Annotated in this window: 199 protein-coding genes, 3 tRNA genes, 2 pseudogenes and 1 riboswitch (1 of these 205 running past the window's edge); of the genes and pseudogenes, 124 read left to right on the forward strand and 80 right to left on the reverse strand. The window is 73.0% G+C overall.

Features of this window, described 5'->3' with window-relative positions:
* Positions 1-137: 137 nt before the first annotated feature.
* Both ACZ462_RS01880 and ACZ462_RS01885 read right to left on the reverse strand, forming a co-directional pair.
* Entirely contained in the window at positions 138-674 is a 537-nt protein-coding gene (locus ACZ462_RS01880) for an NUDIX hydrolase (RefSeq protein WP_467809376.1), read from the reverse strand.
* Complete coding sequence (locus ACZ462_RS01885) at positions 671-2,149, reverse strand: zinc-dependent metalloprotease (protein WP_467809378.1); 1,479 nt, start codon at positions 2,147-2,149, stop codon at positions 671-673. Before ACZ462_RS01885 ends, ACZ462_RS01880 begins: the two co-directional genes overlap by 4 nt.
* A 194-nt stretch (positions 2,150-2,343) precedes the next feature.
* Between ACZ462_RS01885 and ACZ462_RS01890 the strand changes: the two genes are divergently transcribed.
* The 4 genes from ACZ462_RS01890 (at position 2,344) to ACZ462_RS01905 (ending at position 5,661) form a co-directional block, all read left to right on the forward strand.
* Positions 2,344-3,507 carry an SDR family oxidoreductase gene (locus ACZ462_RS01890; protein ID WP_467809379.1) on the forward strand — a complete coding sequence of 388 codons (1,164 nt, stop codon included), beginning with the start codon at positions 2,344-2,346 and terminating at the stop codon, positions 3,505-3,507.
* 141 nt (positions 3,508-3,648) lie between these two features.
* A complete protein-coding gene (locus tag ACZ462_RS01895; RefSeq protein ID WP_467809380.1) occupies positions 3,649-4,110 on the forward strand; it encodes a molybdenum cofactor biosynthesis protein MoaE in 462 nt (153 codons plus the stop codon).
* Between the two features lie 170 nt (positions 4,111-4,280).
* Positions 4,281-4,478 (forward strand): hypothetical protein, encoded by a 198-nt coding sequence (locus ACZ462_RS01900; protein WP_467809381.1) that lies wholly within the window; start codon positions 4,281-4,283, stop codon positions 4,476-4,478.
* Between the two features lie 97 nt (positions 4,479-4,575).
* Positions 4,576-5,661, forward strand: a complete 1,086-nt coding sequence (locus tag ACZ462_RS01905; protein ID WP_467809382.1) for a YlbL family protein — start codon at positions 4,576-4,578, stop codon at positions 5,659-5,661.
* A gap of 20 nt (positions 5,662-5,681) precedes the next feature.
* On the opposite strand, the gene ACZ462_RS01910 is transcribed toward ACZ462_RS01905, so the two are convergent.
* The gene (locus ACZ462_RS01910; RefSeq protein WP_467809383.1) at positions 5,682-6,251 is read right to left on the reverse strand and encodes a PPA1309 family protein; all 570 of its coding nucleotides are present in this window, start codon (positions 6,249-6,251) and stop codon (positions 5,682-5,684) included.
* Positions 6,252-6,391: 140 nt separating this feature from the next.
* Here ACZ462_RS01910 and ACZ462_RS01915 point away from each other — a divergent pair, with 140 nt between their 5' ends.
* The 4 genes from ACZ462_RS01915 (at position 6,392) to ACZ462_RS01930 (ending at position 11,627) form a co-directional block, all read left to right on the forward strand.
* Entirely contained in the window at positions 6,392-9,271 is a 2,880-nt protein-coding gene (locus ACZ462_RS01915; protein ID WP_467809404.1) for a UPF0182 family membrane protein, read from the forward strand.
* A gap of 47 nt (positions 9,272-9,318) precedes the next feature.
* Positions 9,319-9,392: transfer RNA gene (locus ACZ462_RS01920), tRNA-Met, on the forward strand.
* 212 nt (positions 9,393-9,604) lie between these two features.
* A complete protein-coding gene (locus ACZ462_RS01925; RefSeq protein WP_467809384.1) occupies positions 9,605-11,452 on the forward strand; it encodes an SEL1-like repeat protein in 1,848 nt (615 codons plus the stop codon).
* Positions 11,453-11,553: 101 nt separating this feature from the next.
* Positions 11,554-11,627: transfer RNA gene (locus ACZ462_RS01930), tRNA-Met, on the forward strand.
* Positions 11,628-11,791: 164 nt separating this feature from the next.
* Here the strand turns inward: ACZ462_RS01930 and ACZ462_RS01935 are convergent.
* Entirely contained in the window at positions 11,792-12,208 is a 417-nt protein-coding gene (locus ACZ462_RS01935; RefSeq protein WP_467809385.1) for a Fur family transcriptional regulator, read from the reverse strand.
* Between the two features lie 131 nt (positions 12,209-12,339).
* Between ACZ462_RS01935 and ACZ462_RS01940 the strand changes: the two genes are divergently transcribed.
* Positions 12,340-13,809: a catalase gene (locus tag ACZ462_RS01940; RefSeq protein WP_467809386.1), complete on the forward strand. Its 1,470-nt coding sequence runs from the start codon at positions 12,340-12,342 to the stop codon at positions 13,807-13,809.
* Between the two features lie 85 nt (positions 13,810-13,894).
* On the opposite strand, the gene ACZ462_RS01945 is transcribed toward ACZ462_RS01940, so the two are convergent.
* Both ACZ462_RS01945 and hisN read right to left on the reverse strand, forming a co-directional pair.
* Positions 13,895-14,293: a CBS domain-containing protein gene (locus ACZ462_RS01945; protein WP_467809405.1), complete on the reverse strand. Its 399-nt coding sequence runs from the start codon at positions 14,291-14,293 to the stop codon at positions 13,895-13,897.
* Positions 14,294-14,445: 152 nt separating this feature from the next.
* Positions 14,446-15,252: a histidinol-phosphatase gene (gene hisN / locus ACZ462_RS01950; protein WP_467809387.1), complete on the reverse strand. Its 807-nt coding sequence runs from the start codon at positions 15,250-15,252 to the stop codon at positions 14,446-14,448.
* Between the two features lie 126 nt (positions 15,253-15,378).
* Between hisN and ACZ462_RS01955 the strand changes: the two genes are divergently transcribed.
* On the forward strand, positions 15,379-15,954 hold the full coding sequence (locus ACZ462_RS01955; RefSeq protein ID WP_467809388.1) for a TetR/AcrR family transcriptional regulator: 576 nt from the start codon (positions 15,379-15,381) through the stop codon (positions 15,952-15,954).
* Here the strand turns inward: ACZ462_RS01955 and ACZ462_RS01960 are convergent.
* The 4 genes from ACZ462_RS01960 to ACZ462_RS01975 all read right to left on the reverse strand — a co-directional run bounded on the left by ACZ462_RS01960 (position 15,920) and on the right by ACZ462_RS01975 (position 19,498).
* Complete coding sequence (locus tag ACZ462_RS01960) at positions 15,920-16,243, reverse strand: DMT family transporter (protein ID WP_125541244.1); 324 nt, start codon at positions 16,241-16,243, stop codon at positions 15,920-15,922. The genes ACZ462_RS01955 and ACZ462_RS01960 overlap by 35 nt on opposite strands.
* A gap of 112 nt (positions 16,244-16,355) precedes the next feature.
* Positions 16,356-17,366, reverse strand: a complete 1,011-nt coding sequence (gene rsgA, locus ACZ462_RS01965; protein ID WP_467809390.1) for a ribosome small subunit-dependent GTPase A — start codon at positions 17,364-17,366, stop codon at positions 16,356-16,358.
* 9 nt (positions 17,367-17,375) lie between these two features.
* Entirely contained in the window at positions 17,376-18,719 is a 1,344-nt protein-coding gene (gene aroA, locus ACZ462_RS01970) for a 3-phosphoshikimate 1-carboxyvinyltransferase (protein ID WP_467809391.1), read from the reverse strand.
* 65 nt (positions 18,720-18,784) lie between these two features.
* On the reverse strand, positions 18,785-19,498 hold the full coding sequence (locus tag ACZ462_RS01975; RefSeq protein WP_467809392.1) for a M50 family metallopeptidase: 714 nt from the start codon (positions 19,496-19,498) through the stop codon (positions 18,785-18,787).
* 53 nt (positions 19,499-19,551) lie between these two features.
* On the opposite strand from ACZ462_RS01975, the gene ACZ462_RS01980 reads away from it, so the two are divergent.
* The 6 genes from ACZ462_RS01980 (at position 19,552) to def (ending at position 24,225) form a co-directional block, all read left to right on the forward strand.
* A complete protein-coding gene (locus tag ACZ462_RS01980) occupies positions 19,552-20,370 on the forward strand; it encodes an SOS response-associated peptidase (RefSeq protein ID WP_467809393.1) in 819 nt (272 codons plus the stop codon).
* A 17-nt stretch (positions 20,371-20,387) separates the two neighbouring features.
* A complete protein-coding gene (locus ACZ462_RS01985) occupies positions 20,388-21,065 on the forward strand; it encodes an alpha/beta hydrolase family protein (RefSeq protein WP_467809394.1) in 678 nt (225 codons plus the stop codon).
* 266 nt (positions 21,066-21,331) lie between these two features.
* A complete protein-coding gene (locus tag ACZ462_RS01990) occupies positions 21,332-21,976 on the forward strand; it encodes a sigma-70 family RNA polymerase sigma factor (RefSeq protein ID WP_174250349.1) in 645 nt (214 codons plus the stop codon).
* A complete protein-coding gene (gene rsrA, locus ACZ462_RS01995) occupies positions 21,973-22,275 on the forward strand; it encodes a mycothiol system anti-sigma-R factor (RefSeq protein ID WP_125541251.1) in 303 nt (100 codons plus the stop codon). Before ACZ462_RS01990 ends, rsrA begins: the two co-directional genes overlap by 4 nt.
* A 257-nt stretch (positions 22,276-22,532) precedes the next feature.
* Positions 22,533-23,522 (forward strand): tetratricopeptide repeat protein, encoded by a 990-nt coding sequence (locus ACZ462_RS02000; protein ID WP_467809395.1) that lies wholly within the window; start codon positions 22,533-22,535, stop codon positions 23,520-23,522.
* Between the two features lie 67 nt (positions 23,523-23,589).
* Complete coding sequence (gene def, locus ACZ462_RS02005) at positions 23,590-24,225, forward strand: peptide deformylase (RefSeq protein WP_365507144.1); 636 nt, start codon at positions 23,590-23,592, stop codon at positions 24,223-24,225.
* 43 nt (positions 24,226-24,268) lie between these two features.
* On the opposite strand, the gene ACZ462_RS02010 is transcribed toward def, so the two are convergent.
* The 3 genes from ACZ462_RS02010 to ACZ462_RS02020 all read right to left on the reverse strand — a co-directional run bounded on the left by ACZ462_RS02010 (position 24,269) and on the right by ACZ462_RS02020 (position 28,809).
* A complete protein-coding gene (locus ACZ462_RS02010; RefSeq protein WP_467809396.1) occupies positions 24,269-25,237 on the reverse strand; it encodes a helix-turn-helix domain-containing protein in 969 nt (322 codons plus the stop codon).
* A 103-nt stretch (positions 25,238-25,340) separates the two neighbouring features.
* On the reverse strand, positions 25,341-26,348 hold the full coding sequence (locus ACZ462_RS02015; RefSeq protein ID WP_467809398.1) for a ribonucleotide-diphosphate reductase subunit beta: 1,008 nt from the start codon (positions 26,346-26,348) through the stop codon (positions 25,341-25,343).
* A 58-nt stretch (positions 26,349-26,406) separates the two neighbouring features.
* Positions 26,407-28,809 carry a ribonucleoside-diphosphate reductase subunit alpha gene (locus ACZ462_RS02020; protein WP_467809399.1) on the reverse strand — a complete coding sequence of 801 codons (2,403 nt, stop codon included), beginning with the start codon at positions 28,807-28,809 and terminating at the stop codon, positions 26,407-26,409.
* A 148-nt stretch (positions 28,810-28,957) separates the two neighbouring features.
* A riboswitch (cobalamin riboswitch) is annotated at positions 28,958-29,080 on the reverse strand.
* Between the two features lie 208 nt (positions 29,081-29,288).
* Here ACZ462_RS02020 and ACZ462_RS02025 point away from each other — a divergent pair.
* Positions 29,289-29,873 carry a Uma2 family endonuclease gene (locus ACZ462_RS02025; RefSeq protein ID WP_467809400.1) on the forward strand — a complete coding sequence of 195 codons (585 nt, stop codon included), beginning with the start codon at positions 29,289-29,291 and terminating at the stop codon, positions 29,871-29,873.
* A gap of 67 nt (positions 29,874-29,940) precedes the next feature.
* On the opposite strand, the gene ACZ462_RS02030 is transcribed toward ACZ462_RS02025, so the two are convergent.
* From ACZ462_RS02030 to ACZ462_RS02040, 3 genes are all read right to left on the reverse strand, one after another.
* Positions 29,941-30,141, reverse strand: coding sequence for a YbdD/YjiX family protein (locus ACZ462_RS02030; RefSeq protein ID WP_467809401.1), 201 nt, complete (start codon positions 30,139-30,141; stop codon positions 29,941-29,943).
* Complete coding sequence (locus tag ACZ462_RS02035) at positions 30,138-32,291, reverse strand: carbon starvation CstA family protein (protein WP_467809402.1); 2,154 nt, start codon at positions 32,289-32,291, stop codon at positions 30,138-30,140. The genes ACZ462_RS02030 and ACZ462_RS02035 overlap by 4 nt, the downstream gene beginning before the upstream one ends.
* 191 nt (positions 32,292-32,482) lie before the next feature.
* On the reverse strand, positions 32,483-33,247 hold the full coding sequence (locus tag ACZ462_RS02040; protein WP_125541265.1) for a GntR family transcriptional regulator: 765 nt from the start codon (positions 33,245-33,247) through the stop codon (positions 32,483-32,485).
* Positions 33,248-33,540: 293 nt separating this feature from the next.
* On the opposite strand from ACZ462_RS02040, the gene ACZ462_RS02045 reads away from it, so the two are divergent.
* The 4 genes from ACZ462_RS02045 (at position 33,541) to ACZ462_RS02060 (ending at position 38,471) form a co-directional block, all read left to right on the forward strand.
* Positions 33,541-34,824, forward strand: a complete 1,284-nt coding sequence (locus tag ACZ462_RS02045; protein ID WP_467809403.1) for an extracellular solute-binding protein — start codon at positions 33,541-33,543, stop codon at positions 34,822-34,824.
* A gap of 212 nt (positions 34,825-35,036) precedes the next feature.
* Positions 35,037-36,065: a carbohydrate ABC transporter permease gene (locus ACZ462_RS02050; RefSeq protein ID WP_467807795.1), complete on the forward strand. Its 1,029-nt coding sequence runs from the start codon at positions 35,037-35,039 to the stop codon at positions 36,063-36,065.
* Between the two features lie 68 nt (positions 36,066-36,133).
* Positions 36,134-36,952, forward strand: a complete 819-nt coding sequence (locus tag ACZ462_RS02055) for a carbohydrate ABC transporter permease (protein ID WP_467807802.1) — start codon at positions 36,134-36,136, stop codon at positions 36,950-36,952.
* A gap of 4 nt (positions 36,953-36,956) precedes the next feature.
* Entirely contained in the window at positions 36,957-38,471 is a 1,515-nt protein-coding gene (locus ACZ462_RS02060) for a glycoside hydrolase family 3 protein (protein ID WP_467807793.1), read from the forward strand.
* A 148-nt stretch (positions 38,472-38,619) separates the two neighbouring features.
* Here ACZ462_RS02060 and nagB read toward each other — a convergent pair whose 3' ends face one another.
* The gene (gene nagB / locus ACZ462_RS02065) at positions 38,620-39,405 is read right to left on the reverse strand and encodes a glucosamine-6-phosphate deaminase (RefSeq protein WP_467807792.1); all 786 of its coding nucleotides are present in this window, start codon (positions 39,403-39,405) and stop codon (positions 38,620-38,622) included.
* Positions 39,406-40,041: 636 nt separating this feature from the next.
* Between nagB and ACZ462_RS02070 the strand changes: the two genes are divergently transcribed.
* The gene (locus ACZ462_RS02070; RefSeq protein ID WP_467807800.1) at positions 40,042-41,511 is read left to right on the forward strand and encodes a sensor histidine kinase; all 1,470 of its coding nucleotides are present in this window, start codon (positions 40,042-40,044) and stop codon (positions 41,509-41,511) included.
* A 202-nt stretch (positions 41,512-41,713) separates the two neighbouring features.
* On the opposite strand, the gene ACZ462_RS02075 is transcribed toward ACZ462_RS02070, so the two are convergent.
* Together ACZ462_RS02075 and ACZ462_RS02080 are read right to left on the reverse strand one after the other, a co-directional pair.
* On the reverse strand, positions 41,714-41,971 hold the full coding sequence (locus tag ACZ462_RS02075; RefSeq protein ID WP_003953983.1) for a WhiB family transcriptional regulator: 258 nt from the start codon (positions 41,969-41,971) through the stop codon (positions 41,714-41,716).
* Positions 41,972-42,292: 321 nt separating this feature from the next.
* Positions 42,293-43,258, reverse strand: coding sequence for a diacylglycerol/lipid kinase family protein (locus tag ACZ462_RS02080; RefSeq protein WP_467807790.1), 966 nt, complete (start codon positions 43,256-43,258; stop codon positions 42,293-42,295).
* An 84-nt stretch (positions 43,259-43,342) separates the two neighbouring features.
* Between ACZ462_RS02080 and ACZ462_RS02085 the strand changes: the two genes are divergently transcribed.
* On the forward strand, positions 43,343-43,774 hold the full coding sequence (locus ACZ462_RS02085) for a hypothetical protein (protein ID WP_467807788.1): 432 nt from the start codon (positions 43,343-43,345) through the stop codon (positions 43,772-43,774).
* Between the two features lie 44 nt (positions 43,775-43,818).
* Here the strand turns inward: ACZ462_RS02085 and ACZ462_RS02090 are convergent, their stop codons facing one another.
* The 3 genes from ACZ462_RS02090 to ACZ462_RS02100 form a co-directional block, all read right to left on the reverse strand.
* A complete protein-coding gene (locus ACZ462_RS02090) occupies positions 43,819-44,910 on the reverse strand; it encodes an RNA polymerase sigma factor SigF (RefSeq protein ID WP_467807786.1) in 1,092 nt (363 codons plus the stop codon).
* Positions 44,907-45,320, reverse strand: a complete 414-nt coding sequence (locus ACZ462_RS02095; RefSeq protein ID WP_114054104.1) for an ATP-binding protein — start codon at positions 45,318-45,320, stop codon at positions 44,907-44,909. Before ACZ462_RS02095 ends, ACZ462_RS02090 begins: the two co-directional genes overlap by 4 nt.
* A 205-nt stretch (positions 45,321-45,525) precedes the next feature.
* Complete coding sequence (locus ACZ462_RS02100; RefSeq protein WP_467807784.1) at positions 45,526-45,786, reverse strand: UBP-type zinc finger domain-containing protein; 261 nt, start codon at positions 45,784-45,786, stop codon at positions 45,526-45,528.
* A 78-nt stretch (positions 45,787-45,864) separates the two neighbouring features.
* On the opposite strand from ACZ462_RS02100, the gene ACZ462_RS02105 reads away from it, so the two are divergent.
* Positions 45,865-47,445 carry a Na+/H+ antiporter gene (locus tag ACZ462_RS02105; RefSeq protein WP_467807799.1) on the forward strand — a complete coding sequence of 527 codons (1,581 nt, stop codon included), beginning with the start codon at positions 45,865-45,867 and terminating at the stop codon, positions 47,443-47,445.
* A gap of 31 nt (positions 47,446-47,476) precedes the next feature.
* Here ACZ462_RS02105 and ACZ462_RS02110 read toward each other — a convergent pair whose 3' ends face one another.
* Positions 47,477-48,385 (reverse strand): 1-aminocyclopropane-1-carboxylate deaminase/D-cysteine desulfhydrase, encoded by a 909-nt coding sequence (locus ACZ462_RS02110; protein WP_467807783.1) that lies wholly within the window; start codon positions 48,383-48,385, stop codon positions 47,477-47,479.
* 132 nt (positions 48,386-48,517) lie between these two features.
* Positions 48,518-48,745, reverse strand: a complete 228-nt coding sequence (locus ACZ462_RS02115) for a DUF7848 domain-containing protein (RefSeq protein WP_467807781.1) — start codon at positions 48,743-48,745, stop codon at positions 48,518-48,520.
* 309 nt (positions 48,746-49,054) lie between these two features.
* Between ACZ462_RS02115 and ACZ462_RS02120 the strand changes: the two genes are divergently transcribed.
* Both ACZ462_RS02120 and ACZ462_RS02125 read left to right on the forward strand, forming a co-directional pair.
* Positions 49,055-49,795 carry a DUF5919 domain-containing protein gene (locus ACZ462_RS02120; protein WP_467807780.1) on the forward strand — a complete coding sequence of 247 codons (741 nt, stop codon included), beginning with the start codon at positions 49,055-49,057 and terminating at the stop codon, positions 49,793-49,795.
* Positions 49,796-49,799: 4 nt separating this feature from the next.
* Positions 49,800-50,270 (forward strand): NUDIX domain-containing protein, encoded by a 471-nt coding sequence (locus ACZ462_RS02125; RefSeq protein WP_467807779.1) that lies wholly within the window; start codon positions 49,800-49,802, stop codon positions 50,268-50,270.
* Positions 50,271-50,389: 119 nt separating this feature from the next.
* Here ACZ462_RS02125 and ACZ462_RS02130 read toward each other — a convergent pair whose 3' ends face one another.
* The 3 genes from ACZ462_RS02130 to ACZ462_RS02140 form a co-directional block, all read right to left on the reverse strand.
* Positions 50,390-50,980, reverse strand: a complete 591-nt coding sequence (locus tag ACZ462_RS02130; protein ID WP_467807778.1) for an N-acetylmuramoyl-L-alanine amidase — start codon at positions 50,978-50,980, stop codon at positions 50,390-50,392.
* Positions 50,981-51,148: 168 nt separating this feature from the next.
* On the reverse strand, positions 51,149-52,345 hold the full coding sequence (locus ACZ462_RS02135; RefSeq protein WP_467807777.1) for a globin domain-containing protein: 1,197 nt from the start codon (positions 52,343-52,345) through the stop codon (positions 51,149-51,151).
* 108 nt (positions 52,346-52,453) lie between these two features.
* On the reverse strand, positions 52,454-52,918 hold the full coding sequence (locus ACZ462_RS02140) for an RrF2 family transcriptional regulator (protein WP_467807776.1): 465 nt from the start codon (positions 52,916-52,918) through the stop codon (positions 52,454-52,456).
* Positions 52,919-53,104: 186 nt separating this feature from the next.
* On the opposite strand from ACZ462_RS02140, the gene ACZ462_RS02145 reads away from it, so the two are divergent.
* The 4 genes from ACZ462_RS02145 (at position 53,105) to ACZ462_RS02160 (ending at position 56,681) form a co-directional block, all read left to right on the forward strand.
* Positions 53,105-54,511, forward strand: a complete 1,407-nt coding sequence (locus ACZ462_RS02145; RefSeq protein ID WP_467807775.1) for a family 2B encapsulin nanocompartment shell protein — start codon at positions 53,105-53,107, stop codon at positions 54,509-54,511.
* 36 nt (positions 54,512-54,547) lie between these two features.
* Positions 54,548-55,603: a family 2 encapsulin nanocompartment cargo protein polyprenyl transferase gene (locus tag ACZ462_RS02150; RefSeq protein WP_467807774.1), complete on the forward strand. Its 1,056-nt coding sequence runs from the start codon at positions 54,548-54,550 to the stop codon at positions 55,601-55,603.
* A 118-nt stretch (positions 55,604-55,721) separates the two neighbouring features.
* Positions 55,722-56,342 carry a GNAT family N-acetyltransferase gene (locus tag ACZ462_RS02155; protein ID WP_467807772.1) on the forward strand — a complete coding sequence of 207 codons (621 nt, stop codon included), beginning with the start codon at positions 55,722-55,724 and terminating at the stop codon, positions 56,340-56,342.
* 108 nt (positions 56,343-56,450) lie between these two features.
* Positions 56,451-56,681: a hypothetical protein gene (locus ACZ462_RS02160; RefSeq protein ID WP_467807771.1), complete on the forward strand. Its 231-nt coding sequence runs from the start codon at positions 56,451-56,453 to the stop codon at positions 56,679-56,681.
* Between the two features lie 117 nt (positions 56,682-56,798).
* Here ACZ462_RS02160 and snpA read toward each other — a convergent pair whose 3' ends face one another.
* Complete coding sequence (gene snpA / locus ACZ462_RS02165) at positions 56,799-57,464, reverse strand: snapalysin (RefSeq protein WP_467807770.1); 666 nt, start codon at positions 57,462-57,464, stop codon at positions 56,799-56,801.
* Between the two features lie 208 nt (positions 57,465-57,672).
* Here snpA and ACZ462_RS02170 point away from each other — a divergent pair, with 208 nt between their 5' ends.
* The 3 genes from ACZ462_RS02170 (at position 57,673) to ACZ462_RS02180 (ending at position 60,618) form a co-directional block, all read left to right on the forward strand.
* Positions 57,673-58,608, forward strand: a complete 936-nt coding sequence (locus tag ACZ462_RS02170) for a LysR family transcriptional regulator (protein WP_467807769.1) — start codon at positions 57,673-57,675, stop codon at positions 58,606-58,608.
* A gap of 191 nt (positions 58,609-58,799) precedes the next feature.
* The gene (locus tag ACZ462_RS02175; protein WP_467807768.1) at positions 58,800-59,708 is read left to right on the forward strand and encodes a DUF4097 family beta strand repeat-containing protein; all 909 of its coding nucleotides are present in this window, start codon (positions 58,800-58,802) and stop codon (positions 59,706-59,708) included.
* Between the two features lies 1 nt (position 59,709).
* Complete coding sequence (locus ACZ462_RS02180; RefSeq protein ID WP_467807767.1) at positions 59,710-60,618, forward strand: PadR family transcriptional regulator; 909 nt, start codon at positions 59,710-59,712, stop codon at positions 60,616-60,618.
* Positions 60,619-60,700: 82 nt separating this feature from the next.
* Here ACZ462_RS02180 and ACZ462_RS02185 read toward each other — a convergent pair whose 3' ends face one another.
* Complete coding sequence (locus ACZ462_RS02185; RefSeq protein ID WP_467807766.1) at positions 60,701-61,663, reverse strand: zinc-binding dehydrogenase; 963 nt, start codon at positions 61,661-61,663, stop codon at positions 60,701-60,703.
* 513 nt (positions 61,664-62,176) lie between these two features.
* The gene (locus ACZ462_RS02190) at positions 62,177-63,379 is read right to left on the reverse strand and encodes an NAD(P)-dependent malic enzyme (RefSeq protein WP_402376639.1); all 1,203 of its coding nucleotides are present in this window, start codon (positions 63,377-63,379) and stop codon (positions 62,177-62,179) included.
* 529 nt (positions 63,380-63,908) lie between these two features.
* Between ACZ462_RS02190 and ACZ462_RS02195 the strand changes: the two genes are divergently transcribed.
* The 3 genes from ACZ462_RS02195 to ACZ462_RS02205 are packed head-to-tail and all read left to right on the forward strand — an operon-like array spanning position 63,909 to position 66,639.
* Complete coding sequence (locus ACZ462_RS02195; protein ID WP_467807765.1) at positions 63,909-64,871, forward strand: ABC transporter substrate-binding protein; 963 nt, start codon at positions 63,909-63,911, stop codon at positions 64,869-64,871.
* 59 nt (positions 64,872-64,930) lie between these two features.
* On the forward strand, positions 64,931-65,872 hold the full coding sequence (locus ACZ462_RS02200) for an amino acid ABC transporter permease (RefSeq protein ID WP_467807764.1): 942 nt from the start codon (positions 64,931-64,933) through the stop codon (positions 65,870-65,872).
* The gene (locus tag ACZ462_RS02205) at positions 65,872-66,639 is read left to right on the forward strand and encodes an amino acid ABC transporter ATP-binding protein (protein WP_284575683.1); all 768 of its coding nucleotides are present in this window, start codon (positions 65,872-65,874) and stop codon (positions 66,637-66,639) included. The genes ACZ462_RS02200 and ACZ462_RS02205 overlap by 1 nt, the downstream gene beginning before the upstream one ends.
* A gap of 101 nt (positions 66,640-66,740) precedes the next feature.
* Here ACZ462_RS02205 and ACZ462_RS02210 read toward each other — a convergent pair whose 3' ends face one another.
* Positions 66,741-67,502: a class I SAM-dependent methyltransferase gene (locus ACZ462_RS02210; RefSeq protein WP_467807763.1), complete on the reverse strand. Its 762-nt coding sequence runs from the start codon at positions 67,500-67,502 to the stop codon at positions 66,741-66,743.
* An 87-nt stretch (positions 67,503-67,589) separates the two neighbouring features.
* On the opposite strand from ACZ462_RS02210, the gene ACZ462_RS02215 reads away from it, so the two are divergent.
* Complete coding sequence (locus ACZ462_RS02215; protein WP_114054131.1) at positions 67,590-68,219, forward strand: CGNR zinc finger domain-containing protein; 630 nt, start codon at positions 67,590-67,592, stop codon at positions 68,217-68,219.
* On the opposite strand, the gene sodX is transcribed toward ACZ462_RS02215, so the two are convergent.
* Positions 68,123-68,536 carry a nickel-type superoxide dismutase maturation protease gene (gene sodX / locus ACZ462_RS02220; RefSeq protein ID WP_467807762.1) on the reverse strand — a complete coding sequence of 138 codons (414 nt, stop codon included), beginning with the start codon at positions 68,534-68,536 and terminating at the stop codon, positions 68,123-68,125. The two genes, ACZ462_RS02215 and sodX, sit on opposite strands and share 97 nt — an antisense overlap.
* Before the next feature lie 182 nt (positions 68,537-68,718).
* Between sodX and sodN the strand changes: the two genes are divergently transcribed.
* Positions 68,719-69,114, forward strand: coding sequence for a superoxide dismutase, Ni (gene sodN, locus ACZ462_RS02225; protein WP_125543802.1), 396 nt, complete (start codon positions 68,719-68,721; stop codon positions 69,112-69,114).
* Between the two features lie 73 nt (positions 69,115-69,187).
* Here sodN and ACZ462_RS02230 read toward each other — a convergent pair whose 3' ends face one another.
* Positions 69,188-69,715: a DUF6879 family protein gene (locus ACZ462_RS02230; protein ID WP_467807761.1), complete on the reverse strand. Its 528-nt coding sequence runs from the start codon at positions 69,713-69,715 to the stop codon at positions 69,188-69,190.
* 43 nt (positions 69,716-69,758) lie between these two features.
* Entirely contained in the window at positions 69,759-70,979 is a 1,221-nt protein-coding gene (locus ACZ462_RS02235) for a helix-turn-helix domain-containing protein (RefSeq protein ID WP_467807760.1), read from the reverse strand.
* A 159-nt stretch (positions 70,980-71,138) separates the two neighbouring features.
* Here ACZ462_RS02235 and ACZ462_RS02240 point away from each other — a divergent pair, with 159 nt between their 5' ends.
* A complete protein-coding gene (locus ACZ462_RS02240; RefSeq protein WP_467807759.1) occupies positions 71,139-71,354 on the forward strand; it encodes a hypothetical protein in 216 nt (71 codons plus the stop codon).
* Positions 71,355-71,678: 324 nt separating this feature from the next.
* Here the strand turns inward: ACZ462_RS02240 and ACZ462_RS02245 are convergent, their stop codons facing one another.
* A complete protein-coding gene (locus tag ACZ462_RS02245) occupies positions 71,679-71,864 on the reverse strand; it encodes a DUF6104 family protein (RefSeq protein WP_010061466.1) in 186 nt (61 codons plus the stop codon).
* Positions 71,865-71,996: 132 nt separating this feature from the next.
* Here ACZ462_RS02245 and ACZ462_RS02250 point away from each other — a divergent pair, with 132 nt between their 5' ends.
* The 7 genes from ACZ462_RS02250 (at position 71,997) to fxsT (ending at position 84,632) form a co-directional block, all read left to right on the forward strand.
* Positions 71,997-74,084: a VMAP-C domain-containing protein gene (locus tag ACZ462_RS02250; protein WP_467807798.1), complete on the forward strand. Its 2,088-nt coding sequence runs from the start codon at positions 71,997-71,999 to the stop codon at positions 74,082-74,084.
* 19 nt (positions 74,085-74,103) lie between these two features.
* Positions 74,104-75,114, forward strand: a complete 1,011-nt coding sequence (locus ACZ462_RS02255; RefSeq protein ID WP_467807758.1) for an AAA family ATPase — start codon at positions 74,104-74,106, stop codon at positions 75,112-75,114.
* 4 nt (positions 75,115-75,118) lie between these two features.
* A complete protein-coding gene (locus tag ACZ462_RS02260; RefSeq protein WP_467807757.1) occupies positions 75,119-78,313 on the forward strand; it encodes an SAV_2336 N-terminal domain-related protein in 3,195 nt (1,064 codons plus the stop codon).
* A 140-nt stretch (positions 78,314-78,453) separates the two neighbouring features.
* The gene (fxsA, locus tag ACZ462_RS02265) at positions 78,454-78,834 is read left to right on the forward strand and encodes an FxSxx-COOH cyclophane-containing RiPP peptide (protein WP_467807756.1); all 381 of its coding nucleotides are present in this window, start codon (positions 78,454-78,456) and stop codon (positions 78,832-78,834) included.
* A gap of 146 nt (positions 78,835-78,980) precedes the next feature.
* A complete protein-coding gene (locus ACZ462_RS02270) occupies positions 78,981-80,306 on the forward strand; it encodes an FxsB family cyclophane-forming radical SAM/SPASM peptide maturase (protein WP_467807755.1) in 1,326 nt (441 codons plus the stop codon).
* A complete protein-coding gene (locus ACZ462_RS02275) occupies positions 80,303-81,565 on the forward strand; it encodes an HEXXH motif domain-containing protein (protein WP_467807754.1) in 1,263 nt (420 codons plus the stop codon). The genes ACZ462_RS02270 and ACZ462_RS02275 overlap by 4 nt, the downstream gene beginning before the upstream one ends.
* Before the next feature lie 64 nt (positions 81,566-81,629).
* Entirely contained in the window at positions 81,630-84,632 is a 3,003-nt protein-coding gene (fxsT, locus tag ACZ462_RS02280) for an FxSxx-COOH system tetratricopeptide repeat protein (RefSeq protein ID WP_467807753.1), read from the forward strand.
* Positions 84,633-85,045: 413 nt separating this feature from the next.
* Here the strand turns inward: fxsT and ACZ462_RS02285 are convergent, their stop codons facing one another.
* From ACZ462_RS02285 to ACZ462_RS02300, 4 genes are all read right to left on the reverse strand, one after another.
* The gene (locus ACZ462_RS02285; protein ID WP_467807752.1) at positions 85,046-88,897 is read right to left on the reverse strand and encodes a multifunctional oxoglutarate decarboxylase/oxoglutarate dehydrogenase thiamine pyrophosphate-binding subunit/dihydrolipoyllysine-residue succinyltransferase subunit; all 3,852 of its coding nucleotides are present in this window, start codon (positions 88,895-88,897) and stop codon (positions 85,046-85,048) included.
* 258 nt (positions 88,898-89,155) lie between these two features.
* A complete protein-coding gene (locus ACZ462_RS02290) occupies positions 89,156-90,208 on the reverse strand; it encodes a HAMP domain-containing sensor histidine kinase (RefSeq protein ID WP_467807797.1) in 1,053 nt (350 codons plus the stop codon).
* A gap of 104 nt (positions 90,209-90,312) precedes the next feature.
* A complete protein-coding gene (locus tag ACZ462_RS02295; protein WP_365508157.1) occupies positions 90,313-91,056 on the reverse strand; it encodes a response regulator transcription factor in 744 nt (247 codons plus the stop codon).
* A 298-nt stretch (positions 91,057-91,354) separates the two neighbouring features.
* Positions 91,355-91,885 (reverse strand): hypothetical protein, encoded by a 531-nt coding sequence (locus ACZ462_RS02300; RefSeq protein WP_467807751.1) that lies wholly within the window; start codon positions 91,883-91,885, stop codon positions 91,355-91,357.
* A 42-nt stretch (positions 91,886-91,927) separates the two neighbouring features.
* On the opposite strand from ACZ462_RS02300, the gene ACZ462_RS02305 reads away from it, so the two are divergent.
* Positions 91,928-93,337, forward strand: a complete 1,410-nt coding sequence (locus ACZ462_RS02305) for a glycosyltransferase family 39 protein (protein ID WP_467807750.1) — start codon at positions 91,928-91,930, stop codon at positions 93,335-93,337.
* Positions 93,338-93,372: 35 nt separating this feature from the next.
* On the opposite strand, the gene ACZ462_RS02310 is transcribed toward ACZ462_RS02305, so the two are convergent.
* Complete coding sequence (locus ACZ462_RS02310) at positions 93,373-93,879, reverse strand: YfbM family protein (RefSeq protein ID WP_467807749.1); 507 nt, start codon at positions 93,877-93,879, stop codon at positions 93,373-93,375.
* A 164-nt stretch (positions 93,880-94,043) separates the two neighbouring features.
* Between ACZ462_RS02310 and lon the strand changes: the two genes are divergently transcribed.
* Complete coding sequence (lon, locus tag ACZ462_RS02315) at positions 94,044-96,449, forward strand: endopeptidase La (protein ID WP_467807747.1); 2,406 nt, start codon at positions 94,044-94,046, stop codon at positions 96,447-96,449.
* Positions 96,450-96,573: 124 nt separating this feature from the next.
* A complete protein-coding gene (locus ACZ462_RS02320) occupies positions 96,574-97,017 on the forward strand; it encodes a MarR family winged helix-turn-helix transcriptional regulator (RefSeq protein WP_467807746.1) in 444 nt (147 codons plus the stop codon).
* A 78-nt stretch (positions 97,018-97,095) separates the two neighbouring features.
* Here ACZ462_RS02320 and ACZ462_RS02325 read toward each other — a convergent pair whose 3' ends face one another.
* On the reverse strand, positions 97,096-97,872 hold the full coding sequence (locus ACZ462_RS02325) for a protein phosphatase 2C domain-containing protein (protein ID WP_467807745.1): 777 nt from the start codon (positions 97,870-97,872) through the stop codon (positions 97,096-97,098).
* Between the two features lie 399 nt (positions 97,873-98,271).
* Between ACZ462_RS02325 and ACZ462_RS02330 the strand changes: the two genes are divergently transcribed.
* From ACZ462_RS02330 to ACZ462_RS02350, 5 genes are all read left to right on the forward strand, one after another.
* Positions 98,272-102,003 carry a sensor histidine kinase gene (locus ACZ462_RS02330; protein ID WP_467807744.1) on the forward strand — a complete coding sequence of 1,244 codons (3,732 nt, stop codon included), beginning with the start codon at positions 98,272-98,274 and terminating at the stop codon, positions 102,001-102,003.
* Entirely contained in the window at positions 102,000-102,515 is a 516-nt protein-coding gene (locus tag ACZ462_RS02335; protein ID WP_467807743.1) for a roadblock/LC7 domain-containing protein, read from the forward strand. Before ACZ462_RS02330 ends, ACZ462_RS02335 begins: the two co-directional genes overlap by 4 nt.
* Positions 102,512-102,934, forward strand: a complete 423-nt coding sequence (locus ACZ462_RS02340) for a DUF742 domain-containing protein (RefSeq protein WP_467807742.1) — start codon at positions 102,512-102,514, stop codon at positions 102,932-102,934. The genes ACZ462_RS02335 and ACZ462_RS02340 overlap by 4 nt, the downstream gene beginning before the upstream one ends.
* Positions 102,915-103,532, forward strand: a complete 618-nt coding sequence (locus ACZ462_RS02345) for a GTP-binding protein (RefSeq protein WP_467807741.1) — start codon at positions 102,915-102,917, stop codon at positions 103,530-103,532. Before ACZ462_RS02340 ends, ACZ462_RS02345 begins: the two co-directional genes overlap by 20 nt.
* Positions 103,533-103,615: 83 nt before the next feature.
* On the forward strand, positions 103,616-105,025 hold the full coding sequence (locus ACZ462_RS02350) for a styrene monooxygenase/indole monooxygenase family protein (protein ID WP_467807740.1): 1,410 nt from the start codon (positions 103,616-103,618) through the stop codon (positions 105,023-105,025).
* Positions 105,026-105,192: 167 nt separating this feature from the next.
* Here the strand turns inward: ACZ462_RS02350 and ACZ462_RS02355 are convergent.
* A pseudogene (locus ACZ462_RS02355) lies at positions 105,193-106,719 on the reverse strand (C40 family peptidase); the annotation flags it as partial.
* Between ACZ462_RS02355 and ACZ462_RS02360 the strand changes: the two are divergent.
* The gene (locus tag ACZ462_RS02360) at positions 106,600-107,235 is read left to right on the forward strand and encodes an RNA polymerase sigma factor (protein WP_467882724.1); all 636 of its coding nucleotides are present in this window, start codon (positions 106,600-106,602) and stop codon (positions 107,233-107,235) included. The pseudogene ACZ462_RS02355 and the gene ACZ462_RS02360 overlap by 120 nt on opposite strands.
* Entirely contained in the window at positions 107,232-107,621 is a 390-nt protein-coding gene (locus ACZ462_RS02365; protein ID WP_467802548.1) for a hypothetical protein, read from the forward strand. The genes ACZ462_RS02360 and ACZ462_RS02365 overlap by 4 nt, the downstream gene beginning before the upstream one ends.
* Positions 107,622-107,659: 38 nt before the next feature.
* On the opposite strand, the gene ACZ462_RS02370 is transcribed toward ACZ462_RS02365, so the two are convergent.
* The gene (locus ACZ462_RS02370; protein WP_467802549.1) at positions 107,660-108,058 is read right to left on the reverse strand and encodes a hypothetical protein; all 399 of its coding nucleotides are present in this window, start codon (positions 108,056-108,058) and stop codon (positions 107,660-107,662) included.
* Positions 108,058-108,447, reverse strand: coding sequence for a DUF6325 family protein (locus tag ACZ462_RS02375; RefSeq protein ID WP_331801052.1), 390 nt, complete (start codon positions 108,445-108,447; stop codon positions 108,058-108,060). The genes ACZ462_RS02370 and ACZ462_RS02375 overlap by 1 nt, the downstream gene beginning before the upstream one ends.
* Positions 108,448-108,542: 95 nt before the next feature.
* Between ACZ462_RS02375 and ACZ462_RS02380 the strand changes: the two genes are divergently transcribed.
* The 5 genes from ACZ462_RS02380 to ACZ462_RS02400 all read left to right on the forward strand — a co-directional run bounded on the left by ACZ462_RS02380 (position 108,543) and on the right by ACZ462_RS02400 (position 113,606).
* Complete coding sequence (locus ACZ462_RS02380; protein WP_467802550.1) at positions 108,543-109,919, forward strand: FtsW/RodA/SpoVE family cell cycle protein; 1,377 nt, start codon at positions 108,543-108,545, stop codon at positions 109,917-109,919.
* The gene (locus ACZ462_RS02385; protein ID WP_467802551.1) at positions 109,916-111,382 is read left to right on the forward strand and encodes a penicillin-binding transpeptidase domain-containing protein; all 1,467 of its coding nucleotides are present in this window, start codon (positions 109,916-109,918) and stop codon (positions 111,380-111,382) included. Before ACZ462_RS02380 ends, ACZ462_RS02385 begins: the two co-directional genes overlap by 4 nt.
* Positions 111,383-111,599: 217 nt before the next feature.
* Positions 111,600-112,547, forward strand: a complete 948-nt coding sequence (locus ACZ462_RS02390) for an AurF N-oxygenase family protein (protein WP_467802553.1) — start codon at positions 111,600-111,602, stop codon at positions 112,545-112,547.
* 41 nt (positions 112,548-112,588) lie between these two features.
* Positions 112,589-113,302 carry a TetR/AcrR family transcriptional regulator gene (locus ACZ462_RS02395; protein ID WP_467802555.1) on the forward strand — a complete coding sequence of 238 codons (714 nt, stop codon included), beginning with the start codon at positions 112,589-112,591 and terminating at the stop codon, positions 113,300-113,302.
* Between the two features lie 34 nt (positions 113,303-113,336).
* Positions 113,337-113,606, forward strand: coding sequence for a hypothetical protein (locus ACZ462_RS02400; protein WP_467802556.1), 270 nt, complete (start codon positions 113,337-113,339; stop codon positions 113,604-113,606).
* 62 nt (positions 113,607-113,668) lie between these two features.
* Here the strand turns inward: ACZ462_RS02400 and ACZ462_RS02405 are convergent, their stop codons facing one another.
* Positions 113,669-114,280, reverse strand: a complete 612-nt coding sequence (locus tag ACZ462_RS02405) for a hypothetical protein (RefSeq protein ID WP_467802557.1) — start codon at positions 114,278-114,280, stop codon at positions 113,669-113,671.
* 190 nt (positions 114,281-114,470) lie between these two features.
* Between ACZ462_RS02405 and ACZ462_RS02410 the strand changes: the two genes are divergently transcribed.
* Complete coding sequence (locus tag ACZ462_RS02410; RefSeq protein WP_467802558.1) at positions 114,471-115,286, forward strand: nuclease-related domain-containing protein; 816 nt, start codon at positions 114,471-114,473, stop codon at positions 115,284-115,286.
* A gap of 33 nt (positions 115,287-115,319) precedes the next feature.
* On the opposite strand, the gene ku is transcribed toward ACZ462_RS02410, so the two are convergent.
* Positions 115,320-116,369, reverse strand: coding sequence for a non-homologous end joining protein Ku (ku, locus tag ACZ462_RS02415; protein ID WP_467802560.1), 1,050 nt, complete (start codon positions 116,367-116,369; stop codon positions 115,320-115,322).
* 31 nt (positions 116,370-116,400) lie between these two features.
* Between ku and ligD the strand changes: the two genes are divergently transcribed.
* Both ligD and ACZ462_RS02425 read left to right on the forward strand, forming a co-directional pair.
* Positions 116,401-117,297: a non-homologous end-joining DNA ligase gene (ligD, locus tag ACZ462_RS02420; RefSeq protein ID WP_467802562.1), complete on the forward strand. Its 897-nt coding sequence runs from the start codon at positions 116,401-116,403 to the stop codon at positions 117,295-117,297.
* Positions 117,297-118,184 (forward strand): ATP-dependent DNA ligase, encoded by an 888-nt coding sequence (locus tag ACZ462_RS02425; protein WP_467802873.1) that lies wholly within the window; start codon positions 117,297-117,299, stop codon positions 118,182-118,184. Before ligD ends, ACZ462_RS02425 begins: the two co-directional genes overlap by 1 nt.
* Before the next feature lie 42 nt (positions 118,185-118,226).
* On the opposite strand, the gene ACZ462_RS02430 is transcribed toward ACZ462_RS02425, so the two are convergent.
* Positions 118,227-118,631: a DUF6479 family protein gene (locus ACZ462_RS02430; RefSeq protein WP_467802564.1), complete on the reverse strand. Its 405-nt coding sequence runs from the start codon at positions 118,629-118,631 to the stop codon at positions 118,227-118,229.
* A 130-nt stretch (positions 118,632-118,761) separates the two neighbouring features.
* On the opposite strand from ACZ462_RS02430, the gene ACZ462_RS02435 reads away from it, so the two are divergent.
* Complete coding sequence (locus tag ACZ462_RS02435) at positions 118,762-119,085, forward strand: plasmid stabilization protein (RefSeq protein ID WP_467802565.1); 324 nt, start codon at positions 118,762-118,764, stop codon at positions 119,083-119,085.
* Between the two features lie 3 nt (positions 119,086-119,088).
* Here the strand turns inward: ACZ462_RS02435 and ACZ462_RS02440 are convergent, their stop codons facing one another.
* On the reverse strand, positions 119,089-120,069 hold the full coding sequence (locus ACZ462_RS02440) for an XdhC family protein (protein ID WP_467802567.1): 981 nt from the start codon (positions 120,067-120,069) through the stop codon (positions 119,089-119,091).
* 219 nt (positions 120,070-120,288) lie between these two features.
* On the opposite strand from ACZ462_RS02440, the pseudogene ACZ462_RS02445 reads away from it, so the two are divergent.
* The 5 genes and pseudogenes from ACZ462_RS02445 (at position 120,289) to ACZ462_RS02465 (ending at position 124,217) form a co-directional block, all read left to right on the forward strand.
* Positions 120,289-121,589: pseudogene (locus ACZ462_RS02445) on the forward strand (phosphoribosyltransferase family protein).
* 116 nt (positions 121,590-121,705) lie between these two features.
* Entirely contained in the window at positions 121,706-122,116 is a 411-nt protein-coding gene (locus ACZ462_RS02450; RefSeq protein WP_467802569.1) for a hypothetical protein, read from the forward strand.
* Positions 122,113-122,631: a hypothetical protein gene (locus ACZ462_RS02455; RefSeq protein ID WP_467802570.1), complete on the forward strand. Its 519-nt coding sequence runs from the start codon at positions 122,113-122,115 to the stop codon at positions 122,629-122,631. The genes ACZ462_RS02450 and ACZ462_RS02455 overlap by 4 nt, the downstream gene beginning before the upstream one ends.
* A gap of 87 nt (positions 122,632-122,718) precedes the next feature.
* Entirely contained in the window at positions 122,719-123,603 is an 885-nt protein-coding gene (locus tag ACZ462_RS02460) for a hypothetical protein (protein ID WP_467802572.1), read from the forward strand.
* Positions 123,600-124,217, forward strand: a complete 618-nt coding sequence (locus ACZ462_RS02465) for a hypothetical protein (RefSeq protein ID WP_467802574.1) — start codon at positions 123,600-123,602, stop codon at positions 124,215-124,217. Before ACZ462_RS02460 ends, ACZ462_RS02465 begins: the two co-directional genes overlap by 4 nt.
* Positions 124,218-124,246: 29 nt before the next feature.
* On the opposite strand, the gene ACZ462_RS02470 is transcribed toward ACZ462_RS02465, so the two are convergent.
* Positions 124,247-125,947, reverse strand: a complete 1,701-nt coding sequence (locus ACZ462_RS02470; RefSeq protein WP_467802575.1) for a DUF6119 family protein — start codon at positions 125,945-125,947, stop codon at positions 124,247-124,249.
* Positions 125,948-126,091: 144 nt separating this feature from the next.
* Here ACZ462_RS02470 and ACZ462_RS02475 point away from each other — a divergent pair, with 144 nt between their 5' ends.
* From ACZ462_RS02475 to ACZ462_RS02490, 4 genes are all read left to right on the forward strand, one after another.
* Complete coding sequence (locus ACZ462_RS02475; protein WP_467802576.1) at positions 126,092-128,272, forward strand: N-6 DNA methylase; 2,181 nt, start codon at positions 126,092-126,094, stop codon at positions 128,270-128,272.
* A gap of 90 nt (positions 128,273-128,362) precedes the next feature.
* Positions 128,363-130,357 (forward strand): type I restriction-modification system subunit M, encoded by a 1,995-nt coding sequence (locus ACZ462_RS02480; RefSeq protein ID WP_467802578.1) that lies wholly within the window; start codon positions 128,363-128,365, stop codon positions 130,355-130,357.
* Positions 130,354-131,634 (forward strand): restriction endonuclease subunit S, encoded by a 1,281-nt coding sequence (locus ACZ462_RS02485; RefSeq protein WP_467802579.1) that lies wholly within the window; start codon positions 130,354-130,356, stop codon positions 131,632-131,634. Before ACZ462_RS02480 ends, ACZ462_RS02485 begins: the two co-directional genes overlap by 4 nt.
* Positions 131,631-134,822, forward strand: a complete 3,192-nt coding sequence (locus ACZ462_RS02490; protein ID WP_467802580.1) for a type I restriction endonuclease subunit R — start codon at positions 131,631-131,633, stop codon at positions 134,820-134,822. The genes ACZ462_RS02485 and ACZ462_RS02490 overlap by 4 nt, the downstream gene beginning before the upstream one ends.
* Before the next feature lie 60 nt (positions 134,823-134,882).
* Here the strand turns inward: ACZ462_RS02490 and ACZ462_RS02495 are convergent, their stop codons facing one another.
* Positions 134,883-135,098, reverse strand: a complete 216-nt coding sequence (locus ACZ462_RS02495) for a DUF397 domain-containing protein (protein ID WP_467802581.1) — start codon at positions 135,096-135,098, stop codon at positions 134,883-134,885.
* A complete protein-coding gene (locus ACZ462_RS02500; protein ID WP_467802875.1) occupies positions 135,095-135,970 on the reverse strand; it encodes a helix-turn-helix domain-containing protein in 876 nt (291 codons plus the stop codon). The genes ACZ462_RS02495 and ACZ462_RS02500 overlap by 4 nt, the downstream gene beginning before the upstream one ends.
* Positions 135,971-136,080: 110 nt before the next feature.
* Between ACZ462_RS02500 and ACZ462_RS02505 the strand changes: the two genes are divergently transcribed.
* The 4 genes from ACZ462_RS02505 to ACZ462_RS02520 all read left to right on the forward strand — a co-directional run bounded on the left by ACZ462_RS02505 (position 136,081) and on the right by ACZ462_RS02520 (position 142,721).
* Positions 136,081-136,572, forward strand: coding sequence for an ATP-binding protein (locus ACZ462_RS02505; RefSeq protein WP_467802583.1), 492 nt, complete (start codon positions 136,081-136,083; stop codon positions 136,570-136,572).
* 126 nt (positions 136,573-136,698) lie between these two features.
* The gene (locus ACZ462_RS02510; RefSeq protein ID WP_467802584.1) at positions 136,699-138,276 is read left to right on the forward strand and encodes a serine/threonine-protein kinase; all 1,578 of its coding nucleotides are present in this window, start codon (positions 136,699-136,701) and stop codon (positions 138,274-138,276) included.
* Positions 138,277-138,352: 76 nt separating this feature from the next.
* Positions 138,353-140,515, forward strand: coding sequence for an AIPR family protein (locus ACZ462_RS02515; RefSeq protein WP_467802585.1), 2,163 nt, complete (start codon positions 138,353-138,355; stop codon positions 140,513-140,515).
* A gap of 73 nt (positions 140,516-140,588) precedes the next feature.
* Positions 140,589-142,721 carry a UvrD-helicase domain-containing protein gene (locus ACZ462_RS02520; protein ID WP_467802586.1) on the forward strand — a complete coding sequence of 711 codons (2,133 nt, stop codon included), beginning with the start codon at positions 140,589-140,591 and terminating at the stop codon, positions 142,719-142,721.
* Between the two features lie 111 nt (positions 142,722-142,832).
* Here the strand turns inward: ACZ462_RS02520 and ACZ462_RS02525 are convergent, their stop codons facing one another.
* Positions 142,833-145,559 (reverse strand): PKD domain-containing protein, encoded by a 2,727-nt coding sequence (locus tag ACZ462_RS02525; protein ID WP_467802587.1) that lies wholly within the window; start codon positions 145,557-145,559, stop codon positions 142,833-142,835.
* A gap of 261 nt (positions 145,560-145,820) precedes the next feature.
* Positions 145,821-145,892: transfer RNA gene (locus tag ACZ462_RS02530), tRNA-Arg, on the reverse strand.
* 153 nt (positions 145,893-146,045) lie between these two features.
* Here ACZ462_RS02530 and ACZ462_RS02535 point away from each other — a divergent pair.
* The 25 genes from ACZ462_RS02535 to ACZ462_RS02655 all read left to right on the forward strand — a co-directional run bounded on the left by ACZ462_RS02535 (position 146,046) and on the right by ACZ462_RS02655 (position 171,831).
* Positions 146,046-146,465 carry a response regulator gene (locus ACZ462_RS02535; RefSeq protein WP_467802589.1) on the forward strand — a complete coding sequence of 140 codons (420 nt, stop codon included), beginning with the start codon at positions 146,046-146,048 and terminating at the stop codon, positions 146,463-146,465.
* 81 nt (positions 146,466-146,546) lie between these two features.
* On the forward strand, positions 146,547-147,509 hold the full coding sequence (gene nrtL / locus ACZ462_RS02540; RefSeq protein ID WP_467802590.1) for an ArgS-related anticodon-binding protein NrtL: 963 nt from the start codon (positions 146,547-146,549) through the stop codon (positions 147,507-147,509).
* A gap of 19 nt (positions 147,510-147,528) precedes the next feature.
* A complete protein-coding gene (gene lysA / locus ACZ462_RS02545; protein ID WP_467802591.1) occupies positions 147,529-148,920 on the forward strand; it encodes a diaminopimelate decarboxylase in 1,392 nt (463 codons plus the stop codon).
* Between the two features lie 125 nt (positions 148,921-149,045).
* Positions 149,046-150,338, forward strand: coding sequence for a homoserine dehydrogenase (locus ACZ462_RS02550; protein ID WP_467802592.1), 1,293 nt, complete (start codon positions 149,046-149,048; stop codon positions 150,336-150,338).
* Between the two features lie 6 nt (positions 150,339-150,344).
* Positions 150,345-151,415, forward strand: coding sequence for a threonine synthase (gene thrC, locus ACZ462_RS02555; RefSeq protein ID WP_467802594.1), 1,071 nt, complete (start codon positions 150,345-150,347; stop codon positions 151,413-151,415).
* A 381-nt stretch (positions 151,416-151,796) separates the two neighbouring features.
* The gene (thrB, locus tag ACZ462_RS02560) at positions 151,797-152,723 is read left to right on the forward strand and encodes a homoserine kinase (RefSeq protein WP_189809180.1); all 927 of its coding nucleotides are present in this window, start codon (positions 151,797-151,799) and stop codon (positions 152,721-152,723) included.
* Between the two features lie 423 nt (positions 152,724-153,146).
* Entirely contained in the window at positions 153,147-155,213 is a 2,067-nt protein-coding gene (gene rho / locus ACZ462_RS02565) for a transcription termination factor Rho (protein WP_467802595.1), read from the forward strand.
* Between the two features lie 232 nt (positions 155,214-155,445).
* Entirely contained in the window at positions 155,446-156,546 is a 1,101-nt protein-coding gene (locus tag ACZ462_RS02570) for an LCP family protein (protein ID WP_467802596.1), read from the forward strand.
* Positions 156,547-156,715: 169 nt separating this feature from the next.
* Positions 156,716-156,934 (forward strand): 50S ribosomal protein L31, encoded by a 219-nt coding sequence (rpmE, locus tag ACZ462_RS02575; RefSeq protein WP_030153765.1) that lies wholly within the window; start codon positions 156,716-156,718, stop codon positions 156,932-156,934.
* Between the two features lie 110 nt (positions 156,935-157,044).
* Positions 157,045-158,130 (forward strand): peptide chain release factor 1, encoded by a 1,086-nt coding sequence (gene prfA, locus ACZ462_RS02580; protein ID WP_467802597.1) that lies wholly within the window; start codon positions 157,045-157,047, stop codon positions 158,128-158,130.
* Positions 158,131-158,176: 46 nt separating this feature from the next.
* The gene (gene prmC, locus ACZ462_RS02585; protein ID WP_467802598.1) at positions 158,177-159,022 is read left to right on the forward strand and encodes a peptide chain release factor N(5)-glutamine methyltransferase; all 846 of its coding nucleotides are present in this window, start codon (positions 158,177-158,179) and stop codon (positions 159,020-159,022) included.
* Between the two features lie 46 nt (positions 159,023-159,068).
* Positions 159,069-159,716, forward strand: a complete 648-nt coding sequence (locus ACZ462_RS02590; protein WP_467802600.1) for an L-threonylcarbamoyladenylate synthase — start codon at positions 159,069-159,071, stop codon at positions 159,714-159,716.
* Complete coding sequence (locus ACZ462_RS02595; RefSeq protein WP_390335492.1) at positions 159,713-160,399, forward strand: arsenate reductase/protein-tyrosine-phosphatase family protein; 687 nt, start codon at positions 159,713-159,715, stop codon at positions 160,397-160,399. Before ACZ462_RS02590 ends, ACZ462_RS02595 begins: the two co-directional genes overlap by 4 nt.
* Positions 160,400-160,477: 78 nt before the next feature.
* Positions 160,478-161,707: a serine hydroxymethyltransferase gene (locus ACZ462_RS02600; RefSeq protein ID WP_467802602.1), complete on the forward strand. Its 1,230-nt coding sequence runs from the start codon at positions 160,478-160,480 to the stop codon at positions 161,705-161,707.
* A gap of 105 nt (positions 161,708-161,812) precedes the next feature.
* Positions 161,813-163,147, forward strand: a complete 1,335-nt coding sequence (locus ACZ462_RS02605) for an MraY family glycosyltransferase (protein WP_467802877.1) — start codon at positions 161,813-161,815, stop codon at positions 163,145-163,147.
* Positions 163,148-163,423: 276 nt separating this feature from the next.
* Entirely contained in the window at positions 163,424-163,861 is a 438-nt protein-coding gene (locus tag ACZ462_RS02610) for a hypothetical protein (protein WP_189809173.1), read from the forward strand.
* 210 nt (positions 163,862-164,071) lie between these two features.
* Positions 164,072-164,908, forward strand: a complete 837-nt coding sequence (gene atpB / locus ACZ462_RS02615) for a F0F1 ATP synthase subunit A (protein ID WP_467802878.1) — start codon at positions 164,072-164,074, stop codon at positions 164,906-164,908.
* Between the two features lie 75 nt (positions 164,909-164,983).
* Entirely contained in the window at positions 164,984-165,235 is a 252-nt protein-coding gene (locus ACZ462_RS02620; RefSeq protein WP_018535366.1) for an ATP synthase subunit c family protein, read from the forward strand.
* 38 nt (positions 165,236-165,273) lie between these two features.
* Positions 165,274-165,819 (forward strand): F0F1 ATP synthase subunit B, encoded by a 546-nt coding sequence (locus tag ACZ462_RS02625; protein WP_467802603.1) that lies wholly within the window; start codon positions 165,274-165,276, stop codon positions 165,817-165,819.
* The gene (locus ACZ462_RS02630; RefSeq protein WP_467802605.1) at positions 165,816-166,631 is read left to right on the forward strand and encodes a F0F1 ATP synthase subunit delta; all 816 of its coding nucleotides are present in this window, start codon (positions 165,816-165,818) and stop codon (positions 166,629-166,631) included. The genes ACZ462_RS02625 and ACZ462_RS02630 overlap by 4 nt, the downstream gene beginning before the upstream one ends.
* 128 nt (positions 166,632-166,759) lie before the next feature.
* Positions 166,760-168,346: a F0F1 ATP synthase subunit alpha gene (gene atpA / locus ACZ462_RS02635; RefSeq protein ID WP_467802606.1), complete on the forward strand. Its 1,587-nt coding sequence runs from the start codon at positions 166,760-166,762 to the stop codon at positions 168,344-168,346.
* A gap of 20 nt (positions 168,347-168,366) precedes the next feature.
* A complete protein-coding gene (locus ACZ462_RS02640) occupies positions 168,367-169,284 on the forward strand; it encodes a F0F1 ATP synthase subunit gamma (protein ID WP_467802608.1) in 918 nt (305 codons plus the stop codon).
* Between the two features lie 12 nt (positions 169,285-169,296).
* Positions 169,297-170,733 (forward strand): F0F1 ATP synthase subunit beta, encoded by a 1,437-nt coding sequence (atpD, locus tag ACZ462_RS02645; protein WP_428985481.1) that lies wholly within the window; start codon positions 169,297-169,299, stop codon positions 170,731-170,733.
* 149 nt (positions 170,734-170,882) lie between these two features.
* Complete coding sequence (locus ACZ462_RS02650) at positions 170,883-171,257, forward strand: F0F1 ATP synthase subunit epsilon (protein ID WP_467802609.1); 375 nt, start codon at positions 170,883-170,885, stop codon at positions 171,255-171,257.
* Positions 171,258-171,384: 127 nt separating this feature from the next.
* Positions 171,385-171,831: a DUF2550 domain-containing protein gene (locus ACZ462_RS02655; protein ID WP_467802610.1), complete on the forward strand. Its 447-nt coding sequence runs from the start codon at positions 171,385-171,387 to the stop codon at positions 171,829-171,831.
* 260 nt (positions 171,832-172,091) lie between these two features.
* Here the strand turns inward: ACZ462_RS02655 and ACZ462_RS02660 are convergent, their stop codons facing one another.
* The 3 genes from ACZ462_RS02660 to ACZ462_RS02670 all read right to left on the reverse strand — a co-directional run bounded on the left by ACZ462_RS02660 (position 172,092) and on the right by ACZ462_RS02670 (position 175,983).
* Positions 172,092-173,939 (reverse strand): glycosyl hydrolase family 18 protein, encoded by a 1,848-nt coding sequence (locus ACZ462_RS02660; RefSeq protein ID WP_467802611.1) that lies wholly within the window; start codon positions 173,937-173,939, stop codon positions 172,092-172,094.
* Between the two features lie 173 nt (positions 173,940-174,112).
* Positions 174,113-174,766 carry a response regulator gene (locus tag ACZ462_RS02665; protein WP_467802612.1) on the reverse strand — a complete coding sequence of 218 codons (654 nt, stop codon included), beginning with the start codon at positions 174,764-174,766 and terminating at the stop codon, positions 174,113-174,115.
* Positions 174,763-175,983, reverse strand: a complete 1,221-nt coding sequence (locus ACZ462_RS02670) for a sensor histidine kinase (RefSeq protein ID WP_467802614.1) — start codon at positions 175,981-175,983, stop codon at positions 174,763-174,765. Before ACZ462_RS02670 ends, ACZ462_RS02665 begins: the two co-directional genes overlap by 4 nt.
* Before the next feature lie 199 nt (positions 175,984-176,182).
* On the opposite strand from ACZ462_RS02670, the gene ACZ462_RS02675 reads away from it, so the two are divergent.
* Entirely contained in the window at positions 176,183-176,779 is a 597-nt protein-coding gene (locus ACZ462_RS02675; RefSeq protein WP_467802879.1) for a hypothetical protein, read from the forward strand.
* Positions 176,780-176,824: 45 nt separating this feature from the next.
* Here ACZ462_RS02675 and ACZ462_RS02680 read toward each other — a convergent pair whose 3' ends face one another.
* Entirely contained in the window at positions 176,825-177,400 is a 576-nt protein-coding gene (locus ACZ462_RS02680) for a cob(I)yrinic acid a,c-diamide adenosyltransferase (RefSeq protein ID WP_467802615.1), read from the reverse strand.
* Positions 177,401-177,570: 170 nt separating this feature from the next.
* Between ACZ462_RS02680 and ACZ462_RS02685 the strand changes: the two genes are divergently transcribed.
* From ACZ462_RS02685 to ACZ462_RS02695, 3 genes are all read left to right on the forward strand, one after another.
* Positions 177,571-178,419: a 3-hydroxyacyl-CoA dehydrogenase family protein gene (locus ACZ462_RS02685; RefSeq protein ID WP_467802616.1), complete on the forward strand. Its 849-nt coding sequence runs from the start codon at positions 177,571-177,573 to the stop codon at positions 178,417-178,419.
* 186 nt (positions 178,420-178,605) lie between these two features.
* Positions 178,606-178,929 carry an STAS domain-containing protein gene (locus ACZ462_RS02690; RefSeq protein ID WP_467802617.1) on the forward strand — a complete coding sequence of 108 codons (324 nt, stop codon included), beginning with the start codon at positions 178,606-178,608 and terminating at the stop codon, positions 178,927-178,929.
* Between the two features lie 197 nt (positions 178,930-179,126).
* The gene (locus ACZ462_RS02695) at positions 179,127-181,778 is read left to right on the forward strand and encodes an ATP-binding protein (protein ID WP_467802618.1); all 2,652 of its coding nucleotides are present in this window, start codon (positions 179,127-179,129) and stop codon (positions 181,776-181,778) included.
* Positions 181,779-181,904: 126 nt separating this feature from the next.
* Here ACZ462_RS02695 and nucS read toward each other — a convergent pair whose 3' ends face one another.
* Entirely contained in the window at positions 181,905-182,576 is a 672-nt protein-coding gene (gene nucS / locus ACZ462_RS02700) for an endonuclease NucS (RefSeq protein ID WP_467802619.1), read from the reverse strand.
* A 228-nt stretch (positions 182,577-182,804) separates the two neighbouring features.
* Here nucS and ACZ462_RS02705 point away from each other — a divergent pair, with 228 nt between their 5' ends.
* Positions 182,805-183,197 (forward strand): SCO5389 family protein, encoded by a 393-nt coding sequence (locus tag ACZ462_RS02705; protein ID WP_125541822.1) that lies wholly within the window; start codon positions 182,805-182,807, stop codon positions 183,195-183,197.
* Between the two features lie 36 nt (positions 183,198-183,233).
* Here the strand turns inward: ACZ462_RS02705 and ACZ462_RS02710 are convergent, their stop codons facing one another.
* The gene (locus tag ACZ462_RS02710; protein WP_467802620.1) at positions 183,234-184,253 is read right to left on the reverse strand and encodes an LLM class flavin-dependent oxidoreductase; all 1,020 of its coding nucleotides are present in this window, start codon (positions 184,251-184,253) and stop codon (positions 183,234-183,236) included.
* A gap of 229 nt (positions 184,254-184,482) precedes the next feature.
* Here ACZ462_RS02710 and ACZ462_RS02715 point away from each other — a divergent pair, with 229 nt between their 5' ends.
* Positions 184,483-184,830 (forward strand): ATP/GTP-binding protein, encoded by a 348-nt coding sequence (locus ACZ462_RS02715; RefSeq protein ID WP_467802621.1) that lies wholly within the window; start codon positions 184,483-184,485, stop codon positions 184,828-184,830.
* 29 nt (positions 184,831-184,859) lie between these two features.
* On the opposite strand, the gene ACZ462_RS02720 is transcribed toward ACZ462_RS02715, so the two are convergent.
* The 7 genes from ACZ462_RS02720 to mce all read right to left on the reverse strand — a co-directional run bounded on the left by ACZ462_RS02720 (position 184,860) and on the right by mce (position 195,269).
* Positions 184,860-185,693, reverse strand: coding sequence for an ABC-2 transporter permease (locus tag ACZ462_RS02720; RefSeq protein WP_467802623.1), 834 nt, complete (start codon positions 185,691-185,693; stop codon positions 184,860-184,862).
* Positions 185,690-186,805, reverse strand: a complete 1,116-nt coding sequence (locus tag ACZ462_RS02725; RefSeq protein ID WP_467802624.1) for an ABC transporter ATP-binding protein — start codon at positions 186,803-186,805, stop codon at positions 185,690-185,692. The genes ACZ462_RS02720 and ACZ462_RS02725 overlap by 4 nt, the downstream gene beginning before the upstream one ends.
* A gap of 279 nt (positions 186,806-187,084) precedes the next feature.
* A complete protein-coding gene (locus ACZ462_RS02730; RefSeq protein ID WP_467802626.1) occupies positions 187,085-187,861 on the reverse strand; it encodes an ABC transporter permease in 777 nt (258 codons plus the stop codon).
* A 2-nt stretch (positions 187,862-187,863) separates the two neighbouring features.
* A complete protein-coding gene (locus tag ACZ462_RS02735; protein WP_467802627.1) occupies positions 187,864-188,847 on the reverse strand; it encodes an ABC transporter ATP-binding protein in 984 nt (327 codons plus the stop codon).
* Between the two features lie 149 nt (positions 188,848-188,996).
* Positions 188,997-189,935 carry a coiled-coil domain-containing protein gene (locus tag ACZ462_RS02740; protein ID WP_114054217.1) on the reverse strand — a complete coding sequence of 313 codons (939 nt, stop codon included), beginning with the start codon at positions 189,933-189,935 and terminating at the stop codon, positions 188,997-188,999.
* Between the two features lie 193 nt (positions 189,936-190,128).
* Positions 190,129-194,658 (reverse strand): polarized growth protein Scy, encoded by a 4,530-nt coding sequence (scy, locus tag ACZ462_RS02745; protein WP_467802628.1) that lies wholly within the window; start codon positions 194,656-194,658, stop codon positions 190,129-190,131.
* Positions 194,659-194,840: 182 nt separating this feature from the next.
* Positions 194,841-195,269: a methylmalonyl-CoA epimerase gene (gene mce, locus ACZ462_RS02750; protein ID WP_114054218.1), complete on the reverse strand. Its 429-nt coding sequence runs from the start codon at positions 195,267-195,269 to the stop codon at positions 194,841-194,843.
* A gap of 137 nt (positions 195,270-195,406) precedes the next feature.
* Here mce and ACZ462_RS02755 point away from each other — a divergent pair, with 137 nt between their 5' ends.
* The 3 genes from ACZ462_RS02755 (at position 195,407) to ACZ462_RS02765 (ending at position 197,831) form a co-directional block, all read left to right on the forward strand.
* Positions 195,407-196,609 (forward strand): acetyl-CoA C-acetyltransferase, encoded by a 1,203-nt coding sequence (locus ACZ462_RS02755; protein WP_467802630.1) that lies wholly within the window; start codon positions 195,407-195,409, stop codon positions 196,607-196,609.
* 88 nt (positions 196,610-196,697) lie between these two features.
* Positions 196,698-197,657: a methylmalonyl Co-A mutase-associated GTPase MeaB gene (gene meaB / locus ACZ462_RS02760; RefSeq protein WP_467802632.1), complete on the forward strand. Its 960-nt coding sequence runs from the start codon at positions 196,698-196,700 to the stop codon at positions 197,655-197,657.
* 99 nt (positions 197,658-197,756) lie between these two features.
* Positions 197,757-197,831: a 50S ribosomal protein bL37 gene (locus ACZ462_RS02765; protein ID WP_099895366.1), complete on the forward strand. Its 75-nt coding sequence runs from the start codon at positions 197,757-197,759 to the stop codon at positions 197,829-197,831.
* A gap of 145 nt (positions 197,832-197,976) precedes the next feature.
* On the opposite strand, the gene ACZ462_RS02770 is transcribed toward ACZ462_RS02765, so the two are convergent.
* From ACZ462_RS02770 to ACZ462_RS02785, 4 genes are all read right to left on the reverse strand, one after another.
* Positions 197,977-198,453, reverse strand: a complete 477-nt coding sequence (locus ACZ462_RS02770) for a MarR family winged helix-turn-helix transcriptional regulator (RefSeq protein ID WP_467802880.1) — start codon at positions 198,451-198,453, stop codon at positions 197,977-197,979.
* Positions 198,454-198,517: 64 nt separating this feature from the next.
* Positions 198,518-199,339 (reverse strand): AIM24 family protein, encoded by an 822-nt coding sequence (locus ACZ462_RS02775; RefSeq protein WP_467802633.1) that lies wholly within the window; start codon positions 199,337-199,339, stop codon positions 198,518-198,520.
* Positions 199,336-199,986: an AIM24 family protein gene (locus tag ACZ462_RS02780; RefSeq protein ID WP_467802634.1), complete on the reverse strand. Its 651-nt coding sequence runs from the start codon at positions 199,984-199,986 to the stop codon at positions 199,336-199,338. The genes ACZ462_RS02775 and ACZ462_RS02780 overlap by 4 nt, the downstream gene beginning before the upstream one ends.
* Positions 199,986-200,624: an AIM24 family protein gene (locus ACZ462_RS02785; protein WP_467802636.1), complete on the reverse strand. Its 639-nt coding sequence runs from the start codon at positions 200,622-200,624 to the stop codon at positions 199,986-199,988. Before ACZ462_RS02785 ends, ACZ462_RS02780 begins: the two co-directional genes overlap by 1 nt.
* Before the next feature lie 166 nt (positions 200,625-200,790).
* Here ACZ462_RS02785 and ACZ462_RS02790 point away from each other — a divergent pair, with 166 nt between their 5' ends.
* The 3 genes from ACZ462_RS02790 (at position 200,791) to glxA (ending at position 205,398) form a co-directional block, all read left to right on the forward strand.
* Positions 200,791-201,138 (forward strand): DUF3817 domain-containing protein, encoded by a 348-nt coding sequence (locus ACZ462_RS02790; RefSeq protein ID WP_467802637.1) that lies wholly within the window; start codon positions 200,791-200,793, stop codon positions 201,136-201,138.
* Positions 201,139-201,636: 498 nt separating this feature from the next.
* Positions 201,637-203,412: a glycosyltransferase family 2 protein gene (locus ACZ462_RS02795; RefSeq protein WP_467802638.1), complete on the forward strand. Its 1,776-nt coding sequence runs from the start codon at positions 201,637-201,639 to the stop codon at positions 203,410-203,412.
* A gap of 3 nt (positions 203,413-203,415) precedes the next feature.
* Positions 203,416-205,398, forward strand: coding sequence for a radical copper oxidase GlxA (gene glxA / locus ACZ462_RS02800; RefSeq protein WP_467802640.1), 1,983 nt, complete (start codon positions 203,416-203,418; stop codon positions 205,396-205,398).
* Positions 205,399-205,431: 33 nt separating this feature from the next.
* On the opposite strand, the gene ACZ462_RS02805 is transcribed toward glxA, so the two are convergent.
* The gene (locus ACZ462_RS02805; protein WP_467802641.1) at positions 205,432-206,481 is read right to left on the reverse strand and encodes a glycoside hydrolase family 6 protein; all 1,050 of its coding nucleotides are present in this window, start codon (positions 206,479-206,481) and stop codon (positions 205,432-205,434) included.
* A 198-nt stretch (positions 206,482-206,679) separates the two neighbouring features.
* Here ACZ462_RS02805 and ACZ462_RS02810 point away from each other — a divergent pair, with 198 nt between their 5' ends.
* From ACZ462_RS02810 to ACZ462_RS02820, 3 genes are all read left to right on the forward strand, one after another.
* A complete protein-coding gene (locus ACZ462_RS02810) occupies positions 206,680-207,189 on the forward strand; it encodes a MarR family winged helix-turn-helix transcriptional regulator (RefSeq protein ID WP_467802643.1) in 510 nt (169 codons plus the stop codon).
* A gap of 57 nt (positions 207,190-207,246) precedes the next feature.
* A complete protein-coding gene (locus ACZ462_RS02815) occupies positions 207,247-207,579 on the forward strand; it encodes a DUF3817 domain-containing protein (RefSeq protein ID WP_467802645.1) in 333 nt (110 codons plus the stop codon).
* Positions 207,580-207,675: 96 nt separating this feature from the next.
* Entirely contained in the window at positions 207,676-209,376 is a 1,701-nt protein-coding gene (locus ACZ462_RS02820) for an acyl-CoA mutase large subunit family protein (protein WP_467802646.1), read from the forward strand.
* Positions 209,377-209,476: 100 nt separating this feature from the next.
* Here the strand turns inward: ACZ462_RS02820 and ACZ462_RS02825 are convergent, their stop codons facing one another.
* A complete protein-coding gene (locus tag ACZ462_RS02825) occupies positions 209,477-210,103 on the reverse strand; it encodes a TetR/AcrR family transcriptional regulator (RefSeq protein WP_467802647.1) in 627 nt (208 codons plus the stop codon).
* A 307-nt stretch (positions 210,104-210,410) separates the two neighbouring features.
* Between ACZ462_RS02825 and ACZ462_RS02830 the strand changes: the two genes are divergently transcribed.
* The 4 genes from ACZ462_RS02830 to ACZ462_RS02845 all read left to right on the forward strand — a co-directional run bounded on the left by ACZ462_RS02830 (position 210,411) and on the right by ACZ462_RS02845 (position 214,576).
* Entirely contained in the window at positions 210,411-211,409 is a 999-nt protein-coding gene (locus ACZ462_RS02830) for a tetratricopeptide repeat protein (RefSeq protein ID WP_467802649.1), read from the forward strand.
* A 592-nt stretch (positions 211,410-212,001) separates the two neighbouring features.
* Entirely contained in the window at positions 212,002-212,649 is a 648-nt protein-coding gene (locus tag ACZ462_RS02835; protein WP_467802650.1) for a DUF6230 family protein, read from the forward strand.
* A gap of 93 nt (positions 212,650-212,742) precedes the next feature.
* A complete protein-coding gene (locus ACZ462_RS02840) occupies positions 212,743-213,309 on the forward strand; it encodes a DUF6114 domain-containing protein (RefSeq protein ID WP_467802651.1) in 567 nt (188 codons plus the stop codon).
* On the forward strand, positions 213,299-214,576 hold the full coding sequence (locus ACZ462_RS02845; RefSeq protein ID WP_467802652.1) for a hypothetical protein: 1,278 nt from the start codon (positions 213,299-213,301) through the stop codon (positions 214,574-214,576). The genes ACZ462_RS02840 and ACZ462_RS02845 overlap by 11 nt, the downstream gene beginning before the upstream one ends.
* Before the next feature lie 54 nt (positions 214,577-214,630).
* Here ACZ462_RS02845 and ACZ462_RS02850 read toward each other — a convergent pair whose 3' ends face one another.
* Complete coding sequence (locus ACZ462_RS02850) at positions 214,631-214,975, reverse strand: hypothetical protein (protein ID WP_467802653.1); 345 nt, start codon at positions 214,973-214,975, stop codon at positions 214,631-214,633.
* A 190-nt stretch (positions 214,976-215,165) separates the two neighbouring features.
* On the opposite strand from ACZ462_RS02850, the gene ACZ462_RS02855 reads away from it, so the two are divergent.
* The gene (locus ACZ462_RS02855; RefSeq protein WP_467802655.1) at positions 215,166-215,738 is read left to right on the forward strand and encodes a hypothetical protein; all 573 of its coding nucleotides are present in this window, start codon (positions 215,166-215,168) and stop codon (positions 215,736-215,738) included.
* Between the two features lie 74 nt (positions 215,739-215,812).
* Here the strand turns inward: ACZ462_RS02855 and pyk are convergent, their stop codons facing one another.
* The 3 genes from pyk to pta form a co-directional block, all read right to left on the reverse strand.
* Positions 215,813-217,243 (reverse strand): pyruvate kinase, encoded by a 1,431-nt coding sequence (gene pyk / locus ACZ462_RS02860; protein ID WP_467802656.1) that lies wholly within the window; start codon positions 217,241-217,243, stop codon positions 215,813-215,815.
* Positions 217,244-217,307: 64 nt separating this feature from the next.
* The gene (locus tag ACZ462_RS02865; protein WP_467802658.1) at positions 217,308-218,525 is read right to left on the reverse strand and encodes an acetate kinase; all 1,218 of its coding nucleotides are present in this window, start codon (positions 218,523-218,525) and stop codon (positions 217,308-217,310) included.
* A gap of 60 nt (positions 218,526-218,585) precedes the next feature.
* Positions 218,586-220,670, reverse strand: coding sequence for a phosphate acetyltransferase (pta, locus tag ACZ462_RS02870; RefSeq protein ID WP_467802660.1), 2,085 nt, complete (start codon positions 220,668-220,670; stop codon positions 218,586-218,588).
* 322 nt (positions 220,671-220,992) lie between these two features.
* Here pta and ACZ462_RS02875 point away from each other — a divergent pair, with 322 nt between their 5' ends.
* Positions 220,993-222,018, forward strand: coding sequence for an ATP-dependent 6-phosphofructokinase (locus ACZ462_RS02875; RefSeq protein WP_467802661.1), 1,026 nt, complete (start codon positions 220,993-220,995; stop codon positions 222,016-222,018).
* 57 nt (positions 222,019-222,075) lie between these two features.
* Here ACZ462_RS02875 and ACZ462_RS02880 read toward each other — a convergent pair whose 3' ends face one another.
* The 4 genes from ACZ462_RS02880 to treS form a co-directional block, all read right to left on the reverse strand.
* Positions 222,076-222,759: a helix-turn-helix domain-containing protein gene (locus ACZ462_RS02880; protein WP_467802663.1), complete on the reverse strand. Its 684-nt coding sequence runs from the start codon at positions 222,757-222,759 to the stop codon at positions 222,076-222,078.
* Positions 222,760-223,103: 344 nt separating this feature from the next.
* Positions 223,104-225,428: a 1,4-alpha-glucan branching enzyme gene (gene glgB, locus ACZ462_RS02885; protein ID WP_467802664.1), complete on the reverse strand. Its 2,325-nt coding sequence runs from the start codon at positions 225,426-225,428 to the stop codon at positions 223,104-223,106.
* Positions 225,425-226,927 carry a maltokinase N-terminal cap-like domain-containing protein gene (locus ACZ462_RS02890; RefSeq protein ID WP_467802665.1) on the reverse strand — a complete coding sequence of 501 codons (1,503 nt, stop codon included), beginning with the start codon at positions 226,925-226,927 and terminating at the stop codon, positions 225,425-225,427. Before ACZ462_RS02890 ends, glgB begins: the two co-directional genes overlap by 4 nt.
* Before the next feature lie 171 nt (positions 226,928-227,098).
* On the reverse strand, positions 227,099-227,560 hold the 3' portion of the coding sequence (treS, locus tag ACZ462_RS02895) for a maltose alpha-D-glucosyltransferase (protein WP_467802666.1). The gene runs 1,233 nt beyond the window's last position; only the last 462 of its 1,695 coding nucleotides appear in the window; the start codon falls outside the window, past its right edge; the stop codon is at positions 227,099-227,101.

Raw genomic sequence — 227,560 nt, forward strand, 5'->3', positions numbered from 1 at the left:
GGGTCCAAACGGGGTCAACAGAAAAAACCCAAAACCCCCCCCGAACCCCCCCCCCCCCCCCCCCCCCCCCCCCCCCCCCGGGGGCCCCCCCCCCCCCCCCCCCCCCCCCCCCCCCGGCGCCGTTCACAGCCGGCCGGTCAGAGCCGCGCCAGCGCCGCCTCCACCAGCCGCACGACCGAGGCGTCGGCCACGGCGCCCACCTCCGCGTACGGGAACCAGCGCAGGTCGAGCGACTCGTCGCTGATGGCCTCCTCGACACCGGCCGGCGCGAGCGCCGCGTACTGCACGTCCAGGTGCCAGTTGCACGGCGCCGGGATCGGATGCCGGTCGAGCCGCACCGGCCCGCCCGGCAGCAGCGCCAGACCGGAGCCGATGCCGGACTCCTCGACGGCCTCGCGCAGCGCGGCCGCCTCCAGCGTCGCGTCACCCGGCTCGCAGTGGCCGCCCATCTGCAGCCACATGCCGAGCTTGCGGTGCAGGGTCAGCAGCACCCGGCCGCGCGACGGGTCGACCACCAGCGCGCTGCCGGTGACGTGCCCCGCCTGGCACGGCTTGTACACGCCGTCCGGGTGCGCGGCGAGGTGCTCCAGGTAGACGTCGCGCAGGGCGCGCTGGTCCGCATCGCCGCCCTCGTACCCCTTGAGGGTCAGGACCGCGTCCTCGTGGAGGCTCACTTCGCTCCTTCGCCCTCGCCGCCGCCCCGGGCGCCGTCCTCGCCGTCCCGGCCGCCGCTCTGGCCGCCGTCCTTGCCCTCCTTGCGGTCCCCGCCCTCCTGGCCGCGCCGCTCGGCGGCCTCGCCGAGCATCTTGTCGATCTCCGAGAAGTCCAGGTGCTCGCGGTGCACGAAGCCGTCCGGGTCGTCGAGGTCGGTGGCGGTGGGCAGCATGTCCGGGTGCTCCCACAGGCCGTCCCGGCCGTCGACGCCGCGGGCGTCGGTCAGCGAGGCCCAGAGCCGGGAGGCGTCCCGCAGCCGGCGCGGCCGCAGCTCCAGCCCGATCAGCGTCGCAAAGGTCTGCTCCGCGGGGCCGCCCGAGGCGCGGCGGCGGCGCATGGTCTCGCGCATGGCGTCCGCCGAGGAGAGGCGGGGCTTGGCCGCCGCGTGGACCACGGCGTCCACCCAGCCCTCGACCAGCGCGAGCGCCGTCTCCAGGCGGGCCAGCGCCGCCTTCTGCTCGGGAGTGTCCTGGGGCTGGAACATGCCTCCCTGGAGCGCCTCCTGGAGCTGCTCCGGGTTGGTCGGGTCGATCTGCCCGACGACGTCCTCCAGCTTGGAGGTGTCGACCTTGATCCCGCGGGCGTAGCCCTCGACCGCGCCGAACAGGTGCGAGCGCAGCCACGGCACGTGCGCGAAGAGCCGGGCGTGCGCCGCCTCGCGCAGCGCGAGGTACAGCCGCACCTCCTCCGACGGGACGCCGAGGTCCCTGCCGAAGCCCTCGATGTTCAGCGGCAGCAGCGCCGCCTTCCCCGCCGGGCCCAGCGGCAGGCCGATGTCGGTCGAGCCGACGACCTCGCCCGCGAGGACGCCCACGGCCTGGCCGATCTGCTGCCCGAACATGGCCCCGCCCATGGAGCGCATCATGCCGAGCAGCGGGCCCGCCATGGCCTGCATCTCCTCCGGCAGGACGCCGCCCATGGCCGCGCCGACCCGCTCGGCGACCGGGTCGACGAGCTCCTTCCACACCGGCAGGGTCGCCTCGACCCACTCGGCGCGGCTCCACGCCACGGCCGTCGTGGCGCCCGAGGGCAGCGAGGTCACGTCGTCCAGCCAGTGGTCGGCGAGGCGCACGGCCTCCTCCACGGCGGACCGCTCCGCGATGCCGACGCTGCTGTCCTTCACCCCGTCCTGCGTGCCCTGGGCGACGGTCCGGCGGGCGACGTCCTTCGCCATGTCCCAGTTCACGGGACCGCCCTCGTAGCTGAGCATCTGGCCCAGCTGCTGGAAGGCGGCGCCGAGGTCGGCCGGGTTCATCGCGCCGAACATGGCCGCGAACGGGTTGTCCCCGGCGCCCGGGCCGCCGGGACCGCCGGGCAGGCCGAAGCCGCCGAACCCGAACGGATTCGGGCCGCCCTGCCCGCCCTTCTTCTTGCCCTCGTCGCCGTCCTCCGGCTCCTCCGGCGGAAGGCCGAATCCGAATGGGGTGTCGCTCACGGGTTTCCTCGGCTCGTAGGGCCGCCGGCGGGGGCCGGCGGGCAAGTGGTCCGACAACACCAACCAGCGTAGACACCACTCCCGGTTCCGGGCTCGGTGCTCCGCCGACTCCTGGGCTGCGGCAGGATGGACATCACCTGGTGGGTACGCGTCACGGGCGCGTCCCTACTGAAGACAACCGCTGGAGACGCCTGGTGAGTTCCCCAGATCCGCAGGTTCACGAGCCCGACGACGCCGAGAACCGCCCCGAGCACGGTGACAGCGCCCACGGCGTTCGCCAGCCGCGAAACCACGCGGGCCCCCGCCGGAACAGCCCGGTGATCGCCGTGACCGGCGCCGCCTCGGGCGTCGGCGCCGCCCTGGTCCGCCGCCTCGCCGCCTCCGACGAGGTCAGGCAGGTCGTCGCCATCGACGAGCGGCGCGGCGACTGCGACGCCGCCCAGTGGCACGTCCTGGACGTCCGCGACCCCGCCATCGCCGAGAAGCTGCGCGGCAGCGACGTCGTCGTCCACCTCGCCCTCGACCTGGACCTCGAGACCGACCCCGCGGCCCGCACCGCGTACAACGTCCGGGGGACCCAGACCGTCCTGACCGCGGCGGCCGCAGCCGGCGTCCACCGGGTCGTGCTCTGCACCTCCGCCATGGTCTACGGGGCACTGCCCGACAACGACCTCCCCCTCTCCGAGGACTCCGAGCTGCGGGCCACGGCCGAGGCCACCGGTGTCGGCGACCTGCTGGAGATCGAGCGGCTGGGCCGCCGTGCCCCGCGCGCCCACCCGGGCCTCAACGTGACCGTGGTCCGCCCCGCCGTCCTCGTCGGCGGCACCGACACCGCCCTGACCCGCTACTTCGAGTCCCCGCGCCTGCTCGTGGTGGCCGGCTCCCGCCCGACCTGGCAGTTCTGCCACGTCGAGGACCTCGTCAGCGCCCTGGAGTACGCGGCGCTTGAGAAGGTCGAGGGCGAGCTGGCGGTCGGCTGCGAGGGCTGGCTGGAGCAGGACGAGGTCGAGGAGCTGAGCGGCATCCGCCGCATGGAGCTGCCCTCGGCCGTGGCGCTCGGCGCGGCGGCCCGGCTGCACCGGATCGGCCTGACGCCGTCCCCGGCGGGCGACCTCGCGTACACCATGCACCCCTGGGTGGTCAGCGTCAGCCGCCTGCACGCCGCGGGCTGGCGGCCGCGGTGGACCAACGAGGAGGTGCTGGCCGAGCTGCTCCAGGAGGCCGCGGGCCGGCACACGGTCGCCGGCCGGCGGCTCGGCCGCAAGGACGCCACCGCCGCCGGCGCCGCGGGCGCGACGGTCGCGCTGCTCGGCGCGGCCGCGGTCGTCCGCCGGGCGCGGCGCCGCCGCGGGATCTGACGGACGCCCGGCCGCACCCCGCCCGGCCCGCGCCCGCGGGCCGGCCGCGGCCGGCCCTGTAGGAGGCTCCATACGCCGGACCCGCACAGCCGGTCGAAACGGCTATACCGCGCGGCGGGAGCGGTGGTGCACGATGACCTCATGGCACCGCACTTCGACCACCCCGGCGAGCAGGCCGCCCAGGACCCGATCCGGCTGCTCGCGATCCGCGACACCCCCCTCTCCGTCGACGAGGTCTTCCGGGCCGTCGGCGACGACGAGACCGGCGGCACGGCCCTGTTCGCCGGCACGGTGCGCAACCACGACGGGGGCGCGGACGTCGACTCCCTCGGCTACTCCTGCCACCCCTCGGCGGAGGCGGAGATGCGCCGCATCGCCGAGCGCGTCGCGGCCAAGTACCCGGTGCGCGCGCTGGCGGCCGTCCACCGCGTCGGCGACCTGTCCGTCGGCGACCTCGCCGTCGTCGTCGCCGTGTCGTGCCCGCACCGCGGGGAGGCCTTCGAGGCCTGCCGGATGCTGATCGACGACCTCAAGCACGAGGTCCCGATCTGGAAGCACCAGCGCTTCTCCGACGGCACGGAGGAGTGGGTCGGGGCCTGCTGAGCCGGCCGGTCCCGCCGGCGGCACCCCGCCCGCGGCGCCCCCCGAACGGGCGAGTACTCTCCCTCCCGTTCGGCCGCGCAACACGCCCTCGATTTGCGTAACCCCCCCTTGGGCAGGAGCGTTGAAGCCACCAACGACACGCACATTCCCAGGGGCAGGGAGGCACGTCCATGGCGTCACTGGCGTGGTTGCTGATTCCGCTGTTCGCCGCGATCGGCGCGGCGATATGGGGCAGCTGGGCGGCTCGCGACCGCACCCAAGGCGACATATCCGAACTCGCCGGCTACGCCCGGTTCCGCGAGGCGATGGACCGGGCCGACGGCGTCCGGGCCGGGGCGGCGGCGCACTCCGCGACCGACTCCGCCTGAGGCCCCCGCCGGGACAGCCCGCCGCACTCCGCGCACCCGGTCCGGGGCGAACGGCCCGGGCGGCCGCCGCACAGGACCGTCCCGTACTGTCGATTCCATGCCACGCCGCACAGCGACGATGCTCGCCGCCACCCTCATGCTGTTCGCGCTGCTCTGCGCCGGGGTGTTCATCAAGGTGCCGTACTCGGAGATGAGCCCGGGTCCGACCGTGAACACGCTCGGCGACTCGCACGGCGCGCCCGTCATCAGCATCGGCGACCGCACGACGTACCCGGCGACAGGCCACCTCAACATGACGACCGTCCGGGTCACCGGCGCGGACTACGACATGAACCTGCTGGAAGCGGTCCACGGCTGGCTGTCCGGCGACAACATCGTCGTCCCGCACGAGAACCTCTACCCGAACGGGAAGACCGAGGAGCAGTCCACCCAGGAGAACGCCGAGGAGTTCAGCCAGTCGCAGGAGAGCGCGAAGGTCGCCGCGCTGAAGCAGCTCGGCATCTCCGTCCCCACCCGCGTCGTGGTCTCCTCCGTCGTCAAGGGCAGCCCCTCCGAGAGCCGGCTGCACGCCGGGGACGAGGTCAAGGCCGTCGACGGCACCCCCGTCACCGCCCCCGGGGACGTCGCCAAGCTCGTCACCAAGCACAAGGCAGGCGAGCCCGTCGCGTTCACGATCGTGCCGGCGGCCGAGGCCGAGGAGGCCCGGAAGGCGGGCCGCGCGCCCGCGACCCGCGAGGTCGCGATCACGACGGCGAAGGCGCAGGGCGACGGGCACGCCATCGTCGGCATCCGGGCCGGCACCGCGCACACCTTCCCGTTCCCGATCGACATCAAGCTCGCCGACATCGGCGGCCCGAGCGCGGGCCTCATGTTCGCCCTCGGCATCGTCGACAAGCTGACGCCCGGCGACCTCACCGGAGGCCGGTTCGTCGCCGGGACCGGCACCATCGACGACGCCGGCAAGGTGGGCCCCATCGGCGGGATCCAGATGAAGACGATCGGCGCCCGCAAGGCAGGCGCCCGCTACTTCCTGACGCCCGCGGAGAACTGCGCCTCGGCCGCCGCCAACGTCCCCGACGGCCTGACGCTCGTCAAGGTCTCCACCATCGGCGACGCCGTGCAGTCCCTGGAGAGGATCGCCAAGGGGGACACGGCCGGCGTGCCGCGGTGCGGCGACTCCTGACCGGCGCCCCGATACAGGCCCTAGGAGAAGGTCGCCGCGAGCGCTTCGGCCAGCCCCGGCACCAGGCTCGCCCCCGTGAGCACCTCCGTGGAGGAGTCCTTCTCGCGCAGCCGGACCGCCGACTCGCGCGAGCCGTCGCGCAGCACCGCCACGGTCAGGCGGACCTCCTGCCGCTCCGGGTGGTCGGCGACCCACTTCGCGAGCTGCTTGTCGCTCAGCCCCTGCGGTACGGACGCCTCCGCGGACGGGGGCAGCATCAGCCGCTCCACGGTCAGGGCGCAGCCGACGACCGCGTCGGGCCAGGCGATCGTGCCCAGGAACTTGTCCAGGGGCGTACCGGCGGGCAGCTTGTCCTGCTCGACGGGGGTGAGGGAGGTCCGGCCGGCGTCGTCGGCGTCGACGCCGAGCTGGTGGGCGAGGCGCGGCTCCTGCCGGCGCAGCCGGGCGGTGTCGACCAGGGCGAACAACCGGGCGGGCTGGTCCCAGCCCAGTCCCGCCGCGTATTCGTCGATCTCGAGGCAGGCGCGGGTGAGCGGGCTGGCCGCCATCGGCGTGCCGGAGGAGGGGGAAACGTTGGACATGGACAACATCCTGCCTCCTTTCCGGCGCATACCGGGAACTGACGGAAGCCTCCGTAAGTTGCAGGAGTGGGCTTTACCATCAAGGGCCCAGGTAAAGAAACGTCCAGTAACAAGACTCAGCTTTCGAGGTGCCCACCTTGGCTTTCCAGATGCCGGACCGCGGCTCAGGCCCTTCGGGGCCACGGATGAGAGTCGGCCGCCCGTCCAGGCGCGCCCGCACTCTTCTGATGACCTTGGGCGTGCTGGCCGTCCTCGGCATGGCGTTCATCATGTTCGCGGGCTTCTGGACGGACTGGCTCTGGTTCCGCTCCGTGAAGTACTCCAGTGTGTTCACCACCACCCTGTGGACCAGGATCGGCCTGTTCGCCGTCTTCGGCCTGCTGATGGCGGGGGCGGTCGGCTTCAACATCTGGCTGGCCCACCGGCTGCGGCCGCCGCTGAGCGCGATGTCGATGGAGCAGCAGAGCCTCGACCGCTACCGGATGAGCGTCGCGCCGTACAAGAAGTGGCTGCTCCTGGGCGTCTCCGCGCTCGTCGGCATGATCGCCGGCGCGTCCGCGGCGGGCCAGTGGAAGACCTGGCTGATGTACGTGAACGGGGTGCCCTTCGGCAAGAAGGACCCCCAGTTCGGGCTGGACGTCTCCTTCTACACCTTCGACCTGCCCTGGTACCGCTTCCTCCTCGGCTTCGGCTTCGCCGCCGCCGTGCTCTCGGTGATCGCAGCCGTCGTCGTGCACTACCTGTACGGCGGCCTGCGCGTGACCAGCCCGGGCGCCCGCGCCACGGCGGCCGCGACGGGGCACCTGTCGGTGCTGCTGGGCCTCTTCGTCACGCTGAAGGCGGTCGCGTACTGGCTCGACCGCTACGGCCTGGCCGTGAAGTCCAGTGACTTCAAGGCGGCCGACAACTGGACCGGCCTGCGCTACGTCGACGCCAACGCCTACCTGCCGGCGAAGACGATCCTCGTCGCGATCGCCGCGATCTGCGCGGTGCTGTTCTTCGCGACGCTGTGGCGCCGCACCTGGCAGCTGCCCGTGATCGGCTTCGGCCTGATGGTGCTCTCCGCGATCCTGATCGGCGGGCTGTACCCGGCCATCGTGCAGAAGTTCCAGGTCCAGCCGAACGAGCAGGCCAAGGAGTCCCCGTACGTCGAGAAGAACATCAAGGCCACCAGGGACGCCTACGGGATCGCCGCGGCCGACGTCACGGACTACCCGGACGGCGGCAAGACCGAGGACAAGGCCAAGCTGCGCCAGGAGGCCGCCACCACGGCCAGCATCCGCCTGCTCGACCCGAACATCGTCTCCCCGGCCTTCCAGCAGCTCCAGCAGGTGAAGGGCTACTACGCCTTCCCGTCGACGCTGGCCGTCGACCGGTACAACGGCCAGGACACGGTCATCGGCCTGCGCGAGCTGAACATCGGCGGCATCCCGAAGAACAACTGGATCAACGACCACTTCAAGTACACGCACGGGTACGGCGTGGTCGCGGCCAAGGGGACCACCGTCGGCGACCAGGGCGCCCCGGACTTCACCCAGTCCGACCTGCCGTCCCGAGGCCAGTTCGGCACGGACTTCGAGCAGCGGATCTACTACGGCGAGCGGACGACGCAGTACTCGATCGTCGGCGGGCCGCAGAAGGAGCTCGACTACTCCGACGACAAGGGTGAGAAGGAGACGAGCTACGAGGGCAACTCGGGCGTCAACCTGGACAACCCGGTCAACCGCGCCGCGTACGCCCTCGCCTTCAGCGAGCCGCAGATCCTGTACTCCGGCGCCATCGGCGACGGCTCGCGGATCCTCTACAACCGCACCCCGAAGGAGCGCGTCGAGGCCGTCGCCCCGTGGCTGACGATCGACGGCGCCCCCTACCCGGCGGTCATCGACGGCCGGGTCAAGTGGATCGTCGACGCCTACACGACGACCAACGGCTACCCGTACGCCTCGCGTACCACGCTGGGCCAGAGCACCGCGGACTCGCTGACCAACAGCCAGCGCGCGGTGGTGGCGCAGGAGAACCGGGTCAACTACATCCGCAACTCGGTCAAGGCCACGGTCGACGCCTACGACGGCACCGTCAGCCTCTACCAGTGGGACACGCAGGACCCGGTCCTGAAGACCTGGATGAAGGCCTTCCCCGGCACGGTCAAGCCGAAGGCCGAGATCTCCAAGCCGCTCATGGACCACCTGCGCTACCCGCAGGACCTGTTCAAGGTGCAGCGCGAGCTGCTGACCCGCTACCACGTCACCGACCCGCAGACCTTCCTCAGCGGCAGCGAGGCCTGGGCCGTCCCGGACGACCCGACGACCAAGGCCGGCACGGCGGTCCCGCCGTACTACCTGTCGATGAAGACGCCGGGCCAGGCGGAGAAGGACCAGGTCTTCTCGCTCACGACGACGTTCACGCCGAACGAGCGGGACAACCTGAGCGCCTTCATGTCGATCAACGCCGACCCGGGCTCCAAGGACTACGGCAAGATCCGCATCCTGAAGATGCCGACGAGCAAGCCGGTCGACGGCCCGAAGCAGGTGCAGAGCAAGTTCCAGTCGGAGCCGAAGATCGCGGAGTCGATCCGGCTGCTGCGCGGCGGCGACTCCGAGGTGGAGTACGGCAACCTCCTCGCCGTTCCGATCGAGGGCAAGATGCTGTACGTGGAGCCCGTGTACGTGCGCAGCTCCGGCCTGAAGTACCCGCTGCTGCGCAAGGTGCTGGTGACGTACGGCACGCAGACGGCCTTCGAGGACAACCTGGACAAGGCGCTGAACGTGGTCTTCGGGGCGGAGGCGCCGACGGTGCCGGTGCCGCCGAACGAGCCGGGCGACGGTACGGTGCAGCAGCCTCCGGCGCCGCAGGACCCGACGGTCAAGGCCGCCCTCGCCGACGCCCAGAAGGCGATCGAGGAAGCGGACAAGGCGATGAAGGCCGGCGACTGGGCGGCCTACGGCAAGGCCCAGTCCGACCTCCAGGCGGCGCTGAAGCGGGCGATCGACGCGGAGGCGAAGACAGCGGCCCCCAAGCCGGCCGGCTGAACCCGGTAATGGCTCGACCCCGTGTCGTGATACGCTGGTGTCACCGACGCGGGGTGGAGCAGCTCGGTAGCTCGCTGGGCTCATAACCCAGAGGTCGCAGGTTCAAATCCTGTCCCCGCTACTGAAAACGAAGGCCCGGATCCCATGGGATCCGGGCCTTCGTCATGTCCGGAATGGACGCGTGGGGGCATGAGGTAGCTGGGACGGGTGAGTTGACGTGAGAGCGTGTTTGACTTGTCTCTCTGTGGGCATGTCGACAAAACGCTGTAGTGACCTCACAGGCTGCGACATACCAGGTGTACGCGGGTAGCAGGTGATGCGACGATGGGATATATGGGGGACAGGTCAACTCTGCTGGAGACAGGGCGGTTTGTGAGGTCGGCCGAAACCGGATCGGGTGCAGCAGTCAAAGAGGAGGCTCGGGTCGTCAACGCGCAGACCGCCCCGACCGATGCGGGTTTCGCGGAGGAGGTCTTCGCCGAGGCCGACGGGGCGAGCGACGCCGAACTGGAGGCACGCCACCGCGTGGCGGCCGACCGTGGCGACCCCGGAGCGATGAGCGTCCTCGGAGCCCTGCTGCTGCGCCGCGGTGACCTGGACGGGGCCGAGCCGTACCTGCGCGGCGCCACAGCGGAGGGGGACCGCGCCGCCGCCAACAACCTGGGCGTCCTGCTGCTCCAGCGCGGCTACCCCGAGGAGGCCGCCGGCTGGTGGCGCGTCGCCGCCGTCGCCGGCTCCGCCCCCGCCGCACACGCCCTGGGCCGCCACTTCCGCGAGCGCGGCGACGAGCCCGCCGCCGAGTACTGGCTCCGTCAGGCGGCGGAATCCGGCCACGCCCTCGGCGCGTACGGGCTCGCCGACCTGCTGGAGCACCGCGGCGACAAGGGCGTCGAGCGCTGGCTGCGGCAGGCCGCCGAGCAGGGCCACCGCGAGGCCGCCTACCGCCTGGCCCGCCACCTGCGCAAGGGGGACCCGGCAGAGGCCGAGCAGTGGTACCGGCAGGCCGCCGCCCGCGGGCACCGGCGCGCCGCCCTGCACCTGGGCGCCCTGCTGGAGGCCCGCGGCGAGCTCAAGGAGGCCGGGCGCTGGTACCTGACCTCCGCCAAGCAGGGCGAGGCCCGCGCCGCCTGCGCCCTGGGCTTCCTGCTGCGCGACGCGGGCGATGAGGAGGGCGCCATCGCGTGGTGGAAGCGCGCCGCCCAGGACGGCGACGGCAACGCCGCCAACGCGCTCGGCGCCCTGCACGCCGCCCGCGGGGAGACCGAGACCGCGGAGAAGTGGTACCGCACCGCCATGGACGCGGGCGACCAGAACGGGGCGTACAACCTTGCTTTGCTGTGCGCGGCACAGGACCGCACCGCGCAGGCCGAGCAGTGGTACCGCCGCGCCGCCTACGCAGGGCACCGCGAGGCGGCCAACGCACTCGCGATCATGCTGCTCCAGGTCGGCGACGCCGCGGGAGCTGAGCCGTGGTTCTCCAAGGCCGCCGAGGCGGGAAGCGTGGACGCCGCCTTCAACCTGGGGATCCTCTACGCCGGCCGCGACGACGACCGGACCGCGCTGAAGTGGTACGAGCGGGCGGCCGCGGCCGGCCACACCGACGCCGCGCTCCAGGTCGGCATCGCCCTCGTCCGCGACGGGGAGGAGCGCGCCGCCGAACGGCACCTGCGGTGCGCGGCCGGCGGCGGCAGCGCCGAAGCCGCGTTCCGGCTGGCCGCGCTGCTGGAGTCGCTGGCCCCGCCGCCGGAGCCGCCGGCCCTCGGGGAGCCCGCGGGCGCCGCGCGCACCGAGAGCGAGGAGTGGTACGAGCGGGCCGCCGAGCTCGGCCACCGGCGCGCCCAGGTCCGGGTCGGCATGCTGGCGGCGGCCCGCGGCGACACGGCGGTCGCGGCCCGCTGGTACCGGGAGGCGGCGGAGGCCGGCTCCCGCAACGGCGCGTTCAACCTCGGGCTGCTGCTGGCCCGGGAGGGCGACGAGCCGGAGGCCGCCCTGTGGTGGACCCGCGCCGCCGTCGCCGGACACGGCCGGGCCGCGCTGCGCCTGGCCCTGCTGGCCGCCCGCCACGGCGACCTCGCGGAGGGGCAGAAGTGGTGCCTGCGCGCCATGGAGCTCGGGCCGGCCGAGGTCGCCGAGCGGGCCGCCCGGCTGCGCGACGCGCTCGCCGAGGAGCTCTCCGCCTGACCGCGGCGCCGCCCCGCGGTGCGCCCGCGGCCGGACGGCCGGTGCGGTACCCAACGGATTTGCATCTGCGGGGATCCCTCACGTACGGTGGGGTCTACCGACGCGGGGTGGAGCAGCTCGGTAGCTCGCTGGGCTCATAACCCAGAGGTCGCAGGTTCAAATCCTGTCCCCGCTACTCAGACGAAGGCCCGGATCCCCAGGATCCGGGCCTTCGGCGTTCCTGCAAGCGGTCGTGCAGGCGTTTCCACAGGCGGTCGGGCATGCCGCAGGGCCGGGAGCGCTGCCCGCCTCCCGGCCCTCTTGTGCTTGCAGGCCCCGAAACGACGGCCGGCGCCGCGGCTACGCGCCCGCGCACTCCGGGCAGAGGCCGCGGTAGGTCACCTCGACCGCCGAGACCGTGAAGCCGAAGCGCTCCGCGTCCGGCAGGTCGGCCAGGGGGTTGCCGGAGGGGTGCACGTCCCGGATCGCCCCGCACTGCGCGCACACCAGGTGCTGGTGGGGCCGGTGGGCGTTGGGGTCGTACCGCTTGGCCCGGCGGTCCGTGGACACCTCCAGGACCTCGCCGAGGGTGACGAGCTCGCCGAGGGTGTTGTAGACGGTCGCGCGGGAGATCTCGGGCAGCTTGTCCACGGCGCGGGCGTGCACCTCGTCGGCCGTGAGGTGCACGTGGTCGCCGTCGAGCACCTCCGCCACCACGCGCCGCTGTGCGGTCATGCGCCATCCGCGTGCGCGAAGTCGTTCCAGCAGGTCACTCATGCACACCAGCCTAACAGTGAGGGGACCGGGTGTAAGTCCCGATCCCGTGCGGAGTTGGATCCTTGCTTGACTTGGACAAAGTCCATCGTAGGATCGTGTCGACGAACGCACCAGGGACAGGACATGGCGCGATGACGCAGGAGGCGCACGTGACGCAGGGACCGCTCACCACGGAGGCCGGGGCTCCGGTCGCGGACAACCAGAACAGCGAGACGGCAGGCCTCGGCGGGCCGGTTCTCGTCCAGGACCAGCTCCTGCTGGAGAAGCTCGCCCACTTCAACCGCGAGCGCATACCGGAGCGCGTGGTCCACGCCCGCGGCGCCGGCGCGTACGGCACCTTCACCGTCACCCGCGACGTCACGCAGTGGACCCGGGCGAAGTTCCTCTCCGAGGTCGGCAAGCAGACCGAGACGTTCCTGCGCTTCTCCACCGTCGCCGGCAACCTCGGCGCCGCCGACGCCGTCCGCGACCCGCGCGGCTGGGCGCTGAAGTTCTACACCGAGGAGGGCAACTACGACCTCGTCGGCAACAACACCCCGGTGTTCTTCATCAAGGACGCCATCAAGTTCCCGGACTTCATCCACACCCAGAAGCGCGACCCGTACACCGGCTCCACCGAGGCCGACAACGTCTGGGACTTCTGGAGCCTCTCGCCCGAGTCCACCCACCAGGTCACCTGGCTGTTCGGCGACCGAGGCATCCCCGCCTCCTACCGCCACATGAACGGCTACGGCTCGCACACCTACCAGTGGAACAACGAGGCCGGCGAGGTCTTCTGGGTCAAGTACCACTTCAAGACCGACCAGGGCATCAGGAACCTCACCCAGGCCGAGGCCGACAGGCTCGCCGGCGAGGACCCGGACAGCCACCAGCGCGACCTGCGCCAGGCCATCGAGCGCGGCGACTTCCCGACCTGGACCGTGCAGGTGCAGATCATGCCGGCGGCCGACGCGGCGACCTACCGCTTCAACCCGTTCGACCTCACCAAGGTGTGGCCGCACGAGGACTACCCGCCGATCGAGATCGGCAGGCTGGAGCTCAACCGCAACCCGGAGAACATCTTCGCCGAGGTCGAGCAGGCGATCTTCTCCCCGGCCCACTTCGTGCCCGGCATCGGCCCGTCCCCCGACAAGATGCTCCAGGGCCGCCTCTTCGCCTACGGCGACGCCCACCGCTACCGCGTCGGCATCAACGCCGACCACCTGCCGGTGAACCGCCCGCACGCGACCGCGGCGCGCACCAACTCCCGCGACGGCTTCCTCTACGACGGCCGCCACGGCGGCGCGAAGAACTACGAGCCGAACAGCTTCGGCGGCCCGCACCAGATCGACCGCCCGCTGTGGCAGCCGGTCGCGGTCGCCGGCGCCACCGGCAACCACGCCGCCCCGGTGCACGCCGAGGACAACGACTTCGTCCAGGCCGGCAACCTCTACCGCCTGATGTCCGAGGACGAGAAGGGCCGCCTCGTGGAGAACCTCGCCGGCTTCATCGCCAAGGTCTCCCGCGACGACATCGCCGAGCGGGCGATCGCCAACTTCCGCCAGGCGGACGGCGACTTCGGCAAGCGGCTGGACGCCGCGGTCCAGGCCCTGCGCGGCTGACACGCCGCTGCCGTGGCGTGCGACGGGCCGGCAGCCCCCTCGGGGGCCGCCGGCCCGTCGCCGTACGGGCGCTCCCCGCCGGGCCTCAGGCCGGGACGGCGGCGCCGCGCCGCGCCGGCACCCAGCAGCGGATCACGTCGCGGACGGACACGATGCCCACCGGGCCGCCGTCCTCCAGCACGATCAGGTGCCGGAAGCCGCCGTGGACCATCGCCTCGGCAGCTTCCAGGACGGTCGCCTCCGGGGTGCAGAACACGACGTTGTTCGTGGTGTGGGCGCCCACGGACTCCCGGTCGGGGTCGTGCCCCGCGCCTATGGAGTTGAGGACGTCCCGTTCGGTCAGGATGCCGATGCCGCTGTGCTCGGGGTCGAGGACGACGGCCGCGCCGACCCGGCGGCCGGACATCAGGCAGGCCGCCTGCCGCAGGGTGTGGGCGGGGCCGAGGGTGAGGATCACGGTGCTCATGGCGTCACGGACGAGCATGAAGAGGGCCACCTCCTGGATGAAGTCCTCCGCCCGCACTTCGAGAAGGCGTTCACAAGCGCACAAGGGGAGGAGTTTTCAGACTCCCACGCGCGCGGGGGGCCAACAAGAGGGCGTGCGCCCGGTTCCCGGGGCGCGGGCCGCGCGCGCCGTCAGGCGCGGGGGCGCAGGTAGCCCAGCATCTCGTCGTGCAGCAGCCCGTTGGACGCCGCCGCGTTGCCGCCGTGTACGCCGTCCACCCCGTCCAGGCTGGTGAACCGGCCGCCCGCCTCCTGCACCACGACCGCGATCGCCGCCATGTCCCACAGGCTCAGCTCCGGCTCCGCGCACAGGTCCAGCGACCCCTCCGCGACCATCATGTACGGCCAGAAGTCGCCGTAGCCGCGGGTGCGCCAGCACTGCCGGGTCAGCTCCAGGAACCCTTCCAGCCGGCCCTGCTCCTCCCAGCCGCCCAGCGAGGAGTACGCGAACGACGCGTCCCCCAGGCCCCCGACCCGCGAGACGCCGATCCGCTGCGGCTCGCCGCCCAGCGCCCCGCCGGCGTACGCGCCCGAGCCCTGCGCGGCCCACCAGCGCCGGCCCAGGGCGGGCGCCGAGACGACGCCGACCACGGGGCGGAACTCCCCGTCGGCGCCCTCCTCCATCAGCGAGACGAGCGTCGCCCACACCGGGACGCCGCGCACGTAGTTCTTCGTGCCGTCGATCGGGTCGACCACCCAGCGGCGCGGGCCGCTGCCCTTCAGCCCGTACTCCTCGCCCAGGATGGCGTCCTCGGGCCGCGCGGCCCCGATGCCCGCCCGGACCGCTTCCTCCGCCGCCCGGTCCGCCTCGGTCACCGGGGTCATGTCCGGCTTCGTCTCGACCTTCAGGTCCAGGGCCCGGAAGCGCTGCATGGTCACGGCGTCCGCGGCGTCGGCGAGTTCGAGGGCGAGGCGCAGGTCATCGTCATAAGAGGGCATGAACGGCACCTTATCGGCACGGCCGGGACCCGGCGAGCGGTGTCCGCGGTGCGGGCGCCGGGGCGCCCTTGACAGGATCTGTCGGCCCGTCAACTCTGGCCAGGAGTCGAGCGGGGAGGTGCACGGATGCCGGCAGCCAGGGAGTCCTTGCTGGAGGCGGCGGGAGCGGCGCTCTCGGCGCGCCCGTGGCCCTCCGTGCGGATGGTCGACGTGGCGGCCGCCGCCGGGGTGTCGCGGCAGACCCTCTACAACGAGTTCGGCGGCAAGGCGGGCCTCGGGCGGGCCCTGGTGCGCCGCGAGGCCGACTGGTACCTCGACGGCGTCGACCGGGTCCTGCGCGCCCCGGCCGCCGGCGGCGGCGACCGCCTCGCCTCCCTCGCCGAGTGGACCGTGCGGGCCGCCGCGGCCCGGCCGCTCGTACGCGCCCTGCTGACCGGGCACTGGGACGGCAACCTCCCGGCCCCGCCCGGGCGGGGGGCGCGGCCCGGGGTGCCCGCGCCCGGGCCGGGGGAGCTGGCCGGCGCGGTGCGCGACCTGGCCGCCGAGGTGCTCGCCGCGCACGACGCCGCGCACCGGTGCGAACTCGCCGTGCGCCTCGCGCTGTCGTACGTGGTGGCGCCCGCGCGCGAGGGCGGGCCCGGGGAGCTGCTCGGGCTGCTGCGGCTGCTTAGTGGGCCGAGCCGGACAGCTGGAGGCCGATGACGCCGAGGATGACCAGCGAAATCGAGACGATCTTGAGCGTGGAGACGAGGTCGCCGAGGAAGACCATGCCGTAGACGGCGGTGCCCGCCGCCCCGATCCCCGTCCACACCGCGTACGCCGGGCCCACGTCCAGCTTCTTCAGGGCCATCGTCAGAAGCCCGAAGCTGCCGAGCGCGAAGGCGGCGAAGGCGATCGTCGGCCACAGCCGGGTGAACCCGTGCGACAGCTTCAGGCAGACCGCGAAACCGGTCTCCAGCAGTCCGGCGACGACGACCAGCAGCCACGCCATGGCGAATGCCTCCCCGCCTCAAGGTGACATCGCGTCACTCGGTGCGCTTATGCATTCACCGGACGGCCGCCGCGGCAAACCCCGGCGGATCCCGGCGAACCCCGCCGGACGATCAGTCCCCTTCGCGGCGCTCGCGGGTCCGCAGCAGCCGGCGCAGCGAATCCAGCCGCGCCGGATCGGCGTGCCCCTCCTCCACCCACGCGTCCAGCGCGCAGTCCTGCTCGTCGTGGCTGCACGCCCGCGGGCAGTCCTCGGTGCCGGGCACCAGGTCGGGGAAGGCGAGGATCACCCGCGAGGGGTCCACGTGGTGCAGGCCGAACGAGCGCACGCCCGGGGTGTCGATGACCCAGCCGTCGCCCGACGGCAGCGGCAGCGCCAGCGCCGAGGTGGTGGTGTGCCGGCCCCGGCCCGTCACCGCGTTGACGTGGCCCGTGGCGCGCTGGCGGCCCTCGCCGACCAGCGAGTTCACCAGCGTGGTCTTGCCGACGCCCGAGTGCCCCACGAAGGCGGTGATCCGGCCCGCCAGCCGCTCGCGCACCCGGTCGGCGGCCGCGCCGGCGGCCAGCTCCTCCCGGTTGGTCACCACGTAGGACAAGCCGAACGAGGCGTACACGTCGAGGATCTTGTCCGGGGACGTCAGGTCGGACTTGGTCAGCACCAGCAGCGGCTCCAGCCCGGCGTCGTACGCAGCCACCAGGCAGCGGTCGATCATCCGCGGCCGCGGTTCGGGGTCCGCCAGTGCCGTGACGATCGCCAGCTGGTCGGCGTTGGCGACGACCACCCGCTCGTACGGGTCGTCGTCGTCCGCGGTGCGCCGCAGGACGGACCTGCGCTCCTCGATCCGCACGATCCGCGCGAGGGTGTCCTTCCGGCCCGACAGATCGCCGACCAGCCACACCCGGTCGCCGACCACGGCCGCCTTGCGGCCGAGTTCGCGGGCCTTCATCGCGAGGACCGTGCGGTCCTCCACCAGGCAGGTCAGCCGGCCCCGGTCGACGGTGAGGACGAAGCCCTCGGCCGCGTCCTCGTGCTTGGGCCGCTTGCTGGTCCGGGGCCGGTTGCCCTTCGGGTTGGGCCTCGCCCGGATGTCGTCCTCGTCGGTGTGCTTGCCGTACCTGCGCATGACCGGGCCCTACGCTCCCGCTCCCGCTCCCGCGAGCATGTCCGTCCACATCCTGGGGAAGTCGGGCAGGGTCTTCGCGGTCGTCGCGACGTTCTCGATCTGCACGCCCTCGACGGCCAGGCCGATCACCGCGCCCGCGGTGGCCATCCGGTGGTCGTCGTAGGTGCGGAACACCCCGCCGTGCAGCGGCCGCGGGCGGATGTGCAGGCCGTCGGCGGTCTCGGTGACGTCGCCGCCGAGCCCGTTGATCTCCGCGGTCAGGGCCGCCAGCCGGTCCGTCTCGTGCAGCCGCAGGTGCGCCACCCCGCGCAGCGTGGACGGCGAGTCCGCCAGCGCCGCGACGGCCGCGATGCCGGGGGTCAGCTCGCCGACCTCGCCGAGGTCCACGTCGATGCCGTGGATCTTGCCGCTTCCGGTGAAGACCAGGCCCGCGTCGGTGACCTCGCAGGAACCGCCCATCTCGGTGAAGATGCGGCGCAGCTCGTCACCGGGCTGGGTGGTGCGGCGCGGCCAGTCCGGGATGGTGACCGTGCCGCCGGTGATCAGGGCCGCGGCCAGGAACGGCTGGGCGTTCGACAGGTCCGGCTCCACCACGAGGTCGCGGCCGAGCAGGGCGCCCGGGGAGACCCGCCACACGTTCTTCTCGCCGCCCGCCTCCGGGGTGTCCACCTGGGCGCCCGCCGCGCGCAGCATCTCCACAGTCATCCGGATGTGCGGCATCGACGGCAGGGTGGCGCCGGTGTGCCGCACCTCCACGCCCTGGTTGAAGCGGGGCGCGGACAGCAGCAGCGCGGAGACGAACTGCGAGGAGTTGCTCGCGTCCAGCTCGATCGGGCCGCCCTCCAGGGCGCCGCCGCCGTGGACGGTCAGGGGCAGCGCGCCGCGGCCGCCGTCGTCGATACGGGCGCCCAGGCCGCGCAGGGCGTCGATGACCTGGCCGAGGGGGCGCTCGTAGGAGCGCGGGTCGCCGTCGAAGCGGATGTCGCCGGAGGCGAGCGTCGCGACGGGAGGCAGGAACCGCATCACGGTGCCCGCGTTGCCGACGTCCACGGAGGCCGGGCCGTGCAGGGCGGCGGGGATGATCCGCCAGGCCTCGCCGCCGGCGGCGTCGCCCGAGCTGGAGGAGGCGGTCTCCTCGATGCCGACGCCCATGGCGCGCAGTGCGTCCGCCATGAGCTGCGAGTCGCGCGAGCGCAGCGGACGGCGCACCCAGCCGGGCTCGGCCGCGAGCGCGGCGAGCACCAGCGCGCGGTTGGTGACCGACTTCGACCCGGGCACGGTGACGGTGGCGTGGACGGTCCCGTCTGCGTGCGGGGCAGGCCAGAGGGCGGGAAGCGAGGGGGTGTCGGTCATGGCCACCACTTTAGTGGCTCCCCGACGGGCCCGATCGTGTTCGAGCCTCGGCCCGGGGCGGGGTCTCAGAGGTTGAGAAGCCAGCGCCCGCCGCCGATGAGCGAGCACAGCGCCACGGCGTGGAAGAGGAACAGCCACAGCCCCGCGGGGGTGTGCGTCAGGCGCCCCAGCTGGTCGGCGTCCGAATCCGGCGCCCCGCCGTGCCGGCGCTTGGCGCCCAGCTCGAAGACCGGCCGGACTCCGCCCAGCAGCAGGAACCACACGGCCGCGTAGGCGAACGCCGCCTGCACCTGCGCCGGGGCCAGCCAGGAGACCAGGACGAACGTTCCGCCGGTGAGCACCATCGTCAGCGCCCCGTACGCGTTGCGGATCATCAGCAGCATCGCCAGCAGCAGGGCCGTCGCCGCCCACAGCAGCACCGTGATGCGGTGAGCGGACAGCAGCGCCGCCCCGCCGAGCCCGAGCAGCGACGGTGCGGTGTAGCCGGCGGCCGCGGTCAGGATCATGCCGGGGCCTGTCGGCTTGCCGCGGCTCACGGTGACGCCGCTGGTGTCCGAGTGCAGCCGTATGCCGTCCAGGCGGCGGCCGGTCAGCAGGGCCAGCAGCCCGTGGCCGCCCTCGTGCGCGATGGTGACGGCGTTGCGGGAGACCCGCCACACGGGCCCGGGCGCCACCAGCGCCAGCGCGGCCAGGCCCGTCGTGACCACCAGCCACGTGGCCGGCGCCTCCTGCAATCCGGTGAGCCGGTCCCACAGGCCGGCGGTCGTGCTGCTGTCCATGGGGTGGCGTGCTCCTTGCGGTGGTGGTCGGGTGACATGGCAGTGTGGCAGCCATGTGCGGACGGTATGCAGCGAGTCGCAGCCCCGAGGAGCTGGCCGAGCTCTTCGGCGTCGAGCGCTGGGAGCCCGAGGAGGCCCTGGCACCCGACTGGAACGTGGCACCCACGAAGCAGGTCCGCATCGTCCTCGACCGCCCCCTGAAGGACGCCGCGAGCCCGCGTCCGGTTCGCCAGCTGCGCGTCGTGAAGTGGGGGCTCGTGCCCTCCTGGGCCAAGAACGCCGAGGGCGCCGCCCGGATGATCAACGCCCGGGCGGAGACCCTCGCCGAGAAGCCGTCCTTCCGCCGCCCCTTCGCCCAGCGCCGCTGCATCGTCCCGGCCGACGGGTACTACGAGTGGGCCACCGGGCACGACGAGCGCCGCCTGGAGGTCGAGGGCCTCGGGAAGCGCTCCCGCAAGCAGCCCTACTTCGTCCTCCCGGCCGACGGCTCCGTCCTCGCCATGGCCGGCATATACGAGTTCTGGCGCGACCCGGCCGCACCTGCCGGCCACCCCGCCGCCTGGTGGGCCACCTGCTCGGTGGTCACCACCGAGGCCGAGACCGCCCCGCTGGCCGCGGCCCCCGCCGGCGGGCCGCGCTCGCTCTCCGAGATCCACCCGCGGATGCCGCTCGCCCTCACCCCCGACCGGTGGGACGCCTGGCTGGACCCGGCGAACACCGACGCGGACGGCGCCCTCCGGGAGCTGCTCGCGCCCCCGCCCGGCGGGCTGATGCGCGCCTACCCGGTCTCCACCGCCGTCAGCAGCGTCCGCAACAACGGCCCCGAGCTGCTGACCGAACTCGACGCGCCTGAGGAGGCGACCCTGTTCTGAAACGGCAGGATGGGGCCATGACCACCCGTACGCGCACCCGGAGCGTCGAGACCCCCGCGGGCGAGGCCCGCATCACCTGGCACCCCGCCGCCGGCGCGGCCCGGCTCGTCCTGGCCCTCGGCCACGGCGCGGGCGGCGGCATCGAGGCCCGCGACCTCCGGGCGCTGGCCGCCGCCCTGCCCGGCCGCGGCGTCACGGTCGTCCTGGTCGAGCAGCCCTGGCGGGTCGCGGGCCGGAAGGTCGCGGCCGCTCCCAAGGTGCTCGACGAGGGCTGGCGGGGCCTGTGGCCGGCGCTGGCCGAGCCCGGCCTGCCGGTCGTCGCGGGCGGTCGCAGCGCCGGCGCCCGGGTGGCCTGCCGCACCGCGGCCTCCCTCGGCGCGGCCGGGGTGCTGGCGCTGGCGTTCCCGCTGCACCCGCCGGGCCGCCCCGAGCGGTCCCGGGCCGCGGAGCTGACCGGGGCGGGGCTGCCCGCCCTGGTCGTCCAGGGCGGCCGGGACCCGTTCGGGCGCCCCGGGGAGTTCCCGCCGCCGGGAGAGCCGGCGTACGAGCTCCTGGAGGTGGCCGGGGGCGACCATGGCTTCGCGGTGCCGAAGAAGGGCACCCCCACCCAGGAGGAGGCCCTGGAGGCGATCACCGACGGGGTCGCCGGCTGGCTGGACCGGCTGGTCCCGGACCCCGCCGCCACAGCGACCTGACGGATTCGGGAGAGCCCGCCCGGGAGGGGAATGCGGGGCCCGGCCCCGGCGTTGTCCGGATGTCGGAACGCAAGGGGACCGCGTCGGAGGAGAGCAAGCGCATGACCCAGGTCATTAGCCAGAGCCGTCCGCAGGCCGAAGGGCTCGAATGGACGGTCCTGCCCGGGCCCAGGCGCGGCCCGCTCCGGGCGGCGGAGGGCCGGGATGGTCGACTATTCTCCGATTCGAGCGGGTCCGCACTCGGAGCCGCAACGCAGTCGGAGGAGGTGGGTCCTGTCGCTGGGACCGACGGAGGCCAGGCGGAGGAAACGGCCGCCGAGCGCAACGCGCGCTTCGAGCGGGACGCCCTCGGCTACCTCGACCAGATGTACTCGGCCGCGCTGCGCATGACGCGCAATCCGGCCGACGCCGAGGACCTGGTCCAGGAGACGTACGCGAAGGCGTACGCGTCCTTCCACCAGTTCCGTGAGGGCACCAACCTGAAGGCGTGGCTCTACCGCATTCTGACCAACACCTTCATCAACTCCTACCGCAAGAAGCAGCGCGAGCCGCAGCGCAGCGCGGCGGAGGAGATCGAGGACTGGCAGCTGGCGCGCGCCGAGTCGCACATGTCCACGGGCCTGAGGTCGGCCGAGTCGCAGGCACTCGACCACCTGCCCGATTCGGACGTGAAGGAGGCGCTCCAGGCCATTCCGGAGGAGTTCCGCATCGCGGTCTACCTTGCCGACGTGGAGGGCTTTGCGTACAAGGAGATCGCGGACATCATGGGTACACCCATCGGTACGGTCATGTCCCGGCTGCACCGTGGCCGCCGTCAACTCCGCGGAATGCTGGAGGACTACGCCCGCGAGCGCGGGCTGGTCCCCGCCGGCGCGGGAGAGTCGAACGACCTGAAAGGCTCGGGCTCATGAGCTGCGGAGAGCCGCACGAGACGGAGTGCTCCGAGGTCCTGGACCACCTGTACGAGTTCCTGGACCACGAGATGCCCGACAGCGACTGCACGAAGTTCGAGACGCATTTCGGCGAGTGCAATCCCTGTCTTGAGAAGTACGGCCTGGAAAAGGCCGTGAAGAAGCTGGTGAAGCGGTGCTGCGGCTCGGACGACGTGCCGAGCGACCTGCGCGCCAAGGTGATGGGGCGGATCGAGCTGATCCGCTCCGGGCAGGCGGTGCCCGAGCACGACGTGACCGCCGATCCGGCCGCCGGCTGACCGCGGGGGCGGCCCCGCCGCCTCGTTCACCCGAAGGTGCCAATCCGTGGGCACGCGTACGGAGCGGTACGGGAAACCGGCCCCCGCATCAGGGGGCCGAGCCGTTTTTCCGGGCCGGACGTGACGGAGTCACCCCCCTCGCGCCGGGGTAACCCATGGGTAATGAGCGGCCGTCCGAGTGGGCATGGTTGGATGCGAGTAGGAGCGTCCGTGAGGGTGTCCGCAAGGCTGCACCGTTGGACCGGCAGGCGGGAATCGTGAGGATCTTCGGGAAGGTACGGCACAGGCCCTCCGCCTCGTGGCGGCAGGCCACCGACCGAGCGTTCACACTGATCGGCGACGGTCGGTACGAGGACGCGGGTGCGCTGCTGACCAGAGCCGCCGACCTGGAGCCCTGGCTGTCGGAGTCGTGGTTCAACCTGGCGCTGCTGCACAAGTTCCGGCACGACTGGGAGCAGGCGCGCGCCGCGGGCCTGCGGGCGGTCGCCCTGCTGGACCGGGAGGCCGGAGCCCCGGACTGGTGGAACGTCGGCATCGCGGCGACCGCGCTCCAGGACTGGCCGCTGGCCCGGCGTGCCTGGCAGGCGTACGGGCTGAAGGTGCCCGGCGACCCGCACGGCAAGGGTGGCGAACCGGTCGGCATGGAGCTCGGCAGCGCGGCCGTGCGGCTGTCCCCCGAGGGCGAGGCCGAGGTCGTGTGGGGCCGCAGGCTGGATCCGGCCCGCATCGAGGTCCTGTCCATCCCGCTGCCCTCCTCGGGGCGGCGCTGGGGCGAGGTCGTGCTGCACGACGGCGTGCCCAACGGGGAGCGCATCACCGCGGCGGGCCCCTCCTACCCCGTCTTCGACGAGATCGAGCTGTGGGCGCCCTCGCCGGTGCCGACCTGGGTCGTGCTGCTGGAGGCCGCCGCCGAGTCGGACCGCGACGCCCTCGAACAGCTCGCGTCCGACGCGGGGTTCGCCGCCGAGGACTGGTCCTCCTCCGTACGGCTGCTGTGCCGGACCTGCTCCGAGAGCGCGATGCCGAGCGGCGAGGGCGACGGGGAGCACCTCGACCCGCACGACCACAGCGAGCCGGGCCACCCCGGGCCGCTCGGGCACCGCACGGCCGGATCGGGCTCCCTGTGGGTGCCGGAGCGGGAATGCGGCATCGCGGCGCCCGCCGGCCTGGTGCAGGGGCTCCTCGACGGCTGGGTCTCGGACAGCCCCGATACCCGCGCCTGGCGGGATCTCGAAGAAGTCTGCTGACCGGGCACCGTAGGCTGTACCGGCACAATCGGTGAACGGGTCGACCCACGGAAGGCTTACGGCGGACATGGCGCAGCAGGAGAACGAGGTCATCGCGGTGGACGACGACGGTTACGTCGTGGACACCGAGGACTGTGAGGCGCGCGAGCTCGCCCACCGCGAGCGCGGCACCGCCCGTCCCATCACGGTGGTCGGCAACCCGGTGCTGCACCGCGAGTGCAAGGACGTCACCGAGTTCGGCGACGAACTGGCCAAGCTGATCGACGACATGTTCGCCAGCCAGAAGGCCGCCGAGGGCGTCGGGCTCGCAGCGAACCAGATCGGCGTGGACGCCAAGGTCTTCGTCTACGACTGCCCGGACGACGAGGGCGTCCGCCACACCGGCGTCGTCGTCAACCCGAAGCTCGTGGAGCTGCCGGCCGGCTCCCGCGTCCTCGACGACTCCAACGAGGGCTGCCTGTCCGTACCGACCGCGTACGCCTCGCTGGCCCGCCCGGACTACGCCGAGGTCACCGGGCAGGACGCCCAGGGCAACCCGATCAAGGTGCGGGGCACCGGCTACTTCGCGCGCTGCCTCCAGCACGAGACGGACCACCTGTACGGCTACCTGTACATCGACCGCCTCTCCAAGCGCGACCGCAAGGACGCCCTGCGGCAGATGGCCGAGGGCACTCCGCGCTACGAGACCGTCCCGAACGACTGACGCCCGCAGGCGCGCGCGGCGGCGAGGCGGCCCGCCCCCGGCCTCAGGCCGCCGCGCCCGGCCCGCGGAAGGTGCGGCGGAAGGCGTTCGGCGTCGTGCCGAGGGTCCGCAGGAAGTGGTGGCGCAGCACGGCCGCGCTGCCGAAGCCGCAGCGGCCCGCGATGGCGTCCACCGTGTCGTCGGTGGCCTCCAGCAGCTCCTGCGCCAGCAGCACGCGCTGCCGCAGCACCCACCGGTAGGGGGTCGTGCCCGTCTCCTGGAGGAAGCGGCGCGCGAACGTCCGCGGGGACATCCGGGCCCGCTCGGCGAGCTGCTCGACGGTGATCTCCTCGGCCAGGTGGCCGCCCATCCACGCGATCACCCCGCCGAGGGCGTCGCCCGGCATGCGGGGCAGCGGGCGCCGGATGTACTGGGCCTGGCCGCCGTCCCGGTGCGGCGGCACCACCATCCGCCGGGCCACCACTCCGGCCGCCTCCGCGCCGTGCTCCTGCCGCAGCAGGTGCAGGCAGGCGTCGATCCCGGAGGCCGTGCCCGCGGCGGTGACCACCGGGCCCTCGTCCACGTACAGCACGTCCGGGTCGACGGCGGCCAGCGGGTGGCGCCGCGCCAGGGCCTCGGCATGCATCCAGTGCGTGGTGCAGCGCCGGCCGTCGAGCAGTCCGGCCGCGCCCAGCACGAAGGCACCGCTGCACACGCTGAGGACGCGTGCTCCGCGGTCCACGGCCCGGCGCAGGGCCGCCAGCAGCGGCTCGGGGTACGTGCGCGTGGCGGCGCCGCGGTCGGCGGGGACGCAGATCAGGTCCGCCTCCTCCAGGCGCTCCACCCCGTGCGGGGCGACCACGTCGAAGTGCCCGTCGCCGGCGGGGGTGCGGCGCCCGTCCACCGCGCAGACGGCGAAGTCGAATGCCGGCAGCCCCTCCGCGCTGCGGTCGATGCCGAACACCTCGCAGAAGATGCCCAGCTCGAAGGGGGCCACCCCCGGCAACAGCGCCACCGCCACGTTCTTCAGCATGACCACAGTGTGCCCGCCGAACGCCGATCGGCCGGCCGCTGCACGAGGCAGCCGCCGGCCGGTCCGGTGGTGGTGCGGGAGCGGCCGCGGGGGCCGCAGCCGGCTAGAAGTCCTCGTCCAGGTCGACGGTGCCCTCGACCGCGACCTGGTACGCCGACGGGCGGCGCTCGAAGAAGTTCGTCAGCTCCTGCACGCCCTGGAGCTCCATGAACGAGAACGGGTTCTGCGAGCCGTACACCGGCGGGAAGCCGAGGCGCACCAGGCGCTGGTCGGCGACGCACTCCAGGTACTCGCGCATCGACTCGGTGTTCATGCCGGGCAGGCCGTCGCCGCACAGGTCGCGGCCGAACTGGAGCTCTGCCTCGACGGCCTCCTTCAGCATGTCCGTGACCTGCTGCTGGAGGGCGTCGTCGAACAGCTCCGGTTCCTCCTTGCGGACCGTGTCCACGACCTCGAACGCGAAGTTCATGTGCATGGTCTCGTCGCGGAAGACCCAGTTCGTGCCGGTCGCCAGGCCGTGCAGCAGGCCGCGCGAGCGGAACCAGTACACGTACGCGAAGGCGCCGTAGAAGAACAGGCCCTCGATGCACGCGGCGAAGCAGATCAGGTTCAGCAGGAAGCGGCGGCGGTCGGCCTGCGTCTCCAGCCGGTCGATCTTCTCGACCGAGTCCATCCACTTGAAGCAGAACTGGGCCTTCTCGCGGATGGAGGGGATGTTCTCCACCGCGGCGAAGGCGGCCGCGCGGTCGTCCGGATCGGGCAGGTAGGTGTCGAGCAGCGTCAGGTAGAACTGGACGTGCACGGCCTCCTCGAACAGCTGGCGCGACAGGTACAGGCGCGCCTCCGGGGAGTTGATGTGCTTGTACAGCGTCAGGACCAGGTTGTTCGCCACGATCGAGTCGCCCGTCGCGAAGAACGCGACCAGCCGGCCGATCATGTGCTGCTCGGCGGGCGTCAGCTTCGCCAGGTCGGCCACGTCCGAGTGGAGGTCGACCTCCTCCACCGTCCACGTGTTCTTGATCGCGTCCCGGTAGCGCTCGTAGAAGTCCGGGTAGCGCATCGGGCGGAGCGTCAGCTCGAAGCCGGGGTCGAGCAGGTTCTTGTCGGTCATAGCAGTCGGCGCGCGCGGCGCCGTCCTCCAGGAGTGGTGGTCGGGTGGCGGGAGGGGGCTACTGGCAGGCTTCGCAGGACTCGGGGTTCTCCAGCGAGCACGCCAGCGCCTCGGCGTCCACGGCCTGCGGCAGCGGGGTCGCGGCGGCCGGGACGGCGGTGCCCGAAGCGGCCCGGGCGATCTTCGTCGCCGGACGCGACCGCAGGTAGTAGGTCGTCTTCAGACCCTGCTTCCAGGCGTACGCGTACATCGACGACAGCTTGCCGATGGTCGGCGTCTCCATGAACAGGTTCAGCGACTGCGACTGGTCCAGGTACGGGGTGCGGGCCGCCGCCATGTCGATCAGGCCGCGCTGCGGGATCTCCCACGCCGTCCGGTACAGCTCGCGGACGTCGGCCGGGATCCAGCCGAAGCCCTGCACCGAGCCCGACGAGTCGCGCAGCGCCTCGCGGGTCTGCGCGTCCCACACCCCGAGCTTCTTCAGGTCCTCGACCAGGTAGGCGTTGACCTGGAGGAACTCGCCCGACAGCGTCTCGCGCTTGAACAGGTTGGACACCTGCGGCTCGATGCACTCGTACACGCCCGCGATCGACGCGATCGTCGCCGTCGGCGCAATGGCCAGCAGCAGCGAGTTGCGCATGCCGGTCTCGGCGATCCGGGCGCGCAGCGCCTCCCAGCGCTCCGGCCAGGACCGCTCCGTGTCGTAGTGGTCGGGGTGCAGCACGCCCTGCGCCGTACGGGTCTCCGCCCACGCCGGGACGGGGCCGTGCTTCTCGGCGAGGTCGGCGGAGGCCTCGTACGCCGCGAGCATGATGCGCTCGGCGATCTTCGTGGACAGGGCCTTGGCCTCGGCGGAGTCGAAGGGCAGGCGCAGCTTGAAGAAGACGTCCTGCAGGCCCATCGCGCCCAGGCCCACGGGCCGCCACTTGGCGTTGGAGCGGCCGGCCTGCTCGGTCGGGTAGAAGTTGATGTCCACGACGCGGTCGAGGAAGGTCACGGCCGTGCGGACGGTCTCGTCCAGGCGCTCCCAGTCCATCTCGCCCGTCTCGGTGAGCACGAACGCGCCGAGGTTGACCGAGCCGAGGTTGCAGACGGCGGTCTCGCCGTCGTTGGTCACCTCGATGATCTCGGTGCACAGGTTGGAGGAGTGGACGACGGTGCCGGGCAGCGCGGTCTGGTTCGCGGTCCGGTTGGAGGCGTCCTTGAAGGTCATCCAGCCCTGGCCGGTCTGCGCGAGGGTGCGCATCATGCGGCCGTACAGCTCGCGGGCGGGCATGGTCTTCTTGGCGAGCCCGGCCTGCTCGGCCTTGGTGTAGGCGGCGTCGAACTCCTCGCCGTACAGGTCGACCAGCTCGGGGACGTCGGACGGGGAGAACAGCGACCACTCGCCGTCGGCGTTCACGCGGCGCATGAACTCGTCGGGGATCCAGTGCGCGAGGTTCAGGTTGTGCGTGCGGCGGGCGTCCTCGCCGGTGTTGTCGCGCAGCTCCAGGAACTCCTCGATGTCCGCGTGCCAGGTCTCCAGGTAGACGGCGGCGGCGCCCTTGCGGCGGCCGCCCTGGTTCACGGCGGCGACGGAGGCGTCGAGGGTCTTCAGGAACGGGACGATGCCGTTGGAGTGGCCGTTGGTGCCGCGGATCAGGGAGCCGCGGGCGCGGATGCGCGAGTACGACAGGCCGATGCCGCCGGCGTGCTTCGACAGGCGCGCCACCTGGTGGTAGCGGTCGTAGATCGAGTCGAGCTCGTCCAGCGGGGAGTCCAGCAGGTAGCAGGAGGACATCTGCGGGTGCCGGGTGCCGGAGTTGAAGAGCGTGGGGGAGGACGGCAGGTAGTCCAGGCGGCTCATCAGCCGGTACAGGGAGGCGACTTCCTCGACGGCGGCGGCGCTGTCGTCAGCGGCGAGGCCGCAGGCGACGCGCAGCATGAAGTGCTGCGGGGTCTCGATGACCCGGCGGGTGATCGGGTGGCGCAGCAGGTAGCGGCTGTGCAGGGTGCGCAGGCCGAAGAAGCCGAAGCGGTCGTCGGCGCCCTCGGCGAGGGTGTGCTCGACGAGCGCGTCGAGGCGGGCCGCGTGCAGGCGGACGAACTCGGCGGTGCGGTCGGCGATCAGGCCCTCGCGGTGGCCGACCTCGACGGAGGCGGAGAAGGACGTCGAGCCCTGGCTCGCGGCCTCCTCGGCGACGGCGACCGTCAGCAGCCGGGCGGCGAGCCGGGAGTACGCCGGGTCCTCCGAGATCAGGCCGGCGGCGGCCTCGGTGGCCAGCCCGCGCAGCTCGGCCTCGTCGGCGGCGGCGCTGCGGCCGCGGAGCGCGGCGGCGGCGACACGGCCCGGGTCGGTGTCGGCAAGGTCGGCGGTCAGCTCGGTGAGGGTGCGCAGCAGCGCGGCCCCGGGGCCCCCGGCCTCAGCTCCGTGGTCGGACGGGTCGGACTCGGCGCGCGGTGCGGAAGGCGCGATGGTCACGGGGGGAGCTCTCCCTCGCTCGGCTCCGGGACACCGGCGGTGCGGGCGCGAGCGGGCGCGCGCGGGCAGGGCCCGGCAAGGGGCGGCACCGCGCGTCGTCCGCAGGCCCTACCGCGAGGCCCGGACGTGGTCGGCACCCGGTTCGGTCGAGCCGGGCGCACTGTCGGCAGGTCGTCGGACTTCGGTGACACCGATGGGTGTACTTCATACCGTTGCGGGACAGTTCCGGATTCCCACCGGATTCCCCTGCGGCGACAGCGAGGATGAGCATACATGTGGTGGGCGCTCTCTGCGGGACCCCCTAGATGTTGTGTCCGCCTTCGCTGAGCGTGGCCTCACAGCTCCAGTCGGTAGGTGAGATCCACCGGGCGCCCCGCAACGCCGACTGTCGAAGTCCGGGCCGCCGGGTGTGCCGGACGCGGGCGGGTGGCCGGCGCTATCGTCAGGAGAACAGCACCATCGAGGAAGGCGAGCGAGGCGTGACCGTGATGACCGACCGGCCCCACATGCTGTCCGACGAATTCGAGGCCCTCGCGCGCATAGGCGCCCGGGAGATCGAGGGGCTGCGGCTGGAATTCATCGACGGTGTCATCAGGAGCAAGGCCATGCCGGACGGGGACCACGGGCGCATCATCCAGTGGCTCACGCGGATCTGTATCCAGCACCAGTCCGAACTCTGGCTGCACCAAGGCGTTGGGATCAAGGCGCAGGAGTACCGGACGGGGCGGGCGATCCCGGACGCCGTACTCGCACACGAGGACGCTTTTGTAGGGCAGGGTGACTGGGCCGACCCCGAACCGATCCTGATGGCCGTCGAGGTGACGTCCTGGGATTCGGACACGCATCGTCGTGACCATGTCGAGAAGCCCCGGGCCTATGCGGAGACGGGCATCCCTGTCTACCTGCTCATCGACAGGGCCAAGTGCGAGGTGTCCGTCTACAGCCAGCCGAACGGCCGCCGGTACGAGAGCGTTCACGTCGTACCGTACGGATCGGACATCGCTCTGCCCGAGCCCGTCGGCATCACCTTGCAGACCGAGCCGCTCAAGAACTGGGTGCGCTGAGGCCGTCTGAGGCGCAGGGGCCCCGCCGGATGGCGGGGCCCCTGTCCATGCGCCGGTGCGGCAGCCCTCAGCAGCAGCGGAAGCCGCCCCGGGGGTCCCCCTCGCGCGCGTCGGTGCGGGCGCGTTCGAAGGCGCGGCGGGTCATGACCTCGGCGTCCGGATCGTGGGAGCGGGCGTGCGCGACGTACCGGTCGTACGCCGCCTCGCCGGAGAACTCCCGTACGTAGAACCGCGCCTTCGCCAGGGCGCCGCGGACGCCGCCGCTCATGCCACCGGCTCCTTCACGCGGCCGCCGCCGGACTCCAGGCCGGCCGCGGCGAGTTCGGCCCGCTCCTCGCGCGTCGCGATGAGCCCGGCCGGGGCGACGATCTTCGACTCGGTCCACGGGACCTCCGAGAGCGTGGCCGACGCGGGGTCGCGGACGGCCTTGACGCAGGTCCGGAGCGCATCCAGGAGCACGATGAGGATCAGGAGGGCGAACAGCGCCGACAGCACCCCGTCCACCGTGGCGTTGGTGACGATGGTGTGCATCTCGTCCATGTTCTTGGCGGGCTTCAGCACCTGCCCGGCCTCGATGCCCTCCCGGTACTTCTCGCGCTGGGCGAAGAACCCGACCTTCACGTCGTCCGAGAAGATCTTCTGGTAGCTCGCGGTGAGGGTGACGGCCACGTCCCAGGCGAGCGGCACGCCGGTCACCCAGGCCCACTTGAGGCGGCCGGACTTCACCAGCAGCGTCGTGCAGACGGCCAGGGCCACCGCGGCGAGCAGCTGGTTCGCGATGCCGAACAGCGGGAAGAGCTGGTTGATGCCGCCCAGCGGGTCCTTCACGCCGACCCACAGGAAGTACCCCCAGGCGCCGACGACGAGCCCGCTCGCCAGCCACACGCCCGGCTTCCAGCTGACGTCCTTGAAGGACTTGTGCACGTTGCCGAGGGTGTCCTGGAGCATGAACCGGCCGACGCGGGTGCCCGCGTCGAGCGTGGTCAGGATGAACAGGGCCTCGAACATGATGGCGAAGTGGTACCAGAACGCCTTCATGGCGGTGCCGCCGACGACGGCCGAGAAGATCTCCGACATTCCGAGTGCGAACGTCGGCGCGCCGCCGGTGCGGGACAGCAGGCTGCTCTCCTCGACGTCCTTCGCGGCCTGGGCGAGGTACTCGGGCGAGACGGCGAAGCCGAAGTCCGCAACGGCCTGCGAGGCGCTCTGGACGGTGGTGCCGACGACGCCGGCGGGGGAGTTGACGGCGAAGAACAGACCGGGCTCGATGATCGTCGCGCAGATCATCGCCATGACGGCCACGAAGGACTCGGTGAGCATGGAGCCGTAGCCGATGACCCGGACCTGGGTCTCCTTCTGGATCATCTTCGGGGTGGTGCCGGAGGAGACCAGGGCGTGGAAGCCGGAGAGGGCGCCGCAGGCGATCGTGATGAAGACGAACGGGAACATCGACCCGGCGAAGACGGGGCCGTCGCCGCGGGAGGCGAACTCCGTGACGGACGGCATCCGCAGGGTCGGCATGGCGATGACGACGCCCAGGGCGAGCATCGCGATCGTGCCGATCTTCATGAAGGTGGAGAGGTAGTCGCGGGGCGCGAGCAGCATCCACACCGGCAGCACGGAGGCGACGAAGCCGTACGCGACCATCCAGATGATCAGCGTCTCCTTCTCCAGCGTGAAGGTCGACGCCAGCGAGGACTCGGCGACCCAGCCGCCCGCGACGATCGCGAGCAGCAGCAGGACGACGCCGATGACGGAGACCTCCGTGACCCGCCCGGGCCGCAGCACGCGCAGGTAGAAGCCCATGAAGAGGGCGATCGGGATGGTCATGCCGATGGAGAAGACGCCCCAGGGGGAGTGCGCGAGGGCGTTGACGATGACCAGCGCGAGCACCGCCAGCAGGATGATCATGATGGCGAACACGGCGACCAGGGCGGCGGCGCCGCCGACGGGGCCGATCTCGTCCCGGGCCATCTGCCCGAGCGAGCGCCCGTCGCGCCGGGTGGAGAAGAACAGGGTGACCATGTCCTGGACTGCGCCCGCGAAGATGACGCCGGCGACGATCCAGATGGTGCCGGGCAGGTACCCCATCTGCGCGGCGAGGACGGGGCCGACCAGGGGGCCGGCGCCGGCGACGGCCGCGAAGTGGTGGCCGAAGAGCACCCGGCGGTCGGTGGGGTGGAAGTCGACACCGTTGTCGAGGCGTTCGGCGGGGGTGGCCCGCGTCTTGTCGACCCTCAGGACGCGGTGGGCGATGAACCGCGCGTAGAAGCGGTAGCCGATCGCGTACGAGCCGAGCGCCGCGGCGAGCAGCCAGGCCGCGGAGACCTCCTCGCCGCGGGAGAGGGCGAGCACGGCCCAGCCGGCGGCCCCGACGAGGGCCACGAGCACCCACACGGCGATCGACTTCGGGGTCATGCGGCCCGATGCGGAGGGCGAGCCCGGGCTCGTGCCCGGACCCGCCTCGTGGTGTCGTGTCCCTTTTGCTTCCGGTTCCGTCATGATCCTCGTCCCCTCGTTGATCATCTGCGCGAGCGCAGGGAATCTACGGGGGCCGCCCGGTGTCCGTAAGCCCCCGTCCGCATAGCGGTACGAGAGTGAACTACGGATCAGACGGCGGGGCGCTGGAGTCGGGCGACGAACTTGTAACGATCTCCGCGGTAGACCGAGCGCACCCACTCCACGGGCTCGCCGTCGGCGTCCAGGGAGTGCCGGGAGAGCATCAGCATGGGCAGGCCGACGTCGGTGCCGAGCAGTCCGGCCTCGCGGGGGGTGGCCAGCGAGGTCTCGATGGTCTCCTCGGCCTCGGCGAGCCGGACGCCGTACACCTCGGCGAGGGCGGTGTAGAGGGAGCTGTACTTGGCCAGCGACCGGCGCAGGGCGGGGAAGCGCTTGGCGGACAGGTGGGTCGTCTCGATGGCCATGGGCTCGCCGCTGGCCAGGCGCAGCCGCTCGATGCGCAGCACGCGCCCGCCCGTGGTGATCTTCAGCAGGCCGGCGAGGGTGTCGTCGGCGGTGACGTAGCCGATGTCGAGGAGCTGGGAGGTGGGCTCCAGGCCCTGGGCGCGCATGTCCTCCGTGTAGGAGGACAGTTGCAGGGGCTGGGAGACCTTGGGCTTGGCGACGAACGTGCCCTTGCCCTGGATGCGCTCCAGCCGGCCCTCGACGACGAGTTCCTGGAGGGCCTGGCGCACGGTGGTCCGGGAGGTGTCGAACTCGGCGGCGAGCGTGCGCTCCGGGGGGACGGGCGTGCCGGGGGGCAGCGTCTCCGTCATGTCGAGCAAGTGCCGCTTGAGTCGGTAGTACTTGGGCACGCGCGCGGTGCGAGTGGCCGCCCCGCCCTCCGGCTCGGTGGTCGCCCCTTCGGTGGCCATCGCCGCCCGCCTTCCCGACTCCTGTTTCACTGCCGTCACCGGCTCCTCCGATATGTGCGGTCACATCGTGACACGGGTGGGAGGGCAGGCCTTCTCCCTCCCCCAGGTGTCGGTCCGATAACGGGACCGGGCCCCCGATCATTAGACCCTTGACACCCCTAAAGGTCTAGGCCAAGCTCCGGTTACTGGTCTACACCAATATGGATCAGATCCCGGCCCAACGGGCAGTGATGAGGTGCGTGTCACCGCGGGGGGCAAGGGAAGTTGCGGGCAGCATCCCTGAGGAGGGTGGCGTGAAGCGCAAGCTCATCGCGGCGGTCGGTGTCGCGGGCATGATGGCCGGTGTCGCCGCGTGTGGCAACGGTGGCGACGACAACGGGAAGACCGACGCGGGCGGCGCCAAGGAGATCACCGTCTGGGTGATGGACGGTTCCGCGCCCAAGGCCTGGATCGACGAGGTCAACAAGGAGTTCTCGGCCAAGCACCCCGGTGTCACGGTCAAGGTCGAGGTCCAGGCGTGGAAGGGCATCCAGGAGAAGGTGACCACCGCCCTCTCCGAGAACACCCCGCCGGATGTGCTGGAGCTCGGCAACACCCAGACCGCGGGCTACGCCGTCACCGGCGGCCTCGCGGACCTGACCAAGGACAAGGGCGGCCTCGGCGCCGACGCCTGGCCGAAGAGCATGCTGGAGTCCGCCGAGTACGAGGGCAAGCTGTACTCCGCCCCGTGGTACGCCGCCAACCGCGTCGTGGTCTACGACAAGAAGGCCTTCGAGAAGGCCGGCGTCACCCCGCCGAAGACCCGCGACGAGTGGATCGCCGGCCTGGACAAGCTGAAGGCCGCGGACCCGGCCGGCCAGCCGATCTACCTCCCCGGCCAGAGCTGGTACGTCCTCGCCGGCCTCATCTGGGACGAGGGCGGCGAGCTCGCGGTCAAGGACGGGGGCAAGTGGAAGGGCGGGCTCGGCACCCCGCAGGCCGCCTCCGCGATGGAGTTCTACAAGAAGCTGCAGTCCTACTCCACCGCCCCGAAGGACAAGGACGAGGCCACCCCGCAGCAGTCCACCGACGTCGTCCCCAAGGGCGGGGTCGCGTCCTGGATCGGCCTCGGCTGGGAGGCCGGCGGCGCGGAGAAGGCGCTGAAGGACGCGGGCAAGGAGGCCGACTTCGGCTACTTCCCGATCCCCGGCAAGACCGCCGACAAGCCCGGCACCGTCTTCCTCGGCGGCTCGAACCTCGCCGTCGCCGAGCGCTCCAAGAACAAGGAGCTCGCCAAGGAGTGGCTGGCGCTGGCCACCGGCAAGGACCAGATGACCAAGTACGCCGCCGAGGTAAAGGGCTCGCTGCTGCCGAACCAGGCCGCCGCCAACTTCACCCCGGCCCCCGGCTCCTTCGCCGAGGCCATGGGCAAGGCCGGCGTCAACGGCCGCATCACCCCGGTCACCCCGGGCTGGGCCAACGTCGAGACCGAGCCGAACCCGCTCAAGGAGTTCATGACGAAGGTCCTGAAGGGCGAGGACCCGGCCAAGGCGGGCGCGGAGGCCGACAAGGAGATCGCGAACCGCATCAACAAGTGACGCCCCGCAGCACCTGCTGCGGCGCCGCACCCCGCCCGGGCCGCACGGCCCGCGCAGCACAGCAGTGAACGCACCCGGGGGTGCGGCGGGCGCCCCGGCGGCGCCCGCCGCGCCCCCGGGGCGCAGGGAGGGACGCAGGCGCGCCGCCCGCCCGCCGCCGACCGGGCGGGCCGCCCGCCGGTCGCCACCGTCAACCGCGAGGAAACCAAGACATGACCGTGCACTCCCAGGGAGCGGCGACCGCTCCACAGGACGCACCCCAGGAGTCCGGAGGGCCGAAGGCGCCGCAGCCGCCGCAGCGGCCCGCCGGCGCCCCGGAGGCGGCCCCGGCTCCCCGCGGGCGCAGAGGGGCGCTCCCGTCGGGATGGCTGCCGTACCTCCTGGTCGCGCCGGCCGTGCTCAGCATGGCCGCCCTGCTCCTGTACCCGCTCGCCAAGAACGTGGTCCTGTCGTTCCAGAAGGTCGACAAGATCGAGTTCATCCAGCGCAAGGCGCCGTTCCACGGCGTCGAGAACTACACCCAGCTGCTCGGCGACGCGCAGTTCTGGACCGTCGTCGTCCGCTCCTTCGCCTTCACCGCCGCCAACGTCGCGCTGATCATGGTGGTCGGCAGCCTCGTCGGGCTGCTGCTGAGCCGCCTCGGCACGTGGATGCGGCTCGTGCTGTCGATGGCCCTCGTCATGGCCTGGGCCATGCCGATCGTCGCCTCCGTGACCGTCTTCCAGTGGCTGTTCGACGAGCAGTTCGGCGTCATGAACTGGCTGATGCGCACGCTCGGCTTCACCGGCTACGAGCAGCACAACTGGTTCGAGACCGGCCTGTCCACCCTGGTGATCGTCACCGTCCTGGTCGTCTGGGGCTCGGTCCCCTTCGTCGCGCTCAACATGTACGCGGGCCTGACCACGGTCGGCGGCGAGCTGTACGAGGCCGCCCGCATGGACGGCGCGAACGGCTGGCAGACCTTCTGGCAGGTCGTCTTCCCCAACCTCAGGCCCTTCTTCCTCGTCACCACCTTCCTCGAGGTCATCTGGGTCTTCAAGGCCTTCACCCAGGTGTACGCAATGAACCGCGGCGGCCCGGACCGCGCCTCCGAGACCCTGCCCGTCTTCGCGTTCGTCGAGGGCCAGAGCCAGGGCCACTACGCGCTCGCCGCGGCCATCTCCGTCCTGACGATCGTGATGCTCGTGGTCGTCATGTCCTTCTACTTCCGCCTGATCCTGAAGCAGGAGGAGGAGCAGTGAGCACCACCACCGCGCCGAAGCCCGCCCCCGCCGCCCCGCAGCGCCCGCGCCTGCGCACCCGGCGACCGCTGCGCCCGGCGGCCGTCGCGAAGAACCTGGGAGCCCTGGCCCTCGCGGCGCTCTTCCTCTTCCCCGTCTACTGGATGTTCTCCTCGGCCTTCAAGCCGTCGGGCGAGATCCTCGCCAAGGACCCGGTCTTCTTCTTCACCCCGACGCTGGAGAACTTCACCAAGGCCACCGGCGTCGAGTTCTTCTGGACGTACGTCGGGAACAGCCTGCTCGTCACCGTCGGCGCCGTGCTGCTGGCCCTGCTCGTCGCGCTCGCCGCGAGCTTCGCCATCGCCCGCATGCGCTTCGCCGGCCGCAAGGGGCTCGTCCTCGGCGTGATGATGGCGCAGATGGCCCCCTGGGAGGTCATGGTCATCGCCATGTACATGATTGCCCGGGACGCCGAGATGCTGAACAGCCTCGGGCTGCTCACCGCGATCTACTTCGTGATGGTCCTGCCCTTCACCATCTGGACCCTGCGCGGCTTCATCGCCGCCGTCCCGGTGACCCTGGAGGAGGCCGCGCAGATCGACGGCTGCACCCGCGGGCAGGCCTTCCGCAAGGTGATCTTCCCCCTGCTCGCCCCCGGCCTGATGTCCACCTCGCTCTTCGGCTTCATCACCGCCTGGAACGAGTTCGCCATGGTCCTGATCCTCAACAAGGACAAGGCGGCGCAGACCCTGCCGCTGTGGCTGACCCAGTTCCAGACCGCCTTCGGCAACGACTGGGGCGCCACCATGGCCGCGTCCTCGCTCTTCGCGGTCCCCGTCCTGGTCATCTTCGTCTTCCTCCAGCGCAAGGCCGTCGGCGGCATGACCGCCGGCGCCGTGAAGGGATAACGCCATGACCGTCCTTGCGCACGGCACCGCGGCCCCCGGCGGGCAGGACGGCGCCCTGGCCCGCGACGCGCTCGCGGTCCTCCAGCCCGGCTTCGAGGGCACCACCGCCCCCGCCTGGCTGCTGCGCCGCATCTCCGAGGGCCTGGCCTCCGTCGGCCTCTTCGGCCGCAACATCGCCTCCCCCGAGCAGCTCGCGGCGCTCACCGCGCAGCTGCGCGCCGAGCGGGAGGACGTCCTCGTCGCCATCGACGAGGAGGGCGGCGACGTCACCCGGCTGGAGGTCCGCGGCGGCTCCTCCTTCCCCGGCAACCTGGCCCTCGGCGCCGTCGACGACACCGGCCTGACCCGCGAGGTCGCCCGCGAGCTGGGCCGCCGCCTCGCCGAGTGCGGCGTGAACCTCAACTGGGCCCCCTCCGCGGACGTCAACTCCGACCCCGACAACCCGGTCATCGGCGTCCGCTCCTTCGGCGCCGACACCGCCCTCGCGGCCCGGCACACCGCCGCCTACGTGGAGGGCCTGCAGGCCTCCGGCGTGGCCGCCTGCACCAAGCACTTCCCGGGCCACGGCGACACCAACGTCGACTCGCACCACGCGCTGCCGCGCATCGACGTCGACCTCGACACCCTCGCCGCCCGCGAGCTCGTCCCCTTCCGGGCCGCCATCGAGGCCGGCACCAAGGCCGTGATGAGCGCCCACATCCTCGTCCCGGCCCTGGACCCGACCCGGCCGGCCACGCTCAGCCCGCAGGTGCTGACCGGCCTGCTGCGCAAGGAACTCGGCTACGAGGGCCTGATCGTCACCGACGGCATGGAGATGAACGCCATCGCCGGGACGTACGGCATCGAGCGCGGCTCCGTCCTCGCCATCGCCGCCGGCGCGGACGCGATCTGCGTCGGCGGCGGGCTCGCCGACGAGGCCACCGTGCTCCGGCTGCGCGACGCGCTCGTCGCGGCGGTGCGCGAGGGAACGCTCCCCGAGGAACGGCTCGCCGACGCCGCCGCCCGGGTCCGGGCCCTGGCCGGGTGGACGGCCGCCGCCCGGGCCGCGGGCGGCACGGTGCCGGGCGCGCCGCAGGGGGGCGCGCCCGGCGTCGGCCTGGTGGCGGCCCGCCGCGCGGTCGCCGTCTCCGGCAGCCCCGCCCCCGTCATGGCCCCGTTCGTGGCCACGCTCGCCCCCGTCGCGAACATCGCGGTGGGCGACGAGACGCCGTGGGGCCTGGCCGGCGAGCTGGCCGCGCTGCTCCCGGGCACCGCCTCGGGCGTCTTCCCGCGGGGCGCCTCCGCGCAGGACGTCCTGGCCGCGGCCGGCGGCCGCACGGTCGTCGCCGTGGTCCGCGACGCGCACCGCCACCCGTGGATGGCCGAGGTGCTGGACGGGCTCGTCGCGTCCCGGCCCGACACGGTCGTCGTCGAGATGGGACTGCCCCGGGCCGAGCCCCGCGGGGCGCTGTACATCGCCACGCACGGCGCAGCGCGCGTGTGCGGGCGGGCCGCCGCGGAGGTCATCGCGGGCGGCTGAGTGCCCGTCCCCGGTCCGTCGGCGCGTGGGGTGCCGGCGGCCCGGGCGGCGGCACAGAGACACCGAAGGCCGGGCCCTGTGGAGGGGGCCCGGCCTTCGGCCTGCGGCGGGTTGCGGCGCACCCGCCGCGAGGGGGCGCCGCAGACGGTTACAGGCCCTGCCAGGAGGGCTTGTTCGCGTACGTGTGGCGGAAGTAGTCCGCCAGCTTCAGCTTCGAGGCGGCGGCCTCGTCCACGACGACGGTCGCGTGCCGGTGCAGCTGCAGCGCGGAGGCCGGGACGAGCGCGGACAGCGGGCCCTCGACGGTCTGCGCGACGGCCTCGGCCTTGCCCTCGCCGGTGGCGAGCAGCACGAGGTGGCGGGCGTCGAGGATGGTGCCGATGCCCTGCGTGATCACATGGTGCGGGACCTGCTCCAGGTCGCCGCCGAAGAAGCGCGCGTTGTCGACGCGGGTCTGCCGGGTGAGCGTCTTGATGCGGGTGCGCGAGGAGAGCGAGGAGCACGGCTCGTTGAAGCCGATGTGCCCGTCGGTGCCGATGCCCAGCAGCTGGAGGTCCACGCCGCCGGCCTCCGCGAGGGCGCGGTCGTAGGCCTCGCAGGCGGCGGGGAGGTCCTCCGCGGAGCCGTCGGGGCCCATGAAGGAGGCCTCGGGCAGGCCGAGGGGCTCGACGACCTCGCGGAGCACGGTGGCGCGGTAGGACTCGGGGTGCCCGGCGGGCAGGCCGACGTACTCGTCGAGCTGGCAGACGCGGGCGCGGGAGACGTCCGCCTCGCCGGCCTTCACCCTGCGGGCGAGGGCCTCGTACACGGGCAGCGGGGTGGAGCCGGTCGCCACGCCCAGCAGGGCGTCGGGCTTGCGGCGGAGCAGGGCGGCCATGGCCTCCGCGATGAGCTCGCCGCCTGCCTTGGCGTCCGGGACGATGACAACTTCCACGCGTGGCCTGCCGATCTGGAGTGATGGGTGGTATAGACCAATCTAGCAGAGCCGGGACGACACAGGCCGGGAAATCCGGCCTTCTCACATGGTCGTCCCGATCCGCGGACACGGCCTGCGGGCAGGCGGCGGGGAGGCGCCGGGCGCCGGGGCGGGGGAGGCGCGCCGGGCGCCGCGGCGGGGTGCGGCCGGCCGTGCGGCGGCTCGGAGCGGCCGCGGAACGGGAAGCGCGACGGGGGCCGGCCGGGCCGACAGGCCGTACGGGGAGAAAGGGAAGAGAGCCCTGGGATTCCTCTGGGCCACGGTGCCGGGGCGGGACCCTCAACCCGCCCGGCACCGTAGCCCGGAGTACTTACGGCCGACGGGTGTGCGGTTCCCGAAGGCCGGTTGGGAGGCTGCCTGCGCGGTCAGGGCAGAGCGCGCGGCCCACCTCGATCCGCCCTCCTGTGCGGGGAGGGCGGAAGCTTACGTCAATTGTGGACTAGACCATTCTGTTCTGTCCATCCAATGTCGGGGTTCGGAAACCCGTCACTTCCTCCAACAGTACGCGGAGTCCGCCCCTCCTGGATACTCCCCGGTAGTCGCCGTGGGGAAAGTCATGGCCCGAGGCCGGGGTACGCTCGCCACGTGCCCTCCATGAACGACCTCGTACGCCACCACACCGCGCTCGGCGAGACCGACCTGGAGTGGCTGCACCTCCTGGTGTCGGAGTGGCAGCTGCTCTCGGACCTCTCCTTCGCCGACCTGGTGCTGTGGGTGCCCACCCTGGACGGCACCCGGTACGTTTCGGTCGCGCAGATGCGCCCGAACACCGGCCCGACCTCCTACCAGGACGACATGGTCGGCCACCTGGTCCCGCGCGGCCGCCGGCCCCTGCTCGACGCCGCCCTGGACGAGGGCCGCATCGTGCGCGAGGGCGACCCGGAGTGGCGCGAGGAGGTCCCGGTCCGCGTCGAGTCGATCCCGGTGCGCCGCGAGGGCCGCGTACTCGGAGTGATCGCGCGCAACACCAACCTGCTCACCGTCCGTACACCGAGCCGGCTGGAGCTGACCTACCTCCAGTCCGCCTCCGACCTGGCGCAGATGATCGCCGCGGGCTCCTTCCCGTTCCCCGGCCAGCAGGTCGACATGGACGCCTCGCCGCGCGTCGGGGACGGCCTGATGCGGCTCGACGCCGACGGGGTCGTCACGTACGCCTCGCCCAACGCCCTGTCCGCCTACCACCGGCTGGGCCTCGCCTCCGACCTGGTCGGCCAGCACCTCGGGACGACCACCGCCGAACTCGCCCCTTCCCGGGGCCCGGTGGACGAGGCGCTCGCCAAGCTCGCCAGCGGCTGGGCCCCCCGCGAGACCGAGGTCGAGGGGAACGGCGGCGTCATCCAGCTCCGCGCGATCCCGCTCAAGCCCAAGGGCACCCGCATCGGCTCCCTCGTCCTCTGCCGCGACGTCACCGAACTGCGCCGTCGCGAACGCGAACTGATCACCAAGGACGCGACCATCCGGGAGATCCACCACCGGGTGAAGAACAACCTCCAGACCGTGGCCGCCCTCCTGCGGCTCCAGGCCCGGCGGATGGATTCGGAGAGCGGCCGCGAAGCCCTCAACGAGGCGGTGCGGCGTGTCGGTTCGATCGCGATCGTGCACGAGACGCTCTCGCAGAACCTCGACGAGCGCGTGGAGTTCGACGAGATCGCCGACCGGGTGATCGCGATGGTGGCGGAGATCTCGCCGGGCAAGGTGGACTGCCGGCGCGTGGGGCGGTTCGGGATCCTGGACGCGGAGGTCGCCACCCCGCTGTCGATGGTGCTGACCGAGATCCTGCAGAACGCGCTGGAGCACGCCTTCACCCAGGGCGAGGGCGGCACCGTGGAGGTGACCGCGGCGCGCAGCGGGACCGGCCGGGCGGACGGGCGGCTGCTGATCACGGTGCTGGACGACGGCTCCGGGCTGCCGGAGGGCTTCGACCCGAAGAGCGCCGGCAACCTCGGCCTGCAGATCGTCCGGACCCTGGTGGAGGGCGAGCTCGGCGGCACCTTCGACATGGTCCGGGCCGAGCCGCGCGGCACCAAGGTCGTCCTCGACGTGCCCGTCAGCCCCCAGAAGTGACGCGGAGCCCTCACCCGGAGTGACGGCGCCGCGGCGGCGGCCTGCGGGCGCCGGTCACCGAGCGTGGCCCCCGGACAGCACTGAGCCCCGGCCGGGACCGTCCAGCGGTGGCTGGGGTTGGTCCCGTTCCGGGGCTCGAGAGCACGGTGCTGAGCGCTGTCGGTGGTGCTGCGCGCTGCAGCTCGAGGCTCGAAAGTCGATGTCAGGCGCTGGCGTTGCGCGCCCGGTTGCGAGCGGCGCGGCGCTTCATGGCGCGGCGCTCGTCCTCGCTGAGGCCGCCCCAGACGCCGGAGTCCTGGCCGGACTCGAGCGCCCACTGCAGGCACTGCTCCATGACGGGGCAGCGGCGGCAGACGGCCTTGGCTTCCTCGATCTGCAGCAGCGCAGGACCGGTGTTGCCGATGGGGAAGAAGAGTTCCGGGTCTTCCTCGCGGCAAACGGCGTTGTGACGCCAGTCCATGGCTGCTCCATCTCCTTGTATTGCGGGCACGTTGCTTGTGAATGTGAACGCTTTCACGAATCCCCCCGGAGGGAAGGGCGACCACCCGGCTTGCTCAAAGGTGGGCCGGAGACTCGTGGAAGGGGTTCTGGCGGTCTGCTGGGGTGCCGGTCTTGCGGGCCGTCCCGATCGCCATGAAGAGATTCGCAAACCTCGGACGGGGATACAACCCCTTCCGGAAAGTTTTTTTTGATTCATCGGTGTCTACTAGGTCACAGCCCTACATCTTGAGGGTGGACCGGCGCGTAAACGTTCGAGTGAAAGGACTTTGGGGCCTTCCACTCACACAATCACACGCAGTGCACGGCGAACGCCTGTGAACTGAACGCTGGTGCGCAAACCGAGGTGGTCTCCGTCCATCTGGAACGGAAGGGGAACCTTCGAATGCAAGGTGAAGGCCGTCAGATCGTGCAGGGACACGGCGTGCTTGCCCCGCGGGCCGCGCTCAGGAGTCGAGGTCAGGAGCTGTGTGGCGTACCGCGCGACAGCCGAAGTTGACAAACGGCTGAGGGCCAATACGTCAAGTGCGGTGTCGAACGACGCCTCCGGGGAGGCGTACAGGGGCCGGTTCCCCAGGTACGTCCAGGGGGAGGTGTTGCAGACTATCGACAGCACCAGGCCGTGCACGGGATCCGCGCCCGGACGCTCCAGCGTCACCGTCCCGCGCCGGCGGTTCGGCTCCTCCCAGAACTGGCGCATGAGCTGCCGCACGTACAGGGCGTGCGTCGAGCGCTTGCCGCGCTCGCGCTGCTGTTCGACCCGCCCCACCACGCCCGCGTCGAAGCCGAAGCCCGCGCAGAAGGTGAACCAGCGCGCCGGGACCGACTCGTCCTCCGTGCCCGGGACGCCGCCCGCGAGGCCCAGCCCGACCGTCCGCTCGCGGCGCTCGCGCAGCGCGTCCAGCAGGGCGCCCGTCGCCTCGACCGCGTCGTTCGGCAGCCCGAGCGCACGGGCGAACACGTTCGTGGAACCGCCGGGGACCACCGCCAGCCGGGGCCGTGCGTCCGGGTCGGGGCCGTCGTGGAGGATCCCGTTGACCACCTCGTTGACGGTGCCGTCGCCGCCGAGGGCCACCACCAGGTCGACGCCGTTCTCCGCCGCCCGCCGCCCCAGGTCCCGGGCGTGCCCCCGGTACTCCGTCGTCACCGCCTCCAGCTTCATCTCGCTGGCCAGGGCATGGATCAGGACGTCGCGCGTGCGCGCACTGGTGGTCGTCGCTGCTGGGTTGGCCACGAGGAGTGCACGCATGCACGCCAGCCTACCGACCCGTCCACAGGCGGCCCATACTGCCCGTCCCCTCCCGGGGGCCGGGCGCACGGCTACCCTGCTGGGGTGAGTACCAAGCCCACCCCCGCCACGGACCGGCCCGCCGCCCCCCTGCCCGGCCGGCTCACCGCCGCCGCCGCGCTCACCGCGCTCGAAGGACTGGCGCTCGCCGGGCTCGGCGTCTACCTGCTGTTCGTCGGCGTCGCCGGCGACGTCGACTCCGCGCAGCAGGCGGAGACCGGCGGGCTCACCATGATCGCCCTGGCGGCGCTGCCGCTGGCCGCCGCCCGCGGGCTGCGCCTGGCCCGCCGCTGGAGTCGCGGGCCCGCGCTGATCACCCAGCTGATGGCGCTGCCCGTCGCCTGGACCCTCTACACCACGGGCGGCGCGATGACCGCCGCCGCGGCGGCGCTGGCCGCGGCCGCCGTCGCGGTCGTCGTCCTGCTGGTGAACCCGACCGCCACCAAGGCACTCGGCATCGGCGAAGCGCCGCAGTAGCGCCGCGGGCGCCCGGGGCGGGCCGGTCCCGCCGGCCCGCCCGCCTACTCCTCGACGAGCAGCTTCTCCCGCAGCTGCGCCAGCGTGCGGGCCAGCAGCCGGGAGACGTGCATCTGGGAGATGCCGACCTCCTGCGCGATCTGCGACTGGGTCATGTTGCCGAAGAACCGCAGCAGCAGGATCCGCTTCTCCCGCGGCGGCAGCCCCTCCAGCAGGGGCTTGAGCGACTCGCGGTACTCGACGCCCTCCAGCGCCTCGTCCTCCGCGCCCAGGGTGTCCGCCACCGCCGGCGACTCGTCGTCGGTGTCGGGGACGTCCAGCGACAGGGTGCTGTACGCATTGGCCGATTCCAGCCCCTCCAGAACCTCCTCCTCGGAGATCCCGAGCCGCTCGGCCAGCTCGTGGACGGTGGGCGAGCGGCCGTGCTGCTGGGACAGCTCGGCCGTGGCGGTCGTCAGCGACAGCCGCAGCTCCTGGAGGCGCCGCGGCACCCGGACCGCCCAGCCCTTGTCCCGGAAGTGCCGCTTGATCTCCCCGACCACGGTCGGCGTCGCGTACGTGGAGAACTCCACCCCGCGGTCCGGGTCGAACCGGTCCACCGACTTGATCAGGCCGATCGTCGCGACCTGGGTGAGGTCGTCCAGCGGCTCCCCGCGGTTGCGGAACCGCCGGGCCAGGTGCTCGACCAGCGGCAGGTGCATCCGTACGAGCCGGTTGCGCAGCTCGGCCTTCTCCGGCGAGCCGTCGGGCAGCGCCCGCAGCTCGACGAACAGCGCGCGGGCGCCGCTGCGGTCGCGCGGATCGGGCAGGGGCGGCGGGCTCACCGGGGTCACCGGCAGATCCGCGACCGAGCCCGCCGCGGTCTCGGCCTCGTCGGCGTGCGCGCCGGGGCCGCCCGCGGGCTCCGGGCCGAGGTCCGGTTCCCCGGCCGCAGGTGGCCGCGCCGCCTGTGGTTCTTGGTGCTGGTTCTCGCTCATGGGGCCCGCCCGTCGCTCCGCCGAGTCCAAAAAGCCGTGGTCCGCATCCGCGTCAGCAGGGTGCGGCCGGGCGTGCTGCTGTTCCGGGATGCCGCCGTCGACCTCGTGCCGCACCCGGGGCCGATCCCCGCCCCGCACCGGGATCTCCCCGCCGTTCACGCCGGCCCTGGACCCGCGCCGCGCTGTTTGTAGAGGCTGATGCTCACCGTGTTGTCCTCCTCGACCGCGGACTCGACCTTGCCGGCGAGCGCCGACAGGACGGTCCACGCGAACGTGTCGCGCTCGGGCGCCCGGCCGTCCGTCGTCGGCGCCGCCACGGTCACCTCCAGCGAGTCGTCGACCAGCCGGAACACGCAACTGAGGACGGAGCCGGGCACGGCCTGCTGGAGCAGGATCGCGCAGGCCTCGTCCACCGCGATGCGGAGGTCCTCGATCTCGTCGAGGGTGAAGTCCAAACGTGCCGCGAGGCCGGCCGTGGCCGTTCGGAGCACCGACAGGTAGGCACCCGCCGCGGGCAGCCGGACTTCCACGAAGTCCTGGGTCCCGGGCTCGCCTGCGATCTGGGACACCCTCACCTCCAAGGTGGTACGAGCTCTGTTCGCCGGTGACGCTACCGCGATCCGGTCGATCGTGTCGCGGCCCCCCTCATCACACCCGTACGCGACACCCGCGCCTACGTGCGGTGACTGATGGTATGCCCACGGGTACGCACAGTGGCTAGGGGTCTGCGGGCCCAAATCGGGGGAGCCGGCGGAGGGTTGACCTACCCCCTGCTCAGACGATCGAACCGTCCACGAAACACCACCGCCACGTCTCGCCCGGTTCGAAGCTCCGCATCACCGGATGGCCGGTGGCCCGGTGGTGCGCCGCGGCGTGCCGGTGCGGCGAGGAGTCGCAGCACGCCACGTACCCGCACTCCAGGCACATCCGCAGCTGCACCGGGTGGCTGCCGAGGACCGCGCACTCGGGGCACGTCAGGGCGGCCGGGGCGGGCTCGGGGCGCGGCAGTCCGGGAACGTGGGTGCACTCGCTCATGATGGCCAGCGTACTGACGAGCGGGCGCCGCGCGGGGAGCCGGCGGCCGCGGCCGCGACGAGCGAGGTGGAGCTGCCGATGGAGGTACTGCCGCTGGTGGGACTGGTGGCGGGCAGCACGGCGGTGGCCGGCGCCGCCCGCCTCACGCCGGTGCCCGCCCCGCTGCTGCTGGTCGCCGCCGGGCTGGCGGCCTCGTACGTGCCCGGGGTGCCCCCGTACGAGCTGGACCCGCACGTCGTGCTGCCGCTGCTGCTGCCCCCGCTGCTGCACACGGCCGCCGTGGACAGCTCGTACCTGGACCTGCGGGCGAACGTGCGGCCCGTCGCCCTGCTGTCCGTCGGCTACGTGCTCTTCGCGACCCTGGCCGTCGGGTACGCCGCGTACCTGCTGGTGCCGGGGCTGCCGCTGCCCGTGGCGCTGGTGCTGGGGGCGGTCGTCGCTCCGCCCGACGCGGTCGCGGCGACCGCGATCGCCCGCCGGCTCGGCCTGCCGCACCGCATCACGACCATCCTCCAGGGGGAGTCCCTGGTCAACGACGCCACCGCCATCACCGCGTACCGGGTGGCCCTCGCGGCCGCCGTAGGCGTGAGCGCCGGCTGGGCCGGCGGGATCGCGGAGTTCCTGCTCGCGTCGGTCGGCGGGGTCGGCGTCGGCCTGCTGCTGATGGTGCCCATCCACCACCTTCGGACGCGGCTGCGGGACCCGCTGCTGAAGAACACCCTGGCGCTGCTGATCCCGTTCGCGGCGTACGCGGCCGCCGAGCGGGTCCACGCCTCGGGCGTCCTCGCCGTCGTCGTCGTGGCCCTGTACCTCGGGCACCGGAACTGGCAGGTGGACTTCGCGACGCGGCTCCAGGAGGAGGCGGTGTGGAAGGTCGTCGCCTTCGTCCTGGAGTCCGTGGTCTTCGCGCTGATCGGCCTCCAGCTGCCGGTGGTCCTGGCAGGGCTCGGCGCGTACGAGGGCACGGCCGCCGCCTGGTACGCGCTGGCGGTGTTCGCGGCCGTGGTCGTCTCCCGGTTCGTCTGGGTGTTCCCGGCGACGTTCCTGCCGCTGCGGCTGTCCGCGCGGATCCGGGCGCGGGAGCCGGACACCACCTGGAAGGGGGCGTTCGTGGTCGCCTGGGCCGGCATGCGCGGGGTGGTGTCGCTGGCGATCGCCTTCTCCGTGCCGATGGACGTGCCGCACCGCAGCCTCATCCTGTTCCTCACCTTCACGACCGTCATCGGGACCCTGGTCGTGCAGGGACTCACGCTGCCGCCGCTGATCCGGCTGCTGCGGCTGCCGGTCCCCGACGCGAAGGCGCAGACCCTGGCGGAGGCGCAGGCCCAGAGCGAGGCCTCGAGGGCGGCGGAAGAGCGGCTCGCCGAACTGCTGGCCGAACCGCGGAACGCGCTGCCGCCGCCGCTCGCGGAGCGGCTGCGCACGGTGCTGGAGCGGCGCCGCAACGCGGTGTGGGAACGGCTCGGCGAGGTGAACCCGCTGACCGGGGAGTCCGCCGACGACATCTACCGGCGGCTCGCGCGGGAGATGATCGCCGCCGAGCGGGAGGTGTTCGTCGCCCTGCGGGACGCACGGCGCATCGACGACGAGATGCTGCGCGGGCTGCTGCGCCGCCTGGACCTGGAGGAGGCGGCCGCCTACCGGGAGCAGACGGGCTGACGGCGGGCCCGCCCGGGGTCCGCGCTCGCGCTCAGGGGCGGCCGGTGACGACGGCCGTGACGGCGCTGCCCCGCGGGAACTCGCCGCGCGCCGCCAGCTCGGCCAGCGCCCACAGCAGCTTGGCGACGTAGATCCGCTCGACGGGGACCCCGTGCCGCTCCTCGAAACCGGCGGCGAACGCCTCCAGGGCGGCGGGGACGCGCGCGTAGCCGCCGTGGTCGAAGCCCTCGGCGAGGCTCCAGTCCCCGGCGGGGCCGCCGAAGGCCTGCCGCTGGAGGGACCGCACCTCCGCGCCGAGGAACCCGCCGGCCAGCACCGGCACCCCGAGGGCCCGCTGCCCCGGGGCCAGCCCGGCAGCCAGCCCGGCCAGGGTCCCGCCCGTCCCGCAGGCGACGGCGACGGCGTCGGACGCGCCCCGCAGCTCCCGGCCCAGCCCGGCGCAGCCTTCGAGGGCCAGGGCGTTGCTGCCGCCCTCGGGCACGGCGTACGCGCAGGCCGCGCCGGCGCCGTCCAGCAGCCGGGCGAGCACCGCGGGCTCGGCCTTGCGCCGGTAGTCGGACCGGGACACGAAGTGCAGCCGCATCCCGTCGGCCGCGCAGCGGGCGAGGGAGTCGTTGAGCGGCCGCCCGGCGAGCTCCTCGCCGCGGACGATGCCGACGGTGCCGAGCCCGAGCAGCCGCCCGGCGGCGGCGGTGGCCCGCAGGTGGTTGGAGTAGGCGCCGCCGAACGTCACCAGCTCCCGGTGCCCGCCCGCCACCGCGGCCCGCAGATTGGGCGCGAGCTTGCGCCACTTGTTCCCGGGCAGCTCGGGGTGCACGAGGTCGTCCCGCTTGAGCAGCAGCCGCACCCCGCACCGCTCGAACCGCTCGTCGCGGATCTCCTGCAACGGGGACGGCGGGCGCGGCTGCAAGAGCACGTCAAGGTTCGCGGGGCGGTTCACCCGTCCATTGTGGGGCGCGCCCGTCCTCGCCGTCGCACGTCAGAGCCCCGCCCACACGGTTCGGGTCGTGTGAGCGGGGCCGAAGCCGGCGCGCTGGACTGCCTTGCTCGCCGTCGCCCAGCGGGCCGGGGTCTACACGTCGCGGCTGACCCGGGCATGATCGGTGAACACGCGCCGGAACAGGTCGTGCCCGGTCCGCCCGGCGTGCCGGAGCGCCCAGTCCTGCGGTCCTTCCTGTTCGTCGTGCGCGCCCGACTCGGCTCCGCAGCCTTCGGCGACGCAGAACGCCTCGTAGGTCACCCCGCCCTCTGGGGCGTGCCGGATGGTGTGGGGGACGTAGCGCAGCACGGCGCGGGTCATCGGCTCACCTTCGTGTGGGGGTGCTGACGGATCTCGACGTTGCAGTCCACGACCCCTGACAGGTCCCGAAGCCGGTAGCACTCCGCGCGCTGAACGACCAGGGCCGCACACACGTCGCACGTCGGGTCCGTCGGATCGGGATCGGGCACCGGAAACGGATCACGCTGTTCGACCTGCTGCCACAGTCCCCGCACCATTCCGGATCCCTTCGTATCTCGCTGGTACCGGGATCGTCGCCGTGGTGATCAGGACGGGGGAACCTCGTACGTTTCCCACTTCGGGACGTCCCACGGCCTGTAGAACGTCCCCATGCAGAACGAGCGGTTAAGGGCCCTGATGGCATCGGGCGGCTGGACTCATGCGTCGCTGGCGAGCGCCACGGGCGTCGATCCGAAGAGCGTGGAACGCTGGGTCAACCTGGGACGCACCCCACGGCGGGCAACGGCGCTGTTGGCTGCCGAGACGCTGGGCGAGGACGTCCACGCATTGTGGCCGGCGCTGAGACAGGCCCGTGCCGCGCGGGCCGTCAGTCCCGAACTGGTGGCGCTGTACGACCAGCGAGCGGACCTTCCCGTTTCCGTGTTCGTGGACCTGCTGACGGCAGCTCGCGAGCGGATCGACGTGCTGGTCTATGCGGCGGTGTTCCTGCACGAGGCGTATCCCCGCCTGAATGAACTCCTTCGGGAACGTGCGGCGGACGGCTGTACGGTCCGGATCGCCATCGGTGACGCGGACAGCGAGAACGTCAGGCAGCGTGGACAGGAAGAGAGATTCGGGCACGGCATCGAATCCCGCTGCCGTCTCGCCCTCATGCACTACCGACCCTTGGCCGACGTTCCCGGCATCGAGCTTCGAACGCACGACACGACCCTGTACAACAGCCTGTACCGGGCGGACGACGAAGCCTTGATCAATGCCCATGTCTGGGGTGTGAACGCGTACGGTGCGCCCGTGTGGCACCTTCGCCGCCACGAAGCCGGGGGCATGTTCGACACCTACGCCGAGAGCTTCGATGCGGTGTGGGAGACGGCCCGCCCCGTGGAGGAGTGACCCGATGGCCCGGACCGAGTACTACGACGATCCCCACGCGCCCGCGCCGAACAGCATGGTCGTGGCGGCCTCCGCCGTCGTCACGGACGACCAGGGGCGCATCCTGCTGCAACGGCGCCGCGACAACGACCTGTGGGCCCTCCCCGGCGGCGGGATGGACCTCACGGACTCCCTCCCCGGCACGGCCGTCCGAGAGGTCAAGGAGGAGACCGGCCTCGACGTGGAGATCACGGGACTGGTCGGCACCTACACGGACCCGAAGCACATCATCGAGTACAGCGACGGCGAGGTCCGCCGTCAGTTCAACGTCTGCTTCACGGCCCGCATCACCGGGGGCGCGCTGGCGATCTCGGACGAGAGCACGGAACTGCGTTTCGCGGGGCCGGCCGAGTTGGGGGCCCTGCCCATGCATCACACCCAACGGCTCCGTATCCGGCACTTCTTGGAACATCGGCAGACGCCCTACCTCGGCTGAGCGCAGCCCTGAGAGGCTGGGTGCTGTGGACCAGCCGACAGCATTGTGGGCGCCCCTGCCCGTGCCGTCGGGGTGGGCGGCCCGTGGGCCTCGTCGGGGGCCGCCCTGGCGGTGGTGGGTCAGTTCAGCTGGGCGGCGACGCGGGTGCGGAAGGACTGCATCGTGAAGCCGCGGGGGTCGATCTTGCCCGGCTGCCATTCCAGGTGGCCGATCACCGAGCGCTCCGTCCAGCCGTGGACGCGGCAGACCGCGGCCGCCGCGCGGGCCATCGCGTCGAGTTGGACGGTCGGCCAGGGGTCTCGGCCGTCGCCGAGGTTCTCGCATTCGAAGCCGTAGAAGTGGCGGTTGCCGTCGGTGCCGCGCTCGTTGTCCGGCGGCAGCCGGCTCTCGGCGATCACCGCCGTCAGGACGTCCTTGTCGCCCGAGCCGGCGTGGTTGGCGCGGCCGTAGCCGACCAGGTGGACGCGGCCGTCCTTGGTGATCACGCCGTGGCAGAGCGGCCCGGGCAGCGCCTCGTGGCCGTCGCGGCACAGCTGCACGGTGTACGCCGTGCCGCGCGTGACGGTGTGGTGGATCATCACCCCGTGCACGGGGCCCCACGGCCCCTTGTGGTTGCGGTTGTGGGTGCGCCAGGCGCCGACCTCCACGACGGTCAGGCCCTCGTGGCGCAGTGCGTCGATGAACCGGTCCGCGGACATGGGTGCGGCCATGGACCGCCTCCTTTGCGGTGCAATGCGGTCACCTTGCGTGGCGACCCGTTGCATACGGTGTAAAGGAGGGGGTCCTTGCATGGCTAGGGCTTTCGTACGGCGTGCGAGCCGATCCGGACAGCGCGGCCGCGTCCCGGCCGGCCCGCACGCCCCACGCGGCGCGTCCCGTTACGCGGAGGCCAGCCACATGTCGGGGCCGAAGACCTCGTAGTGGATGTCCGCGGCGGGCACGCCCTTGCCCAGGAGCTGCTCCCGTACGGCCCGCATGAAGGGCAGCGGCCCGCACAGGTAGGCGGTCGTGCCGGGGGCGACCTCGACGTCGGCCAGGTCCATGAGGCCCTCGGTGTCGCCGGGTTCGGCGCCGGCCTCGTACCAGAACCGGGCCGTGGCGTCGGTCAGCTTCAGGGCGAGGGCGCGGTGGTCGGAGCGCAGCGCGTGGTCGGCGGGGGAGCGGTCGGCGTGCAGGACGGTGACGGGGGCGGTGCGGCCGCTCTCGGCGAGGTGCTCCAGCATCGACAGCATCGGCGTGCAGCCGATCCCTGCGGACGCGAGCAGCACCGGCGCGTCGGAGTCCTCCAGGACGAGGTCGCCGTACGGGGGCGACAGGCGCAGGACGTCGCCGACGGTGACGCGGTCGTGGAGGTGGTTCGAGACCTCGCCGTCGGGGCCGGCGACGGCCGCGCCGCGGATCCGCTTGACGGTGATCGCGCGGGTCGGCGAGCCGGGGGCGCCGGTCAGGCTGTACTGGCGTATCTGCCGGGCGCCGTCGGGGAGTTCGACCTGCACGGAGACGTACTGGCCGGGCTTGGCGGCGGGGACCGGGGAGCCGTCGGCGGGGGCGAGGTGGAAGGTGGTGCAGTCCGCGGTCTCCTCCACCCGGGCGGTGACCTGCCAGGGGCGCCAGACGTCGCCGGCGACGACCTGCTGCTCGGCGTAGAGCCGCTCCTCGATGGCGGCGAGGGCGTTCGCCATCAGCCAGTACACCTCGTCCCAGGCCTCGGCGACCTCGGGGGTGACGGCGTCGCCGAGGATCTCGGCGATCGCCTCGAAGAGGTACTTGTGGACGACCGGGTACTGCTCGCGGGTCACGCCGAGCGAGGCGTGCTTGTGGGCGATGCGGCTCAGCATCGCGTCCGGGCGGGTGCCCGGGTGGGCGAGGAGGTGGCTCGCGAAGGCGGCTATGGAGCCGGCGAGGGCCTGCTTCTGCACCCCGGCGGCCTGGTTGCCGCGGTTGAACAGGTCGCGCAGCAGCTCGGGGTGGGCGGCGAAGAGCTTCGTGTAGAAGAGCTCCGCGATGTCGCCGACCGCCGCTCCGACGGCGGGCAGGGTGGCACGGACGGTCTCGGCCGACTTCTCGGACAGCATCGGTTCTCCTCGCGTTGGTGCGGTGGTGCGCGTCGTGCGGAATGGGTATCTGAGATGCAAGTTTTATGGTGTGGGCCGCCGTTGCGAACCGGCCGTCCGGCCCGCGGGTCAGGGACCTTCGGCCCGCCCGGCGGGCGGCCCGCCGCCGCCCGAGATGCCGAGCAGCAGCGGACCGGTCGGCGCCGCGACCATCTCCTCCACCGTCAGCGGGTCCAGGGCGGCGAAGAACGCCTCCTGCGCCCGGCGCAGGGCGCCCCGCAGGACGCACGCGCCGCGCAGCGGACAGGGGGTCTCGCCGTCGCAGTCCACGACGTCGCCGGCGCCCTCCAGTTCGCGGACCACGCCGCCCACCGAGGCCGCCCGCCCGGCCGCGGTCAGCGCCAGGCCGCCGCCTCGCCCCCGGCGCGCCTCGACCAGCCCGAGGTGGCGCAGCCGGGCGACGACCTTGGCGGTGTGCGTGTACGGGACCTCCATCACCGCCGCGACGTCGCGCGTGGTGGGCAGGTCCCCCTCGGCGACGGCCAGGCGCATCAGGACGCGCAGGGCCAGGTCCGTGAATCGGGTCAGGCGCATGCCTGCACCCTAGGAAACTGGCATCCAGCATGCAAATTTCACATCGGCCCGCGGAGCGGAGGGGTGGACCCGAGAGGGTGCCCACCGCTCCGACGGAGTAGTCCCACCCTTTTGTGTAATGGTCCCACCACCGTGTGTGCTGAAAGGCTTCTGCCGCAGATCCGTGGAGTGATCGAGAGGAAGCACATGTCGGTGCAGGCAGGTTCCGGAACCGAGGCCGCGACTCCCCAGCGGAGTCTTGCCCCATCGGCCGCGCGGAACTTGGCAACCACGACCAAGTCCGTCCCGCAGATGCAGGAGATCACCTCCCGGTGGCTCCTGAGGATGCTCCCCTGGGTGTCCGTGCAGGGCGGCACCTACCGCGTCAACCGCCGCCTGAGCTATTCGGTCGGCGACGGGCGCGTGGAGTTCGTCAAGACCGGGTCCCGGGTCGAGGTCATCCCCGCCGAGCTCGGCGAGCTCCCGCTGCTGCGCACGTACGAGGACCAGGACGTCCTGGCCGAACTCGCCCAGCGCTGCCGGCAGGTCGACTTCGAGGCCGGCCAGGAGCTGACCTCCTTCGGCAGCGCCGCGGACCGGGTCTTCCTGCTCGCCCACGGCCGCGTCGAGCAGATCGGCCCCGGCCCGTACGGCGAGGACGCGGTCCTGCGGACCGTCGCCGACGGCGCCTACTTCGGGGACGACTGCCTCGCCGACGACGACGCGATCTGGGAGTACACCGCCCGCGCCGTCACCGCCGGCACCGCGCTCGTCCTGTCCGCCCAGGACTTCCGGATGCTCGCCGACCGCGCCGGCTCGCTCCGCGCGCACGTGGACGCCGTACGTTCCGCGCCCGGCCGGCCCGCCAACGCCTACGGCGAGGCCGCCATCGACCTCTCCGCCGGCCACCGAGGCGAGCCCACCCTGCCCGGCACGTTCGTCGACTACGAGGCCAGCCCCCGCGAGTACGAGCTCTCCCTCGCGCAGACGGTCCTGCGGGTCCACACCCGCGTCGCCGACCTGTACAACCATCCGATGAACCAGACCGAGCAGCAGCTGCGGCTGACGGTCGAGGCGCTGCGCGAGCGCCAGGAGCACGAGATGGTCAACAACCCGGAGTTCGGGCTGCTCCACAACGCCGAGTACGACCAGCGCATCCAGCCGTACGGCGGCGCCCCGACTCCCGACGACATGGACCGGCTGCTCAGCATGCGGCGAGGATCCCGGCTGTTCCTCGCCCACCCGGAGGCCATCGCCGCCTTCGGCCGCGAGTGCAACAAGCGCGGCCTCTACCCGGACACCGTCGACGTCGAGGGGACCCGCGTGATGGCCTGGCGCGGCGTGCCGATCTTCCCCTGCGACAAGATCCCGATCAGCGAGGCCCGCACCACGTCCATCCTGTGCATGCGCACGGGCGAGGAGGAGTCCGGCGTCATCGGCCTGCACCAGCCGGGCATCCCGGACGAGATCGAGCCGAGCATGTCCGTGCGGTTCATGGGGATCAGCGAGCAGGCGATCATCTCGTACCTGGTGACGGCCTACTTCTCCGCGGCGGTGCTCGTGCCGGACGCGCTCGGCGTCCTGGAGAACGTCGAGATCGCCCGCCGCGCCTGATCGGCGTGGCGGCGAGCACCGGGGAGGGGGGCACCCATGGGCGCCACTGAGGCGGTCGCGGCCGGCGAGGGACAGGAGGCCGCGGCCCTGCTGGAGCGGACGAGGGGAGCGGTCGATCCGCTGCTGCGCCGGGCGGTCGGAAGCCTGCCCGGCCCGATGCGGCGCGTGGCGATGTACCACTTCGGCTGGGAGGCCGCGGACGGCACCCCGGCGGCGGGCGGGGCGGGCAAGGCCATCCGGCCGGCCCTGGTGCTCGCCGCGGCGCGCGCGCTCGCCGGGCCGGACGGCGGGGCCGCGGCCGACGCGGCGGTCCGCGCGGCGGTCGCCGTCGAACTCGCCCACAACTTCACCCTGCTGCACGACGACGTCATCGACCGGGACGCCACGCGCCGCGGCCGGGCGACGGCCTGGACCGTGTTCGGCACCCCGGACGCGATCATCACGGGCGACGCGATGATGGCGCTCGCCCTGCGGCTGCTCGCGGAGGACCCGCACCCCGCGTCGGCGGCGGCCTCCGCCCGCCTCGCGGCCTGCATCGTCGAGCTGTGCGCCGGCCAGCAGGCGGACTGCGCCTTCGAGCGGCGGCCGCAGGTCCCGCTGGAGGAGTGCCTGGTCATGGCGACGGCCAAGACCGGCGCCCTGCTCGGCTGCTCCTGCGCGCTCGGCGCCCTGTACGCGGGCGCGGGGGAGGAGGAGGTCGACGCGATGGACGCCTTCGGGCGCGAGGCCGGACTGGCCTTCCAGCTGATCGACGACCTGATCGGCATCTGGGGCGACCCCGGGCACACCGGCAAGCCCGCCGGGGCCGACCTGCTCGCCCGCAAGAAGTCGCTCCCCGTCGTGGCCGCCCTCGGCTCGGGCACCGCGGCGGGCGAGGAGCTCGCCGCCCTGTACGCGGGCCCGATGGAGGGGGAGGACGTACGGCGGGCGGCGGACGCGGTGGAGCGGGCCGGCGGACGGGACTGGGCGCAGGCCCATGCCGCCGACCGGATGGGCCGGGCCGTGCAGCAGCTGTCCCGGGCCGTTCCCGACCTGGGGGCGGCGGGAGGGCTGCTGGCGCTGGCGGAGTTCGTGACGCGCCGTACCCGCTGAGCGCGTCCGCGCAAGCCCTGTTCCGGCACAGCATGGTGCCGGAACAGGGCTTTCCGCCGTTGGGGCCCAACTCTAGGATCGCTGGCGGTTGTTGAGACGCGGCTGAAGGGTGTGCCCAGTGGTTCTGGAGATACGGCAGGCGGACGGGTCGGACCGCGACGCGGTGGCGCGGCTGCTCGACGAGGCCTTCCGCGACGACCCGGTGAGCAGCTGGGTCTTCCCCGATCCCGCGCACCGGGCCGCCGTGCACGGGAAGTTCCTCGGCGTCTTCGTGGACGTCGCGCTCGCCGAGGGGCGGATCGACTGCGCGGCCGACGGGTCCGCCGCCGCGCTGTGGCTGCGCGTCCCGGCCGGCGGCCCCGAGGAGGGCGGCGCGGAGGACGACGTACCGGCCCTCATGCGGGCCGTCGCCGACCCGGACAACGAGCGGTGCGAGCTGGTCGGGCGGCTGACCGGGGCCGTCCACCCGACCGCCGAGGAGCACGAGTACCTGCTGATGATCGCGGTCGCCCCGGACCGGCAGGGCGAGGGGCTGGGGACCGCGCTGATGCGGCCGGTGCTGGAGCGGTGCGACCGGGAGGGCGTGCCCGCCTACCTGGAGGCGAGCAGCGAGCGCAGCCGGCGGCTGTACGAGCGGCTCGGGTGGGAGTTCACGGGCGAGGCGGTGCGGCTGCCGGACGGGCCGCTGATGTGGCCGATGTGGCGCAAGCCCCGCCCGGTCGCCGAGCCGGCGGCCTGACCCCGGCGGGCGGGGCCGGGGGCGCTGCCCGCCGGGCCGGAGCGCCGCCCGGTGCGCGCGCAAGCCCGGGAACCGGCCGACCGGACGGAACCGGCCTACCGTGGAGGTATGGCCGTCGAACACCGACACTCCCACCGGCACCCCCCGCCCGCGCCCCCGGTGGTCGCGCCGCAGTCCGAGCACGAGCAGCACCACTGCCCTGCCTGCGGGCGCCCCGTCGAGACGCTCCTGCGGCGCCGCAAGGCCATGGGGGTCTTCGTCCCCGAATGGATTCCGGGTCCCTGCCGCAACCGGGACTGCGCGCGGTACGCCTCCGAGGAGGGCGGCAGGCTGCCCTGACCCGGCCGTACCCCGCGGCCACCGGTGCGGTGCGCGCAGCCCGGAGCGAGCGGGGCCCCGCCCCCGGAGGATTCCGGAGGCGGGGCCGTGTTCACCGCGCCCTGTCCGGGCGGACGCTCAGCCCTTGGCGTCCAGGCCGGAGGCCGCGAAGCCGTTGGCCCACAGCTGGTTCACCCGGGCCCGCTCGGTGCTGTTCGGGGTGGCGTTGGTGCAGGAGGTGCCCGGCCCGCCGCCCGACATCAGCTCGGAGCAGGGGCCCGAGTAGTGGTCGGGCAGGCCCAGCACGTGGCCCGTCTCGTGCGAGGTCACCCGCGTGGAGTTGTACTGCTGGTTCTGCCGGTAGTCGAGGAAGATGTAGCCGCGGCCGTGCCCGTCCGTGCTCGCGTACGAGCCGCGCGGGTCGTTGCCCTCGCGGTAGGAGAAGCTGCCGCCGGTGGAGACCTCCTGGAGGCGGACGTTCGTCACCGAGCTGTTCCAGATCTGCGTGGAGCGGGCGATCTGGGTGCGGAAGCTCGGCGCGTTGCGGGTGTTGTACGTGACCGTGACCACGGCGGCGCCGGGGTTCGCGGCCCGCTGCTCGGCGACCGAGCGCTGCACGGCCTCGAAGAAGGCCTTGGTGGCGGCCTGGTTCTCCTGGGAGCGCTCGTAGGCGGCGTACGTCGCGGCGCTGCCGGCGGGGACGGGGGCTGCGCCGGCGTTGGGGACGACGCCGAGCGCGGTGGCGAGACCGAGGCCGGCGGCGGCTGCCAGCAGGGTCTTGCGGGATATGCGGGAGTGGCGCATGTGGGGTGCTCCTACTCGAAATCCGGTGGGGGGGTGGGTCGTTCGGTACCGGAGTCTGCGGGAGCGTGCGGGGCCCGCGGATGATGTCAGCCCCCGATAACACCGTCCTATCGGAAGGTTTCGGAGGGTCGACTTCCGTGAGAATGGCGGGATTCGATGGGGTATCAGTGGCTGGTGAAGTGCGCCGTGGCCGACCTACCCTCGGTCCATGGAGCTCGAGGTGAGGCACCTGCGCGCGCTCTGCGCCATCGCCGACGCCGGCAGCCTGCACAAGGCCGCCCGGCAGCTCGGCGTGAGCCAGCCCTCCCTGACGACCCAGCTGCGCCGCATCGAACGCGCCCTGGACGGCGAGCTGTTCCTGCGCGAGCGCACCGGCTGCCGGCCCACCCCCTTCGGGCGCAGCGTCCTCGGCCGCGCCCGGCCCCTGCTCGACGGGATGGCCGCCCTCGTCGCCGAGGCCCGCGCGATGGCGAGCGGCCCGCGGATCCGCCTCGGCTCCACCGCCAGCCGCGCCCTGCCCGGCTGGCTGCGCCGGCTGCACCGCCGGTGGCCCGACACCGAGACTTCCCTCTTCGTCGACGTCTCGCCCAACGCCCTCCTGCGGATGGTCGCTTCCGGCCAGCTGGACGTCGCGTTCGTGCACGAGGTGGAGGGCAGCCCGCTGCGGGTGCCCCCGGGGCTGGAGTTACGGGTCCTCGTGGAGCGGGAGCCGCAGTTCGTCTCGATGTCCCCGGACCATCCCGCGGCCCGCCGGAGCGTGGTCGACCTGCGGGACCTGGCCGCCGACCGGTGGACCGTCGACCCCTCCGTCGACGGCGAGTGGGACGGCCTGCGGCGGGTGTTCGCCGCCGCCGGCCTCGACCCGCCCGTCCTGCACGCCGACTACCACACCGCCTCCTCGCTGATCGTCTCCGGCGAGGCGGTCGCCCCCTGCCAGCCGACCTCCAACCCCCGCGGCGACATGGCCGTCCGCCCGCTGGCCGGCGACCCGCTCGCCGTGCGCCTGCTGCTGGCGACGCGGCCCGGCGAACACCCCGAGGCCTTCGAGGACCTCCGCGCCGCCTACCGGGAGGCGGCCCGCACCTCGCCCGTGTACCGGGCCTGGCTGCGCCGCCACGCGAGCCCCCTGCTCGCCGCCTCATAGCCGCGGCCGCGCCCCCGCTCTCCACTGGTCCGCCGCCCGGCCCCCTGCCCGGCCGCCTCGCGGCCGTCGCCGCGCCCTCTCCTGCCCGCTCCCGAGCGGCCGCCCTTGACTTCGACAACCCGCGATATATCGTGTTGGAAGAAGACGCGATATGTTGCGTGCCGTCGTACGTGCCGAGGAGGGCCAGCACCATGGCAGAGCAGAAGACGTGGTCGGTGGGGGAGCCGCAGAAGATCGCCTTCGACGCCCCGGTGGCCGAGCTCCGGGTCCGCATCGCCGGCGGGACCGTCAACGTCGTCGCCGACGAGGGCCCGGCCCGCCTGGAGGTGGCCGCGATCGACGGCCCGCCCCTGTACGTCGTGCAGGAGGGCGGCACCCTCACCGTCTCCTACGAGGACCTCCCCTGGAACGGCGCGCAGGGCCTGCGCGAGTGGTTCGAGAGCAAGCCGTGGAAGGCCTGGTCAGGCTCGGCCGAGGGCCGCAAGGCCTGGGAGCGCACCGCCACCGCCACCCTCACCGTTCCGGCCGGCACCCGGGTCCGCGTCGCCGCGATCGGCGCCGGCGCCGTGGTCTCCGGCATCGCCGGGGACGTGGACGCCAACACCGTCTCCGGCGACCTCACGCTGGTCCGGCTGTCCGGCACCGTCAAGGCGCACACCGTCTCCGGGAGCGTGGAGGCCCAGTCCGTCACCGGCGAGCTCGGCTTCCGCACCGTCTCCGGAGGCCTCACCGTGGTCGACGGCGCCGCCGGGCGCGTACGGGCCGACTCCGTCAGCGGGGACATGCTGATCGACCTCGACCCCGCTGGCAGCCCCCGCCTCGACGTCGCACTGAACTCCGTCTCCGGGCAGGTCGCGGTCCGCCTGCCGCACCCCGCGGACGCCCGCGTCGAGGCCAACACCGCCACCGGCGGCATCTCCAACGGCTTCGAGGAGCTCCACGTCTCCGGCCAGATGGGCGCCAAGCGCATCACCGGCAGGCTGGGGGCGGGCAGCGGGAGCCTGCGCGCCACCACGGTCTCCGGCGCCATCGCCCTGCTGCGCCGCCCGGCCGGGGAAGCCCCGGCCGCCCCGCTCGCGCTCGACAAGAAGGTGCTCTGACATGCCGCCCGTCTTCGCCCACGGCCGACTCCGCCTGTACCTGCTCAAGCTGCTGGACGAGGCGCCGCGCCACGGCTACGAGGTGATCCGCCTGCTGGAGGAGCGCTTCCAGGGCCTGTACGCCCCCTCGGCGGGCACGGTCTACCCGCGACTGGCCAAGCTGGAGGCCGAGGGCCTCGTCACGCACGCCACCGAGGGCGGGCGGAAGGTGTACTCCATCACCGACGCCGGGCGCGCCGAACTGGCCGGGCGCGGCGGCGAGCTCGCCGACCTGGAGCTGGAGATCCGCGAGTCGGTCTCCGAGCTGGCCGCCGAGATCCGCGACGACGTGCGCGGTGCGGCCGGCGCGCTGCGGAGGGAGATGCTGGCCGAGGCCTCGGCGACGCAGACCCGCGTCGAGGACGAGTCCTGGAAGGCCGCCAAGGAGGAGATGCGCCGGGCCCGCCACGAGTGGAAGGAGCAGGCCCGGCGCGCCAAGGACGAGAGCCGCCGCGCCCGCGAGGAGGCGCAGCAGGCCCGCCGCCAGGCCAAGGAGGCGCAGGAGCGGGCCCGCGAGGAGGTCGCCCGGCTGGCGGCCCAGCTGCAGGAGCAGTTCGCGAAGTCCGGGGGGATGCTGGGCAGCCTGGCCGGCAGCTGGCTGGGCGGTGCGGGCGGTGCCGCCCGTACGGCCGGTGCCGCCGGTACGGCCGGTGGGGGCGCCCCGGCTCCGGAGGCCGCCGACTGGGCGGCGGACCTCCCGCGCACCGGCGACCCGGTGCGCGACCTGGACCGGCTGCTGGACCGCTTCCGCGACGGCGTCCGCGACGCCGCCCGCGACCACGGTGTCACCGCGGCCCAGGTGGAGGAGGCGCGCGCCCACCTGGCGGCGGCGGCCGCCCGCATTGCGCAGGCCCTCACGCCCTCCCGCTGACACCCGCCCGCCCGCCTGTACCGGCGGGCGGGCGGGGCGGGCGGGGGCGGGCGGGGCGGGCCGGGGCAGGCCGCATCCCGGCCTAGACGGTCAGGACGACCTTGCCGAACAGGTCGCCGGCGGCCAGCTTCTCGAAGCCCTCCCGGGCCCGGTCCAGCGGCAGGACCTCGTCGATCACCGGCCGCAGGCCCGTCGTCGCGCAGAACGACAGCAGGTCCTCCAGCTCGTCCTTCGAGCCCATCGTCGAGCCGACCACCTTGAGCTCCAGGAAGAAGATCCGGGTCAGCTCGGCGTGCGCGGGGCGGTCCCCGCTCGTGGCGCCGGAGATGACCAGGGTGCCGCCGGGGCGCAGCGACTTGACCGAGTGCGACCAGGTGGCCGCGCCGACCGTCTCGATGACCGCGTCCACCCGGTGCGGCAGGCGCGCGCCCGGCTCGAAGGCGTCCGCCGCGCCGAGCTCCACGGCCCGCTTGCGCTTGGCCTCGTCCCGGCTGGTCGCGTACACGCGGAGCCCGGCGGCCCTGCCCAGCGCGATGGCCGCGGTCGCGACGCCGCCGCCGGCCCCCTGCACCAGGACCGAGTCGCCCGGCCGGACGCCGGCGTTGGTGAAGAGCATCCGGTACGCCGTCAGCCAGGCCGTGGGCAGGCAGGCGGCCTCCTCGAAGGACAGTTCGGCGGGCTTGCGCAGCACGTTCCAGGCGGGGACGGACACCTGCTCGGCGAAGGTGCCCTGGTAGCGCTCGGTCAGGATCGAGCGGGGCTCGTCGGGGCCGACGCCGTGGCCGCTCTGGCCGATCACCGAGTGCAGGACGACCTCGTTGCCGTCCTGGTCGATGCCGGCGGCGTCGCAGCCGAGGATCATCGGGAGCTTGTCCTCGCCGAGGCCGACCCCGCGCAGCGACCAGAGGTCGTGGTGGTTGAGGGAGGCGGCCTTGACGTTCACGGTCACCCAGCCGGGGCGGGCCGACGGAGCCGGGCGCTCGCCCAGCTCGAGGCCGCTCAGCGGCTGGTCACGGTCGATACGGGCGGCGTAGGCAGCGAACATGCCGCGACGCTACCGCCCGGTAGGCGGCGGGGCCAGCCCTGCCGGCACATCGCGGGTGAGGCCTTCGTCGCACCGGCGCCGGCCGCCGGCCGGGGACCGCCCCGGCCGGCCGGCGGACCCGTATCCCGCCGGGCGGGAACCGGACAGGGGGGCGGCGGCGTCCTTCCGGCAGAGGGCGCCCGCGCCGGAACGGAACTGTCTGTCGCATGCCCAACTACACGCTGTACCTGCGGTCTTGACGGATTCTGGGCACTAAGCGGAATGGCGAGATCACGCCATTTGGGCCGGTAGTATTCCGTCCGGCGCGGCCAAGCTCGTCATGAGCCTGTCATTTCGGGCGCGTCTGCTCCGAGATGTCCGAGGCCCGCGCGGCGGTCCCTCGAACGACTCGCCGACGCGGTGCGACCCCTCCCGGTTCGGGGGCGGGGAGGGTGCGCGCCGCGGGCGGGCGCACACGTGGAGGGGCCCGGCCGGATCGGATCCGGCCGGGCCCCTCCACGCGCAGTGCGGCTGTCAGCCGAGGCGGGCCACCCCGTCGGCCTTGGCGGCGGCGGCCACCGCGGCCGCGACGGCCTCGGCGACGCGCTCGTCGAACGGCGACGGGATCACGTAGTCGGCGGCGAGCTCGTCGCCCACGACGCCCGCGATGGCGTCGGCGGCGGCGATCTTCATGCCCTCGGTGATCCGGCTGGCGCGGACCTTCAGGGCGCCCGCGAAGATCCCGGGGAACGCCAGCACGTTGTTGATCTGGTTCGGGAAGTCCGAGCGGCCCGTCGCGACGACGGCCGCGTACTTGTGCGCGACCTCCGGGTGGACCTCCGGGTTCGGGTTGGCCATGGCGAAGACGAAGGAGTCCTTCGCCATCGAGGCGACGGCCTCCTCGGCCACGGTGCCGCCCGAGACGCCGATGAAGACGTCCGCGCCGGCGAGGGCCTCCTCCAGCGAGCCGGTCAGGCCCGACTTGTTCGTCAGGGCGGCGATCTCCGCCTTGACGTCCGTCAGGTCCGTCCGGTCCGCGGAGACCACGCCCTTGCGGTCGGTGACGCACACGTCGCCGATCCCGGCGTCCACGAGGATCTTGGCGATGGCGATGCCCGCCGCGCCGGAGCCCGAGATCACGGCGCGCAGGTCGCCGAGCGTGCGCCCGGTGAGCTTCGCGGCGTTGCGCAGGGCGGCCAGCGACACGATGGCCGTGCCGTGCTGGTCGTCGTGGAAGATCGGGATGTCGAGGGCCTCCTGGAGGCGCCGCTCGATCTCGAAGCAGCGGGGCGCGGAGATGTCCTCCAGGTTCACCCCGCCGAAGGAGGGCGCGAGGCGGACCACGGTCTCGACGATCTCGTCCGTGTCCTTGGTGGCGAGCGCGATCGGGACCGCGTCGACACCGCCGAACTGCTTGAAGAGGATGGCCTTGCCTTCCATCACCGGAAGGGAGGCCTCGGGACCGATGTCACCGAGCCCGAGCACGGCCGTGCCGTCGGTGACGACCGCGACCACGTTGGACTTCCAGGTGTACTCGTTCACCAGCTCGGGCTGCTCCGCGATCGCGGTGCAGACCTTCGCCACGCCGGGCGTGTAGGCGAGGGACAGGTCGTCCTTGTTCTGGACCGGCACCGTGGCCTGGATGGCCATCTTGCCGCCCCGGTGCAGTGCGAACACCGCGTCCGGGTTGTTGTCCGTAACGCTGTCGCTGCGAGGATTGACGATCTCCGCTGCCACTGTTCTAGACCCCTTAAGTCTTTGAATCATTGAGGGTTGGCCACTCCTGGTTAAGGGGTGGGCGGGCACCGCGTCCGTACTCCGCATCGGCGGTTGGCCCGCCTCCGCGAAGGGGAGGTTCGAACACGCGGGGCGCGCCGCACGCGCGCCCTGAGCCCCGGATGAGGGGTGTAAGGATCCGTTGTACCCGAAGAACAGTCACCCAGACGAGTCGATTCCGGCTGGACTGGATGCCTCTTGTCCGGTTTTCGGCGAAAGGTCCAAAGAGCTCGGTCCGACAGCCGAGACGCTCCGTAAATAATCCGTCAAAAAGGCCAGGTCACAGCTGTTCCTTCGGTGCATCGGCGTCCGCTCCGCAGCCATGGTGGGCACTTCGGGGCACCCGTTATCCGATTTTGACCTGACGAACTGCCTGAATGCGTCAGTCCGAATGGCAAGATGCCGTAACCGCACGAGGTCGCGACACTCGAAGGTGCGTGCCCGACCCGTTCTCGCTTGTTTTTCCCTGCTCAGCCGGAGGAACCTGCTCATGACCGCAAGCACCACCCGTCGTACGACCGCCGCCCGGTCCCGGATCGCCGCGGTCGCAGCGATCGCGGTCTCCGGCGCCCTGATCCTCACCGGTTGCGGCGACCAGACCGACAAGGGCTCGACGACGCCGTCGGGCCAGGCGGCCAACAGCAGCGCGCCGCTGTTCTCCAAGCTGCCGAAGAAGATCCAGGACGCCGGCGTCATCAAGGTCGGCACCGACGCCACCTACGCCCCGATGGAGTTCACCGAGGGCGGCAAGATCGTCGGCGTGGACCCCGACATCGCCGCGGCCCTGGCCAAGCAGCTGGGCGTGGAGTTCAAGTTCGAGTCCGGCACCTTCGACACGCTGATCGGCAGCATGCAGACCGGCCGCAGCGACGTGGTCATGTCCTCGCTGACCGACACCAAGGCCCGCCAGGAGGGCCTTGACGACAAGGGCAACAAGACCGGCGCGGGCGTCGACTTCGTCGACTACTTCCAGGCCTCCACCGGCATCCTGGTCAAGAAGGGCAACCCGGAGGGCATCAAGACCCTCGACGACCTGTGCGGCAAGAAGGTGGCCGTCCAGCGCGGCACCACCTACGAGCAGTCCGCCAAGGACCAGGCCGAGAAGTGCAAGAAGGACGGCAAGGGCGAGCTCGCCATCGAGTCCTTCCCGACCGACGCCGAGGCCCAGACCCGCGTCAAGGCCGGCGGCGCTGCCGCCGACCTGAACGACTCGCCGGTCGCCGCGTACATCGCGAAGACCGCGGGCGGCGGCAACGACTTCGAGGCCATCGCCAACCCGACGGACGCCGGCTTCTTCGGCATCGCCGTCGACAAGAAGAACACCGAGCTCCGCGACGCCCTCCAGCAGGCGCTGGACGCGATCATCAAGGACGGCACCTACAAGGCCGCCCTCGACAAGTGGAACGCCGGCTCCGGAGCCGTGACCGAAGCCAAGGTCAACGCCGGCCAGTGACCTACCCGGAGTACTCCCCTCGTACTTCGTCTTCCTTGCACCACTGAAGGGCAGTCACTGTGACTGACAAGCTCGACAAGGCCTCCGGCCCGGCGGACACCCCGCCGGCCGGGGCCGTCCCCCCCGAGGCGATCCGCGCCATCCCCGTGCGCCACTACGGCCGGTGGATCAGCGCGGTGGTCGTCATCGCGCTCGCCGCGGCCCTCGCGTACGCCTTCTCCCAGGGCAACGTGCGCTGGGCCACCGTGCCCGAGAAGATGTTCGACCCCACGATCCTCAGGGGTCTGGGCAACACCATCTGGATCAGCATCGCCTCCATGGCGCTGGGCCTGGTCCTCGGTGTCCTCTTCGCCGTCATGCGGCTCTCGAAGAACCCCGTGACCAGCACCATCGCCTGGTTCTACATCTGGTTCTTCCGCGGCACCCCCGTGTACGTCCAGCTCCTCATCTGGTTCAACCTCGCCCTGATCTTCCCGATCCTGAACCTCGGGTTCTACAAGGACGAGATGACCCAGGTCATGACGCCGTTCCTGGCCGCCCTGCTGGGCCTCGGCCTGAACGAGGGCGCGTACATGGCCGAGATCGTCCGCGCCGGCATCCAGTCCGTCGACGAGGGCCAGACCGAGGCCTCGCACGCCCTCGGCATGACCCGGACGCAGACCATGCGCCGCGTCGTCCTCCCGCAGGCCATGCGCGTGATCGTCCCGCCGACGGGCAACGAGTTCATCAACATGCTCAAGACCTCGTCGCTGGTCGTCGCCGTGCAGTACTTCGACCTGCTGCGCGCGGCCCAGGACATCGCGTCCACCTCGTTCGCGGTCATGGAGATGTTCTTCGTCGCATCGATCTGGTACCTGGCCCTGACCAGCGTCTTCTCGGTCGGCCAGTACTACCTGGAGCGGCACTACGCCCGCGGTGCGCTGCGCTCCCTGCCGCCGACGCCGCTGCAGAAGATCAAGGCGAACCTCACCCGCCTCTCGAACCGGAAGGCGGTGGCCTGATGACGACGACTGCCATGGTCAAGGCCGAGGGCGTCCACAAGTCCTACGGCGCCGCGCACATCCTCAAGGGCATCGACCTGGAGGTCGCCCCGCGTGAGGTGTTCTGCCTGATCGGCCCCTCCGGCTCCGGCAAGTCGACCTTCCTGCGGTGCATCAACCACCTGGAGAAGGTCAACGGCGGCAAGCTGTACGTCGACGGCCAGCTCGTCGGCTACCGCCAGAAGGGCGACAAGCTCTACGAGCTGAAGGACAGCGAGGTCGCGGCCCAGCGCCGGGACATCGGCATGGTCTTCCAGCGCTTCAACCTCTTCCCGCACATGACGGCCATCGAGAACGTCATGGAAGCGCCGGTGATGGTCAAGCGCGAGTCCAAGGCGGTGGCACGCGAGCGCGCCATCAAGCTGCTCGACCGCGTCGGCCTCGGCGACAAGGGCGGGAACTACCCCGCCCAGCTCTCCGGCGGCCAGCAGCAGCGTGTGGCGATCGCCCGCGCGCTGGCGATGGAGCCGAAGCTCATGCTCTTCGACGAGCCGACGTCGGCGCTCGACCCGGAGCTCGTCGGCGACGTCCTCGACGTCATGCGGGACCTGGCCGAGTCGGGCATGACCATGGTCGTGGTCACGCACGAGATGGGCTTCGCCCGCGAGGTCGGCGACAACCTCGTGTTCATGGACGGCGGCGTCGTGGTCGAGTCCGGCCACCCGCGCGACGTCCTCGGCAACCCGCAGCACGACCGGACGAAGGCGTTCCTGTCGAAGGTGCTCTGAGCGGACGGTCCAGGAGGGGCGGCACGGTCACCGTGCCGCCCCTCCCGCATGCGCGGAGGGCGCCCGTTTTCGGGTGTTCCTCCAAAGGTTCCGGGAAGGTCCTACTTCAGACCGAGGACCAGCGCGTCGGACGGCGAGCACCACACCGTCCGCGCCTCCGCGAAGCCCGCCTCGCGCAGCGTCCGCGCGTGCCAGGCCGCGTCCGGAGTGTCCCCGTCGGCGTGCTCGCCGTAGATCTCGAAGCGGCGCTTCACGGGCTCGGCGAGCACCGGGTCGGCGGCCGCCAGGGCCCACCACTCGGCCCAGTCCGGCACGCCCGCCGCCTTGGCGCGGTCCATGCCGGCGTGCCGGTGGGCGCGCTCGGCCGCGTTGATCCGCGGGGTCGACGGGTCGGGCATGTGGTCGGCGTTCATGAAGACGCCGCCCTCCGGCAGCAGCGGGGCGAGCTGCCGGTAGAGCACCGCCAGCTGCGGGCTGTGCAGCCAGTGCAGCGCCGTGGCCGTCAGGACGGCGTCGTAGCGGTCGCGGGGGAGCGCCCGCGTCCACTGCGGGTCCTTCAGGTCGGCGGTGACGAAGGAGACCCGGGCATCGCCCGCGAAGTGGCCCCGCGCGATCGTCAGCAGGGCCGGGTCCAGGTCCACGCCCGTGCTCGACGCTCCGGGGAACCGCTTGAGGACGCGGTCCGTGATACTTCCCGTACCGCACGCCAGATCCAGCACCCTGGGGGTGGGGCCCGCCAGAGCCTCCAGCATGTCGAGCATCACCCGGAACCGCTCCTCGCGGTCGGGCATGTACCACTCCTGCTGCCGGTCCCAGCTGTCCTGCCAGGCCTGCCAGTCGGTGGTGGCCTCAGCCTCTGCCATCGCGAACCCCTCCGCCCGTTCCGTAATACCCTCGAATCAGTATCGACCGTTACCGCGAACCCTAATCCGCATCCGTAAGGACTACAAGTGGAACTGGCCCATTACTCGGACTACGCCGTGCGCCTGGTCAACACCGAGGAGCCGGCCCGCAACAAGGACGCCCTGACCTCGGTCGAGGCCGTCCGCGCCCTCTTCGGCGAGAGCGTCCAGATGGCGCGCCGCGTCACCGACACCGACGTGACGCGCTTCCGCAACGTCCGGGGGCGGCTCCGCGCCGTCTTCGAGGCCGCGGACGGCGGCGACCACGTCCTCGCCGTCGACCTGCTGAACTCGCTGCTGATGGAGTTCCCCGTCAGCCCCCAGGTCTCCGGCCACCAGTACCTCGACGACGAAGGCCGCCCCGACTGGCACATCCACCTCGCCGACCACCCCTCGAACGCCTCCGCCGGCTACGCGGCCATCGCCTCCTTCGGCCTGGCCTTCCACCTCACGGAGCACGGCCCCGACCGGCTCGGCCTCTGCCAGGCCCCGCCCTGCCGCAACGCCTACCTCGACACCTCCACCAACCGCTCCCGGCGCTACTGCTCCGACCGCTGCGCCACCCGGGCGAACGTCGCCGCCTACCGCGCCCGCAAGCGCCTGGAGGCCGAGGCGTCCGCCCGCAGCGGCCGCAGCGCCGACACCGCCCAGGACAGCCGGGCCCTCAGCGAGCTCTGATCCGCCGGGCGCGGCCGGAAGCGCAGCACGGCCGTCGCCAGCACCAGCTCCTCGGGCACCGTCCCGTAGTCGGTGCTGTCCCCGGTCCGGTTGTACGGGTTGTCCCCCAGCACCCACCAGCCGCCCCGGCGCCGCTCCACCGCCCGCTTCACCACCAGCAGGTCCTGCTGGAACGGGTGGCGCAGCACCACCACGTCACCCGGCCGGACCTCGGCCCCGTACCGCACGACCAGCCGGTCCCCGTTCAGCAGCGTCGGCACCATCGACGGCCCCGCCACCTCCAGCACCTCGAACCGGGTGCCCCTTCCGCCCGCCATGCCCGACCTCCTCGCCCGCTGCGGCCCCCCACGGCATGGTGCCGCACGGCCCCGTACGTTCGCTCACCGCTGCCCGCCCGCCCTCGGACTTTTGTCCCAAGCCTCAGGGGCCGCTCGCGAAATCCGCCCTCCCACGGAGTAATCTCGCCCTTGAGAAGACGATCACGAGGAGGAGTATCTCCATGCTTTCCCGCCTCTTCGCCGCCAAGGCGAAGGTCTCCGCCCACTGCGACCTGCCGTGCGGCGTCTACGACCCGGCCCAGGCCCGCATCGAGGCCGAGTCGGTCAAGGCCGTCCAGGAGAAGTACCAGGCCAACGAGGACGCCGACTTCCGCGCCCGGGCCATCACCATCAAGGAGCAGCGGGCCGAGCTCGCCAAGCACCACGTCTCGGTGCTGTGGAGCGACTACTTCAAGCCCCCGCACTTCGAGAAGTACCCGCAGCTGCACACCCTGGTCAACGACACCCTGAAGGCCCTCTCGGCCGCCAAGGCGTCGAACGACCCGGCGACCGGCCAGAAGGCCCTCGACCTGATCGCCGAGATCGACCGCATCTTCTGGGAGACCAAGGCCGCCTGAGCCGCGTCCCTCACGGCCCCCTTCCGGCCCCGGGCCGGGAGGGGGCTCGTGCGTACGGGGCGCGGGCGCGGATCTACGGGATCTCGTACCGGTCGTGCGGGATGGCGCGCTCCCACACCGCGCTGAACGCGTCGGCGCACAGCTTGGCGGCGGCCGGGTCGTCGCTCATCTCCCCGCCGGCGGATGCGCCGTCCCCGGTGAAGTGGTTCCAGCGGACGAGTCGGCCGTCGATGAGCCAGAAGTCGTTCCCCGGCAGGGCCAGGGTGCCGGCCTGCCGTCTGGGCAGCCAGCGCACTTCCTCGCCCGCCGCCATGTTGGTGAACGTCCCGTCGTACAGGAAGCGCGTGTACTCGCTGACCGGCTCGGAGACGATGCGGGCGCGGCGCACGGCCACGCCGCGGTCCACCGTGGCGGCGACGAGGTCCAGCCAGGGCCGCCACCAAGTGGCCCGGTCGGAGGGGTCGTGTCGGTGGCCGGCTCTCCAGTCGGCGAACGGGCCGGTCTCGTAGTCGACGGCGTACGAGTCGCGCATCTCCAGGTGGACGGCCGTGCGCTCGGCCGAGCCGAGCAGGTCAGGCCAGGCCGGCACGGTCGACGGCATCACATGCCTCCTTGATCGGCGTCGTCATGGCGACGGGTACCTGTCAGTCCAGTTCCGCGAGTGCGGCCACCAGCAGTCGGCCCTCCGGGGCGCCCCACCGGAGCAGCAGGCCGCCCGCCCTGTGGAGTTCGCCCCAGGCGTGGGGCCGGCCGATCTCGGATGCGTCCGCCAGGACGCTCGTGGCTGTTGTCAGCGCCGCCTCGGGCTCTCCGGCACCGGCGTACGCGCGGGCCAGGCATGCCCCGTACCAGGCCCGGTCGCGCCGGAAGGCGGGTGTGAACCCGGCGAGTCCTGCCCTCAGGTTCTCGATCGCGCTCCGCCAGTCGCGCAGGTGCAGGTCCGCCATGCCGCGCTGTGCCGTGAACCAGGACTCGCCGTAGAAGTACAGCCACGGCGGCGCGTCGGTCGCGTTCGCGATGATCAGCTGCGCCTCGTCGAGCCGGCGGTACGCCGCGTCCGCGTCGCCGTCGAGGGCGTGACCGCGGCCGGCCATCTGCACGGCCAAACCGCGGGTCGCGTCGCTCGCCCCCGGCGTTGATGCCGCGGCCTCCCCGAGGCGGATGGTGCGCCGGGCCCGCCCCCGGGACCAGGCGACGTGGGCCTTCATGCTCATGGTGGTGGCGGCCATGTCGCCGTGGCCCGATTCGAGGGCCCAGTCGTGGGAGCGGTCGAACCAGGCGAGCGCCAGTGCCGCGTCGTCCTGGTCCTGCGCCATCCAGGCGAGGAACTGCGCGTACTCCGCCATCACCCGCACGAGCCCGTCGGCGAGAGGGCCGCGCGCCTGGTCGTAGAGGCCGGCCACCGCCTCGAACTGCTTGGCCACCACGGCGGACATGACCCGCGAGCCGAGCGTGTCCTCAGCCCGGCGGTGCTCGGCCAGCAGGCGCTCTATTGCGGCGAGCGAGGGCGCGTCCAGCCGCATCCCGGATGCGGTGATGCGCCGTAGGCGCTCCGTGTCCGGATCGGCCACCAGGCCCGGCAGGGCGAGCGACGGCAAGGGCATTCCGGCGCCCGCGCCGCCCAGCAGTTCGGCGGGGATGCCGAGGCCCTCGATGATGCGCCGGCGGACCTCGACGGAGGTCACCGCGCGCCGCCGGTTCTCGATCGCAGAGATGTCCGGCTGCGCCAGGCCGACGAGGGCGCCGAGCCTGCTCTGGCTGCTGCGTGTCGCCTTCCGCCACTTCCTCAGCAGCATCGGCCAGTCCTCGGCTGCGGCGGCTGCGCGCAGGTCGGGGTGCACCCAGACGTCCAACTCCGGCTCCATGCCCGGAATATAGGACGGCCCTATAGGGCCCGGTAGTGGATCGGGCCGGAAGTCAGCCGACATGGTGGTCGCACAGAAGGGCACACGCGCGCCGGCCACCGAGGACGCGTGCCGCTGCTGCCCCCGCCACCCGTTGACACCGCCCCAGGGAGCACCGCCATGGAGATCCGCACCCCCATCCCCTGCCACAGGGCGCCGCTTCCCGAGGACTTCCGGGACCTGACCGCCGAGCAGGCGCTCGGGCGGGCGTGCGTCGCCTGCGGGAAGGCCCTCGGGGCGGGCGCCGTCTACCGGGGCGTGGTCATCGGCCGCGAGGGAGCCATGCTCCTCGACGCGGACGTCCGCTCCTGCCCGCCCTCGGCGGCCGGACGATGACCGCGGCGGGGCGGATCTGCGCCGTCTGCCAGCGGCCGGTGCAGGGCGAGGGGATCCGGATCATCCGGCACTCGGCGTCCGGGGCCCGGCCGGACGGTTGGGTGCACCCCGCCTGCGACCGCGCCCCGCTCCGGCCGCTGAAGCCGCGCCCCCGCCGCTCCTGAGCCTCCCCGGACCCGGTCGATTTCGGTCATTTCTGCTGGGGCGGCTCATGCGCCGGCCGCGCCCCGCGTGCGGGCGCCCGCCGGGCGGGGGCGCCACCGGCGGGCGGGGGCGCGTGCGGGGCGCGGGGGTGTCCCGCGCCGGCGCAGGTCCCGGCGCGGGTTACTCGTCCTCGTCGTCCTCGTCGTCCAGGCGGGCCAGCCAGGTGGCCAGGCGTTCCACCGGGACCTCGAAGTCGGGGTTGAGGTCGACGAAGGTGCGCAGCTGCTCGGCCAGCCACTCGAAGGTGACCTCCTCCTCGCCGCGCCGCTTCTCCAGCTCCTCGATGCCGCGATCGGTGAAGTACAAGTCGGGCTCCGTGCGTGATGAAGGTGGGCATGGGGACGTTTCCCGCCAGGATAATCCGCAGGCCGGGCAAGGCCTCCCCCCGTCGCGGCGCCGGCGCTAGCCTGGAATGCCGTCGAAGGTGAGGGGGTGCGGATGCTGGACCGGCGCACCGGCGACTCCGCGCGCGCCTACGAACTCCTCGAGCCCCTCGTCCAGGCAGCCACCGTACGCGTCCACCCCGCCCCCGGCGGGTATGCAGACCGGGGGAACCACCCGACCTGGGGCAGCGGCTTCTTCGTCGCCCCCGGCTGGGTACTGACGTGTGCCCACGTCGTGGGCGAAGGGGGTGCTGCGGTGCGGCTGGTGGGACGAGAGGTCGGCATCACCTTCTCCTCCGGCCCCCGCACCACCGGGACCGTCACCGGCCGCGTCGAGTGCGTCCTGCCCGAGCGGCTGGAGGAGCGCCGGCCTCCCCGGCGCGCGCTGTGGGACCTGCCCGACCTGGCCCTCGTACGGATCCTCGCCCCCGTCTCCCACGCGTGCGTCCGCCTCACCGACCGCGCCCGGCCCCGCCTGGACGAGGTCGCGTACTTCGGCTGCACCGAGGACCTCGGCATCCCCGAGATCACCGGCCGCACCACCCGCCTGCGCGGCACCGCCGCCGGCGGAGCCGCCCTCCGCCTCGGCGACGACGACGAGATCGAGCCCGGCATGTCCGGCGGCCCCGTCGTCGACCTGGGCCGTGGGGAGGTCGTCGGCGTCGTCAAGGCCCGCCGGCACACCGGCGGCGGCGGGCTCGCCGTCTCCGTCGTCCAGCTGCGCACCCTGCCTCTGGACGCCGTCGGCCAGATCGGCCTCTACCGCCGGGTCATGCAGGCCCACGACCTGTACCACTACGACGAGCACCTCAGCGACCTCGACAGCCGCCGCACCTGGACCGACGTGCACGGCGAACTCCCCGCCGCCGACCTCTACGGCGGCCCCCGCCTCACCCCCGCCGAGATCACCACCCTGTGCGGGCTGCTCGCCGAACTACCCCCGCCCGGCTCCTCCGAGGCCGTCCGCGCCCTCGTCGAGGCGGCCCGCGGCGAGGAACCCGACCCGGCCCTGCCCGCCCCGCTGAGCTGGCGCGACGGCCTCGGCATGCTGCACGACCCGCCCGGCGGCACCGGCGAGGCCGCAGCCATGCTCCGCTACGCCACCGACATCAGCGTCGCCGACCACCGGGAGCCGCCCGCCCCCGGAGCCGACGAGGAGCTGTGGGACTGGGTGCGGGCCACCGCCGAGCGGCTGTGGCGGCCGCTGCGCCGCGAACTCGGCGAACGCCACGACCTGGGCCTCGCCGAGCGGGAGCGCCGCCGCCGCGCCCGCGCCGCCCGGCCCGCCCACGGCCCCGGACGGCCCGTCCAGGCGATGCCGCAGGGGCCGTCCGTCCTGCTGGAGGCCTGGGCGCACGGCTGGGAGGACGTCTACGACTGGCGGGTCTCCGTCCTCGCCGGGCCCGCCCACCCCGGCCGCCTCACCCCCGTCGGCTCCGGCGTGCGCGTCACCCGGGCCGGCCTGCCCGAGGCGCTGCGCGACTCCCTCGCCGAGGCCTTCCGGCGCTGCGACACCCACGAGGCGCCCGCCGCCCTGGAAGTCGCCGTCGCCCCCGAGCTGTTCGGGCTGCCCGTCGACACCTGGACCGTCACCGGCCGCGTCCCCCTCGGCGCCCAGCGGCCCGTCGTCCTGCGCTACCCCGCCGGAAGCGGCGGCCACGCCGCCGGCGGCCCGCCGCACGACCCGGAGGCCGCCCACCGCCGGGCCGACCGCTGGAGCCGCGTCCAGACCGGGCCCCTGCTCGACGAGCGCGCCGACTGCGCGCACGGCCGGCCCCGCAGCCCCTCCCCGGCCTGGCTGGACGGCCTCGCCGACAACACCGTGCCGGTGCACTGCCGGGCCGCCGACCAGGAGCCCACCCTCGGGTCCCTGCACGCGGTCCGCGAGGCCGGCTACGGGGTCGCGGTCACCCGGCGGCCCCCGGCGGATCCGGGGGAGTCCTGCGCGCCGTTCCACCGCGGACTGCGCGAGGAGCTGACCGACGCGGGGCACGGGGCACCACTGCCGGTGCGGCTCCAGGAGCTGCGGGCCCGCTCCCACGGGGCGGACCCGGACGCCTACTGGTCGGACGGGATGGCCCTCGTCTGGGACGACCCGGCCCGCGCCCTGCCCGAGGACGAGCCGCTCCAGGGGGACCTGTGACGGGCGGGAGGGGACAGACGTGAACGAGGAATGGCTGATCTACCGGGGCGTCGGCGAGCCACACGACGGCATCGACGTCCTGCCCGAACCGCCGCCCTGGCGGGACTTCGACGGCGGGCCCGCCGTCGACCCGCCGCCGTCGTCCCGGTCCGCCGACGGCAACGTCGCCCGGCGACTCGGCGCCCACCGGCAGGCCGCCGAACTCCACCGGCCCGAACCGGAGGAGCTGGAGGCCATCAACGCGGCCCTCTACCTGCGCCGTCCGCTCCTCGTCACCGGCTACCCGGGCACCGGCAAGTCCACCCTCGCGCACGCCGTCGCCCACGAGCTGAAACTCGGCCGGGTCCTGCGCTGGCCGGTCGTCTCGCGGACCACCCTCCAGGAGGGCCTCTACCGCTACGACGCCATCGCCCGCCTCCAGGACGTCCAGATCGCCGCCGGCGGCGGCGACCCCGGCGGCGCCCCCGGCATCGGCAAGTACATCCGGCTCGGGCCGCTCGGCACCGCCCTGCTGCCCACCCTCCGCCCCCGCGTCCTGCTCATCGACGAACTCGACAAGAGCGACATCGACCTCCCCAACGACCTCCTCAACGTCCTGGAGGAAGGCGAGTTCACCCTGCCCGAACTCGAACGCGTCGCCGAGACCGAGCCCGAGGTGCACGTCCTCACCGACGACGGCGCGAAGGTCGCCGTCCGCGACGGCCGCGTCCGCTGCCGGGCCTTCCCCTTCATCATCCTGACCAGCAACGGCGAACGGGACTTCCCCGCCGCCCTGCTGCGCCGCTGCATCCAGCTCAAGCTCGGCCAGCCCGGCGAGAAGCGCCTCGCCACCATGGTCCGCGCCCACCTCGGCGAGGACGCCGCCCGCCTCGGAGCCGACCTCATCCGCGAGTTCCTCAGCCGCTCCCAGTCCGAACTCGTCGCCGCCGACCAGCTCCTGAACGCCATCTACCTCACCCACTACGCCGCCCCCCCGACCCGTGAAGACCTCGCCGACCTCCTCATCCAGCGCCTCGACCGCCCGAGGTGAGACCATGCCCACCGCCGAGCAACCGCTCCCGTCACCCCCCGCCATCCGGGACCTGGCACGGCTGCTGCGGGCCGCCGGACTCGACCCCTCCGCCGAGGAGCTGGCCGACGCCCTCTGGCTGGCCGGCCGCATCGGCCCGCCCGGCCCGCCCGCCGGCCCGCCCGCACCGCTGCTCCTGCGCCGCCCCGGCCCCCGCGAGGCCCCGCCGCCGCAGGAGGAGCCCCCGCCACCGGACCCCGGCATCGAGGACCCGGTGCGGTTCTACGCCGCCCGCGTCACCGGCGCCGCCGCCGAGGAGGCCGCCGGCCTGCCCGCCGGCACCGGCGTGCCCGTACGCGTCCCCGGCGCGGCCGCCCTGCCCCGCATCCTCGACATCCAGCGCGCCCTGCGCTCCCTCCAGCGGCACCGCCCGCCCGGCCCGCCGGCCCGGATGGTCCTCGACGAGCCGGCCACCGCCGAGGCAAGCGCCCGCGCCCTCGGCCTCGTCATCCCCGTCCTGCGGCCCGAGAGCCGCCGCGAGGCCACCGTCCGGCTGGTGATGGACGCCTCCCCTTCCATGGCCGTCTGGCAGGACATGTTCGAGGAGCTCCGCACCGTCTGCGAACGCCTCGGCGCCTTCCGCGACGTCCAGGTCCACTACCTGCACCGGCTCGCCGACGGCCGGGCCGCCCTCGGCCGCGGGCCCGCCCCCGGCAGCCGGCTGCGCTCCGGCGACCAGCTCCGCGACCCCAGCGGCCGCGCCCTCACCATGGTCGTCTCCGACTGCGCCGGCGCCCTGTGGCGGGAGGGCGAGGCGCAGCGGCTGCTGCACCGCTGGGCCGAGTGCACCCCCTGCGCCGTCGTCCAGCCGCTGCCGCAGCGGCTGTGGAACCGCAGCTGGCTGCCGACCGAGCGGGGCACCCTCGCGCGGACCGAGGGCGGCGCCGGCCGGCTCCGCTTCCGGCCCGACCGGCCGCCGCGCCACGGCAGGCCCGGCGGCGGGCTCACCGTGCCCGTCCTGCCGCCGAACGCCACCGCCCTCGGCGCCTGGGCCCGCCTCGTCGCCGGTCTCGGGCCCGGGCCCGTCCCCGCCGAGGTGGGCCGCGTCCTCGCCGACCACCCCGCCGCGCCCGTCCCCCCGCCGCGGGCGGTGCGGCCGCCGGAGGAGCTGGTGCGCCGCTTCCGCTCCGCCGCCTCGCCGCGCGCCGTCCAGCTCGCCGTCTACCTGTCGGCCGCGCCGCTGACGCTGCCCGTCATGCGGCTCGTCCAGCGGACCATGCTGCCCGACTCCGAGCCCTCCGACCTCGCGGAAGTCCTGCTCAGCGGGCTGCTGCGGCGCGGCCCCGACGCCGGCCAGTGGTACGAGTTCACCCCCGGCGTGCAGGACGTGCTGCTCGGGCCGCTCGGCCGGGACGACGCCGCGCTCGTGCTCAAGCACTGCTCCGAGTACGTCCTCGCGCACTTCGGGCGCGGTGTGCGCAACTTCCCCGCCCTGGCCGTCGCCCAGCTCACCGGGGAGCCCGCCGTCGAGGACGACCCGGAGGGGCGCGTCCCCGCCGGGCGGCTGCCCCAGGCCTTCGCCGAGGTCTCCGCCCGCGTCGTACGCCGCTACCTGCCCGGCCCGGCCGTACCGGACGACGCCGCCGACCGGGAGCCGCCCGCACCGCCGCCCCGGCGGTCCTGGGCCGTGCGCACCGCCCGCGACCGGCTCGCCGCGCACGACGCGGACGGCGGCGCCGAGCGCGGCCTGTACGAAGCCGCCGCCGTCCTGCGGCGCGCCGTCGCGGCGCCCGCCGGGCCGGGGGACGCCGACGGCGAGGCGGAGTGCGAGCTGGCCGAGGTGCTGCTGCGGCTGTGGGCGCGCCAGCGCGACCCCGAGCTGCTCGCCGAGGCCGAACAGGCCGTGCGCGGGCTCGCCGCGGCGCCCGCCCGCGCCCTCCTCGGCCGGGTCCTGTACGAGCGGGCCCTCGCCGAACGCCCGGACGCCGAACTGCTGGACGCCGCCGAGCTGGAGTTCGCCGCCGCGGCCGCCCTCGCCGCCGACCCGCGGCTGCGGCTGGACTGCGTCCTGCGGCGGGTGCAGGCCCTCGTCCGGATCGCCGACCTGCGCGACGACCCCGGGGCGCTGCGGGAGGCGCGGGCCGCACTGGAGGTCCTCGCCGGCCAGGCCCCCGGCCGGGTGCTGCGGCCCGCCCTCGGGCGGGTCCTGCTGGCGCTGCTGCCCCGCCTCGGCGACGCGGCCGAGCGGACCGCGCTGGCCGAGGAGGCCGCCGGGCACCTGGCCTCGGCCCTGCCCCGCACCGCCGCCGGCGGGAGTCCCGGGGACACGGCCGGGGCGCCCCCCGAGCCCGCCGCGGCCGAGGCGGCGCGGCTGCGCGTCGACCTCGCCACCGTCCTGCGCTACCTGCCCGCCCGGCTCGAAGAGGCCGCCGGACACCTCGACCTCGTGCTCGCCGAGCCGGACGGCGGCGACCCCGAACTCCGCCTGGCCGCTCTCGTCTGCCGGGCCAGGGTGCACCGGGCCCGGTACGCCCGGGACGCCGACCCCGAGGCCCTGGAGCAGGCCGCCGACGCCTACGGCAGGGCCCGGCGGCTGATCCCGCGGGACGGCGAGGCCTACGGGGAGCTGCTGCCCGAGTGGGGCGAGGCCCTGCTGGAGCGGGCCCGTGCCGCGGGCGGCCGGCACTTCGCCTCGGCGGCCGTACGCGTGCTCCGCGACAGCCGGGCCGCGGTCCCGCAGTCCGACGGCCGGTCCGCGCAGCGCCTGGTGCGGCTCGCCGAGGGGCTGCGGCTGCGGCACGGCTACGAGGGCGATGTGGTGGACCTGAGGGAGGCCGAGTACCTGCTGGAGCTGGCGGTCCGGCAGAGCCGCAGCCCCCTGGAGCAGGCGAGGGCCTGGCGGGAGCACGGAGACGTCCAGCAGGAGATCCATGCCCACACCCGGGCCCTGGACCGCCTCGACCGGGCGGCGGACTCCTACCGGCGGGCCTGGCGGGCCGCCCTGGACGGCGACCGCGCCGAGCGGCGCGAAGTGGCCGTCGAGCTGGCCGCCCGGGTCCAGGAGCTGCGGGGCGAGGTGCTGGAGCGGCTGGCCCGGCCCCGGGCCGCGCTCGACGCCTACCGCTCGGCCCTGGAGCTGTGGCGGCGGCTCGGCGAGGAGGCCGCGGAACGTCGGGAGGCGCTCGGCTCCCGCGTCCGCACCCTGGAGGCCGGGCTGTGACACCCCGCGAGGCACCGGACCCGGAGGTCGGGACGGCAGCGAACGGCGGCAGCGAACGGACAGCGCACCCGACGGACACGGCGAACCAGCAGGGGGACGGGCAGCCCATGGCGATTCGGCAGCAGAATGCACGGACGGAAGTGGCGGGACACCCGGGGGCGGGTCCGGCGGCGGATCCGGCGGCGGGCCCCGCCGCGGGGAGCCCGACCCGCCGGCCCGCACCGGCCCCGCAGCCGTTGCCGCCCCCGCGCCCGGCGCCCGCCGCGGGCCCCGCGGGTCCCGCGGGCCCGACCGCCCCGGCCGCCGCCCCGACGACCGCCCCGGCCGCCGCCCCGGCCGGTCCCGCAGCCGCCGCCGGCGCGCGGCGCTGCCCGGCGGGGCTGCCCGACCTGTCCGGCTACGACCTCGCCGCCCTCCGCGGCATCGACCACCCCGTCCTCGCCCGCGTCATCGAGGGCCTGGTCGACCGCGTCACCCACCCGGCCGAGATCCTCAACGCCTTCGACTCGGGCGCCAGCTGAGCGCCCGCTCACGCACCGCATCGCCAACACCACGCAGCGCACCCGGAGTTGTCCCGTTTCCGCCGTTAGCGCGTGCCGAACCCAGGGCAGGGATGCAACCGTCCGCCGGGGTGCCCGCACGGCGGCCGGGGAGGGAGGTGCCTGCGGTGAGCCATGCCGACGGGAGCCGGGCGGCGCCGTCCGCGCTGTCCGCGCACCGGGCCCGCGCCCCCTGGCCGTACACCCGGCTCGACGTGCCGGCGCTGCGCGCCGCCGGCCACCGCCCGCACCCCATCCGGCAGTTCGTGCTCAAGACGCGCAGCCGCTGCAACCTGGCCTGCACCTACTGCTACGTCTACGAGATGGCCGACCAGAGCTGGCGCGACCGGCCCGCCGCCATGTCCCGCGCGACCGCGGCCCGCGCCGCCGCACGCATCGCCGAACACGCCGCCGCCCACGCCCTGACCCGCGTCGACCTGGTCCTGCACGGAGGCGAACCCCTGCTGACCGCCCCCGCCGAACTGGCCGCCCCCGTCGACGCCGTCCGGGCCGCCCTGCGCACCGCGTCCCCCGGGACCCGCGTCACCGCGACCGTCCAGACCAACGGCACCCTGCTCACCCGCGGCCGGCTCGCCGCCCTCGCCGCCGCCGGGATCCGCGTCGGCGTCAGCCTCGACGGCGGACTGCCCGAGCACAACGCCCGCCGCGTCGACCACGCCGGCCGGCCCGGGTTCGGCGCCGCCGCCCGCGGCCTGCGCCTGCTCGCCCGCCACCCGGAGCAGTACGCGGGCGTCCTGTGCGTCGTCGACCTCGCCCACGACCCGGTCCGCACGTACGAGTCCCTGCTCGCCTTCGACCCGCCCGGCATCGGGCTGCTGCTGCCGCTCGCCAACCGGAGCACCCCGCCGCCCGGCAGCGCCCCGCACCGCACGCCGTACGCCGACTGGCTCATCGCCGTCTTCGACCGCTGGTGGCAGGCGGACGCCCTGCGCACCCGCATCCGCACCTTCGAGGAGATCATCGCCCTGCTGCTCGGCCTCCCCGCGGCCACCGAGACCCTCGGCCTGGCCCCCGCCGCCACCGCCGTGATCGAGACCGACGGCACCCTCGAACAGGCCGACTCCCTGAAGTCCGCCTACGAAGGCGCCGCCGCCACCGGCATGTCCCTGGACACCCACCGCTTCGACGACCTGCTCGACCACCCCGGCCTCGCCGCCCGGCAGCTCGGCCTCGACGCCCTCGCCGACGAATGCCGCTCCTGCGAGCTGGTCGAGGTCTGCGGCGGCGGCCACTACCCGCACCGCTACCGCTCCGGCGAAGGCTTCCGCAACCCCTCCGTCTACTGCGCCGACCTCCAGGCCCTCATCCGGCACATCGCCGCCGCCCTGCACCGCGCCGCCGAAGGCGCCGCCGCACCCGGCCGCGGCACCCCGCCGCCGCCCGGCCGCGCCGCCGCCCCGGCACCCGTATCCACCCGGGCGGCCGCCTCGTGACCGGCCCGCTGAGCACCCTCACCGTCCCCTCGGCGACCCTGCGCGCCCTCGCCTCCACCGAGCCCTCCGCCGAAGGCAGCCGCCTCGTCGCCGACGTCCGCCGCTCCAAGCGGCTCGTCCTGCTCCGGGCCATCCTCGACGCCGCCGCCTCCCGCGGCGGCCGCGGCGGCGAGGCCGCCGACCACTGGGCCCTGCTGGAGGAGGCCGAACGGCACGCCCCCGACGCCGTCCACGACGTCCTGCACTACCCCGCCGCCGGCGTCTGGGCCGAGGAGACCCTGCGCCGCCTCCACGACCCGGCCGGCCCGCCGCCCGACCTCGCCCACCTCGGCGCCCTCGCCACCGCGGCCGCCCTGCGCGCCGGCATCGCCTTCAAGGCCGTCCTGCGGCCCGCGGGCGGCCGCCTCGCCCTGCCCACCCTCGGCGTGCTCCGCCCGCCCCGGCCCGGCCCCCTCGCCCTCACCGAGCGCTCATGGGACCCCGACGACCCCGCCGTCCTCCCGCTGCACACCCTCCCCGACGGCCGCACCAGCCTCGACGACCTCGACCCCTACCGCGCCCCGGGCCACACCCGCCCCGCGCCCGTCCGCGCCGCCCGCCGCCTCACCCCCAAAGGCCACAAACGCTGGGACACCCAGTGGACCGGCGCCCTCACCCTCCTGGAGCGCTACGACACCGCCCGCGCCGAGGAAGCCGCCCTCCTGCTGCGCTCCGTCGTCCCGCTGGCCGGCGGATCCCGCTCCCACGGCGCCACCCTGCCCGCCGCCGCCGGCTCCGTCCTCGCCCGCGCCCAGGCCCCGCCCGCCCTGGCCGCCACGCTCGTCCACGAGGTCCAGCACGGCAAACTGACCGCCCTCGCCGACGTCCTCCCCCTGCACACCGCCGACCGCGCCCCGCGGCACTGGGCCCCCTGGCGCACCGACCCGCGCCCGCTGGAGGGCCTCCTGCACGGCACGTACGCCCACCTGGCCCTCGCCGGCTACTGGCAGCGCGCCGCCCTCTACGGTGCCCGCGGCGCCTGGGCCCGCCACGCCCGCATCCGCGCCCAGGTCGCGGCCGTCCTGCCCGAGCTGCGCGCCCACCCGCGACTCACCATCGCGGGACGCGAGTTCACCGCCGCGATGGCCGAGGCGGAGCGCGCCATGGACGAGCTGCCGCCGCCCGGCGACCGGTACGCCGCCGCCCGCCGCGCCGTGGACCGGGCCCGCCGCGCCTGGTACGCGCAACACCCCGAACTCGCCCCGTACGCCGAGGGCTGACGGGTCGTCGGCTGCGGTACCTTTTCAACCCCGTCCACCGCCCGGATTCCAGGGAGACGGCCGCATGACCACCGGTATTCGGCAGGAGCGCGACCCGGCCCCCGCGCGGCCGCAGCGCTTCGTCATCAGCTTCGCGGGGTTCAACCGGCCCTGGGCCGTGTGGATCGCGCACCGGCTGGAGGAGCACGGCCACCGCGTCGCCCTCCAGCGCTGGGACCCCCAGTCCTCCGGCGGCCTCACCCACGCCCTCGACGACCTCGCCCGCAGCGGCAGCCGCGTCCTCCTCGTGCTCAGCGAACGCTACTTCTCCGCCGGCACCCACACCGAGCAGGAGTGGAACACCGCCCTGCGGGCCGCCCACGACCACCACCCCGGCCGGTTCGCCGCCGTCTGCCTCACCGACGCCCCGCTGCCCAGCGCCGTCGCCGTGCTGGAGAAGACCGACCTGTGGGGCCTCGACGCGTACGAGGCCGAGTACCGCGTCCTGCGCCGCCTGGAGCTGCCCACCGACCGCGTCGGCACCGAGACCGGCCGCCGCGGCCCCCGCTTCCCCAACGACCCGCCCGAGATCTGGGGCCGCGTCCCCCGCCGCAACCCCCGCTTCACCGGCCGCAACGACGTCATCGGCAGGCTCCGCGCCGCCCTCGCCGAAGCCCCGCCCGGCGCCTCCATCGTCACCCTCCTCGGCCTCTCCGGCGTCGGCAAGACCCAGGTCGCCACCGAGTACGCCTACCGCTTCGCCTCCGAGTACGACGTCGTCTGGTGGGTCCCCGCCGAGGACCGGCCCACGCTCCGCGAACGCCTCGCCGACCTCGCCCCCGAACTGGGCCTCCCGCGCGGCTCCGGCAGCTACGGCGAGCAGATCCGGGCCGTCCTGGAGGCGCTGCGGCGCGGGACCCCGTACAACCGCTGGCTGATCGTCTTCGACGGCTGCGACAACCCCGACGACCTCACCGACCTGCTGCCCTCCGGCGCCGGCGACGTCATCATCACCTCCCGCAACCGCGAATGGGCCTCCCGGCACACCAGCCTCGTCGAGGTCCCCCTCTACGCCCGGCCCGAGTCGATCACCTTCATCCGCCGCCGCGCCCACCGGCTCACCGGCGAGGAGGCCGACCAGCTCGCCGAGGCGCTGGAGGACTACCCGCTCGCCCTCGACCAGACCGCCGGCTGGCTCGCGGACTCCCCGCTGACCGTCGGCGACTACCTGGGGCTGCTGCGCCGCCGCCTGGACTCCCACGAGGCCGTCACCGTCTCCGACGACTACCCGCTGCCCTTCCCCACCGCCCTCGCCATACTCCTCAACAACGTCCGCGAGAACTTCCCCGACGCGCTCGCCCTGCTGCGCCTGTTCGTGTTCTTCGCGCCGGGCCCCGTCCCGCTGCGGCTGCTGCGCGAGTTCCCCGTCGACGACGCGCCGGAGCAGCTCGCCGGGCTCATCAACGACCAGATCCGCTGGAACGCCGCCCTGAACAAGCTCGTCCAGTTCTCCGTCGTCCGCCTGGAGTACTCGGACCTCGCCGTCGAGGAGGGCGGCGGCCTGGAGACCGTCCAACTCCACCGCATGGTCCACGGCATCGTCCGCGAGAACCTCTCCGAGGAGGAGGCCCGGCCCCTCGCCCGCGCGGTCCGCCAGGTCCTCGCCGCCGCCGACCCCGGCCGGCCCTCCGACTCCCGGCTGTGGCCCCGCTTCGCCGAGCTGATCCCCCACCTGGAGAGCGCCGGCGTCCTGACCAGCACCAACCCGCGGATCCAGAACTTCCTGCTGAACTGCCTGCGCTACCTCATGCTCGCCGGCGAGTACCGCACCTGCCTGCGCCTGGCCGAGCAGACCGACCACGAGTGGCGGGCCATGCTCGGCGACGACCACGACCAGGTCCGCGAACTCAGCTACCACTACGGCGGCGCCCTGCGCATGCTCGGCCACTTCAAACGGGCCGAGGTCCTCGCCAAGTCCGTCGCGGACCGCATGCTCGCCGAACGCGGCGACCGCGACCTGGAGACGCTCCGCGCCACCAGCACCTACGCCGGCGTCCTCCTCGGCACCGCCAAGTTCGAGCAGGCCCGCGACCTGCTGGAGCACGCCTTCGCCCGCTACCGCGAACTCCTCGGCGAGGACGACTCCACCACCCTCAACGCCGAGAACAACGTCGCCGTCGTCCTGCGCCTCCTGGGCCGCTACCAGGAGGCGTACGAAACCGACCTGGACACCCTGCGCCGCCGCGAACGCGTCCTGCGCGTCCGGCACATCGCCACCCTCTCCTCCGGAATCGGCTGCGCCATGGGACTGCGCCTCATGGGCCGCTACCGCGAGGCCCTCGCCCGCCAGGAGCAGGGCCTCAAACTCCACCTGCAGGTCCTCGGCCCCAACCATCCGCAGACGCTGCGCGCCGAGCACAACCTCGGCATGTGCCTGCGCCGCTCCGGCGACATCCCCGGCGCAGGGGCCCGGCTGCGCAGCGTCCTGGAGCGCTCCACGCGCGTCTTCGGCGCCGAGTTCCCCTGGACCCTGATGGTCGCCTCCGACTACGCCACCTACCTGCGCGAGTACGGCGACATCGGCGAGGCCCGGCGGATCTCCGAGGAGGTCGTCCGCGGCTACCAGACCCAGCTCGGCCTCGCCCACCCGTACAGCATCGGCACGGTCGGCAACCTCGCCCTCGTCCTGCGCGCCCAGGGCGAGCGCGTCGAGGCGCTGAACCTCGCCGAGCAGGCCCTGGTCGGCATGCGCGGCGCCGTCGGCGAGCGCCACCCGTGGACGCTGGGCTGCGCCCTCAACGCCACCGGGCACCGCAACATCACCGGCCGGCTCCACGACGCCCTGGAACTCGCCCGCGAAACCCTGCGCAGCTGCGAGCAGGTACTGGGCCCGGACCACCCGATGACGCTGAGCGCGCAGATCGCCCTCGCCGCCGACCTGCGGTCGGTGCGGGAGGACGCGGAGGCCCAGAAGCACGAGGACGCGGGCCTGCGGGCCCTCACCCGCACCCTGGGCCCCCAGCACGTCCACACCGTTTCCGCCCGCCAGCAGATGCGCCCGTACTGGGACTTCGAGCCCCAGCCGTAGCCACCCCGGCGGGCGGGAAGCGGGTCCGGCCTCCCAGCCTCGGGGCTGTTCCCCGAACAACGCCGCGTAGGAAGAACCGGCGCCACGTCACCGCGGGATGCGGGGCCGGATCCGTCCACCCGTACCCCTGCCGGAAGGTCGGCTCCTCCCTCGCCGCCCTCCCCGGTGGGGACTCCGGCGCCCGCAGCGTCTCCGCCCGCCGCCCTCCCGAAGCAGGACTTCGGCTGGCAGAACGCCGGCGCGGGCCTGCCGAACAACGACTTCGGCTGGCAGTAGCCGAACCGCCGCCCGCCCCGCCGCGGCTGCACCTGCAGGGCAGCGGGTGCGACGGGGGGCGGGCCGGCGGATACGGCCGAAGGCCCGGCCCCCGGGAACGCCGGGGTCCGGGCCTTCGGCCGTACGGGGTCCGGGGCCTACGCCTCGAACACCTCGTTGATCAGCTGCTGCTGCTCCGCCTGGTGGCGCTTGGCCGAGCCGACCGCCGGGGAGGAGGAGTGCGGCCGCGAGATGCGGCGCAGGCGCTCGCCCGCCGGGATGTCGGCGCCGACCGCCAGGTCCAGGTGGTCGATCAGGTTGAGCGCGATGAACGGCCAGGCACCCTGGTTCGCCGGCTCCTCCTGGGCCCAGATGTACTTCGCCGCGTTCGGGAACTTGGCGATCTCGGCCTGGAGCTCCGCACCCGGCAGCGGGTACAGGCGCTCGATGCGGATGATGGCGGTCTCGGTGTCGCCGCGCTTGACCCGCTCGGCCTCCAGGTCGTAGTAGACCTTGCCCGCGCAGAACACGACCTTGCGGACCGCGTTCGGGTCCACCGACGAGTCGCCGATCACCGGGCGGAACGAGCCGCTGGTGAACTCCTCGGCCTTCGACGCCGCCGCCTTCAGGCGCAGCATCGACTTCGGGGTGAAGACGATGAGCGGCTTGTGGTGCGGGTTGTGGACCTGCCAGCGCAGCAGGTGGAAGTAGTTCGACGGCAGCGTCGGCATGGCGACCGTCATGTTGTTCTGCGCGCACAGCTGCAGGAACCGCTCGGGGCGGGCCGAGGAGTGGTCCGGGCCCTGGCCCTCGTAGCCGTGCGGCAGGAGCAGGGTGACGCCGGAGGTCTGGCCCCACTTCTGCTCGGCGGAGGAGATGAACTCGTCGACGACGGTCTGCGCGCCGTTGACGAAGTCGCCGAACTGGGCCTCCCACAGCACCAGCGCGTCCGGGCGGGCCAGCGAGTAGCCGTACTCGAAGCCCATCGCCGCGTACTCGGACAGCAGCGAGTCGTAGACGTTGAAGCGGGCCTGGTCGTCGGCCAGGTGCTGGAGCGGGGTGTAGTCCTCGCCGGTCTCCCGGTCGATCAGCACCGCGTGGCGCTGGCCGAAGGTGCCGCGGCGGGAGTCCTGGCCGGACAGCCGGACCGGGGTTCCCTCCATCAGCAGGGAGCCGAAGGCGAGGGTCTCGCCCATGCCCCAGTCGATGGTGCCGTCGTCGATCATCGCCGCGCGGCGCTGGAGCTGCGGCAGCAGACGCGGGTGGACGGTGTGGGCGTCGGGGATGTTGACCTGGGACTCGGCGATCCGCTTGACGACCTCCGGGGAGACCGCCGTGTTCACGGCCACCGGGAACTCGGCGCGCTCCGCGGTGCCCGGGATGCCGGTCGCGGGCTGCGCGGCGGCCTCGCGGACCTCCGCGAAGACCTTCTCCAGCTGGCCCTGGAAGTCCTGCAGCGCCTGCTCGGCCTCTTCCAGCGTGATGTCGCCGCGGCCGATCAGGGACTCGGTGTACAGCTTGCGCACCGAGCGCTTCTTGTCGATCAGGTCGTACATCAGCGGCTGCGTGAACGCCGGGTTGTCCGACTCGTTGTGGCCCCGGCGCCGGTAGCAGATGAGGTCGATGACCACGTCCTTGTTGAACGCCTGGCGGAACTCGAAGGCGAGCCGCGCCACGCGGACCACGGCCTCCGGGTCGTCGCCGTTCACGTGGAAGATCGGCGCCTCGATCATGCGGGCCACGTCGGTCGCGTACATCGAGGAGCGCGAGGACTCCGGGGCGGCGGTGAAGCCGACCTGGTTGTTGATGACGACGTGGACGGTGCCGCCGGTGCGGTAGCCGCGCAGCTGCGACATGTTCAGCGTCTCGGCGACGACGCCCTGGCCGGCGAACGCCGCGTCGCCGTGCAGCGCGACGGGCAGGACGGTGAAGTCCGTGCCGCCCTTGTTGATGATGTCCTGCTTGGCGCGCGCGACGCCCTCCAGGACCGGGTCGACGGCCTCCAGGTGGGAGGGGTTCGCGACGAGCGAGACCTTGATCTGCTCGCCGTCCAGGCCCGTGAAGGTGCCCTCGGCGCCCAGGTGGTACTTCACGTCGCCGGAGCCGTGCATCGACTTCGGGTCGAGGTTGCCCTCGAACTCGCGGAAGATCTGCGCGTACGACTTGCCGACGATGTTGGCGAGGACGTTCAGGCGGCCGCGGTGGGCCATGCCGATGACGACCTCTTCGAGGCGGGCCTCGGCCGCGGAGTCGATGACCGCGTCGAGCAGCGGGATGACGGACTCGCCGCCCTCCAGCGAGAACCGCTTCTGGCCGACGTACTTGGTCTGCAGGAACGTCTCGAACGCCTCGGCCGCGTTCAGGCGGCGCAGGATCCGCAGCTGCTCCTCGCGCTCCGGCTTGGAGTGCGGGCGCTCGATGCGGTCCTGGATCCAGCGGCGCTGCTTCGGGTCCTGGATGTGCATGAACTCGACGCCGGTGGTGCGGCAGTACGAGTCGCGCAGCACGCCGAGGATGTCGCGCAGCTTCATCATCGACTTGCCGGCGAAGCCGCCGACGGCGAACTCGCGCTCCAGGTCCCACAGGGTGAGGCCGTGCTCGGTGATGTCCAGGTCGGGGTGCTTGCGCTGCTTGTACTCCAGCGGGTCGGTGTCGGCCATGACGTGGCCGCGGACCCGGTAGGAGTGGATCAGCTCGAAGACGCGGGCGGCCTTGGTGACGTCGTCGTCGTGGCTGGCGTCGATGTCGCGCATCCAGCGGACCGGCTCGTACGGGATCCGCAGCGCCTCGAAGACGTCGTCGTAGAAGCCGTTCTCGCCGAGCAGCAGGTTGGCGACGATCCGCAGGAACTCGCCGGAGGCCGCACCCTGGATGACCCGGTGGTCGTAGGTCGAGGTCAGGGTCATGACCTTGGAGACGCCCAGCTTGTTCAGGGTGTCCTGCGAGGTGCCCTGGAACTCGGCCGGGTAGTCCATCGAGCCGACGCCCATGATGACGGACTGTCCGGGCATCAGGCGCGGCACGGAGTGGACGGTGCCGAGGCCGCCGGGGTTGGTCAGGGAGACCGTGACGCCGGTGAAGTCGTCCATCGTCAGCTTGCCGACGCGGGCGCGGCGGACGATGTCCTCGTAGGCCTGCCAGAACTCGAAGAAGTCGAGGGTCTCGGCCTTCTTGATGCCGGCGACGACGAGCTGGCGGTCGCCGTTGGGCTTGACCAGGTCGATGGCCAGGCCGAAGTTGACGTGCTCCGGCTTGACGAGGGTCGGCTTGCCGTCCTTCTCCGCGAAGGAGTAGTTCATCGACGGCATGGCCTTGATGGCCTGCACCATCGCGTAGCCGATGAGGTGGGTGAAGGAGATCTTCCCGCCCCGGGCGCGCTTGAGGTGGTTGTTGATGACGATCCGGTTGTCGAACAGGAGCTTCACCGGGACGGCGCGCACGGAGGTCGCGGTCGGCACGTCCAGGGAGGCGTTCATGTTCTTCGCGACCGCGGCGGCCGGGCCGCGGAGCGTCACCAGCTCGGGGCCCGCCGGGGCCTCGGTGGCGGGCGCGGCCTTCGGGGCGGCGGGAGCGGCGGGCGCGGCCGGAGCGGCGGCCGGGGCCTGGGAGGTGACAGTCACAGCAGGGGCACCAGAGGGGGAGGCAGGAGCAGGGGCAGGAGCTGACACAGGCGCGGGTGCGGCGGCGGAGGCGGGCGCGGCGCTCGCCGCCCCCGTGGCGGCGGCGTCGGAGGCCTGCGCGGTGACGGCGGTGGAGGCCTGTGCGGAGGCGCCATCCGTCGTCGGGGTACTCACCGGCTCTTCGGCCTTGGCGGGAGCGCTCGCGCCCCCCGGCTTGTAGTCGGCGAAGAAGTCCCACCAGGCCCGGTCGACCGAGTTCGGGTCCTGGAGGTACTGCTGGTAGATCTCGTCGACGAGCCACTCATTGGCGCCGAAGCCTGAGGCAGGGGACTTCCCGCCCTCTGCTGCTTCGGTCGTCGTGCTCGAGTTACTGGGGGACTGTGGCGACACGGCGGCAACCGCCCTCTTCCGCTTCACAAGGTATGGACAGCGGGAATAAAGGCTACGCCTCCCGGGCGGGGAGATGCAGGCCGGGCGGGACTTACGTCATGTAGGTCACACCGAACGGCGGGTTTCGGAGCCCGGAATGGCGGGAAACGAGCCTGGTTCGGGTATGCGGCAACCGGGTTGCGACCCCCTGGCTTCGCACCCCTGACGGACCCCGGGCACGTGTGGCCGAGATCATGTCCTTCCCGGTCGAACCCTACGTCAATGCGGCGCCTGCGGGCTGCCCGGAAGAGTGACGAGGATCCGGCAGCCCCGAGCCGATTCGGCCACCCCGATCCGGCCGCCGTGCAGCTCGACCGCCCAGCGGGCGATCGCCAGCCCCAGCCCCGTCCCGCCGTCGCCGCTGTTCGCGCTGCCCCGGTTGAACCGCTCGAAGACCCGGTGCCGCTCGGCCTCCGGGATCCCCGGCCCCTCGTCGACCACCTCCAGCGCGAGGCTCCCGGGGGCCTCCCCGGCGCGGGCGCGGACGGTGACCCGCCCCAGGGCGGGGCTGTGCCTGACCGCGTTGTCGATCAGGTTGGCGACCACCTGGTGCAGCCGCTCCGCGTCCGCGTACGCCGTCAGCCCGGACGGGAACACGTCCAGGTGCAGGTGGACGTCGTTGCGGGTGTGCCCGCCCGAGCCGGAGGCCAGGCCCGGCCGGCCGGCCGCCGCCAGCCCCGCCTCCTTGAGCACCCCCGACAGATACGGCCACACCTCGAAGCGGCGCGCCCGCAGCGGGACCACGCCGTTGTCCACGCGGGACAGGTCCAGCAGCGTCTCGACCAGCCGGCCCAGGCGCTCCGTCTGCTTCAGCGCGGTCCGCATGGTCTCCGGGTCGGCCTCCGAGACCCCGTCCACCACGTTCTCCAGCACCGCCCGCAGCGCCGCGATCGGTGTGCGCAGCTCGTGCGAGACGTTGGCGACGAGCTCCCGGCGGTGCCGGTCCACCGCCTCCAGGTCGTCCGCCATCAGGTTGATCGTGGAGGCCAGGTCGCCCAGCTCGTCGCGGCGGCCCGCCCCGCGCACCCGGCGCGTGAAGTCCCCGTGCGAGATCGCCCGCGCCACCCGCGTCATGTCGTCCAGCGGGGCCGTCAGGCCGTGCGCGACGAACTGGGTGATCAGCATCGAGGCGATCACCGAGAAGACCGTGATGAACCGCAGCTCGGTGTCCGTGCGCAGGGCCACCAGCAGCAGCCCCGTCGTGATGAACACGGAGACCACGACCAGCGTCCCGAGCTTCGTCTTGATCGAGAACGGCGAGAAGGGCCGCAGCCCCTCGCCGTGGGCACCCGGACCGGGTCCCGGGCGTGGGCCGGGTCGGTGTCCGGGGCCGTGGGAGCGGCCGGCGCCGCGCGTCCTGCCGGGGCGGCCGCCGTTCACGCCTGCGCCGGGGTCTCCAGGGCGTACCCGACGCCGTGCACGGTGCGGATCCGCTCGGCCCCGATCTTCCGCCGCAGGGCCTTGATGTGGCTGTCGACGGTACGGGTCCCGGAAGCGTCGGCCCAGTCCCACACCTCGGCCAGCAGCTGCTCCCGGGAGAGGACCGCCCGCGGCGTCCCGGCCAGGCACACCAGCAGGTCGAACTCGGTCGGCGTCAGGTGGACGTCCTCCGCCTGCACCCGCACCCGGCGCTGGGCGTGGTCGATCTCCAGGTCCCCCAGCCGCAGCGTGGCCCCGCGCGGCGCGTGCGCGGCGAGCGTGGCCCGCTCCACGCGGCGCAGCAGGACGTGCACCCGGGCGGCCAGCTCGCGCATCGAGAAGGGCTTCGTCATGTAGTCGTCGGCGCCGACGCCGAGCCCGACCAGCATGTCGGTCTCGTCGTCCCGCGCGGTCAGCATGAGCACGGGCACGGGCCGCTGCGCCTGGACCCGGCGGCAGACCTCCAGGCCGTCGAAGCCTGGCAGCATCACGTCCAGCACCAGCAGTTCGGGCAGCCAGCTCTCGGCGGACGCCACGGCGGCCGGGCCGTCGTACGCCGCCTGCACCTGGAAGCCCTCGGCGCGCAGCCGCGCCGTGATGGCGTCGGCGATGGTGCGGTCGTCCTCGACCACGAGCACGCGCCGCTGTGCGCCTGGGGTGGCCGCGGCGCCGCCGGTGTGGGTGGTGTGTGTCTGTTCCATGTCCCGCCCCTGGAGATCCGCGTGATGGGGTGCAGCGTAGAGGAGCCACCGGCCTGCGGCTATGCGGGGTTCAGACAGCGAAACCACCGGAATTGTTGATTCCGATTGCGGTCGGAATGGGGATATGGCGGGGGATGCCGGATGCCGCGGGGGCGGCCGGGGCCGGGGTTCGGCGGGTGCGGGTGTGCGGTGGGGTGGCCGGGCCTGGTGGGTGTGGTGCGGGCAGGGCGTCCCGGGGGAACGGCCAGGGGGACGGGTTCCCGCCCGGGGTTCGCGGCCGCGGGCACGTCGACCGCGCTCAGTCGGCCTCGAAGGGGGGAAGGGCGTCCAGGACGGGTTGCAGCCCTGCCGGAACGGAGCCGTCGGCGGTCGCCACCTCGCGTCCCGCGTGCACGAACGCGTACGTGAACCCGTCGAAGACGGTCCCGCCGGCCGTCGAGACCCGCGGCAGCCGCGGGAAGTCCGCCGCGGCGAGTGCGGCGCGCAACTCCGCCAGGCCCTCCGGCGAGAGCCGGCCCGAGCCCGCCGGCCGGCCCTTGCCGTCCAGGCGTACCCACGAGCCGTCGCCCTTCACCAGCAGGCTGGTCGTCTTCCCGGCGTAGCCGCCGCTGCGGGTCACCGCCACCAGCCGCTCGGCGGTCGAGGAGGGCGCGGCCGGTGCCGGGGCGGCGTCGGATGACGCAGGCGGCGTGGAAGGAGCGGCCGTCGCGGGCGGCGCGCCCGCCGGCGCGGCCGACGGGCCGTCCCCGGGCGCCGGGCTGCACCCGGCCGACACCACCGCTACCCAGGCCAGCGCTCCCGCCGCCCCCACCACTCTCCGTGCGCGCACACCCACCCCCCGCAGGACCCCTCGGTCGGCCGACCCCCGAGTATGGACGGCGCACCGTTCCCACGGAACCCACCGGAGGACCGCATCCGCACCGCCGCCCGGCGCGCACTGCCGCCGCTGCTCGCCCTCGCCCTCGGCCTGTGGGGGCTGGCGCGCGCGGGCAGCATGTGGCGGGACGAGTCCGTCACCTGGCAGGTCGCGCACCGGCCGCCCGCCGGGCTGTGGGACCTTCTCGGGCAGGTCGACGCGGTGCACGGCCTCTACTACCTGCTGGTGCACACCCTCTTCCGGGTCTCCGGCACCGGGCCGGACGCGGCACTCGACGGCGGCCTGTGGATGCTGCGGCTCCCCTCCGTCGCCGCGACCGCCCTCGCCGCCGCCGGCGTCGCCGCGGTCGGCCGCCGCCTCGCCGGAGAGCGGGCCGGCCTCCTCGCCGGGGCCGTCTACGCGCTGCTGCCGCCCGTGCAGGCGTACGCCCAGGAGGGCCGCTCGTACGCGCTGGTCGCCGCAGCCGTCGCCTGGGCCACGTACCTGATGCTGCGCGAGCGCTGGGCGGCGTACGGGGCGGTCATGCTCCTCGGCTGCTGGCTGCACGAGTTCGCGGTCCTCGCCCTGGCCGCGCACGCCGTCACCGCCCGCCGCTCGCGGGGCTGGCGGCGCAGCGCCGCCGCCGTGCTCGTACTCCTCCTGCCGCTCGCCGCGGTCAGCGCCCGGCAGGCCGAGCAGCAGCTGGGCTGGCTCGGCCGGCCGAAGTGGCACGACTGGGCGGCGTACACGGCCGTCACCGCGGCCGTGTGGCTGCTCGCCCGGCGCGGCGCCCTGCCGGACCGCCTCACCCGGGTCGCCGTGCCGCTCGCGCTGCTCCCGCCGGGACTGCTCCTGACGGTCTCCCTCGTCCACCCCTGGTACGTCGACCGGTACGTCCTCTACTCCCTCGCCGGACCGGCCCTGGCCGCCGGGGCCCGCCTCGCCGCGGCGCGCGGCCCGCTGCCGTGGGTGCCGGTCGCCGCCCTGCTCGTACCCGCCGTCTGCTGGTCGGTGTGGCTGCGGACCCCCGAGAGCCGCAAGGACGACGCCCTCGCCGTCGCGGCCGCCGTACGCGAGCAGGCCCGCCCCGGCGACCCGGTGCTGTTCATGCCGGCCCGGCGCCGCGAGTGGCTGCTGTCCTCGCCCGGTGTGTACGGCACCCTGACCGACCTGGCCCTGGAGCGCACCCCCGCCGCCTCGGCGACCCTGTGGGGCACGGAACTGCCGCCGGAGGAGATCCGGGCCCGGCTGCTGGCGTCACCGCGGGTGGTGGCCCTCACCGACCCGGAGGGCCAGCCGCTGGACCCCTACCCGCGGGAGGCGGTGAAACGGGAGGTCCTGGCCGCCCACTTCGACCTCTGCTCGGTGACGCAACTCCACGGCGCCCGCCTCACCGTTCACGCCCGCCGCGGCACGTGCCCGTAACCGGCTGCCCGGAACACCCGCCGCCCCGCCCCCTGTCACGCCACCCATACGAGCATCCCGTCCCCCTCCCGGGCGGCGTCCCGGAAGAAGCGCTCCAGCTCCCGGTAGTGGTCCAGCACCCAATCCAGCGGTTCCCCCCGCTCCCACACCGCGGCCGGATACACCTCCTCCGCGGCCAGGGCCCGCGCGGTGACCCCCTCGACGAGCACTTCGGGCGGCGTGGCCGCGAGGGCCTCGGCGGCCGCGGCGACGCGGTCCGGCGCGAGGTGCCGTGGCGGCCCGTACCCCCAGTGCGGAGCGCCGGGCACGGCGGCGTCGCCGTACACGACGTCGACCGGGAAGCCGATCCGGTCCAGCAGCACCGACAACGCGTGCCACGCCTTGTCGGTGCTGTGACACCGCCCCGGCACCGACTCCGCAGACGACGCCCCCCACTCCGCCTCGGCCAGCCCCTCCGCGAGCTCCCGCGCCCACTCCGGCTCGCGCAGCGCCCGCCGAAACTCGGCCGGCCGCAACCGCACGTACATCCCGATCATGCCCATGCCCGGAGGCTAAGCCGCACCACCGACAGCGCCGCCCCACCTCTGACCCCACCTCCGGCCACCCACCCACCCCGTTCGCCCCAGGCGAACGCCTGTTGGGGAACATCAACCCGCGCATATCCATTGAGTCGGTGTAGCTCAACTTGACTGCCGGAAGGAAGATCATGGCTTCGACGTCCGTAACGCTCACCCTGCCCGTGCTGCCGCTCGACGACGAGGTCGTGCTGCCCGGAATGGTCGTCCCGCTGGACCTGTCCGACGCCGAGGTGCGGGGTGCCGTCGAGGCCGCGCAGGCGGCGGGCGGCAGTGGGAAGCCGCGGGTGCTGCTCGTCCCGCGGGTCGACGGCAGGTACGCCGGCACCGGTGTGCTCGGGACCGTCGAGCAGGTGGGCCGCCTCGCCGACGGCGATCCCGGCGCCCTCATCCGCGGCGTCGGCCGTGTCCGCATCGGCGCCGGCACCACCGGCCCCGGCGCGGCCCTGTGGGTCGAGGGGGAGAGCGTCGACGAGCGGCTCGCCGACCCGCTGCCCGGCGCCGTCACCGAGCTGGTCAAGGAGTACAAGGCCCTCGCCACCAGCTGGCTCAAGAAGCGGGGCGCCTGGCAGGTCGTGGACCGCATCCAGCAGATCGAGGGCGTCTCGGCGCTCGCCGACAACTCCGGCTACTCGCCGTTCCTGACCGTTGCCCAGAAGGTGGAGCTGCTGGAGACCGCGGACCCCGTCGCCCGCCTCCGGCTCGCCATCGCCTGGCTGCGCGACCACCTTGCCGAGCAGGACGTAGCCGAGTCCATCGCCAAGGACGTCCAGGACGGCGTCGACAGGCAGCAGCGCGAGTTCCTGCTGCGCCGCCAGCTCGACGCCGTCCGCAAGGAGCTCCGCGAGCTGAACGGCGAGAAGGAGGGCGAGGAGTCCGACGACTACCGAGCCCGCGTCGAGGCCGCCGACCTTCCGGAGAAGGTCCGCGAGGCCGCGCTCAAGGAGGTCGACAAGCTGGAGCGGGCCAGCGACCAGTCCCCGGAGGGCTCCTGGATCCGCACCTGGCTGGACACCGTCCTCGAACTCCCCTGGAGCGAGCGCACCGAGGACGCCTACGACATCCGCGGCGCCCGCGCCGTCCTGGACGCCGAGCACTCAGGCCTCGCCGACGTCAAGGACCGCATCACCGAGTACCTCGCCGTCCGCAAGCGCCGCTCCGACCGGGGGATGGGCGTCGTCGGCGGCCGCCGCGGCGGAGCCGTCCTCGCCCTCGTCGGCCCGCCCGGCGTCGGCAAGACCTCCCTCGGCGAGTCCGTCGCGCACGCCATGGGCCGCAAGTTCGTCCGCGTCGCCCTCGGCGGCGTCCGGGACGAGGCCGAGATCCGCGGCCACCGCCGCACGTACGTCGGCGCGCTGCCCGGCCGCATCGTCCGCGCGGTCAAGGAGGCCGGGTCCATGAACCCCGTCGTCCTCCTCGACGAGATCGACAAGCTCGGCTCCGACTTCCGCGGCGACCCCGCCGCCGCCCTCCTCGAAGTGCTCGACCCGGCGCAGAACCACACCTTCCGCGACCACTACCTGGAGGTCGAACTCGACCTCAGCGACGTCGTCTTCCTCGCCACCGCCAACGTCCTGGAGGCCATCCCCGAGGCCCTCGCCGACCGCATGGAGCTGGTCCGCCTCGACGGCTACACCGAGGACGAGAAGATCGTCATCGCCCGCGACCACCTGGTGCCCCGCCAGCTGGAGCGCGCCGGCCTCGCCGCGGACGAGGTCGTCCTGGAGGACTCCGCCCTGCGCAAGCTGGCCGGCGAGTACACCCGCGAGGCGGGCGTGCGCACCCTGGAGCGCTCGATCGCCCGCCTGCTGCGCAAGGCGGCCGCCCAGCACGAGCTGGGCGAGCGGGACCTGCCCCTGCACGTCGGCGCCGACGACCTGCGCGGGCTCATCGGGCGCCCGCACCACGTCCCGGAGTCCGCGCAGGACCCCGCCGAGCGGCGCACCGCCGTCCCCGGCGTGGCCACCGGCCTGGCCGTGACCGGCGCCGGCGGGGACGTCCTGTTCGTCGAGGCGTCCCTCGCCGACCCGGAGACCGGCGCGGCCGGGCTGACCCTGACCGGGCAGCTCGGCGACGTCATGAAGGAGTCCGCGCAGATCGCGCTCAGCTTCCTCCGCTCGCACGGCGCGGAGCTGGAACTCCCCGTCGCCGACCTGAAGGACCGGGGCGTGCACATCCACTTCCCGGCGGGGGCCGTCCCCAAGGACGGGCCGAGCGCCGGCATCACGATGACGACCGCCCTGGCCTCGCTGCTGTCCGGCCGGCAGGTCCGTACCGACGTGGCGATGACCGGCGAGGTCTCCCTCACCGGCCGGGTCCTGCCGATCGGCGGCGTCAAGCAGAAGCTGCTCGCCGCGCACCGCGCCGGCCTGACCACCGTCATCATCCCCAAGCGGAACGAGGCCGACCTGGACGACGTGCCCGCCGAGGTGCTGGAGCGGCTCCAGGTGCACCCGGTGACCGACGTGCGCCAGGTGCTGGAGCTGGCGCTGTCCCCGGCGGACGCCGCCGCGCCGGCCGTCCCCGCGGCGGCCTGACCCCGGCACCGGCCGGCACGGCCCGGGATCCCGTTCCGGCGGGGTCCCGGGCCGCGCCCGCGAGCGCTGCGAAATACTGGTGCCCCTCGGCACAGCAGTGCGGACACACGGACAGGAGCGGCACGTGCACGGCAGCGAAGACCAGGAGTTCCTCGCCCTGGAGCGGGAACTGTCCGTCTTCCTCCGGCGGGCCCGCGCCTCCTCCGGCGAGATGGCCCGCGCCCTCCACCCCGAACTGGAGCCCGCCGCGTACGGGCTGCTCGTACGCCTGGAGGCGGCCGGCCGCCAGCGGGCCACCGAACTCGCCGCCTACTTCGGCGTCGGCAAGGCCACCATGAGCCGCCAGCTGCGCGCCCTGGAGGTCCTCGGGCTGGTGGCCCGCGAACCGGACCCCGCGGACGGCCGCGCGTTCCTCGTCGGGCTCACCGAGGAGGGCCGCGAGCGGTTCCTGAAGGTGCGCGGCGCCCGCCGCGAGCGGTACATGCGCAAGCTGGCCGACTGGGACCGCGGCGAGGTCGCGGAGCTGGCCCGGCTGCTGAACCAGCTCAACCAGGGCGAGGACTGCTGAGAGCCAGGGCCAGGGCCAGTGCCAACAGGGGCGGGGCCTGACCTCGGGGCCGAGGGCCTTCGGCTCCGACGGCCCCGCCTACAGCTCCGCGTACGCCGCCGACGCGTCGTCGTGCCGCTTGCCGCGGGCCCGGCCGCGGCGGTCCGGGTCCGACTCCAGGGCGCGCACCCGCCCGATCAGCCCCTGCGCCCCCTCCTTGCGCAGCACCGCCAGGCACTGCGCCCAGTCGCCCTCCCCGAACGTGTCTGTCCACCGGCTCGCCCCGTCGGTCAGCACCGCCAGCGACCGCACTTCCTCCCGCGGCGTGCGCCCGGCCACCGCCCGGGCGGCCACCGCCGGGTCCGCGGCCGCCGTGAAGAAGCCGCCCTCCGCGTTCCGCAGAGCGTCCGCCGACTCCCGCGTCCGCAGCGCCGCGCGCGGGATCCGGTCCAGCCGGTCGTCGAGCACCGCCGACACCGCCCCGTCCGGGGCCTCCAGCAGCAGCACCGAGTCCGACAGCACGAGGTGCTCCACCCCCTCCGCGTCCCAGCGGACGACCACCACCGTGGCCTGCGGGGTGCGTACGTGAGAAAGGTCACACGTCTCCCGGTGGGCGTCGGCCGTCGCGCGGATCGACTCCGCCAGGATCCGGGCCAGGGGCATGTCCCGCCGCGAACCGGACAGTTCGGTCAATCGGCCCCCCAGGCGGGCCGTGAACCACGGGACTCCGTGCGAGCAGCCCGTGTCGCCGGCGGGCGGCGTGACCCCGTCCAGGGCGACGAGTACGCCGCCCCCCGCGGCGGGTGTAGCGGCTGATAGCCAGTCCTCGTTGGGGCGTTCCGGGTCTCCGGGGGCCGTGGCGAGGTCGATGCGCATACGGGCATTCTGCCCACCGCCGCCCCCTCGCGGGGCCGCCCCGCGCCGAAAAGTCCGTACCAGAGCGGGCGGTGGCATCCGGCTGCCGTGCCGCGGCCCCCCGGGGGCACCCGCGCGCCCCGGCCGCATGTGGGCGCGCATACTGCCAAAGCCCCCACCGATCTTTCAACCACCCGTCCGCGGAGCGGCGCGGCGGCCGGGATGCCGAGTTGGTCGCCAACTCTTCCGTGATGTTCACTCGTTCGAGTGGCCGGGTGGGCGATGTCGGGCTCTCTCCCCAACACACTGCGAAGGTCTGAGGCGGTACGAGGGGGCAGGGGGCGTTTACTTGTTGACCGGCCGTTACCTCGGCCACACGAGTAGACGAGCACGAGCACACGTACAGGATTGCGAGCACCGGTGCAGAAGAAGCGGTCTCGGAAGAACGGCACCGCCACCGACGGACCCGCCCCCGCAGGACGCCGCGTCCACGTACGCAGCAGGCTGGTCGTCGGCGTCGCCGTCGCCGGCCTCACCGTCCTCGCGGCCGGCGCGCCCGCCGTCGTCACGGCCACCCGCGAGCTGAACGACTCCCAGCAGCTCGTCACCCTCGCCGAACAGACCCGGCACACCCTCACCCTCGCGCACCTCCTCGCCGACGAGCGCGACGCCGTCGTCGAGTACGTCGCCAAGGGCCGGCCCGGAGGCCAGGCCAAGGGACCCGTCCAGGAGCGCGCCGCCCTCACCGACCGGCGCATCGCCGAGGTCCAGGCCGAAGCCGAGGCCCAGGCCGACGAGCCCCTCGCCAAGGCCGCGGGCCGCATCCAGGGCGTCCGCACCGAGGCCGTCGACGGCAAGGGCACCGCCCTCGCCGCCCACCAGGCCTACGCCGGCGTCCTCGCCGAACTCCTCGCCCCCGGCGACCGGCTCGCCGAGCAGACCCCGCCGCGCGCCGAGGCCGCTCTCGCCACCACCCGCCCCCTGGCACCCCTCGGCCAGGCCGTGGAGCAGGCCTCCGCCACCCGCGGACTGCTCCTCGCCGCCCTCGCCGTGCCCCGCAGCGAACAGGGCGCAGGGGCCGCCGCCGCGGACGAACTGTCCGCCGCCGCCCAGCGGGCCCGCGTACGGGAGCAGGCCGCCCTCGACGACTTCACGCGCGCCGCCCGCCCCGACGTACGCCAGACCCTCGCCGCGACCGTCACCGGACCCGAGGTCAAGGCCGCCGACGAGCACCTCAAGCGGCTCACCGAGCGCCCCACCCTCTCCACCGCCGACCGCAAGCTCGACGGCGCCGCCCTCGCCCCGCCGCTGACCGCCCGCATCGACCGCATGCGCTCCGTCGAGGCCACCCTCGCCGGGCAGCGGGCCACCGCCCTCGCGGCCCTCCGCGACGACGACGTGACGCGCCTGGAACTCGTCATCGCCGTGCTCGGCGTCCTCTTCCTGGTCGCCGTCGGCGTCGCCACCGCCGTCGCCCGCTCCCTCACCCGGCCGCTGTCCGTCCTCCGGCGCGGCGCGGCCCGCCTCGCGACACCCGAGGGCTCCGTCGAACCCGTCCGCTTCACCGGCCGGAACGACGAGTTCGCCGAAGTCGTCCGCCACCTCAACGCGGTCCGCGAGCAGACCGTCTCCCTCCACACCAAGATCGCCGGCATGGACGCCGACCGGCGCCGCCTCATCGGCCGCAACGAAGCCCTGTCCAGTGGCCGGGACGCGCTCGAAGCGGAACTCCGCGACCTGCGGGCCGGCCTGGAAGAGCACCGGCGGATCATGTCTGCCACGTCGGTCTCGCTGTCGCTGCGCAGCCTCGGCCTCGTCGAGCGCCAACTCGCGGTCATCGAGGAGCTGGAGGCCAAGGAGCAGGACCCGGACCGGCTCGAGACCCTCTTCCGGCTCGACCACCTGGCGACCGTGATGCGCCGCCACAACGAGAACCTCCTCGTCCTCGCCGGCCAGGAGCACGGCACCGGCGGCGGGGCGCCCGTCCCGCTCGTCGACGTCATGCGCGCGGCGGTCAGCGAGATCGAGCGCTACGAGCGCGTCGACCTGGCCGTGGCGCCGTCGTTCACCCAGGTCGCCGGACACGCCGCCGACGACATCTCCCACGTCCTCGCCGAACTGCTGGAGAACGCCACGACGTTCTCCCCGCCCGGCGTCAAGGTCAAGGCCTCCGCCCGCCACCTCGACACGGGCGACGTGGTCTTCCGCGTCGTCGACGAGGGCATCGGCGTCACCGCCGACCGGCTGGAAGCGCTCAACGCCCGCCTGGCCACCCCCGACGCGTACGACGAGGAGACCGAAGCCGAACACGGCCTCGGGCTCGGCCTCTACGTGGCCGGACGCCTCGCCGCCCGGCACGGCGTCACCGCCGAACTGCGCGCCGGGCAGTACGGCGGCACCGAAGCGCTGGTCGTCGTCCCTGCGGCGCTCCTCCAGGACGGGCCGCCGGCCGCGTCCCCCGTGCACACCTTCGCCGCGCCGGGCCTGCCGCGGTTCCAGCTGCCGGGCGTCGTCGCGGAGGCCAACGAGCACATCCTTCCGCCGCGGATGCGGCCGGAGGAGGGCGCGGGGGCGGCCGGAGTCGGGGCTGTCGGCGCCGCTGAGGGTCCCGAGGTTGGCGGGGCTGCCGGTGCCGCTGGTGGTGCCGAGGCCGTCGGTGGTGCTGCGGGCACCGGGGTCGAGGAACCTGTCGAGGCATACGGGGCGTTCGGCGCTTCAGTGGCTGCGGGGGAAGCGGCCCCGGGTGGTGCGGCCGATGAGACCGGTGCGCTCGAAGAGGCGGCCGAGGCTCCGGGCGCGCGTGCGGCCGGGCCGGCCCCGGACCCGCTGTTCGACCCACTGACGGACCCGCTGCCCGAGCCGGGCGCCGACCCGCTGCCGCAGGTTGCTGCCGAGTCGCTGCCGGGGGTCGCTGCTGATCCCCTGACGGACCCGCTGCCCGAGCTGGGCGCTGAGTCGCTGCCGGGGGTTGCTGCTGATCCCCTGACGGACCCGCTGCCTGAGCTGGGCGCTGAGTCGCTGCCGGGGGTTGCTGCTGATCCCCTGACGGACCCGCTGCCCGAGCTGGGCGCCGAGTCGATGCCGCAGGTTGCTGCTGATCCGCTGACGGACCTGCTGCCGGAGCCGGGCGCCGAGTCGATGCCGCAGCTCGATGCCGAGTCGCTGCCCGAGATCGCCGCCGACCAGCAGGACGTGCCGGCCGCCGCGGCGCAGGGGGACGTGCCCGCGCAGGGCGAGCCCGCCGACGGGGTGGGGGACGTGCCCGCGCAGGGCGATGTTCCCGCCGAGGGCATGCCGGCCGATTCCGCCGCGCCGACGGATCTCGCCAAGTCGGCCGACTCGTCGGCCGGGTCCCCTGCCGGGCACGGGTTCACCGCGCCCGCGCAGGCCGTTGCGCCCGTCACCCTGGCCGACGCCTTCGCCGCCGAGGCCGCGGCCGCCGCCGACGGCCCCGCCGCCGACGCGCACGCTGCCGCGCCCGAGGGAGCGCCCGCGCCGCTGCCGATGCGCCGGCGGGTCCCGCAGCAGGAGGTGCCGCCCGCCGAGCAGGTGTTCACCGCGCAGACCCCGGCCGACCGGGATCCGGGCGACGAACTCCTCGCTCGTGTCGTCCCCGACACGGAACGGTCCGCCTCCGGGGTGCCCGACACCGGCCCGGCGGCCGCCGAGTCCTCGCCCGCCGCCGCCCCGCCGGCCGTCGTACCGGACGGGGACCCCGCGCTGCCCGGGCAGTCCGCCGCACCCGTCGCCCCCGACGCGGAACGGCTGCCCCCGACCGACCATGTCTTCACCGCCGGCGGCGGCGTACCCGATGCGGCCGAGCCGCACCGGCACGCCCCCGCCGACAACGAGCGGGTCCCCCGCCAGGGCAGCCACCCCCAGCCCGGCATCGCGGAGGCCGTCACCGACAAGGGCCTGCCGAAGCGGACGCCCCGCGTCGTCGCCGCCGGCCGGGCCCCGACGGCCCCCGGGGCCGCCGCCGGACCCGGCGCGGCCCCGGCACGGCCGGCCCCGCGCCGCGTCGACGCGGAGGAACTGCGCCGCCGGCTCGGCGGGTTCTACCAGGGGACGCGGGACGGGCGGCGCGTCGTCGCCGCCGAGCTCGCACAGGACACCGACCAGGGGGACACCGCACAGGAGGCACGCACATGACCGCGCCCAGTACGTACGGACTGAGCACCCAGGCCCGCAACCTGCAGTGGCTGCTGACCGACCTGGTCGAGGAGGTGCCCGGCGTCAACTCCGTCGCCGTCGTGTCCTCGGACGGGCTGCTGCTGCTGTCCTCCGACCCCGGCGGCGCGGCCGCGTCCGCCCGGAGCGGCCCGGGCCCGGGACACGGTCCGGGCGGCGGCGGCCGGGCCAGGGGCCCGCGCGGCGCCTCCGCCGACCTCGCCACGATCGTCTCCGGCCTCGGCAGCCTCACCACCGGCGCGGCGGCCCTCATGGAGGGCGGCGACGTCAAGCAGACCATGGTCGCCATGGAGCACGGCTCCGTCTTCGTCATGGCGATCAGCGACGGATCACTGCTCGGCGTGCACGCCACGCCGGACTGCGACATGAGCGTCGTCGCCTACCACATGGCCCTGTTCGTCGGCCGCGCCGGACACGTCCTCACCCCCGAAGTCCGCAGCGAGCTGCGCCAGTCCATGGAGAACACCCCGTGAGAGGTACGGCCTCCGACCGGCTGCCTATACGCGGAGCCGATCGCCGACCCGCCCGCGTCCGCCCGTACTCCCTCACGGGCGGCCGCACCCGCTTCACGCAGGTCCTGCACGTCGAGACGTTCGTCGCCGCCCTCGACAGCCGCGTCTCGCAGCCGCAGCAGCCCGGCGGCCCCGGCGCGGCGGCGGACCGGGACGCCGACCGCATGCCCGAGATGCCGGCCATCGTCGAGGTCTGCCGCCGCATGCGCACGATCGCCGAGATAGCCGCCCTGCTCAAGCTGCCGCTGGGCGTCGTCCGCGTCCTCGTCAGCGACCTCGCGGACCAGGGCAGGGTCCGCGTCTACGGCACCGGGCACGGCCCGGGCCGCCCCGACCGCGCACTGCTCGAAAGGGTGCTCAGTGGCCTTCGCCGTCTTTGAACCCGCCATCGACGACGACCCCGTCCGGCCCTGGCAGTACGACCGCTCCCGCGCGCCCGTCGCCGTCAAGGTGCTCGTCGCGGGCGGCTTCGGCGTCGGCAAGACCACCTTCGTGTCGTCGGTCTCCGAGATCGCGCCGCTGCGCACGGAAGCGGTGATGACGCAGGCCAGCCTGCCCACCGACGACCTGTCGGCGACGCCGGAGAAGCACACCACGACCGTCGCGATGGACTTCGGCCGGGTCACCCTCGCCGACGACCTCGTGCTGTACGTGTACGGGACGCCCGGCCAGGAGCGGTTCTGGTTCATGTGGGACGACCTCGTGCGCGGCGCGATCGGGGGGATCGTCATGGCCGACACGCGCCGCCTGCGCGACTGCTTCCCCGCACTCGACTACTTCGAGAGCTGCGGGCTGCCGTACGCCGTCGCCGTCAACCACTTCGACGGCTCCCACTCGTACGAGCCGGAGGACGTGCGGGAGGCGCTCACCATCCCGGACCGCATACCCGTCCTGATCATGGACGCGCGGCGCCGGGAGACCGTCGTCGAGTCGCTGCTCACGCTCGTCGGGCACGCGCTCGACGCGACGCCCGAGTAGCAGGAGACCCAACCGCCCCGCCCGCGCCGTCCTTCCCGCCCGCACCACCAGCCACCCACCCGTACCCCGAAACGAGACGTGAGATGCGCAAGATACTCGTCGTGGGGGCCGGCCAGTCCGGTCTCCAGCTCGCCAGCGGCCTCCAGGCGAAGGGGTACGACGTCACCCTCATGTCCAACCGGACCGCGGACGAGATCCGCACCGGGCGGATCATGTCCACGCAGGTCATGTTCGACACCGCGCTGCGGCACGAGCGCGACCTCGGGCTCGACTTCTGGGCCCGGCACGCCCCCCGGATCCAGGGCCTCGGCGTCTCCGTCGCGGGGCCCGACGGCGCCCGCGCCGTCGACTGGCTCGGGCGTCTCAAGGCGTACGCGCAGTCCGTGGACCAGCGGCTGAAGATGGCGGGCTGGCTCGACGCGTTCGTCCAGCAGGGAGGCCAGCTCGTCGTGCACGGCGCGTCCGTCGCCGACCTGGACTACTTCTCGCGCACCTACGACCTGGTGCTGGTCGCGGCCGGCAAGGGCGAACTCGTCTCGATGTTCGGGCGGGACGAGGCGCGCTCCCCGTACGGCAGCCCGCAGCGCGCGCTGGCCGTCTCGTACGTGCACGGGCTCGCGCCGAGGCCCGAGCACCCGGGGACGGAGGCGGTGCGCTGCAACCTGGTGCCGGGCGTCGGCGAGCTGTTCGTCATGCCCACGCTCACCACCTCCGGGCGGGCCGACATCCTGTTCTGGGAGGGGATCCCCGGCGGCCCGCTCGACGTGTTCCGCGGCGTGACCGACCCGGCCGAGCACCTGCGGCTCACCCTGGACCTGATGAAGACGTTCACGCCGTGGGAGCACGCACGCACCGGGAAGGTCGAACTGACCGACGCCGGCGGCACCCTGGCGGGCCGGTACGCGCCGGTCGTCCGCAACCCGGTCGGGCGGCTGCCGGGCGGCGGGGCGGTGCTGGGCGTCGCGGACGTCGTCGTCGCGAACGACCCGATCACCGGACAGGGCGCGAACTCGGCGGCCAAGTGCGCGGCCTCCTACCTGTCGTCGATCCTGATGCACGGGGACAAGCCGTTCGACGAGGCGTGGATGAAGGCCACCTTCGACAAGTACTGGTACACCACCGGCAAGCCGGTGACCCAGTGGACGAACGCGATGCTGGCGCCGCCGCCGGCGCACGTGCTGGAGCTGATCGGCGCCGGCGGGCGGTACCAGGAGGTGGCGGACCGGTTCGCCAACGGCTTCGACAACCCGGCCGACTTCGACGCGTTCTTCTACGACCCGCAGGACGCGGCGGACTACCTGGCGGAGGTGGGGGGCGCGGAGGCGGCTGCGGAAGCGGAGGCCGAAGCGGAGGCCGAGGCGGCCGGTTCCGGAAGGGTGGCCGGTTCTGGTTCGGCGGCCGCTTCCGACGCGGCCGGTACGGTGCCGGCTTCCCGGCCGGTGCCGGATTCCGGTGCGGCGTCCGCGCCGTCGGGCGGTCCGGCCGCCGAGTAGCCGGTGTCGTCCCCGGCCTCGGCCGTCCCGGGCAGCGGCGGCGGGACGAACGAGGCCAGCGGGGCGTCGCCCGCGTCGGGGCGCACCGCCCCCAGCAGCGGATTCGCGGCGATGGGGGACACCTTTACCGGGGCACCCGGCCGCGGGGCCTGGATCACCTTGCCGTCGCCGATGTAGAGGGCGACGTGCGTGGCCGTCGGGAAGTACACCACCAGGTCCCCCGGCCGCAGCCGGTCCAGCGGCACCCGCGGCAGCCGCGCCCACTGCTCCTGGCTGGTGCGCGGGATCGCCCGGCCCGCGTGGGCCCATGCCTGCGAGGTCAGGCCCGAGCAGTCGAACGCCTCCGGGCCCTCGGCGCCCCACTCGTACGGCTTGCCGACCTGCGCGGCGGCGTACGCGAGGGCCGAGCCGCCGGCGGCCGTCGGGGTGCGGGCCGCCGCCGAGGCGGGCGCGCCCAGCGCGCCGGACGCCAGCAGGTCGCGCTGCGCGGAGGCGGTGTCCCGGGCCTCGCGGGCGTCGACCCGGGCGACCTGGTCGGGGGTCAGGGCGGCGAGTGCCCGTTCGACCTCCCGGAGCCTGCGGTCCGCCTCCTCCTTGAGCTCCTTCTTGCGGGCCGCGCCCGCCTGCTGGGAGTCGAGGGCCTTGCGGGCCGCGGTGGCGAGGGTGCCGGCCCGCTGCTCGCCGCGGGCGAGGCGGGCCAGGACGCCTGCCTGGCGGGCGCCCTCGCGTGCGGCGAGGCGGCGCTGGTCCTGGGCCGCCCGGAGATCGCCGGTGAGCAGCATCCTGCTGTACGGGGACAGGCCGCGCACCCCCTGGTACTGCTCGCGGGCGATCCGCCCGGCGGCGGCCCGCTCCGCGTCGAGGGCCGCGCGGGCGCGTCCGAGTTCGGTGCCCAGGCGGCGTTCGTCGTCCTGGCGGGCCTTGAGGGCGGCCTCGGCGGCGTTGTAGGCCTCTGCGGCCTCCTCGGCCTGGCGGTAGAGCGCCTGGAGGCGGGTCAGCAGGGCGCCGACGGAGTCGGTGGCGCCGGCGGTGGCCGGGGCGGTGGCGCCGGCGGTGGCCGGGGCGGCGGGGGCGGGAAGCGGGGTGGGTGAAGCGGAGGGTGAAGCGGAGGGGGTCGGGGTGTCGGCCGGTGCCGTGACCGGTGCCGTGCTCGGGGTCGCCGTCCCGGCCGTGGTCGTGGCCCTGGTCGTCGCCGTACGGGCGGTCGCGGCGTGGGCGGACGGGCGCGCGGCTCCCGTGGGGGCAGCGGCCGGGGCGGTCGCACTCGGAGCGGGGGCCGGCGTCGCGGCCGGCAGCGGGTCGGCGTGCGGGGCGGGGAGCGGTCCGGCCGTGAGGCAGGCGGCGGCGAGGCAGGCGGCGGGGAGCAGACGGCGGGGCACGTGGTCACCTCCAGGCCGCCGATGCTGACACGGGCGGTATGACAATCCGCCCACCCTGCGCGGCCCTGCCGCACCGGCCACCCGGACGGCGTACGCGCGGGCGGCCGCCGGGATGAAACGCTCGCGGCGGGCGGGGCCAATAACCGGGTGAGGGGCCGAAGAGGGCCCCGCGGCGGCACCCAGGGGAGGGGCGCGGTGAACGGGACAGGGCGGGAGAAGCAGGTGCGGGGCGGGGCGCGGGCGGCAGCCCGGGCGGGGGTCGGGCCACCCGATCTCACCAGCCCCGAGGGATTCGGGGAGTTCTACGAGGAGCATGTGGACGCGGTGCTCGGGTTCGTCACGCGCCGGGTGGCGGACCCGCACGTCGCGGCGGACCTCACGGCGGACATCTTCCTCGCGGCGCTGAAGGCCGCGCCGACGTTCCGCGCCGACAAGGGCTTACCGCGCGCCTGGCTGTACGGGATCGCGCGCAACGTCCTGGCGAGTCACGCCCGCGGGCACGCCCGGGAGCGGGAAGCCGTCGCGCGGTTCAGCGGGCGGCGGCTCCTCGGCGACGAGGACGTGGCGGCGCTGGAGGAGCGGATCGACGCGCAGCGCGCCTACCGCGAGTTGGCCGCCCGGCACGCGGCACTGTCCGAGCCGCTGCGGGCCGTTCTCGACCTGGTCGTCCTGGACGGCCTCGACCCGGCCGAGGCTGCGACGGCCCTCGGGGTCACCCGGGCCACGGTCCGTGTCCGCCTGCACCGGGCCCGGCGCGCCCTGCGCGCCGCCGCGCCGGCGCGCAACAACCACCAGCGGGTACCGGCACAGCGAGTGGAGGCAGCGGGATGAGCGGGCGGCCGACGGCATTCGAGGAGAGGCTCAAGGCGGAGCTCGTGGCCATCGCCGGGCAGGGGCGGGGCGTGACGCCGGTGGACGGCCCGGAGGAGGCGGCCGAGCGGGCCGAGGTCTCCTTCCGTGCCACCGGCGTGCGGTTCCGGATGCCGCTCGCCGCAGGCGCGGCGGTCGCCGCGACGGCGGCCGCACTCCTGGCCGCGCTGCCAGGAGTCGGCGGAGGCATCGGTTCCGCGGCGGGCTGGCGCATGCCGTCCTGCCTGCCCGACCGCTCGGGCGGCCCTCCGCCCGGCGGCGGGCAGGGCTCGGGGGAGGTGCAGGCGCAGCCGGGGAGCGGGGCGTACCCGGACGGCCCGCCGGGGCGGGCCTCCCCGGAGCCGTGACAGGGCGCGGACGGGCGGCGGGGCGGCCGTGGGCGGTGTCAGGTGCTCAGCAGGCGGGCTTTGGCCGCGGAGAACTCCTCCGGGGTCAGCAGGCCCTCCCGGGCCAGGGCGGCCAGCTGGGCGAGCCCGGCCGCGAGGTCGGAGCCGCCGCCGGGACCGGGAGGGGCGGGAGCGGATTCTGCGGGGGGAGGCGGTGCTGCGGGTGCGGGGGTGGGCGCGGATGCAGGGGAGGGGGCGGGAGCTGCGGAGTCAGGCTCGGGCGGGGCGGGCGGGGCGGGCGGCTGCGGGGTCGGGCGGGGGCCGTGGTCCGGGGTGCGGGGCGGTGTCCGGGCCGCGTCCCACACGTAGGCGCCGCGGGCCAGCAGGCCGCGGAGGAGGGGGCGCCCCGGGGGGCGGCGGGCCGGGTGGACGACGGTGCCGACGGGGCGGATGAACATCAGGCGGCCCCCAGCCGTTCGGCCGGGATGCGGACCGAGCCCGCGATCCGGCCGCCCGCCGCGCGGACGGCGATCGCCGCGTCCTCCGCCCAGACGTGCTCGACGACCAGCAGGAGCGCGCAGCTGCCGCGTTCGAGGAGGTCCGCGGCCTCCTTGACGTCCTCCGGGCCGATCAGCGGAGCCGCCTCCCGGTGGGCGAGCAGCCCGTGCAGTTCGACGTACTCGTCGAACTCGGCGGCCATCACCTCCCCCTGGGCCGTCTTGGTCGCCACGAGGCCGTCGATCAGCCGGACATTGCCGGTCTTGCGCAGGCCCAGCACCGCCTCCACCGCCGGCACGCGCAACTGCTCCTCGGGGAAGGCGAGGACGATGAACTCCACAGGTCCCATGTGCCGAGGCTCCCATGTCCGCCCGTTCATGACTATTCGTCGGCACACTATGGCATAAGCGGACATGTCACCCGTCCACTTGCTACGTTTCCCGTATGACCGCTCTGACGGCAGAGGTGGCGGAGCCCGCCCCGCCTCCGCCTCCCGGCGCCCGTGCACCCCGGGGCAGGGGGGCCGAGCTGATGCTCCTCGCCGGGGCCGTCGCGATCTCCGTCCTCGGCCACCTCCACGTCGGCTTCGCGCTGACCGGCGAGCCGCCCCGCGGCGCCGACCGCTACGCCGCCGGGCTCGCCTGCGCCGCCCTGCTCGCCCACCTCGCCGTCCGCTTCCGGGCGCCGTACGCGGACCCGCTGCTGCTGCCGATCGCGTTCCTGCTGAACGGGCTCGGGCTCGTCCTGATCCAGCGCCTCGACGCCACCACCCCCCACCACCTCGCGGCCGCGGACCAGCTGCGGTGGTCCGGGCTCGGGGTCGCCCTGTTCGTCGTCGCCGTCGCCGTGCTGCGCGACCACCGGGCGCTCCAGCGGTACGCCTACCTGGCGGTGGCCGCGGGGCTGGTGCTGATGCTCGTCCCCGTGTTCTTCCCGCCGGTCAACGGGGCGCACATCTGGATCCGGTTCGGGGGGCTGTCCTTCCAGCCGGGGGAGTTCGCGAAGATCCTGCTCGCGGTGTTCTTCGCCGCCTACCTCGCCGCGAACCGCACCGCGCTCGCCCTGACCGGCCGCCGGCTGTTCTGGCGGCTGCGGCTCCTGCCGGGCCGCGTCCTCGGGCCGGTCGTCGCGATCTGGCTGCTCAGCGTCGGCATGCTCGTGCTGGAACGGGATCTCGGCACGTCCCTGCTGTTCTTCGGCCTCTTCGTCATCATGCTCTTCACCGCCACCGGGCGGACCGGCTGGATCGCCATCGGGCTCGCCCTCGCCGCCCTGGGCGCCTACGCCGTCGGCACCCTCGAACCGCACGTCCACAGCCGGGTCGCGGACTGGCTGAACCCCCTCGCCTCCATCGAGCGCGGCGAAGGCCCCGGCCAGCTCGCCCAGTCCCTCTTCGCGTTCGGCGCCGGCGGCCTGCTCGGCGCCGGACTCGGACACGGCCAGTCCTTCCTCATCGGCTTCGCCGCCAAATCCGACTTCATCCTCGCCACCGCCGGCGAAGAGCTCGGCCTCGCCGGCCTCACCGCCATCCTCCTGCTGTACGGGATCCTCGTGCACCGGGGGTTCCGCGCCGGGCTCGCGCTGCGCGACCCGTTCGGGCGGCTGCTGGCCACCGGCCTCGCCTCGATCATCGCGCTCCAGGTGTTCGGCATCGCCGGCGGAGTCACCGGGCTGATCCCCCTCACGGGCATGGCCATGCCCTTCCTGGCGCAGGGCGGCTCGTCCGTCGTCACCAACTGGATCATCGTCGCGCTGCTCATCCGGCTCAGCGACAGCGCGCGCAGGCCACTGCCGGACGAGGCGGCGGAGGGGGGCCGGTGATCCGGCACATCCGCTGGTGCGCCTGGTTCTGCGCGCTGCTCCTCGCGGCCCTGCTCGTCAACGCCGCACGCGTGCAGGTCTGGGAGGCCGCCGCCTACCGGGACAACCCGGCCAACAAGCGGTCCGCCGTGGAGCGGTGGGCGCAGCCGCGCGGCGACATCCTGGTCGAGGGGCGGCCCGTCACCGGCTCCCGCGACAGCCGGCAGCTGCTGCGCTGGGAGCGCACGTACGCGGACGGCCCGCTGTACGCGCCGGTCACCGGGTTCGCGTCCCAGACGTACGGGACGAGCCTGCTGGAGCGCGCCGAGGACGCCCTCCTCGCCGGGACCGGTCCCGGACTCACCGCCTTCCCCCTCTGGTACGACCTAGCCCGCGGCCGGCCCTCCGGCGGGAACGCGGAGACCACCCTCGTGGCCGCCGTCCAGCAGGCCGGGTACACCGCGCTGGAGGGCAAGCGGGGCGCGGTCGCCGCCCTCGAACCCCTGACCGGGAGGATCCTCGCCCTCGTCAGCAGCCCCTCCTACGACCCCGGGGAGCTGTCCGGAACCGGCGCGGCCGTCGCCGCGGCCTGGACCCGGCTGAACGAGGACCCCGCCCGGCCGATGCTGAACCGGGCGCTGCACGAGACGTACCCGCCCGGATCCACGTTCAAGATCGTGACGGCGGCGGCGGCGCTCGACGCGGGCACCGTCACCGACGTGGACGCGCCCACCCGGACCCCCGACCCCTATCCGCTGCCCGGCACCCGCACCCTGCTCCCCAACGCGGCGTCCGGCTGCGAGGACGCCTCCATGGCCGACGCGGTCCGGTGGTCCTGCAACACGGTGATGGCCCGGATCGGCGTCCGGGTGGGGCTGCGGGGCATGGCGGAGGCGGCCCGCCGCTTCGGGTTCAACGACGCCGGGCTCCGCGTGCCCGCCTGGGTGTCCCGGTCGAACTTCGACACCGACATGAGCCCCGACCAGCTCGCCCTCTCCGCCATCGGGCAGTTCAACACCAAGGCCACCCCGCTCCAGATGGCGCGGGTCGCCGCGGCCGTCGCGTCCGGCGGGGAGCTCCCCGCCCCGTACCTCGTGGAGCGCGCCACCCGGGCCGACGGCACCCAGATCCGCACCGGCGGCCGCCGCGGCGGCTCCGGCCGGGCCATGACGCCCTCGACGGCCCTGCGGCTCCAGGAGCTGATGGTCGGCGCCGTCGAAGACGGCACCGCGCGCAACGCGGCCATCGCCGGAGCGGTCGTCGGCGGCAAGACGGGCACCGCCCAGCACGGCGTCGGCAATGCGGGCACCCCGTACGCATGGTTCATCGGCTGGGCCAAGGCCGGGGACGAGCCCCTGCCGGGGGTCGCGGTCGCGGTCGTGGTCGAGGACGCCTCGGGGGACCGCGGTGACATCAGCGGAAACGGCGCGGCCGCACCGATCGCCCGCGCGGTGATGGAGGCCGCTCTGCGGGCGGGGCCTTGAGGGGGGCGCCATCCGCCCCGTCTCGCGTACTTCCCTGCAGGGAGGGGCCGTTGGTGCCGCCACCCGGTGGTAGACGCATCGTCAACAAGTCGTGCGCGGGGGATTGACGGTCTTGCTGACAGGCAGTCTCATAACTGGTGGCCGCGCAGCAGCGAACCCCGGCCGACGACGACGCACGACGACCGCCGCCAACCCAGTTAGGGCGAGGTGCCCCGCCATGACGACCACCACGACCACCGACGGCACGGACCGCAACCGGGCCCTCCAGGACGCGCTCGGCCTCCTCAAGGACCGCGAGCAGATCGCCGCCCGGCTCCTCGAATCCTCGGCCAGGCACTCCTTCGACCCCGACAGGGAACTCGACTGGGACGCGCCCCTCGTCGACGGCGCGTACTACTGGCCCCCCGAACTCCTCTCGCTGTACGACACCCCGCTGTGGAAGCGCATGGGCGAGGAGCAGCGCATCGACCTCTCGCGCCACGAGGCCGCCTCCCTCGCCTCCCTCGGCATCTGGTTCGAGATCATCCTGATGCAGCTCCTCGTCCGGCACATCTACGACAAGTCCCTGACCAGCAACCACGTCCGCTACGCCCTCACCGAGATAGCCGACGAATGCCGGCACTCGATGATGTTCGCCCGGATGATCCAGAAGGCCGGCGCCCCCGCCTACCCCGTCTCCCGCCTCAACCACAATCTCGCCCGCATCCTCAAGACCGTCTCCACCACCCCCGGCTCCTTCGCCTGCACCCTCCTCGGCGAGGAGATCCTCGACTGGATGCAGCGCCTCACCTTCCCCGACGAGCGCATCCAGCCCCTCGTCCGCGGCGTCACCCGCATCCACGTCGTCGAGGAGGCACGCCACGTCCGCTACGCCCGCGAGGAACTCCGCCGCCAGATGCTGACCGCACCCCGCTGGGAGCAGGAACTGACCCGCATCAGCTGCGGGGAGGCAGCCCGCGTCTTCTCCCTCGCCTTCGTCAACCCCCGGGTGTACGAGAACGTCGGCCTCGACCGCCGCGAAGCCGTCGCCCAGGTCAAGGCCAGCGGCCACCGGCGCCAGGTCATGCAGGCCGGCGCCAAGCGGCTTACCGACTTCCTCGACGACATCGGCGTCCTGCGCGGAGTCGGCCGCCGGCTGTGGCGCAGCTCCGGCCTCCTCGCCTGACCGCCACCCGGACGGCGGCCCCCGGAAGCTAACCTGCGGACATGACCGCACCCGCGTACCGCAGGCTGAGCGTCGAGGAGCGGCGGGCCCAGCTCCTCGACGCTGCCCTGTCGCTGTTCGCGCACCGGGCACCCGAAGACGTCTCGCTCGACGGCGTCGCCGAGGCCGCGGGCGTCTCACGGCCCCTGGTGTACCGCTACTTCCCCGGCGGGAAGCAGCAGCTGTACGAAGCCGCGCTGCGCTCCGCCGCCGACCGGCTCGACCAGTGCTTCGCCGTGCCGCGGACCGGGCCCCTCACCCGCCGCCTCGCCCTCGCCCTCGACCACTACCTGGCGTTCGTCGACGGGCACGACACCGGCTTCGCCGCCCTCCTGCAGGGCGGCAGCGTCGTCGAGACCTCCCGCACCACCGCCACCGTCGACGGCATCCGCCGCGCCGCAGCCGAGCAGATCCTCCTCCACCTCGCCGTGCCCGACCCCGGGCCGCGGCTGCGGATGATGGTCCGGACCTGGATCACCGCCGTCGAGGCCGCCTCCCTCATATGGATCGACGAAGGCAAGCAGCCCGACGCGGGGACCCTGCGGGACTGGCTCGTCGACCAGTTCATCGCCCTCCTGGCCGCCACCGCCGCCACCGATCCCGAAACCGCCGCAGCCGCCCGCGCAGCCCTCGCCCTGGAGGAGGCGGACGGCCCGGCCGGGGTCCTCGCCCGGCGCGTCATCCCCGTCGTCTCCGAGGCCGCGCACCTGCTGTGAGCCGGGCCGCGAGGGGCTGGGAGACACTGGAGGCGTGAGAAGCGAACCCACCCCCTTCGAGGGCGGCCCGATGGACGGCAGGGTCCTGCCCGTCCTCGTCGGCCCCACCGGCCACCCCCCGAAGTGGTACGAGATCCCGGTCCCGGCGGCCGACGGCGGCGACCCGGCCATCCTGCTGTACGAGCGCGTGCCCGCCGGATACAGCAAGCGGCTGGGGCTCCAGAAGGGGTGGAAGTACGACTACCGGCCGGGCGGCGAGAAGCCGAAGCTGCGCTGGCCCTGGAGCAGGCCGGCCGGCCGGTAGGGGACGGCGGCGGGCAGCCGGGAGCGGCCCGCGGAGCTGCCGGTACGCCGCGCCGGTCCGCGTCAGTGGTCCGTACGGCCCCGGCGGTGCATGGCGAAGGCCAGACCGGCCGCGCCGACCGCCGCGATGCCGCCGCCCGCCGAGAGCAGCAGCAGCCCGTCGCCCGGCTCGTCGGCCAGGGTGTGCAGTCGCAGGGTGCCGGTCGTCCCGGCGGCGACCACCCGTCCGTCTCGTGTCCCCGTCTTGTGCGCGGCCGCGGTCCCGTTCCCGGCCGCGTCCGCGTCCGCGGGGCGCGCGCCCGGGGCGGACGCCTGGTGCGCCGTCGCGGCCGCCTTGCCGCCGACCCACGAGTCCAGGCGGCCGTCCGGCCGCAGGGCCGCGTGCAGCGCGCCCGTCCCGCCCACGTCCGTGACCCCGTCCCGGCTGGTCAGCACCGCGGCCCGGGCCCCGTCGGCGCCCACGATCTCCGCCTGGTACGCCTCCCCGGCCCGGTAGACGTGCGCCCGGGACACCCCGTCCGCGAGCGCCACGCTCCTCAGCAGGGTGCGCGGGCCTGCGGACTGCGCGGCCGACGCGGCCGGCAGCCCCTCCGCCAGTGCGGAAGCCGCCGGCAGGGCCAGCAGCCCCGCGGCGCATGCGGCGACGGCTGCGGCACGAACGGAACGCCTGCTCAAGGGACTTCCTTCCGGGGCGGGGGATCGGTGTCGACGCGTCCACCCTAGGAACCGGCCGTTGCGGTACCGCGATGAGCAGGTAACAGCCACCCGACGGAGAGCCGTAGATGCCGTTACACAACCGAGAACTCCGCCGGGGGATTGCCACCGGGCGCCCCGGCTGCTCACATGAACGTCGGGGGTGAAGCCGATGCCCGAACCCGTGCCCGCCAGGCTCACGGTGCTGCCGAGCGGCCGTCCCGGCCGCGGCCGGCTCTACGTGAACCTGCCCGACGGCAGGGCGGTGGCCTGGTACGACCGCCAGGCCAACCGGATCAGCCTGCTCGCCGACCGGCACCGCGAAGCGGTCCTCGCCGCCCTGCGCCCCTACCTCTCCGGCTCCCCGGCGGTCGGCCCGCCGCCGGTGCCGACCGCCGCCGCGCTGCGCCGCCTCGCCCTGCCCCCGGACCGCGACCTCGCCCCGAACCGCCCCGGCGAGGCGCTGATCGGCGAACTGGCCTTCGGTTCGCCGGGAGGCCGCGAACGGCACCGCCTGCGGCAGGTGCTGGGCGCCCACCAGCGCATGGGGGACCGTCTCGACGGGCTCGAAGAGGGCGGCTGGCGGGTGCTGCACTGCGTGCCGGCGGGCGGGCTCGGCTCCATCGACCACCTGGTGATCGGGCCGGGCGGCGTGTTCTGCGTACGGACCGTGCCGGGGCGGCGGCAGCGGGTCGCCGTCGGGGATCTGCTGATCGGCGTCGGCCGTTCCGAACCGCGTCCGGAGCCCCGCTGGATCCGCCGGGCGGCAGCCGCCGCGGCCGGAGCGCTCGGCACGCCGGTCGGGGCGGCGCTGGCAGTCGTGGACGCCTCCCGCGTCGACGTCGCGCCCACCGTCCGCGACATCCGGGTGCTGGAGCCGGCCACCGCCCCGGCCGCCCTGGCGGCGGTTCCCGCCACCCTCAAACCGCCAGACGTGGAGGCGCTGTTCGGGCTCGCGCGGGACGTCCGGACCTGGCAGGGGTGGTGAGGAGCGGCGGGGCGGCCCCCGGTCGGCGGGCTTCTAGGCCGAACTGCGTTTGCGCTGGGTCGTCTTCTTCGCCGCCGTCGTCTTCTTGGCCGCCGTCTTCGCGGTCGACTTCGTGGCGGACGCCTTCGGTTCGGACGCCTTGGCCGTCGACTTCCTCGACGTCGACTTGCGTGCCTTCGCGGTGGCCGACTCGGCGCGGGAGGCCGTCGACTTCTTGCCGCCGACCGCCTTCGGGGCCGCCGGCGCCGTCTTGCGGGTGCGCTTCATCGGTGTGACGTCCGCGTCCTCCTGCCGGGTGCCCTCGCGGGAGGCCTTGGCCGCCTGCACGCTCTTCTCCAGCGCCGCCATCAGGTCGATGACCTTGCCGCCCGCCGGCTCCACCTCCGCCTCCGACGGCGGTTCGAACGCGCCGCCCGACTTCGCCTCGATCAGCGCCTCGACCGCCTCCCGGTACTCGTCCTTCAGGGACGACATCTCCACCTCGCCCAGCGTCGCCATCAGCGCGTCCGCCAGGTCCAGCTCCGCGTCCCGGACCGCCACGGTCGACTCGGGCGCCACTCCCTCCGGCCGGCGGATCTCGTCCGGCCACAGCAGGCCGTGCATGGCGATCACGTCGTCCACCACGCGCAGCATCCCGAGGCGCTCGCGGCCGCGCAGGGCGAACTTGGCGATCGCGACGCGCCGACTGCGCTTGAGGGCCTCGCGCAGGAGGGTGTACGGCTTGGCGGCCGTCGCGCCGTTCGCCGCCAGGTAGTAGGCCGCATCCATCTGGAGGGGGTCGATCTCGTCCGCCGGGACGAAGGAGACGATCTCGATCGTCTTCGCCGTGGAGATCGGCAGCCGGGCCAGGTCCTCGTCGGTGATCGGGATGATCGAGCCGTCCGCCTCCTCGTAGCCCTTGCCGATCTCGCCGCCCGACAGCTCCTCGCCGTCCAGCTCGCACACCTTGCGGTAGCGGACCCGCCCGCCGTCGGCCAGATGGATCTGGCGGAACGAGATCGAATGGCTCTCGGTGGCGTTCACCAGCTTGATCGGGATGCTGACCAGGCCGAAGGAGATGGCGCCGTTCCAGATGGATCGCACGGTTCCTCCCGTTTCGTGGCAATCTCATCGTATGACGCCGATCACCATGGTGGAGGGGCGCCGCATCTCGCTCAGCAACCTGGACAAGGTCATCCACCCCGAGACCGGCTTCACCAAGGGCGAGGTGCTGCACTACTACGCCACCGTCGCGAAGTACCTGCTGCCCCACATCTGCGACCGGCCGGTCTCCTTCCTGCGCTATCCGGACGGCCCCGAGGGGCAGCTCTTCTTCACGAAGAACCCGCCGCCCGGTACGCCCGAATGGGTGAGAACCGCGCCGGTGCCCCGGTCCGACGACCCTTCCGCCGAGCAGGTCGTCGTCTCCGACCTGCCCTCCTTGATGTGGGCGGCCAACCTCGTCGTGGAGTTCCACGTCCCGCAGTGGACCGCCGGCAGCCCCGGCATCGCCAACCGCCTCATCCTCGATCTCGACCCAGGCCCGCCCGCCACCGTCGTCGAGTGCTGCGCGGCCGCGGTGTGGCTGCGGGAACGGCTCGCCGCCGACGGGCTGCGGGCCTGCCCCAAGACGTCCGGGTCCAAGGGGCTGCACCTGTCCGTGCCGCTCGAACCCGTCCCGTCGGAGCAGGTGTCGGCGTACGCCAAGGCCCTGGCCCAGGAGGCGGAGCGGGCCCTGCCGGACCTCGTCGTGCACCGCATGTCCAAAGCGCTGCGCCCCGGGAAGGTCTTCGTCGACCACAGCCAGAACGCCGCCGCCAAGACCACGGCCGCCCCGTACACGCTGCGGGCCCGGGCCCGGCCGACCGTGTCCGCGCCCGTCTCGTGGAGCGAGGTGGAAGGCTGCCGCAGCCCCGCGGACCTGGTGTTCCTCGCCGACGACATCCTGCCCAGGATCGAACGGGACGGTGACCTGTCCGCGGTGCTCCTCGACCCCGCCGACGCCCACCGGCTGCCGGGAGCCCGGCCGTGATCCGCGTCGCCCTCGCCGCGTCCGTCCGCACCCTGCCGCGGGGCGCGGGGCTCGCGTACGAGCCGAAGTTCGACGGGCACCGGCTCGTCGTGATCAGGAACCCGGAGGGCGTCGTGCTCCAGGCGCGGTCCGGTCGCACCGTCAGCGCTGCGTTCCCCGACCTCGTCGCGGCCGCGCTGCGGCTGCCCGCCGACACCGTGCTGGACGGGGAAGTCGTCGTCTGGAGCGCCGGGCGCACCGACTTCGCCCTCGTCCAGCGGCGGGCCTCCGCGCCGACCGCCGCCCGGGCCGCCGTGCTCGCGCAGCGCCACCCCGCCTCGTACGCGGCGTTCGACGTCCTGGAACTCGCCGGGCTCGACGTACGGGCCCGGCCCTACGAGCGGCGGCGCGCCCTCCTCGTCGACCTGCTGCTGCCCCTCGGGCCGCCCCTGCAGCCCGTTCCGATGACCACCGACCCGGAACTGGCCGCCACCTGGTACGAGACGCTGCCCGCCAGCGGCATCGAGGGGCTCGTGGTCAAACGGCTCGACCAGCCCTACCCGGCGGGGCGGCGGGGGTGGCAGAAGCTGCGGCACACGGAGGTGCGGGACGCCGCCGTCGTCGGCTACACGGGGACGGCGCGCAGGCCGAAGGCGCTGGTGCTCGTGCTGCCCGTGGGGGAGGAGACGCCCGTGGTCTCCAGCCCGCTGTCCGCCGGATTGCGCGGGGAACTCGCAGCCGCACTCGCCGCCCGGGGCGCCGAGGCCCCCGCGGTGCGTACGGCCACCGCCGCCGGGGTGGGGGACGTCCCGTACCGGGTGCTCGATCCGCCGCTGGCGGCCGAGGTGCGGCACACCTCCACCCGGCACCCGCCGCCCGAAGTGCTGCGGCTGCGGACACCGCTCTGACCCGCGCCGCGGCGGCGGCACGGGTCAGAGCGGTCCGGCCGGTCAGGCGTGGGCGCCGCGGCCCGAGTCCGGCGGGGAGCCCGGCTGCGGGTGCGGGCCCGGCCCCTCCGTGCGCCGGTAGCCCGACTCCCGGCGCTTGCGGACCTCGTCCGGGTGCTCGGATTCCGTCGAGCCGAAGTTCCCGTAGCCCTGCATCTCGTGCGGGCGCAGACCGCCCTCCGGGATGTCCACGGGATCGCGCTCCTCGCGAACCTCGTGCACCGCCCCGCCCTCCGGCAGGTGCGGCTGGCTCTCGGCCTCCGGCGGCGGCGGCTCCTTGGCCCGGACCCGCTGCCCCAGCTTGAAGCCGGCCAGCAGGAAGCCGACGATCAGGAGGCCGACGAAAAAGAACCAGACGATGTCGCTGAGAGTCGCGTCGACCGCGAGGTAGCTCAGAGTCGTTTCCATGTGAGTCATTTTCCCGGATTTCTGGTGATTCACCCCGGGGGAAAATATTCCCGCCGATCCGAATGCCCTCCGAACGGCGGGGTATGCGCCGCGGGCCATCGCCCCCGTCGCCCACGGAGAGGAGCCGGGCATGCCCCGCGGATCGTCCCCCAAGCGCGAGCGCCAGTACGAGCACATCAAGGAGAGCGCCGAGGAGCGCGGGGTCCCCGAGGCCCGGGCCAAGGAGATCGCCGCCCGCACCGTCAACAAGGTCCGCGCCCAGGAAGGCGAGGCCAAGACGGCCAGCAGGCTGTCCCTGGAGGACATGTCCCCCTCGCGGCGCGGCGGCCTGCACTCCCACGAGGGAGCGCAGGGGCCGACGTACGCGCAGCTGTACGAGGAGGCCCGGCGCCGCAACGTCCGCGGCCGCTCTGACATGAACAAGGCGCAGCTCAAGCGGGCCCTCGGGAAGTAACCGTCAGCGGAGGGGGCCGTCCGTGTCGCGCAGGGGGCGGACGCCGCGCCCGGCGAGCACGGCGAGGATCTCCGCGCAGATCGCGAGGGCCGTCTCGGCGGGTGTACGGGCCCCGAGGTCCAGGCCGATCGGCCCGTGCACCCGCGCCAGCTCCGCCTCCGGCACCCCCGCGGCCTGAAGGCCCTCGCGGCGCCGGGCCGTCGTCTTCCGCGAGCCCAGCGCGCCCACGTACGGAACGCCCAGCGCCAGCGCCGCCCGGATGACCGGAACATCGAACTCCGGATCGTGGCTCAGCATCACCAGGCACGCCGCGTCCCGCCGCGCCGCCAGCAGCTCCCCCGCCTCCGCCGCGCCCGTGACGCACTCCGCCTCCCAGCCCAGCAGCCGCGCCTGCGCCCCGATCACCTCCGCGAGCTCCCCGCCGCCGCCGACCACCAGGTGCGGCGCCGACGGGAACGCCTCCACCAGCACCAGCCCCGACTGCCCGTACAGGGCGTCCCGGCCCGGGCGGCGCGCCGCCAGCAGCTCACCGGCCCGCCGTACGGCATCGTCCGCGGGCGCGTCCGCGGCGCCCACCACCTCGCTGACCGCCTCGTCCGCCCGCTCGTTCAGCCGCGTCACCAGCGCCACCCCGGCGCCCCGCCCCAGCAGCTCCCACCACCGCGCCGGCACCGACGCCAGCGGCTGCAGCAGGATCTCCGCCCGCCCGCCGCAGGTCAGCCCCGCCGCGGCCGCGCCCTCCGCGCCGACCGACACCTCACACACCCGGGCCGTGCCCCCGGCCCGCCACGCCGCCGCCTCGGCCACCAGCTCGGCGTCGAAGACGCCCCCGTACAGCGAGCCCGCACACTCCCCGCGGGCGTCCACCAGCAGCGCCCCGGCCGGCTCCCGCGGGCCGAACCCCTCCTCGGCCACCGGGCGGGCCAGGAACGCGGCCCGCCCCTCGGCCGTCCACCGCCGCGCCGTCTCCACCAGTCCGCGCATCGCGCTGCTCCCTCCGCGCCGCCGGAGCGCCGCCGTCACCGGGCCGCCGATGCCTGCCGCGGCGGCCCCACCGCCAAGCTACGCACGCCGCCCGCCCCCACCCATCCGCCGAACCCACAGACCGGCGGGCCCGCCCTCGTACGGACCACCGGGCCGGCGGCACTTGCGGATCGCCCGCCGATGGGGTTCCGTCGAAAGGGAGAGGCCAGCGAGGACCACGTGCTGTTCACCGACCGCGACGACGCGGGACGACGACTCGCCGAAACGCTCCGGGCGTACGCGGCGGAGGACCCCGTTGTCCTCGGCCTCCCCCGGGGCGGCGTCCCCGTCGCCTACCACGCGGCCCGCGCCCTCGGCGCCCCCCTCGACGTGGTCGTCGTCCGCAAGCTCGGGGTGCCGTACCAGCGGGAGCTGGCGTTCGGGGCCATCGGCGAGGGCGGCGTCCGCGTCATCAGCGACGACATCGTCCGCCTCGGCCGGATCAGCGAGGCGGACATCGCCCGCGTCGAACGCGCCGAACAGGACGAGCTCCGCCGACGCGCGGACCGCTTCCGCTCCGGCCGCGCCCGCATCCCCCTCGACGGCCGCACCGCGATCGTCGTCGACGACGGCATCGCGACGGGCGCCACCGCGGCCGCCGCCTGCCGCGTCGTACGCGCCCAGGGCGCCCGCCGCGTCGTGATGGCGGCGCCGGTGGCCGCACCCGACGCGGTGGCCCGACTCGCGGAGGTCGCCGACGAGGTGGTCACCCTGTCGGCGCCGCCCGCCTTCTCCGCGGTGGGCCAGTGGTACCGCGACTTCGACCAGACCCCGGACGACACCGTCGTCGCCCTCCTGAACCGGGCGGCGGCCGAAAGGACCGGCGAAGCATGAGGCAGCAGACCGACCCGGCCCCGGTGGTGATCGACGCGGCGGGCCTCCCGCTGGAAGGCGATCTGGCCGTCCCGCCCGACGCCCGCGCGGTCGTCCTCTTCGCCCACGGCTCCGGCAGCAGCCGCCACAGCCCCCGCAACCGGCAGGTCGCCGAAGCCCTCGGCCGCGCCGGCCTCGGCACCCTCCTGTTCGACCTCCTCACCCCGCAGGAGGAACGCAACCGCGCCCACGTCTTCGACATCCCCACCCTGGCGAGCCGCCTCACCGCCGCGACGACCTGGCTGCGCGCCCGGCAGGGAACCCCGCCCTCCCTGGCGTACTTCGGGGCGAGCACGGGCGCAGCCGCAGCCCTGACGGCAGCCGCCGCCCCGGACTCCCCGGTCTACGCGGTGGTCTCCCGCGGCGGCCGCCCGGACCTCGCCGACAACCTCCCCGCGGTCCGCGCCCCCACCCTCCTGATCGTCGGCGGCGACGACACCCAGGTCCTCGCCCTGAACCGCGAGGCCCAGTCCCACCTCCGGTGCGAAAACCGCCTGGAGGTGGTGGAGGGCGCAACCCACCTCTTCGAGGAACCGGGCGCCCTGGAGGAGGTCTCCACGCTGGCCACAAGGTGGCTCACCACCCACCTCCCCCCGACAACCCCCTGAAGCCACCCGCTCGCGGTCCGGACGCCGAACGGGATCGGCCATGTGGCTGAAATCCCGCTCAAACAAGGGTTGTTAGGGTAATCATTCGAATTTCGTATGTCAGGGGGAGGACTGCGATGACGTTCGACAAGGAATGGGCGGCCGCCAAGCAGAGCGTCGCCACGGCGAGCGGCTCGACACACGACCTGGTCGTCACGCAGGACGACCTGGGCGCCGTCGGACACGAGGCGTTCGTCGTCCACGGTGAACTGCGCAAGAAGGCGGACATCGCCGGCACGGGGGCGACCGGCAGGGCCGCGACCGAGTGCTCCGCCAAGAACCTGACGATGGGGTCCGAGCTGTCGGTGACCCTCTCCACGTGGGACTCGCAGGTCAAGACGGTGCTGCAGATGTACGCGCACATCTCCAACCACCTCGACTACTCCAAGCAGGCCCACGCGCGCGACGACGAAGCCATCGCAGCCAGCATGCGCCACCGCGACGGCTCCGCGCTGTCCGTCTCCGAGATCCAGAGGTACGTCAAGTGACCCTCACCTGGACGGACCTCATCACGCTCGACCTGGCCAAGCTGAACGAAGCCGCCGCGGAGTGGAAGACGGCGGCAGAGGAGCTCACCAAGCTGCACGGCACCGTGCGCGACGGCCTGGTGAAGAAGTCGGAGGCGGCCCGCTGGGCAGGGGTCAACGCCTCCGTCACCCGCGAGTTCGTCCGCAGCGCGGCGAAGGAGGTGGACGACCTCCGGCGGGAGGCCAAGAGCGTCCACGCGGTCCTCGCGGACGCCTACGAGGAGCTGACGCGGATCCAGAAGCAGGCGAAGAGCCTGGCCGACGAGGCGCGGGCGGGCAACCCGGACCGCGGCAACGACGAGCCGGACCCGGGACTGCTGGTCTCGGACGGTGGCGGCGGCAAGGTCCGCGTACAAGCGCCCCTCTGCGAGGTGCAAGGCCCCAGCCAGCGCACCCAGGACATGATCCGCTGGTACGCCGACACGCTCACCGGGCTGGTCACCCATGCAGCCGAAGTGGACGCCGCGGTCACCTGAGCCCTCCGCGCCTCCCACGGCGGCGACGCACACAACGCCGGCCACACCGAGTACACCTCGCTCGACCAGGACCAGCTGCCGCGGGCCATGAAGCTGGCCGCACTGGGCGAGGATGCCAAGGCCGCCCAGCGGGCCGAGCTGCGCAGACTCTGGCAGTCCCTCAGCCCCGATGCCCGCGCCCAGCTGTGGACCGCCCATCGGGACGACCTGCTCGCCGCCGGACTCTTCAACCCGACGGTCAAACAGGTATCGGCCGACCGCGGATCAGGCAGGCACGGAGCAGAGGAGGCCGGCTGGGACGAATGGAAGACCAGGATGATGATGCAAGGCCTTGTCATGGGCGCGGAGGGGAAGGGCTTGAATGATGCTGCCCGTCACATGAAGCACTACCTGGAGAACACGGGGATCCCGAGGGAACTTCCGGTCGACAGGATGCTTTCCGACGACAGCGGCTTCCAAGACCACGTGAACAAGGTGTTCCTGCGGGACAACGAGCCCGAGTGGCGGAAGGAGGCACTTGCGGCGTACGAGAAGAACGGTGGCCGCCCGGTTGCCCTCCCGGTCGAGACGCACAGTGAAGATTACTCCTTTCCCCAGGTCACGGAACCCAACTGGTATTACGCAGTGGGCTCTGCTCGGTCGAACGTGACGGGAGTGGTGACAGTCGTACCAGGCGCCGACGGCAAGCCCGTGGTCGATCTCGAATACCAGGTCAATGTCTGGGATCGGTACAACTGGGATACGGGGAAGGGTGTAACCATCGGAGAGCAGGGGATACCGGACGCCCAGCCCGGCCGACAGCACGTGGTCGGTCTGGCTCAGGAGTTCAACATGGCGGGAAGTAGTTCGGTCAAACACTACGAACCGGGTGTCGGGGCGCCGGTGCCCACCACCGACGACCCTGGACGGGTCGGCGAGCGCAGCGACCCTGGTCGCCATGCCCGCGACGGCGACGGAGAGATCGACCGGTGAACAGGCAGGAGACCACCTCGACCGGGTCAGCTGAGCAGAAGCGGCTACGTCGGCGGCGATTTGTCTTCGGCGTGTGGCTGTTCACCGGCATGTGCATTCTCGGTGTTCTTGGCATGTTCGTGGTGCCCGGGTACCTCTTTTTCACTCCCACCGAGGAACAGAAGAACTGCTGCTGGGTGGAAAACGCCACACCCAAGTGGACGGCGGACCTGCTCGGCATCCGACTGCCGGAGACGGCCTCCGACCTGCGCTCCGGGCTTCACACCAACATGCAGTACGACGTCGCGCTGCTCGCCTTCACTGTCCCCAGCGCGGAGGCCGACCGCCTCCTGCAGCCGCTCAGGCGCGAAGGCAGCCAGATGGTTGCCAACGAGAACCCGAAAGAACCGGGCTTCACCCGCGGCGACGGCTTCTCCCACCTGGGTCTGCCCGAACCGGAGACCTTCGCCGAGGGAGTGCGCTTCACGAGCGTCTGCCCGCTCAGGGCCGATACACCCGAGAGCAAAGCGCTCCGGATGTGCGCGAAGGTCTACGCACACGAGTTCCAGCCGGGCACCACCCGCCTCTATCTCCGCGCCGACAGCGAAGCCCCCCTCAAGAAGCCGCCGGCCTGACCGGGGCGCCGCACCGCCCCGGCCGCTGCTCAGGCGCCGCCGCTGCCCAGGGACGGGATGTCGACGACCGCCACGTCGATGCCCTGGGCGCGCAGCGCGCGGGCTGCCTGCAGGAGGGACACCTGGGCGAAGGTGAACAGGTTCGCCGTCGTGAGGGCCTTGCCGCTCTTGAGTGAGATGGCGTAGACGACCCTTCTGGGGGTGAACTCCTCGCCCAGGGGATGCCCCGGGCTGCGCTCCCGTACGCGGCGGACGAACGCGGCGCGTGCCTCCGCGTCGAAGCGCAGGGCCTCGGCGGAGACCCTGCCCTGCGCGAAGAGGTGGCTCAGCGGCGCCGAGGAGTCGGCCCTCTTGACGTGGATCAGGGTCCCGTCCGCGGCGAGCAGGTCGGCGGCCTCGAAGCCGCGCGGATGCCGGGCGGTCCTGATCAGCCGACGATCCAGGCAGACGTATCCGTGCTTCGCTGCCTCCAGGTTGTACGCCTCCTCGGTCGCGAGGTCGGTCGTCCAGGCCGGCAGGGGGCAGCCGGCCGGTGCGGTGAGCAGGGTGTCCACCTCGCTCCGGATGCCCTCCAGGTAGCGGTCCCCGATCTCGAACCAGCGTCCCTCGTGGTGGAAGTAGCGGCTGGTGCCGAGCGCGATCTCGGCGGTGATCCACTTGCGGGCCTTCACCTGGGCGCTGACGGGATCGGAGCCCTCCTCGTCCCGGTGCATCTGTATGTGGCCCGCGGACAGGGCCTCCAGGCGCTCACCGGGCGGGACGCCGTCGAGCAGTTCCAGGATGTCGCCGATGGACGGCGAGGGCATGAGGCGGCGGACCGGACCCAGCTTCACCCGGTAGGAGAGCGCGGCGTCCTCCTGGTCGAGGCAGGCCGCGGGGACGGCCAGGGCCAGTGATCCGGTGTCCGCGGAGGCGCCGAGCAGGTCGTCGAGGCGGGCCTCCAGGACGCTGCGGCGCGGGTCCCCGCTCTTGAGCGGCCGGACGCGGGCGATGGCTTCGAACTCCGGTGCGGGGGACCGCCGGGCGAGGATCTCCCGCACCTGCGCGAGGTCTCGGAGCAGGTCCTCGGGCTGCGCGCCCAGGTGGATCTTCAAGGCATCCGTGCCGGCTGCCTGAGCCGTTCGGCGGCCGTTCCTGCGGTGCTTGCCGATCGTGAGTTCCGTCTCGCGCAGGACGCCGACCAGCCGGCTCACCACTTCTCCGTACTCCTCGATGGGGAAGGCCCGGATGTGCTGGCCCTGGGCGGCCGAGCTCCGGTCCGTACGGCCCCGGGCGTCCATCAGGCTGTGTGTGACCTGGCGGACGGCGTCGGGCTGGGCGGCGCGCAGGACGAAGTCGAGGCCGAAGCCGGGGGAGATCCGGCTCTGGTCGAGGAGGAGGTGTCCCATGCCGAAGGTGAGGGCGAAGACGTCGTCGGCAACGGGGAGGAGCAGCGCGCACGCCGAGGTCAGGTTCTCGACGGACGGCTTCCGCCCGGTGAGGGTGTGCACGGCCGAGGTCCAGTCGGGCGGCCGGTGGCTGCCGATCACGCCGTGGCAGAGGAGCGCGGGGACGCCGGCGGTGGCCACCTCCTCGACGACGAAGGAGTGGTCGTGCTCGTACCGGGCGTTGAGAGCGGCGCGCAGGGCCGCGGGGGACGTGCCTGTGTCCCTGAGCAGGTAGAGGGTGCTGCGCCGGGTACCGGGCACGGCGGTGGTGGAGGCGGGGGCTGCGGCTGACGTGGGCGGCATGGGAACTCCTGGAAGGGGCGAAGGGGGCCTTGGTGGACGGCATTCAGTAAAGGGTTCGGTGAAAGCACTGTCAATCACTAAACGATGTACCGATCGTGGTGTAGTGTGTGAACTGTTCGCCCACAGGAGAGGTGCCGCCCGGCCATGCCCGAGACAACAGCCCACGTGACAGCCGCGGAGATCTCCCGTATCGCCGGTGTCACCCGGGCCACCGTCAGCAACTGGCGCCGGCGGCACGCTGACTTCCCCGTCCCGTCCGGCGGCACCGATACCAGTCCGCTGTACGACCTCGCGGCGGTCCGGTCCTGGCTCGGCTCGCGTGGCCACACGCAGGTCGCGGACCCCCGGGAGGAGCTGCGGACCGCGATCCGCTTCCAGCCGTCGGACTCGGACCGGACGACCGCCGGCATCGGCTTCGTCCTCACGCTCGCCCGCCGCTCCCCGGACGGGACGGCGGCGTTCGCCGACCTCGCGGACGACGAGCTCGCCGCCCGCGCCTCCGAAGAGGTGGCCGAGCTCCTCGCCTCGCTTCCCGGGCCGACCCCCGCGCATCCGCTGTTCTCCGCGTCCGACGGCGCGACCCTGCGGGCGCTCCTCCGCTGCGTACGTGAGGAAGGCGGCCAGGCAGCGCTCGCCGTGCTGGCGGAAAGGGAACTGGAGGACAGCGCCGCCACCGGCGTCCACGGAACCCCCGAGCCCCTGGCGCGGCTGGTCGCGGGGCTGCTCCCGGACGGGGCCGCACGGGTCCTGGACCCGGCCTGCGGCGGCGGGACGCTGCTGGCGGCCGCCGCAGGGCGCGGCGCCACCGCTCTCCTCGGCCAGGACGCCGTACCCGTGCAGGCCCAGCGCGCCGCGGTCGGCCTGAGCCTCGCCGCGCCGCGGGCCGAGGTCGCCGTACGTCTCGGGGACAGCCTGCGCGCGGACGCCTTCGACGGCCAGACCGCGGACGCGGTGGTCTGCAACCCGCCGTACGGGGACCGCGACTGGGGCCACGACGAGCTCGCCTACGACCCGCGCTGGGCGTACGGGCTGCCGGGCCGGTCGGAATCCGAGCTCGCCTGGGTGCAGCACTGCCTCGCCCACCTGGTCCCCGGCGGTCGGGCCGTGCTCGTCCTGCCGCCCGCCACCGCATCCCGCCCCTCCGGCCGCCGCATCCGGGCCGAGCTCGTACGCGGCGGCGCCGTGCGGGCCGTCCTGGCGCTGCCGGCCGGGGCGGCGCCGCCGCTGCACGTCGGCCTGCACCTGTGGGTCCTGAGCCGGCCCGAGCCGGGCGGCCCGCAGCGGAAGTCGGTGCTGTTCGTCGACGCGGCGGGCTCGCCCTCGCCAGGTAATGGGGGACAGGCGACGGGCTCACCGCGCACGGGTTCCTCCCGCGCCCCGATCGACTGGGCCGGCCTCACGGCGCGGACGCTCGCGCACTGGGAGGCGTTCACCGCCGACCCGGACCGCTTCCCGGCCGAGCCCGGCACCGCACGCGCGGTGCCGGTCGTCGACCTCCTCGACGACCTCGTCGACCTCACCCCGGCCCGCCAGGTCCGCATCTCCCGCACGGACGTCGACCCCGCCGAGCTGGCCACGCGCACGGAGACGGGCCGCCGCGAGCTGACCGCCGCCGCCCGCTCCCTCCTCGACGCTGCGGACCACACTGGCTGGACCGCACCCGACGGCGGATCGGCCCGACAGTGGCGCACGGCCACAGCGTCCGACCTCGCCCGCGGCGGGGCGCTGACCCTGCTGCGCACCGTCCCGGAGGCCAAGGGTCCGGAAGCGGAACCGGGAGGGGGCGCCTCCGAACCGGCGCCGCCGGTCCTCACGGGGGCCGACATCGCGCGGGGGACGGGCCCGACCGGCGACCCGGCCGAGCTGCGTGCCGCGGCCCCCGCGCCCGTGATCGCCGTCGGCGACGTCCTCGTACGGGCGATCGCGGGCGGTACCGGCCCGATGGCCCGGGTCGCGGACGAAGCGGACGCGGGCGCACTCCTCGGCCCCCAGGTCCACCTCCTGCGGCCGGACCCGGCCCGCCTGGACTCCTGGTTCCTGGCAGGTTTCATCGGCTCGGAGGAGAATATCGCGGGCGCCTCCACCGGCAGCACCGTCCTGCACGTGGCCCCGGGCCGGCTGCGGGTCCCACTGCTGCCCTTGGAGGAGCAGCGCCGCTACGGCGAGGCCTTCCGCCACGTCCACGCACTCCGCGCGCGGGCCCGGCATGCCGCACTCCTCGCGGAGGAGACCGCGGCCCTGCTGACGGGCGGCCTCACAGGCGGGGCGCTCCTCCCGGCGAAGGCTCCGGCCGACGCCCTGGCGGATACCGGCCGCTCGGCTTGAACCGCACCCGAACTTCTCACGCATCCACCACACTTGGCCGCACCCGCTCCGGTTGGGCGGGACGGTCCGTAAGGAAATCCGGGGAACCCTTTGAACAGCAGTAAGCACACGGAACTGGCGAACCACGCCTGGTCCGTCGCCGACCTCCTGCGCGGCGACTACAAGCAGTCCGACTACGGCAAGGTCATCCTGCCGTTCACGGTGCTGCGCCGGCTGGAGTGTGTCCTGGAGCCGACCCGGGACAAGGTCGCGGAGACCGCAGCCCGGTACAAGGACCAGCCGGACATCGATCCGGACTACTGGCTGCGCAAGGCGTCGGGCCACTCGTTCTACAACAAGAGCGACCTGACCCTGAAGAAGATCGCGGGCGACCCGAAGAACGCCGCGAAGAACCTCCAGATCTACGTCGCGGCCTTTTCGGACAACGCCCGCGAGGTCCTCGACAAGTACGAGTTCGCCCAGCAGATCAAGCGGCTCGACGGCGCCGACCTGCTGTACAAGGTGATCGGCAGGTTCACCGACCTGGACCTCCACCCGGAGGTCGTGTCCAACCACAACATGGGCTACATCTTCGAGGAGCTGATCCGCCGCTTCGCGGAGCAGTCCAACGAGACGGCGGGTGAGCACTTCACCCCCCGCGAGGTCATCAAGCTCATGGTCAACCTGCTGATCGCGCCCGACGGGGACGCGCTCACGGTCCCGGGGGCGGTCCGCACGGTCATGGACCCGGCATGCGGCACCGGCGGCATGCTGTCGGCGGCCGAGGACCACATCCTGTCCCTGAATCCGGACGCCACGGTGGAGGTCTACGGCCAGGAGCTCAACCCCGAGTCCTGGGCCATCTGCCGATCCGACCTGATGATCAAGGGCCAGGACCCGGAACACATCGCGTTCGGCAACTCCTTCTCCGACCCCGCGCACCGCCGCGAGAAGTTCGACTACCTCCTGGCCAACCCGCCGTTCGGCGTGGAGTGGAAGAAGGTCAAGGACGAGGTCGAGTACGAGCACAAGCACATGGGCGAGGCCGGCCGCTTCGCCGCGGGCCTGCCGCGCATCAACGACGGCTCGCTCCTCTTCCTCCAGCACATGATCTCGATGATGAAGCCGGTGGACGCCAAGGGCGGCGGCGGCTCCCGCATCGCCATCGTCTTCAACGGCTCCCCGCTCTTCACCGGCGCCGCCGGCTCGGGTGAGTCCGAGATCCGCCGCTGGATCCTGGAGAACGACTGGCTTGAGGGCATCGTCGCCCTCCCGGACCAGCTCTTCTACAACACGGGCATCTCCACGTACTTCTGGATCCTCACCAACCGCAAGTCCCCGGACCACAAGGGCAAGGTCGTCCTGCTGGACGCCCGCGACCAGTTCCAGAAGATGCGCAAGTCGCTCGGCGACAAGCGCAAGGAACTGGGCAAGGAGCACATCAAGGACGTGACGCGCCTGTACGCGGAGGCCGTCCAGGCCGCGGCGGACCCGAACCACGAGCTCCACGCCAAGGTCAAGGTCTTCGACAACGAGGCGTTCGGCTACCAGCGCATCACCGTCGAGCGCCCGCTGAAGCTCCGCTTCGAGGTCACCGAGGAGACGCTCACGGCCCTGGCTGCGGCGAAGCCGATCCAGAAGCTTGCGGACGCGGAGGCGTTCGTGGCCGCCGTCCGCACGCTGCTGGGCTCGTCGTGGTCGAAGAAGTCCGATGCGCTGGTGGCCCTGAAGGACGCGGTGGTGGCGGCCGGCCTGCTATGGCCGACGGGCGCGCCGTTCGCGAAGGCGCTGCGGGACACGATCGGCGTCCGCGACCCCGAGGGCGAGGTACAGAAGGTCAAGGGCGAGCCGGAACCGGACACGGAGCTGCGGGACTACGAGAACGTCCCGCTGGGCGAGGACGTCGAGGACTACCTGAAGCGCGAGGTCCACCCGCACTTCCGGGACGCGTGGATCGACCACACGAAGACGAAGATCGGCTACGAGATCCCGTTCACGCGCCACTTCTACGTGTACGAACCGCCGAGGCCGCTGGCAGAGATCGACGCGGAGTTGAAGGCGTTGGAGGCGGAAATTCGGGCGCTGCTGGGTGAGGTGACGCAGTGAGCGACGCGTTTGCTGGGGTGCCGTCTGCTTGGGGTAGGACTCGATTGGATCGGGTTGCCACGGTCAATGCGCGCATTGGATGGAAGGCGCTTACCGCAGCCGAATATCAGACAGACGGGTACACGTTCCTCGCTACGCCCAACATTAAGAGTCGGGAAATCGACTTCGACAACGTGAACTACATCTCCGAGTTCCGTTACTTGGAGTCTCCCGAGCTTAAGCTGCGGACGGGTGATGTGCTTCTGGCCAAGGATGGTAACACGCTCGGTATCGTGAACATTGTGCAGCAGTTGCCTCGCGAGGCCACCGTGAACGGTTCGATTGCGGTACTGCGAACCTCTGTAATGGAACCCCGATTTCTCAGGTATGTGATTGCGAGCAGCCCAATTCAGTCACACATCGAATCGGTCAAAGATGGGATGGGTGTACCGCATCTCTTCCAGAGGGATATCAAGCGCTTTCCGTTGCCGGAGCCGCCGCTGGCGGAACAGTGTCGCATTGCCGACTTCCTCGATGGCGAGACCACCCGCATCGACGCTCTCGTCGCCAAGCGGAGTGAGATGAGCGATCTGCTCGCTTTGAAGAGGGAGCGTGTGATTGATGTTGCTCTCGGTCTGGAATATGGAAGCCACGTCCATGACATGGTCCCGCTCAAGTATCTGGTGGCCGGGATCACGGTTGGCATCGTCATTACGCCAGCCAAGTGGTACGTGGAGTCTGGTGGGACACCCGCCTTGCGTGGACTGAACGTTCGGCCGGGGGCCATTGATAGCGGCGATCTCGTACGGATTAGCGCCGAGGGGGACGCGGAGAACGTGAAGTCTCGGTTGAAGGCAGGTGACGTGGTCGTGGTGCGCACGGGTCAGGCGGGTGCGGCGGCAGTCGTTCCGCCGCACTTGGCCGGTGCTAACTGCATCGATCTCATTGTGGTGCGTCCAGGTAGGAGTATGGCGCCTGGCTACCTCGAGTATGTCCTGAACTCTCGGTACGCCCAAGCGCACGTATCGGAGCACGCGGTCGGCAGCATCCAGGCGCACTTCAACATCGGGTCTATGAAGAAGATCCCGGTCCCCTCGCTGCCACTTGCCCGGCAGGAAGAGATCGTGACGATGCTTGACGAGCGAGTCGCTGCGCTCGATGCATTGCAAGACAAGCTCCAGTACCAGGGGCAGGTCCTCGTCGAGCGCCGCCAGGCGCTCATTACCGCCGCCGTAACCGGCCAGTTCGACGTCTCCACCGCCAGCGGGCGCAACGTAACGGAGGGAATCACCGCATGAGCCCCGGTCCGGTCCACCACGAGTCCGCGTTCGGTGAAGCCATAGTCACAGCCATGACCGCGCGCGGCTGGCGCGAGGTCAGTCCCGCCGGCTATCAGCCGGACCTTGGGCTGGACACTCAGGAACTCTTCGAGTTCATCGGGGAGACCCAGGCCGAGGAGTGGCGCGAGCTGCGCACCGTCTACGGCGACGCCAACGAGGCGCAGCGCGGGTTCGCGCGCCGGCTCGACCAGGCCATCGCCAGCGACGGGCTGTTGCACGTCCTCCGAAATGGTGTCAAGGATCGCGGGGTCCTGCTCCGCGTCGCCTACTTCAAGCCGAACCTCGTCCCCGACGACTCCGTCCTCGACGGCTACCGGGCCAACCGCCTCACCGTCGTCCGCGAGCTGCCGTACGCCACGAAGCAGCTCGACTGGAACAACCGCCTCGACCTGACCCTGTTCCTCAACGGCATCCCCGTCGCCACCGCCGAGCTGAAGAACCCGCTCACCGGTCAGGGCGTCGAGCACGCCAAGGAGCAGTACCGGACCGACCGCGACCCCACCGAGTTGATTTTCACTCGCCGGGTCGTCGCGAACTTCGCCGTGGACCCCGACCTGGTCTTCGTCGCGACCGCGCTCAAGGGCAAGAACACCCGCTTCCTGCCCTTCAACACCGGCTCCGAGGGCCCCGGCCGCCCCGGCGGCGCCGGCAACCCCGCCCCCACCGCATACGGCCAGTACGCGACCTCCTACCTCTGGGAGCAGGTCTGGGAGCGGAACAACTGGCTGGACCTCCTCCAGCGCTTCGTCCACCAGCAGAAGTCCAAGACGCCCGGCGGTGGCACCACCCGCACCACGATCTTCCCGCGCTACCACCAGTGGGACGTGGTCAAGAAGCTGACCGCCCACGCCGCCACCCACGGTGCCGGCCAGAACTACTTGATCATGGCCTCGGCCGGATCCGGCAAGTCCAACACCATCGGCTGGCTCGTCCACCGCCTCTCCGACCTGCACGCGGACAACGACCCCCGCACGCTGAACACCGAGGCCCTGTCCGCGGGCTTCATCAAGCCGGGGGCACCCGTCTTCGACAAGGTGATCGTCATCACCGACCGCCGGAACCTCGACGCCCAGCTGCGCGAGACGGTCGGCAGCTTCTCCCAGACCGACGGCCTGGTCGTCAAGATCGACGAGAAGCACGGAGCCAAGAGCGAGCAGCTCGCCCGAGCCCTCTCCCGCGACACCGGCAAGATCGTCACGGTCACCCTGCACTCGTTCCCCGCGCTCCTGGACTACCTCAAGCGCAACCCGACCGAGATCAAGGGCACCACCTTCGCGATCGTCATCGACGAAGCCCACTCCTCCCAGTCCGGCGACGCGGCGACCTCCGTCCGCGCCGCCCTCCGCGAACTCGGCCTCGACTCCGACTCCGAGGACGCCGGCGCGACCAGCGTCACCGTCACCGACAAGCTCAAGAAGAAGGCCCTCGAACGCTCCCGGGCCGCCAATCTCTCCTACTTCGCCTTCACCGCCACCCCCAAGTCGAAGACCCTCGAACTTTTCGGGACCCCGGACCAGGTGAACGGCAAGGCCGCGTTCCGCCCCTTCCACACGTACTCCATGCGCCAGGCCATCGAGGAAGGCTTCATCCTCGACCCGCTGCGCAACTACGTCACGTACAACACGTACTGGAAGCTGGTGAACCAGAACCACGACGAGCGCGAGGTCGACCCCGCCAAGGCGAACTCGCTCCTCGCCCGGTACGTGCTCACCCACGACTCGACCGTCTCCCAGCACGCCCAGGTGATCGTCGAGCACTTCGTCGCCCACACCCGGGGCCGGCTCGGCGGACGCGCCAAGGCCATGGTCGTGACCGCCTCCCGGCATTCCGCCGTGCAGATGTCCCGTGCCATCAAGAGCTACATCCAGGACCGCGACTACCACACCCGGTACCCGGACCTGGGCGTCCTGGTCGCCTTCTCCGGCTCCCTCACCATCGACGGCGAGGAGACCACCGAGCCGAAGGAGAACGGGGGCCTCTCCGAGACCGCCCTGCCCAAGGCGTTCGGCTACACCCGCGCCGACGACAAGGCGGTCAGGGCCGGAGCGAAGGGGCAGCAGGAGTTCCGCATCCTCGTCGTCGCCGAGAAGTACCAGACCGGCTTCGACCAGCCCCTCTTGACGACCATGTACGTCAACAAGAAGCTCACCGGCATCTCGGCCGTGCAGACCCTCTCGCGTCTGAACCGCACCGCCGAACGCAAGGCGCAGGCCGACCTCGCCGTCCTCGACTTCGCCAACGAGGCCGAGGACATCAAGGAGGCCTTCCGCCCGTACTTCGAGGAGGCGAACACCCTCCCCTCGGACCCCAACCTGCTCTACACCGCCCAGAGCCGGGTCATGTCCGCGCCGATCATCTCCGAGACGGAGATGGACGAGTTCGCGGCCGCCTACTTCGAGGCCAAGGAGAAGGCCGCCGGGTCACCGGCCAAGTGGGAGAAGCTGCACGCCGAGCTCTACCGCCACCTCTCCCCGGCCGTCGCGCGCTACGAGGCCCTGCGCGACAACGACGAGGACGAGGACGACGTCGCCACGGCCGAGGACTTCCGCGCCGACCTGAACGACTACGTCCGCAAGTACGGCTTCCTCGCCCAGATCGTGCCCTACCACGACCCCGACCTGGAGCGGCTGCACCTCTACGGCCGCTACCTCCTCACCCGGCTGCGCGGCCGCATGGACGGCGGTGTGGACATCGGCGACGTGGACCTCAGCCACCTGCGCGTGCAGAAGACCGGGGAGCACGACGTCTCCCTCAGCCCGGAAGGGCCCGCGATGATGCCCGGCTTCGGCGAGGGACCGGGCGGAGCCAAGGAGGCCGAGAAGTCGCTCCTGTCCGAGCTGATCGAGAAGTTCAACGCCAAGTTCGGCACGGACTTCACCGACAAGGACATCATCCGGCCCTTCGAGGAGACCACCGAGGACCCCAAGGTCCGCGCGGCGGCCGTCGTCAACGACGAGGAGAACTTCGGGAAGGTCTTCGACAAGGTCTTCGCGGACAAGATGGCCGACCACATCGAGTCCATGGCCGGCCTGGGCCGCCAGTACTTCGGCGCCGACCGGAACTTCAAGTCCAGCCTCGACCGCAGCGCCCGCCGCGCCGCGTGGCGGATGATCCGCCGCGAGGAGGGCGTGGACGACGCCGCGTAGCTCCTCGTGCGTGGCGGGGCCCGCGTACACCTCGCCGGTGTACGCGGGCCCCGCGCCGCGTCAGGCCGTGGGTCCGGCCGCCGCCAGCTCCACGAACCCGGCCCACGCCTCGGACCCGACGGTCAGCACGGGCCCGCCAAGCCGCTTGGAGTCCCGGACGTGCACACGGCTGGGCGTCGCGGCCACCTCGATGCAGTCGCCGCCTTCGGCGCCGCTGTAGCTGCTCTTGAACCAGGCGAGCGCCGCCTGTGCAGGTGAGGTCTCTGCGGTGCTCATAGCTCCCCCAGCAACTTCTCGATGAATTCCGTGGTCTCTCGCGGACTGAGAGCCTGGCTCCGAATGATCCCATAGCGGGCGGAGGCTAACCGTGCCTCCTCCCGGTCAGTCAGCAGGCTGCTCCGTCCCTGGACTTCCATGTACATCAGTTGCTGCCCGCCCTTGCGGGTGATCACGGTGAAGGGGCCATCCACACCGGCGTTGTCCTCGCGGTCGAGCGGCATGACCTGGATCTCCACGTTGCGCTTCTGGCCGATGACCAGCAGGTGTTCCAGTTGCCCGCGCAGGACCGCCTTGCCGCCCAAGGGTCGGCGTAGAACCGACTCCTCCATCACGAAGCTCAGCAACGGGGCCGGCCATCGGTTGAAGATCTCGTGGCGGGCCAGCCGGGCCGCCACACGTGTCTCGATGGTCTCCTCATCGAGCAGCGGGCGCCGCATGCTCAGCACCGCCCGTGTGTACTCCTCAGTCTGCAACAGGCCCTTGACGACCAGAGTGTCGTAGGAGCACAGTTCCACTGCCTCCGCCTCCAGGCGCGCCATGTCCCGGAAGAACGCCGGATACTGCGCCCGAGCCACCTCCTCCTTCAGCGCCTTCAGCACCCCACCCGCGTCCAGCACCTCGTCCGACCGGTCGATGAACCTCGGCGGTGGGATGCGCCGCCCCTGCTCGAACGAGGCGATGGACTGGGCCGCGTACCCCACCAGCTTCCCGAACTCCGCCCGTTCCAGCCCGGCCCGGGTCCGGAACAGCTTCAGCTGCCGCCCGAACGCCGTGACGACCCCCTGCCCCGGCTCGTCCTCCGGTCGCTGCCCCGCCTGCCCCGCCTGCTCCGCCGATTCCGGTTCGGCTCCCGCGTCATCGTCCCGCAACGCCGCCACCCTTCCACGCACGTACACCGCGCCGCTCGCCCGCGTACAAGCCGCACGCGACGGCGCGTCACCCATGGTCACGCTACGCCACCGCGGCCCACCGTGGAGCCATGACGAGCAACCCCGCCACCCCCACCCCGCCCACGGCCCCCACCCGCCACCTGGAGCTCCGGCTCAGCCCCACGCCGCGCGGCGCCCGCCTCGCCCGCCGGCTCTGCGCGGAGCGCCTGCACGCCTGGGGGATCCCGTACGGAACCGAGGCCCACGAGGCGGTCAGCCTCCTCGTGGCCGAGCTCTGTACGAACGCCGTCCGCCACGGCCGGGTGCGCGGACGCGACTTCCACCTGCGGCTCACCGTTGCCGTGCAGCCAGCCACCGCAGTGCGGATCGAGGTGACCGACACCCGCGGCGAGCGGACGCCCGAACCGGCACCGCAGCTCCCCGGGCCGGACAGCACCGACGGGCGTGGACTGCTCCTCGTCGACGCACTCGCCGACCGGTGGGGCTGGGGGCCGCGTCCCTGCGGGGCGCCCGGCAAGGTCGTGTGGGCCGAATACGGCGGGCCGAGCCACCCCGCACAGACGGTTCTCGGCCAGATCTGACGCACCTTTACCGACTCCCTGGACGAAAGATCACCACCCCCACCACACTGGTCCCGACATGTCGGGCCGGCCGACACCACCTGGGGTACGCACGTCGGCGACAGAAACACGACGGGCGGGGGCACGGTGCCGCAGCAGACGATCGCCGGACGCTACGAGCTGCTGGAGGAAATCAGCCACGGCGGCATGGGCGACGTCTGGCGCGCCTACGACTCCGTACTCGACCGGCCCGTCGCCGTGAAGCGCATCCGATCGCAGGCCGTCACCTCACCGCAGATGGCGGACGAGCTGGCCAAGCGGTTCCGGCGCGAGGCCCGCATCACGGCCCGCATCCAGCACCCCGGTGTGCCGCAGGTTTACGACGCCGTCCTCGACGACACCCACGACCACCTGTTCCTGGTCATGGAGCTCGTCGAGGGCGTCCCGCTGTCCGCCTACGTGGACCCGGCCCGGCCGCTGCCGGTGAGCTGGGCCGCGGCCGTGGCCGCGCAGGTGGCGACCGTCCTGTCCCACGCGCACGACATCCCCGTGATCCACCGCGACCTCAAGCCGGGCAACGTCCTCGTCGCCCGCGACGGGACCGTGAAGGTCCTGGACTTCGGCATCGCGGCCATCCTGCGCACCGACGCCACCAAGCTGACCGCGACCGGGAGCCCGATCGGGACCTCCCAGTACATGGCGCCCGAGCAGGTCCGCGGCGGGCGGGTCACCCCGCGGACGGACCTCTACGCGCTCGGATGCGTCCTGCACGAACTGCTGGCCGGGCGCCCGGTGTTCCAGGCGGACAGTGAGATCGCGCTCATGTACCACCACGTCAGCACCGACCCCACCCCGCTCCGGCAGCTGCGCCCCGACGTCCCGGCCGCGCTGGAGGAGCTCGTCCTGCACCTGCTCCGCAAGACGCCGGAGACGCGGCCCGCCGACGTCCAGGAGGTGTACGAGCGGCTGCGGCCCTTCCTCCCGCAGGCCGGCCAGGAGGCCGCGCCCGGCGAGCAGGGACCGGCCGGGGCACCCGACCCCACCGGTCTGTTCCGCCACCCGTACGCGCCCCGCTCCCGGCCCCGGGCGGCCGCCGCCCCGACGCCCTCGGGCGGCCACGCCCCCGCGCCCGTACCCGTACCGGACGAGCTAAGGGCGTACATCAAGGAGGCGTACGCGCACTCCGACGCCCTCCTGGAAGAGGAGCGGTTCGCCCAGGCCGCGGAGGTGCTGAGCGAGGTCATCGAACCGGCCGCCCGCGCCCTCGGCACCGAGAACCGGCAGGTGCTCGCCCTGCGCACCCAGCGGGCGGCGATCCGGCTGCTCGGCGGGGACTACCGGGCCGCCCTCCCCGAGTTCACCGCGCTCGCCGACGCGTACGGGCGCATCGCGGGACCCACCAGCGAACGGGCCCGCGCCTGCCGCGCCCAGGCCGCCCGCTGCCGCGCCGAACTCGGCCAGGTGACGGAGGCCCTCACGGCACTCGAAGCGGTGCTGGCCGTGGTCCGCGCCGTCGACGGCGACGTCAGCGAGGAAGCCATCGAACTGCGCCGGGACATCGGCATGCTGCTGCTCGCCCAGGGCCGCGCAGCCGACGCCCTGGCCGTCCTCGAACCGCTGCACGGCGACCTGAACGTCGTCTACGGGCCCGCGGACGAACTGACCGAGGAGATCGCCGAGGCGCTCGCCCTCGTACGGCTGGACCTCGACGGCCAAGCGCCCTGAGCCGCGCCGCCGCCACGCCAGTCACGCACGAGGCCGCGTCGCAGGACCGGGCCCGGTCACCGGAGAAAGAGAGATCATGAGCGGGAAGAAGGCCGGAGACGGCAGCGACAGCGTGGCCCTCCAGGTGCGGCAGGTGGAGCAGGCACTCCGCACCGTGTACGTGGACGGCGGCCTCCTGCACATCAGCGACCTGGAAGACAAGTCACCCCAGGAGCGCGAGCCCCGCCTGCTGTCGCGGGCACTGACAGCCCAGGCCGTGCGGATGGTCACCGGCTTCAGCCCGCAGGAGGCGGCGGACACCGTCATAGACGGAATCGCGGACCAGGGCATCGACGCGATCGCGGTGGTGGACGGCCCCGACCCGCACGTCTACCTCGTCCAGGCGAAGTGGAGCCAGTACGGCAAGGCCAAGAGCGAACGCGAGGCCGTCCTCGAACTGCTGGCAGGGCTCAGACTCATCGACGACGAGGACTTCGCCCCGTTCAACCCGCGCGGCCGCCGGCTCGCCGAACAGGCCAAGGCGGTCATGTCGCGCGGGCCCGTCCCCGTCACCCAGGTCGTCGTCCTCATGCGCACCGACGAGGTGATCGAAGGATTCCGGCAGGCGCTGATCAACGGGGAGAAGGAGTTCAACCGGTTCGGCGAACTCCTCGACCACGAGATCATCCTCGCTCCCGACGTGTGGGCCTCCGTCCGGAAGGACCTGGCTCCCAAGCCCGTGGAGCTCGACACCGTCCTCTTCCCCTGGTTCGGGGTCAACGCGCCCTACGAGTCGTACCAGGGCGTCGTCGCAGCGGAGATCGTCGCGGAGTGGGCCCAGCACGGCTCCCACCTCTTCAACCTCAACATCCGCAACCCGCTGGGCAGGACATCGATCAACAACGAACTGATCGAGACGCTCACCGGGGAACCCGCGCACTTCCTCTACTTCAACAACGGCATCACCGTGCTGTGCGAGTCGGTCGAGAAGACGTACCAGTCGATGCGTACGCCCCACACCTACCCGCTCACGCTCAAGCTGCACAACGCCAGCGTCGTGAACGGCGCCCAGACCGTCAGGTCCGTGGCCGACGCCGTCGCCGCCGACGAAGGCGCAGCCTCCGCCCAGGTGCCCGTGCGGATCATCGTCACCGGCAAGTCGGTCGACTTCGCCAAGCGCACCACCCAGGCGACCAACAGGCAGAACCGGGTGGAGCCCCGCGACTTCATCGCGCTCGACCCGGTACAGGCCGCCATCCTGGAGGAGATGCGCGCCGAACTCGGGCTCGACTACAGCGTCCGCCGGGGTGAACTGGACCCGCCCGAGGACACCGGGTGCTCGGTCGTCGAGGCCGCCTGCGCCCTCGCCTGCGCCCACCCCGACAGCCAGTACGCCGCCCGGATGGCCACCACGCTGGACGTGCTCTGGGAACGCGGCAGCCAGGGCATCTACGACGTGCTCTTCCGGCCCCAACCCGGGGTGTACCTCCTGTGGAACGCGGTGCAGATCCTGCGCGCCGTCCGGCGAGCCCTCCACACCCTGCGCTCGCGCTACGAAGGCCGCGGCGCCGCCCTCATCGAACACGGCCCCTACCTGCTCACCCACCTGGTGTTCCGGAGCCTGGACACCGAGGCGATCGACGAGCCGGACCCCAGGCTCGAATGGTCCACCGCCGCCGTGGCCCGGGTCCCCGACCTGATCAGGGAACTCCTCCCGACGGTCGCCGCGACGATCGACGAACTGTACGGCGACCGTTCGCAGATCCGTGCCGTGTGCGCGGACGTCGTCCGCTGCCGCGAGATCGCCGACCGGGTCCTCGGCGGCGCGGCGGCACCGGACCCGGCCGACCGGGACAAGTACCGCCGCGTTCCCGCACAGCGCAAACCCCGCCGGCCGAACGCCGTACACGTCCTCATCGACCAGGGCGCGCTGGAGGAAGGCGCCCCCCTCACCCTGACCACCGCCTACCCCCTGGAGGCCGAGGCCCTCGCGGACTGGCTGGCCGAGGACGAGCGGCGCTCCCGTGCCACCTGGGTCAAGCACCGGTCCCGGCCGGTGCTGTGGGCGGCCGACGGCAAGCAGTACTCGCCGTCCGGACTCATCACCCACATGTGGAAGCTGGCCAAGTGGGACCAGCGCCCCGTCGCGAACCAGGGCACCGCCCGATGGCTCACCTCCACCGGCGAGACCCTCGCAGACCTGGCCTGGCGCGTCCTCGGCGGTCTCGAAGAACCCGCGCCGAGCGGCGAAGGCGACTGACGACAGCCGGAGAGGCGGCGGCCAGGACGCCCGTCGACCGCTCTCCCGCACCCGATGAGGAGATCCACCACCCATGCCCCGCCTCGCCTTCGACATCGCCTTCTGCGCCCAGCTGCCCAAACTCCAGGGCACCGTTCGCAAAGGGGTCTTCGACGCCTGGGAGAAGTTCGAACGGCTGACGCTCGACCAGCTGTTCAAGGACCCCGGCCTGAAGCTCGAATCGCTCAAAGGCGCCCGCGACCCGCACATCCGGACGATCCGCATCGACCGCGGCACCCGAGGCGTCGTACTGGCACCCGACAGCGGGGACACGTACGTCCTGCTGCGGGTGCTGCCGCACGACGAGGCCAACGCCTGGGCCGTCAAGCAGAAGGCGAGCATCAACACGGTCACCCGGGCCGTCGAGATCCGCGACATCGCCGTCCTGGAGGAGCTCACCCCCGCCTACGAGCGGATCGCCCCCGCCCCCGACCGGCGGCTCTTCGCCCGGTTCTCCGACGGAGACCTCGCCGCACTCGGCATCGACGGGACGACCCTGCGGCAGGCCCGCGCCCTGACCACCACCGAGCAGCTGGAGGCCTTCGCGCCGTTCTTCCCCCAGGACCAGCGGGAGGTCCTCGAGTACCTGGCCGCCGGTTTCACCGCGGAGGACGTCTGGCGCGACGTGGTCGCCGTCAACCTGGCCGCCGCCGACAGCGCGGAACCCGTGAACCCCGGGGACTACGAGACCGCCATCCGGCACACCCGCACGCGCATCGCGCTCGTCACCGGATCGGACGAGCTCCGCGACATCCTCGACAAGCCGTTCGCCGCCTGGCGGGTCTTCCTGCACCCGTCCCAGCACAAGGTGGCCTACCGGCCTTCCTACTCCGGCCCCGCCCAGGTCACCGGAGGCCCCGGCACCGGCAAGACGGTCGTCGCCCTGCACCGCGTACGCCACCTCCTCCGCCACCTCCGCGACGGCGACCGCATCCTGCTCACCACCTACACCAACGCACTGGTGGCCGCCCTGCGCGCGGGCCTCGCCGAACTCGTCGACGACCAGGCGCTCCGGGAGCGGGTGGACATCATGACCGTCGACGCGTTCGCCGGACGGGTGCTGTCCACGGCGCGCCGGCCCCTGCGCGCCGACGAGGAGCCGGCCCGCTGGCAGCAGGCCGCCCGGGCCGCGGGCTTCACCGGGAGCCCGCAGTTCCTCGCCCAGGAGTACAAGCACGTCGTCCTCGCGCAGAACCTGCGCACGTACGAGCAGTACGAGACCGCCGAGCGCAGAGGACGCGGCAGCGCGCTGCCCGCGGCAGCCCGGCCGCCGGTATGGGGCGCCGTCGAGGAGTTCACCACCCGGCTGGCCTCCGACGGGCTCCGCACCTACCTCGGCACCTGCGCGGAGGCCGCCGACGTGCTGGAGCGGACCGGGCCCCGCTACCGGCACGTCGTCGTCGACGAGGCCCAGGACCTCCACCCCGCCCAATGGCGCCTCCTGCGCGCCGCCGCACCGAGGCGCCCGGACGACCTGTTCATCGCCGGCGACCCGCACCAGCGGATCTACGACAGCAAGGTCTCCCTGAAGGCCGTCGGGATCAACGTCACCGGGCGGTCGACGAAGATGCGCAAGAACTACCGCTCCACCCACGAGATCCTCAGCTGGTCCACCGCACTCCTCGTCGGGCGCCCCATCGCGGAGCTCGAAGACGACACCCGGAACGAAACCCTGCTCGGCTACCGCTCCGCCCTGCGCGGCAGCGGCCCCGAGACCCGTGCGGCCCACTCTCCGGAGGCGGAGCTGGCAGCGCTCGTCGCACGCGTCCGCGGGTGGCTGGAGGACGGCGCCGCCCCCGGAGACATCGGCGTGAGCGCCCGCTTCAACCGGACCTGCGACCAGCTGGCGGAGCGCCTGGCCGCGGCCGGCATCCCCGCCCGGCGTCTGCGCGCGGACCGGCCGGCGGTCGCCGACGCCGTGAACGTCGGCACCATGCACTCCTTCAAAGGGCTGGAGTACCGGTACGTCGCGGTCGTCGGCGTCCGCGAAGGCGCCGTGCCGTTCCCCAAGGCGGTGACGCCCGCGGACGTCGACCGGCTCCAGCACGAAGCCGACCTGCTGGCGGAACGCTGCCTGCTGTTCGTCGCCTGCACCCGCGCCCGCGACGGCCTCTACGTGTCCTGGGCGGGTGCCCCCAGCCCGTTCCTCGCCGCGACCGGCGTGTGAGCGGCGGCCGGCGCACGTACGCGAAGACCCCGCCACCGGCGTCTCTGCCGGTGGCGGGGTCCCTGAGCACCTCGCCGGGGCACCGTCATGCGCTGCCCCGGAACACAGCCGCTAGCTCTGGGTGAAGTAGCCGAACACGTCGGTGATCACGTGGTTGCTGCCGCCCCAGCTGTTCCAGATGCTGACCTTGCCGTCCCCGACGGGGGTGGTGACATGGTTGGGGACGGTCTCGCCGGGTCGGGTGTTGAGGCTGCTGGCGTCCGTGCGGGCCGTCCCGTCCCCGTGGACGGTGAGGAACCCTGCGCTGGTGGTGTCGGTGGCGGTCACGTTCAGGGCCGCGCCGACGGCGTTCGCCGGCAGGCCGGCGACGGTGGTGGTCGCGCCGGGCGCGAGCTTGCCCGTGGTGCGGGTGTCGGCGAGCCGCTTGGGAACGACCGGCGTGAAGAGCGCCCCGCCGCCTCCCTCGCGGTAGTAGCCGACCACGTCGAGGACGAGGTCGGTGGAGCCGGCGTTGTTGTAGAGGGTGATGGTGCCGTCCGGGCCGACCGGGACGATGGCCTGGTTGGACTTGTCCTTGCCCGGCTCCGGGTTGAGGTTCGACGTGCTGGGGCGCTTGTCCGCCTCCGCGTAGGCGATCACGTGCGTGTCGGTCGTGGCGCCGGTGCCGGTCAGGTTGAGCGCGACGGCCTGGGCGTCCCCCGGGATGCTCCCCACGCCCGCCACCTTGACGGCCCGGGTCCGGCCGGCGCCGAGCGCGCCGCCCGCGGTGCGGGTGTCGGCGAGACGGGTCGGGGTGAGCGGGTGGAACCTCTGCCCGGTGTTGGGCTGGTAGTAGCCGACGAAGTCGACGACGACGTGCCCCTGGCCGGAGTTGAGCTGGGCGAGGATCCTGCCGTCGGAGCCGATGGGCACGGTGACCGTGTTGGACGAGGTGCCGCCCGCGCGGACGTTCACGTTCGAGGTCGCCGGGCGCTGCTGGCCCGAGGGCCAGACACTCAGGTGGGTGTCCTGGGTGGCACCGGTCACCGTCACGTTCAGGACGGCCGCGGTCGCCCCGCCCGTGTGATGGGGGCCCGAGCTGTAGTAGACGACCGGTACGGCCACCTGGGCGGCGGTGCCGGCCTGCACCGGGCTGTTGGAGAGACGGGTGTCAAGGACACGGGACGGGTGCACGGGCACGTAGCCCGACGCCGCGTACGCGGCCTGCACGGTCCGGCTCACCGTGGAGGTGGCGCCCTTCGCGTCCTTCAGGGTCACGGTCACCTTGTAGTCGCCGGGCTGCGCGTAGGCGTGCCGGACGGGCTCCAGCGCGGACACCCGCTCGTGGGCGCCGTCACCGAAGTCGACGTCCACCTGCTGGACCGGCCACGGTGCGACGGCGCTCCGCGGGTCGACCTCCACCGTCAGCGGGGCGACGTACGCCCGCGGGTTCTCGGCGGTCGGCAGGAACGGCTCGGCGGTGAAGCCGGCCGTCAGCGGACCGGGGGCGGTCACCTTGGCCTTGGAGGTGGCGGCCGTCTTCATCTTGGCCTCGTTGTACACGGTCACCTTGGCCGTGCACTCGCAGGGCGAGCTGTAGACGTGCGTGGCGGTGCGCTCGCCGGTGACGACCGGGGCCGAGCCGTCACCGAAGTCGAAGTGGTAGGTGAGCGGGCCGGGCCACGCGCTGACCGCGGTGGCCGTCGCCTTCACGGCGGTGCCAGCCGGCGCCCAGGGCTGGTCGAGCTCCAGCCGGACGCTCTCCAGCGAGTTCTGGCTCTCGCGCGCGCCCCGGTCGAGGTACCCGCCGTCCTTGCCGGTGTTGGGCACGCGCGGGTCGTCCACGACCGGATACCCGCTGATGTCGGTGGGCAGCACGCCGGGCGCGGTCGCGTCGGCGGAGTCCACGGCCTTCGTGTAGGCGTCCTCTGTCCTCGGGTGCACGATGTCGTGCCCGCCCTGGCCCGTCGCGGCGTGGAACGCCGCCTGGTCCTGGTGGGCGGTCCCGCCCCACGCGTAGACCGTCGTGAAGGGGCCGGCGATCAGGTTGTAGTCGGCCCTGGTGCCGGCCGCCGCGCTCTGCGACACCGCGAGGGCGGTGCGTCCGCGTGCGGGATCGCACGCACTGCTGCGGCTTGTGGCGTTGATCAGGTTGTTGAACACGGCGGAGGCGGACGAGCTGCCGCTGAGTGAGACGGCCGTACCGCAGCCGTGGTAGACCGTGTTGTTCGTGACGACGGTGGCGGGAGCGTCCGTCATCGAGAGCGGATCGTCCCTGTCGCCGTGGATCTGGTTGCGCCCGAGTACGGTGCGCTGGGCGCCGCCCTCGATCCGGGCGTGGTAAATCAGCCCCCGGATGACGCGCACATCCGTGCTCGCGTCGCCGATCACCAGGCCCTTCGGGGCATGAGTGGCGAACGCTCTGATCCGGTCCAGCTCGATGTCGGCGGATCGGTTGATCCCTATTCCCCCGGTGACGTTCAGCCCGCGGACCACCACGTGCGAGGCGCCCCTGATGGTGAGCGGATGGGTGCCCAGGCTGGCCAGGCTGCCTTCCTGTCCGTCGGGCACGAAGCTGATCGGCTTGCCCGGGGCACCGGAGCGGTCGATGGTGACGGCCTCGTCGTAGATCTTGCCCGTTTTGATCCGTACGGTCTGCCCCGGCGCCACGGCCTTGGCCGCCGCCGAGATCGTGCAGAAGGGCACGGCCTGCGAGCCGGGGCCGCCGTCATCGCAGGAGGAGTCGGTGTGGTTGTTCACGTAGAGGGTGGGCGGGGCCTCGGCTGCCGCGGCGGACGGAACACCGAGAAAGGTGACGAGGCCTGCGGTCAACAGGACCGTCGCACGAGTGGGACGCACCAGAAGGGTTTCCTTCTTGCCAGAAGTGACGTGGGGTCACGCCGGCCGCGGCGCCGCACGACTGGCAGGCGTCTCGGACGTCCTGTTCCCCCAGCGTCAGTCGGGCGCACGCGGACTCGAACAGACGCGAACATCATCTCGTGTGATCGAGTTGCTGTCACACGCATTCAACCCGCCCGACCCGGGCCGCTGCGCATACGCGAAGACCCCGTCCTCAGCGTTCTCGCTGGTGGCGGGGTCTGTCAGGCACTTCTTGCGAAGTGCCCCCGGCAGGATTCGAACCTGCGCACACGGCTCCGGAGGCCGTTGCTCTATCCCCTGAGCTACGGGGGCGTGTCGTTCGCTGTGCGGCGACGGGTTGAACACTACCAGCTTCCGCGGGGTGATCAGAAACCGTTTCCGGGGGACGCGGGGGCGGGTCGCCCGGACGGGGTGGAAGTGGCGAAAACCCGGACGCGGGGGTCCCGGCCGACCTACTCTCGAGTTGTGCCAGGCGCCTCGGGCCGGGTCCTTGTCGTCGACGACAACAAGGTCATCCGGCAGCTGATCAAGGTCAATCTCGAGCTGGAGGGCTTCGAGGTCGTGACCGCGGGCGATGGTGCCGAGTGTCTGGACGTCGTGCACGAGGTGGAGCCCGATGTGATCACCCTTGATGTGGTCATGCCGCGGCTGGACGGGTTCGGGGCCGCCGCGCGGCTCAAGGCCGACCCGCGGACCCGGGACCTGCCGGTCGCCATCGTCAGCGCCTGCACCCAGTACGAGGTGGAGTCCGGCATCGAGGCCGGGGTCGACGCCTTCATCGCGAAGCCCTTCGAGCCCGCCGAGCTGGTCCAGGTGGTGCGCCGCCTCGTCGAGCGGCGCGGCCGCCGGGAGCGCAGGGGAGCCGGGGCCGGGCGGCGGGGCTGATCCCAGGGGCTCACAGCCCGGGCATTTCACATCGCGGAACCGGTCGCGGTGGGGCGGGAATTCTGGCCTAGGCTGGTTCCCGTGACCCCCGCCGACCTCACCCGCACCGTCGTGCGCGCCGTGCGCTGCGCCGTCGCGGACGGGGAGCTGCCCGAGGGGGCCGCCGTGCCCGAGCGGGTCGTCGTCGAGCGGACCCGGCCCGGCGGGGTGGGGGAGTACGCCACCCCCGTCGCCTTCCAGGTCGCCAAGGCCGCCGTCGGAGCCTCGCCCCGTGACGTGGCCCTGGTGCTGGCGGCGCGGCTCGGGCTTGAGCCGGGCATCGAGCGCGTCGAGGTCACCGGTGCGGGGTTCCTGAATTTCGTCCTGGGCGAGTCGGCGGTCGCCGGGCTCGTCGCCGACATGCTCGTACGGGGCCGGCGGTATGCCGACGCGGCCGACCGTGTTCCGCTGCCCGCCGGCGAGCTGCGCAGGTCGGCCGTGCGGGCGGCCGTGCGGCGGATCGCGCTCGCCCAGGGGGACGGGTACGCCGACGACGGGCTCGACGTCGCGCCCGTCGCGCGGAAGGACGGCGACGTCGTCGCCGCGTACGGGCCGGACGCCGCGCTGTGGGCCGTGCTGAGGGTGCCCGCGCACGAGACGCCGGCCTTCGGGCCGTGGCTGCTGCGGCAGGACGAGTCCAGCGAGTTCTTCCGCGTCCGGTACGGCCACGACCGGGCCCGTGCGCTGGTGCGCAATGCCGCCCTGCTCGGGTTCGCGCCCGAGGCCGGGCCGGTGGACGACGGTGCCGACGCGCTGCTGCGCGTCCTGCGCGACCACCCCCTCGCCCTCGAAGCCGCCGCGCACCACCGGGCACCCGAGAGGCTCGCCCGGCACCTCGTCGAGCTCGCCGACGCCCTGCTCGGCTTCCACTACGGCGTACTGCCCCTCGGCGACGAGAAACCCTCGGCCGCCCACCGCTCCCGGCTGGCCCTCGCCGAAGCCGCCGGGGCGGTGCTGGCCGGCGGCCTGGCCCTGCTCGGCATCGACGCCCCCGACTGCCTGTGATCCGCGAAGAGAGACACCGATGAGCCGTTCCGCGCACCCCGCCGGGCCCCGCCACGCCGACGTCCTGCCCGAGGGCCACTACTCCCCGCCGCCCGCCGACCTCAACGCCCTCGACGAGAAGGTCTGGTCCCGGACCGTCCGGCGCGGCGACGACGGCACCGTCTCCGTCGGCGGCATCGCCGTCACCCGCCTCGCCGAGGAGTTCGGGACGCCCGCCTACTTCCTCGACGAGGAGGACTTCCGGGCCCGCTGCCGGGCCTGGGCCCACGCCTTCGGCCCCGGCGCGGACGTCTTCTACGCCGGAAAGGCCTTCCTCTCCAAGGCCGTCGTCCGCTGGCTGAAGGAGGAGGGGCTCAACCTCGACGTGTGCTCCGGCGGCGAACTCGCCACCGCCCTCGCCGCCGGCATGCCCGCCGCGCGCATCGCCTTCCACGGCAACAACAAGTCCGCCGCCGAGATCACCCGCGCCGTCGAGGCCGGCGTCGGCCGCATCGTCCTCGACTCCTTCCAGGAGATCGCCCGCGTCGCCCACATCGCCCGCGAGCACGGCGTACGCCAGCCCGTGCAGATCCGCGTCACCGTCGGCGTCGAGGCGCACACCCACGAGTTCATCGCCACCGCGCACGAGGACCAGAAGTTCGGCATCGCCGTCGCCGACGGGTCCGCCGCCGAGGCGGTACGCCGCGCCCTCGGCCACGACAGCCTGGAGCTCCTCGGCGTCCACTCCCACATCGGCTCGCAGATCTTCGACATGGCCGGCTTCGAGGTCTCCGCGCGCCGCGTCGTGCAGCTGCTGGCCGCCGTCCGCGACGAGCACGGCGTCGAGCTCCCCGAGATCGACCTCGGCGGCGGCCTCGGCATCGCCTACACCTCCGCTGACGACCCGCGCGAGCCCCACGAGATCGCCAAGGCGCTCCACGAGATCGTCGCCCGCGAGTGCGAGGCCGCCGGGCTGCGCGCGCCGCGCATCTCCGTCGAGCCGGGCCGCGCCATCGTCGGCCCCACCGCGTTCACCCTCTACGAGGTCGGCACCGTCAAGCCGCTGCCCGGGCTGCGCACGTACGTGTCGGTGGACGGCGGCATGTCCGACAACATCCGCACCGCGCTCTACGACGCCGAATACTCGATCGCGCTGGTCTCGCGCACCTCCGACGCCGAGCCGGTCCTCGTCCGCGTCGTCGGCAAGCACTGCGAGAGCGGCGACATCGTCGTCAAGGACGCCTACCTGCCGGCCGACCTGGCCCCCGGCGACCTCGTCGCCGTGCCCGCGACCGGCGCGTACTGCCGCTCGATGGCCAGCAACTACAACCACGCGCTCCGCCCGCCCGTCGTCGCCGTGCGCGACGGGGCGGCCAAGGTGATCGTCCGGCGCGAGACGGAGGAAGATCTCCTGCGCCTCGACGTCGGATGATGAAATAGATGTCTCACGTAATGGACCGAAGGTGGAAACTTGTGTCCATTGCGTGAGACTGGTCCAGACTTGACGCGCAATTCCGCGCGCCGGGTTCCGAGGGAAGATCGAAAGGCGTAGGTCGAATGATGCGTACGCGTCCGCTGAAGGTGGCGCTGCTGGGCTGTGGTGTGGTCGGCTCAGAGGTGGCGCGCATCATGACGACGCACGCCGACGATCTCACGGCGAGGATCGGCGCGCCCGTCGAGCTCGCGGGCGTGGCCGTCCGCCGCCCCTCCAAGGTCCGCGAGGGCATCGACCCCGGCCTGATCACCACCGACGCCACCGCCCTGCTCAAACGGGGCGACATCGACGTCGCCATCGAGGTCATCGGCGGCATCGAGCCGGCCCGCACCCTGATCACCACCGCGTTCGAGCACGGCATCTCCGTCGTCTCCGCGAACAAGGCGCTCCTCGCGCAGGACGGCGCCGCCCTGCACGCGGCCGCCGGACAGGCCGGGCTCGACCTCTACTACGAGGCGGCCGTCGCCGGCGCCATCCCGCTGATCCGCCCGCTGCGCGAGTCCCTCGCCGGCGACAAGATCAACCGGGTGATGGGCATCGTCAACGGCACGACGAACTTCATCCTCGACAAGATGGACTCCACCGGCGCCGGCTACCAGGAGGCGCTCGACGAGGCGACCGCCCTCGGCTACGCCGAAGCCGACCCCACCGCCGACGTCGAGGGCTACGACGCCGCCGCCAAGGCCGCCATCCTCGCCGGGATCGCCTTCCACACCCGCGTCCACCTCGACGACGTCTACCGCGAGGGCATGACCGAGGTCAGCGCCGCCGACTTCGCGTCCGCCAAGCGCATGGGCTGCACCATCAAGCTCCTCGCGATCCTGGAGCGCGCCGCCGACGGCGAGTCCGTCACCGCGCGCGTCCACCCCGCGATGATCCCGCTCAGCCACCCGCTCGCCTCCGTCCGCGAGGCGTACAACGCCGTCTTCGTCGAGGCGGAGGCCGCCGGGCGGCTGATGTTCTACGGGCCCGGCGCAGGCGGCGCGCCGACCGCCTCGGCGGTCCTCGGCGACCTCGTCGCCGTCTGCCGGAACAAGCTCGCCGAGGCAACGGGGCCCGGCGAGTCGGCCTACACCCAGCTGCCGGTCAGCCCCATGGGCGACGTCGTCACCCGGTACCACATCAGCCTCGATGTGGCCGACAAGCCGGGTGTCCTCGCCCAGGTGGCGACGACGTTCGCGGAGCACGGCGTGTCGATCGACACGGTCCGGCAGCAGGGCAAGGACGGCGAGGCCTCCCTCGTCGTCGTCACCCACCGCGCGCCCGACGCCTCCCTCTCCGGGACCGTCGAGGCCCTGCGGCAGCTGGACACCGTCCGCGGTGTCGCCAGCATCATGCGTGTTGAAGGGGAGTAAGGACCCATGAGCAGCAATCGCACCCACCAGTGGCGCGGCATCATCGAGGAGTACCGGGACCGCCTGCCGGTGACGGACGCGACGCCCGTGGTCACGCTCCGCGAGGGCGGCACTCCCCTCGTGCCCGCGCAGGTGCTCTCCGAGCGCACCGGCTGCGAGGTGCACCTCAAGGTCGAGGGTGCGAACCCGACCGGGTCGTTCAAGGACCGCGGCATGACCATGGCCATCACCAAGGCCAAGGAGGAGGGCGCGCAGGCGGTCATCTGCGCCTCCACCGGCAACACCTCCGCCTCGGCGGCCGCCTACGCGGTGCGCGCCGGCATGGTCTCCGCCGTGCTCGTCCCCCGCGGCAAGATCGCCCTCGGCAAGATGGGCCAGGCGCTGGTGCACGGCGCCAAGATCCTCCAGGTGGACGGCAACTTCGACGACTGCCTCGACCTCGCCCGCGCGCTGTCCGACAACTACCCGGTGGCGCTGGTCAATTCCGTCAACCCGGTGCGCATCGAGGGCCAGAAGACGGCCGCGTTCGAGATCGTCGACGCGCTCGGCGACGCCCCCGACATCCACGTGCTGCCCGTCGGCAACGCCGGCAACATCACGGCGTACTGGAAGGGCTTCAAGGAGTACAAGGCCGACGGCCTGGCCTCCCGTACGCCCCGCGTGTGGGGTTTCCAGGCCTCCGGCTCGGCGCCGATCGTGCGCGGCGAGGTCGTCAAGGAACCGCACACCATCGCCACCGCCATCCGCATCGGCAACCCGGCCTCCTGGGAGTACGCGCTGGCCGCGCGCGACGAGTCGGGCGGCTTCATCGACGAGGTGACGGACCGCCACATCCTCGCCGCCTACCGGCTGTTGGCCTCGCAGGAGGGCGTCTTCGTCGAGCCGGCGTCCGCCGCGTCCGTCGCGGGCCTGCTCAAGGCCGCCGAGGCGGGACTGGTCGACCCCGGCCAGAAGATCGTGTGCACCGTCACCGGCAACGGCCTGAAGGACCCCGACTGGGCGGTCGCCGGCGCTCCGCAGCCCGTCACCGTCCCGGTGGACGCCGGGGCCGCGGCCGCCCGCCTCGGACTGGCCTGACGCGCCGCCCCGGACCGGCCCGGCCGGTCCGGGGCCCCGCGCACGACCGCAAAGCGGCCCCGCCCGGGCCCGAGTTGCCGGATTCCCGCCCCGCGGCAGCGCTCCGCTGACCGCCGCGGGGACACCGGCCCCGGCCGCCGAATCAGGCAACCGGGGCCGTACGGCACCAAAACCCCCCGCCTTCCGGGCCCGGGGCGCGACACGCGTCGTGCGCCTCCCGTGCGCCCTATGTCGCGGGAGAACCTTCCTTCGATACGCTGTACCTACATCCGCCACCGCGCATATGACCGCGGTGCTGCCCAGAGGGCCTTCGGGTGTCGTACGTTCTCCAGTACATTCACAGCGAAGTTCTCGCACAGTCACAAGGAGTGTCATCGGACGATGGCCGGTCCAGCGTTCCGCGCCGCCGCCGTACGGGTGCGCGTCCCCGCCAGCAGTGCCAACCTCGGCCCCGGCTTCGACAGCCTCGGCCTGGCCCTGGGGCTCTACGACGACGTGGTCGTCCGGGTGGCCGACTCCGGCCTGGGCATCGACATCGCCGGCGAGGGCGCCGACACCCTCCCGCGGGACGAGAGCCACCTGCTCGTACGCTCCATGCGCACCGCCTTCGACCTGCTGGGCGGACAGCCGCGCGGCCTCGAAGTGGTCTGCGCCAACCGCATTCCGCACGGCCGCGGCCTCGGCTCCTCCTCCGCCGCCATCTGCGCCGGCATCGTCGCGGCCCGCGCCGTCACGATAGGCGGCGAGGCCCGCCTCGACGACGCCGCCCTGCTGGAACTGGCCACCGAGATCGAGGGCCACCCCGACAACGTCGCCGCCTGCCTGCTCGGCGGCTTCACCCTCGCCTGGACCGACGGCGGCAGCGCCCGGGCGATCCGCATGGAGCCCGCGCGTTCCATCGTTCCGGTGGTCTTCGTCCCCTCCAAGCCCGTCCTGACGGAGACCGCGCGCGGCCTGCTGCCGCGCACCGTCCCCCACGTGGACGCCGCCGCCAACGCCGGTCGTGCGGCCCTGCTCGTCGAAGCCCTGACCAGGCGTCCCGAGTTGCTGCTGCCGGCCACCGAAGACCGGCTCCACCAGGAGTACCGGTCCCCGGCGATGCCCGAGAGCGTGGCACTCGTCAACCGACTGCGCGCGGACGGAATCCCCGCGGTCATCTCCGGCGCGGGCCCCACGGTCCTCGCGCTGGCCGACAACGACGCGGCCGACAAGGTCGCGCAGCTCGCGGGCGACGGGTGGGCGGCCAACCGGCTGGCCCTCGACTCCGCGGGCGCGAGCGTGCTCCCGCTGGCAGCCCAGGGCGGCTGACCTGCCCTGGCGCAGCCGCCAGGGGCGGGCGGCCCGGGCAGGCCGCCCGCGCGGAAAGCGCGATTGCCGGTGATTGAGAGGGGGAATATCTGTTGGATCCGGTAGTGTTAGTCTCAAGTGCGCAGCCGAAGCCGTCATGGCAAGGCGCTCAGTGTCCCCATTCGGGACCACCTTTCTTCCGGGAGCCTCCCCGACTGCTTTGATCGCCGCCAGCAGTTTCGAGCACGCTCCGGAATCGGCGTGAAATTCCCACGCGTCCAGCTCGGGGGCCTCTCGCCGGAACCACCCAAGCACGTTTCTCTCCGCCGTACATCTACCGGCGGACCACCGCCCCGGCACGGTCCACACCTAGGACTGCTGTCGGACAGCACAACCGGTCGCCGAGCCAGACAGGCCGACGTCCGCTCCAGGGAAGGACCCTTCGTGAGCGACACCACCGATCTGATGGGCGCTGCCGACACCAACGTCGACACCAGCGCCCCCGCCGCGGCCGCCGCGACGAGCACAGCCGGCCGGCGACGCCGCTCCGGCACCGGCCTCGAGGGCATGGTCCTGGCCGAGCTCCAGCAGGTCGCGTCGGGCCTCGGGATCAGGGGCACCGCGCGGATGCGCAAGAGCCAGCTGATCGAGGTCATCAAGGAGGCGCAGGCCGGCGGCGGTGCCGCCAAGGCCGCGGCTCCCGCCGCGGACGCCGCCGAGGCCAAGCCGAAGCGGCGTGCCACCAGCAAGGCCCGTACGGGCGAGGCCCCCGCCGAGGCGCCGGCCGAGAAGCCTGCCGCCCCGGCGCAGATCGAGATCCCCGGCCAGCCGGCCGGCGGCGCCCGCACGGGCGAGGCCGAGCGCGCGGCGGACGAGGCCCCCGCGGGCGAGCGCCGCCGCCGCCGTGCCACGGCGCCCTCGGGCAGCCCGGAGGCCGCGGCTCCCGCCGCCACCGTCGTCGTCGAGGCGAAGACCGAGACGGCCGCCGCGCCGGCCGAGACCAAGGCCGAGGCCGCCACCGCGGTGTCCGCCCCCGCCCAGGAGGGCGAGGGCCGCGGCCGCCGCGACCGCCGCGAGCGCGGCGACCGGCAGCGCGACCGCCGCGAGCGCGGCGCCAAGGGCGACGACCAGGGCCAGGGCGGCCAGGGCCAGGGCCAGGGCGGCCAGGGAGCCGGCCGCGGCGACCGCGACCGCCAGCAGGGCGGCCGCGGCCAGGGCCAGCAGGGCCAGCAGGGCCGGCAGGACAACGGCCCGCAGGACGACTTCGACGACGAGGGCGGCCGCCGCGGCCGCCGCGGCCGCTACCGAGACCGCCGGGGCCGCCGCGGCCGCGACGACTTCGCGCCGGGCGAGCCGCAGGTCGCCGACGACGACGTCCTGATCCCCGTCGCCGGCATCCTCGACATCCTCGACAACTACGCGTTCATCCGGACCTCGGGCTACCTGCCCGGCCCGAACGACGTGTACGTCTCCCTCGCCCAGGTCCGCAAGGCGGGCCTGCGCAAGGGCGACCACATCACCGGCGCCGTCCGCCAGCCGAAGGACGGCGAGCGCCGCGAGAAGTTCAACGCGCTGGTGCGCCTGGACTCCGTCAACGGCATGGCGCCCGAATCCGGCCGCGGCCGACCGGAGTTCCAGAAGCTGACCCCGCTCTACCCGCAGGACCGGCTCCGCCTGGAGACCGACCCGGGCGTGCTGACGACGCGCATCATCGACCTGGTGTCGCCGATCGGCAAGGGCCAGCGAGGCCTGATCGTGGCCCCGCCGAAGACCGGCAAGACCATGATCATGCAGGCGATCGCCAACGCGATCACCACGAACAACCCCGAGTGCCACCTGATGGTCGTCCTCGTCGACGAGCGTCCGGAAGAGGTCACCGACATGCAGCGGTCGGTCAAGGGCGAGGTCATCTCCTCGACCTTCGACCGCCCGGCCGAGGACCACACCACCGTCGCCGAGCTGGCCATCGAGCGCGCCAAGCGCCTCGTCGAGCTGGGCCACGACGTGGTCGTCCTGCTGGACTCCATCACCCGTCTGGGCCGCGCGTACAACCTCGCGGCGCCCGCCTCCGGCCGCATCCTGTCCGGTGGTGTCGACTCGACCGCGCTGTACCCGCCGAAGCGCTTCTTCGGTGCCGCGCGCAACATCGAGGACGGCGGCTCGCTGACCATCCTGGCCACCGCGCTGGTCGACACCGGCTCGCGCATGGACGAGGTGATCTTCGAGGAGTTCAAGGGCACCGGCAACATGGAGCTCAAGCTCGACCGGAAGCTCGCCGACAAGCGGATCTTCCCCGCCGTCGACGTCGACCCGTCGGGCACCCGCAAGGAGGAGATCCTCCTCAACAGCGAGGAGCTCTCCATCGTCTGGAAGCTGCGCCGGGTGCTGCACGCGCTCGACTCGCAGCAGGCCATCGAGCTGCTGCTCGACAAGATGAAGCAGACGAAGTCGAACGCCGAGTTCCTGATGCAGATCGCCAAGACGACGCCGGCCGGCAAGAACGACGACTGACGGCCGCACGGCGCCACCGGGACCGCCCCCACCGCACTCCGCGGCGGGGGCGGTCCCGCGTTTCCCGGCCGCGGAGGGCACGTCCGCTCCGTGCGACCTTCGCCACATCCGCGGCTTTCGCGCACCCCGGCCCGGCGGATGGTGGAACCCCGCGCGGCACTGCTCCGTCTGTGTCAAGGGGGCGCGCAGCGGCCGGGCGGCGGCGGGACCGCGCCCCAGGACTGGGGAGAGCATGAGCGAGGAGAGCAGCGGCCCGAGGAGGCGCCGCTCCGGGTCGCGGCGGCGGAAGCCGGCCGGGCGCCGCAGGGGCCTGGCCGTCGCCGCGTGGACCGCCGCCGGCGTGGTGGCGCTGGGCGGGGCGGGCCTGGGCTGGTTCTGGTTCAAGCTGAACGGGAACCTCCACACCGTCGACATCGACCAGGCGCTGGGCTCCGACCGCCCGCAGAACATCGACAACGGCTCGATGGACATCCTCGTCCTCGGCTCGGACTCCCGCGGCGGCGCGAACTCCGCGTACGGCCGCGACGACGGCGGCGGCGCCCGCTCCGACACGGCGATGATCGTCCACCTGTACGAGGGCCACAGGAAGGCCAGCGTCGTGTCGATCCCGCGCGACACCATGGTCAGCCGCCCGCCCTGCACCCTGGCGAACGGAAAGACCGACCGCGGCCGACAGCGCGAGCAGTTCAACGAGGCCTTCTCGATCGGCGGTGCCGCCTGCGTCGTCAAGACCGTCGAGAAGATGTCCGGGATCCGCATGGACCACTACATCGAGGTCGACTTCACCGGCTTCAAGGGGATCATCGACACCCTCGGCGGCGTCGAGGTCACCACCACCAAGCCCATCAAGGACGCCGACAGCCATCTCGACCTCCCGGCCGGAACCAACCACCTGGACGGCGAGCAGGCCCTCGGCCTGGTCCGCACCCGCAAGAGCGTCGGCGACGGCAGCGACCTGGGCCGGATACAGCTCCAGCAGGCCTTCATCAAAGCCCTGATCAAGCAGGTCAAGGGCATCGGGATCTTCGACAACCCCAAGCGGCTGATGGACCTCGCCGACACCGGGACCAAGTCGCTGACGACCGACAAGGCGCTCGGCGACGTGAAGTCCCTCCTCGGCTTCGCCCAGAGCCTGCAGGGCATCGACGCGCAGAACATGCAGATGATCACGCTGCCGGTGGGCGCGGACCCGTACGACACGAACCGCGTCGCCCCGCTCGCCAAGGAGTCGAAGTTGGTCTGGGACGCCCTGCTCGCCGAGCAGCCGATCCCCGCCGAGGCCACCGCCGCCTCCTCCGGCGACAAGGGCAAGGCCGCCGAGATCGTCCGGTAGACCGCTCCGCGGGGGTGCGGAATACCCCGGCCGCCCCGCTCGTTGAGGAGGGCGTTCCCGGAATTTTGACAGGCAGCCCGGTCCTGGCAGACTGGTCTGTCGGCCCCGGTTCACGCAGTGCGCAATTCCGCCCCTGCGACCCGGCGCCCTCCCGAATCTAGGAGACACCTTGAAGCGCGATGTTCACCCCGAGTACGTCGAGACCCAGGTCAGCTGCACCTGCGGCGCGTCGTTCACCACCCGTAGCACCCTGACCGAGGGCACCATCCGTGCCGAGGTCTGCTCCGAGTGCCACCCGTTCTACACGGGCAAGCAGAAGATCCTCGACACCGGTGGCCGTGTCGCCCGCTTCGAGGCCCGCTTCGGCAAGGCTGCCGGCTCGAAGTAGCGAGCCCCCGGCGCCGGACCCCGGCTGCACCCCGTCCACACGGGGGCGGCCGGGCCGGCGCCTTTGTCGTCCCGCAGCCATTTTTCGTACTTTCACCCCAGGAGCCCCCGATGTTCGAGGCGGTCGAGGAACTGGTCGGCGAGCACGCCGGCCTCGAGAAGAAGCTCGCCGACCCTTCGGTCCACTCCGATCAGGCCAATGCGCGCAAGCTGAACAAGCGCTACGCGGAGCTGACCCCGATCATCGCCACCTACCGGGCGTGGAAGCAGGCCGGGGAGGACATCGAGACCGCGAAGGAGCTCGCGGCCGACGACCCCGACTTCGCCGCCGAGGTCAAGGAGCTGGGCGCGCAGCGCGAGGAGCTGACCGAGAAGCTGCGCCTGCTGCTGGTCCCGCGCGACCCCAGCGACGACAAGGACGTCCTCCTGGAGATCAAGGCGGGCGCCGGCGGCGACGAGTCCGCCCTGTTCGCCGGCGACCTGCTGCGCATGTACCTGCGCTACGCCGAGCGGGTCGGCTGGAAGACCGAGATCATCGACTCCACCGAGTCCGAGCTCGGCGGCTACAAGGACGTCCAGGTCTCCGTCCGCACCAAGGGCGGCAACGGCGCCACCGAGCCCGGCCAGGGCGTGTGGGCCCGCCTGAAGTACGAGGGCGGCGTCCACCGCGTCCAGCGCGTCCCGGCCACCGAGTCGCAGGGCCGCATCCACACCTCCGCCGCCGGCGTGCTCGTCACCCCGGAGGCCGAGGAGGTCGAGGTCGAGATCAACCCGAACGACCTGCGCATCGACGTGTACCGCTCGTCCGGCCCCGGCGGCCAGTCCGTCAACACCACCGACTCGGCGGTGCGCATCACGCACGTCCCGACCGGTGTGGTCGCCTCCTGCCAGAACGAGAAGAGCCAGCTCCAGAACAAGGAGCAGGCCATGCGCATCCTGCGGTCCCGCCTGCTGGCGGCCGCCCAGGAGGCCGCCGAGCAGGAGGCCGCGGACGCCCGCCGCAGCCAGGTCCGCACCGTGGACCGGTCCGAGAAGATCCGGACGTACAACTTCCCGGAGAACCGGATCTCGGACCACCGGACCGGTTTCAAGGCGTACAACCTGGACCAGGTGCTCGACGGCGACCTCGACCCGGTCATCCAGGCCTGCGTCGACACGGACTCGGCCGCCAAGCTCGCGGCCGCGAACTCCCACTGACCCGTCCCCCGTCACCCCCCGTACGACAGCAGCCCGGAGGACCAGCGTGAACTTGCTGCTTGCCGAGGTGGCCCAGGCCACCCAGCGGCTGGCCGCCGCAGGCGTGCCCTCACCGCGCTTCGACGCGGAGGAGCTCGCGGCCTTCGTCCACGGCGTCAAACGGGGGGAACTGCACCACGTCAAGGACGCGGACTTCGACGCCCGGTACTGGGAGGCCGTCGCCCGCCGCGAGGCCCGCGAGCCGCTCCAGCACATCACCGGGCGCGCCTTCTTCCGGTACCTGGAGCTCCAGGTCGGGCCCGGGGTGTTCGTGCCGCGGCCCGAGACCGAGTCGGTGGTCGACTGGGCCATACAGGCCGTCCGGGCGATGGACGTCGTCGAGCCGCTGATCGTGGACCTGTGCACCGGCTCCGGCGCGATCGCGCTCGCCATGGCCCAGGAGGTGCCGCGCTCGCGCGTGCACGCGGTGGAGCTGTCCGAGGACGCGCTGCGCTGGACCCGCAAGAACGCCGAGGGCTCCCGGGTCACCGTCCACCAGGGCGACGCCCTGGAGGCCCTGCCGGAGCTCGACGGGCAGGTCGACCTGGTGATCTCCAACCCGCCGTACATCCCGCTCACCGAGTGGGAGTACGTCGCCCCCGAGGCCCGCGACCACGACCCGGAGATGGCGCTCTTCTCCGGCGAGGACGGCCTCGACACCATCCGCGGCATCGAGCGGACCGCGCACCGGCTGCTGCGGCCCGGCGGGATCGTCGTCGTCGAGCACGCCGACACCCAGGGCGGCCAGGTCCCGTGGATCTTCGCCGAGGAGAGGGGCTGGGCGGACGCCGCCGACCACCCCGACCTCAACAACCGCCCGCGCTTCGCCACCGCCCGCAAGGCGCTGCCGTGAGCGCCCCCCGACCCGCCCCCACTCCGCTGCACGAGGAGGCCCGCTGATGGCCCGGCGATACGACTGCAACGACGCGACGGACCGCAGGACGGGCCTGCGGGAAGCCGCCTCCGCCGTGCGCCGCGGCGAGCTCGTCGTACTGCCCACGGACACGCTGTACGGCATCGGCGCCGACGCCTTCAGCGCGGAGGCCGTCGGCGACCTCCTCACCGCCAAGGGCCGCGGCCGCAGCATGCCCACCCCGGTCCTCATCGGCTCCCCGAACACCCTGCACGGCCTCGTCACCGACTTCTCCGAGCAGGCGTGGGAGCTCGTCGACGCCTTCTGGCCGGGCGCGCTGACGCTCGTCGCCAAGCACCAGCCGTCGCTGGCCTGGGACCTGGGGGAGACCCGCGGCACCGTCGCCGTGCGCATGCCGCTGCACCCCGTCGCCATCGAGCTGCTGACCGAGGTCGGCCCGATGGCGGTGTCCTCGGCGAACCTGAGCGGGCACCCGGCCCCCGAGGACTGCGACGCGGCCCGCGCGATGCTCGGCGACTCCGTCTCCGTGTACCTGGACGGCGGCCCGACGCCCGGCATCCAGCCGTCGTCGATCGTCGACGTCACCGGGAAGGTTCCCGTCCTGCTGCGCGAGGGCGCGCTGTCCGCCGGGCAGCTGCGGGAGGTCGTACCCGACCTCGAGGTGGCCCCGTGAGCCCTCAGGGGCGTGGCATAGCCGGCGGCGGCGTCCCCGCGGCCGCCGCCGGGCGGCCCGCGGCGGGGGAGCCGGCGGGCCCGGACACCTTCCGCATCCTCCACGTCAGCACCGGCAACGTGTGCCGCTCGCCCATCACCGAGCGGCTGAACCGGCATGCGCTGGCGCACCGCCTGGGACAGGTTCCGGCCAGCGGCCTGATCGTCGAGAGCGCGGGCACCTGGGGCCACGAGGGCGCCCCGATGGAGGCCAACGCCGCCGCCGTCCTCGCCGACTTCGGCGCCGACGCCACCGGGTTCACCGGCCGCGAACTCCTCGACGAGCACGTCATCCGGGCCGACCTCGTCCTGACCGCCACCCGCGACCACCGGGCGCAGGTCATCTCCATGGGCCACTCGGCCGGCCTGCGGACCTTCACGCTGAAGGAGTTCACCCGCCTCGTGCGGGCGATAGATCCGGCCACCCTGCCCCCGCTCGACGACGGCGTCGCCGAGCGCGCGCGGGCCCTCGTACGGGCCGCGGCGGCCCTGCGCGGCTGGCTGCTGGCCCCCTCCCCGGACGCGGACGAGGTCCACGACCCGTACGGTGCGCCGATCACCTTCTTCCGCTCGATCGGCGACGAGATCAACCAGGCGCTGGACCCGGTCGTGACGGCGCTGACGGGCGTCGCCGCGCCCCGCTGACCGCCCGCGCCCCGCAGGGCGCGACGGGCCCGCCGGGCCTACAGTGGCGGTACCCGGGTATCCCACTGGAGTCGCGCCATGAGCGTCATCACCCCGCCCACGGACCTGCTGAGGCAGCAGGATCCGCAGATGGCCGACGTGCTCGCCGGGGAGGCGCAGCGGCAGGCCACGACGCTGCAGCTGATCGCCGCCGAGAACTTCACCTCGCCCGCCGTGCTCGCCGCCCTCGGCTCGGCCCTCGCCAACAAGTACGCCGAGGGCTACCCGGGCAACCGGTACCACGGCGGATGCGAGTACGCCGACCTCGCCGAGCGGACCGCCACCGAGCGGGCGCGGGCGCTGTTCGGCGCCGAGCACGCCAACGTCCAGCCGCACTCCGGATCCTCGGCGATGCTCGCCGCGTACGCGGCGCTGCTGCGGCCGGGGGACACCGTCCTTGCGATGGGCCTGCCCTACGGCGGGCACCTCACCCACGGCTCGCCGGCCAACTTCTCGGGCCGCTGGTTCGACTTCGTCGGCTACGGGACCGACGCCGAAACCGGGCTGATCGACTACCACCAGGTGCAGCAGCTGGCGCGGACCCATCGGCCCAAGGCGATCGTGTGCGGCTCCATCTCCTATCCGCGGCACCCGGAGTACTCGGTGTTCCGGGAGATCGCCGACGAGGTGGGGGCCTACTTCATCGCCGACGCCGCGCACCCGATCGGACTGGTGGCCGGCGGCGCCGCGCCGAGCCCCGTCCCGTACGCCGACATCGTCTGCGCCACGACGCACAAGGTGCTGCGCGGCCCCCGCGGCGGCATGATCCTGTGCGGCGCCGAGTTCGCCGAGCGGATCGACCGGGCGGTGTTCCCGTTCACGCAGGGCGGCGCCCAGATGCACACCATCGCGGCGAAGGCCGTCGCCTTCGGGGAGGCGGCCCACCCGGCGTTCGCCACGTACGCCCATCGGGTGGCGGCCAACGCGCGGATCCTCGCGGAGGCGCTGGCCGACCGCGGGTTCGCCGTCACGACCGGCGGCACCGACACGCACCTGATCACCGCCGACCCGGCCGCGCTCGGCGCCGACGGCCCCGCGGCCCGGAGCCGGCTCGCCGCCGCCGGCATCGTGCTGGACACCTGCGCCCTGCCGTACGGGGACCAGCGCGGGCTCCGGCTGGGCACGGCCGCGGTGACCACGCAGGGCATGGGCGAGCCGGAGATGGCGCGGATCGCCGACCTGCTGGCCGGGGCGCTGCGGTGGGAGGCGGCGGGGGTGCGGGCGGAGGTGGCCGACCTCGTGCGGGGCTTCCCGCCGTACGGCCGGTGACCGCGGCCGGGCGGGGCCGGCTGCAACCGGGAACCGGACCCCTCGCGTCCTCGGCATGGGGCACATCACGGCTAATGTGTGGGGCTGAGATGGCCGGCGATACATCTGGGGCAGCCCGTGCGTGAATATCTGCTGACGCTTTGCGTCACGGTCGCGGTGACCTACCTGCTCACCGGGCCCGTTCGGAAGTTCGCCATCGCGGCCGGGGCGATGCCCGAGATCCGCGCCCGCGACGTGCACCGCGAGCCCACACCGCGGCTCGGCGGGATCGCGATGTTCGGCGGCCTGTGCGCTGGCCTCCTGGTCGCGGACCACCTGCCGAACCTGAACGGCGTCTTCGAGCTGTCGAACGAGCCGCGGGCGCTGCTCTCCGGGGCGGCGCTGATCTGGCTGATCGGCGTCCTCGACGACAAGTTCGAGATCGACGCCCTGATCAAGCTGGGCGCGCAGATGATCGCCGCGGGCGTGATGGTCATGCAGGGCCTGACCATCCTGTGGATCCCCGTCCCGGGTGTCGGGACGGTCGCGCTCACGCAGTGGCAGGGCAACCTGCTGACGGTGGCGCTGGTGGTGATCACCATCAACGCGGTGAACTTCGTCGACGGGCTCGACGGCCTGGCCGCGGGCATGGTCTGCATCGCCGCCGCGGCGTTCTTCCTGTACGGGTACCGGATCTGGTTCGGCTACGGGATCGAGGCGGCGGCGCCGGCGACCCTCTTCGCGGCGATCCTGATGGGCATGTGCCTGGGCTTCCTCCCGCACAACATGCACCCGGCGCGGATCTTCATGGGCGACTCCGGGTCGATGCTCATCGGCCTGGTCCTCGCCGCCGGCACGATCTCGATCACCGGGCAGGTGGACCCGGACACCATGGCGCTCTTCGCGGGCGGCGAGCGCAACGCGACGCACGCGATGCTGCCGGTCTTCATCCCGCTGCTGCTGCCGCTGACGATCATCGCGATCCCGATGACGGACCTGATCCTGGCCATCGTGCGGCGCACCTGGAACGGCCAGTCGCCGTTCGCCGCGGACCGCGGGCACCTGCACCACCGGCTGCTGGAACTCGGGCACTCGCACAGCCGCGCCGTGCTGATCATGTACTTCTGGTCGGGCCTCTTCGCCTTCAGCGCGGTGGCCTACTCGGTGCACTCGGCCTCGATGTGGATCGTCTTCGTGATCGCCCTGCTGAGCGCCGTCGGCCTCGTCCTGCTGCTCCTGCCGCGCTTCACGCCGCGCGCCCCGCGCTGGGCGGAGTTCCTGGTGCCGCCGCGCTACCGGCACGCGGAGCGGGCCGCCGAGGCGGCCGCACAGGACGCCTCCGGACGCGAGCCGGAGCCGGCGCGGCCGGTCGCGATGGGCGTCTCGGGCGTCAACGGCGCGACAGCGGTGGGCCCCCGTTCGCGCTTCCCCGAGCGGCGTAAGGCCGGATCGGCGCGCTGACGGCGCACCCGCAATCCGGAAACGAAACGCCTTTACCACACGAAACGGCCACCCGTCGTGCACACACGGGCGCGTTAGCTCTCATGTGTGACAGTAAGCACACGAGGCAGGTAAAGCTCTCATCAAATAGTTTGTGATACCGTTCACTAAACCCGGCGACAGTGCCGAAGGGTCGTAGTGCGACGGTCCTCGGCCCGAGTCCTCATGCTCGGACCGGGCTTTACGCTCGTCCCGTACGAGTCCCGTACCCCCACCACCACGCGGAGCTACCCCGCCATGCGGTCTGATGACGTCCGATCCCTGCTGCAAACCGCCGTACCCACCGCTGCCGCCGGCGTCGTCGCCGCGATCGTCAGCGGCGTGGTCGCGGGGGGCGAGGGGGCCATCGGTGCGCTCGTCGCCACGCTGGTGGTGATCGCGTTCATGGGTGTCGGCTTCGTCGTACTGCAGCACACGGCCCGGTCGTGGCCGCATCTGTTCCAGATGATGGGCCTGGTCCTCTACACGACCCAGATCCTGCTGCTGTTCGTCTTCGTCGCCGCGTTCCGGGACACGACGCTTTTCAACCCCAAGGCCTTCGCCATCTCGCTGGTCGTCGCGACGCTCGTCTGGATCGCCGCGCAGACCCGCGCCCACATGAAGGCCAAGATCCTTTACGTCGAGCCGAACGCCGACAAGGGTGACAAGCCCGACAACACGGGGTCCTCGTCGTGAAGGGTAGGGGCGGGATAAGTGGTCGTTCGAGATGCTGCTATCGTCCGGTGCCGTGTGCGGCATCGCGGGCGCGGGCATCTGAGCTGACGCCTGCTCAATCGCGAGGCTCAATGCCTGCCGGCCGCCCCCACATCCGTAAGACCAGTCCCGTGCCGACCCGCGGCCCTGCGCCGCGCCGACACAACGAGGTTGCCGTACCTATGCGCCACGCTGAAGGAGCCCGCGGTGAGTGCTGACCCGACGCAGGTGCTCGCCTTCGAGACCGATTGCCACATCTTCGACGGCTGTGGCTTCCCGGCTCCTGGCCTGCACTCGTTCCTGTTCGAGCCGATCTTCGGCGACGCGGACAGCAGCGTCTACTTCAACAAGACGATGCTGCTGGCCCTGCTCGGGTCCGTCATCATCCTCGGCTTCTTCTGGGCGGCCTTCCGCAAGCCGAAGGTGGTTCCCGGAAAGCTGCAGATGGTCGCCGAGGCCGGCTACGACTTCGTCCGCCGCGGCATCGTCTACGAGACGCTCGGCAAGAAGGAGGGCGAGAAGTACGTCCCCTTCATGGTCGCGACGTTCTTCTTCGTCTGGATGCTGAACCTCTGGTCGATCATCCCGGTCGCCCAGTTCCCGGTGACGTCGGTCATCGCCTACCCGGCCGGCCTCGCGCTCGTCATCTACGTCATGTGGATGTCGGTCACCTTCAAGCGCCACGGCTTCGTCGGCGGCCTGAAGAACCTGACGGGCTACGACAAGTCGCTCGGCGGAATCCTGCCGCTGGTCATGCTGATCGAGTTCTTCTCGAACGTCCTGGTCCGCCCCTTCACCCACGCGGTCCGTCTCTTCGCGAACATGTTCGCCGGTCACACGCTGCTGCTGCTCTTCACGATCGCCAGCTGGTACCTGCTGAACGGCATCGGCATCGCCTACGCGGGTGTCTCGTTCGTGATGGTCATCGTGATGACCGCCTTCGAGCTCTTCATCCAGGCTGTCCAGGCCTACGTCTTCGTGCTCCTGGCCTGCAGCTTCCTCCAGGGCGCCGTCGCCGAGCACCACTGACCGGCCCCACCCCCAAACCATCAGACGTCCGGTGGCCAACCCCCACCGGTCCATGAAAGAGAAGGAAGAACCGGCATGTCCGCTCTCGCGCAGACCCTCGCCGCTGGCGTCGAAATCAAGGGCAACCTCGGCTCCATCGGCTACGGCCTCGCCGCCATCGGCCCCGGCGTCGGCGTCGGCATCATCTTCGGCAACGGCACCCAGGCCCTGGCCCGCCAGCCCGAGGCCGCCGGCCTGATCCGCGCCAACCAGATCCTCGGCTTCGCCTTCTGTGAGGCGCTCGCCCTCATCGGTCTGGTCATGCCGTTCGTCTACCCGACCTCCTGATCGCGGTAGCGAACACCCTTTAGACGGAAGGCACTGATGTGAACCCTCTGGTTCAGATTGCGGCTGAGGAGCCCCAGAGCCCCCTCATCCCGCCGATCCCCGAGCTGGTCATCGGTCTGATCGCCTTCGTCATCGTCTTCGGCTTCCTCGCCAAGAAGCTCCTCCCGAACATCAACAAGGTTCTGGACGAGCGCCGCGAGGCGATCGAAGGCGGTATCGAGAAGGCCGAAGCCGCTCAGACCGAGGCCCAGAGCGTGCTGGAGCAGTACAAGGCCCAGCTCGCCGAGGCTCGGCACGAGGCCGCGCGCCTGCGCCAGGAAGCGCTCGAGCAGGGCACTGCGCTCAAGGAAGAACTGCGCGCAGAGGGCCAGCGGCAGCGTGAGGAGATCATCGCTGCCGGCCACGCCCAGATCGAGGCCGACCGCAAGGCCGCCTCTCAGGCACTGCGCCAGGACGTGGGCAAGCTCGCCACCGACCTGGCCGGCAAGCTCGTCGGCGAGTCCCTCGAGGACGCCGCCCGTCAGAGCCGCACCATCGACCGCTTCCTCAGCGAGCTTGAGGAGAAGGCCGAGGCGGCCCGATGAACGGAGCGAGCCGCGAGGCACTGGCCTCCGCGCGCGAGCGCCTCGACGCGCTGACGGACAACACGTCCGTCGACGCGGCGAAGCTCGCCGGTGAGCTGGCTGCCGTCACCGCGCTGCTCGACCGTGAGGTCTCGCTGCGCCGGGTCCTCACCGACCCGGCGCAGTCCGGTGAGGCCAAGGCCGAGCTGGCGCAGCGCCTGCTCGCCGGCCAGGTGAGCGGTGAGACCCTCGACCTGGTCACGGGCACGGTCCGGTCCCGCTGGTCCCAGTCCCGCGACCTCGTCGACGGCCTGGAGCAGCTGGCCGACACCGCCGACCTCACGGCGGCCCAGCAGAGCGGCGCGCTCGACGGCGTCGAGGACGAGCTGTTCCGGTTCACCCGGATCGTCGCCTCGAACCCCGAGCTGCGCGCCGCGCTGACCGACCGGACGGCCACCGCCTCCGCCAAGGGCGAGCTGCTGCGCAGCCTGCTCGGCGGCAAGGCCCACGCCGTCACCGAGCGGATGGTCACCCGTCTCGTCACGCACCCGCGGGGACGTAGCCTGGAAGGGGGCCTCGAGGCCCTGTCCAAGCTCGCCGCCGAGCGCCGTGACCGCGTGGTCGCCACCGTGACCAGCGCGGTTCCGCTCAGCGACGTGCAGCGTGCGCGTCTCGGCGCGGTGCTGGCCAAGCTGTACGGCCGCCAGATGCACCTGAACCTGGACGTCGACCCCGAGGTCGTCGGCGGGATCGTGGTGAAGATCGGCGACGAGGTCATCGACGGCAGCATCGCGAACCGCCTCGCCGAGGCGGAGCGCCGCATGGCCGGCTGACCGGCCACAAACAGAACGAAGATTCCTAGCGGCCCGGTTGGGCCGTGCAGAACTTGCAGAAGATTCCTGGGGGTCGCCCCCAGACCCCTATGAAGCTTCAGGCCCAACAAGGAGAGCAGGGAACCCAGATGGCGGAGCTCACGATCCGGCCGGAGGAGATCCGGGACGCACTGGAGACTTTCGTCCAGTCGTACAAGCCGGACGCGGCCTCGCGCGAGGAGGTCGGCACGGTCAGCGTTGCCGGTGACGGCATCGCGAAGGTGGAGGGCCTGCCCTCCGCCATGGCGAACGAGCTGCTGAAGTTCGAGGACGGAACCCTCGGCCTCGCGCTCAACCTCGAGGACCGCGAGATCGGTGCGATCGTCCTCGGCGAGTTCAGCGGCATCGAGGAGGGCCAGCCGGTGCAGCGCACCGGTGAGGTGCTCTCCGTCGGCGTCGGCGAGGGCTACCTCGGCCGTGTCGTCGACCCGCTCGGCAACCCGATCGACGGTCTCGGCGAGATCGCGACCGAGGGCCGCCGCGCCCTCGAGCTGCAGGCCCCGGGCGTCATGCAGCGCAAGTCCGTGCACGAGCCCATGGAGACGGGTTACAAGGCCGTCGACGCCATGACGCCGGTCGGCCGCGGCCAGCGTCAGCTGATCATCGGCGACCGCCAGACGGGCAAGACCGCCCTGGCCGTCGACACGATCATCAACCAGCGTGACAACTGGCGCTCGGGCGACGTGAACAAGCAGGTCCGCTGCATCTACGTCGCCATCGGCCAGAAGGGCTCCACCATCGCTTCCGTGCGCGCCGCGCTGGAAGAGGCCGGTGCCCTGGAGTACACGACCATCGTCGCCGCCCCGGCGTCCGACCCGGCCGGCTTCAAGTACCTGGCGCCCTACACCGGCTCCGCCATCGGCCAGCACTGGATGTACCAGGGCAAGCACGTCCTGATCGTCTTCGACGACCTGTCGAAGCAGGCCGACGCCTACCGCGCCGTGTCGCTGCTGCTGCGCCGTCCGCCGGGCCGCGAGGCCTACCCGGGCGACGTCTTCTACCTGCACTCCCGCCTGCTGGAGCGCTGCGCCAAGCTGTCGGACGACATGGGCGCCGGCTCGATGACCGGTCTGCCGATCGTCGAGACCAAGGCGAACGACGTGTCGGCGTTCATCCCGACCAACGTCATCTCCATCACCGACGGCCAGTGCTTCCTGGAGTCCGACCTGTTCAACGCCGGCCAGCGCCCGGCCCTGAACGTCGGTATCTCGGTCTCCCGTGTCGGTGGCTCCGCGCAGCACAAGGCCATGAAGCAGATCTCCGGCCGCCTCCGCGTCGACCTCGCCCAGTACCGCGAGCTGGAGGCGTTCGCCGCCTTCGGTTCCGACCTGGACGCCGCGTCGAAGTCCTCCCTGGAGCGCGGCAAGCGCATGGTCGAGCTGCTCAAGCAGGGCCAGTACCAGCCGATGCCGGTCCAGGAGCAGGTCATCTCCATCTGGGCGGGCACCACCGGCAAGATGGACGACGTCCCGGTCGAGGACATCCGCCGCTTCGAGTCCGAGCTGCTCGAGTTCCTGCGCCACAACCGCAAGGACCTCCTCACCTCGATCCGCGAGGGCGGCAAGATGTCGGACGACACCCTCCAGTCCGTCGCCGACGCCATCGCCGACTTCAAGAAGCAGTTCGAGACCTCGGACGGCAAGCTTCTGGGCGAAGACGCTCCGGCCGGCAAGTAACGACGGAAGGGACCTGACTCATGGGAGCCCAGCTCCGGGTCTACAAGCGTCGCATCCGATCCGTTACCGCGACCAAGAAGATCACCAAGGCGATGGAGATGATCGCCGCCTCGCGCATCGTCAAGGCGCAGCGCCAGGTGGCGGCCTCCACGCCGTACGCGACCGAGCTCACCCGTGCGGTGACCGCGGTGGCGACCGGCTCCAACACCAAGCACCCGCTCACCACCGAGTCCGAGAACCCGGTGCGCGCTGCGGTCGTGCTGCTCACGAGCGACCGCGGTCTGGCCGGCGGCTACTCGTCCAACGCCATCAAGGCGGCGGACCGGCTGACGGAGCGGCTGCGCGGTGAGGGCAAGGAGGTCGACCACTACATCGTCGGCCGCAAGGGTGTCGCCTACTACAACTTCCGCGAGCGCAAGATCGCGGACAGCTGGACCGGCTTCACCGACAGCCCGAGCTACGCGAACGCGAAGGCCGTCGCCGCCCCGCTGATCGAGGCCGTCACCAAGGAGACGGCCGAGGGCGGCGTGGACGAGCTGCACATCGTCTACACGGAGTTCGTGTCGATGATGACGCAGAACGCGGTGGACAACCGGATGCTGCCGCTCAGCCTCGAGAAGGCGTCGGAGGAGACGGCCGGCAAGGGCGAGATCCTGCCGCTGTTCGACTTCGAGCCGTCGGCGGAGGACGTCCTCGACGCCCTGCTGCCGCGCTACGTCGAGAGCCGCATCTACAACGCGCTGCTGCAGGCCGCTGCTTCCGAGCACGCCGCCCGCCGCCGCGCGATGAAGTCGGCCACCGACAACGCCGGTGAGCTGATCACCAGCCTCACCCGGCTTGCCAACGCGGCCCGCCAGGCCGAAATCACCCAGGAAATCAGCGAGATCGTCGGTGGCTCCGCAGCCCTGGCCGACGCGAACGCGGGGAGTGACAAGTAAGTGACGACGTCTATCGATAACGCAGTGGCGGCCGCCACCGGCCGCATCGCGCGGGTCATCGGCCCGGTCGTCGACGTGGAGTTCCCCGTCGACGCGATGCCGGAGATCTACAACGCGCTGACCGTCCAGGTCGCCGACCCGGCCGAGGAGGGCGCGCTCAAGACGCTGACCCTCGAGGTCGCGCAGCACCTGGGTGACGGCATGGTGCGCACCATCTCCATGCAGCCCACCGACGGCCTGGTCCGCCAGGCAGTGGTCACCGACACCGGCAAGGGCATCACCGTGCCCGTCGGTGACGTCACCAAGGGCAAGGTGTTCAACACCCTGGGCCGCGTCCTCAACGAGGACGAGTCCACGGTCGCGAACGCCGAGCGCTGGCCGATCCACCGCAAGGCCCCGGCCTTCGACCAGCTCGAGTCCAAGACCGAGATGTTCGAGACCGGCCTGAAGGTCGTCGACCTCCTCACCCCGTACGTCAAGGGTGGAAAGATCGGTCTGTTCGGTGGTGCCGGTGTCGGCAAGACCGTTCTGATCCAGGAAATGATCATGCGTGTGGCGAAGCTGCACGAGGGCGTTTCCGTCTTCGCGGGTGTCGGTGAGCGCACCCGTGAGGGCAACGACCTCATGGTCGAGATGGAGGAGGCCGGCGTTCTCGACAAGACCGCGCTGGTCTTCGGCCAGATGGACGAGCCCCCGGGCACCCGTCTGCGCGTCGCCCTGGCCGGCCTGACCATGGCGGAGTACTTCCGCGATGTGCAGAAGCAGGACGTGCTGTTCTTCATCGACAACATCTTCCGCTTCACGCAGGCCGGTTCCGAGGTCTCCACGCTGCTCGGCCGCATGCCCTCCGCGGTGGGCTACCAGCCGAACCTGGCCGACGAGATGGGTCTCCTCCAGGAGCGCATCACCTCGACCCGCGGTCACTCGATCACCTCGATGCAGGCGATCTACGTCCCCGCCGACGACCTGACCGACCCGGCCCCGGCGACCACCTTCGCCCACCTCGACGCGACGACGGTCCTCTCCCGTCCGATCTCCGAGAAGGGCATCTACCCGGCCGTGGACCCGCTGGACTCCTCGTCCCGCATCCTCGACCCGCGGTACATCGCGAAGGACCACTACGAGGCCGCGACCCGCGTCAAGGGGATCCTGCAGAAGTACAAGGACCTCCAGGACATCATCGCGATCCTCGGTATCGACGAGCTCGGCGAGGAGGACAAGCTCGTTGTCCACCGCGCCCGCCGTGTCGAGCGCTTCCTGTCCCAGAACACCCACGCGGCGAAGCAGTTCACCGGCGTGGACGGTTCGGACGTCCCGCTCGACGAGTCGATCGCCGCGTTCAACGCGATCTGCGACGGTGAGTTCGACCACTTCCCCGAGCAGGCCTTCTTCATGTGCGGTGGTCTCGAGGACCTGAAGAAGAACGCCAAGGAGCTGGGCGTCTCCTGATCCGGGACGGCCGTGGGCGGGGCGCGCACCCGCCCCGGCCGAACCGATCACGCGGAGAGGGGCGGGTGCGTCCCGTCCCTCTCCGCCCGCCCATTAGAATTCATCCAACACCCGGCGAACCTGCCGGGTGGTGACCCGAGGAGCCAACCTTGGCTGCTGAGCTGCACGTCGAGCTGGTCGCGGCGGACCGCAGTGTCTGGTCCGGCGAGGCCACCCTGGTCGTCGCCCGCACCACGTCCGGCGACATCGGCGTCATGCCCGGTCACCAGCCGCTTCTCGGCGTGCTGGAATCGGGCCCGGTGACCATTCGCACCAGTGCCGGCGGTACGGTCGTCGCCGCGGTGCACGGCGGTTTCATCTCGTTCGCGGACAACAAGCTGTCCCTGCTGGCCGAGATCGCCGAGCTCGCGGACGAGATCGACGTCAAGCGTGCGGAGCGGGCGCTGGAGCGCGCCAAGTCGGAGGCGGACGCCGCCGCCGAGCGTCGCGCCGATGTCCGGCTGCGTGCGGTCGCGGGGCACTGAGCCCCGTACCGAACAGGTTTGTGACCTCAGCCGCGGTCCGTTCCGGAATTTCCCGGGACGGGTCGCGGCTGAGGCGATGTACGTCCGTTTCACTTGCGGTAGTCGATGAGCGAGGAGGTCGGTGAAGATGCTCCTCGCTCTGCTTGTGAGCGGCCTGGTCGTAGCCTTGGTGGTGATCGGCCTTTTCGTGTTCGGGCTGCGCCGGCGGCTGATCCAGCGCTCCGGCGGCACCTTCGACTGCAGCCTGCGCTGGGACGTCTCGGACAAGCACGACGTCTCCGGCAAGGGCTGGGTGTACGGGGTCGCCCGCTACAGCGGTGACCGCATCGACTGGTTCCGCGTCTTCTCCTACTCCCCGCGGCCCCGCAGGCTGCTGGAGCGCGGCTCGATCGAGGTCGTCGCGCGCCGCGCCCCGGAGGGCGAGGAGGAGCTGGCCCTGCTGTCCGACGCCGTCGTGCTCGGCTGCACCCACCGGGGGGTGCGCCTGGAGCTGGCGATGAGCGAGGACGCCCTGACCGGATTCCTGGCCTGGCTGGAGGCGGCTCCGCCCGGCCAACGGGTGAATGTCGCGTAGAAGTTCCTTGCCCGTTGGTGGGGGTGCCCCCAGGCGAAGTCCGGGGGAGGGTGAATGTGGCGTAGAAGTTCCTTGCCCGTTGGTGGGGGTCCCCCCAGGCGAAGTCCGGGGGAGGGTGAATGTCGCCTGACGCGTGCCGCCGCCCTCCCCGGGAGTGACTGCTCCGGGGAGGGCGGCGGTGTCTTCGGGCCGGGAGCCCGGGGGCGGGGGGCGGATCCCGTCCCTCCGGCTCCGGCGGTCAGCGGGTCACGGTGCGGGGGTCACCGCAGGCCGGAGTGGACCGCGGAGGCGAGTTCGCCGTTCGCGGTGTCCCCGCTGAACTCCCAGTAGAAGGCCCCCCTGAGGCCCTGCTGCTTGGCCCAGGCCATCTTGCCGGCGATGGTGGCGGGGGTGTCGTAGCTCCACCAGTTGCTGCCGCACTTGGCGTAGGCGGTGCCGGCGACCGTGCCGGTGGCCGGGCAGCCGGCCTTGAGGACCTTGTAGTCCTCGATGCCCTGCTCGTACGTGCCCTGCGCCGGGCCGGTGGCGGTGCCGCCGGGGGCGTCCTGGGTGACGCCGGTCCAGCCGCGGCCGTAGAAGCCGATGCCGAGGTTCAGCTTGCTGCCCGGGACGCCCTTGGCCTTGAGCTTGGCGATGGCGTCGGCGGAGTTGAAGCCGGCCTGCGGGATGCCGGCGTACGAGGTGAGCGGGGAGTGCGGGGCGGTCGGCCCCTTCGCCGCCCAGGCGCCGAAGAAGTCGTACGTCATGACGTTGTAGAAGTCGGTGTACTGCGCGGCGCCCGCGTAGTCCGCCGCGTCGATCTTCCCGCCGTCCGAGGCGTCCGCGGTGATCGCGGCCGTGACCAGGTTGTTCGGGCCGAACTTGGCCTTCATGGCCTTCATCATGTTCGTGAACGCGGCCGGGCCCGAGGTGTCGCAGGTCAGGCCGCAGGCGTTCGGGTACTCCCAGTCGAGGTCGATGCCGTCGAAGACGTCGGCCCAGCGGGGGTCCTCCACCAGGTCGTAGCAGGACTGGGCGAAGGCGGCCGGGTTGGCCGCGGCCTGGCCGAAGCCGCCGGACCAGGTCCATCCGCCGAACGACCACAGCACCTTGATGTGCGGGTACTGGGCCTTCAGCTTGCGCAGCTGGTTGAAGTTGCCGCGCAGCGGCTGGTCCCAGGTGTCGGCCTTGCCGTCGACGCTCTGGTCGGCGCCGTACGCCTTGTCGTAGTCGGCGTAGGCGTCGCCTATGGTGCAGCGGCCGCCCTGGACGTTCCCGAAGGCGTAGTTGATGTGCGTGATCTTCGCGGCGGTGCCGGAGGTGACCAGGTTCTTCGCGTGGTAGTTGCGCCCGTAGACGCCCCAGTTGGTGAAGTAGCCGAGCTTGACCTTCTCACCGGGGTCCGGGGTGCTGCCGCCCGGGGTGGTGACCGTCAGGGTGCCCGAGGAGGGCCCGGTCTGGCCCGCGGTGTCGCGGGCGGTCACGGAGTAGGTGTACGCCGTCCCCTTGGTCAGGCCGGTGTCGGTGTACGAGGTCCCGGTGACCGTCGCGATCTTCGTGGAGCCGCGGTGGACGTCGTAGTCCCGGACGCCCTTGTCGTCGGTCGCGGGGGTCCAGGACAGGGCGGCCGAGGTCTCGGTGACCGTCCCCGCGGTGGGCGTGCCGGGGGCCGAGGGCGGGTTGTCGCCGGGCTCGGAGGGGCCGCCGTCGCAGGGGTTGCCGTTGAGCTTGCAGCCGGTCGGGGCTCCGGAGCCGCTGCCGTTGAAGCCGAAGGTGACGCTGGCGCCCGGGGCGAGGGTGCCGTTCCAGCCGACGTTCTTGGCGGTCCAGTGGTCCGCGGAGTTGGTGACTGCTGCGTCCCAGGCCGAGGTGACCCGGGTGCCCGAGGGGAAGTCCCACTCGACGGTCCAGCCGGTGAGGGTGGTGGTGCCGGTGTTCTTCACCGTCCACCTGCCCTCGAATCCGGAGCCCCAGTCCGAGGCCTTCGTGTACGTCGCCGTCGCGGACGCGGCGGCCTGCGCGGGGCCGGCGAGGGCGACGAGCCCTGCGGCCGGCACGGCGAAGGCGGCCACGGCCGCGACGAGCCTGCGCATCATGCGGGTGGTGCGGGGTGGGGGTGCTGTGCTCAAGGGTGCTCCTCCGTAGGTCCGTCGCGGGCCGTGGGGCCGGCTGCGACTCGGGGGTGGGACCTGCGCCGCCCGTGAGCGTCCCTGGCACGGCACGCTCACCACAGTTGCCGCGAGCGTAGAAAGGTCTGGACCAACCGTCAAGAGGTCCAGACCACAATGGAGTTGGAGGCGAGCTAGAGTCCCAGCTCCCGCGCCAGCACGGCCGCCTGGACCCGGCTGCGCAGCTCCAGCTTGCCGAGCAGCCTGCTCACGTGCGTCTTCACCGTCGCCTCGGCCATCGACAGCCGCACCGCGATCTCCGCGTTCGACAGGCCCTCGCCGAGGCAGCCCAGCACCTCCCGCTCCCGGCGCGTCAGGGACTCCACCGCCGCGGCCCGCTCCGGCGCCACGGCGGCCCCCGCCTGCCGCGGCGCCGCGAACTCGGCGATCAGGCGCCTGGTCACCGCCGGTGAGATCAGCCCCTCGCCGCGCGCCACGGTCCGCACGCCGGCGATCAGCTCGGCCGCGTCGGCGTTCTTCAGCAGGAAGCCCGCCGCGCCGGCCCGCAGCGCACCGAAGACGTACTCGTCCAGGTCGAACGTCGTCAGGACGAGGACGTCGGCGAGGCCCTCCGCCACCACCTGCCGCGTCGCCGACACCCCGTCGAGCCGCGGCATCTGCACGTCCATGAGGACGAGGTCCGGGCGCAGCACGCGGGCCAGCCGCACCGCCTCCTCGCCGTCCGCGGCCTCGCCCACGACCTCGATGTCGCCCGCACTGCGCAGGATCAGCACCAGCCCCGCGCGCACCGCGCTCTGGTCCTCCGCCACCACCACCCGGATGGTCACCCGGTCACCGCCTTCTCCTCCGCGGGCAGGACCGCCCGCACCCGCCAGAGCGGGCCCTGCCGGCCCGCCGTGAACTCCCCGCCCAGCAGCTCCGTCCGCTCCCGCATGCCGATCAGGCCCGCCCCGGAGCCCGGGGCGCGGCGCGGGGGCCGGTCGGCGCAGGGCGACTCCACCGCCACCGACAGCAGCCCGCCGGCGCGGGCCACGCGGACCCGGACCGTGCCCGGGGCGGCGTGCTTGAGGGCGTTGGTGAGCGACTCCTGGACGATCCGGTACGCCGCCAGCTCCACGGGGGCCGGCAGCGGATCCGGGCCGGGCCGCCGCTCGTCGCACAGCTCGAACTCCAGGCCGCTGCCGCGGCCGTTGACGCGGGCCTGCGCCACCAGGGCGTCGAGCCCTTCCAGCGTGGGCGTCGCGGCGGCCTCCTGCTCCGCGCCCGCGTCCCGCAGCAGCCCGATCAGCCGGCGCATCTCGGCCAGCCCCTGCACGCTGTTCTCGCGGATCACCCCGAGGGCCTCGCGGCTCGTCGCGGGGGAGTCGATGGAGAGGGCCGCCGTGGAGTGGATGGCGATCGCGGAAAGGTGGTTGGCCACCATGTCGTGCAGCTCCCGGGCCATCCGCGCCCGTTCGGCGACGACGGCCTGGCTGCGGTCCATCTCGGCCAGCAGCGCCGTCTGCTCCGCGCGCAGCCGGGCGGCGACCGCGGCTTCGCGGTGGTTGCGCAGGGTGGCGCCCGTCAGGGCCGGGCCGAAGCTGACGATGCCGGTGACCACGCCGATCATCAGCGCCTGCGGGGTGCGGAACCAGGCCACCGCGACGATCGTGACGGCCACGGTGACCAGGCCCGTCGAGACCGGCAGCCGCCGGGCCATCGGGGGCCTGCCGTAGAGGGCGGCCGCGTACACCAGGTCCGTGAAGATCATGACGGTGCCGAGGTTGCCCACGGTGAACTGGTCCGCCACCACGGCGAGGGTCCCGACGCCCACGATGAGCTGGGGGCAGCTGCGGCGCACCAGCTCCAGCGGGCCGATCACCAGCAGCGGGACCAGGGCCGCCCAGGGCGGGAAGAAGTGCCGGTTGTTCGTCGTGTAGATGCCGAGCGACCACAGCAGCACCCCGCCGAGCACGCTGACCACCGCGAGGAGCACGTCGTCGCGGTGGGGGCGGGGGATCCGGCGGGTCCGCTCGGGGTCGGTCGGGGCCTCGGTCGCGGTCACCGTCCCATCCAACACGCTGCGCGGCCCCGGAGCCTCGCCACAGGGGCGTATCGCATCAGGCGGTCCACTACACCGAAGGATGCAGTCCCGGTTCACCTGCGGAGACGACGAACCGGTGCGGACCGCGGGAGAGGCTGGAACCAGGTGCCGGGCGGCGTCGGCCGCCGCACCGCCCACCCCCCAGCGAATGGAGAAACCCGTGCTCGTCGCCCTGATCGTCGCCTGCGAGGTGGGCTTCTGGGTGCTGCTCGCCGCCGGCCTCGCCCTGCGCTACCTCGCGAAGATGCCCCGGCTCGGGGCGGCCGTCCTGCTGTGCGAGCCGCTGCTGGAGCTCGTGCTGCTGGTGGTCTCCACGCTGGACCTCAAGAACGGCGGCGAGCCGTCCTGGAAGCACGGCCTCGCCGCCCTCTACATCGGCTACACCGTGGGATTCGGCCACTACACCGTGAAATGGCTCGACCGGCATGCCGCGCACCGCTTCGCCGGCGGCCCCAAGCCGCCGGGCCCGACGTACGGCAGGGAGCGCGCCCGCCACGAGGCGAGGCTGTGGCTGCGGACCGTGGCCGCCGGCGCCGTCGCCCTCGCCCTGCTGGAGGCGGCCATCCTGTACGTCGGCGACGCGGGCGACACCTCCGGCCTGCGGGGCTGGCAGTTCGGCGCCCTGCGCGCCGTCGTCATCCACGGCGTCGTGGCCGCCACGTACTGGATCTGGCCCCGCAAGGCCCCGGCGGCCGAGACCCCGGAGGCGCCGGAGGCCCAGGCCGACCCGGTCCTCCCCGGCCGGCGGGACGCCTAGTGCCGTGACCCGGTGAACCTTCCCGGTCACGGCACTGGACAGGGGTCAGTCCCGCTCGCCGCCCGGCACCCACAGAACGTCCCCGACCTCCTTGTTGGCCGTACGGGCCAGGATGAACAGGAGGTCGGAGAGGCGGTTGAGGTAGGTGGCGGTCAGCGGGTTCATCACCTCGCCGTGCACCTCCATCGCCGCCCAGGTGGAGCGCTCCGCGCGGCGGACCACCGTGCAGGCCTGGTGCAGCAGCGCCGCTCCGGGCGTACCGCCGGGGAGGATGAAGCTGCGCAGCTTCTCCAGCTCCGCGTTGAAGCGGTCGCAGTCGGCCTCCAGCTTGTCGACGTAGAACTGCTCGACCCGCAGCGGCGGGTACTCCGGGTCCGCCACGACCGGCGTGCTGAGGTCGGCGCCGACGTCGAACAGGTCGTTCTGCACCCGCACCAGCACCTTCACGACCTCGTCAGGCAGGCCGCCGAGGGCGATCGCCGTGCCGATCGCCGCGTTCGCCTCGTTCGCGTCGGCGTAGGCGGAGATCCGCAGGTCGGTCTTGGCGGTGCGGCTCATGTCGCCGAGGGCCGTCGTGCCCTTGTCGCCCGTGCGGGTGTAGATGCGCGTGAGGTTCACCATGCGGCCAGCGTAGGGGAGTCGCGGGGGCGGCGGCCGCTGGGCCGGACCGGTGTGATGTCCGTCATCTGAGACGTGACGCGTGTTACTTCCCGGTCACACCACCGCTCACGACCGCTAGTCTCCGGCCGAGAGGCACGAGACCGGGCCGTTTCAAGAACGAGGGGTGTGCAGTGGCTGGGAAGCTCGCCGTCATCGGTGCGGGGCTGATGGGTTCGGGAATCGCTCAGGTCTCCGCGCAGGCGGGGTGGGACGTCGTCCTGCGCGACGTCACCGACGCCGCGCTGACCCGGGGCACCGACGGCATCAAGGCCTCGTACGACAAGTTCGTCTCCAAGGGGAAGATGTCGGCCGGGGACGCGGAGGCCGCGCTCGCCCGCATCACCACGACCACCGACCTGGACGCGGTCGCGGACGCCGACATCGTCGTCGAGGCCGTCTTCGAGAAGCTCGAGGTCAAGCACGAGATCTTCCGCGCCCTGGACAAGCTCGTCCGCGAGGACGCGATCCTCGCCTCCAACACCTCCGCCATCCCGATCACCAAGATCGCGGCGGTGACGGAGCGTCCGGAGCGGGTCGTCGGCGCGCACTTCTTCTCGCCGGTGCCGATGATGCAGCTGTGCGAGCTCGTCCGCGGCTACAAGACCAGCGACGAGACCCTCGCCGCAACCCGCGCGTTCGCCGAGTCCGTCGGCAAGACCTGCATCGTCGTCAACCGCGACGTCGCCGGCTTCGTGACGACCCGTCTGATCTCGGCGCTCGTCGTCGAGGCCGCCAAGCTGTACGAATCGGGCGTGGCGTCCGCCGAGGACATCGACATCGCCTGCAAGCTGGGCTTCGGGCACGCCATGGGCCCGCTCGCCACCGCCGACCTGACCGGCGTCGACATCCTGCTGCACGCCACGAGCAACATCTACACCGAGTCCCAGGACGAGAAGTTCGCGCCGCCGGAGCTCATGCGCCGCATGGTCGACGCGGGCGACTTCGGCCGCAAGACGGGCCAGGGCTTCTACAAGCACTGAGACCGGACACCCGCACGGACGCCCCGTCATGGGGCGCCTGTTCGAAGGATCGGCCCTGCGGGTGATTTTGGTATCGGTTCGCTCACGGTCGGCAACTTCACTGCCTGCGCCGCAGTCAGTTGCAGTGAGAGTTGCCGACCGCGGACCAGTCGGACCAGACACAAGCCAGTACTGCCGGGAGCGCATATGCACATCAGGGGCGACCACGCCGAACTCGCTGTCGGGGGCCGCCTCGACGTGCGCAGCGCGGCGGACGCCCGTACGGTCCTGCACACCGCCCTCGACCGCGGGCACGGCGACCTCGTGCTCGACCTCACCGGACTCGACTCCTGGGACGCCACCGGCCTCGGCGTCATCATGGGCGCGCACCGCCGGGCCGGGCGGACCGGCCGCCGCCTCGTGCTGCGCGGGGTCCCGCCGCAGATGCAGCGCCTCCTCGTCGCCACCCGCCTCCACCGCATCCTCGCCATCGAGGGCGGCCTGGAAGCGGAATCCCTCCCCAGGGTCTGAGACCGCCCGGGCCGCCGCCGTGCCCCCGCCTCCGCCTGCGGAAACGTAACGGTACGGCGGATAACGCACCCCTGCGGTTCCGTGTTCGACCGGCCACCGTCTAGGGTCGGGCGGACACCGGACCGGCAGCGGCACCCGCACGCGCCGGCCCGGACGCAGAACGGCAACGGCACAGGGCGCGATCGGGGGCACAGGTCATGGACCGCACGCAGGGGCAGGCCGAACCGGGGGAGCTCGCCGCGGCGGGCCCCGGGGCGCACACCGCACCCGGCCCCGTGGCCCGCGTCGTCACCCTCACCGCCGGCGACTACACCCTCACCGTCAACCCCGTCGACGGCAGCGAGATAGAGCCGCGCCGGCCCGGCACCGGCGGCGGCACCCCCGCCAAGCGCGGCGCCGCCGGGCGCAGCGCCCACACCGCCGCCGCGCGGCCCCCCGCCCTGCCCGGTCCCGCCGCCCCCGCCCCGGTGCTCGTCGGCCGCGAGGAGGAGCGCGAGCGCCTCGTGCGCCTCCTCGGCCGCGGCCGCTCCGTACGGCTCACCGGACCGGCCGGATCCGGCCGCACGTCCCTCCTCGACGCGGTCGCCGCCGACTGCGCCGGACTCGCGCCCGACGGCGTCGTCCGCCTCTCCGGCCACGGCCACCAGCAGCCCGGCGAACTGCTGTACGCGCTCCACGACGCCGTCTACGACGCCCCGGCCGAACGCCCCGGGCGCACCGAACTCCTCACCCGCGTCGGCACCATCGGAGCCATCGTCCTCCTCGACGACCTGGAGATGGGCGGCGCCGCCCTCGACGAGCTGCTCGCCGCCACCCCCGAGTGCGCCTACCTGCTGGCCGCCGCCCCGGAGACCCGCGCCCCCTCCGACGACTCCCACCTGGAGGAGGTCTTCCTCACCGGCCTCGGCCGGGACGCGTGCCTGCGCCTCCTCGAAGCGCGGACCGGGCGGCCCCTCACCGACGCCGAGGCCGCCTGGGCCGAGGACCTGCGCTTCGCCTCCGAAGGGCTGCCGCTGCGCTTCGTCCAGGCCGCCGCCCTGCTGCGGGGCCGCGACGAACTCAACCGGGCCGCCGCCGAGGACGACGACGAGGAGCCCGGCGTCTTCGACGAGCGGCCGCGGTCCGCCGGCCCCGTCCCGCTGCCGACGCTCGCCGAGGCCGCGGCCCCGGCCGCGCTGCTCGCCGCCCGCGCCGGCGAATCGGCGCGCGCCGCACTGCGGATCGCCTGCGCACTCGGCGGGGAGCTGCCGCACCACGCCCACCTGCCCGCCCTCGTCGGGGACACCCACGCCGACGCCGCGGTCGCCGAACTCCTTGCCGCAGGCCTGATCGCGCCGGTCGGCCCCCGCCACCGGCTGGCCGCCGGGGTGGCCCGGCAGCTGGAGGAGGCCGGCTTCGGCGAGACCGCCGCGGAGGAGGCCCGGACCGCCGCCCGGCACTACGCCTGGTGGACCGGGCACTCCTCGGTGACCCCCGAGCGGGTCGCCGCCGAGGCGGACGCGGTCCTCGCGGCGCTCGCCGGAGCCGACGTCGTTGCCGGAGTGCTGCTCGCGCGCAGCGCGGCCCCGGCGTTCGCCGCGGCCCGGCACTGGGAGGCGTGGGAGCGCGTGCTCCGCGCCGGCGCCGAGGCCGCGCGCAAGGCCGGCGAGGTCGCCGAACAGGCGTACTTCCACCACGAACTCGGCGTCCTCGCCCTGTGCGAGGGGCGCCTGGACCGCGCGCGGGCCGAACTGGAGGCGTCGATCGGCCTCAGGGGCGCCCTCGCCGACAAGCGGGGCACCGTGGCGGGCCGCAGGGCCCTCGCCCTCGTCACCGACCGGGAGGCCGCCGTCCAGGCCTCGCCGCCGCTGCGGCTGGAGGCCCCGGCCGCGCCCGCCGCCGGCACGGCCCCGGCGCTCCCCGCGGCGCCCGCTGCGGGCTCCGGGGGAGCCGCGGGATCCCGCATACCCGGCGCCGCGCGGCCGGACGCCGCCTCGGCCACCGCGCGGCCGGACGCCGCCGCCACCGCATGGCCCGACGTGGTCTCCGCCGCGGCCTCCCGCGCCCCGGTCCGCGACGCGAAGCCCCGGCCGGCCGCCGCGGCCCCCGCCTCCGAAGCCCCGACCGCCGCGCTCCCCGCGTCGGAGGCGGTCACCGCCGCACTCCCCGCCACCGGGGCCGCCACCACGGCGGTGCCCGTCATCCGGCCCGCCGGCGTGCCCGCCTCGCTCTCCAAGGTGTTCGAGGACGCCTTCCCCCTCGACCCGAAGCCCGCGCCCCGCCCCGCCCCCGTACCCGCCCCTCCGCCGGGGCGGCCCACCGGTGCCCCCGCCCCCGGGCCCGGCCCCGCCGCCCTGCTGCGGCAGCGGCGCAAGGCCGTCCTGACGGCCGCGGCCGGCGCGCTGACGGTGGCGGTGCTCGGCACGGTCGTGGGGCTCGCGATGACCTCGTCCGGGACGCAGGCCCCGGCCGGCGGCTCCACGACCTCCCCGACGCCGTCGGCCGGCACGCCGTCGACCGGCACCACCTCGACGGGGACCGACGGCGGCGGCAGCGACTCCGTACCGCAGCCCGCCACGGCGCCGTCCCCCCGGCAGTCCGCGTCCGAGGAGGCGAGCCAGAGCGCCGGGCCGAGCCCCTCCAAGGGCGCCCCCTCCCGCCGGCCGTCCCCCGGAACGGAGCCGTCCACGCAGACCCCGCCGGTCACCGGGCCCACGGCCTCGTCCCCCTCGCCCAGCCAGTCGCCCGTCGCGAGCCCGACGCCGTCGCCGGCGCCCACACCGACCGCCACCACGCCCCCGGCCACGGCCACGGGCACGACCACCGCGGCGGGGCCGACCTCCCCGCAGGAGCCGTCCCTCCCGTCGTAGCGGCACACCCCGCCCCCACACGCACAGCGGCCGCGCCCCCCCGGACGGGGAGCGCGGCCGACGTGACGGATGCGGGGCACCGATCCGGCCGCCGCGCGAACGCGCCGCGGGAGGTGCGGGAAGCCGTCAGAACAGGCGCAGCTTGTCGTCCTCGATGCCGCGCAGCGCGTCGTAGTCGAGCACCACGCAGTCCATGCCGCGGTCCGTGGCCAGGACGCGCGCCTGCGGCTTGATCTCCTGGGCCGCGAACACGCCGCGGACCGGCGCCAGATGGGGGTCCCGGTTGAGGAGCTCCAGGTAGCGGGTCAGCTGCTCGACGCCGTCGATCTCGCCGCGCCGCTTGATCTCGACGGCCACCGTCGCGCCCGAGGCGTCCCGGCACAGGATGTCCACCGGCCCGATCGCCGTCATGTACTCGCGCCGGATCAGCGTGTAGCCCTCGCCCAGGGTGTCGATGCGGTCCGCGAGAAGCTCCTGGAGGTGCGCCTCGACGCCGTCCTTGATGAGGCCCGGGTCGACGCCCAGCTCGTGGGAGGAGTCGTGGAGGACCTCCTCCATCGTGATGATGAGCTTCTCGCCCGCCTTGTTGACGACGGTCCACACGCCTTCCGAGTCGCCGGTGCCCTCCTTGAGGGTGCACGGAGGCGACATCCAGTTCAGCGGTTTGTACGCCCGGTCGTCCGCGTGGATCGAGACACTGCCGTCGGCCTTCACGAGGATCAGACGGGGTGCCGAGGGCAGGTGGGCGGTGAGGCGGCCCGCGTAGTCGACGGAGCAGCGGGCAATCACGAGACGCATGGTGCGCAACGCTACTCGACCCGCGGGCCCGCACGCGATTCGCCCTCGAAAGCCCCGTTCGCCGATGGCGCGTTGTATGCGCATTCTCCTGGTGCGGCCACCGGAGGGCGCCTACGGTGGTGGCGGGAGGTCGTCGGGCGTGCACACTGCGTTGTCGCGCCGGCCGCCTCCCTCCCTGCCCGTAGGACCCCGGCTGCCCAGAGGACCGGGGTCGCGAGAGGAGAACCCATGTCGCTCGACGTCTCACCGGCCCTACTCGAACAGGCCGAGCGAGGCGAGGTCGACGAAGCCGCCTTCGTCGACTGCGTCCGGACCTCCCTGCCCTTCGCATGGGAGATGATCAGCTCGCTCGTGGCGCGGCTGCAGGTGGACGGCGGGGACTTCGCCGACAACCAGACGCCGCCGCCCGACGAGCAGGCGCGCGGGCAGCTGCTGCGCGCCCTCGCGAGCGACGCCATACGGGGCGCGCTCCAGCGGCACTTCGGGGTGCGCCTGGCCTTCCAGAACTGCCACCGCGTCGCCGTGTTCCCGCTGGACGCCTCCGCGGACGACCGCCTGGCCCGCTTCACCTCGATCCGCGGCCAGCTGCTCAACCAGTCGCCGGAGCTGCGCGACTGTTAGCGCCGCAGCCGCCCGGGCGGCGGCCCCGGTCCGGCCTCAGCGGAGCCGGGGCAGGACCTCGGCGGCGAGCCGGCGCACGTTCTCCTCGGTGGCCGCGAGGTCGCCGGACCCCTCCGCCAGCAGGGCGAACCGCGTGATGCCCGTCCGCTCGGACGTCGCCGCGAGCCGGTCCGCCGCCAGCCGCGGCGTCCCCACCGGGTGCAGGTCGCACAGCAGGCCGGTGTAGGCGGCGGGGTCGCGCATCGCCCGTGCCCGGCCGTCCACGGTGACGTGCGCGTCAAGGCCCTGCCGCAGCCAGCCGGGCATGGCCTTCGCCAGCGTCTCGCGCGCGTCGCGCGTCCGGTCCGCGAGCTGGCACACGCCCGCCGACACGTGCGGGGCGTGCGGGTCGCGGCCCGCCTCGGCCGCCGTGCGCCGGTACAGGGCGACCATCGCAGCCTTCTCCTCGTCCCCGCAGTGCATGCCGAGCAGCATCGGCAGCCCGCGCTCGGCGGCCAGCCGCACGGAGGCGGGCGAGGTGCAGGCGACGATCACTTCCGGTCCCTGTCCGTCGCCGTCGAGCGCTTCCGCGGGCCGCGGGACGACGGCCACCTCGCGGAAGACGTGCCGCCCGCCGACGGACGACACCCGCGGCTCGGAGAGCCAGCGCCGCAGCAGGTCCAGCCCCTCGGGGAAGCCGTTCTCGTAGGCGTCCAGGCCGCCGCCGAAGACCTCCAGGTCGACCCACGGCCCGCCGCGGCCCACCCCCAGGGCGAACCGGCCGCCGGAGGCGATGTGCAGCAGCGCCGCCTGCTCGGCGAGGGCCACCGGGTGGGTGTTCGGCAGCACGCTGACCGCCGTGCCCACCGTCAGCCGCTTCGTCCGCCCGAGCAGCAGCCCCGCCAGCGTGACGGCCGAGGGGCACACGCCGTAGGGGACGAAGTGGTGTTCGGCGAGCCAGACCGAGTCGAGCCCGGCCTCGTCGGCCACCTCCGCCGTCCGCACCGCCCGGTGCAGCGCCTCTCCGTGCCCCTGGCCCGGGAACTGGGCCGCCAGTACGAACGCTCCTACGCGCATCGCCTTCTCCTCCTCGTCGGCTGACGCGGCCTCCCCAGGTCGACCGGTACTTCTCTGTGGCAACAACGCCCGACACGTGCCAAGGGCACGGTCCGGCAGGAAAGTTATTGGGATTGTCAGGCCGGTTCCGTCCGGTGCGCGGGCCCTTCCGGACACCCTGCGGGCAGGTGCCGCCGCTGCGCGTAGTCTGGGAGAAAGTCACTGCCGTCCGCCCATTCGTGAGGTATACGTGTCACCGCGCCACAACCGCCCCAGGGGCGGCGGGAAGCCAGCCGACCGTGCGGACGGCGGCGCCGGATCCGCGGGGGCGGGCGGCGACCGCTTCGGCCTGGAGCGCACCGAGGAGTACCTGGGCGAGGAGTGGAAGGTCCGGCACGTCGCGGGCGCGAGCGCCGCCGGCAAGCGCTACCGCTGCCCGGGCTGCGACCAGGAGATCCCCTCCGGCACCCCGCACCTGGTCGCCTGGCCCGAGTACGGCGGCGTGGACGACCGCCGGCACTGGCACAAGGCCTGCTGGAACGCGAAGGACCGCCGCACCACACGGGTGCAGCGGTCCAGGAGCGCCCCCCGCTACTGAGCGCGGGGGCCGAAGGCGCAGGGCCGGGACTACACGTCCCGCCGCACCACGACCGCGTACGACCCCGCGACGGCGGCGCCGGCCACGGCGAGGATCAGCACCAGGTGCGCCCAGTTGCCCGGCAGGCCGCCCACCTCGCTGGTGGGCAGGCCGAGCAGCTGCATGATGGCGACCGGCGCGTTGTAGCGCAGGACCAGGTTGCCGAGCGGGGTGAGGCTCTCCCACATGGTCAGCATCCCCCCGACCACCGGCGGGAGCATGACCACGCCGAGCATCACGGCGATGGCCCCGGCGGAGTGCCGCACGACGGCGCCGATCGCGAGGCCGAGCACGCCGAGCAGGGTGACGTAGAGGCTGCCGCCCAGCGCGGCGAGCCACTCGCCGGCGGTCTGGTGCCCCTCCGGGCCGTCCGCCGCGATCATCGAGGCGATGCCCACGGTCGCCACCGAGGCGCTGACGACCGTGAAGGCGACCGCGGAGAAGACGAGGTACTTGGCGGTCAGCACCCGCGCCCGGTCGGGGGCCGCGGTCAGCGTCGTGCGGATCAGCCCGGTGCCGTACTCGGACGTGACCGTGAGCACACCGAGGACGATCACCGCGACCTGCCCCACTAGCAGCCCGAAGACGGCGGCGGCGGTGTGCGGGGGGTTGACGTAGCCGGTGGGGTCCTCGGTCTCGCCTACCGCGAGCAGGCCGATGCCGACGACGAGGAGCACCAGAGCGCCCAGCGTCCACAGGGTGGAGCGGACGGAGACCATCTTGGTCCACTCGGAGGCGAGGGCGTGCCCCAGGTGCGGCCGGGGCTCGGGCAGCGACGGGTCCTGCTCCTGCGGCTGGTCCGGGAGGGTGGCGGGGCCGGTCATCGGGTGTCCTCGGGGTTGTTCGGTGCGGTGCCGGCGAGCTCGGCGGCGCTGCCGGGCATCAGGAAGGGCTTCCCGCCCGCGCCGGGCGGCGGGGGAGCGAAGAAACCATCCTGCGGGACCTCGGGCGCCGCGGCGCCGTCCTCCCACGCCGGCAGGGCCAGCGGGTCCGGCTCCCAGAGCTCGGCGCGCGGGTCCTCGGTGGAGGTGTACTCGACGGAGGACTGCGTCATCCGCATGTAGGCCTCCTCCAGCGAGGCCCGGTGCGGGGACAGCTCCCACAGGCGTACGCCGGCCCCGTGCGCGAGGTCCGAGATGTGCGGCAGCTCCAGGCCCGTCACGCGCAGTGCCCCGTCGGGCTCCTGAAGGACCCTCCCGCCCGCCGCCGCCAGGGCCGCGGCCAGCGCCTTCCGGCCATCCTGATCATTGCCGGCCGCGCGGACCCGCGCGAATCCGGCCGAGTTGTGGGCGATGAACTCCTGGGTGCCCATGTCGGCCAGCAGCCGGCCGCGGCCGATGACGATGAGGTGGTCGGCGGTCAGCGCCATCTCGCTCATGAGGTGCGAGGAGACGAAGACGGTGCGGCCCTCGGAGGCCAGCTGCCGCATGAGGTTGCGCACCCAGAGGATGCCCTCGGGGTCGAGGCCGTTGACCGGCTCGTCGAAGAGGAGCACCCGGGGGTCGCCGAGGAGGGCGGTGGCGATGCCGAGGCGCTGGCCCATGCCGAGCGAGAAGCCCTTGGTGCGCTGCCGGGCGACGTCCTGGAGGCCGACGACGGCGAGGACCTCGTCGACCCGCTTCTCGGGGATCCCCGAGAGCTGGGCGATCGACAGCAGGTGGGTGCGGGCGCGGCGGCCGCCGTGGACGGCCTTCGCGTCGAGGAGGGCGCCGACGTTGCGCTGGGCGTTGCCGAGCTCGCGGAAGGGCCGGCCGTTGATCGTGACGCGGCCGGACGTGGGCCGGTCCAGGCCGAGGATCATGCGCATGGTGGTGGACTTGCCGGAGCCGTTGGGCCCCAGGAAGCCGGTCACGTGACCCGGCCTGACCTGGAAGGACAGCTGGTCGACCGCGGTCTTGGCGCCGAAGCGCTTGGTCAGGCCGACTGCCTCGATCATTGCTCTGCCCCTTGCCCGGCGGACGGCTCTCGTCCCAGTTAAGGGTTAAGAGGATAGCCAGGAGCCTGTGGTTCCGGGCAGGGCGGAATCCCTGAGGCTCCCCTGAGGCGGACCCGGGGATGACCCGTAGTACGGCTGGTGGGAGCCGTGTCCGTCTCGGGTGGGAGGACGGGGGCGGGGGTCCGCCCTGAGACGGACCCCACATCCCGGACGGTCCCCGCCGGCGGCGCCGGCGGGGCCCGTGTGCCGTTCGGGCGGGACCGCTGCCAGGCGTCCCCGTCAGGCGTCGCGCTTGCGCAGGACCGCGTAGCCGGCCACCACGGCGGCGGCGGCCCAGGCGGCCATGATCCCGAAACCGCCCCAGGGGCCGTAAGGCGGCTGCGAACCGTCCACCACGGCCGGGACGGTCTGCATGATCGCGCCGCCGGCCACGTTCGGGAAGTACCGGGCGACCTTCTCCGTGGCGTCGACCATGCCCAGGATCGGCGAGACCAGGAAGAAGAACGGCAGCAGGGTGCCGAGCGCCACCATCGAGCTGCGCAGCGCCATCGTCAGGCCCATGGAGAACAGCGCGATGACGGCCATGTAGAGCCCGGCGCCGACGACCGCCCGCAGGACGTTCGGCTCGCCGATGCCGATGCTGTGCTCGCCCAGCAGGGCCTGCCCGGTGAAGAAGGACACGAAGCTCGTGACCAGGCCCACGGCCAGCGCGAGGGCGGTGGCCACGAGCAGCTTCCCGGCGAGGAAGGAGCCGCGGCCCGGCACCGCCGCGAGCGAGGTGCGGATCATGCCGGTGCTGTACTCGGTGCCCACGACCAGGACGCCGAAGACGATGACGGCGGCCTGCCCCAGCGTCATGCCGGCGAAGCTGGACATCGTCGGGTCGAAGGCGAGCTGCTGCTCCTTCGGCATGTTCTCGAACTGCGAGTTGATGAAGGCGCACAGCAGCGCGCTCATGCCGATCGTGACGGCCGCGGCGGCCGCCAGGGTCCAGACGGTGGAGGCGACGGTACGGATCTTGGTCCACTCGGACCGGAGGACTGCGGGGAAGGACATGGTCACCGGCCGCCCTTGCGCGTCGCCTCGGCGCCGGCGCCCCAGGCGGGGACGTCGGCCGGGCGGGCCGGGGCCCCGGGGGCGTGGGCGTGGTACTCGACGGAGTCCGCCGTCATGCGCATGAACGCTTCCTCCAGTGAAGCCCGCTGCGGGCTGAGTTCGTGCAGCACGATGCCGTGCCGGGCGGCCAGTTCGCCGAGCTGTTCCGATGCCGCGCCGTCGACTTCGAGGGCGCCGGAGTCCGGGAGGGGGACCGCTTCGATCCCCTCCGCGTGCAGGACGTCCCTGAGCTGCTCCTGCTGCGGCGAGCGCAGCCGTACGAAGCTGCGCGAGTTGCGGTGAATGAATTCGGCCATCGACATGTCGGCCAAAAGCTTTCCCTGGCCGATAACGATCAAATGGTCGGCGGTCAGCGCCATCTCGCTCATCAGGTGCGAGGAGACGAACACCGTCCGACCTTCGCCCGCCAGACCCTTCATCAGGTTCCGGATCCAGAGAATTCCCTCCGGGTCCAGGCCGTTGACCGGCTCGTCGAACATGAGGATCTCCGGATCGCCGAGCAGGGCGGCGGCGATCCCCAGCCGCTGCCCCATGCCGAGCGAAAATCCTTTCGACTTCTTCTTCGCGACGGGCGTCAGGCCGACGAGGTCGAGGACCTCGCCGACGCGGCTCGCCGGGATCCGGTTGGACTGCGCCAGGCACAGCAGGTTGTTGTAGGCGCTGCGGCCGCCGTGCATGGCCTTCGCGTCCAGGAGTGCACCGATGTGCTTCAAAGGCTCCGGCAGGTCCCGGTAGTGCTTGCCGTCGATCCTGACAGTCCCGCTCGTCGGGTTGTCGAGGTCGAGCATCATGCGCATGGTCGTGGACTTCCCGGCCCCGTTGGGGCCGAGGAAGCCGGTGACCACCCCCGGTTTGACCTGGAAGCTGAGGTTGTCCACGGCGGTCTTGGCGCCGAATCGCTTGGTAAGGGCCTCTAGCTCGATCATGAGGCTTACGCTAAAGCGCCCGAGGGCCCCGCGCCACCTCGAACGGGTGACACGGGGCCCTCGGGCACGACGTCTCGCCGCAAGCCGGCCGACGGCATGTCAGAACACCTCTGACCAGGCAGGAGCAGCGGCGCGGCAGCGCCGCGGTGTCAGCGGGTCTGCTGCGCGGGGACCCCGCGGGAGACCGGCTCGTCGTCGATCGGGGAGCCGGCGGCCGCCACCGCGGCACCGGTCAGCGTCGCCAGCATCTCGCGGACGTTGGTCAGCTGGGCGTTGATGGAGTCGCGGCGGTTGGTCAGCGCCGCCAGCTCGCGCTCCGACTCGCTGCGGATGCGGTCCGCCTTCGCGTTGGCGTCGGCCACGATGTCCTCGGCCTGGCGCTGCGCGGTCTCCACCGTCTGGCGCGCCCGGCGCTCGGCGTCCGTACGCAGCTTCTCCGCCTCCAGGCGCAGCTGCTCGGCGCGGTGCTCGATCTCCGCCAGCCGCTTCTCGGCCTTCGCCTGACGGGAGGCCAGGTCGCGCTCGGACTGCTCGCGGCGCTTGGCCAGGTTGGTCTCGAAGTCGGCCGCGGCCTGGGCGGCCTTGGCGCGGGTCTCCTCGAACAGCGCGTCGGCCTCCTCGCGCTTGGAGGCCGCGTCCTTCTGGGCCTCGGCGCGCAGGGTGGCCGCGTCGCCCTTGGCCTTCTCGACGATCCGGACGCCCTCGTCCTCCGCCTTCGACTTGCGGTCGGCCGCGAACGACTCGGCGTCGTTGCGCACCTGCTGGGCCGCCGACTCGGCCAGCTCGCGGTGCTGCTCGGCCGCCCGGCGGGCCTCCTCACGCAGGTCCTTGGCCTCCTCCTCGGCGAGACGCAGGATCTTCTCGACCCGGGCGCCGAGACCCGCGTACGACGGCTCCGCGTCGCTCACCTGGGCCTGGGCGTTCTGCGTTTCGAGATGCAGCTCCTCGATCCGCTTTTCCAGGGCACTGATACGTCCAAGGGCGCTGTCGCGGTCGGAGACCAGCTTGGCAATGCGGTCGTCCACCTGACCGCGGTCGTAACCACGCCGCACGAGCTCGAAGCCGAAGGGGGAGGAAGTGTCGCTCATGGGGTTCCTGTCGAATGAGACCGATGAGGTGCTACGTGAGGTGTTAGGGGAATCCTAGGCGCCCGAACGGCGTGTCATCGAGTCAATCCGCGTTTGATCTGGACAATGACACCCCATTTGAGTGGCAAGACGGCAGATTGCTTATCACTCGTTCGGATGAACCTTCATCAGGTGCTCACGTTTCGGACACCGCTCACCCGTCCGAGGACCTGCCCCCCGAACGGGACGACCCCGCCGCCGCTCCGGCCTTCACCCCCGGACCCTGGGCTCCCACCGCGGCCTTGCCGCCCGAAGGCGCCTCGAAAGACTCCAACGCCTCGAGAACGTCCTGGACACGGGAGATCTCCGCCTGGATGTCCTCGCGGCGGCGCACCAGCACCTCCAGCTCGCGCCGGCCCTCCTCCACGATCCGCTCGGCCTCGGCCTTCGCCTCCGCGAGCGCGGCCTCCGCCTCCCGGGCCAGCTCGGCCTTCTTCTGCTCCGCCTCCTTCAGCAGCGTCTCCGCCTTGCGGACCGCCGCGATGCGGACCTTGCCCGCCTCGCTGCTCGCATCCGACAGCATGGTCTTGGCCTTGTTCTCGGCCTCGACGCTCTGCTCCGTCGCCGCGCGGACCAGCTTGTCCACGCGCTCGCCGGCCGACTTCATCTGCTCGGCCGTCTCCCGGCGGGCGCGCTCGTGCAGCTCCTCGATCTCGCTCTCGACGCGGCCGCGCAGCTCCTCCGCCCGCTCCCTTATGGCAGCGGCGTCCGACCGCGCGCCGACCAGCAGCTCGTCCGCGTCCGTACGGGCCTTCTCGACCAGCGAGTTGCCCTCGACGGTCGCCTCCGCCGTGATCCGGGCCGCCTCCTTGCGGGCGGCGTCGACCATCGCGTCGGCCTGCTCCTCCGCGGCCGCCGTGGCGGCCACGGCCTTCGCCTTGGCGTCCGCGGCGAGCTGCTCCGCCTCCGCCGCGGCCTCCGTGATGAGCCGGTCCACCTGCTCCGCGGCCTCGGTACGCCGCTTCCCCGCCTCCTCGCGCGCCTCGTCCAGCAGCCGCTCGGACTCCTCGCGGGCCTCCGTACGGGTGCGCTCCGCCTCGGCGGCCGCCTCCGTCCGGACCCGCTCGGCCTCCGCCCGGGTGCGGGCGGCGTGCTCCTGCGCCGACGACAGCGCCTCCGACGCCTCGGCGCGCAGCCGCTCGGCCTCCGCCGCGGCCTCGCCGACCGTGCGCTCGTTGTCGCGGCGCGTCCGCGCCGTGAGCTTGTCGGCCTCCGCGGACGCCTCGGTGACGAGACGGTCCGCCTGCTCGGCGGCCTCGGTGCGCAGCCGGCCGGCCTCCGTGCGCGCCTCGTCGAGGGTCTGCTCCGCCTCGCGCTCGGCCGCGGCGAGCGTCTCGCTCGCCGCGACGGTGACCCGCTCCGCCTCCGCGGTGGCCTCGCCGACGATCCGGCCGCCCTCCGCGCGGGCGTCGTCGAGGACCTGCGCCGCCTCCGTGCGCAGCCGCTCGGCCTCCTCGGCCGCCTCGCCGATCGTCAGCTCGTTCGCCGCGCGCACCTCGTCGACCAGGCGGTCGCCCTCGTTGCGGGCGTCCACCAGGACGCGGGCGGCGTCCCGCTCGGCCGCCGCCATCGTGTCGGCGGCCTGCCGGGTGAGCTTCTCCGCCTTCGCCTTCGCGGCGGCGAGCGCCGCCTCGTTCGCGGCGCGCGTCTCCTCCGTGAGCCGCTCCGCCTCGGAGGCGGCCTCGGTGACGAGACGGTCCGCCTGCTCGGCGGCCTCGGTGCGCAGCCGCCCCGCCTCGGTGCGCGCCTCGTCCAGGGTGGCCGCGGCCTCGGTGCGGGTGGCCTCCGCGGCCTCCGCGGCCTCGGCCGTGAGCCGCTCCGCCTCCGCCGTCGCCTCCGCCACGGCGGCCTCGTTGGCCGCGCGGGTCTCCTCGGTGATCCGCTCGGCCTCCGCCGCCGCTTCGGCGACGATCTGCGCGCCCTCGGCGCGCGAGGCCTCCAGCGCCTCCCCGGCCTCGCCGCGGATGCGGTTGGCGTCGGCGCGGGCGTCGGCCCGGGTGCGGGCGGCGTCCCGCTCGGCCGCCGCCAGCGCGTCCGTCGCCTCCGTGCGCACCCGCTGGGCGTACTCGGCGGTGTCGCCGCGCAGCTGCTCCGCCTCGGCGATCGCCTCCGCGACCGTCCGCTCGGCCAGCGCCTTCGCCGCGTCCGTCTCGGTCCGCGCCTCGGTGCGGACGCGGTTGGCGTCCTCGGTGGCCCGCTCCCGCTCCTCGTACGCGTCCCTGCGGACCCGGGCGGCCTCCTCCTCGGCCTCCGTGCGCGTACGCTCCGCCGCGTGCTCGGCGGCGCTGCGCAGCCCGGCGATCTCCTCCTCGGCCTGCTCGTGCAGCCCGGCCACGGAGTCGCGGACCTGCTGGGCGGTGGCCTCGGCCGCCGCGACCAGCTCCGACGCGCGCCGCTCCGCCTCCTCGGTCAGGCGGGCCGCCTCGGCCTGCGCCTCCTCCGAGCGCTTGCGGGCCGCGGCGAGCAGCTCCTTGCTCTGCTCGCGGGCCTGGGCGCGCTCGCTGTCCGCATCGGTCCGCGCCGACGCGAGGGTCTCCTCGGCCTCGCGGCGCCGCCGGGCCGCCTCCTCCTGGGCGGCGGCCAGCGCCTCCGCGGCCTCCTCCGCGACCCGCTCGGCGGCGGCCTTCGCCTCCGCGCGCAGCCGGTCCGCGGTCTCCTTGGCCTCCGACCGCACCCGCTCGGCCTCGGTCTCGGCCTCGCTGCGCAGCCGTATGGCGACCTGCTCGGCCTCCGCGCGGACCCGGCCCGCGTCCTCGGCGGCCTCCGTGCGCAGCCGGTCCGCCTCCGCCTCCGACTGGGCCTGGAGGGTGCGGATCCGCTCGGCCGACTCGGCGCGCAGCCGGTCGACCTCCTCGGTGGTCTCGCGGCGGATGCCCTCCGCGGCGCCGCGGGCGTCGCGCAGCGTCTGCTCGGCCGTCGCCAGCCGGCTCTCGGCCTCGCCGTGCAGCCGGGACAGCTCCGCCTCGGCCTCCGTCCGCTTCGCGGCGAGGGCCTGCTCGGTCTCCTCGCGGCGGGCCGCGGCCGCGGCGTCCGCCTCGGCGCGGACGGCCTCGGCCTGCTCCTCCGCCTCCGAGCGCAGCCGCTCGGCCTCGGCGCGCGTGCGCTCCAGGGTCTCCTCGGCCTGCCGGCGCAGCGTCGTGGCCCGCTCGACGGCCTCCGCGCGGACCCGCTCGCTCTCGGCGGCGGCGCCGGAGCGCAGTTCGTCCGCGTCGGCCTTGGCCTTGCCGAGCAGCTCCTCGGCGGTCTTCGCCGCCTCCTCGATCTGCTGGACGGCCTCGCGGCGGGCCTCGCCGCGGATCCGCTCGCCCTCGGCGACGGCCTCGGCGCGCAGCTGCTCGGCCTCGCCGCGCAGCCGCCGCGCCTCCGCCTGGAGTTCGACGGTGCGGGCCCGGTACTCCTCGGTGTCGTCCTTCGCGGCGCCCTTGAGCTCCGCGGCCGCGTCCGCCGCCTGGGCGCGCAGCCGCTCGGCCTCCGCCTCGGCCTCCCGGCGGATCCGCTCCGCCTCCTCGGACGCGGCGCGGGTGGTGGCGCGGGCGTCCTCCGAGGCCTTCGTCAGGATGTCCTCGGCCGTGCGGGCGGCCTTGGCGAGCTGCGCGGCGGTGTCCTCGGCCGCGGCGGCGCGGGCCTGCTCGGCAGCCTCGGCGCGCTGCCGCTCCACATCGGCGCGGGCGTCGGCGAGGACCTGCTCGGCCTCCGCCTTCAGCGCCTCGGCCTCCTTGGTGGCCTCGCCGACCAGCCGGGCGACCTGCTCCTTCGCCGTGCGGGTGCGCTGCTCGTTGACCGACTCCGCCGAGGCGAGCTGCCGGGCGGCACTCTCCTTGGCCTCCGCGAGGACCCGCTCGGCCTCGGTGCGGGCCTCCCGCAGGGCGCCCTCGGCCTCCTGGACGCGCTGCTCGGCGACCCGGCCGAGGTCCAGGGTCTGCCGGCGGGTCTGCTCGGCCTCGGCGGTGGTCGAGGACCGCAGCCGCTCCGCGTGTTCGGTGGCCTCCTGGGCCTGCGCCGACGCGGCGGTCAGCAGCCGCTCGGCCTCCTTGCGGGCGCGCAGCAGCGTCGCCTCCGCCTCGGCGCGGGCGGCCTCGGCGTCGGCGGCGAGCCGGCGGCGGGTCTCCTCGGCGACCCGGGCGGCCTCGGCGCGGGCGGCGTTCAGGGCCTGCTCGGCCTCGGCGCGGGACTCGTCCATGAGCCGGCGCGCCTGCGCCTCGGTGCGGGCGCGCAGCTGCTCGGCCCAGGCCACGTTCTCGTTGACGTGCGCCTCGACGGTCTGGCGGCGCTCGTTGAGCTCCTGGTCCAGCCGCTGGCGGCGGTTGACGGCCTCGGCGTGCAGCTCGGCCTGGAGGCGCGCCTGGTGCTCGGCGTGCTCCTGGAGGATGCGCTGGGTCTGCGCCCGGGCGTCGCGCAGCTCGCGCTCGGCGTCCGAGCGCATCTGGTCGGCCTGGACCTGGGCGTCGCGCAGCAGCCGTTCGGCCTGGTAGCCGATGTCCTGGCCGTCGTACGCGGGGCGGGACGCGAGGGCCCGCCGCACCTCGTGCAGTTTCGCACGGAGGACCTCGACCTGGTAGCCGAGGTCCTCGGCGTGCTGGACGGCCTTTCCGCGCTCCTTCTTCAGCCGCTCCATCTCCGCTTCGAAGAGCGAGAGATGATCGGCCTCAGCCTGAAGGCTCTCCTGGCTTTCGTAGCCCCGCACAGCGCGGTCCCATCCGTCCCCTGGTCGCAAGCTCACTCCCAAATGAGCACCGTCCGCCCGCTGGACGGCGCCCCCGGGGAATGGTGTCAGATACCGGGGCAGGGGTCACAGGCCCCGACCCCGTCTGAAGCACCGAACCCCGGCCGAGCCACGGCCACTCTACCGGCCGGGGAATGGGGACATCAGTGCTGCGGGTTGGAGGTGACGAGTTCGGTCAGGACGCCGTGGCAGTCCTTGGGGTGGAGGAAGGTGATGGAGGACCCCATGGAACCGGTGCGGGGCGCGTCGTAGAGGACCCGGACGCCCTTGCCGCGGATCGCCTCGGAGTCGCCGTGGACGTCCTCGGTGCCGAAGGCGATGTGGTGGACGCCCTCGCCGTTCTTGGCCAGCCACTTGGCGACGGTGGAGTCCTCGCGGACGGGTTCGAGGAGCTGGATGTAGGAGGCGCCGCCGTCCGAGGTGCCGTTGATCCGGAGCATGGCCTCGCGGACACCCTGCTCCTCGTTGACCTCGGTGTGGAACACCTCGAAGCCGTACGTGGCACGGTAGAACTCGACGGTCTTGTCCAGGTCGAAGCAGGCGATCCCGATGTGGTCGATTCTTGTCAGCATGGGACCAGTGCACCGTCGAGGAGGCCTGTCACGCAACGTGCCAGCGATCACACCCACTGCCCGGTGACGACGCGGGTACCGCTCAGTACATTCGGGTAAACCCTCGTTCACTCCTCATCCTCAAGGGGCTGTGCTCCATGTCCGGAACGAACAACACCACGTCCGTGATCGTCGCCGGGGCCCGCACGCCCATGGGGCGGCTGCTCGGCTCGCTGAAGTCCTTCTCCGGTGCCGACCTCGGCGCCGTCGCCATCAAGTCCGCCCTGGAGCGCGCCGGCATCTCGGGCGACCAGGTGCAGTACGTGATCATGGGCCAGGTCCTCCAGGCCGGCGCGGGCCAGATCCCCGCCCGCCAGGCCGCGGTGAAGGCCGGCATCCCGATGAACGTCCCCGCGCTGACGATCAACAAGGTGTGCCTCTCCGGCCTCGACGCCATCGCCCTGGCCGACCAGCTGATCCGCGCCGGCGAGTTCGACGTCGTCGTCGCCGGCGGCCAGGAGTCCATGACCAACGCCCCGCACCTGCTGCCCGGCTCCCGCGAGGGCTTCAAGTACGGCGCGATCGGCATGCTCGACGCGATGGCCCACGACGGCCTCACCGACGCCTTCGAGGGCATCGCCATGGGCGAGTCCACCGAGAAGCACAACGCCCGCCTGGGCATCGAGCGCGGCCCGCAGGACGAGTTCGCCGCGGCCTCCCACCAGCGCGCCGCGGCCGCCCGCAAGAACGGCGTCTTCGACGCGGAGATCGCCCCGGTCGAGATCCCCCAGCGCAAGGGCGAGCCCGTCCTCTTCTCCGAGGACGAGGGCATCCGCCCCGAGACCACGGTGGAGTCGCTCGGCAGGCTGCGCCCGGCGTTCGCCAAGGACGGCACGATCACCGCCGGCACCTCGTCGCAGATCAGCGACGGCGCCGCCGCCGTCGTCGTGATGAGCAAGGCGAAGGCCGAGGAGCTCGGCCTGGAGTGGCTGGCCGAGATCGGCGCCCACGGCAACGTGGCCGGCCCGGACAACTCCCTCCAGTCGCAGCCGTCGAACGCGATCCGGCACGCCCTGAAGAAGGAGGGCCTGGAGGTCTCCGACCTGGACCTCATCGAGATCAACGAGGCCTTCGCGGCGGTCGCCGTGCAGTCAATGAAGGACCTGGACGTGACCCCGGAAAAGGTGAACGTCAACGGCGGCGCCATCGCCCTGGGCCACCCGATCGGCATGTCCGGCGCCCGCGTCGTCCTGCACCTGGCGCTGGAGCTGAAGCGCCGGGGCGGCGGCGTCGGCGCGGCCGCCCTGTGCGGCGGCGGCGGCCAGGGCGACGCCCTGATCGTCCGGGTCCCCAAGGCCTAGGGTCGGACAGGCCCGGGCACCCGTACGGCCCCCATCCAGGGGCCCCGCACCCGCGGGGCCCCAGCGAGAACCGAGGAGCGCAGCACGCATGACGGTGGACGTCCCCCAGCTGGTGGCCCAGGCGCGGGAGGGCCGGCCGAGAGCGGTGGCCCGGCTGATCTCGCTGGTCGAGGGGGCGTCCCCGCAGCTGCGCGAGGTCATGGCGGCCCTGGCCCCGCTGACGGGCGGGGCGTACGTGGTGGGCCTGACCGGCTCGCCGGGCGTCGGCAAGTCCACGTCCACCTCGGCGCTGGTCGCGGCGTACCGGCGGGCCGGGAAGCGGGTCGGCGTCCTGGCCGTCGACCCGTCCTCGCCGTTCTCCGGCGGTGCGCTGCTGGGCGACCGGGTGCGCATGTCGGACCACGCCTCCGACCCGGGGGTGTACATCCGCTCGATGGCCACGCGCGGCCATCTGGGCGGGCTGGCGTGGGCGGCCCCGCAGGCGATCCGCGTGCTGGACGCCGCCGGCTGCGACGTGGTCCTCGTCGAGACGGTGGGCGTCGGCCAGTCGGAGGTGGAGATCGCCTCGCAAGCAGACACCTCGGTGGTGCTGCTGGCGCCCGGCATGGGCGACGGCATCCAGGCCGCGAAGGCGGGCATCCTGGAGATCGGCGACGTGTACGTGGTCAACAAGGCGGACCGGGACGGCGCGGACGCCACGGCCCGCGAGCTGAACCACATGCTGGGCCTGGGCGAGGCGCGGGCCGCGGGGGACTGGCGGCCGCCGATCGTCAAGACGGTCGCCGCCCGCGGCGAGGGCGTCGACGAGCTGGTCGAGGCGCTGGAGAAGCACCGGGCCTGGATGGACGAGCACGGGGTGCTCCAGCAGCGCCGTGCGGCCCGCGCCGCGCGCGAGGTGGAGACCATCGCCGTGACCGCGCTGCGGGCCCGCATGGCGGACGTGCACGGGGACGCCCACCTCGGGGCGCTGGCCGCCCGGGTGGCCGGGGGCGAACTCGACCCGTACGCCGCCGCTGACGCCCTGCTCGCCACGCTCACCGAGGGCTGAGGCCGGGCCGGCGCCGCGCCGCATGCGGGCCGGGCGGGGCGACCGTAGACTGACGGCGCCCGGAATGCCCCGGTTCGACCCCCTGTAAGGGAGTGGCGCATGGCGAAGAGAGGCAACAAGAAGCGAGCACGCAAGAAGAAGAAGGCCAACCACGGCAAGCGTCCCAACGCCTGACCGCGGCCCCGGCCGGACGCGCGAAGGCCGCGCCCCCCGAACGCTGCGGGGGCGCGGCCTTCGCGCATGCGCGCCTGCGCGGGGCGGCCGGGGGTCTACGCGCGGTGCGCGGCGGCCCGCCGGAGCCCCGGTGCGGCGCGGTGCCTCAGCCCTTGCCGCGCTGGTCCCGCAGGTGCGCCGCGACGGGCTCCAGCGAGGACCGCAGCGCCGCCAGGGCCTCCGGCGGCAGCAGGTCGATGAAGTGCCGGCGGACGGACGCCACGTGGTGCGGGGCGACCTTCCGCATCAGCTCCATGCCCTCGTCGGTCAGGACGGCGTACAGCCCCCTGCGGTCGGACTCGCAGTTCACGCGGACGACCAGGCCGGCCGCCTCCATCCGCGTGATCTGGTGGGACAGCCGGCTCTTGGACTGGAGCGTCGACGTGGCGAGGTCGCTCATCCGCATCCGGTGGTCCTCGGACTCCGAGAGGTTCACCAGGATCTCGTAGTCGTTGATGGTGAGTCCGAAGGGCTGGAGATCCTTTTCCAGCTGGTGCATCAGCAGCCTGCTCACGTCCAGGTGGGTCCGCCAGGTGCACTGCTCGGCGTCGGTAAGCCAGCGCGCGGCCGTCTCGGTCTCCATGGTCTCCATGAGTGAACTCTACCTAAGAAAGTTGAATTACGTACAAAATCGGGGGAGGCGGTGCTCACAGTCCGAGGCGCCGCTGGAAATCGCCCAGCTGCCCCGGCATGCGGACGCCGAGCTGGCCCAGCGGCCCCTGGCCGCCGTGTCCGCCATGCCCCGCGCCGGCACCGGGAACGCCCGGTTCCGCGCCGACCGTGCCGACCGGCCGCTCCGCCATCAGCGCCTCCGAAGACTGCAGGAGCACCGTCCCGGCCCCGACGAACTCGAACTGGTGCTCCTCGCCCGAGGATCCGCCGATGCCGGTGAGCGAACGGATTCCGCCCAGTACGCCCGACATGTACCCGTGGTCGTAATGGTGACAGGGGGAGGGGCAGTCCGCCCACCCGACCAGCGCCTGCGGGTCCACGCGCAGCGGCGGCTCCATGAAGACCACCGGACCGTTGGACGCCGCCACGAACTTCCCGGTTCCGATCAGCGTCAGGAAGCCGGGGACGATCGACTGCTTCAGCGCCAGCGACGGCTGGTAGGCCAGCAGGTTCCCGGCCCGGATCGTCAGGTTGCCGTCGTCGAGGTCGTACGAGTTCACGTCGTAGGCGCGGTCGGCCAGCAGCATCTTGCCCTGGCCCTCGGCCACCACCCAGTCGCCCGCGTGCAGCGGCGAGTGGAAGCTGGTGCGCAGCAGCCGGTCGAAGCGGCCGTGCCCGACGCCGTCGAACTCGATCCGCCCGTAGTAGGCGATCATCTTGCCCTTCTGCAGCAGCCACTGGCTGCCCTTGAGCTCCACGCAGAAGGTGTACGCGTTCACGTTGTCGTCGGACGGCAGCGTGTAGGGGTCGAAGACCGTCGGGCCGCCCGGCCCTCCGGTCACGGGGCCGAAGTTCACAGTTTCTCCTCCGAGGCCTGCACGTACACCGCACCCTGGCCCGACAGCTCCAGCTGGAACGCCTCGCCCGAGCCGCGCCCCACCATGTCGCGCCACCCGAGCGCGGTGGAGAGCTTGTTCCTGACGTCCCCGTGGTGGGCCACGTACGCCTGCGGGTCCACGTGGACCGGGCGGTTCGGGGTGATGGGGAGCTCGATCACCCCGCCGTGCGCCATCACGGCCACCGAGCCGTGCCCCTTGAGGGTGGTGGTGAACAGGCCCTGCCCGGTCACCTGGCCGCGCACCATGCCCATGACACCGCCTTGCGAGCCCATGAACATCGTGCCCTGCTGGAGGGTGCCGTCGAAGGCCAGCAGCCGGTCCGCCTCGACGTAGAGCGTCTCGCCGGTGAGGTTGACGATCTGGACGTGGTGGCCGCCGTGGCCGAACATCACCGTCCCGCTGCCCTCCACCGTCATCAGCGGCGTCTGCTCGTTCGCCACGCGCCGGCCGATCATGCCCATGACGCCGCCCTGGCCGCCCGTCAGGCTCGGCGTGAACGACACGCTGCCGCGGTACGCGAGCATCGCGCCCCGCTGGCTGTACAGGGTCTGCCCCGGCACGATCTGCGCCTCGACCATTTTGGAGTTGATCTCGCGGAACGGCATCAGATGTCGCCCCCGACGGTGTTGCGCTCGCTGGGCTGCACGTACACCAGGCCCTCGCCCTCGAAACGGATCTGGAACGCCTCCCCGGACCCCTCGCCGATCAGCGTGCGGAAGGTCACCCCCGACTGGAACGACTGGCGCAGGTCGCCGGTGTGCGCGATGTACGCCCCCGGGTCGACGGAGAGCGGGTACTGGGCGCTGACGCGCAGCACCACCGCCGGGCCGTCCGACATGATCGCCGCCTGCCCCGTGCCCTCGACGGTCGTGGTGAACAGGCCGTTGCCCGTCGCCCCGCCGCGCAGGCCGGTGAAGGTGGTGCCGGTGCGCAGCCCGGCGTCGGTGCACAGGAGGTTGCTGGACTCGACGTACAGCTTCTCGCCGTGCAGGCTGACGAGGTTGATCTCGCTCGCGCGGTCGGCGAAGAAGCACGTGCCGTGCCCCTGCACCTCCATCACCGCCATCTGCTCGCCGGTCAGCCGGCGCGTCACCATGCCGCGAAGGCCTTCGCCGCCGCCTGTCATCTTCTTGAAGGCCATCTGGCCGTCGTACGCAACCATGGAGCCGTTCTTCGCTTTCACGGCATCCCCGGTCAGGTCGACGGCGAGCACCTTGCTGCCTTGGAGTCGGAACTGAGCCACGGGATGACGTTAGCCGCAGCGCGCGGAGGCGAACAGGGCCCCTTGGCCGATACCGGTACCGACCGGACGGCGGGAGCACGGGGCGGGACCGGGCACCCGGGGTCAAGATCCGGCAAAGAGGCTGAGACACTGGGACGGCCCGAGCCGCCACCCCCGAAGGTTGAAGATGGACATCAAGACCGCCTCCGCCCTGCACCGGCTGCGCCTCGTCTCGGTCCCCGAGGCGCTGTCGTTCCCGGCCCTGCTGATCTTCGGCTCGCTGCTGAGCCGGATCTCGGACATCGACTACCTGATGATGCCGCTGGGCGCCCTGCACGGCTTCCTGTTCGTCGTGTACGTGCTGTTCCTGCTGGACGCGTGGAACAAGGCGAAGTGGCCCCTCAAGAAGGCGGCGCTGTTCTTCCTCCTCGCGGTGATCCCCTTCGGCGGCCTGTACGGCGACCGCATCCTCAAGCGCGACGAGGCCGAGACGGTCGCAGCCGCCCGGACCAGCCCGGAAGCGGCCAACGCCTGACCCCCGCGGGGGCGTGGCCGCGCAGCCCGGCAGGCAGCGACTCGGCAGCGTCCGGGTTGCCGGCCGCGTCGGCCACCTGCAGGTCGGCGGCCGGCGCACGGCACACCCCGCCCTCGCGGCCGGAGGGCTCGACGCCCTCCGGCCGCTCTGCTTCCCGGTGCACGGCACGACGCTGACCCGGGAGCACGTGGGCAACCGCAAGCGCTCCAAGGCCAGGCCGGGCCCGTTCCACCTCGCTGCGACCGCGTGCGGAGTCCGGGCCGCTGCGGTACGGGGGCCGGCGGGGGCCGCGGTGCACGTCCGGCGGCGCCCGCTCCGGCGGGTCCACCCCGCGCGCCCGCTGCCGCGGGCCCCGGTGCGGGCCCGCGCCACCCGTACGGCTCCGGCCGGCGCCCGCGCCGTGGAAACACCCCGTCGGGCGCATCCCGTTCGACACCCCCCTCCCGAGTCCCCTTTCGTGGGGTTACGAAGCCTCGGGTTCGAGCACCGGGAGGGGCCGTGCGACCGGACGACGACTACGACTACGAGCTCCACAGCCGTCTCGCCGGCCCGTTCGCGGACCCCCGCACCGCCGGGCGGCGCGTGCGCTACCGGACGCTGCTCTCCCGCGAGGAGCGGGGCACCCGAATACGGGCCGTCGCCCTGATGGCGCTGGCCCCCGTCGCAGCCGCCGGGCTGCTGCTCTACCTCGTCTGGCCCACGCACCGCACCGTCCGCGAGGGCGGCGAGCGGTGGCTGGTGCACCTCGACACCGCGATGCTCGGCTGCATCGCCCTGATCATGCTCTTCATGCTGGTCAACGTCGTGTCGATCGCCCACGCGACGATGACCGCCCGGGACCCCGTCCCCGTACCGCCCGAACCCGGGACCCGCGTCGCGTTCCTGACGACGTACGTCCCCGGCAAGGAGCCCCTCACCATGGTGCGGGACACCCTCCGGGCGGCCGTGGACCTGCGCCACGACGGGCACCTCGACGTGTGGCTGCTCGACGAGGGCGACGACCCCGAGGCCAGGGCGCTGTGCGCCGAACTCGGCGTGCACCACTTCACCCGCAGGGGAGTGCCCGCCTGGAACACCGCGCGCGGCCCGCACCGGGCGCGCACCAAGCACGGCAACTACAACGCCTGGCTCGCCGCACACGGCGACGCCTACGAGTTCCTCGCCTCCGTCGACACCGACCACCGCCCGCTGCCGAACTACCTGGAGCGGATGCTCGGCTACTTCCGCGACCCCGACACCGCCTTCGTCGTCGGCCCGCAGGTGTACGGCAACTACACCGCCGCCGTCACCAAGGCCGCCGAGTCCCAGCAGTACCTCTTCCACGCGCTGATCCAGCGGGCCGGCAACCGCTACGGCGCGCCCATGTTCGTCGGCACCAACAACGCCGTGCGGATCAGCGCCCTCCGGCAGGTCGGCGGGTTCCGGGACTCCATCACCGAGGACATGGCCACCGGCTTCGAGCTGCACCGCCGGCGCAACCCGGCGACCGGCCGTTTCTGGCGGTCGGTGTACACCCCCGACGTGCTCGCCGTCGGCGAGGGCCCCGCCTCCTGGACCGACTTCTTCACCCAGCAGCTGCGCTGGTCCCGGGGGACGTACGAGACCCTCCTCAAGCAGTACGCGAAGGGCTTCTTCCGGATGCCGCCGGGCCGGCTCCTCAACTACACGCTGATGCTCGCCTACTACCCGATGACGGCCGTGAACTGGCTCCTCGGCGTCCTCAGCTGCGTGCTCTACCTGTGGTTCGGGGCCTCGGGCACCCAGGTCTCCGCCGACGTGTGGCTCATGCTCTACACCGACGCGGCCGCCCTCCAGGTCGGCCTGTACCTGTGGAACCGCCGCCACAACGTCTCGCCGCACGAGCCCGCCGGCTCCGGCGGACTGGCCGGCATCGCGATGTCCGCCGTCTGCGCGCCCGTCTACCTCGCCTCGCTCACCTCCGCGGTACTGCGCACCGAGGGCCGGTTCGTCGTCACCCCCAAGGGCGCCGCCGCCGGCACCGACCGGGCGGCGTCCTTCCGCATCCACTTCGCCTGGGCGGCCGTCCTGGCCGTCTCCCTGGCGGCGTCCGCCCGCCTCGGCCACACCCACGCCGCGATGCGCACCTGGGCCGTGCTCGCGCTGCTCGTCTGCCTGGCCCCGCCCGCCGTGTGGGCGGTGTCGGTGCTGCGCGCCCGCCGGGCCGCCACCCGGTCCCGCACCCCCGAGCCGGGCCGCGGCGCCGGGCCCGGCGACGAGCCGGAGGCGGCGTTCGCCCCGACAGGAGGGAACTGACCCATGGCGTACCGTCCCTCACGGCAGTTCAAGAACACCCTGCTCGGCACCGCGGCCGTGGTCGTCCTCGCGGCCCTCAACGCGCCCGCCGCGCTGTCCTTCGCGCAGGAGCGCTACCACGCGTACCGGATCGCGCAGCCCTCCTACCGGCTCGAGTACGGCTCCTGGTCGCTCGTCGACCTGCCGAAGGACCGCCGGATCAACGCCATGCACGCCGCCCTCCTGCACACCGGCAAGGTCCTGCTCATCGCCGGCTCCGGCAACGACCAGGAGAACTTCGACGAAGGCACCTTCGAGACGGTCCTGTGGGACCCGCGCACCGACACCTTCAAGAAGATCCCGACACCCGAGGACTTCTTCTGCTCGGGCCACAGCCAGCTGCCCGACGGCCGCCTCCTCGTGGCCGGCGGCACCGCCCGGTACGAGGTCCTCGACGGGAAGGTGACCCGGGCGGGCGGCGCCATGCGCGTCAAGAACGAGAGCCCCGACAAGGCGGTCACCCTGCGCAAGGGCACCCGCTTCCGGTCGCCGTCCGGCGTCGAGTACGCCTCCCGCTTCGACGTCACCGTGCCCAAGGCGAAGCGCGAGTTCGAGATCACGTACGGCCGGGACGGGCAGGCGCTGCCGTGGAAGACGAAGGTGACGGCCTCCGAGGCGCGGGTCTTCGTCGAGGCGGTCGAGCCGGGCGCCCGCGGCCTGACCACGCAGGCCGCCCAGTACGCGGTCGTCGGGCTGAAGGGGAAGGACGCCGACAACGTCTACGGGCTCGCCGAGCGGCTCAGCGTCGACAAGCAGGACTTCCAGGGCATCAGGTCCGCCTACGAGTTCGACCCGGTCGCGGAGCGGTACGTGCCCGTCGCCCCCATGGCGGACGCCCGCTGGTACCCCACGCTCGTCGCGCTCCCCGACGGGCGGGCCCTCGCGGTGTCCGGGCTCAACGACGTCGGGCACGTGGTCCCCGGCGACAACGAGTTCTACGACCCCGGCACCCGCACCTGGAGCAAGGGCCCCTCCCGCTACTTCCCCACCTACCCCTCGCTCTTCCTCCTCCAGGGCGGCAGACTCCTCTACACCGGCTCCAACGCGGGCTACGGGCCCGCGGACAAGGGCCGCGAGCCCGGCGTGTGGGACCTCGCCTCCAACACGTTCACCCCGGTCGGCGGGCTCGCCGACGCCGACCAGCTGGAGACGTCCGCGTCGGTGCTGCTCCCGCCCGCGCAGGACCAGAAGGTGATGGTGCTCGGCGGCGGCGGGGTCGGCGAGTCCGGGCGGTCCACGGCCAGGACGGCGATCGTCGACCTGAAGCGGCCCGCGCCCGCCTTCCGGCCGGCGGCCCGGCTGCCGCAGGGCACCCGCTACCTGAGCAGCGTGCTCCTCCCGGACGACACGGTCTTTACCACCGGCGGCTCCCGCGACTACCGCGGCCGCGGCGCCAGCGACATCCTCAAGGCGCAGTTCTACGACCCCCGCACGGACGCCTTCACGGCCGCCGCGGCCCCGACCGTGGCCCGCAACTACCACTCGGAGGCGCTGCTGCTGCCCGACGGGCGGATCGCGACCTTCGGCTCCGACCCGCTCTTCGCGGACAAGGACAACACCCGGCTCGGCAGGTTCGAGCACCGCCTGGAGGTGTACTCGCCGCCCTACCTGCACCGCGACCCGGCCGCCCGGCCGGAGCTCGGGGCCGGCCCCGACACGGTCGGCGCGGACGGCCGCGCCACCTTCGGGACGGCGCACCCGGAGCGGATCGCGCGGGCGCGGCTGATGCGGCCCAGCGCGGTCACCCACACCACCGACGTGGAGCAGCGCTCCGTGGAACTCGGGGTCGACCGCGGGAACGGCTCGGTCACCTTCACGGTGCCGGGCGACCCGACGCTCGTCCCGCCCGGCTGGTACATGCTCTTCGCGGTCGACGCGGCCGGGACGCCGTCCCCCGCGAAGTGGATCAAGGTGCCGGTGCGGGCGGCCGCCGAGCCGGAGCGGTGACGGGACGGCAGGGCGGCGGCGCCGGCGGCGGGCTCACTGCACGGCGCGGCGGGCCAGGCCGAGCGCGTAGTCGGGCCACCACGTGCCGGCCGCCGGACCGCCGCGGCAGGTGCCGTCCGACTCCCCGGGCCGCTTGACCCACAGGTACGCGTCCACGAGCGGGTCGCCCGTCCGGTCGGTCGGCGGAACGCCCAGGGCGCGGCCCGGCGGATTGCACCAGGCCTCGGGCCCGCCGCCCGGCAGGGGGCCCGCCCCGTTGCGGCTGGTGTCGACGACGAAGTGCTTGCCCCCGGTCGCCGCGGAGATCCGCGCGCCGTACGCGCGGGCCGCCCCGACGGGCTGGAAGTTGGCGACGTTCAGCGCGAACCCGTCGGCCCGGTCGAGCCCGGCCCGGCGCAGCGGCCCGACGAGGCGCTGCGGGTCGGGCAGCCAGGCCGGGTTCCCGGCGTCCAGGTACACCTTCGTGTGCGGGTTGCGCTTCAGCCGGGCCACGGCCTCGGAGAGCAGGGCGAACCGCTCCTCGTGCAGGGCGGCCGGGGTGCACCCGTCGACGACGTGCGGGACGGCGTCGGGCTCCAGGACGACGACGGCCCGGGCCGGCCCCACGGCGTCGGCGAACCTGCCGATCCACGTGCGGTAGGCGGCGGCGTCCCGGGCGCCGCCCGCCGAGTGCTGCCCGCAGTCCCGGTGCGGGATGTTGTACGCGGCGAGGACCAGCGTCCGGTCGGCGGCCGCGGCGGCTGCGGCCGCCCTGCGGATCGCGGGCGCCGGGTCGCCGCCGGCGCCCCACAGCGCCATCGGCCGCTCCGAGATCCGGCGCAGCACCTGGGCGTCGGCGGCCCGGCCCCGGCCCTCCCAGTCGGCGACCTGCCGGGCCGCGTCGCTGCCCGGGTCCACCCAGAACGGTGACCCGCCGGCCGCGGCGCCGTCGGCGGCGCCCTCCGCCTGCCGGTCCGCGGAGGACCGCGGCGGTGCGGGCTCGGGCCGCGGCTGCGGCGCCGAGCAGGCGGGAGCCGCGGCGAGCAGCAGCGCCAGGCCCGCGGCGGCGGCGAAGGGTCTGCGGGGGCGGCTTCGGCCAGGCATCCGGCTTCCTCGGGGGCGCAGGGGGCTCGCGGACCGGGCCATGGTGACACGGCGCCCGCGCCCCCCGCCCGACCCGCGCCCCGCCGCGCTCGCGCCCTCCCTCACCCGGCGGGCACGGCCCCCGCCGCCGAAGGGGACGTACGACCGAGGAGTGAGACGGGGCCCGCCGCCAAATGGCCGCCGGGTAGGGTCGGATGCGTGTCCAAGCCGCTCAGTCTCCCCTTCGATCCCATCGCCCGCGCCGACGAGCTCTGGCAGCGGCGCTGGGGGCCCGCGCCCGCGATGGCCGCGATCACCTCGATCATGCGGGCGCACCAGATCCTGCTCGGCGAGGTCGACGCCGTGGTGAAGCCGTACGGACTGACCTTCGCGCGGTACGAGGCGCTCGTGCTGCTCACCTTCTCCAAGGCCGGCGAGCTGCCGATGTCGAAGATCGGCGAGCGGCTGATGGTGCACCCGACGTCGGTGACGAACACGGTGGACCGGCTGGTGCGCTCCGGCCTCGTGGCCAAGCGCCCCAACCCCAACGACGGCCGCGGCACCCTCGCGTCGATCACGGAGAAGGGCCGCGAGGTCGTCGAGGCCGCGACGAAGGACCTGATGGCGATGGACTTCGGGCTGGGCACGTACGACGCCGAGGAGTGCCAGGAGATCTTCGCGCTGCTGCGGCCGCTGCGGGTGGCCGCCGCGGACTTCCGCGAGGGGTAGCGGGGCTCACACCGCCCCGGGCGGGATCGCCCGCAGCGGGCGGCTAGGCTCGTGGCCATGAAGAAGAGCGTGCTGACCCGCTACCGGGTGATGGCCTACGTGACCGCCGTCATGCTGTTGATCCTCTGCGGCTGCATGGTCGCCAAGTACGGCTTCGACACCGGCGCCGACCTGACCTTCGTCGTGTCCCAGGCGCACGGCATCCTCTTCATGATCTACCTGGCGTTCGCGCTGGACCTGAGCTCCAAGGCCAAGTGGTCCTTCGGCCGGATGCTGTGGGTCATGCTCTCCGGGACCATCCCCGGCGCCGCCTTCTTCGTCGAGCGCAAGGTCCGCGCCGACGTCGAGCCCCTGATCACCGACGGCGGCCTGGCCCCCGCGAAGGCGTAGCCGGCGCGCTGCCCGCCGCTGGGAAACCCCGGGGAGTGTGAGACTCCCCGGGGTTTCCCATCGACATTTACTAGGACGTCCTAGTAAATTCGAAGCATGGACGCTGACGCCATCGAGGAGGGCCGCCGCCGCTGGCAGGCCCGTTACGACAAGGCCCGCAAGCGCGAGGCCGACTTCACCACGCTCTCCGGCGATGCCGTCGACCCCGTCTACGGCCCGAGGCCCGGAGACGCGTACGAGGGCTTCGAGCGCATCGGCTGGCCCGGCGAGTACCCGTACACCCGCGGCCTGCACGCCACCGGCTACCGCGGCCGGACCTGGACCATCCGCCAGTTCGCCGGCTTCGGCAACGCCGAGCAGACCAACGAGCGCTACAAGATGATCCTGGCCGCCGGCGGCGGCGGGCTCTCCGTCGCCTTCGACATGCCGACCCTCATGGGCCGCGACTCCGACGACCCGCGCTCGCTCGGCGAGGTCGGCCACTGCGGCGTCGCCATCGACTCCGCCGCCGACATGGAGGTCCTCTTCAAGGACATCCCCCTCGGCGACGTCACGACCTCCATGACGATCTCGGGCCCCGCCGTCCCCGCCTTCTGCATGTACCTCGTGGCCGCCGAGCGCCAGGGCGTCGACCCCGCCGTCCTCAACGGCACGCTCCAGACGGACATCTTCAAGGAGTACATCGCCCAGAAGGAGTGGCTCTTCGAACCCGAGCCGCACCTGCGCCTCATCGGCGACCTCATGGAGTACTGCGCCAAGGGCATCCCCGCCTACAAGCCGCTGTCCGTATCCGGCTACCACATCCGCGAGGCCGGGGCGACCGCCGCGCAGGAGCTCGCGTACACCCTGGCGGACGGCTTCGGGTACGTGGAGCTCGGCCTCTCCCGCGGCATGGACGTCGACACGTTCGCGCCCGGCCTGTCCTTCTTCTTCGACGCCCACCTCGACTTCTTCGAGGAGATCGCCAAGTTCCGCGCCGCCCGCCGCATCTGGGCCCGCTGGATGAAGGAGGTCTACGGCGCGAAGAACGAGAAGTCGATGTGGCTGCGCTTCCACACGCAGACCGCCGGCGTCTCCCTGACGGCGCAGCAGCCCTACAACAACGTGGTGCGCACCGCCGTCGAGGCCCTCGCCGCCGTCCTCGGCGGGACGAACTCCCTCCACACCAACGCCCTCGACGAGACCCTCGCCCTGCCCAGCGAGCAGGCCGCCGAGATCGCCCTGCGCACGCAGCAGGTGCTGATGGAGGAGACCGGCGTCGCCAACGTGGCTGACCCGCTCGGCGGCTCCTGGTACGTGGAGCAGCTCACCGACCGCATCGAGGCGGACGCCGAGAAGATCTTCGACCAGATCAAGGAGCGCGGCCTGCGCGCCCACCCCGACGGCAGGCACCCGATCGGGCCGATCACCTCGGGCATCCTGCGCGGCATCGAGGACGGCTGGTTCACCGGCGAGATCGCCGAGTCCGCCTTCGCCTACCAGCGGGCGCTGGAGAAGGGCGACAAGCGGGTCGTCGGCGTCAACGTCCACCACGGCTCCGTCACCGGCGACCTGGAGATCCTCCGCGTCAGCCACGAGGTCGAGCGCGAGCAGGTGCGCGTCCTCGCCGACCGCAAGGCCCGCCGCGACGACGCGAAGGTCACCGCCTCGCTCAAGGCGATGCTGGACGCCGCGCGCGACGGCTCCAACATGATCCCGGCCATGCTCGACGCGGTCCGCGCCGAGGCCACGCTCGGCGAGATCTGCAACGCCCTGCGCGACGAGTGGGGCACCTACACGGAGCCGCCGGGCTTCTGAGCCCCGCGCGCATCCGGCTTCCGGGCCGGCCGCGTCCGCACCCCCTCCCCGGGCGGCGGCCGCGGCCGGCCCGGCGCCGTTGGCGCAGCCGCGGGCGCGGTCAGGCTTCGGCGGAGCCCCGGAGGCCGTGCATCAGCAGCGCCGTGAACGAGGCCGCCCACAGGTCGTCCACCGGCTCGGCGCTGACCAGCGCCCGGTGCACCACCGTCCCGGCGATCACGTCGAAGATCAGGTCGGTGGTGCGCTCCGCCAGGGCCTCGTCCGGCTCCCGCGGCAGCTCCCCGCGGGCCTGGGCGCGCTCCCGGCCGAGGACGACGAGGCGCTTCTGCCGGTCCACGATGGCCGAGCGGATGCGGTCGCGCAGCGCCGGGTCCCGCGTGGACTCCGCGACGACCGCCATCAGGGCCGTCCGCGCCTCGGGCCGCCGCAGCAGTGCCGCGAACTGGAGGACCACGTCCTCGACATCCGCCTCCAGGCAGCCGCGGTCGGGGAGTTCGAGGGAGTCGAAGAGCTCCGCGACGGCGTCCACGACGAGTTCGTTCTTGCCCGCCCAGCGGCGGTACAGGGTGGTCTTCGCCACGCCGGCCCGAGCCGAGACGTCGCCCATCGTCAGCTTCGACCAGCCCAGCTCGACCAGCGCGTCGCGCGTCGCGGCGAGGATCGCGGCGTCCGCAGCGGCGCTGCGGGGTCGGCCGGTGCGGCCGGACGGCGGGCTCTCGTGGGGCATGGCGCAGACCATACCCGTCAGTAGCGGAACCGCCGGGCCCCCCGATCGTGTGCTTCAGATCACGACCCGCGGCGGTACGCCGGGCCCCGCGGGGAGTTACGCTACGGCTCGTAGCGTAAGAGCGACGACCACGCGAAGAGCTACCGGCGCCAGGTGGGGACCCGGCGCCACCACACCACGGCAGGACCGGCAGCGGGCCTGCAGCAGGACCGCACGACACCCGCGCCGCCGGCCGGACCGTTCGGGACGGGAACGCAATTCGGCCGATGTTTTTCGTCCGCGCGCGCACACGGGGGAGGATGTACGCATGCAGCCCAGAAACATGTCCATGAGCGGCGTCGTCGACCTCGCCGCGGTGAAGGCGGCCGCCGAGGCCAAGGCGAAGGCCGAGCAGGCGCGCGCCGAGGCGGCCCGGCAGGCCGCGCAGGGCGGCGCCCCCGCCCCGGGCGCGGTGCCGCCGTCGGCCCTCGTGATCGACGTCGACGAGGCCGGCTTCGAGCGCGACGTACTCCAGCTCTCCTCCGAAGTCCCGGTCGTCCTGGACTTCTGGGCCGAGTGGTGCCAGCCCTGCAAGCAGCTCAGCCCGCTGCTGGAGCGCCTCGTCGTCGAGGCGAACGGCCGCCTCGTCATGGCCAAGGTCGACGTCGACGCCAACCAGATGCTGATGCAGCAGTTCGGCATCCAGGGCATCCCCGCGGTGTTCGCGGTGGTCGCCGGGCAGGTGCTGCCGCTGTTCCAGGGCGTCGCGCCCGAGCAGGAGATCCGCGCCACCCTCGCCCAGCTCGTCCAGGTCGCCGAGGAGCGCTTCGGCCTCATCGGCCTCCAGGTCGACCCGACCGCCGAGGGCGGCGCCCCGGCGGGCCCCGCCTCGGCGGCGGCTCCGGCAGGACCGCACGACGCGCTGCTGGAGGCGGCCGTCACCGCCCTCGACGCGGGCGACCTGCCCGGCGCGATCCAGGCGTACAAGAACGTCCTCTCCGACGACCCGGTCAACACCGAGGCCCGGCTGGGCCTCGCGCAGGCCGAGCTCCTCGCCCGCGTCCAGGGCGCCGACCCGCAGGCGGTGCGCCGCGCCGCCGCCGAGAACCCGGCCGACCCGCAGGCCCAGATCGCGGCGGCGGACCTCGACCTCGTCGGCGGGCACGTCGAGGACGCCTTCGGCCGCCTCGTCGACACCGTGCGCGTCACCGCCGGCGCCGACCGGGACGCCGTACGGGTCCGGCTGCTGGAGCTGTTCGAGGTCATCGGCGCGGACGACCCCCGGGTGGGGCAGGCGCGCGCGGCCCTCGCGCGGGTGCTGTTCTAGCCTGTCCTCGCCCTCCGGCCGCGCCGTGGCGGACCGGCCGGGGATTTGTTGACACGGAGACGAACAACGGCCGCGCTTTGCCAAAACTTGGCAAACGCGGCCGCTGTTACTCGCAGTAAACCTCCCTCCGTGAACTGTCCGGAGTGTTCGGGAATCCCCCGATCCGCCGGGGCCGTGGGTGGCACCCTGTGTCGCCACCCGACAGCGCCGCGCCAAACCCCGGTTATCTCGCCGTTACCCGCCAGTAACGACCCCCCTTGTGCCCCGGCCGGGAATGGACCACGATCGGCGACGCTCGGTCCTTCCCGCAGAGCCGCACGAGGCGCCGCGGCGGAGGGTCCCCACCGGGCCGGCCGGTGCAGCGCCACCGTCCGCGGGACAGGGGGGTCTCCGCCGCACCCGGCGGAGCCTGTCCTCCAGGTCGTGCGAACGCGCGGCCAGTGGTTGTCGCTCGGGGGTGAACGCCGGTGCATCGGACGCGGCACGGCCGCGGTACGGCCGCCTGCGCTCCTTCCCGAGGACGTAGCACTTCTCCCATCCCAGGTCGGGCGCTGCCCGGACCGGAGATGTACGTCCGAGAAGGAGGAACGAAATGAGTTCTCAGGTTCGTGGCGGGACCAGATGGAAGCGCTTCGCGCTCGTCATGGTGCCGAGCATCGCGGCGACCGCCGCGGTCGGCGTGGGTCTGTCGCAGGGCGCCCTCGCAGCGTCGTTCAGCGTGTCGGGTCAGGACTTCAAGGTCAGGGCCGACAAGCTGGAAGGCGAAAACCTGATCCAGTACGGCGGCATCGCCAAGGGCAACAACCTGGAGACGGGCAAGCCGGAAAACCACCCGGTCACCATCTCGGGGTTCAGCAAGGCCAAGATCACCAACATGTGCCAGTCGCTGGTGACGCCGACGCCGCTGGGCAACATCACGCTCCAGCTGCGGACGGGCCACAAGGGCACGGCGGCCGAGGCGACGAACATCTACCTGGACGTCGCGGAGCTCGACGCGAACGCCGAGTTCGAGAACCTCGACATCGGTGTCGCCGTCGGCGACGAGAGCCACAAGACCAAGCCGCAGGCGGGCACGGTCTCCCACAAGTACGCGTTCTCGCAGCGCGCCGACAAGGCGATCCTCACGGACGTGAAGCAGAAGGCGTGGGCCACCACGGCGGGCACCTTCAAGCTGCCCAACCTGAAGCTGCGCCTCGTGGGCGGCGACCAGCCGTGCTACCAGGACTCTGAAGTCGACTGACCGTTCTGGTGCTGACCGGACGGGCGGGCGCACAGCGCGCCCGTCCGGACTCCACAGAGTTCTCCGTACCACCGTTTCCAGGAGCTGTAGCCCATGAACCCCCAGGCCCCGGTCTACGTTCGCCGCTCGGATGACGCTTGGCTCACCGCGGTGTACTACCGCTTCCACGCCTGGAGCGGCCGCCGCCCCTTCTGGGCCGGCCTGTTCACGCTCATCGGCGGCTTCCCGATCACGTACTTCCCATACGCGGACCTCCGGCTGGGCAACGTCACCCTCGCGATGGCGACGACGGCCGGCTCCGGTTCGCTGATCATCGGGGTCCTGCTCATCACCCTGGGTCTCGCCCTCTGGTTCCAGCAGGGCATCCGCGTGTTCGCGGGGGTCGCCTCGATCCTGCTGGCACTGGTGTCCCTGCCAGTGTCCAACCTCGGCGGCTTCTTCATCGGCTTCGCCTTCGCGATGGTCGGTGGTGCGCTGGCACTGGCCTGGGCGCCCGGCGCCCCGGTGGACGAGACCGACGCGGCCGCGGCCGGTGACACGGGCAAGTCGGAGGCGGTGGCGGGCGGCCACCAGGGCATCCCGGCCCCCCGCCAGACGGAAACGGCATACACGAGCGAGACGACTGCCCACGCCGACGGCGGGAGGAACAGTGCGGGGTGATGAGACGCAGCCGGGCGTGGCCCCGAGCGCGGAGTCCCGTGAAAGAAAGGGGCCGCGGCACGCCGCGCCCCGCAAGTCGCTGCTGAACAAGATCCAGATTCCCGTCGGCAAGACCATGGCCCTGGCGGCCATGCCGACGGCCGTGTTCGTCGGGATGGGCATCGCCCCCAAGCTGGCGGTGGCCGACGACAAGGACATCCCCTTCGCCCCCGGACCGTGCGTGACGCGGTCCGACGAGCCCGCGGAGTCGGCCTCCGCGAGCCCCTCGAAGAGCCCCGAGCCGAGCGCGTCCCCCGGCTCCTCCGCCGCCCCCAAGCCCGGCCCCACCCCGCCGGCGCCCAAGCCGTCCGCCGCCAAGCCGACCGCCGACACGCGGCCCGCGCAGGCGGCGACGACCCCGCCGGCCGCACCCGCCCCGTCGGCGTCCGCGTCCGCAACGGTGAACCCGCTGGACCCCCTGGACCTCGGCGGCAAGATCAAGGACCTCTTCGGCTCCCTGCCCGGCCCGCAGCCGTCGGCGACCCCGACGCCCACGGCCCCGACCCCGTCCGCCCCGGCCCCGACGACCCCGGCCAAGCCGGCCCCGGACCCCGCGGCCGACGCCATCCGCGAGGCGGCGAAGAAGGTCGGCGCAGGCGTCGCCGAACTGCCCCAGGACGTCAAGGACACCGCCACCAAGCCGAAGGACGAGACGGGCGCGAAGAAGGACGGGGACGACGAGGACGACAAGGACGGCGCGAAGCCGGACGCGTCGGCCGACCCGGACGGCAAGCAGCCCTTCCCGTGCCCGACGCACGACCCGGAGGCCCTGGCCAACGCGAAGCTGGAGCCGGGCATCCCGCTCCTGCCGGACGAGCCCTGGTACCTGGACAGTTCGCTGCTGACCCTCTACGGCCTGGACTACAAGGGCATCGTCGAGGTGAAGACCGCGAGCGGCAAGACCAAGAAGGTCCTGAAGTTCACCGCGGACTCGCTGGACATCAAGGACCTCTACCAGACCGTCGGCAAGGGCGGAAACATCGCCCACCTGAAGTCCCGCCCCGGCTCCACGTCCAAGATCCGCGGCGGCGAGGTGACGATGTACACGGAGAACCTCAAGGGCAACCTGTTCGGCATCATCCCGATCGAGTTCTCCCCGGACAGCCCGCCGCCCCTGAACGTCCCCTTCGCGTTCTTCACGAACGTCAAGGTCGTCCAGGCGGGCCAGTTCGGCGGCACCCTGACCGTCCCGGGCCTGAAGAACTACATCGGCCCGCCGGAGGGATAGCCCGCACACGGCCGAGGCCCGCTCCTCCCGCAGGAGCGGGCCTCGGCCGCGCCTTCAGGGCTCGGCGATGAACTTCGGCAGGGCCTCGGTGTCCATCCCGTACTCGTCGAAGATGTCCACCAGCGCTCTGGTCATGGAGTCCACCCCAGGCTCGCGGACGATCACCAGATCCCGCACCTGGAAGTACGAGCCGTCGGCGCATTCTCCGGTGGTCGCCCAGCGGTCCATGACCCTGGCGACCTCGCGGTGCGTCAGCAGCGTGGCAGTCCAGCGCGTGCCGTCCGGGGCGGTGACGAACGCGTCGGTGTTCTCGACGGTGTCGGGATCGTCCTCGAGACCGAGGATGTACGTGATCGAGAACCGGTCCGTCTGCATGACGTGGAAGGGATCGTCAGCCACGAATCCCCCCGAAGTTCCTTGGTGCGGCCGTATCGTTGGCCTTGCCGCTCATGGCGACGATGCCACAGAGATCGAGGGGTTGGTGCTTCGACGCGAGGGCGCAGAGGTGAAGCAAGTTTCGCGGCGGCTCGGCTCGGACATCGGGCTCAGTGGGCTGATGCAGACCTTCCACTTTCCACGGACGAACAGGATGGCTGTCGCCCTCGCCCATGTGGGGTGGTTCGTGGAACGGGAGGAGGGGGCATACGCCTACCAGTTGGCCGAAGACGCGGCGCGGCTGCTGGCCTCGCCCCTGTCGGGGCCGGAGCTGGCCGCTCTGTGGCAGGCGGGGACGTGCCGGGACTTCGACCTGGAGGCCTGTGGGATCGAGGGGCGCCAGTGGTTCACCTGGATCGAGGAGATCGCCGGCTACCGGGTCACCGTGATCGCCCGCGACGAACTCGTCTTGGCGACCTCGCCGCCGGCTGCCCCGCTGGCCGAAGCCGTGCTGGGGGAGATCGACTCGGTGGCCAAGGAGCTGGAGTCGGCCACGGCCGGACACCCCTACTCCCCGGTGCCCGGCGTGGTGCCGGCGCTGCGGCGCGTTGCCGCCGAGGTTGATCCGGATCTCGGGTTCCGGTTGCTGCTGCGCGTGTTCAAGTCGTACGGAGGCGCGGTCGGTCCCTCGTGCGTCGCAGGATGGCACGCGCTCGGGCAGTCGCTCGGGCTGGACGAGGATGTCGTCGAGGACGGGAATTTCATCGTCCGTATGGAGCTCGGCTGAGCAGCCTGGCAAGCACCGAGGGCGGCGCCCCGGCCCCCGCAGGGGTTCCGGGGCGCCGCCCTCCGGGCTGTGTGTCAGGCCAGGTTCGGGCCGCCCAGGTGGTGGACTCGGACCATGTTCGTCGTGCCGGGGACGCCGGGCGGGGAGCCCGCCGTGATGATCATCGTGTCGCCCGCGTTGTAGCGGCCGAGCTTGACCATCTCGGAGTCCACCAGGTCGACCATGGCGTCGGTGGTGTCCACGTGCGGGACGACGTGGGAGTCGACGCCCCAGCTCAGCGTGAGCTGGTTGCGGGTGTTGACGTCCGTGGTGAAGGCGATGATCGGCTGCGCCGCGCGGTAGCGCGAGAGGCGGCGGGCCGTGTCGCCGGACTGCGTGAAGGCGACGAGCGCCTTCCCGTCGAGGAAGTCGGCGATCTCGCAGGCCGCGCGGGCGACCGAGCCGCCCTGCGTACGCGGCTTCTTGCCCGGGACCAGCGGCTGCAGGCCCTTCGACAGCAGCTCGCCCTCGGCCGCCGCGACGATCTTCGACATCGTCTTGACGGTCTCGATCGGGTAGGCGCCCACCGAGGACTCGGCCGACAGCATGACCGCGTCGGCGCCGTCGAGGATCGCGTTGGCCACGTCGGAGGCCTCGGCGCGCGTCGGGCGCGAGTTGGTGATCATCGACTCCATCATCTGGGTCGCGACGATCACCGGCTTGGCGTTGCGGCGGCACATCTCGATGAGCCGCTTCTGGACCATCGGGACCTTTTCGAGGGGGTACTCGACCGCCAGGTCGCCGCGGGCCACCATGACCGCGTCGAAGGCCGCGACGACGGCCTCCATGTTCTCCACGGCCTGCGGCTTCTCCACCTTGGCGATGACGGGGACCCGGCGGCCCTCCTCGTCCATCACGCGGTGGACGTCCTTGACGTCGTCGGCGTCGCGGACGAAGGACAGGGCGACCATGTCGCAGCCCATCCGCAGCGCGAAGCGCAGGTCGTCGACGTCCTTCTCCGACAGGGCGGGGACGTTCACGGCGGCACCCGGCAGGTTGATGCCCTTGTGGTCGGAGATCACGCCGCCCTCGATGACGATGGTCCGCACCCGCGGGCCGTCGACCTCGATCACGCGCAGCTCGACGTTGCCGTCGTTGATCAGGATCTGGTCGCCCTTGGCGACGTCGCCCGGCAGCCCCTTGTACGTGGTGCCGCAGACGGACTTGTCGCCCGGGACGTCCTCGGTGGTGATGGTGAACTCGTCACCGCGCACCAGCTCGACCGGGCCCTCGGCGAAGGTCTCCAGGCGGATCTTGGGGCCCTGGAGGTCGGCGAGGACGCCGACGGCGCGCCCGATGTCCTCGGAGACCTTGCGGACGCGGTCGTACCGCTCCTGGTGCTCTGCCTGGGACCCGTGGCTGAAGTTGAAACGGGCCACGTTCATACCGGCCTCCATGAGCGCTTTCAGCTGCTCATAGGAGTCGACGGCGGGGCCCAGCGTGCAGACGATTTTGGAACGGCGCATGGAGCGGATCCTATCGGTTTGTTTCGTAGCGGAATATTCCGTCTGGTGGAAGGTCCAAGACACGCTACCGAGCTACCAGCGCGTAGGCCTGCGTCGCGATCTCCAGCTCCTCGTCGGTCGGGACCACGGCCACCGCGACGCGGGAGTCCGCCGGGGAGATGACGCGCGGCTCCGGCGACCGGACGGCGTTCGCCTGCGGGTCCACGGCCAGGCCGAGTCCGGCCAGGCCGTCGACCACGGCCTCGCGCACCTGGGGGGCGTTCTCGCCGACCCCGGCGGTGAACACCAGCGCGTCCACGCGGCCGAGCACCGCCGTGTACGCGCCGACGTACTTCTTCAGGCGGTGGACGTACGCCGCGAAAGCGAGCCGCGCCGACTCGTCGCCGTCGCCCGCCCGCCGCAGCACCTCGCGCATGTCGTTGTCGCCGCACAGCCCCAGCAGACCGCTCTTCTTGTTCAGGAGCGAGTCGATCTCGTCCACCGAGAGGCCCCCCACCCGCGCCAGGTGGAAGACCACCGCCGGGTCCACATCGCCCGAGCGGGTGCCCATGACCAGGCCCTCCAGCGGCGTCAGGCCCATCGACGTCTCCACGCACACCCCGCCGCGCACCGCCGACGCCGACGCGCCGTTGCCCAGGTGGAGGACGATCGTGTTGACGTCCCCGACCGGCCGGCCGAGCAGGGCCGCCGCCGCCCGCGACACGTACGCGTGGGAGGTGCCGTGGAAGCCGTACCGGCGGATCGCGTACTTGTCCGCCGTCGCCGCGTCGATCGCGTAGCGGGCCGCGTGCTCCGGCATCGTCGCGTGGAAGGCCGTGTCGAAGACCGCCACCTGCGGGACGTCCGCCCTGAGGGCACGCGCCACCTCGATGCCCGTGACGTTCGCCGGGTTGTGCAGCGGGGCCAGCGGGATCAGGCTGCGGATCTCCGCCAGCACCTCGTCGTCGATGACGGTCGGCGCGGTGAAGCGGGTCCCGCCGTGCACCACGCGGTGCCCGACGGCCGCCAGGTCGGGGGAGTCCAGGCCCGTCCCGTCGGCGGCGAGTTCCGCGGCGACCGCCTCCAGCGCCTCCCGGTGGTCGGCTATCGCCCCGGTCCGCTCGCGCCTGCCGCCCCCGGCGGCCGGGCCGGCCAGCGGCTCGTGGACCAGCCGCGACGACCCCTCCCCGATCCGCTCCACGAGGCCGGCGGCGAGCCGGACCGGGCCGGCCATGTCGAGCAGCTGGTACTTCACCGACGAGGAGCCGGAGTTGAGGACGAGGACGCGGGATGCGGTGGTCACCTGGGAGCTTTCCTTCGGACGGGGGAGCGGCGGGCGGGGTCGGGGGAGAGGGCGGCGCGGTCAGGGCGTCGGCACCGCGGCGCCCTGCGCCTGGATGGCGGTGATCGCGACGGTCGTGACGATGTCCTGCACCAGCGCGCCGCGCGAGAGGTCGTTCACCGGCTTGCGCAGGCCCTGGAGGACCGGGCCGACCGCGACGGCGCCCGCCGAGCGCTGCACGGCCTTGTACGTGTTGTTGCCCGTGTTGAGGTCCGGGAAGATCAGGACGGTCGCCCGGCCGGCGACCTCGGATCCGGGCAGCTTCGTCGCGGCGACCGACGGCTCGACGGCGGCGTCGTACTGGATCGGCCCCTCGACGGCCAGGTCGGGGCGCCGGGCCCGGACGATCTCGGTGGCCTTGCGGACCTTGTCGACGTCCGCCCCGCTGCCCGAGGTGCCCGTCGAGTACGAGAGCATCGCGATCCGCGGCTCGACGCCGAAGGCCGCCGCCGTCGCCGCCGACTGGATGGCGATGTCGGCGAGCTGCTCGGCGTCCGGGTCGGGGTTGACCGCGCAGTCGCCGTACACCAGCACCCGGTCCGCCAGGCACATGAAGAAAACCGAGGAGACGATCGCCGCCTCCGGCTTGGTCTTGATGATCTCGAAGGCCGGGCGGATGGTCGCGGCGGTCGAGTGCACCGACCCCGACACCATGCCGTCGGCCAGCCCCTGCTGGACCATCAGCGTGCCGAAGTAGTTGGCGTCCGTCACCACGTCGGCCGCGAGCTCGACCGTCATGCCCTTGTGGGCGCGGGCCTGCGCGTAGAACTCGGCGAAGCGCTCCCGCAGCGGGGAGGTGGCCGGGTCGATGAGCTGCGCCGCGGAGACGTCCACCCCCAGGTCGGCGGCCCGCTTCAGGATCGCCTGCTCGTCGCCCAGCAGGGTCAGGTCGCACACCCCGCGGCGCAGCACCACGTCGGCGGCGCGCAGTACGCGCTCCTCGGTGCCCTCCGGCAGGACGACGCGGCGGCGCTCGGCGCGCGCCCGCTCCAGCAGCTCGTGCTCGAACATCATCGGGGTGACGCGCTCGGAGCGGGCCACCGAGAGCAGTCCGCGCAGCTCGGCGGTGTCGACGTGCCGTTCGAACAGGCCGAGCGCGGTCTCCAGCTTGCGCGGGGTCGCGGAGTTCAGCCGGCTCTGGAGCGCGAACAGCTCTGCGGCGGTCGGGAAGCTGTTGCCGGCCACCGACACGACGGGCGTGCCCGGCGCCAGCTTCGAGGCGAGGGCGAGCACGTCCGGGCCGGGCCGCTCGTTGAGGGTGAGCAGGACGCCGGCGATGGGCGGGGTGCCGGAGGCGTGCGCGGCGAGCGCGCCGACGACCAGGTCGGAGCGGTCGCCGGGCGTGACCACGAGGCAGCCGGGCGTCAGGGCGCCGAGGAAGTTCGGCAGCATCGCGCCGCCGAAGACGAAGTCGAGCGCGTCGCGGGCCAGCCCCGCGTCGTCGCCGAGGAGCACCTCGCCGCCGAGGGCCCGGGTGATCTGGGCGACCGTCGGGGCGGACAGGGACTTGTCGTCGGGCAGGACGTAGCAGGGAACGGACAGGCGGGCGGCGAGGCGCTCGGCGATGGCGTCCCGGTCCTCGGCGGCCACCCGGTTGACCACCATCGCCACGACCTGGCAGCCCAGGCTCTCGTACGCCCGGTGGGCGTTGCGGGCCTCGGCGCGCACCTCGTCGGCGGTGCGCCGGGTGGCGCCGACGACGGGCACGACGACCGCGCCCAGCTCGTTGGCGAGGCGGGCGTTGAGGGCCAGCTCGTCGGGGAGGTTGGTCTCCGCGTAGTCGGTGCCGAGGACGAGCATCACCTCGTAGTCCCGGGCGGCGAGGTGGAAGCGGTCGACGAGCTGGGAGACCAGCTCGTCGGTGCCCTTCTCGGCCAGGACCGCGGAGGCCTCGCGGTACTCCATGCCGTACGCGGTCGAGGCGTCCTGGTCGATCCGGTAGCGGGACCGGAGCAGTTCGAAGAGCCGGTCCGGAGCGTCGTGCAGGAGCGGCCGGTAGACGCCGACCCGGGCCGTCTGCCGCGTCAGCAGTTCCATGATCCCCAGCTCGACGACCTGGCGGCCGTCGCTCCGGTCGATACCGGTCACGTACACGCTGCGCGTCACGCGTGCTCTCCGTCCATCGTGCGCCGCGGGGGCTGTGACAGCTGCCTGCGGATACGCGAGTCGAATTCCCCCGATAGGGTGGGCTTGCCCTCTTGACAATACCTCTGTCTATAGATAGGGCGCCGCCTGGGGAGAGGTGCCCCGGGCGGCGGCCGCGGGCCCGCGGGGCCGCAGCGGCGCAGCACGCGCCCGGCCCCGCCCGCGTGGAACAATCGGACAAGCCGCACGATGACGCCCTCCACGGGCACGGCCGTCCGCCCGTACGCGGCGCACGGCCGGGGACGAGCAGGAGCAGACGACCAGGAGCAGGAGACACAAGGCGATGCGCATCGGAGTCCTCACAGCGGGAGGCGACTGCCCCGGCCTGAACGCCGTCATCCGGTCGGTCGTCCACCGTGCCCTGGTGGGGCACGGGGACGAGGTCATCGGCTTCGAGGACGGCTTCAAGGGCCTGCTGGACGGCCACTACCGCCCCCTCGACATCAACGCCGTCAGCGGCATCCTCGCCCGCGGCGGCACCATCCTCGGCTCGGCCCGCATGGAGCGCGCCCGCCTGCACGAGGCCGCCGAGAACGCCAACGAGCTGGCCCGGCGGTACGGCCTCGACGCGCTGATCCCGATCGGCGGCGAGGGCACCCTGACCGCCTCCCGGATGCTGGCCGACGCCGGGATGCCGGTCGTCGGCGTCCCCAAGACCATCGACAACGACATCTCCGCCACGGACCGCACCTTCGGTTTCGACACCGCCGTCACCGTCGCGACCGAGGCCATCGACCGCCTCAAGACCACCGCCGAGTCCCACCAGCGCGTCATGGTCGTCGAGGTCATGGGCCGGCACGCCGGCTGGATCGCCCTGGAGTCCGGCATGGCCGGCGGCGCGCACGGCATCTGCCTGCCCGAGCGGCACTTCCAGGTCGACGACCTGGTGAAGATGGTGGAGGAGCGCTTCTCACGGGGGAAGAAGTTCGCCGTCGTCTGCGTCGCCGAGGGCGCCCACCCGGCCCCCGGCTCCATGCCGTACGAGCGCGGCGAGATCGACCAGTACGGCCACGAGCGCTTCGCCGGCATCGGCAACCGGCTCGCCGTCGAGCTGGAGCACCGCCTGGGCAAGGAGGCCCGGCCGGTCATCCTCGGCCACGTCCAGCGCGGCGGTGTCCCCACCGCGTACGACCGGGTGCTGGCCACCCGCTTCGGCTGGCACGCCGTGGAGGCCGTCCACCGCGGTGACTTCGGCAACATGACCGCCCTGCGCGGCACGGAGATCGTCATGGCCCCGCTCGCCTCGGCCGTCATGGAGCTGAAGACCGTCCCCGAGCACCGCATGTTCGAGGCCGAGTCGGTCTTCTGACGCCGGCAGCGGCACCGGCCGGGCCGCGCCGGCCCCGGCTCCCGCCCGGCCGCCGGGTCACCGCGTCCCGGACGCGTACGCCCAGAAGCGCTCCACGATCCCGGCGAGGAACTCCCGCCCCCCGTCGCCCGCCCCGCCGGCGCCGCCCCATCCGAGGGTGGCGACCATGGCGGACTGGTAGTCGGCGTGCAGCCGCTCCAGTGCGGGCTCCAGGCGCTCCCGCGGCACCGGCAGCATCTTGGCCAGCGGTTTGACGTAGGCCTGCCAGCGCGTGGTGACCGCGCTGCGCAGGATCTCCGCGAGCTCCTCCTGCCTGCCGGTCGCCGCGATGAACTGGGCGGGCGTCAGGCCGAGGACCTGGGCCAGGGCCACGGACTGGCGCTCGTTGCCCTTCCAGCGGCCGGTGTCCTCCATCTTCCGGTAGGAGCCCGTGTCGAGCCCGATCCGCCGGGCCAGCTCGTCCGGGGACATGCCGCGGGCCATCCGGTGCTCCCGCAGGGTCACCGGCTCGGACAGCAGCTCGCCGGGCGAGCACCACAGCACGCCGGCCAGGGCCGTGAGCTCGGCGGCCGTCGGGGTGAGCTCGCCGCGCTCCCAGGCCATCACCGTCTCCGGCTCGACGATCAGTCCGTACTGGGCGCGCAGGCCGTAGGAGACGTGGCCGGGCGCCATGCCCAGGGCCGCGCGCAGGCGCCGCGCGGCGGGGGCATTGAAGGGTGGGCTGGATTGCACAGGGCACACGGTAGGAGTGGCCGGGCCCCGGCGACTACAGACTGTTCAAACAAGCCAACAACTCGTAGGAAAGTCCTATGGAGTTCGGGTGTTTGGTCCGGGTTTCAGGCGACCGTCCGGTAATCGGACGGCCCTCGGGTCCGGATTCCAGCGTAAAGTTCCGGCCAGTCGACCGGAGGCGCCTCCTCCTGATCTTCACGGATCCCCCGCACCCCGCCGCGAACCGCACACCCCTCCCGTGCGTGATCCCTACGGGGGCCCTCGCCGACGGGGGTGGCGAGGGCCCCGCACCGCACCCTTCGCCCCGACGCCCGAAGGCGTCCCGGGAGCGGGCGGCCGAGCCGGTCACGGCACTACGGGCGGAACCAGACCGTCGCCAGAGGCGGGAGCGTCAGGAGCAGGCTCGCCGGGCGGCCCTGCGCCGGCACCCGTTCGGGCAGCAGCGGCTCCGCGTGGCGCAGGCCGCTGCCGCCGTACTCCGGCAGGTCCGTGTTGAGGACCTCCCGCCACGCCGTGACCTCCTCCGGGACGCCGAGCCGGTAGCCGTGCCGCACCACCGGCGAGAAGTTCGACACGCACAGCAGCGGCGAGCCGTCGGCGGCGTACCGCAGGAACGCGAAGACGTTGTCGTCCGCGGCGTCCGCCTCCACCCACGCGAAGCCCTCCGGGACGCTGTCCCGCTCCCACAGCGCGGGCGCCGCCGCGTACTCCCGGTTCAGGTCGCGCACGAGCGCCCGTACGCCCTGGTGGTCCCCGGCCGCGGAGTAGGCCGGGTCCAGCAGCCACCAGTCCGGGCCGTGGGCCTCCGACCACTCGGCGCCCTGGGCGAACTCCTGCCCCATGAACAGCAGCTGCTTGCCCGGGTGCGCCCACATGTAGCCGAGGTAGGCCCGGTGCCCGGCCCGCTGCTGCCACCAGTCGCCGGGCATCTTCGACACCAGCGCCTGCTTGCCGTGCACCACCTCGTCGTGCGAGATGGGCAGCACGTAGTTCTCGCTGTACGCGTACACCATCCCGAAGGTCATGTCGTGGTGGTGGTACTTGCGGTGCACCGGCTCCTTCGAGACGTACCGCAGCGTGTCGTGCATCCAGCCCATGTTCCACTTCAGGCCGAAGCCGAGGCCGCCTGCGTCGGTGGGCCGGGTCACCCCGTTCCAGGCGGTGGACTCCTCCGCGATCGTCACCACGCCGGGGCAGCGCCGGTACACCGTCGCGTTCATCTCCTGGAGCATCGCGACGGCGTCCCAGTTCTCCCGCCCGCCGTGCTCGTTCGGGGCCCACTCGCCCTCGCCGCGCGAGTAGTCCAGGTACAGCATCGACGCGACCGCGTCGACCCGCAGCCCGTCGACGTGGAACTCCTGGCACCAGTACACCGCGTTGGCGACGAGGAAGTTCCGGACCTCCTTGCGCCCGTAGTCGAACTCCAGGGTCCCCCAGTCCGGGTGCGCCGCCCGCCGCGGGTCCCCGTGCTCGTACAGGGGCCGCCCGTCGAACTCGGCGAGCGCCCAGTCGTCGCGCGGGAAGTGCGCCGGCACCCAGTCGAGGATCACCCCGATCCCCGCCCGGTGCAGCGCGTCGACCAGCGCCCGGAAGTCGTCCGGGCCGCCCATCCGCGAGGTCGGCGCGTAGTAGCCGGTCACCTGGTAGCCCCACGAGCCGCCGAAGGGGTGCTCGGCGACCGGCATCAGCTCCACGTGCGTGAAGCCCAGCTCCCTGACGTACGGCGGGAGCTGCTCGGCCAGCTCCCGGTACGACAGCCCCGGCCGCCACGACGGCAGGTGCACCTCGTACACCGAGAACGGGGCCTGGTGGACCGGGCGCCGCCCGCGCGAGGCCATCCACTCCGCGTCGCCCCAGACGTGGCGGGAGGCGGTGACGACGGACGCGGTGGCCGGAGGGACCTCCGCGTGCTGCGCCATCGGGTCGGCGCGCAGCGTGTGGCCGCCGTCGGGCCGCGCGATGTCGTACTTGTACAGGGCACCCTCGCCGACGCCCGGCAGGAACAGCTCCCACACGCCGGACGAGCCGAGGGAGCGCATCGGCTGGGCGACCGGGTCCCAGAAGGAGAAGTCGCCGGTGACGCGGACCCCCTGGGCGTTGGGCGCCCACACGGTGAAGCGGGTGCCGGCGACGCCCTGGTGCTCCATGGGGCGGGCGCCGAGCGCCGTCCACAGCTCCTCGTGCCGGCCCTCGCCGATCAGGTGCAGGTCGAAGTCGCCGAGCGCGGGCAGGAACCGGTAGGGGTCGTGGACCTCCAGCTCGGTGCCGTCGTACGCCACCAGAAGCCGGTAGTCGGGGACTTCACCGAGGGGGAGGAGCCCGGAGAAGAGGCCGTCGCCGTCGTCGTGGAGTTCGGCGCGCAGCCCCTTGGCGACGATGGTGACGGCCTTGGCGTACGGCCGCAGCACCCGGAACACCACCCCGCCCCGCTGGGCGTGGGCGCCGAGCACCGCGTGCGGGTCGTGGTGGCGGCCCTGGAGCAGCCGGTCCCGCTCCCCGGGGTCGAGCGCGGGTGCCCGCAGCACGCCGCGCTCGGGGGCGTCGCGGCGGGCCCGGGGAGCACGGGCCGGGCGCGGTGCGCGGGCGGGGTCGGGCGCGGCGGGGGCCGCCGCGGCTGCGCCGGGCGGTGCTGCGGCTTCCTCGCGGACGGTCGGTGACGGCTGTCGTGCGGCGCTCACGCGAGCGGCCTCCTCGGGGGCTTCGGGTGGGGGTGGGGGGCGGCGGAGCCGGGCGGCGGCGGGGACGGGTGGGGCATGCGGCGGGCGGGGCGCTCCCGCTCGGCGAGCCGGCGGATCGCCGCCATGGGGACGTGCAGCCAGTCGGGGCGGTGCCGGGACTCGTAGCGGGCCTCGTACACCGCCTTGTCGGTCTCGTACGCGCGCAGCAGGACGGGGTCCTCGCGCGGGTCGCGGCCGGTGGTGCGGGCGTAGCCCTCGCAGAACGCGGCCCGGCAGGCGTCCGCCCAGGCGGGGGCGAAGGGGCGGTGGGAGCGGGCCGCGTAGTCGAAGGAGCGCAGCATCCCGGCGATGTCGCGCACGGCGGGCTCCGGGCGGCGGCGGTCGGCGAGCGGGCGGGCGGGCTCGCCCTCGAAGTCGATCAGGGCCCAGCTGCCGTCGGCGGTGCGCAGGGTCTGGCCGAGGTGCAGGTCGCCGTGGATGCGCTGGGCGGCCACGCCGGTGCCGCGGGAGGCGGCCAGCGCGTCGAACGCGCCGCGCAGCCCGGCCTCGAAGGGCTGGAGGGCGGGGACCTCGCGGACGGTCGCGGCGAGCCGGGCCGTCATGCCGGCGGCGAGCCGGGCAGCCTGCGCGGGGCCGAGGGCGACGGTGGGCAGGGCCGAGGCGAGCGCGCTGTGGACTTCGGCGGTGGCCCGGCCGAGGGCGTGGGCCTCGGCGGTGAAGTCGGCGCCCGCGGCGAGCCGGCGCAGTGCGAGCTGCCAGCCGTCCTCGGAGCCCCGCAGGTACGGCTGGAGCACGCCCAGGGTCAGCGGCTCGTCCGTGCGGCGGCCGCCGGGTGCGCTTCCGGTCGGGCCCGCGGGCAGTTCGGCCTCGTACCAGGCGACCGGGGCGGGGACCCGGGTGCAGCCGGCGGAGGCGAGGGCTCTGGGCAGTTCGAGGTCGGGGTTGGTGCCGGGCCAGACCCGCCGGAACACCTTCAGGATGTGCGAATCGCCGTAGATGAGGGAGGAGTTGGTCTGCTCGCCGGACAGCGGCCGGGGTGCCGGGTCGGCGGGGATGGGGGCGTCCGGGTCCCGGTCGAAGCGCAGCGGCCCGTGGCTGCCGGGGGTGCGCAACCGTTCCAGCAGGAGGGCGGCGAGCCTCGGGTCGCCCAGCCCCTCGTACACGGCGTGGCCGGCGTACGGGCCGTGTTCGGCGCGGCCGATCAGGGCGGGGGCGAGGCCGGGCGGCAGCGGTGCGGGCCGCACGCCGAGCAGGAGCTGGTAGCAGTCCGCGGTGCCGTCGGCGCAGTCGACGCCGACGAGCAGGTGGAGCAGGCCGGGTGTGCTGCCGGGCGGCAGCAGTTCGACGGCGGAGACCAGCCGCAGCCGGGTGATCGCCCGTCCCTTGCCGGCGAACCAGCGCTGCCGGGGCAGCCAGGCGCGCAGCATGGGTTCGAGCGGCCCGAGCGGGACGGCGGCCGGACTGCTGTGGCGGCTCCGGGCGGATGCTGCCTCCGACATGGCGTCGTCCTTTCCCCGGGCCGTCACAGAATGCGCAGAGTGTCCCGGATGGCGAGGGTTGCTGTCCGGTGCTGGGAGAGTGTCGGGCCGAGATGGTCCCTACGGGGGGCGGGCCGCTGACCCGTTCGGTTCCCGCCCCTGCGGTGCGCGCCGCGGCGGCGGCGCGCGCGGCTACTCCTTGCGCAGGCGGAACCAGTAGAAGCCGTGCCCGGCGAGGGTGAGGAGGTACGGCCACTCGCCGATCGGCGGGAAGCGCACGTCGCCGATCAGCTCGACCGGGACCCGCCCGTTGAACGACTGCAGGTCCAGCTCGGTGGGCTGGGCGAAGCGGGAGAAGTTGTGCACGCACAGCACCAGGTCGTCCCCGTACTCGCGGAGGAACGCGAGGACCGCGGGGTTGGACGAGGGCAGCTCGGTGTACGAGCCGAGTCCGAAGGCGGGGTTGGCCTTGCGGATCTCGATCATCCGGCGGGTCCAGTGCAGCAGCGAGGAGGGGGAGGCCATCGCCGCCTCGACGTTGGTGACCTGGTAGCCGTGGACGGGGTCCATGATGACCGGCAGGTTCAGCCGTCCCGGGTCGCAGGAGGAGAAGCCGGCGTTGCGGTCGGGGGTCCACTGCATGGGGGTGCGGAC

This window comes from Streptomyces sp. NPDC031121 (assembly GCF_055570615.1).

Coding starts and splice junctions, on each gene's coding strand:
- ACZ462_RS01895 (WP_467809380.1), top strand. CDS start 3,649: ATGGCACCGCACTTCGACCACCCCGGCGAGCAGGCCGCCCAGGACCCG.
- ACZ462_RS01900 (WP_467809381.1), top strand. CDS start 4,281: ATGGCGTCACTGGCGTGGTTGCTGATTCCGCTGTTCGCCGCGATCGGC.
- ACZ462_RS01905 (WP_467809382.1), top strand. CDS start 4,576: ATGCCACGCCGCACAGCGACGATGCTCGCCGCCACCCTCATGCTGTTC.
- ACZ462_RS01910 (WP_467809383.1), bottom strand. CDS start 6,251: ATGTTGTCCATGTCCAACGTTTCCCCCTCCTCCGGCACGCCGATGGCG.
- ACZ462_RS01915 (WP_467809404.1), top strand. CDS start 6,392: ATGCCGGACCGCGGCTCAGGCCCTTCGGGGCCACGGATGAGAGTCGGC.
- ACZ462_RS01925 (WP_467809384.1), top strand. CDS start 9,605: ATGGGGGACAGGTCAACTCTGCTGGAGACAGGGCGGTTTGTGAGGTCG.
- ACZ462_RS01935 (WP_467809385.1), bottom strand. CDS start 12,208: ATGAGTGACCTGCTGGAACGACTTCGCGCACGCGGATGGCGCATGACC.
- ACZ462_RS01940 (WP_467809386.1), top strand. CDS start 12,340: ATGACGCAGGAGGCGCACGTGACGCAGGGACCGCTCACCACGGAGGCC.
- ACZ462_RS01945 (WP_467809405.1), bottom strand. CDS start 14,293: ATGCTCGTCCGTGACGCCATGAGCACCGTGATCCTCACCCTCGGCCCC.
- hisN (WP_467809387.1), bottom strand. CDS start 15,252: ATGCCCTCTTATGACGATGACCTGCGCCTCGCCCTCGAACTCGCCGAC.
- ACZ462_RS01955 (WP_467809388.1), top strand. CDS start 15,379: ATGCCGGCAGCCAGGGAGTCCTTGCTGGAGGCGGCGGGAGCGGCGCTC.
- ACZ462_RS01960 (WP_125541244.1), bottom strand. CDS start 16,243: ATGGCGTGGCTGCTGGTCGTCGTCGCCGGACTGCTGGAGACCGGTTTC.
- rsgA (WP_467809390.1), bottom strand. CDS start 17,366: ATGCGCAGGTACGGCAAGCACACCGACGAGGACGACATCCGGGCGAGG.
- aroA (WP_467809391.1), bottom strand. CDS start 18,719: ATGACCGACACCCCCTCGCTTCCCGCCCTCTGGCCTGCCCCGCACGCA.
- ACZ462_RS01975 (WP_467809392.1), bottom strand. CDS start 19,498: ATGGACAGCAGCACGACCGCCGGCCTGTGGGACCGGCTCACCGGATTG.
- ACZ462_RS01980 (WP_467809393.1), top strand. CDS start 19,552: ATGTGCGGACGGTATGCAGCGAGTCGCAGCCCCGAGGAGCTGGCCGAG.
- ACZ462_RS01985 (WP_467809394.1), top strand. CDS start 20,388: ATGACCACCCGTACGCGCACCCGGAGCGTCGAGACCCCCGCGGGCGAG.
- rsrA (WP_125541251.1), top strand. CDS start 21,973: ATGAGCTGCGGAGAGCCGCACGAGACGGAGTGCTCCGAGGTCCTGGAC.
- def (WP_365507144.1), top strand. CDS start 23,590: ATGGCGCAGCAGGAGAACGAGGTCATCGCGGTGGACGACGACGGTTAC.
- ACZ462_RS02010 (WP_467809396.1), bottom strand. CDS start 25,237: ATGCTGAAGAACGTGGCGGTGGCGCTGTTGCCGGGGGTGGCCCCCTTC.
- ACZ462_RS02015 (WP_467809398.1), bottom strand. CDS start 26,348: ATGACCGACAAGAACCTGCTCGACCCCGGCTTCGAGCTGACGCTCCGC.
- ACZ462_RS02030 (WP_467809401.1), bottom strand. CDS start 30,141: ATGAGCGGCGGCGTCCGCGGCGCCCTGGCGAAGGCGCGGTTCTACGTA.
- ACZ462_RS02035 (WP_467809402.1), bottom strand. CDS start 32,291: ATGACCCCGAAGTCGATCGCCGTGTGGGTGCTCGTGGCCCTCGTCGGG.
- ACZ462_RS02040 (WP_125541265.1), bottom strand. CDS start 33,247: ATGGCCACCGAAGGGGCGACCACCGAGCCGGAGGGCGGGGCGGCCACT.
- ACZ462_RS02050 (WP_467807795.1), top strand. CDS start 35,037: ATGACCGTGCACTCCCAGGGAGCGGCGACCGCTCCACAGGACGCACCC.
- ACZ462_RS02060 (WP_467807793.1), top strand. CDS start 36,957: ATGACCGTCCTTGCGCACGGCACCGCGGCCCCCGGCGGGCAGGACGGC.
- ACZ462_RS02070 (WP_467807800.1), top strand. CDS start 40,042: ATGAACGACCTCGTACGCCACCACACCGCGCTCGGCGAGACCGACCTG.
- ACZ462_RS02075 (WP_003953983.1), bottom strand. CDS start 41,971: ATGGACTGGCGTCACAACGCCGTTTGCCGCGAGGAAGACCCGGAACTC.
- ACZ462_RS02080 (WP_467807790.1), bottom strand. CDS start 43,258: ATGCGTGCACTCCTCGTGGCCAACCCAGCAGCGACGACCACCAGTGCG.
- ACZ462_RS02100 (WP_467807784.1), bottom strand. CDS start 45,786: ATGAGCGAGTGCACCCACGTTCCCGGACTGCCGCGCCCCGAGCCCGCC.
- ACZ462_RS02105 (WP_467807799.1), top strand. CDS start 45,865: ATGGAGGTACTGCCGCTGGTGGGACTGGTGGCGGGCAGCACGGCGGTG.
- ACZ462_RS02115 (WP_467807781.1), bottom strand. CDS start 48,745: ATGACCCGCGCCGTGCTGCGCTACGTCCCCCACACCATCCGGCACGCC.
- ACZ462_RS02120 (WP_467807780.1), top strand. CDS start 49,055: ATGCAGAACGAGCGGTTAAGGGCCCTGATGGCATCGGGCGGCTGGACT.
- ACZ462_RS02125 (WP_467807779.1), top strand. CDS start 49,800: ATGGCCCGGACCGAGTACTACGACGATCCCCACGCGCCCGCGCCGAAC.
- ACZ462_RS02130 (WP_467807778.1), bottom strand. CDS start 50,980: ATGGCCGCACCCATGTCCGCGGACCGGTTCATCGACGCACTGCGCCAC.
- ACZ462_RS02135 (WP_467807777.1), bottom strand. CDS start 52,345: ATGCTGTCCGAGAAGTCGGCCGAGACCGTCCGTGCCACCCTGCCCGCC.
- ACZ462_RS02140 (WP_467807776.1), bottom strand. CDS start 52,918: ATGCGCCTGACCCGATTCACGGACCTGGCCCTGCGCGTCCTGATGCGC.
- ACZ462_RS02145 (WP_467807775.1), top strand. CDS start 53,105: ATGTCGGTGCAGGCAGGTTCCGGAACCGAGGCCGCGACTCCCCAGCGG.
- ACZ462_RS02150 (WP_467807774.1), top strand. CDS start 54,548: ATGGGCGCCACTGAGGCGGTCGCGGCCGGCGAGGGACAGGAGGCCGCG.
- ACZ462_RS02160 (WP_467807771.1), top strand. CDS start 56,451: ATGGCCGTCGAACACCGACACTCCCACCGGCACCCCCCGCCCGCGCCC.
- snpA (WP_467807770.1), bottom strand. CDS start 57,464: ATGCGCCACTCCCGCATATCCCGCAAGACCCTGCTGGCAGCCGCCGCC.
- ACZ462_RS02170 (WP_467807769.1), top strand. CDS start 57,673: ATGGAGCTCGAGGTGAGGCACCTGCGCGCGCTCTGCGCCATCGCCGAC.
- ACZ462_RS02175 (WP_467807768.1), top strand. CDS start 58,800: ATGGCAGAGCAGAAGACGTGGTCGGTGGGGGAGCCGCAGAAGATCGCC.
- ACZ462_RS02180 (WP_467807767.1), top strand. CDS start 59,710: ATGCCGCCCGTCTTCGCCCACGGCCGACTCCGCCTGTACCTGCTCAAG.
- ACZ462_RS02185 (WP_467807766.1), bottom strand. CDS start 61,663: ATGTTCGCTGCCTACGCCGCCCGTATCGACCGTGACCAGCCGCTGAGC.
- ACZ462_RS02195 (WP_467807765.1), top strand. CDS start 63,909: ATGACCGCAAGCACCACCCGTCGTACGACCGCCGCCCGGTCCCGGATC.
- ACZ462_RS02205 (WP_284575683.1), top strand. CDS start 65,872: ATGACGACGACTGCCATGGTCAAGGCCGAGGGCGTCCACAAGTCCTAC.
- ACZ462_RS02210 (WP_467807763.1), bottom strand. CDS start 67,502: ATGGCAGAGGCTGAGGCCACCACCGACTGGCAGGCCTGGCAGGACAGC.
- sodX (WP_467807762.1), bottom strand. CDS start 68,536: ATGGCGGGCGGAAGGGGCACCCGGTTCGAGGTGCTGGAGGTGGCGGGG.
- sodN (WP_125543802.1), top strand. CDS start 68,719: ATGCTTTCCCGCCTCTTCGCCGCCAAGGCGAAGGTCTCCGCCCACTGC.
- ACZ462_RS02230 (WP_467807761.1), bottom strand. CDS start 69,715: ATGCCGTCGACCGTGCCGGCCTGGCCTGACCTGCTCGGCTCGGCCGAG.
- ACZ462_RS02235 (WP_467807760.1), bottom strand. CDS start 70,979: ATGGAGCCGGAGTTGGACGTCTGGGTGCACCCCGACCTGCGCGCAGCC.
- ACZ462_RS02240 (WP_467807759.1), top strand. CDS start 71,139: ATGGAGATCCGCACCCCCATCCCCTGCCACAGGGCGCCGCTTCCCGAG.
- ACZ462_RS02250 (WP_467807798.1), top strand. CDS start 71,997: ATGCTGGACCGGCGCACCGGCGACTCCGCGCGCGCCTACGAACTCCTC.
- ACZ462_RS02260 (WP_467807757.1), top strand. CDS start 75,119: ATGCCCACCGCCGAGCAACCGCTCCCGTCACCCCCCGCCATCCGGGAC.
- fxsT (WP_467807753.1), top strand. CDS start 81,630: ATGACCACCGGTATTCGGCAGGAGCGCGACCCGGCCCCCGCGCGGCCG.
- ACZ462_RS02295 (WP_365508157.1), bottom strand. CDS start 91,056: ATGGAACAGACACACACCACCCACACCGGCGGCGCCGCGGCCACCCCA.
- ACZ462_RS02305 (WP_467807750.1), top strand. CDS start 91,928: ATGGACGGCGCACCGTTCCCACGGAACCCACCGGAGGACCGCATCCGC.
- ACZ462_RS02310 (WP_467807749.1), bottom strand. CDS start 93,879: ATGGGCATGATCGGGATGTACGTGCGGTTGCGGCCGGCCGAGTTTCGG.
- lon (WP_467807747.1), top strand. CDS start 94,044: ATGGCTTCGACGTCCGTAACGCTCACCCTGCCCGTGCTGCCGCTCGAC.
- ACZ462_RS02325 (WP_467807745.1), bottom strand. CDS start 97,872: ATGCGCATCGACCTCGCCACGGCCCCCGGAGACCCGGAACGCCCCAAC.
- ACZ462_RS02335 (WP_467807743.1), top strand. CDS start 102,000: ATGACCGCGCCCAGTACGTACGGACTGAGCACCCAGGCCCGCAACCTG.
- ACZ462_RS02350 (WP_467807740.1), top strand. CDS start 103,616: ATGCGCAAGATACTCGTCGTGGGGGCCGGCCAGTCCGGTCTCCAGCTC.
- ACZ462_RS02365 (WP_467802548.1), top strand. CDS start 107,232: ATGAGCGGGCGGCCGACGGCATTCGAGGAGAGGCTCAAGGCGGAGCTC.
- ACZ462_RS02370 (WP_467802549.1), bottom strand. CDS start 108,058: ATGTTCATCCGCCCCGTCGGCACCGTCGTCCACCCGGCCCGCCGCCCC.
- ACZ462_RS02375 (WP_331801052.1), bottom strand. CDS start 108,447: ATGGGACCTGTGGAGTTCATCGTCCTCGCCTTCCCCGAGGAGCAGTTG.
- ACZ462_RS02380 (WP_467802550.1), top strand. CDS start 108,543: ATGACCGCTCTGACGGCAGAGGTGGCGGAGCCCGCCCCGCCTCCGCCT.
- ACZ462_RS02390 (WP_467802553.1), top strand. CDS start 111,600: ATGACGACCACCACGACCACCGACGGCACGGACCGCAACCGGGCCCTC.
- ACZ462_RS02395 (WP_467802555.1), top strand. CDS start 112,589: ATGACCGCACCCGCGTACCGCAGGCTGAGCGTCGAGGAGCGGCGGGCC.
- ACZ462_RS02410 (WP_467802558.1), top strand. CDS start 114,471: ATGCCCGAACCCGTGCCCGCCAGGCTCACGGTGCTGCCGAGCGGCCGT.
- ligD (WP_467802562.1), top strand. CDS start 116,401: ATGACGCCGATCACCATGGTGGAGGGGCGCCGCATCTCGCTCAGCAAC.
- ACZ462_RS02430 (WP_467802564.1), bottom strand. CDS start 118,631: ATGGAAACGACTCTGAGCTACCTCGCGGTCGACGCGACTCTCAGCGAC.
- ACZ462_RS02435 (WP_467802565.1), top strand. CDS start 118,762: ATGCCCCGCGGATCGTCCCCCAAGCGCGAGCGCCAGTACGAGCACATC.
- ACZ462_RS02440 (WP_467802567.1), bottom strand. CDS start 120,069: ATGCGCGGACTGGTGGAGACGGCGCGGCGGTGGACGGCCGAGGGGCGG.
- ACZ462_RS02450 (WP_467802569.1), top strand. CDS start 121,706: ATGACGTTCGACAAGGAATGGGCGGCCGCCAAGCAGAGCGTCGCCACG.
- ACZ462_RS02460 (WP_467802572.1), top strand. CDS start 122,719: ATGAAGCTGGCCGCACTGGGCGAGGATGCCAAGGCCGCCCAGCGGGCC.
- ACZ462_RS02470 (WP_467802575.1), bottom strand. CDS start 125,947: ATGCCGCCCACGTCAGCCGCAGCCCCCGCCTCCACCACCGCCGTGCCC.
- ACZ462_RS02475 (WP_467802576.1), top strand. CDS start 126,092: ATGCCCGAGACAACAGCCCACGTGACAGCCGCGGAGATCTCCCGTATC.
- ACZ462_RS02490 (WP_467802580.1), top strand. CDS start 131,631: ATGAGCCCCGGTCCGGTCCACCACGAGTCCGCGTTCGGTGAAGCCATA.
- ACZ462_RS02495 (WP_467802581.1), bottom strand. CDS start 135,098: ATGAGCACCGCAGAGACCTCACCTGCACAGGCGGCGCTCGCCTGGTTC.
- ACZ462_RS02505 (WP_467802583.1), top strand. CDS start 136,081: ATGACGAGCAACCCCGCCACCCCCACCCCGCCCACGGCCCCCACCCGC.
- ACZ462_RS02515 (WP_467802585.1), top strand. CDS start 138,353: ATGAGCGGGAAGAAGGCCGGAGACGGCAGCGACAGCGTGGCCCTCCAG.
- ACZ462_RS02520 (WP_467802586.1), top strand. CDS start 140,589: ATGCCCCGCCTCGCCTTCGACATCGCCTTCTGCGCCCAGCTGCCCAAA.
- lysA (WP_467802591.1), top strand. CDS start 147,529: ATGAGCCGTTCCGCGCACCCCGCCGGGCCCCGCCACGCCGACGTCCTG.
- ACZ462_RS02550 (WP_467802592.1), top strand. CDS start 149,046: ATGATGCGTACGCGTCCGCTGAAGGTGGCGCTGCTGGGCTGTGGTGTG.
- thrC (WP_467802594.1), top strand. CDS start 150,345: ATGAGCAGCAATCGCACCCACCAGTGGCGCGGCATCATCGAGGAGTAC.
- thrB (WP_189809180.1), top strand. CDS start 151,797: ATGGCCGGTCCAGCGTTCCGCGCCGCCGCCGTACGGGTGCGCGTCCCC.
- ACZ462_RS02570 (WP_467802596.1), top strand. CDS start 155,446: ATGAGCGAGGAGAGCAGCGGCCCGAGGAGGCGCCGCTCCGGGTCGCGG.
- prfA (WP_467802597.1), top strand. CDS start 157,045: ATGTTCGAGGCGGTCGAGGAACTGGTCGGCGAGCACGCCGGCCTCGAG.
- ACZ462_RS02590 (WP_467802600.1), top strand. CDS start 159,069: ATGGCCCGGCGATACGACTGCAACGACGCGACGGACCGCAGGACGGGC.
- ACZ462_RS02600 (WP_467802602.1), top strand. CDS start 160,478: ATGAGCGTCATCACCCCGCCCACGGACCTGCTGAGGCAGCAGGATCCG.
- ACZ462_RS02610 (WP_189809173.1), top strand. CDS start 163,424: ATGCGGTCTGATGACGTCCGATCCCTGCTGCAAACCGCCGTACCCACC.
- ACZ462_RS02620 (WP_018535366.1), top strand. CDS start 164,984: ATGTCCGCTCTCGCGCAGACCCTCGCCGCTGGCGTCGAAATCAAGGGC.
- ACZ462_RS02630 (WP_467802605.1), top strand. CDS start 165,816: ATGAACGGAGCGAGCCGCGAGGCACTGGCCTCCGCGCGCGAGCGCCTC.
- atpA (WP_467802606.1), top strand. CDS start 166,760: ATGGCGGAGCTCACGATCCGGCCGGAGGAGATCCGGGACGCACTGGAG.
- ACZ462_RS02640 (WP_467802608.1), top strand. CDS start 168,367: ATGGGAGCCCAGCTCCGGGTCTACAAGCGTCGCATCCGATCCGTTACC.
- ACZ462_RS02655 (WP_467802610.1), top strand. CDS start 171,385: ATGCTCCTCGCTCTGCTTGTGAGCGGCCTGGTCGTAGCCTTGGTGGTG.
- ACZ462_RS02680 (WP_467802615.1), bottom strand. CDS start 177,400: ATGGTGAACCTCACGCGCATCTACACCCGCACGGGCGACAAGGGCACG.
- ACZ462_RS02690 (WP_467802617.1), top strand. CDS start 178,606: ATGCACATCAGGGGCGACCACGCCGAACTCGCTGTCGGGGGCCGCCTC.
- ACZ462_RS02695 (WP_467802618.1), top strand. CDS start 179,127: ATGGACCGCACGCAGGGGCAGGCCGAACCGGGGGAGCTCGCCGCGGCG.
- nucS (WP_467802619.1), bottom strand. CDS start 182,576: ATGCGTCTCGTGATTGCCCGCTGCTCCGTCGACTACGCGGGCCGCCTC.
- ACZ462_RS02705 (WP_125541822.1), top strand. CDS start 182,805: ATGTCGCTCGACGTCTCACCGGCCCTACTCGAACAGGCCGAGCGAGGC.
- ACZ462_RS02710 (WP_467802620.1), bottom strand. CDS start 184,253: ATGCGCGTAGGAGCGTTCGTACTGGCGGCCCAGTTCCCGGGCCAGGGG.
- ACZ462_RS02720 (WP_467802623.1), bottom strand. CDS start 185,693: ATGACCGGCCCCGCCACCCTCCCGGACCAGCCGCAGGAGCAGGACCCG.
- ACZ462_RS02725 (WP_467802624.1), bottom strand. CDS start 186,805: ATGATCGAGGCAGTCGGCCTGACCAAGCGCTTCGGCGCCAAGACCGCG.
- ACZ462_RS02730 (WP_467802626.1), bottom strand. CDS start 187,861: ATGTCCTTCCCCGCAGTCCTCCGGTCCGAGTGGACCAAGATCCGTACC.
- ACZ462_RS02735 (WP_467802627.1), bottom strand. CDS start 188,847: ATGATCGAGCTAGAGGCCCTTACCAAGCGATTCGGCGCCAAGACCGCC.
- ACZ462_RS02740 (WP_114054217.1), bottom strand. CDS start 189,935: ATGAGCGACACTTCCTCCCCCTTCGGCTTCGAGCTCGTGCGGCGTGGT.
- mce (WP_114054218.1), bottom strand. CDS start 195,269: ATGCTGACAAGAATCGACCACATCGGGATCGCCTGCTTCGACCTGGAC.
- ACZ462_RS02755 (WP_467802630.1), top strand. CDS start 195,407: ATGTCCGGAACGAACAACACCACGTCCGTGATCGTCGCCGGGGCCCGC.
- meaB (WP_467802632.1), top strand. CDS start 196,698: ATGACGGTGGACGTCCCCCAGCTGGTGGCCCAGGCGCGGGAGGGCCGG.
- ACZ462_RS02770 (WP_467802880.1), bottom strand. CDS start 198,453: ATGGAGACCGAGACGGCCGCGCGCTGGCTTACCGACGCCGAGCAGTGC.
- ACZ462_RS02780 (WP_467802634.1), bottom strand. CDS start 199,986: ATGCCGTTCCGCGAGATCAACTCCAAAATGGTCGAGGCGCAGATCGTG.
- ACZ462_RS02790 (WP_467802637.1), top strand. CDS start 200,791: ATGGACATCAAGACCGCCTCCGCCCTGCACCGGCTGCGCCTCGTCTCG.
- glxA (WP_467802640.1), top strand. CDS start 203,416: ATGGCGTACCGTCCCTCACGGCAGTTCAAGAACACCCTGCTCGGCACC.
- ACZ462_RS02805 (WP_467802641.1), bottom strand. CDS start 206,481: ATGCCTGGCCGAAGCCGCCCCCGCAGACCCTTCGCCGCCGCCGCGGGC.
- ACZ462_RS02815 (WP_467802645.1), top strand. CDS start 207,247: ATGAAGAAGAGCGTGCTGACCCGCTACCGGGTGATGGCCTACGTGACC.
- ACZ462_RS02820 (WP_467802646.1), top strand. CDS start 207,676: ATGGACGCTGACGCCATCGAGGAGGGCCGCCGCCGCTGGCAGGCCCGT.
- ACZ462_RS02825 (WP_467802647.1), bottom strand. CDS start 210,103: ATGCCCCACGAGAGCCCGCCGTCCGGCCGCACCGGCCGACCCCGCAGC.
- ACZ462_RS02830 (WP_467802649.1), top strand. CDS start 210,411: ATGCAGCCCAGAAACATGTCCATGAGCGGCGTCGTCGACCTCGCCGCG.
- ACZ462_RS02835 (WP_467802650.1), top strand. CDS start 212,002: ATGAGTTCTCAGGTTCGTGGCGGGACCAGATGGAAGCGCTTCGCGCTC.
- ACZ462_RS02840 (WP_467802651.1), top strand. CDS start 212,743: ATGAACCCCCAGGCCCCGGTCTACGTTCGCCGCTCGGATGACGCTTGG.
- ACZ462_RS02855 (WP_467802655.1), top strand. CDS start 215,166: ATGGCTGTCGCCCTCGCCCATGTGGGGTGGTTCGTGGAACGGGAGGAG.
- pyk (WP_467802656.1), bottom strand. CDS start 217,243: ATGCGCCGTTCCAAAATCGTCTGCACGCTGGGCCCCGCCGTCGACTCC.
- ACZ462_RS02875 (WP_467802661.1), top strand. CDS start 220,993: ATGCGCATCGGAGTCCTCACAGCGGGAGGCGACTGCCCCGGCCTGAAC.
- ACZ462_RS02890 (WP_467802665.1), bottom strand. CDS start 226,927: ATGTCGGAGGCAGCATCCGCCCGGAGCCGCCACAGCAGTCCGGCCGCC.